At 35.9% G+C, this 230686-nt stretch carries 211 protein-coding genes, 4 tRNA genes and 3 pseudogenes (1 of these 218 cut by a window edge); 127 read left to right on the forward strand and 91 right to left on the reverse strand.

The window, feature by feature from the left end:
- The first annotated feature begins 65 nt into the window (after positions 1–65).
- Positions 66–1349 carry a sensor domain-containing diguanylate cyclase gene (locus IE155_RS00005; protein WP_189376424.1) on the forward strand — a complete coding sequence of 428 codons (1284 nt, stop codon included), beginning with the start codon at positions 66–68 and terminating at the stop codon, positions 1347–1349.
- 110 nt (positions 1350–1459) lie between these two features.
- Here the strand turns inward: IE155_RS00005 and IE155_RS00010 are convergent, their stop codons facing one another.
- From IE155_RS00010 to IE155_RS00025, 4 genes are all read right to left on the reverse strand, one after another.
- Positions 1460–2707: a glutamate-5-semialdehyde dehydrogenase gene (locus tag IE155_RS00010; protein ID WP_189376047.1), complete on the reverse strand. Its 1248-nt coding sequence runs from the start codon at positions 2705–2707 to the stop codon at positions 1460–1462.
- The gene (gene proB / locus IE155_RS00015; protein WP_189376048.1) at positions 2704–3810 is read right to left on the reverse strand and encodes a glutamate 5-kinase; all 1107 of its coding nucleotides are present in this window, start codon (positions 3808–3810) and stop codon (positions 2704–2706) included. The genes IE155_RS00010 and proB overlap by 4 nt, the downstream gene beginning before the upstream one ends.
- 28 nt (positions 3811–3838) lie before the next feature.
- Positions 3839–5335: a sodium/proline symporter PutP gene (gene putP / locus IE155_RS00020; RefSeq protein WP_189376049.1), complete on the reverse strand. Its 1497-nt coding sequence runs from the start codon at positions 5333–5335 to the stop codon at positions 3839–3841.
- A 412-nt stretch (positions 5336–5747) separates the two neighbouring features.
- Positions 5748–7931: an OsmC domain/YcaO domain-containing protein gene (locus IE155_RS00025; protein ID WP_189376050.1), complete on the reverse strand. Its 2184-nt coding sequence runs from the start codon at positions 7929–7931 to the stop codon at positions 5748–5750.
- Between the two features lie 312 nt (positions 7932–8243).
- Between IE155_RS00025 and IE155_RS00030 the strand changes: the two genes are divergently transcribed.
- Positions 8244–9128, forward strand: a complete 885-nt coding sequence (locus IE155_RS00030; RefSeq protein ID WP_189376051.1) for a discoidin domain-containing protein — start codon at positions 8244–8246, stop codon at positions 9126–9128.
- A 140-nt stretch (positions 9129–9268) separates the two neighbouring features.
- Here the strand turns inward: IE155_RS00030 and IE155_RS00035 are convergent, their stop codons facing one another.
- Complete coding sequence (locus tag IE155_RS00035; protein ID WP_189376052.1) at positions 9269–9871, reverse strand: MlaC/ttg2D family ABC transporter substrate-binding protein; 603 nt, start codon at positions 9869–9871, stop codon at positions 9269–9271.
- A gap of 116 nt (positions 9872–9987) precedes the next feature.
- On the reverse strand, positions 9988–10578 hold the full coding sequence (locus tag IE155_RS00040) for a TetR/AcrR family transcriptional regulator (RefSeq protein WP_189376053.1): 591 nt from the start codon (positions 10576–10578) through the stop codon (positions 9988–9990).
- A 489-nt stretch (positions 10579–11067) separates the two neighbouring features.
- Here IE155_RS00040 and IE155_RS00045 point away from each other — a divergent pair, with 489 nt between their 5' ends.
- From IE155_RS00045 to IE155_RS00100, 12 genes are all read left to right on the forward strand, one after another.
- Entirely contained in the window at positions 11068–12318 is a 1251-nt protein-coding gene (locus tag IE155_RS00045; protein WP_189376054.1) for an HlyD family secretion protein, read from the forward strand.
- Complete coding sequence (locus tag IE155_RS00050) at positions 12315–12986, forward strand: ABC transporter ATP-binding protein (RefSeq protein ID WP_189376055.1); 672 nt, start codon at positions 12315–12317, stop codon at positions 12984–12986. The genes IE155_RS00045 and IE155_RS00050 overlap by 4 nt, the downstream gene beginning before the upstream one ends.
- Before the next feature lie 15 nt (positions 12987–13001).
- Positions 13002–15380 carry an ADOP family protein gene (locus IE155_RS00055; protein ID WP_189376056.1) on the forward strand — a complete coding sequence of 793 codons (2379 nt, stop codon included), beginning with the start codon at positions 13002–13004 and terminating at the stop codon, positions 15378–15380.
- 9 nt (positions 15381–15389) lie between these two features.
- Complete coding sequence (locus IE155_RS00060; RefSeq protein ID WP_189376057.1) at positions 15390–15842, forward strand: hypothetical protein; 453 nt, start codon at positions 15390–15392, stop codon at positions 15840–15842.
- Between the two features lie 483 nt (positions 15843–16325).
- The gene (locus IE155_RS00065) at positions 16326–17444 is read left to right on the forward strand and encodes a sensor histidine kinase (protein ID WP_229816905.1); all 1119 of its coding nucleotides are present in this window, start codon (positions 16326–16328) and stop codon (positions 17442–17444) included.
- A gap of 8 nt (positions 17445–17452) precedes the next feature.
- Positions 17453–18280, forward strand: a complete 828-nt coding sequence (locus IE155_RS00070; protein WP_189376058.1) for a LytR/AlgR family response regulator transcription factor — start codon at positions 17453–17455, stop codon at positions 18278–18280.
- Between the two features lie 300 nt (positions 18281–18580).
- Complete coding sequence (locus tag IE155_RS00075; RefSeq protein WP_189376059.1) at positions 18581–21247, forward strand: glycoside hydrolase family 16 protein; 2667 nt, start codon at positions 18581–18583, stop codon at positions 21245–21247.
- A 70-nt stretch (positions 21248–21317) separates the two neighbouring features.
- Complete coding sequence (locus IE155_RS00080) at positions 21318–24278, forward strand: TonB-dependent receptor (protein ID WP_189376060.1); 2961 nt, start codon at positions 21318–21320, stop codon at positions 24276–24278.
- Positions 24279–24390: 112 nt separating this feature from the next.
- Positions 24391–25674 (forward strand): sugar MFS transporter, encoded by a 1284-nt coding sequence (locus IE155_RS00085; RefSeq protein WP_189376426.1) that lies wholly within the window; start codon positions 24391–24393, stop codon positions 25672–25674.
- Between the two features lie 21 nt (positions 25675–25695).
- A complete protein-coding gene (locus IE155_RS00090) occupies positions 25696–28299 on the forward strand; it encodes a glycoside hydrolase family 3 protein (protein ID WP_189376061.1) in 2604 nt (867 codons plus the stop codon).
- A gap of 375 nt (positions 28300–28674) precedes the next feature.
- Complete coding sequence (locus IE155_RS00095) at positions 28675–28848, forward strand: hypothetical protein (RefSeq protein WP_189376062.1); 174 nt, start codon at positions 28675–28677, stop codon at positions 28846–28848.
- A 265-nt stretch (positions 28849–29113) separates the two neighbouring features.
- On the forward strand, positions 29114–29698 hold the full coding sequence (locus IE155_RS00100) for a YdeI/OmpD-associated family protein (protein ID WP_189376063.1): 585 nt from the start codon (positions 29114–29116) through the stop codon (positions 29696–29698).
- Positions 29699–29748: 50 nt separating this feature from the next.
- On the opposite strand, the gene IE155_RS00105 is transcribed toward IE155_RS00100, so the two are convergent.
- Positions 29749–30561, reverse strand: a complete 813-nt coding sequence (locus IE155_RS00105; RefSeq protein ID WP_189376064.1) for a sterol desaturase family protein — start codon at positions 30559–30561, stop codon at positions 29749–29751.
- Positions 30551–30970 (reverse strand): SRPBCC family protein, encoded by a 420-nt coding sequence (locus IE155_RS00110; protein ID WP_189376065.1) that lies wholly within the window; start codon positions 30968–30970, stop codon positions 30551–30553. Before IE155_RS00110 ends, IE155_RS00105 begins: the two co-directional genes overlap by 11 nt.
- A 119-nt stretch (positions 30971–31089) precedes the next feature.
- Here IE155_RS00110 and IE155_RS00115 point away from each other — a divergent pair, with 119 nt between their 5' ends.
- Together IE155_RS00115 and IE155_RS00120 are read left to right on the forward strand one after the other, a co-directional pair.
- Complete coding sequence (locus IE155_RS00115) at positions 31090–32040, forward strand: AraC family transcriptional regulator (RefSeq protein WP_189376066.1); 951 nt, start codon at positions 31090–31092, stop codon at positions 32038–32040.
- A gap of 116 nt (positions 32041–32156) precedes the next feature.
- The gene (locus IE155_RS00120; RefSeq protein WP_189376067.1) at positions 32157–34082 is read left to right on the forward strand and encodes a Calx-beta domain-containing protein; all 1926 of its coding nucleotides are present in this window, start codon (positions 32157–32159) and stop codon (positions 34080–34082) included.
- Between the two features lie 86 nt (positions 34083–34168).
- On the opposite strand, the gene IE155_RS00125 is transcribed toward IE155_RS00120, so the two are convergent.
- Positions 34169–36247: a M13 family metallopeptidase gene (locus tag IE155_RS00125; protein WP_189376068.1), complete on the reverse strand. Its 2079-nt coding sequence runs from the start codon at positions 36245–36247 to the stop codon at positions 34169–34171.
- Positions 36248–36691: 444 nt separating this feature from the next.
- On the opposite strand from IE155_RS00125, the gene IE155_RS00130 reads away from it, so the two are divergent.
- From IE155_RS00130 to lolE, 3 genes are read left to right on the forward strand one after another with little or no spacing between them, the layout of a single operon-like run.
- Positions 36692–37924, forward strand: a complete 1233-nt coding sequence (locus IE155_RS00130) for a lipoprotein-releasing ABC transporter permease subunit (RefSeq protein WP_189376069.1) — start codon at positions 36692–36694, stop codon at positions 37922–37924.
- A gap of 4 nt (positions 37925–37928) precedes the next feature.
- Entirely contained in the window at positions 37929–38621 is a 693-nt protein-coding gene (lolD, locus tag IE155_RS00135; protein ID WP_189376070.1) for a lipoprotein-releasing ABC transporter ATP-binding protein LolD, read from the forward strand.
- 2 nt (positions 38622–38623) lie between these two features.
- Positions 38624–39880 (forward strand): lipoprotein-releasing ABC transporter permease subunit LolE, encoded by a 1257-nt coding sequence (gene lolE, locus IE155_RS00140; protein WP_189376071.1) that lies wholly within the window; start codon positions 38624–38626, stop codon positions 39878–39880.
- 7 nt (positions 39881–39887) lie between these two features.
- Here lolE and IE155_RS00145 read toward each other — a convergent pair whose 3' ends face one another.
- On the reverse strand, positions 39888–40397 hold the full coding sequence (locus IE155_RS00145) for a DUF2062 domain-containing protein (protein WP_189376072.1): 510 nt from the start codon (positions 40395–40397) through the stop codon (positions 39888–39890).
- Between the two features lie 50 nt (positions 40398–40447).
- On the opposite strand from IE155_RS00145, the gene IE155_RS00150 reads away from it, so the two are divergent.
- From IE155_RS00150 to IE155_RS00175, 6 genes are all read left to right on the forward strand, one after another.
- The gene (locus tag IE155_RS00150; RefSeq protein ID WP_189376073.1) at positions 40448–42892 is read left to right on the forward strand and encodes a DNA internalization-related competence protein ComEC/Rec2; all 2445 of its coding nucleotides are present in this window, start codon (positions 40448–40450) and stop codon (positions 42890–42892) included.
- Positions 42893–42981: 89 nt separating this feature from the next.
- Positions 42982–44754, forward strand: coding sequence for a lipid A export permease/ATP-binding protein MsbA (gene msbA / locus IE155_RS00155; protein ID WP_189376074.1), 1773 nt, complete (start codon positions 42982–42984; stop codon positions 44752–44754).
- 35 nt (positions 44755–44789) lie between these two features.
- Positions 44790–45806 carry a tetraacyldisaccharide 4'-kinase gene (gene lpxK, locus IE155_RS00160; RefSeq protein WP_189376075.1) on the forward strand — a complete coding sequence of 339 codons (1017 nt, stop codon included), beginning with the start codon at positions 44790–44792 and terminating at the stop codon, positions 45804–45806.
- Positions 45807–45858: 52 nt separating this feature from the next.
- A complete protein-coding gene (locus IE155_RS00165) occupies positions 45859–46044 on the forward strand; it encodes a Trm112 family protein (protein WP_189376076.1) in 186 nt (61 codons plus the stop codon).
- Between the two features lie 9 nt (positions 46045–46053).
- On the forward strand, positions 46054–46821 hold the full coding sequence (kdsB, locus tag IE155_RS00170; protein WP_189376077.1) for a 3-deoxy-manno-octulosonate cytidylyltransferase: 768 nt from the start codon (positions 46054–46056) through the stop codon (positions 46819–46821).
- 192 nt (positions 46822–47013) lie between these two features.
- Positions 47014–48126, forward strand: coding sequence for a DUF3083 family protein (locus IE155_RS00175; RefSeq protein ID WP_189376078.1), 1113 nt, complete (start codon positions 47014–47016; stop codon positions 48124–48126).
- A gap of 87 nt (positions 48127–48213) precedes the next feature.
- On the opposite strand, the gene IE155_RS00180 is transcribed toward IE155_RS00175, so the two are convergent.
- Positions 48214–48519 carry a DUF6172 family protein gene (locus tag IE155_RS00180; protein ID WP_189376079.1) on the reverse strand — a complete coding sequence of 102 codons (306 nt, stop codon included), beginning with the start codon at positions 48517–48519 and terminating at the stop codon, positions 48214–48216.
- Between the two features lie 279 nt (positions 48520–48798).
- Between IE155_RS00180 and IE155_RS00185 the strand changes: the two genes are divergently transcribed.
- From IE155_RS00185 to IE155_RS00205, 5 genes are all read left to right on the forward strand, one after another.
- Positions 48799–49530, forward strand: coding sequence for an AzlC family ABC transporter permease (locus tag IE155_RS00185; protein ID WP_189376080.1), 732 nt, complete (start codon positions 48799–48801; stop codon positions 49528–49530).
- Positions 49531–49534: 4 nt separating this feature from the next.
- Positions 49535–49846, forward strand: coding sequence for an AzlD domain-containing protein (locus IE155_RS00190; protein WP_189376081.1), 312 nt, complete (start codon positions 49535–49537; stop codon positions 49844–49846).
- Between the two features lie 74 nt (positions 49847–49920).
- Positions 49921–50454 (forward strand): RNA polymerase sigma factor, encoded by a 534-nt coding sequence (locus IE155_RS00195; protein ID WP_189376082.1) that lies wholly within the window; start codon positions 49921–49923, stop codon positions 50452–50454.
- 1 nt (position 50455) lies between these two features.
- The gene (locus tag IE155_RS00200) at positions 50456–50845 is read left to right on the forward strand and encodes a DUF6768 family protein (RefSeq protein ID WP_189376083.1); all 390 of its coding nucleotides are present in this window, start codon (positions 50456–50458) and stop codon (positions 50843–50845) included.
- 107 nt (positions 50846–50952) lie between these two features.
- Positions 50953–52392, forward strand: coding sequence for a zinc-binding metallopeptidase family protein (locus IE155_RS00205; protein WP_189376084.1), 1440 nt, complete (start codon positions 50953–50955; stop codon positions 52390–52392).
- A 72-nt stretch (positions 52393–52464) separates the two neighbouring features.
- On the opposite strand, the gene IE155_RS00210 is transcribed toward IE155_RS00205, so the two are convergent.
- Positions 52465–53586, reverse strand: a complete 1122-nt coding sequence (locus IE155_RS00210; protein ID WP_189376085.1) for a 1-acyl-sn-glycerol-3-phosphate acyltransferase — start codon at positions 53584–53586, stop codon at positions 52465–52467.
- Positions 53587–53913: 327 nt separating this feature from the next.
- Between IE155_RS00210 and hpf the strand changes: the two genes are divergently transcribed.
- Positions 53914–54270 carry a ribosome hibernation-promoting factor, HPF/YfiA family gene (gene hpf, locus IE155_RS00215; protein WP_189376427.1) on the forward strand — a complete coding sequence of 119 codons (357 nt, stop codon included), beginning with the start codon at positions 53914–53916 and terminating at the stop codon, positions 54268–54270.
- 250 nt (positions 54271–54520) lie between these two features.
- Positions 54521–54940: an alternative ribosome rescue aminoacyl-tRNA hydrolase ArfB gene (arfB, locus tag IE155_RS00220; protein WP_189376086.1), complete on the forward strand. Its 420-nt coding sequence runs from the start codon at positions 54521–54523 to the stop codon at positions 54938–54940.
- Between the two features lie 113 nt (positions 54941–55053).
- Here arfB and purL read toward each other — a convergent pair whose 3' ends face one another.
- Positions 55054–58989 carry a phosphoribosylformylglycinamidine synthase gene (purL, locus tag IE155_RS00225; RefSeq protein WP_189376428.1) on the reverse strand — a complete coding sequence of 1312 codons (3936 nt, stop codon included), beginning with the start codon at positions 58987–58989 and terminating at the stop codon, positions 55054–55056.
- Positions 58990–59144: 155 nt separating this feature from the next.
- Between purL and mltF the strand changes: the two genes are divergently transcribed.
- The 3 genes from mltF (at position 59145) to IE155_RS00235 (ending at position 62830) form a co-directional block, all read left to right on the forward strand.
- A complete protein-coding gene (gene mltF / locus IE155_RS00230; protein WP_189376087.1) occupies positions 59145–60605 on the forward strand; it encodes a membrane-bound lytic murein transglycosylase MltF in 1461 nt (486 codons plus the stop codon).
- Between the two features lie 148 nt (positions 60606–60753).
- Complete coding sequence (locus IE155_RS18050) at positions 60754–60888, forward strand: hypothetical protein (protein WP_268245231.1); 135 nt, start codon at positions 60754–60756, stop codon at positions 60886–60888.
- A 139-nt stretch (positions 60889–61027) separates the two neighbouring features.
- Positions 61028–62830: a DUF885 domain-containing protein gene (locus tag IE155_RS00235; RefSeq protein ID WP_189376088.1), complete on the forward strand. Its 1803-nt coding sequence runs from the start codon at positions 61028–61030 to the stop codon at positions 62828–62830.
- A gap of 148 nt (positions 62831–62978) precedes the next feature.
- On the opposite strand, the gene tadA is transcribed toward IE155_RS00235, so the two are convergent.
- From tadA to IE155_RS00270, 7 genes are all read right to left on the reverse strand, one after another.
- A complete protein-coding gene (tadA, locus tag IE155_RS00240) occupies positions 62979–63512 on the reverse strand; it encodes a tRNA adenosine(34) deaminase TadA (RefSeq protein WP_373295345.1) in 534 nt (177 codons plus the stop codon).
- A gap of 1 nt (position 63513) precedes the next feature.
- Entirely contained in the window at positions 63514–64680 is a 1167-nt protein-coding gene (hemW, locus tag IE155_RS00245; protein WP_189376089.1) for a radical SAM family heme chaperone HemW, read from the reverse strand.
- 3 nt (positions 64681–64683) lie between these two features.
- Positions 64684–65286, reverse strand: a complete 603-nt coding sequence (locus tag IE155_RS00250; protein WP_189376090.1) for an XTP/dITP diphosphatase — start codon at positions 65284–65286, stop codon at positions 64684–64686.
- 165 nt (positions 65287–65451) lie between these two features.
- Positions 65452–65892, reverse strand: a complete 441-nt coding sequence (locus IE155_RS00255; protein WP_229816908.1) for a DUF4426 domain-containing protein — start codon at positions 65890–65892, stop codon at positions 65452–65454.
- A gap of 62 nt (positions 65893–65954) precedes the next feature.
- The gene (locus IE155_RS00260) at positions 65955–66503 is read right to left on the reverse strand and encodes a YggT family protein (protein WP_189376091.1); all 549 of its coding nucleotides are present in this window, start codon (positions 66501–66503) and stop codon (positions 65955–65957) included.
- A gap of 51 nt (positions 66504–66554) precedes the next feature.
- Positions 66555–67364 (reverse strand): pyrroline-5-carboxylate reductase, encoded by an 810-nt coding sequence (gene proC / locus IE155_RS00265; protein WP_189376092.1) that lies wholly within the window; start codon positions 67362–67364, stop codon positions 66555–66557.
- A 71-nt stretch (positions 67365–67435) separates the two neighbouring features.
- Complete coding sequence (locus IE155_RS00270) at positions 67436–68107, reverse strand: YggS family pyridoxal phosphate-dependent enzyme (RefSeq protein ID WP_189376093.1); 672 nt, start codon at positions 68105–68107, stop codon at positions 67436–67438.
- A 58-nt stretch (positions 68108–68165) separates the two neighbouring features.
- Here IE155_RS00270 and IE155_RS00275 point away from each other — a divergent pair, with 58 nt between their 5' ends.
- Together IE155_RS00275 and IE155_RS00280 are read left to right on the forward strand one after the other, a co-directional pair.
- Positions 68166–69209, forward strand: a complete 1044-nt coding sequence (locus tag IE155_RS00275) for a type IV pilus twitching motility protein PilT (protein ID WP_189376094.1) — start codon at positions 68166–68168, stop codon at positions 69207–69209.
- A 32-nt stretch (positions 69210–69241) separates the two neighbouring features.
- Positions 69242–70366: a PilT/PilU family type 4a pilus ATPase gene (locus tag IE155_RS00280; protein WP_189376095.1), complete on the forward strand. Its 1125-nt coding sequence runs from the start codon at positions 69242–69244 to the stop codon at positions 70364–70366.
- Between the two features lie 85 nt (positions 70367–70451).
- On the opposite strand, the gene IE155_RS00285 is transcribed toward IE155_RS00280, so the two are convergent.
- The 6 genes from IE155_RS00285 to rsmE all read right to left on the reverse strand — a co-directional run bounded on the left by IE155_RS00285 (position 70452) and on the right by rsmE (position 75975).
- Positions 70452–72134, reverse strand: coding sequence for an RluA family pseudouridine synthase (locus IE155_RS00285; protein WP_189376096.1), 1683 nt, complete (start codon positions 72132–72134; stop codon positions 70452–70454).
- Positions 72135–72139: 5 nt separating this feature from the next.
- Positions 72140–73090, reverse strand: coding sequence for an AEC family transporter (locus IE155_RS00290; protein WP_189376097.1), 951 nt, complete (start codon positions 73088–73090; stop codon positions 72140–72142).
- 103 nt (positions 73091–73193) lie between these two features.
- On the reverse strand, positions 73194–73640 hold the full coding sequence (ruvX, locus tag IE155_RS00295; protein ID WP_189376098.1) for a Holliday junction resolvase RuvX: 447 nt from the start codon (positions 73638–73640) through the stop codon (positions 73194–73196).
- Positions 73640–74194, reverse strand: coding sequence for a YqgE/AlgH family protein (locus IE155_RS00300; protein ID WP_189376099.1), 555 nt, complete (start codon positions 74192–74194; stop codon positions 73640–73642). Before IE155_RS00300 ends, ruvX begins: the two co-directional genes overlap by 1 nt.
- Before the next feature lie 30 nt (positions 74195–74224).
- Entirely contained in the window at positions 74225–75178 is a 954-nt protein-coding gene (gene gshB / locus IE155_RS00305; RefSeq protein WP_189376100.1) for a glutathione synthase, read from the reverse strand.
- Positions 75179–75228: 50 nt separating this feature from the next.
- Positions 75229–75975 (reverse strand): 16S rRNA (uracil(1498)-N(3))-methyltransferase, encoded by a 747-nt coding sequence (gene rsmE / locus IE155_RS00310; protein ID WP_189376101.1) that lies wholly within the window; start codon positions 75973–75975, stop codon positions 75229–75231.
- Positions 75976–76157: 182 nt separating this feature from the next.
- On the opposite strand from rsmE, the gene truA reads away from it, so the two are divergent.
- From truA to purF, 6 genes are all read left to right on the forward strand, one after another.
- Complete coding sequence (gene truA, locus IE155_RS00315; protein ID WP_189376102.1) at positions 76158–76940, forward strand: tRNA pseudouridine(38-40) synthase TruA; 783 nt, start codon at positions 76158–76160, stop codon at positions 76938–76940.
- A gap of 147 nt (positions 76941–77087) precedes the next feature.
- Positions 77088–77945, forward strand: coding sequence for an acetyl-CoA carboxylase, carboxyltransferase subunit beta (gene accD / locus IE155_RS00320; RefSeq protein WP_189376103.1), 858 nt, complete (start codon positions 77088–77090; stop codon positions 77943–77945).
- 25 nt (positions 77946–77970) lie between these two features.
- Complete coding sequence (gene folC / locus IE155_RS00325) at positions 77971–79245, forward strand: bifunctional tetrahydrofolate synthase/dihydrofolate synthase (RefSeq protein WP_189376104.1); 1275 nt, start codon at positions 77971–77973, stop codon at positions 79243–79245.
- An 8-nt stretch (positions 79246–79253) separates the two neighbouring features.
- A complete protein-coding gene (locus IE155_RS00330; protein ID WP_189376105.1) occupies positions 79254–79868 on the forward strand; it encodes an SPOR domain-containing protein in 615 nt (204 codons plus the stop codon).
- Positions 79869–79987: 119 nt separating this feature from the next.
- Positions 79988–80476 carry a CvpA family protein gene (locus IE155_RS00335; RefSeq protein WP_189376106.1) on the forward strand — a complete coding sequence of 163 codons (489 nt, stop codon included), beginning with the start codon at positions 79988–79990 and terminating at the stop codon, positions 80474–80476.
- Between the two features lie 19 nt (positions 80477–80495).
- Entirely contained in the window at positions 80496–82013 is a 1518-nt protein-coding gene (gene purF, locus IE155_RS00340; protein ID WP_189376107.1) for an amidophosphoribosyltransferase, read from the forward strand.
- A 75-nt stretch (positions 82014–82088) separates the two neighbouring features.
- Here purF and IE155_RS00345 read toward each other — a convergent pair whose 3' ends face one another.
- Complete coding sequence (locus IE155_RS00345; RefSeq protein ID WP_189376108.1) at positions 82089–83426, reverse strand: sodium-dependent transporter; 1338 nt, start codon at positions 83424–83426, stop codon at positions 82089–82091.
- Positions 83427–83612: 186 nt separating this feature from the next.
- Here IE155_RS00345 and IE155_RS00350 point away from each other — a divergent pair, with 186 nt between their 5' ends.
- Together IE155_RS00350 and IE155_RS00355 are read left to right on the forward strand one after the other, a co-directional pair.
- Positions 83613–84254: an MBL fold metallo-hydrolase gene (locus IE155_RS00350; protein ID WP_189376431.1), complete on the forward strand. Its 642-nt coding sequence runs from the start codon at positions 83613–83615 to the stop codon at positions 84252–84254.
- Between the two features lie 62 nt (positions 84255–84316).
- Positions 84317–85150: an ion transporter gene (locus IE155_RS00355; protein ID WP_189376109.1), complete on the forward strand. Its 834-nt coding sequence runs from the start codon at positions 84317–84319 to the stop codon at positions 85148–85150.
- A gap of 107 nt (positions 85151–85257) precedes the next feature.
- On the opposite strand, the gene IE155_RS00360 is transcribed toward IE155_RS00355, so the two are convergent.
- From IE155_RS00360 to IE155_RS00375, 4 genes are all read right to left on the reverse strand, one after another.
- On the reverse strand, positions 85258–85464 hold the full coding sequence (locus IE155_RS00360; RefSeq protein ID WP_189376110.1) for a helix-turn-helix transcriptional regulator: 207 nt from the start codon (positions 85462–85464) through the stop codon (positions 85258–85260).
- Position 85465: 1 nt separating this feature from the next.
- Positions 85466–85927: a hypothetical protein gene (locus IE155_RS00365; RefSeq protein WP_189376111.1), complete on the reverse strand. Its 462-nt coding sequence runs from the start codon at positions 85925–85927 to the stop codon at positions 85466–85468.
- Positions 85928–86089: 162 nt separating this feature from the next.
- Positions 86090–86395 carry an Mpo1-like protein gene (locus IE155_RS00370; RefSeq protein WP_189376112.1) on the reverse strand — a complete coding sequence of 102 codons (306 nt, stop codon included), beginning with the start codon at positions 86393–86395 and terminating at the stop codon, positions 86090–86092.
- A 59-nt stretch (positions 86396–86454) separates the two neighbouring features.
- The gene (locus IE155_RS00375; protein ID WP_189376113.1) at positions 86455–87099 is read right to left on the reverse strand and encodes a LysE family translocator; all 645 of its coding nucleotides are present in this window, start codon (positions 87097–87099) and stop codon (positions 86455–86457) included.
- A 215-nt stretch (positions 87100–87314) separates the two neighbouring features.
- On the opposite strand from IE155_RS00375, the gene IE155_RS00380 reads away from it, so the two are divergent.
- The 3 genes from IE155_RS00380 (at position 87315) to IE155_RS00390 (ending at position 90460) form a co-directional block, all read left to right on the forward strand.
- The gene (locus IE155_RS00380) at positions 87315–89162 is read left to right on the forward strand and encodes a YfiR/HmsC family protein (RefSeq protein ID WP_189376114.1); all 1848 of its coding nucleotides are present in this window, start codon (positions 87315–87317) and stop codon (positions 89160–89162) included.
- Between the two features lie 191 nt (positions 89163–89353).
- Complete coding sequence (gene rsuA, locus IE155_RS00385; protein ID WP_189376115.1) at positions 89354–90049, forward strand: 16S rRNA pseudouridine(516) synthase RsuA; 696 nt, start codon at positions 89354–89356, stop codon at positions 90047–90049.
- Between the two features lie 120 nt (positions 90050–90169).
- Positions 90170–90460: a hypothetical protein gene (locus tag IE155_RS00390; RefSeq protein ID WP_189376116.1), complete on the forward strand. Its 291-nt coding sequence runs from the start codon at positions 90170–90172 to the stop codon at positions 90458–90460.
- 33 nt (positions 90461–90493) lie between these two features.
- Here the strand turns inward: IE155_RS00390 and IE155_RS00395 are convergent, their stop codons facing one another.
- The 5 genes from IE155_RS00395 to mfd form a co-directional block, all read right to left on the reverse strand.
- Positions 90494–90838 carry a hypothetical protein gene (locus tag IE155_RS00395; RefSeq protein WP_189376117.1) on the reverse strand — a complete coding sequence of 115 codons (345 nt, stop codon included), beginning with the start codon at positions 90836–90838 and terminating at the stop codon, positions 90494–90496.
- A gap of 275 nt (positions 90839–91113) precedes the next feature.
- Positions 91114–91458, reverse strand: a complete 345-nt coding sequence (locus IE155_RS00400) for a Fis family transcriptional regulator (protein ID WP_189376118.1) — start codon at positions 91456–91458, stop codon at positions 91114–91116.
- A gap of 8 nt (positions 91459–91466) precedes the next feature.
- Positions 91467–91754, reverse strand: a complete 288-nt coding sequence (locus IE155_RS00405; RefSeq protein ID WP_189376119.1) for a DUF1244 domain-containing protein — start codon at positions 91752–91754, stop codon at positions 91467–91469.
- 31 nt (positions 91755–91785) lie between these two features.
- Entirely contained in the window at positions 91786–93324 is a 1539-nt protein-coding gene (locus tag IE155_RS00410; RefSeq protein WP_189376120.1) for a CsiV family protein, read from the reverse strand.
- Positions 93325–93470: 146 nt separating this feature from the next.
- Positions 93471–97037, reverse strand: coding sequence for a transcription-repair coupling factor (mfd, locus tag IE155_RS00415; RefSeq protein ID WP_189376121.1), 3567 nt, complete (start codon positions 97035–97037; stop codon positions 93471–93473).
- Positions 97038–97312: 275 nt separating this feature from the next.
- Between mfd and IE155_RS00420 the strand changes: the two genes are divergently transcribed.
- The 5 genes from IE155_RS00420 (at position 97313) to IE155_RS00440 (ending at position 100455) form a co-directional block, all read left to right on the forward strand.
- Positions 97313–97996, forward strand: coding sequence for a YehS family protein (locus IE155_RS00420; RefSeq protein ID WP_189376122.1), 684 nt, complete (start codon positions 97313–97315; stop codon positions 97994–97996).
- 17 nt (positions 97997–98013) lie between these two features.
- Complete coding sequence (locus tag IE155_RS00425) at positions 98014–98958, forward strand: 2-hydroxyacid dehydrogenase (protein ID WP_229816910.1); 945 nt, start codon at positions 98014–98016, stop codon at positions 98956–98958.
- Between the two features lie 87 nt (positions 98959–99045).
- Positions 99046–99420: a putative zinc-binding protein gene (locus IE155_RS00430; RefSeq protein WP_229816911.1), complete on the forward strand. Its 375-nt coding sequence runs from the start codon at positions 99046–99048 to the stop codon at positions 99418–99420.
- A gap of 131 nt (positions 99421–99551) precedes the next feature.
- A complete protein-coding gene (locus IE155_RS00435; RefSeq protein WP_189376124.1) occupies positions 99552–100154 on the forward strand; it encodes a GNAT family N-acetyltransferase in 603 nt (200 codons plus the stop codon).
- Positions 100155–100167: 13 nt separating this feature from the next.
- Positions 100168–100455: a DUF3465 domain-containing protein gene (locus tag IE155_RS00440; RefSeq protein WP_268245234.1), complete on the forward strand. Its 288-nt coding sequence runs from the start codon at positions 100168–100170 to the stop codon at positions 100453–100455.
- Between the two features lie 35 nt (positions 100456–100490).
- Here the strand turns inward: IE155_RS00440 and fur are convergent, their stop codons facing one another.
- Positions 100491–100934, reverse strand: coding sequence for a ferric iron uptake transcriptional regulator (gene fur, locus IE155_RS00445; protein WP_189376126.1), 444 nt, complete (start codon positions 100932–100934; stop codon positions 100491–100493).
- Between the two features lie 176 nt (positions 100935–101110).
- Here fur and IE155_RS00450 point away from each other — a divergent pair, with 176 nt between their 5' ends.
- The 10 genes from IE155_RS00450 to IE155_RS00495 all read left to right on the forward strand — a co-directional run bounded on the left by IE155_RS00450 (position 101111) and on the right by IE155_RS00495 (position 108444).
- A complete protein-coding gene (locus IE155_RS00450) occupies positions 101111–101548 on the forward strand; it encodes a DUF4442 domain-containing protein (protein WP_229816913.1) in 438 nt (145 codons plus the stop codon).
- Positions 101549–101640: 92 nt separating this feature from the next.
- The gene (locus IE155_RS00455) at positions 101641–102102 is read left to right on the forward strand and encodes a TlpA disulfide reductase family protein (RefSeq protein WP_189376128.1); all 462 of its coding nucleotides are present in this window, start codon (positions 101641–101643) and stop codon (positions 102100–102102) included.
- Between the two features lie 29 nt (positions 102103–102131).
- A complete protein-coding gene (locus IE155_RS00460; RefSeq protein WP_189376129.1) occupies positions 102132–102359 on the forward strand; it encodes a DUF4266 domain-containing protein in 228 nt (75 codons plus the stop codon).
- Positions 102350–103639: a DUF3570 domain-containing protein gene (locus tag IE155_RS00465; RefSeq protein ID WP_189376130.1), complete on the forward strand. Its 1290-nt coding sequence runs from the start codon at positions 102350–102352 to the stop codon at positions 103637–103639. The genes IE155_RS00460 and IE155_RS00465 overlap by 10 nt, the downstream gene beginning before the upstream one ends.
- A 69-nt stretch (positions 103640–103708) precedes the next feature.
- On the forward strand, positions 103709–104539 hold the full coding sequence (locus tag IE155_RS00470; RefSeq protein ID WP_189376433.1) for an FAD:protein FMN transferase: 831 nt from the start codon (positions 103709–103711) through the stop codon (positions 104537–104539).
- Positions 104540–104560: 21 nt separating this feature from the next.
- On the forward strand, positions 104561–105220 hold the full coding sequence (locus IE155_RS00475) for a response regulator (RefSeq protein ID WP_189376131.1): 660 nt from the start codon (positions 104561–104563) through the stop codon (positions 105218–105220).
- A gap of 80 nt (positions 105221–105300) precedes the next feature.
- The gene (locus IE155_RS00480; RefSeq protein WP_189376132.1) at positions 105301–106614 is read left to right on the forward strand and encodes a sensor histidine kinase; all 1314 of its coding nucleotides are present in this window, start codon (positions 105301–105303) and stop codon (positions 106612–106614) included.
- A complete protein-coding gene (locus IE155_RS00485) occupies positions 106604–106969 on the forward strand; it encodes a cupredoxin domain-containing protein (RefSeq protein WP_189376133.1) in 366 nt (121 codons plus the stop codon). The genes IE155_RS00480 and IE155_RS00485 overlap by 11 nt, the downstream gene beginning before the upstream one ends.
- Positions 106959–107744 carry a hypothetical protein gene (locus IE155_RS00490; protein ID WP_189376134.1) on the forward strand — a complete coding sequence of 262 codons (786 nt, stop codon included), beginning with the start codon at positions 106959–106961 and terminating at the stop codon, positions 107742–107744. Before IE155_RS00485 ends, IE155_RS00490 begins: the two co-directional genes overlap by 11 nt.
- 13 nt (positions 107745–107757) lie before the next feature.
- Positions 107758–108444, forward strand: coding sequence for a hypothetical protein (locus tag IE155_RS00495; RefSeq protein ID WP_229816975.1), 687 nt, complete (start codon positions 107758–107760; stop codon positions 108442–108444).
- A 66-nt stretch (positions 108445–108510) separates the two neighbouring features.
- Here IE155_RS00495 and fldA read toward each other — a convergent pair whose 3' ends face one another.
- From fldA to IE155_RS00515, 4 genes are all read right to left on the reverse strand, one after another.
- Positions 108511–109038, reverse strand: a complete 528-nt coding sequence (fldA, locus tag IE155_RS00500) for a flavodoxin FldA (protein ID WP_189376136.1) — start codon at positions 109036–109038, stop codon at positions 108511–108513.
- Positions 109039–109061: 23 nt separating this feature from the next.
- On the reverse strand, positions 109062–109343 hold the full coding sequence (gene ybfE, locus IE155_RS00505) for a LexA regulated protein (RefSeq protein ID WP_189376137.1): 282 nt from the start codon (positions 109341–109343) through the stop codon (positions 109062–109064).
- Between the two features lie 4 nt (positions 109344–109347).
- Positions 109348–109569 carry a DUF2788 domain-containing protein gene (locus tag IE155_RS00510; protein WP_189376138.1) on the reverse strand — a complete coding sequence of 74 codons (222 nt, stop codon included), beginning with the start codon at positions 109567–109569 and terminating at the stop codon, positions 109348–109350.
- A 151-nt stretch (positions 109570–109720) separates the two neighbouring features.
- The gene (locus IE155_RS00515; protein WP_189376139.1) at positions 109721–110494 is read right to left on the reverse strand and encodes an alpha/beta fold hydrolase; all 774 of its coding nucleotides are present in this window, start codon (positions 110492–110494) and stop codon (positions 109721–109723) included.
- A gap of 199 nt (positions 110495–110693) precedes the next feature.
- On the opposite strand from IE155_RS00515, the gene seqA reads away from it, so the two are divergent.
- The 6 genes from seqA (at position 110694) to IE155_RS00545 (ending at position 118178) form a co-directional block, all read left to right on the forward strand.
- Positions 110694–111248, forward strand: coding sequence for a replication initiation negative regulator SeqA (gene seqA / locus IE155_RS00520; RefSeq protein ID WP_189376140.1), 555 nt, complete (start codon positions 110694–110696; stop codon positions 111246–111248).
- Between the two features lie 12 nt (positions 111249–111260).
- Complete coding sequence (gene pgm / locus IE155_RS00525) at positions 111261–112916, forward strand: phosphoglucomutase (alpha-D-glucose-1,6-bisphosphate-dependent) (RefSeq protein WP_189376141.1); 1656 nt, start codon at positions 111261–111263, stop codon at positions 112914–112916.
- A gap of 167 nt (positions 112917–113083) precedes the next feature.
- Positions 113084–114160: a succinylglutamate desuccinylase gene (gene astE, locus IE155_RS00530; protein ID WP_189376142.1), complete on the forward strand. Its 1077-nt coding sequence runs from the start codon at positions 113084–113086 to the stop codon at positions 114158–114160.
- Positions 114161–114437: 277 nt separating this feature from the next.
- Positions 114438–115622, forward strand: a complete 1185-nt coding sequence (locus tag IE155_RS00535; protein ID WP_189376143.1) for a thiamine pyrophosphate-dependent dehydrogenase E1 component subunit alpha — start codon at positions 114438–114440, stop codon at positions 115620–115622.
- Positions 115622–116599, forward strand: a complete 978-nt coding sequence (locus IE155_RS00540; RefSeq protein ID WP_189376144.1) for an alpha-ketoacid dehydrogenase subunit beta — start codon at positions 115622–115624, stop codon at positions 116597–116599. The genes IE155_RS00535 and IE155_RS00540 overlap by 1 nt, the downstream gene beginning before the upstream one ends.
- Positions 116600–116609: 10 nt before the next feature.
- Positions 116610–118178 carry a dihydrolipoyllysine-residue acetyltransferase gene (locus IE155_RS00545; protein ID WP_189376145.1) on the forward strand — a complete coding sequence of 523 codons (1569 nt, stop codon included), beginning with the start codon at positions 116610–116612 and terminating at the stop codon, positions 118176–118178.
- A 390-nt stretch (positions 118179–118568) separates the two neighbouring features.
- Here IE155_RS00545 and IE155_RS00550 read toward each other — a convergent pair.
- A pseudogene (locus IE155_RS00550) lies at positions 118569–119556 on the reverse strand (cytochrome-c peroxidase).
- 186 nt (positions 119557–119742) lie between these two features.
- Between IE155_RS00550 and IE155_RS00555 the strand changes: the two are divergent.
- The 4 genes from IE155_RS00555 to IE155_RS00570 all read left to right on the forward strand — a co-directional run bounded on the left by IE155_RS00555 (position 119743) and on the right by IE155_RS00570 (position 123870).
- The gene (locus tag IE155_RS00555) at positions 119743–121569 is read left to right on the forward strand and encodes a protein kinase domain-containing protein (RefSeq protein WP_189376146.1); all 1827 of its coding nucleotides are present in this window, start codon (positions 119743–119745) and stop codon (positions 121567–121569) included.
- A gap of 48 nt (positions 121570–121617) precedes the next feature.
- The gene (locus IE155_RS00560) at positions 121618–121992 is read left to right on the forward strand and encodes a VOC family protein (protein WP_189376147.1); all 375 of its coding nucleotides are present in this window, start codon (positions 121618–121620) and stop codon (positions 121990–121992) included.
- A gap of 190 nt (positions 121993–122182) precedes the next feature.
- Positions 122183–122947, forward strand: coding sequence for a PEP-CTERM sorting domain-containing protein (locus IE155_RS00565; protein WP_189376434.1), 765 nt, complete (start codon positions 122183–122185; stop codon positions 122945–122947).
- Positions 122948–123087: 140 nt separating this feature from the next.
- Positions 123088–123870, forward strand: a complete 783-nt coding sequence (locus tag IE155_RS00570; RefSeq protein ID WP_189376148.1) for a PhzF family phenazine biosynthesis protein — start codon at positions 123088–123090, stop codon at positions 123868–123870.
- 38 nt (positions 123871–123908) lie between these two features.
- On the opposite strand, the gene IE155_RS00575 is transcribed toward IE155_RS00570, so the two are convergent.
- The 6 genes and pseudogenes from IE155_RS00575 to IE155_RS00600 form a co-directional block, all read right to left on the reverse strand.
- Positions 123909–124961, reverse strand: a complete 1053-nt coding sequence (locus IE155_RS00575) for a patatin-like phospholipase family protein (RefSeq protein ID WP_189376149.1) — start codon at positions 124959–124961, stop codon at positions 123909–123911.
- Positions 124962–124981: 20 nt separating this feature from the next.
- On the reverse strand, positions 124982–126352 hold the full coding sequence (locus IE155_RS00580) for a reverse transcriptase domain-containing protein (protein WP_189376150.1): 1371 nt from the start codon (positions 126350–126352) through the stop codon (positions 124982–124984).
- The gene (locus tag IE155_RS00585) at positions 126349–126894 is read right to left on the reverse strand and encodes an SLATT domain-containing protein (protein ID WP_189376151.1); all 546 of its coding nucleotides are present in this window, start codon (positions 126892–126894) and stop codon (positions 126349–126351) included. The genes IE155_RS00580 and IE155_RS00585 overlap by 4 nt, the downstream gene beginning before the upstream one ends.
- A 235-nt stretch (positions 126895–127129) precedes the next feature.
- Positions 127130–127246: pseudogene (locus tag IE155_RS00590) on the reverse strand (patatin-like phospholipase family protein); the annotation flags it as partial.
- 21 nt (positions 127247–127267) lie between these two features.
- Complete coding sequence (locus IE155_RS00595) at positions 127268–128653, reverse strand: gluzincin family metallopeptidase (protein WP_189376152.1); 1386 nt, start codon at positions 128651–128653, stop codon at positions 127268–127270.
- Positions 128654–128940: 287 nt separating this feature from the next.
- Positions 128941–130287 carry an anti-phage deoxyguanosine triphosphatase gene (locus IE155_RS00600; protein ID WP_189376153.1) on the reverse strand — a complete coding sequence of 449 codons (1347 nt, stop codon included), beginning with the start codon at positions 130285–130287 and terminating at the stop codon, positions 128941–128943.
- Positions 130288–130450: 163 nt separating this feature from the next.
- Here IE155_RS00600 and IE155_RS00605 point away from each other — a divergent pair, with 163 nt between their 5' ends.
- Positions 130451–131194: a substrate-binding periplasmic protein gene (locus IE155_RS00605; protein WP_189376154.1), complete on the forward strand. Its 744-nt coding sequence runs from the start codon at positions 130451–130453 to the stop codon at positions 131192–131194.
- A 14-nt stretch (positions 131195–131208) separates the two neighbouring features.
- Here IE155_RS00605 and cmoB read toward each other — a convergent pair whose 3' ends face one another.
- Together cmoB and cmoA are read right to left on the reverse strand one after the other, a co-directional pair.
- Positions 131209–132174 (reverse strand): tRNA 5-methoxyuridine(34)/uridine 5-oxyacetic acid(34) synthase CmoB, encoded by a 966-nt coding sequence (cmoB, locus tag IE155_RS00610; protein WP_189376155.1) that lies wholly within the window; start codon positions 132172–132174, stop codon positions 131209–131211.
- Positions 132171–132899: a carboxy-S-adenosyl-L-methionine synthase CmoA gene (cmoA, locus tag IE155_RS00615; protein WP_189376156.1), complete on the reverse strand. Its 729-nt coding sequence runs from the start codon at positions 132897–132899 to the stop codon at positions 132171–132173. Before cmoA ends, cmoB begins: the two co-directional genes overlap by 4 nt.
- A gap of 272 nt (positions 132900–133171) precedes the next feature.
- Between cmoA and aspS the strand changes: the two genes are divergently transcribed.
- The 18 genes from aspS (at position 133172) to IE155_RS00705 (ending at position 147954) form a co-directional block, all read left to right on the forward strand.
- Positions 133172–134944: an aspartate--tRNA ligase gene (aspS, locus tag IE155_RS00620; protein ID WP_189376157.1), complete on the forward strand. Its 1773-nt coding sequence runs from the start codon at positions 133172–133174 to the stop codon at positions 134942–134944.
- Positions 134945–135218: 274 nt separating this feature from the next.
- Positions 135219–135746: a crossover junction endodeoxyribonuclease RuvC gene (gene ruvC, locus IE155_RS00625; protein ID WP_189376158.1), complete on the forward strand. Its 528-nt coding sequence runs from the start codon at positions 135219–135221 to the stop codon at positions 135744–135746.
- Positions 135747–135823: 77 nt separating this feature from the next.
- Positions 135824–136441: a Holliday junction branch migration protein RuvA gene (ruvA, locus tag IE155_RS00630; protein WP_189376159.1), complete on the forward strand. Its 618-nt coding sequence runs from the start codon at positions 135824–135826 to the stop codon at positions 136439–136441.
- Positions 136442–136495: 54 nt separating this feature from the next.
- Entirely contained in the window at positions 136496–137506 is a 1011-nt protein-coding gene (ruvB, locus tag IE155_RS00635; RefSeq protein WP_189376160.1) for a Holliday junction branch migration DNA helicase RuvB, read from the forward strand.
- A 461-nt stretch (positions 137507–137967) separates the two neighbouring features.
- Positions 137968–138378, forward strand: coding sequence for a tol-pal system-associated acyl-CoA thioesterase (ybgC, locus tag IE155_RS00640; protein ID WP_189376161.1), 411 nt, complete (start codon positions 137968–137970; stop codon positions 138376–138378).
- Positions 138368–139054, forward strand: a complete 687-nt coding sequence (gene tolQ, locus IE155_RS00645) for a protein TolQ (protein WP_189376162.1) — start codon at positions 138368–138370, stop codon at positions 139052–139054. Before ybgC ends, tolQ begins: the two co-directional genes overlap by 11 nt.
- An 18-nt stretch (positions 139055–139072) precedes the next feature.
- Positions 139073–139498 carry a protein TolR gene (gene tolR, locus IE155_RS00650; RefSeq protein WP_189376163.1) on the forward strand — a complete coding sequence of 142 codons (426 nt, stop codon included), beginning with the start codon at positions 139073–139075 and terminating at the stop codon, positions 139496–139498.
- Positions 139499–140341: a cell envelope integrity protein TolA gene (gene tolA, locus IE155_RS00655; protein ID WP_229816915.1), complete on the forward strand. Its 843-nt coding sequence runs from the start codon at positions 139499–139501 to the stop codon at positions 140339–140341. It abuts the gene before it with no gap.
- 36 nt (positions 140342–140377) lie between these two features.
- Complete coding sequence (gene tolB, locus IE155_RS00660; protein WP_189376165.1) at positions 140378–141724, forward strand: Tol-Pal system beta propeller repeat protein TolB; 1347 nt, start codon at positions 140378–140380, stop codon at positions 141722–141724.
- A 45-nt stretch (positions 141725–141769) separates the two neighbouring features.
- Entirely contained in the window at positions 141770–142312 is a 543-nt protein-coding gene (gene pal / locus IE155_RS00665; RefSeq protein WP_189376166.1) for a peptidoglycan-associated lipoprotein Pal, read from the forward strand.
- 12 nt (positions 142313–142324) lie between these two features.
- Positions 142325–143101, forward strand: coding sequence for a tol-pal system protein YbgF (ybgF, locus tag IE155_RS00670; RefSeq protein ID WP_189376167.1), 777 nt, complete (start codon positions 142325–142327; stop codon positions 143099–143101).
- Positions 143102–143241: 140 nt separating this feature from the next.
- Positions 143242–143317: transfer RNA gene (locus IE155_RS00675), tRNA-Lys, on the forward strand.
- Positions 143318–143427: 110 nt separating this feature from the next.
- Positions 143428–143503 (forward strand) — tRNA-Lys (locus IE155_RS00680).
- A gap of 87 nt (positions 143504–143590) precedes the next feature.
- Positions 143591–143666: transfer RNA gene (locus tag IE155_RS00685), tRNA-Lys, on the forward strand.
- Between the two features lie 158 nt (positions 143667–143824).
- Entirely contained in the window at positions 143825–144865 is a 1041-nt protein-coding gene (nadA, locus tag IE155_RS00690; RefSeq protein ID WP_189376168.1) for a quinolinate synthase NadA, read from the forward strand.
- A gap of 190 nt (positions 144866–145055) precedes the next feature.
- Positions 145056–145143 (forward strand) — tRNA-Ser (locus IE155_RS00695).
- 250 nt (positions 145144–145393) lie between these two features.
- Entirely contained in the window at positions 145394–147151 is a 1758-nt protein-coding gene (locus tag IE155_RS00700) for a lysozyme family protein (RefSeq protein ID WP_189376169.1), read from the forward strand.
- 2 nt (positions 147152–147153) lie between these two features.
- The gene (locus tag IE155_RS00705) at positions 147154–147954 is read left to right on the forward strand and encodes a hypothetical protein (RefSeq protein WP_189376170.1); all 801 of its coding nucleotides are present in this window, start codon (positions 147154–147156) and stop codon (positions 147952–147954) included.
- Positions 147955–147970: 16 nt separating this feature from the next.
- Here the strand turns inward: IE155_RS00705 and IE155_RS00710 are convergent, their stop codons facing one another.
- The 3 genes from IE155_RS00710 to IE155_RS00720 all read right to left on the reverse strand — a co-directional run bounded on the left by IE155_RS00710 (position 147971) and on the right by IE155_RS00720 (position 150873).
- A complete protein-coding gene (locus IE155_RS00710; RefSeq protein WP_189376171.1) occupies positions 147971–148822 on the reverse strand; it encodes an EamA family transporter in 852 nt (283 codons plus the stop codon).
- 126 nt (positions 148823–148948) lie between these two features.
- Positions 148949–150373, reverse strand: a complete 1425-nt coding sequence (locus IE155_RS00715) for an amidohydrolase family protein (RefSeq protein WP_189376172.1) — start codon at positions 150371–150373, stop codon at positions 148949–148951.
- 215 nt (positions 150374–150588) lie between these two features.
- Positions 150589–150873, reverse strand: coding sequence for an encapsulin-associated ferritin-like protein (locus tag IE155_RS00720; RefSeq protein WP_189376173.1), 285 nt, complete (start codon positions 150871–150873; stop codon positions 150589–150591).
- Between the two features lie 364 nt (positions 150874–151237).
- Here IE155_RS00720 and IE155_RS00725 point away from each other — a divergent pair, with 364 nt between their 5' ends.
- The 7 genes from IE155_RS00725 (at position 151238) to IE155_RS00755 (ending at position 158959) form a co-directional block, all read left to right on the forward strand.
- Complete coding sequence (locus tag IE155_RS00725) at positions 151238–152872, forward strand: diacylglycerol kinase family protein (protein WP_189376174.1); 1635 nt, start codon at positions 151238–151240, stop codon at positions 152870–152872.
- Between the two features lie 97 nt (positions 152873–152969).
- Positions 152970–153896, forward strand: a complete 927-nt coding sequence (locus IE155_RS00730; protein WP_189376175.1) for an MlaA family lipoprotein — start codon at positions 152970–152972, stop codon at positions 153894–153896.
- Positions 153897–153898: 2 nt separating this feature from the next.
- On the forward strand, positions 153899–156292 hold the full coding sequence (locus tag IE155_RS00735; RefSeq protein WP_189376176.1) for an efflux RND transporter permease subunit: 2394 nt from the start codon (positions 153899–153901) through the stop codon (positions 156290–156292).
- A gap of 253 nt (positions 156293–156545) precedes the next feature.
- Entirely contained in the window at positions 156546–157097 is a 552-nt protein-coding gene (locus tag IE155_RS00740; protein WP_189376177.1) for a BON domain-containing protein, read from the forward strand.
- Positions 157098–157288: 191 nt separating this feature from the next.
- Positions 157289–157966 (forward strand): 2OG-Fe(II) oxygenase, encoded by a 678-nt coding sequence (locus tag IE155_RS00745; RefSeq protein ID WP_229816917.1) that lies wholly within the window; start codon positions 157289–157291, stop codon positions 157964–157966.
- 5 nt (positions 157967–157971) lie between these two features.
- Positions 157972–158484: a hypothetical protein gene (locus tag IE155_RS00750; RefSeq protein ID WP_229816919.1), complete on the forward strand. Its 513-nt coding sequence runs from the start codon at positions 157972–157974 to the stop codon at positions 158482–158484.
- 103 nt (positions 158485–158587) lie between these two features.
- A complete protein-coding gene (locus IE155_RS00755) occupies positions 158588–158959 on the forward strand; it encodes a hypothetical protein (protein WP_189376178.1) in 372 nt (123 codons plus the stop codon).
- 35 nt (positions 158960–158994) lie between these two features.
- Here the strand turns inward: IE155_RS00755 and rnt are convergent, their stop codons facing one another.
- On the reverse strand, positions 158995–159663 hold the full coding sequence (gene rnt, locus IE155_RS00760; protein ID WP_189376179.1) for a ribonuclease T: 669 nt from the start codon (positions 159661–159663) through the stop codon (positions 158995–158997).
- Between the two features lie 166 nt (positions 159664–159829).
- Here rnt and IE155_RS00765 point away from each other — a divergent pair, with 166 nt between their 5' ends.
- Complete coding sequence (locus IE155_RS00765) at positions 159830–160696, forward strand: flagellar protein MotY (RefSeq protein ID WP_189376180.1); 867 nt, start codon at positions 159830–159832, stop codon at positions 160694–160696.
- 80 nt (positions 160697–160776) lie between these two features.
- On the opposite strand, the gene IE155_RS00770 is transcribed toward IE155_RS00765, so the two are convergent.
- Together IE155_RS00770 and IE155_RS00775 are read right to left on the reverse strand one after the other, a co-directional pair.
- Entirely contained in the window at positions 160777–161349 is a 573-nt protein-coding gene (locus tag IE155_RS00770; protein WP_229816920.1) for a peptidylprolyl isomerase, read from the reverse strand.
- Between the two features lie 121 nt (positions 161350–161470).
- Positions 161471–162055 (reverse strand): TetR/AcrR family transcriptional regulator, encoded by a 585-nt coding sequence (locus IE155_RS00775; RefSeq protein ID WP_189376181.1) that lies wholly within the window; start codon positions 162053–162055, stop codon positions 161471–161473.
- 286 nt (positions 162056–162341) lie between these two features.
- On the opposite strand from IE155_RS00775, the gene IE155_RS00780 reads away from it, so the two are divergent.
- The 4 genes from IE155_RS00780 (at position 162342) to IE155_RS00795 (ending at position 165905) form a co-directional block, all read left to right on the forward strand.
- The gene (locus IE155_RS00780) at positions 162342–162893 is read left to right on the forward strand and encodes a carboxymuconolactone decarboxylase family protein (RefSeq protein ID WP_189376182.1); all 552 of its coding nucleotides are present in this window, start codon (positions 162342–162344) and stop codon (positions 162891–162893) included.
- 86 nt (positions 162894–162979) lie between these two features.
- The gene (locus IE155_RS00785) at positions 162980–163630 is read left to right on the forward strand and encodes a DsbA family oxidoreductase (protein ID WP_189376183.1); all 651 of its coding nucleotides are present in this window, start codon (positions 162980–162982) and stop codon (positions 163628–163630) included.
- 197 nt (positions 163631–163827) lie between these two features.
- On the forward strand, positions 163828–165096 hold the full coding sequence (gene zapE / locus IE155_RS00790) for a cell division protein ZapE (protein WP_189376184.1): 1269 nt from the start codon (positions 163828–163830) through the stop codon (positions 165094–165096).
- A gap of 26 nt (positions 165097–165122) precedes the next feature.
- On the forward strand, positions 165123–165905 hold the full coding sequence (locus IE155_RS00795) for a phytanoyl-CoA dioxygenase family protein (RefSeq protein ID WP_189376185.1): 783 nt from the start codon (positions 165123–165125) through the stop codon (positions 165903–165905).
- Between the two features lie 41 nt (positions 165906–165946).
- Here IE155_RS00795 and IE155_RS00800 read toward each other — a convergent pair whose 3' ends face one another.
- From IE155_RS00800 to IE155_RS00815, 4 genes are all read right to left on the reverse strand, one after another.
- Positions 165947–166828 carry an MYG1 family protein gene (locus tag IE155_RS00800; RefSeq protein WP_189376186.1) on the reverse strand — a complete coding sequence of 294 codons (882 nt, stop codon included), beginning with the start codon at positions 166826–166828 and terminating at the stop codon, positions 165947–165949.
- Between the two features lie 74 nt (positions 166829–166902).
- Positions 166903–167247 carry a GIY-YIG nuclease family protein gene (locus IE155_RS00805; protein ID WP_189376187.1) on the reverse strand — a complete coding sequence of 115 codons (345 nt, stop codon included), beginning with the start codon at positions 167245–167247 and terminating at the stop codon, positions 166903–166905.
- Positions 167248–167499: 252 nt separating this feature from the next.
- Positions 167500–168507 carry a 2-hydroxyacid dehydrogenase gene (locus tag IE155_RS00810; protein ID WP_189376188.1) on the reverse strand — a complete coding sequence of 336 codons (1008 nt, stop codon included), beginning with the start codon at positions 168505–168507 and terminating at the stop codon, positions 167500–167502.
- A 6-nt stretch (positions 168508–168513) separates the two neighbouring features.
- Positions 168514–169395 (reverse strand): LOG family protein, encoded by an 882-nt coding sequence (locus IE155_RS00815; protein WP_189376189.1) that lies wholly within the window; start codon positions 169393–169395, stop codon positions 168514–168516.
- A 221-nt stretch (positions 169396–169616) separates the two neighbouring features.
- Between IE155_RS00815 and IE155_RS00820 the strand changes: the two genes are divergently transcribed.
- Complete coding sequence (locus IE155_RS00820) at positions 169617–169895, forward strand: GNAT family N-acetyltransferase (protein ID WP_189376190.1); 279 nt, start codon at positions 169617–169619, stop codon at positions 169893–169895.
- Positions 169896–169901: 6 nt separating this feature from the next.
- Here the strand turns inward: IE155_RS00820 and IE155_RS00825 are convergent, their stop codons facing one another.
- Complete coding sequence (locus tag IE155_RS00825; RefSeq protein ID WP_189376191.1) at positions 169902–170837, reverse strand: sensor domain-containing diguanylate cyclase; 936 nt, start codon at positions 170835–170837, stop codon at positions 169902–169904.
- Between the two features lie 193 nt (positions 170838–171030).
- On the opposite strand from IE155_RS00825, the gene acuR reads away from it, so the two are divergent.
- Both acuR and acuI read left to right on the forward strand, forming a co-directional pair.
- Positions 171031–171666, forward strand: coding sequence for an acrylate utilization transcriptional regulator AcuR (acuR, locus tag IE155_RS00830; protein WP_189376438.1), 636 nt, complete (start codon positions 171031–171033; stop codon positions 171664–171666).
- Positions 171667–171710: 44 nt separating this feature from the next.
- Complete coding sequence (acuI, locus tag IE155_RS00835; protein ID WP_189376192.1) at positions 171711–172688, forward strand: acrylyl-CoA reductase (NADPH); 978 nt, start codon at positions 171711–171713, stop codon at positions 172686–172688.
- A gap of 41 nt (positions 172689–172729) precedes the next feature.
- Here the strand turns inward: acuI and IE155_RS00840 are convergent, their stop codons facing one another.
- The 8 genes from IE155_RS00840 to IE155_RS00875 form a co-directional block, all read right to left on the reverse strand.
- The gene (locus IE155_RS00840; protein WP_189376193.1) at positions 172730–173197 is read right to left on the reverse strand and encodes a hypothetical protein; all 468 of its coding nucleotides are present in this window, start codon (positions 173195–173197) and stop codon (positions 172730–172732) included.
- Positions 173198–173322: 125 nt separating this feature from the next.
- Complete coding sequence (locus IE155_RS00845) at positions 173323–173637, reverse strand: YtxH domain-containing protein (RefSeq protein WP_189376194.1); 315 nt, start codon at positions 173635–173637, stop codon at positions 173323–173325.
- A 25-nt stretch (positions 173638–173662) separates the two neighbouring features.
- Positions 173663–173839, reverse strand: a complete 177-nt coding sequence (locus tag IE155_RS00850) for a DUF1328 domain-containing protein (RefSeq protein WP_189376195.1) — start codon at positions 173837–173839, stop codon at positions 173663–173665.
- A 191-nt stretch (positions 173840–174030) separates the two neighbouring features.
- Entirely contained in the window at positions 174031–176019 is a 1989-nt protein-coding gene (locus IE155_RS00855) for a response regulator (protein WP_189376196.1), read from the reverse strand.
- Complete coding sequence (locus tag IE155_RS00860) at positions 176019–176477, reverse strand: response regulator (protein ID WP_189376197.1); 459 nt, start codon at positions 176475–176477, stop codon at positions 176019–176021. The genes IE155_RS00855 and IE155_RS00860 overlap by 1 nt, the downstream gene beginning before the upstream one ends.
- Before the next feature lie 13 nt (positions 176478–176490).
- Positions 176491–177984: a sensor histidine kinase gene (locus tag IE155_RS00865; protein WP_189376198.1), complete on the reverse strand. Its 1494-nt coding sequence runs from the start codon at positions 177982–177984 to the stop codon at positions 176491–176493.
- A gap of 24 nt (positions 177985–178008) precedes the next feature.
- Positions 178009–178239, reverse strand: a complete 231-nt coding sequence (locus IE155_RS00870) for a histidine kinase (RefSeq protein WP_189376199.1) — start codon at positions 178237–178239, stop codon at positions 178009–178011.
- Between the two features lie 19 nt (positions 178240–178258).
- Positions 178259–179593 carry a sigma-54-dependent transcriptional regulator gene (locus IE155_RS00875; protein ID WP_189376200.1) on the reverse strand — a complete coding sequence of 445 codons (1335 nt, stop codon included), beginning with the start codon at positions 179591–179593 and terminating at the stop codon, positions 178259–178261.
- Positions 179594–179920: 327 nt separating this feature from the next.
- Here IE155_RS00875 and IE155_RS00880 point away from each other — a divergent pair, with 327 nt between their 5' ends.
- The gene (locus IE155_RS00880) at positions 179921–181486 is read left to right on the forward strand and encodes an esterase-like activity of phytase family protein (RefSeq protein WP_189376201.1); all 1566 of its coding nucleotides are present in this window, start codon (positions 179921–179923) and stop codon (positions 181484–181486) included.
- Positions 181487–181570: 84 nt separating this feature from the next.
- Here IE155_RS00880 and IE155_RS00885 read toward each other — a convergent pair whose 3' ends face one another.
- The 4 genes from IE155_RS00885 to IE155_RS00900 form a co-directional block, all read right to left on the reverse strand.
- Entirely contained in the window at positions 181571–181978 is a 408-nt protein-coding gene (locus tag IE155_RS00885; RefSeq protein ID WP_189376202.1) for a protein tyrosine phosphatase family protein, read from the reverse strand.
- A 14-nt stretch (positions 181979–181992) separates the two neighbouring features.
- On the reverse strand, positions 181993–182766 hold the full coding sequence (locus IE155_RS00890; RefSeq protein WP_189376203.1) for a sulfite exporter TauE/SafE family protein: 774 nt from the start codon (positions 182764–182766) through the stop codon (positions 181993–181995).
- Between the two features lie 6 nt (positions 182767–182772).
- Entirely contained in the window at positions 182773–183642 is an 870-nt protein-coding gene (locus tag IE155_RS00895; protein WP_189376204.1) for an MBL fold metallo-hydrolase, read from the reverse strand.
- Positions 183643–183716: 74 nt separating this feature from the next.
- Positions 183717–184376: a peroxiredoxin gene (locus IE155_RS00900; RefSeq protein ID WP_189376205.1), complete on the reverse strand. Its 660-nt coding sequence runs from the start codon at positions 184374–184376 to the stop codon at positions 183717–183719.
- Positions 184377–184844: 468 nt separating this feature from the next.
- Between IE155_RS00900 and IE155_RS00905 the strand changes: the two genes are divergently transcribed.
- Both IE155_RS00905 and IE155_RS00910 read left to right on the forward strand, forming a co-directional pair.
- On the forward strand, positions 184845–186479 hold the full coding sequence (locus IE155_RS00905) for an ABC-F family ATPase (protein WP_189376206.1): 1635 nt from the start codon (positions 184845–184847) through the stop codon (positions 186477–186479).
- A 61-nt stretch (positions 186480–186540) separates the two neighbouring features.
- Entirely contained in the window at positions 186541–186996 is a 456-nt protein-coding gene (locus IE155_RS00910) for a YehS family protein (RefSeq protein ID WP_189376207.1), read from the forward strand.
- Between the two features lie 84 nt (positions 186997–187080).
- Here IE155_RS00910 and IE155_RS00915 read toward each other — a convergent pair whose 3' ends face one another.
- From IE155_RS00915 to IE155_RS00940, 6 genes are all read right to left on the reverse strand, one after another.
- Positions 187081–187671 carry a peroxiredoxin family protein gene (locus tag IE155_RS00915; protein WP_189376208.1) on the reverse strand — a complete coding sequence of 197 codons (591 nt, stop codon included), beginning with the start codon at positions 187669–187671 and terminating at the stop codon, positions 187081–187083.
- Positions 187672–187765: 94 nt separating this feature from the next.
- The gene (locus IE155_RS00920) at positions 187766–189562 is read right to left on the reverse strand and encodes a DUF885 domain-containing protein (RefSeq protein WP_189376209.1); all 1797 of its coding nucleotides are present in this window, start codon (positions 189560–189562) and stop codon (positions 187766–187768) included.
- 1211 nt (positions 189563–190773) lie between these two features.
- Positions 190774–191217: a hypothetical protein gene (locus tag IE155_RS00925; protein WP_189376210.1), complete on the reverse strand. Its 444-nt coding sequence runs from the start codon at positions 191215–191217 to the stop codon at positions 190774–190776.
- 43 nt (positions 191218–191260) lie between these two features.
- Complete coding sequence (locus tag IE155_RS00930; protein WP_189376211.1) at positions 191261–191746, reverse strand: KTSC domain-containing protein; 486 nt, start codon at positions 191744–191746, stop codon at positions 191261–191263.
- 86 nt (positions 191747–191832) lie between these two features.
- Complete coding sequence (locus tag IE155_RS00935) at positions 191833–192336, reverse strand: hypothetical protein (protein WP_189376212.1); 504 nt, start codon at positions 192334–192336, stop codon at positions 191833–191835.
- A gap of 16 nt (positions 192337–192352) precedes the next feature.
- Positions 192353–193144, reverse strand: coding sequence for a hypothetical protein (locus IE155_RS00940; RefSeq protein WP_189376213.1), 792 nt, complete (start codon positions 193142–193144; stop codon positions 192353–192355).
- 517 nt (positions 193145–193661) lie between these two features.
- Between IE155_RS00940 and rimO the strand changes: the two genes are divergently transcribed.
- Positions 193662–195119 (forward strand): 30S ribosomal protein S12 methylthiotransferase RimO, encoded by a 1458-nt coding sequence (gene rimO / locus IE155_RS00945; RefSeq protein ID WP_189376214.1) that lies wholly within the window; start codon positions 193662–193664, stop codon positions 195117–195119.
- A 132-nt stretch (positions 195120–195251) separates the two neighbouring features.
- On the opposite strand, the gene IE155_RS00950 is transcribed toward rimO, so the two are convergent.
- Positions 195252–196565, reverse strand: coding sequence for a sigma-54 interaction domain-containing protein (locus IE155_RS00950; RefSeq protein WP_189376215.1), 1314 nt, complete (start codon positions 196563–196565; stop codon positions 195252–195254).
- A gap of 422 nt (positions 196566–196987) precedes the next feature.
- On the opposite strand from IE155_RS00950, the pseudogene IE155_RS00955 reads away from it, so the two are divergent.
- The 7 genes and pseudogenes from IE155_RS00955 (at position 196988) to IE155_RS00985 (ending at position 204708) form a co-directional block, all read left to right on the forward strand.
- Positions 196988–197435, forward strand: a pseudogene (locus IE155_RS00955) (GbsR/MarR family transcriptional regulator).
- 85 nt (positions 197436–197520) lie between these two features.
- Positions 197521–199107, forward strand: a complete 1587-nt coding sequence (locus tag IE155_RS00960; RefSeq protein WP_189376216.1) for a cytochrome ubiquinol oxidase subunit I — start codon at positions 197521–197523, stop codon at positions 199105–199107.
- A gap of 10 nt (positions 199108–199117) precedes the next feature.
- Positions 199118–200272 carry a cytochrome d ubiquinol oxidase subunit II gene (gene cydB, locus IE155_RS00965; protein WP_189376217.1) on the forward strand — a complete coding sequence of 385 codons (1155 nt, stop codon included), beginning with the start codon at positions 199118–199120 and terminating at the stop codon, positions 200270–200272.
- Between the two features lie 39 nt (positions 200273–200311).
- A complete protein-coding gene (cydX, locus tag IE155_RS00970; RefSeq protein WP_189376218.1) occupies positions 200312–200437 on the forward strand; it encodes a cytochrome bd-I oxidase subunit CydX in 126 nt (41 codons plus the stop codon).
- A gap of 68 nt (positions 200438–200505) precedes the next feature.
- Positions 200506–202284, forward strand: a complete 1779-nt coding sequence (gene cydD, locus IE155_RS00975; protein WP_189376219.1) for a thiol reductant ABC exporter subunit CydD — start codon at positions 200506–200508, stop codon at positions 202282–202284.
- Positions 202281–204062 carry a thiol reductant ABC exporter subunit CydC gene (cydC, locus tag IE155_RS00980; RefSeq protein WP_229816923.1) on the forward strand — a complete coding sequence of 594 codons (1782 nt, stop codon included), beginning with the start codon at positions 202281–202283 and terminating at the stop codon, positions 204060–204062. The genes cydD and cydC overlap by 4 nt, the downstream gene beginning before the upstream one ends.
- Before the next feature lie 64 nt (positions 204063–204126).
- The gene (locus tag IE155_RS00985) at positions 204127–204708 is read left to right on the forward strand and encodes a Tll0287-like domain-containing protein (RefSeq protein WP_189376220.1); all 582 of its coding nucleotides are present in this window, start codon (positions 204127–204129) and stop codon (positions 204706–204708) included.
- Between the two features lie 90 nt (positions 204709–204798).
- On the opposite strand, the gene IE155_RS00990 is transcribed toward IE155_RS00985, so the two are convergent.
- Together IE155_RS00990 and IE155_RS00995 are read right to left on the reverse strand one after the other, a co-directional pair.
- Positions 204799–205245 (reverse strand): M48 metallopeptidase family protein, encoded by a 447-nt coding sequence (locus IE155_RS00990; protein WP_189376440.1) that lies wholly within the window; start codon positions 205243–205245, stop codon positions 204799–204801.
- 252 nt (positions 205246–205497) lie between these two features.
- Positions 205498–207354, reverse strand: coding sequence for a M2 family metallopeptidase (locus tag IE155_RS00995; protein ID WP_189376221.1), 1857 nt, complete (start codon positions 207352–207354; stop codon positions 205498–205500).
- Positions 207355–207642: 288 nt separating this feature from the next.
- On the opposite strand from IE155_RS00995, the gene psrA reads away from it, so the two are divergent.
- Together psrA and nagZ are read left to right on the forward strand one after the other, a co-directional pair.
- The gene (gene psrA / locus IE155_RS01000; protein WP_189376222.1) at positions 207643–208269 is read left to right on the forward strand and encodes a TetR family transcriptional repressor PsrA; all 627 of its coding nucleotides are present in this window, start codon (positions 207643–207645) and stop codon (positions 208267–208269) included.
- 89 nt (positions 208270–208358) lie between these two features.
- The gene (nagZ, locus tag IE155_RS01005; RefSeq protein WP_229816925.1) at positions 208359–209372 is read left to right on the forward strand and encodes a beta-N-acetylhexosaminidase; all 1014 of its coding nucleotides are present in this window, start codon (positions 208359–208361) and stop codon (positions 209370–209372) included.
- An 11-nt stretch (positions 209373–209383) separates the two neighbouring features.
- Here the strand turns inward: nagZ and IE155_RS01010 are convergent, their stop codons facing one another.
- From IE155_RS01010 to nhaB, 3 genes are all read right to left on the reverse strand, one after another.
- Complete coding sequence (locus IE155_RS01010) at positions 209384–211090, reverse strand: MFS transporter (protein ID WP_189376223.1); 1707 nt, start codon at positions 211088–211090, stop codon at positions 209384–209386.
- 138 nt (positions 211091–211228) lie between these two features.
- Positions 211229–211747, reverse strand: coding sequence for a disulfide bond formation protein DsbB (gene dsbB / locus IE155_RS01015; protein WP_189376224.1), 519 nt, complete (start codon positions 211745–211747; stop codon positions 211229–211231).
- A gap of 116 nt (positions 211748–211863) precedes the next feature.
- A complete protein-coding gene (gene nhaB / locus IE155_RS01020; protein WP_189376225.1) occupies positions 211864–213462 on the reverse strand; it encodes a sodium/proton antiporter NhaB in 1599 nt (532 codons plus the stop codon).
- A 507-nt stretch (positions 213463–213969) separates the two neighbouring features.
- On the opposite strand from nhaB, the gene fadR reads away from it, so the two are divergent.
- Positions 213970–214680 carry a fatty acid metabolism transcriptional regulator FadR gene (gene fadR / locus IE155_RS01025; RefSeq protein WP_189376226.1) on the forward strand — a complete coding sequence of 237 codons (711 nt, stop codon included), beginning with the start codon at positions 213970–213972 and terminating at the stop codon, positions 214678–214680.
- A 311-nt stretch (positions 214681–214991) separates the two neighbouring features.
- Positions 214992–216131 (forward strand): porin, encoded by a 1140-nt coding sequence (locus IE155_RS01030; RefSeq protein WP_189376227.1) that lies wholly within the window; start codon positions 214992–214994, stop codon positions 216129–216131.
- Between the two features lie 109 nt (positions 216132–216240).
- Here IE155_RS01030 and sodB read toward each other — a convergent pair whose 3' ends face one another.
- Positions 216241–216825 (reverse strand): superoxide dismutase [Fe], encoded by a 585-nt coding sequence (gene sodB, locus IE155_RS01035; RefSeq protein WP_189376228.1) that lies wholly within the window; start codon positions 216823–216825, stop codon positions 216241–216243.
- A 292-nt stretch (positions 216826–217117) separates the two neighbouring features.
- Between sodB and IE155_RS01040 the strand changes: the two genes are divergently transcribed.
- The 3 genes from IE155_RS01040 to IE155_RS01050 all read left to right on the forward strand — a co-directional run bounded on the left by IE155_RS01040 (position 217118) and on the right by IE155_RS01050 (position 218511).
- Positions 217118–217456: a Grx4 family monothiol glutaredoxin gene (locus IE155_RS01040; protein ID WP_189376229.1), complete on the forward strand. Its 339-nt coding sequence runs from the start codon at positions 217118–217120 to the stop codon at positions 217454–217456.
- An 85-nt stretch (positions 217457–217541) separates the two neighbouring features.
- On the forward strand, positions 217542–218147 hold the full coding sequence (locus tag IE155_RS01045) for a peroxiredoxin (protein ID WP_189376230.1): 606 nt from the start codon (positions 217542–217544) through the stop codon (positions 218145–218147).
- A 76-nt stretch (positions 218148–218223) separates the two neighbouring features.
- Entirely contained in the window at positions 218224–218511 is a 288-nt protein-coding gene (locus tag IE155_RS01050) for a hypothetical protein (RefSeq protein WP_189376231.1), read from the forward strand.
- Positions 218512–218617: 106 nt separating this feature from the next.
- Here IE155_RS01050 and IE155_RS01055 read toward each other — a convergent pair whose 3' ends face one another.
- The 4 genes from IE155_RS01055 to IE155_RS01070 all read right to left on the reverse strand — a co-directional run bounded on the left by IE155_RS01055 (position 218618) and on the right by IE155_RS01070 (position 225589).
- Positions 218618–220681, reverse strand: a complete 2064-nt coding sequence (locus IE155_RS01055; protein ID WP_189376232.1) for a glycoside hydrolase family 97 protein — start codon at positions 220679–220681, stop codon at positions 218618–218620.
- Positions 220682–220803: 122 nt separating this feature from the next.
- Positions 220804–221691, reverse strand: a complete 888-nt coding sequence (locus tag IE155_RS01060) for a prenyltransferase (RefSeq protein ID WP_189376233.1) — start codon at positions 221689–221691, stop codon at positions 220804–220806.
- Positions 221692–221835: 144 nt separating this feature from the next.
- Positions 221836–224652, reverse strand: coding sequence for a pullulanase-type alpha-1,6-glucosidase (gene pulA, locus IE155_RS01065; RefSeq protein ID WP_229816927.1), 2817 nt, complete (start codon positions 224650–224652; stop codon positions 221836–221838).
- Between the two features lie 151 nt (positions 224653–224803).
- Entirely contained in the window at positions 224804–225589 is a 786-nt protein-coding gene (locus tag IE155_RS01070; RefSeq protein WP_189376234.1) for a transporter substrate-binding domain-containing protein, read from the reverse strand.
- Positions 225590–226038: 449 nt separating this feature from the next.
- Here IE155_RS01070 and IE155_RS01075 point away from each other — a divergent pair, with 449 nt between their 5' ends.
- Positions 226039–226476 (forward strand): MBOAT family O-acyltransferase, encoded by a 438-nt coding sequence (locus IE155_RS01075; protein ID WP_189376235.1) that lies wholly within the window; start codon positions 226039–226041, stop codon positions 226474–226476.
- A 75-nt stretch (positions 226477–226551) separates the two neighbouring features.
- Positions 226552–226716 (forward strand): thioredoxin domain-containing protein, encoded by a 165-nt coding sequence (locus tag IE155_RS01080; protein WP_229816929.1) that lies wholly within the window; start codon positions 226552–226554, stop codon positions 226714–226716.
- Positions 226717–226940: 224 nt separating this feature from the next.
- On the opposite strand, the gene IE155_RS01085 is transcribed toward IE155_RS01080, so the two are convergent.
- Positions 226941–230686, reverse strand: partial view of an alpha-1,6-glucosidase domain-containing protein gene (locus IE155_RS01085; protein ID WP_189376237.1) — the 3' portion only. 502 nt of this gene lie beyond the right edge of the window; the window shows 3746 of its 4248 coding nt (coding positions 503–4248); its start codon lies beyond the right edge, outside the window; its stop codon occupies positions 226941–226943.

Below are 230686 nucleotides of genomic sequence, written 5' to 3' on the forward strand. Positions count from 1 at the left end.
TCTTGTCATTTTGTCACCTAAATTATCTATGAGGCGATCATATCAGCCTCTAATTAAGTGGCCAAATTCGTTATACCACTACAGAAGAACTATTACTTAAAGTAAAAACACTTGAAGAATTATTAAATAGCTTAGGTAGCTATATATTCACTAAAAATGTAGATGGTTGTTATACCTTTGTAAATAATGCGGTCGTTGAAGTATTTGGAGTGCCTACAGAAGACATAATAGGTAAGGATGATAGTCACTTCTTTGATTTGGATATATCTGAGCAGCTAAAGATCAATGACCAAAAAATATTAAACGAAAACACATTAATTTCTTCAGAAGAAGAAAACTTTATTAAATCTACTGGTGAACTAACGACATTCCATACTGTTAAGAAAAGCTTAGTAAGTGATGATGGGAAAATTGTTGGAATGTGCGGTATTTCGACAGATATCACTAAACAAAAGAAATTAGAAAACTTAGTAAAAGAACAAAATAAATTGTTAGATGCAGTCCTTAATAATGTTGATGCATACATTTATATGAAAGATGAACAGCGACATTTTCGCTATGTTAATGATAAAACAGCAAAAATGTTTGGTAAGCCAGTTGAAAAAATTATTGGAAAGCTTGATGCCGACGTTATTGGTCATGAATTAGCAGATCACTTTTGGAAATCAGATAAGCAAGTTTTTGAAACGAATGAAAAACAAGTGTTTGAAGAAATTGCGCATGATGATGACGGGAAAATTCAGCATTATCTTAGTACTAAAATGCCATATCAACTTGATGAAAACTCACAAGTATTAATTGGTTTTTCAACTGATGTAACCGAATTGTATCAGCTTAAAGAGGAATTTAAAAAACAAGCTAATACTGATGCACTAACGGGTTTATATAACCGTAGATACTTTTTTAATCATGCTGAAAAAGAGTTTAGTCGAGCTAAACGTCACGGATTAAACATGGGGGTTATCTCTATTGATATTGATTTCTTCAAAAATATAAACGATAAATATGGCCATCCTGTTGGTGATAAAGTGTTGATTGAAATAAGTAAAAATATCCTTTTAAGTATTCGTCAAGAAGATATTCTTGCTAGGGTTGGTGGTGAGGAGTTTGCCGTTATTCTACCTGAAAGCACTTTGGAAGAAGCCAAAAAAGTCGCGCAGCGAATATCCATTACTGAAAATACATTTTTAATGAATGCACAAAATAAAGAATATGTTGATATAAAGCTTAGTATAGGTTTAGTATCGAAAAGAATAGAAGACGAAAGCTTTGATGAGCTTTTTATACGTGCTGATAATGCTTTATATCAAGCGAAAAAGCAGGGGAGAAATAGGGTGTATATTGCTTGATAACTGCAATTGTCGCCAACAGTTGTCTTATTAATATATTTAAAAAAGGGTAATAACAAATTCATGTTATTACCCTTTTAAATAACTTAAGAAAGATTATTGTTTGCAAATTAGCTTCGCACGTGACCATCGCCTGAAACTAAAAACTTTTCTGTGGTTAATGATTCTAATCCCATAGGTCCATAAGCATGTAATTTAGTGGTCGCAATACCAATTTCAGCGCCTAAACCAAGTTGGCTACCATCTGAAAAACGTGAAGAAGCATTTACCATAACCACAGAAGCATCAACACAGCGCTGGAATAATTGTGCACGTTCAGTGTTTTCAGTACAGATAACTTCGGTATGATTACTACCAAATTGATGAATATGATCAAATGCTTGTTCCATGCTATCCACTACTTTAACAGCAATTTCTAGATCTAAATATTCCTGACCAAACTCGTTATCTGCAAGTAAATGAGCGTCTTCAAAATAAGATAAACTTCTAGAACAGGCATTTATTTTAACGTTGTGTGGAGCAAGAGCTTTAGCAGCTAGAGGTAAAAAGTCGTTAATAACATCTTTGTGTACAACTAATCCCTCTAAAGCATTACATACGCCGGTTCTCTGCGTTTTACCATTGAGTAGTATCTTTATTGCTTTGTCAAAGTCAGCATATTTATCGACATATAAATGGCAAACGCCTTTAAAATGTTGAATTACAGGTATTTTACTATTATCAGTTACAAAGTTTATTAAGCCTTCTCCGCCACGAGGAATAATGACATCAATATATTTTCGTTGCTCCATTAAATCCATTAATAAACTACGATCAGCATTAGGAATTACACTGATAAGTGCTTCTGGTAGGTCATTATCTTTGAGAATCTTTTGTAAAACACTCGCAATTGCTTTACTTGAATAGAGCGCTTCTTTTCCACCTCGTAAAATAATGGCATTACCTGATTTAAAACATAGGGCTCCAGCATCAGCGGTAACATTAGGTCTTGCTTCATAAATCATACATACAACGCCAAGCGGCATACGCATTTTACTAATTTTTAAGCCGTTGGCTTGCTCGCCAATTTCACGTAATTTACCCACAGGATCAGGTAAGCTCGCGATAACTTCTATGCCTTCAGCCATATCATCAATACGATCTTGAGTTAGTAATAAACGGTCAAGCATCGCTGAAGGTAAATTATTTTCTTTGGCTTGCGCCATGTCATTTTTATTAGCCTCGAGAATATTGGCGCTGTTATTTCTTAATGCACTCGCCATTGCTAATAATATTTGATTTTTTCTATCTTCCGTTAAGTTTATCAATGTTCTAGCAGCTTGTGCTGCTTGTTTAGATATTTCCGTAATTAAACTCATGCGTCTCCTAAAACAGCTATATTTTCTTTTGAAATAATTGAATTATTTTGAGGTAAAACTTGTTTGTTACTCCATTTATCATCTTGCTCTTGAGCAATATAATTGAGCAAACAGCTACTAAAATTTGTTTTGGCTTTCGCTATTTTAGTACCATCTTCAGTTGTCACTAATATAGTGTCGCCCACTGAAAACTCACCTTTAACTTCTAATATGTTATCACTGGTTAAGATCTCTTCATCGCCTGTGAATGCATATTCTTCATCATCAATAATCACCTCACCACGTTCTCGAACCGTATGTGTTCTCCAATGCACTGCAGGGCTCATTGGTTCAGGGTTTGATAAGAAGTGAGTGCCGGGGTTATTCCCTGCTAATAATTGGTTGAATGATTCAACTTTAAAACCATTAATAATCAGAGTATCTATACCATGTGCAGTTGACTTTTCTGCGGCTTCAATTTTTGTTTGCATACCACCCGTACCCATTGAGCTTACGGCTCCTCCAGCCATTGCATAAATAGCAGGCGTAATATCAGAGACTTTTTCTAATAATTTAGCGTCAGCATGGCTATGTGGGTTTTTATCAAATAAACCATCAACGTCTGTACACATAATCAACATGTCAGCATCGATAGAGGCGGCAGCCATAGCGGCTAAATTGTCGTTGTCGCCAACTTTTAATTCTTCTGAGGTCACTGTGTCATTTTCATTAATAACAGGCAGCACATCGTGAGCGAGTAACTCTTCGATTGTTTCTTTTATGCTTACATAACGTTCGCGATTACATAAGTCGGCATGGGTTAATAATATTTGTGCTAATGGCATATCAAGCAACTTAGACCATGTTGCCATCATATCGTTTTGGCCAGTTGCTGCCATTGCTTTTTTCATCGCCTTTGAAGGTGATTTTTCACTATTAAACCATTGGCGACCTGCTGCAACAGAACCAGAAGAAACTAATATGACTTGCTGACCTTGTTGGCGACAACGTTGAATAAAGTAGGCAATATTACGCAAATACTTTGTACTACAGCCTTTATTTCCTGGTGCTATTAAGGCGCTACCAATTTTAATAACTATGCGTTTATGTGTCTTTAAATTCATGATTTCTCTTTACTAATTAAGGTTTAGATTAAGATGATCTTTGTATTAATTGATGATTCATTGCTTTAAAAGTATCAGTAATACTTTTCGATGGTGATGTATCCCACAAGCTTACGCCCCAAATAGTAATAGAGCTGATAATAAAGCCGGGTAATATTTCATAAACAACACTACTTAATGTCGAGCCGTCAGCCAGTACAGGTAAATAAATCCACAATAATACAGTCACGGCGCCACTAATAATCCCAGCGATAGCACCTTTGTAGGTGACACGCTCCCATAACAAGCTAAATAAAATTAATGGACCAAATGCGGCACCAAACCCTGCCCAAGCATTACTGACGATATTCAATATACTACTTGATGGATTCATGGCGATCATCGCTGAGATTAATGCAACAACAAACACACATATTCGCCCCACGTTAACTAAACGTTGTTGTGATAATGTCTTTTTACTAAATGTACGGTAAATATCTTCGGTGAGTGAACTTGATGATACGAGTAGCTGCGACGAAATTGTACTCATTACGGCAGCTAAAATTGCAGCAAGTAAAAAGCCACTAATAAGCGGATGGAACAATACATTTGAAAAGAAAATAAATATCGTTTCAGGATCACTTAGCTTCACATTAAACTTATTTACATAAGCGACACCCGTTAAACCCGTTGCAAGCGCGCCAATAATGGTAACAGTCATCCAGCTCATACCTATACGTCTTGCGACCTTAATATTTTTAACTGAATCTATTGCCATAAATCGCACTATGATATGTGGTTGCCCAAAATAACCGAGCCCCCATGCTAAACTAGAGCAGATAGCTAAAATAGTGAGCTCTGCGTAACTTTCACTAATTGAAGGTATTTTTTCCATCGTAAAAGCCAGCATAGATTCTGAACTATCAAAATGATTAAATGCAACGATAGGTACCATGACAAGAGCGATAAACATAATTACGCCTTGGACAAAGTCAGTGAGACTCACCGCGAGAAAACCACCTAATAAGGTATAAGCAACAACCACTAGCATAGTAACCATTACGCCAATTTGGTAATCAACACCAAAGGCTGATTCAAATAATTTACCGCCACCAACTAAACCCGCAGAGGTATAAAGTGTAAAAAATATAATAATGACGACAGCCGACACTAATTTGATTGTGCCATCATTCTTATCAAAACGTTGCGCGAAAAAGTCAGGTAATGTTAAAGCATCATTGGCCACTTCCGTGTATACGCGAAGTCTTGGTGCAACGAGTTTGTAATTAGCCCATGCCCCGAATACTAAGCCAACAGCGACCCATAAAGTATCGAAGCCAGAAATAAACATTGCACCAGGTAATCCCATTAACATCCAACCACTCATGTCTGATGCGCCAGCAGAAAGTGCCGTTACATGAGGACTAACTTTACGACCACCTAGCATGTATCCAGAAAGACTTGATGTTGATTTTTTTGCGGCATAAAGACCTATTCCAAGCATTAGCGCAAAATAAAGCGTTAATGTTAAATATGTATAGTTCATTATTTTCCTGCTTTTTTATTTTGAATAGATTTGACTGTGCTTATTATATAAATTTGTATTGACTTTACATTTGATGCAAACAAACTTTCACCTCTAATAGTTAGACTTCTAATTAATATGATGACAGGTTTAGAGTAAAAGTTCAACAGTTATATAATTAAAGTACTCTATAGCTGTTGATTTTAAAGGGGTTCAATGAAAGTTGTTTTAATTTATTGTATACAATAAATTAGTGTTGTAATGATTGTTTTCATGTTAAAACGATACAATTAATATGATAATGAAGTTTTTTATAGCTGTTTTTGATAATTATAAGTGAGTAAATTTAATCGTTGCTCTCTAAGTATCAGCAACAAAAAAGGCCAATATTTATTGCTAAACATTGGCCTTGGTACGTTATTAATTTAAACAGTTAATTGCTGATTTTATTAGCGCGTGCTTGATGAAGTTTTTTATAACTATCGATCAGTCTTAAATGTTTATCTAGCCCTTCAAGTGCCATATTAGTTTGAGTTAAACCAAAGAATCTAACTTCACCAGTGACTGAGCCAACGACATTTTCCATAGTCTGTTTACCAAACATACGGTTAAAGTTATGTATAAAGTCTTCAATTGCCATATCTTCACTTAAGGTAACTTCAAGTACTGCGTGTATGGCTTGATAAAATAAGCCGCGTTCAACTGTATTATCGTTGTACTGAAGAAATTCGCCGACTAATTCAATTGCATCTTCTAGCGCGCCTAAGGCTAAGCAGATCAGAATTTTTAATTCAAGAATGGTTAATTGACCCCAGACGGTATTTTCATCGAATTCAATACCGATCAGTGTGCGTATATCAATATAGTTATCTAATTGACTGTCTTCTAAACGCTCGAATAAGCCCACTAATTGTTCTTCTGAAAGCGAATGAATATTTAAAATATCTTCGCGGAAATTAAGGGCTTTGTTGGTGTTATCCCAAATCAGATCTTCAACAGGGTACACTTCTGAAAAATCAGGCACTAATATTCGACATGCTATTCCCAGATCTGAAAACTCAGCAATATAAGCTTCTTTACCCAAGTCCTTTAAAATGGCAAATAACTTGTCACATTCTTGTTCATTTGTCCCTGAAAAATCCCATTCACAGAATTCATAATCATGTTTCTCACTAAAGAAGCGCCATGAAATTACACCGGTTGAATCAATAAAATGTTCAACAAAGTTTTCAGGCTCTGCAACGGCCATACTATTAAACGTTGGTTTAGGCACATCGTTTAAGCCTTCAAAGCTTCTACCTTGAAGTAACTCAGTTAAACTGCGCTCAAGTGCTACTTCAAAACTAGGGTGGGCACCAAAAGACGCAAATACACCACCTGTTTTTGGGTTCATTAGGGTCACACACATTACAGGGAATTGCCCGCCTAACGATGCATCTTTAACAACAACAGGAAATCCTTGGTCTTCTAAGCCTTTAATACCAGCTAAAATGTTGGGGTATTGCTCAAGTATGGCTGATGGAACATCAGGTAATACAATTTCTTTTTCAATAATTTGCCTTTTTACAGCGCGCTCAAAAATTTCGGATAAACATTGGACTTTAGCTTCATTGAAATTATTACCGGCGCTCATACCGTTACTTAAAAATAAGTTTTCGATAAGATTAGATGGAAAGTAAACAGTTTTACCATCTGAATGACGAACGTAAGGAATAGAGCAAATACCACGCTCTTTATTTCCTGAATTGGTATCAATTAAATGAGAGCCTTGTAATTCTCCCTCAGGATCATAAATTTCACGACAGTATTCATCTAAAATATCTGCGGGTAGGGCGTCGTCATCTTCTAGTTTGAACCATTTTTCATTGGGATAGTGTACAAAGTCACTATTGGCGATATCTTGCCCTAAAAACTGGTCATTATAAAAAAAGTTACAGTTCAAACGTTCAATAAACTCACCAAGTGCCGAGCATAATGCGCTTTCTTTGGTTGCACCTTTACCATTAGTAAAACACATTGGTGAGGCAGCATCACGAATATGCAAAGACCACACATTAGGCACAATATTACGCCAAGATGAAATCTCAATTTTCATACCTAGATCAGCAAGTAACTGAGTCATGTTGGCAATGGTTTGCTCAAGGGGAAGATCTTTCCCTAAAATATAGGTGCTTTGTGAGTTCTCAGTTGTTGTCATTAACATTGCTTGAGCGTCTTGTTCAAGGCTATCAACTAATTCAACTTTAAACTCGGGGCCTGTTTGTACGACTTTTTTCACCGTACAACGGTCAATCGAACGTCTTATGCCTAAACGATCTTTTTCTGAAATACTTTCAGGCAACTCAACTTGTATTTGAAAAATTTGATTATAACGGTCTTCAGGATCAACAATGTTATTCTGTGATAGTCGAATATTCTCAGTAGGAATATCGCGAGAATTACAGTAAACCTTAACAAAATAAGCGGCGCAAAGTGCTGACGATGCTAAAAAGTAATCGAATGGACCTGGTGCTGAACCATCACCTTTGTAACGAATAGGTTGATCTGCGAGCACCGTAAAATCATCAAACTTAGCTTCAAGTTTGAGATTTTCTAGATAGTTTACTTTGATTTCCATTGCATGGGCCTGAATTGATATATTGTTAATAAGCATATTCTACTATGTTTATATCGAAGTATTTAGTGCTACTCGTCGATATTTTTTAATATTCAAAGAAAAATTCTTTTTCAACTCGATATAACTTCTTTAATACTTAACTAAAAAAACTCTTGTCAAAAAAACAACACCGATTTTTATGTGGAGTTAAAGTTAATTATTTTTATTTATCAAGTGGTTATGTTTTTGTTGGTGTTTTTTTTGTTGAGTTGGTGTTTAGGTATAACTTTTGCACTTCAGTCAATACATTGTACTTCTTCCATGGTAGGATTTATGTTAAAAAAATTATCTAGTATCGCTATATTTATGTCATGTGCTATCTATGCAACAGAGCAATCTGTTGCAGAATACACTGGCAAAGTTTCCAACCTTTATATAGGAAAATCTGAGAGTATTAAGGTAGGAGTTGTTCATGAAGAAGCCAACGAGCTTGAATGTGATTTAAACAATAGCTCAGAGTGGTCGTTATATTTTGAGCAAGGACAGCCATACTCTAAGAATTGGCTTGAAATTCTTAATTTGGTACGCCGTACTCAAGAGACTATTCGAATTGGCTACCTACCTAATAGCAATTCACGATGTTCGATTGAATATTTAGCTTTATTAAAAGGCGACGGTACAGATTCAACTTCAGGCGGGATAGGTGACTACTTAACTCGACATGGTCAATATGGAAATATTGCTTTAATCTATAATAATAATCTTACTGAAAGTAACTATAGTGCTAGTGATCATTCTGGGGGCGATATAGCTGCTGCCGCTTTTGATGGTTATATATGGCAACAACAAATTGATAAAAACCTTGGTTCGTTAATTAATAGAGGAATTTGGGTTGTTGAAAAAGATGCTCAAGATACTGAAAAAGAGTATTGGCTACAAGTCAGATTTGATGATGTTGTAAATGTTACTGGTTTTCGTATCATGGTCAATGAAAAATCAGTGGGATTAGGTCGAAGCCCAAGAAGTATAACAGTATTAACCTCAATAGATGGTGTAGATTTCACCGATAATGGAAGTTATGTTCTTTCCAAAGCGATTGATCAAAGAGCTAACCTTGATTCTATAATTGAGCTGAAATATTTAAGAATTAGAGTTAATTCTAATTATGGTAATTCATACATAGAAATAGATGAATTGGAAGTGTATTCTGATTACTAACTCTAAGCTATTATTAGCGGGCGTATAAGCTACTACCGTTGAAAGGTAAAAAGTTAAAAAAGGTAATATGTATTACCTTTTTAACTTTTATAAGAAGCCTATATTTTACTACAGGCAATAGCGCGAGCATTTTAATAACTTTATTTTGTTACTGAAGAAAGTTCTAACGTTACTTGGTCAATACCGTACTTTGCAATACGGCTATTTAATTCAGCTTGTTTACTTGAAAGTAATGAAATCCCTTCCACTATTAAGTCAAAAGCTTTCCACTCTTGTGCCTTTTGATCATGGCGCATCATAAATACCATGTGAATTTCAGGCTTGTTGGTTTCAATAATAGTTGCGCCAACTGATACAATTTTCTTTGAACCTGTATCTTGTATGGGCTCATAGTTAACTTTCTGGTTTTTATATTGGTTTAGAGCAGTTGCATAAGTTCTTACTAAATAACTACGCATTGAATCAACAAATTTATTACGTTGTTCATCTGAAATTTTTCGTAAGTTAGCCCCTAAAATTTTATAAGCGGCATACCTATAATCAATTACTGGCATTAATTCTTCATCAACAATTTCACGCATTAATTCAGGAAATTTACTTAGCTCATTTTGCTGAGAACTAATCCGAGTAAATAGCTTATCTCCTGTAGTTTCAACAACTTGATATGGTGATACTAGCTCAACTGCATGAGCTAGTGGGAGAAAAACAGTTGAAAAAGCTAGCGCGATAAAGAAGTTTTTCATTTCTAATCCTAAATAAAGCTTACGTGAATATTTTTAATGTGTGTATTCTACATACCGACCAAGCGGTTTGTAAATGATTATTTGTTATTTCATAGATCTATTTTTGACAGGTATGCCTATTGCTTGCGCAAATGGTAGATATATGCACACAGTTCATTAATAACTTGTGAAAATAAGTCTTTGTTTTTAGAGCCTTTACTAAGGTTTGAAGCACCATAAAAGCATGAAATAATAAAATAGGCGACTTGTTGAAAATTAATATCATCACGTAATTGAGATGACACACGAACCAAATTGGTTGCGATTAAGCTATTTAATTGTTGTTGCATATTTAATATACGTAAACGAAAACCTTCATCTATCCCAGACATTTCCTGACAAAGGTTATTTAACGGGCAGCCACATACAATATCTTCACAGCTCAAATTGGTTAGCATTGACTGAAAAAAGTCGACTAAGCTTTCAATAGGATCGTTACCGGATACTGCAGGTTGCCACATCGCAAGAAATTCAGGGGTATAAATCTCTTCAAATACGGCATAACCCAGCTCAAGCTTATTGGTAAAGTGATGATATAAAGCACCTTTAGAAATATCACAACGCTTTAAAATGACAGAAAGGCTAGTGGCCGTAAAGCCGTGCTTGCGTATTTCGTCAGCACTTATTTCTAAAATTTTTTGGCGGGTGTGTTCAGAGACTTTTACCACGGTTACCTCTTCGTTAACTATCTTTCTTACTTAACTATCATACCGACTGGTTTGTTTGTTGCCAAGTTTTAGTTATCAATAAAACGCATTAGTAAATTTCTTATTTGGTTGACACCAACTTGAAGTATTGTGTAATGTAATAATGCATTTACATTGGATTGTATCTTAAATAATAAGGAAAATTATGAAAACATTTCAAAACATTTCAAAACATTTCAAAACATTTCAAAACATTTCAAAAAAATAATACTATGCATTACTTTAGCAACAACGGCTAGCTTGGTTTATGCAAATGAAATATGTAGTACAACCACATCATGTCATGAAGGTAATTGTATTACTGTAGAAGTTTGTGTTCCAGGCCCAACACTTCCAGAGTTACCACCAATTGTAATTGACAAGCCTAAGGGAGGAAATTAACGTTAAGTTATTGCTATATATTACATAACAATATTTAAAGTTAATTAGTTAATAAACAGGAAAATGTAAGTGCAACAATATATACAAGAGAAGACTGAATTTTCATTTCTAGTTAAAGCCTCAATTATTACCGCGTTAAGCTTTATTATTAGCATTTTAGTGTATGTAATTGTTATTAAAAATGATGAGATTCCAACGCAATATAGCCAATTAATGTTGGTTGAATCGCATTATAAACCACTAAAAATTAAAGGGATAGGCGCAATAGTACCTAGTAGTAAAACTATTATACCTGCGCCATCGAAAGGAAATATTGTAAGTTTAACCATCAGACCTGGTCAATTGGTTACTAAAGGGCAAGTATTAACAAAAATCAACAATTATGAGCTAGAGCAGCAACTGCAAGAAAGTAAGTATGCTTTAGTGAATTTACGTTCAGAAGTTGCTCTTAAAAAAAGTGATTTGCAAATTAAACAAAATCAACTAGAAGCTGATTTAAACCAAAGAAAAAACTTTAAAAAGAAGCAAAAGTTAGAATTAGATGCTTACAACAAACTAATTAAAAAAGGCATTGTTTCAAAAATAAAATTTGAACAATCTAAAATGGCATACGAACAAATGACCCTTGACGTTGAATCAAGTGAACGGCAGCTAACATGGTTTAACAAAAACCTCTTGCAACAACAAAATGCCTTAAACACTAAAATTACAGCGGCAATGGAGCAATTGGCATTTATTCAAGAACGCAAGAACAGCTTAACCGTGCGGGCGGATAGTTCAGGTATCATTAAAGAGGTTAATATTCATGTTGGGCAAATGGTTGCTCAAGGTCAAAATTTATTTGAAATAATCGACAACACTAAGTTACAAGCTGAAATTCAAATTCCTCAATACTCATCTGCAAATATCGCGCTTTATCAACAAGCTGAAATACTAACACCTAACGGAAAATTTGAAGCTCAAGTTGAACACATTGATAGTGTTATTCGACAAGGGGCTGTTAGTGTGTATTTGTCCTTTATAAATACGCCACCTAATTGGGTGAGGGTAGACCAGTCAATTGAAGCAATCATACAGACAGAAAAAGTAGACGAACGCTTTTTTATTAGAAAGCCTTTACAGTTTGAACAACATGCTGAATGGGCTTTATATGTTGTAGAGAATGATAGTTCAATTACCAAACTCTCAGTTGGTTATTCAGTGGATGAAGATAATTTGTATATCCAGTCAGATAATTTTAAAGGAAAAAAACTATTGCTGGTCCCCGATAGTTTCTCTATAGGCACACATTATGATAAAGAAGAGCTATCAAATTTATGAACGCTAAATTAATTACAGTAAATAATTTATCTTTTCGTTACCCGAAAGCAGAAAATGATACACTGAAAGGAGTAAGCTTTGAGGTAAATAAAGGCGACTATATTGCTATTGTAGGCACTTCGGGTAGTGGGAAAAGCACCTTGTTGTCAATTTTAGGCTTATTAAATAAACCTACCACAGGCAGTTATCAAATATTAGGGACTAATACAACAAAGCTAACCAATAACTCATTATCGTTATTAAAAAATAATGAAATAGGGTTTATCTTTCAAAATTTTAATTTGTTAAGCCAATTAACTGTTTATGACAATGTTGCGTTGCCTTTAACTTATAACCCATTAATTAAACGTGGCGACTATAAAGAAAAAGTTTATAAAGCATTAGCATATGTCAATATGGAAGATTATGGAAAACGGTTACCTGAGCAACTGTCGGGTGGTCAACAACAACGTATCGCTATTGCGAGGGCGCTAGTAAATGAACCTTCATTAATATTGGCCGACGAACCTACAGGTAATTTAGACTCGAGTAATAGCCAGCAAGTGTTTGAATTACTCGGCCGTTTAAATAATGACGGCAATACTATTTGCTTAATTACCCATGACATGGAATATGCAAAAAAAGCTCAGCAACAATGGATAATGTCTGATGGTCAGCTGGTTACATAAGGTTAAAAATATTCAATGGATATGAAGTTAGTTATTGATTTAAGTGTAAGTTGGTTTAAGCAAACCTGTAAAAGTTACCGTTTTTTATTGATTTTAGTCTTATTAGCATTTCCTATCGCTTTACTGATTCACTTTAAGCTAATTCAGCAAAGTTATTTATCGGCGTCATTTTTAGGGTTGAATAATAAAAGTCCAATAGTAAATGCCATGTTATATGATGAGCATAAAGGGCAAGCTTTAGAAGATTATTTGTCTGACGCTATCGTTGATAAATGGCCAGAGTTAACGGTGAGTTATGAACGCACAATATCGTTAAGTACAGACCTACATGGTGACACAAAAACGCAGAATATTAGCTTCTTTTCGGGAGGTTATAGTTTACTTGGCTTAAAGCCAGCTTTTGGGTCATTTAGTCAACTAGAGTTTCCTGTGGCGGGAGCGGAACTAGTTGCTGCAATATCACACACTTATTTTATTAACAACTTTTCATCTCGTGTTGAAGCACTCAATACAAAAATAATTATTAATGGGCAAGCTGTTACTATTGTTGCGGTGATGCCTAAAGCTTTCTCTTCTTTTAGAAAAAATCGCAGTACTCAACTAGTTATGCCTTATAGCCAGTTAGCGCCTATTTTAAACCAGTCACAGTCATCAATATCGCCAGATACAACTAGTTATTTAATTGGGCCGATAAAAAATATTGAAAGACTAGAAAAGAGCATGACGCAATACCTTAAAGATGAAATTTTAATATTAGATGAAAGCTCTCTGATATTAAATAAAGCCATTGGTGTTAACTCAAATGAATACGTAACCGTAAGTAAACGGGTCTCGTTGCTTAGTCTACTTTTCTCTATTTTGTTGATATTTAGTTTTATTGCGTTTATTGCCTTTATTTCAGGAGAAAATAATAAAAAGCAGCAAGAATTTCTAGTACGTTCTTATTGTGGTGCTAGTAGTAAACAATTGCTGTTGCAGCGTTTGATTGATGTTATCTACACCTTGGTCGCCGTGGTTTTTATTTGCGGTATTATTCTGCCTTTAGTCAAAGATTTTATGATTATTTTGCTGCCGCAAATGCAAGGAGTAAAAGTAAGCTGGCAAAGCGAGTTTGTATTGTCAATTATTTGGTGTTTTTTAGGTGGCTTTTTGTTTTTGACAGCGTTGATCTTTTTTTTGCAAGAGAAGTTTATTAAAACACACGTAGGGCGGGGGGAAAGCGCTAGCTTAAGCGTAAAAATGCAAAGTTATTTTTTGCTTTCATGCTTGTTGTCGTTAACCTTAATCGTGCTTTATGTCGCGGTATTATTAGTTAAAAGTCAAATAGCACTTTATAAAACAGACTTAGGGTTTAGCGCAAATAATCGGTTTGTTGCTAGCTTTGACTTCCCAATAACGTCTTCTAAAAAGTTCATGGCAGACCAATCTGCAAAAATATTGATGAGCGAGTTGAATAATGTGCCTGAATTTTTAAATGTTGCATTAACAACAGCGCCCCCATTGTCTGGGCGAGTAAGTTATGAACAATGGCTTACGCCAACGAATAAAAAGGTGGGTGTAGGGGAAGATAGTAACACTAAAGTTAACATTATTTCCCCTCATTATTTTAAAGCATTAAACATTCCAATTAATCAAGGACAAACGCTTTCTTGGCGTAGCCCTTTTGAGGTAGTTGTTAACCAAAAATTATGGGATAGCTATTTTGCTGGTGAATCACTCGCAGGAGCTAAATTAAATAAAGTTTATTCTCCAGGTAATCAAAAGGTAGCGTCTAAAATTGTAGGGGTTGTTGCAAATGAGCTGACTCAAGGGCCCGATTCACCTGCAGAACCTATTGTTTATCAACCAATAATAGTATTAACAGGTCTTGAAAGCATAATAATTGAAACTTCTTTATCTTTAAAACAAATAACAAGCATTATCACCCAAATAATGTCGTCGATTAATACACAGTTTACCAATATAAAAGTTACTTCATTATCGGCATTAATTGAAAAAGAAAATAAACCTCGGGTAGTTTTAATGACGGTTGCATTACTGAGTGCTGTCATTATTTTGATGTCGTCGATGATCTTTTTTTTAGTGACTATTTCGCAATTGTGTGAAAAAAATGCCAGAGAATATGCCGTTCGCTTTTGTGCTGGAGCAAAAACAACAAGTTTAATAATCAATGAGCTAGTGATATTTGTTTTTATGCTATTGCCTACATTGTTAACTTTTTTAGCAGGCTTTTATTATTTTAGTGATTTATTGAGTGCACATTTAGTTCAAGTTGCTTTATTCGATTATGCGGTAATGATTGTATTATTGATGCTTTTTGTTTCAACTTTGATCACGGTATTTTATTTAAACGTTCATAGAAAAGTACGCCAAGCTTGGCGTTATTTATCTTAAGGAAAATATATGCTGATTAAACGATTAACTTTTTTATTTAGTTTGTGTTGTTTCACAAGTGTTTCCCAGGCTAAAAACATTGATATTACTCATAGAGATATAATTAAAACTCACATTCATAATTCTGCGCCACAACTGTTTTTATATAATAAAGAAGGCCAACTAATTCATTACAGTAGTCGATATTTTCCAGCTATAAAAATAGCATTTAATAATAAAAAACATATCAATGGTTATAGCGATCAAACGGAAGATCTACTTAAATTAATAAACGGTGATGAAAAAGATTTTGACCACTATGATTTTACATTGTTCTTTGTAAATATGGATGAAAATATAGGACCTTGTCCGCCATGTAGAAAACAAGAAAAAATTATTGATAAGTTAAAAAGTAAGTTCAAAAAAGTAAAGATTAATTATCACCGAATTAATATTATTCAGGAAACTTATTATATCGATTAATTTGGGGAAGGAAATATCATGAAAACAAAATATATATTTTACATTGCATTTTTTGGTGAAGCTTTTGTTTGAAATTATTTTACTATACAGAAAACATTACCATTTCGCACAAAGAGGGGGGTTGGTGAGTATAGTGCCTTTAGTATTACGGGTAGGGCAAAAGTGGTTATCTATAAATAAAATGGTGTAATGCATGTAAATCGTTAAGACTATATTTAGTGAAAATATAAAAACCTTGATATGAATTTGTTAAATACAACCTATCCTTTCCAGTTTAATTATTACAGGTTAAATAAAATCTGTTGTCTCAGAATAAGCACGCTTCAACTCAAAATTAATATTTTTAGTTACTGGTGATATACATTTATTTTTAAAGGCCACACGCCCTAAGTCTTAAAACAATTAAAAATTTAATTGCGTTGTTATAAGGTATATATTCAATAAAGGGTTTCTTCTTATCAGTGGAACAGAGCTAATTTTTATATGATGAATTTAATGCAACAGTCACGCACAGAAAGCCCGCTTGAAATTGAGCCACAAGCATTTTCAAAACAAAGCCACCAATTTTGGACTTTACAATTCACTGGTTGGCTTGGTTATGCCATTGTGGTTTTTATTGCGATAATTCGCCCTCAATTTGAAGATCCTAACTTTAATTTCTCAGGCCAAATGCTTAATCTTTTTGCGGAAACGTTTAGTGGCTTTGTATTGTCTTATCTTCAATGGCAGTTAATTCGTAGAATTGTACATCTACCACTCAATAAATTATTGTTTCTAAGTTTCAGTGCCGCCGCTTTATTGGGGGTTGCTTATAATATTATTAAGCTAAGCTTATACAAGATAATTGTTTATCATCAGCAGTGGAATGAAGCATGGAATATGTTGGAGTTTGGTGGTTGGTTACTTTTTTCACTCACCACTATGTTTGCTTGGACTTCAATTTTTTTCATTATGTTGTATAACACTAAGCTGCAAAAAGAACATGAAATGTTATTAAGAGCGCAAACCGCCGCGAAAGATGCACAACTACAAATGCTACGTTATCAATTAAATCCACATTTTATGTTTAACACGATGAATGCTATTTCCACCTTGATTTATAAGCATGAAAACGATCGCGCTAATGAAATGCTTGATAAGTTATGTGAGTTTTTCCGTTATTCGCTTGATCAAAATGCTAAAAGTAAAACTACATTACAAAAAGAAATTGAATTATTAGAACTTTATTTATCTATTGAAAAAGTACGTTTTGGTGAGCGCTTAAATATAAACATGAACATTTGTGAGCGCGCGTTAATGGCACAAGTGCCTAGTATGTTTTTACAACCACTGGTAGAAAATGCGATTAAATTTGCAATAGAACCTAAGAAAACTTCGGGTATTATTACTATTTCAGCACAAATAGAAAACGAGAGATTATTAATTAATGTTCATGATGATGGCTATAAAGTAAAAGCCACGATAAGTGATGGTTTCGGTATTGGAATAAGTAATACCAAAGCACGTTTAAATGCTATGTTTAATGGAGACTACCAGATAGATATTTGTGAAAATGCGGAGCAAGGCACAATAGTCACTATATCAATCCCTTTTGATCGATGAGAACGTAAATGACAAAACCATTAACTGCCATAATTGTAGATGATGAACCTCTTGCACTTGAGGGATTAAAGTTACGACTTGAAAAAATTCCAGAGATAAAGGTAATTGCTGAGGCTAGTGATGGCGACCAAGCGATTCAACTTTGCCATGAATATAGTCCTGATATTTTATTTTTAGATCTACGATTGCCTGGTTTAAATGGAATTGAGGTGGTTCAGTCGCTTCAGGCAGATGTAATGCCAATGATTGTCTTTGTGAGTGCTTATGGTGAATATGCATTAGACGCGTTTGAGCTCAATGCCATTGATTATGTATTAAAACCAGCGAATTTAGGCCGATTACAAAAAACCGTCGAGCGCATAATAGAAAGACGAAATACGCAAAGTATTGATACAGAAAAATTTAAGTTATTAAAAGCGCTGGGGGAAACCTCAGGTATTTCGGTATCGGAATTAGAAAACTGGTTGGAAAGCGATCGGCCATTACCTAAAACGGGTTGCCAAGAACTCGTGATAAAAAATAATGATAATGAAAAAGTATTTTTACCGGTAAAAGATATTCGTTGGATTGATGCGGCGGGTGACTATATGTGTGTGCATACGAATGAAGAAACCCATGTTGTACGTATTACCATGAAAAAGCTAGAAAGCCAGTTAGACGAACAAGTATTTAAACGTATTCATAAATCAACATTGGTCAACATAAACTGCATTAAAAGTATTCGCTCGATGCGCAATAGCGAAAGTATTTTAGATTTGGGTGACAATGTGCAGTTAAAAGTTAGTCGAAATTACAGTTCAGCCATTCAAGCTTTAATCGAATCCAAAAGCATTTAGTTTGTCGGTACACCATTCGTCTGGATATTGTTTCGTGTTATCGCATTAATTCATAAAAAATTAATGATGCCGCAACAATAGCGCAAGACACCGCATTTCAATTGTAACACTTTTTTAATTCACACAATATATTGTTGCACTAAATTCACCAATTTAGTGTGGGGGACAGCTTAAACCGTTTTAAAAAATATAATAAGTAAGCTGTTTTACTATCGAGTCAGTTAAATAATGCAATAGATAAAAAATACAACAGCATTAAATAACGGGCAAAAAGTAAAAATCGGGTATTTGGAAAACATTATGATTAAAGTTGCAAAAAAAATCACACAATTGTGTGTTTTAGTTTCAACTACATCCTTAATTGGGTGTGGTGGAAGTGTTGAAACTAAAACAGACCCAAGTAATTTCGAGCCAGAAAAACCAGTCAGTAATTGGGAAATGGTTTGGTATGACGAATTTGATGCTAGTTCAATAGATAGCCAAAAATGGACGCATGAAGTTAACTGTCAAGGCGGCGGTAATGCCGAAAAGCAATGTTATACAGAAAGTAGCGAAAATTCATTTCTTAGCGACGGAAAACTTATCATTAAAGCTTTACCTGCAGAAGAAGGTGCTGAATTACCTTACACTTCTGCACGTATCGTCAGCCGTCATAAAGGTGACTTTAAGTACGGTCGTTTTGAAATCAGTGCTAAATTACCTAGTGGACAAGGAAGTTGGCCAGCATTTTGGATGATGCCAACAGACAGCATTTATGGTGGCTGGCCTAAGTCAGGTGAAATCGACATTATGGAAGCCGTTAATATTGGTGTTGTTGATGACGAAGGTAATATCGAAAACAATGTCCATGGTACCTTGCATTACGGTAAAGAATGGCCAAACAATGCCCATACAGGAAAAGCTTATAGTTTTCCTGATGGCGTAAACCCTTCTGAAGGTTTTCACACGTATGCCGTTGAATGGCAAGAGGGTGAAATTCGCTGGTATGTAGACGACTACCTTTATGCCACACAACGTAAATCAGTGGTTAGAAAAAATAGTAAAGATCAGGCTGTAGGCTTAGCGCATCGCGGCTGGTTTACCGAAAACTTTGATAACGTTACTGGTGAATTAACGACATACTGGGATAACGCACCGTTTGACCAAGAGTTTTTTATGATATTAAACTTAGCGGTAGGTGGAAACTGGCCTGAAAACGTTAACAATTTAGGCATCGACGCTGAAGCCTTTGCTAATGGTCAAACTTTCGAAATAGATTATGTACGTGTTTATCAATGTAACTTAAATCCAGATACGGGCAAGGGCTGTGAAACTGTTCGTGGTGGTTACGACAGTCTTGATGATGCGCTAGTTGAAGGTGCAGCACCTATCCCATCTCCTCCTTCTACAGGTATTGCGCAAAACTTAACAATTTTCGCGGGTAACTTTAATGCAAACTGGCCTGCATGGGATTGTTGTGGTGGCTCTGTGCCGGCGATTGTTGAAGATGCCGAGCAGGGCGATGTAGTTGAATTTATTGTGGGAGCTGCTCCGACGGTAAATGGCTTTGTTACTCGTGATGAATTTATTGAAGATCCTGATGGCAAAGCAACACCTTTTGATGCTTCACCTATGATCGAAAACGGTACTATTACCTTTGATATGAAAATAGTATCAATGCCTAATGATGCCAGTGCGGCATGGCTTTTTAAAGTAGAAAGTAGTGGCGGTAGTACGGCTGCTGAAGTTTCATTACTTGATAATGTAGAAGGTGTAGTTCCTGTTGCAGGACAATGGCAAACCTATACTTTTTCTTTACAAGCATTAGCTGATGCTGGCTTAGATTTAAGTGCAATCGATGTTGTTATGATCTTCCCTGCATGGGGGGCTGGTGACGGTGCAGTGTACCGTGTGAATAATTTAATGATTGGCGATGATAGTGCAGTTTCACCTAAATTAGTTATTTTTGAAGACGAAGAAAACACGAGCTGGCCTGCATGGGATTGTTGTGGTGGCACTTTCCCAACCACAGAAATTGATGATGAATCACATGGCGCAGTTACCGAATTTATGATTGGCGCAACACCTACCGTAATGGGTTTTACTACAAGGGAAGAATTTATTACTGACCCAGAAGCTAAAACCTCACCATTTGATGCTACAGGCATTTTAGCGAATGGTGTTATTCAATTTGAAATGAAAGTAGTGGCTCTTCCTAATGATGCTTCCGCGCCTTGGATATTTAAAGTTGAGGCTGATAATGCGGCAACAGCAGTTGAACTTGATATTTCAGAAAGTGTAGAAGGACTTGCTCCTACTGAAGGCCAATGGCAAACCTATACCTTTAAACTATCTGATTTAGCGAATGCTGGTCTAGACGCCAGTGCTATTGATGTCTTAATGATTTTCCCAGCATGGGGAGCTGGCGATGGTGCTATTTATCGTATTGATAATGTTAAAATTTATGATCCTTTAGCCGTTGATAGTTTCGCTGGTCATGTACTGTTTGATGATCAACCTAAAGAACAATGGAGCATTTGGGATTGTTGTGGGGGAAGCACTCCAACGATTGAAAATGATGATACCGAGCATGGTTTAACGGCTGAATTTGTTATTGGTAGCACACCAACTGTCATGGGTATTCTTGCTGACGACGATGTTTATTTAGACGCAAGTAACTTACTTTCTGGCGGCATTGTGCAATTTGAAATGAAAGTTGTTACAGCACCCAATGATGCGAGTGCACCTTGGTTATTTAAAATAGAATCAGGTGATGCAACGGGCGCAGTAGAGCTTAACTTAACAGACAGTCAAGAAGGTGTTGCCCCTGTAACCGGTCAATGGCAAACCTATACATATTCATTACAAGCGTTATTTGACGCTGGCTTAGATATTAGTCAAATCGATGTACTCATGTTTTTCCCTGCATGGGGATCGGGTGATGGTGCGGTATACCGCATAGATAACGTAGTTATAAAAACGCCGTAATCACTTGTCATTAACAACAGAGTGGCGTTAAGCGACTCAATCGATACTAATTTTAAGTAAGTAGGTAAACATGAAACATATTAATTTTACTAAAAAACGTTTAACTGTTTATATTTCAGCAATTATTGCCGCTAGTGTAAACAATACAGTAATGGCGGAAGAAACGACTCAAGCTAATAATACCGAAATAGAAATAATAGAAGTCAGTGGTATTCGTGGTGGTTTAATTCGTTCAATGGATTTAAAGAGACATGAGTCGGGTGTAGTTGATGTTATCTCAGCTGAAGATATGGGGAAGTTTCCAGATACTAACCTTGCTGAATCATTGCAACGTATTACCGGGGTATCTGTTAGTCGTTCAAATGGAGAAGGCAGTCAGATAACCGTACGTGGTTTTGGACCAGACTTTAACTTAATCACCTTAAATGGTCGTCAAATGCCAGGTACAGGGAATACGCGATCTTATAGTCTAGAGAATTTATCATCAGACGGTGTGTCTTCATTAGAGGTATATAAAACTGCACGCGCTAAAAATCCAAGTGGTGGTTTAGGGGCTACAGTCAATATAGTCACCTTAAAACCTTGGGATAGCCCAGGTGAGCGCTACTCGCTTTCAGCTAAAGCTATTCACGATTCATCAAACGTTGAAGGTGACGATGTAACGCCTGAATTATCAGCATTGTATTCAAATACATTTAATGATGACACTTTAGGTTTTGCAGTGTCGTTTAACCATCACCGCAGAGACTTTCAAAAACAACAAGCGAGCATTCAAGGCTGGCAAGCAAATGTTGCATTACCCACTAATTTAGACGCTGATAAAGTGGTAGATCCTCGTTTATTAGATGAAGAGGGGGAGCGCATAGGTAATCACTTCTTCCCACGAGATATGAATTACGGTATCGAGAATATTCAACGAGAACGAACTAACGGCCATGTGGTTTTACAATATGCGCCAATCGACGATTTGACCTTTTCGTTAGATTACACAGGTACTCGTGCCATTACCGGAATGAACTCTATTGGGTGGGGAATGTGGAATGACTATGGTGGTAACATTAATGCCTATGAAATTGATGCAAATGGCACCGTAATTTATGCTGATATTAGCGGCAATGACGGTTCTTTCACTGCCTCTAGATCAACCACTGAAGTTGAAGAAAAATCATTAGGTTTTAATATCGAGTGGCAAGCGACAGATACATTATTTTTATCACTCGATTATCATGACTCAAGTAGTGAAACTGATAATGGTATTGATGAAGGCTTAGGCAGTCATGGTTCTTTGGTATTAGGCTCTGATCAACTTGAGACTAAAGTGTATGACTATCGGGAAGGAGATATTCCGCAAGCCGAAATTTTCTGGAAAAACGGTACGAGCGTGTTAGCTCCAGGTGAAATAGATACGCATTTTAGCCAATTTATTCATTCACCAGGGAAATCTGAAATTGAACAACTTCAACTTCACGGTTCTTGGGATAATACCTTTGATATACCATTAGTTGATGTCAAATTTGGAATCGCTCGCACAGAACAAACGATGGGTGGTTCTAATGCATGGAGTGGTTTAATTGGCGGATTTTTATTTAATCCAGCTTGGCCTGAAATGTTACCAGACGGTATGTTTACTTATAATGATACCAGTAATTTTCTTGATGCTTTTGAAAGTGGTGGTAGTAATTTAAACCCTAATTATTACTACACTTTTGATTTTGACGAAGTGGTTGCTCGATCTGAAGCTTTTCTAACGAATGAAGTATTAGGTGGTGATGATTATTTTGCGACAACAGCCTATCATGATATGGGTACTTATTCTGCCGGTTCAGTTACAGAAGAAACCACCAGTATTTACGTACAATCAAGCTGGGAGTTTGAAGTTGCTGATTATCCCGTACAACTCAACTTTGGTGTGCGCTATGAAGAGACTGATGTAACAAGTCAAGTATTACAACCTATTCCAACAAGTGTTTGGTGGAAAGGTGGTAGTGAATGGCATACCCAATATATAGATGGAGAAGATACCTTTTTAACCTTAACAGGTAAGCACGATGTTTTCTTACCTATGCTCGATATCAAAGTCGATATTACTGATGAACTTGTTGGGCGTTTTTCGTGGGGTAAAACTATTGCAAGAGCGCCACTCGGTGCATTAGCAGGTGGCAGAAGTTTATCCGGAAGCCCTAAAATTGGCTCACGAAATGGAAGCGAAGGCAATACCAACTTATTGCCATTTGAGTCAACCAATCTTGATTTAAGCCTTGAATATTATTATGCCGATGGGAGTTATGCGGCTATTGGTTACTTTAAAAAAGATGTTGAAAACTTTATTGGTAATGAAATCGCGTCTTTAGAGATAGATGGTTTTTATGATATTTATCTTGGGCCACGTTGGAAACAAGCAGAAAGTGATTTAATTGCTAATGGCGAGCAAGCCACTAACGATGCAATATTTGCTCAAATGCAAGCCAATGGCGCTACGTTAAATGCGCAAGGTTATATCGAACCTGTATCGGGTGATCCATTAATGACATGGGATATTAGCCGCCCCTTTAACAGCCCAGAAACTAAATCAGTAGATGGTTTTGAACTGGCCTTACAACATTTATTTGGTGAAACAGGTTTTGGTGTAGGTGTAAATGCTACTTTTGTTGACGGTGATGTTGAATTTGACGTGAATAGTTTAAGCCAACAAACACCACTTGCAGGACTAAGTGACTCAGCAAACTTCCAAGCTTTTTATGAAAAAGAAGCGCTGTCAGTAAAAGTCACCTACGCATGGCGAGACGAATACCTTATTGGTGTGGGACAAAATGAAGGTTCTTCAGATAACCCTCCTCAATTTGCTAAAACATTTGGTCAATGGGATATGAGTATTAACTATAACCTAACTGAAAACCTTACGGTGTTCTTTGAAGGTCTCAATCTTAATAACGAGACTGAACAAGGTTACGGTCGTTATGAAGAGCAGTTTTTATTTGCTCGCCAGTACGGTCCACGTTATGCCATAGGTGCAAGATTTAGCTTTAAATAAAAACACGTAAGCGCGGTGTTTACAAGGAATTAAACACTGCGTTTTTGTTTTAAATATTATCTAAATTTCACCCAACAATTTTTTAATTAAAGGATTTTTGATTATGGCTTCAATGTCGATAATTAATGAACCACAACATAATGCGCAATCAACTCAATTAGCAAGTGGTAATAGATTTGCGTTAGTGTCTTTAACGTCGTTATTTTTTATGTGGGGTTTTATCACGTGCCTTAACGATATTTTAATTCCGTATTTAAAAGGCACGTTTGACTTGTCATACACACAAGCCATGCTTATACAGTTTTGCTTTTTTGGCGCATATTTTATTGTGTCGCTACCTGCGGGAGCGTTAGTCGGTAAAATTGGTTATAAAAAAGGTATTGTCGCTGGTCTTACTATTTCAAGTATTGGTTGCTTGCTCTTTTATCCCGCGGCGCAACTGCACATTTATGCGTTGTTTTTGTTTGCTTTATTTGTATTGGCCTCAGGCATTACACTTTTACAAGTGTCGGCTAACCCATACGTAAGTGTATTGGGACCAAGTAAAACGGCCTCTTCACGGTTAACTATGACTCAAGCTTTCAACTCTTTAGGCACAACCGTTGCGCCATTTTTTGGTGCTTGGCTTATCTTTAGTGGAATGGATAGTGGGGTTGAAGGTACGAGTGCACAAGCTGAAGTAATAGGGGCTTCTGCCGTTCAAATGCCTTACTTTTTAATCGCATTTACCTTATTAGTTTTAGCGGTTATTTTTTCTTTTTTGAAATTACCAGACTTAGGAAAAAGTGATGATAGTCAAACTACCCCTAAAAAATCCTGGCAATATCGTCATTTAAAATTAGGTGCAATCGGTATTTTTCTTTATGTCGGTGCTGAGGTTGCTATTGGTAGTTTTTTAATTAATTTTCTTAATGATCCAAACATTGCAGGACTAAGTGAATCAGAAGCCGCTAAGTTTATTGCCTATTATTGGGGCGGGGCTATGGTTGGACGATTTATTGGCGCATTAGTTATGCAAAAAGTATCAGCAGGTAAAGTATTAGGCTTTAATGCCTGTATTGCCATGCTGTTAATTGTTATTGCCGTTATGTTTGATGGGGCATTAGCTATGTGGTCAATACTTGGCGTTGGATTATTTAACTCTATTATGTTTCCTACCATTTTTAGCTTGGCTATTAATAACTTAGGCGATGCAACAAGCCATGGCTCAGGTGTTTTATGCTTAGCGATTGTTGGTGGTGCGATTGTGCCATTAATTCAAGGCGTATTGGCTGACTCAATTGGAGTGCAGCTTTCATTTATTTTACCCATTGTTTGTTATCTCTATATTGGTTATTACGGCTTAAAAGGCTGTAAACCTGTACTTAATTCATCACCTTCACTTAAATCTAACTAATTGTAATAAAGGTAATTAACTGTGAAATGTTCCAAAAAATTCTTTTTTACTGCCAGTGCCTTTGCTATTACGCTTAGTGGCATAAGTGCGTGCAGTAATGATAGTCATATTACTGATAAACATAGTGCAAATTCGGCACAAATACAGTCGTCAAAAGCTAAAAACAACCATGAAATCTGGGGCAAGGTTAATTCAGCTGTTGCTAAAGATCCTGTTATAGAGCAAAAAGTCTCAGACTTATTAGCTACCATGACTTTAGCGCAAAAAGTTGCGCAAATGATCCAGCCTGAAATTCGCGATATTAGTTTCGACGATATGCGTAAATATGGCTTTGGCTCTTACTTAAATGGTGGTGGCGCTTTTCCCAATAATAATAAACATTCAACGCCTCAAGATTGGATCGCGTTAGCCGAGCAAATGTATCAAGCTTCTATTGACGACTCACTCGATGGTTCTTCAATTCCAACCATGTGGGGAACGGATGCTGTACATGGTCATAATAATGTTATTGGTGCAACGTTGTTTCCTCATAACATTGGCTTAGGCGCAGCCAATAACCCTGAATTAATTGAAAAAATTGCTCAAATAACAGCAACAGAAGTTATGGTTACAGGGATTGATTGGGTTTTTGCTCCGACAGTTGCAACGGTAAGAGATGATCGCTGGGGAAGAACCTATGAAGGCTATTCTGAAGATCCAGAAATAGTTAAGTCTTATGCTTCGGCTATTGTGAAAGGTTTACAAGGTCACGCAGATAGTGATTTTTTAGGTGATGATCGCGTGATCAGCACAGTAAAACATTTTCTTGGTGATGGTGGCACCGTTAATGGCGACGACCAAGGTGATAATATTTCAACAGAGCAAGAGTTACATGATATTCATGCTCAAGGTTATTATGGCGGTTTAGGTGCTGGCGCTCAGTCGGTGATGGCGTCTTTTAATAGCTGGCATGGTAAAAAAAGCCATGGTAGTCATTATTTATTAACTGAAGTGTTAAAAAATAAAATGGGTTTTGACGGCTTTGTTGTGGGTGACTGGAATGGTCATGGGCAAATAAAAGGCTGTACCAACAGTGACTGCCCACAAGCGATAAATGCAGGTTTAGATATTTATATGGTGCCTACCGATGCGTGGAAACCTTTAATGGAAAATACCATTGCACAAGTAGAATCTGGCGTTATTCCAATGTCACGCATTGATGATGCCGTTTCTCGTATACTACGTGTTAAATTTAGAGCAGGGTTATTTGATAAACCAAGTCCGGCTAAACGTAAATTATCAGGAAAAACGGAGCTTATTGGTAGCGAATCACATCGTAAAGTAGCTCAACAAGCAGTGCGTGAATCGCTCGTGCTACTTAAAAATAACGACAACTTATTACCGTTATCACCTAAAATGAATATTTTAGTAGCGGGTGATGCGGCTAATAATATAGGTAAACAATCAGGAGGTTGGACAATAACTTGGCAAGGCACCGGTAATAAAAACACTGATTTCCCCGGTGGAAGTTCTATTTATGATGGTCTAAAGCAACAAGTTGAAGGGGCTGGCGGCAAAATCGAGCTAGATGAACAAGGTGATTATACCCATAAACCTGATGTAGCTATTGTTGTTTTTGGTGAAGAGCCCTATGCCGAAGGTCATGGCGATTTAGGAAATTTAGCCTATCAACGTGGTAAAAAAACAGATCTTTCCTTATTAAAACGCTTGAAAGCCCAAGGCATCCCCGTGGTTTCAGTATTTATTAGTGGCCGACCAATGTGGGTAAATGCCGAAATTAATGCTAGTAACGCTTTTGTTGCTGCTTGGTTACCGGGCTCTGAAGGTAAAGCTGTTGCTGATCTACTCTTAACTGATAGTAACAATAATATTCAGCATGACTTTAAAGGGAAGTTGTCTTTCTCTTGGCCTAATTCACCAACCCAAATAGTGAATCGTTTTGATACCAATTACCAGCCACTATTACCTTATGGCTTTGGGCTGAGTTATGCTGATAAGAGTGATAAAAACGTATTGTCTGCTACATTAAACGAAACATTCATTCCCGATAAAAACAGCGTAAAAGCAAATTATATATTTGCTGGCAAAGTGGTTGCCCCATGGCAAATGCTTTTAGTGTCTGAACAAGATCAAGCCGTTATTGATTCTAATAGTAAAACATTATCGGGCATCACTTATCGTACTGTTGATAAAAATGTCCAAGAAGATGCTTTTCGTATAGTGCTTGATGGCAGTGTAAATGCAGGCATACGCTTTATTAATAGCAATGGCTTTAGAGAAGATCTTTCATCTGAGTTAGAAAATAACGCAGCGATGGTTCTTTCAATAAAAAGAGAAAGTGATATTTCAGCCCCTGTATTTATTTCAATGAACTGTGAAACTATTGGGGCTGAGGCAGGTAGTTGTAGCGCTCATTACGATATTGCGCCGCAACTTAAAGCAAGCGAGAAAGGGCAATGGAACACGCTGTCTATTAACTTAAGCTGCTTTGCTAACCAAGGTATTGAGTTTGACAAAATAGCGGTACCGTTCGAACTTCGTTCGTCAGCTGACGTTAGTCTTGCTATTAGCGACTTACATTTCGAACCACAGTTAGCACAGCACGCTGATATTCAATGTCAGTAAAGTGTGAAAATTTTCATATAAAGGTTAGATATTAGCTATTTAATATGAATACTTAAGCAAATCAAATCAAATACAGCCTATAACTGCAACAACATCGCATTTATGGGCTGTATCACTTTATAAACACCTGCTGTGTTGATAAAGGCTAACGCTACTCTAGTTTTTTAACTATTTATGCCAATTTTTCGCTTTCATGCAATGTATTTAAAGCACTAATGTAAATTTACTTTGAAGTTTAATGTATTACGATATAGTGTTTATTGATAAAAAGTTAAAAGAGGGGGTTTATGGCGAGTAATAAACGATAAAACTCCTCTTTTTAAGTTGTTAGGTGTTTAGTCATGGATTTGAGGTCATCATATAAGGATATAAATTATGAATCGTGTCACTAAATGGATTATTTTAGCCATTTTAATTTTAGCTGCTCTTGCTTGTTATTCTTATGGTAATTCGACGGGATTATTTGTTTTTATGATTATGGGTGTCATCTTCGAATTGGCATTTTGGTTTGGTGTTTTTTCAAAAAAAGGCAAGCATTCCAGTTCGTAAAAATATGACTAGCGAAGTATTAATTTTATTTAAGGTTAAGTAACAAGTGACTTCTGCGCTCTAGTTAGGATTGTTTGCTGGTGGGCATGATCGCTCTTGGGGTGAGAATTACAGCATTGTGGCATAATAGAAAAGTGCGTCGAAATCGTGAAATTGCTGGGTAGAATGTAAAGCTTTACACTGTTAGCTTTCATGATGCTTTGCGCAATATTTATTTTTATTTAATACCGTTTAACACAGTGTGTACTCGAGAGATTTTAGTTTTATGACTAACGCTAACCCTATCCCCAGCTCAGCAAACTCTGTGGCATTTTCTACTTCGAAAGATCTCGGTCAATGGCTCAAGAATAATCATGCGAGTGAAAGTGAGTTATGGATCAAGATATACAAAAAAAATACAGATATTCCTAGTGTTACTTGGAATGATGTAGTAGTTGAGGCGTTATGTTGGGGTTGGATAGACGGCATTAAAAAGACAGTAGATGAACACTCTTATTTACAGCGAATTACTCCAAGAAAAGCACGGAGCAATTGGTCGAAAAGAAACACTGAACATGTAGAGCGTTTGATTTTAGAGGGTCGAATGATGGCATCAGGGCTAGAGCATGTACAAGCAGCGAAAGCAGATGGTCGTTGGGATAGTGCTTACGTGGTTAGTGAAATGGAAGTTCCGGAAGATTTTTTAGCCGCTTTGGAATGCAAACCCAAGGTGAAACGCTTTTTCGACTCTTTGACTAAATCGAGCCGCTATAGCATTGCATACGGATTGTTAAGTGCTAAGAAACCTGACACCAGACAACGGCGATTTACAAAATTTATGGATATGCTGGTTCGTGAAGAAAAGCCTTAACCCGCGTAAACACCGAGCTACAATAGAGATCTGGTTAATCTACTATCTAATTACTTTAACCTTGTTGGTTTACCAAACATAAGCTTTATTGCGGCGAGCGCACTGTCTTGCTGTTTAATATTACGAAACAGTATTCGCCAAGGCGTAAATACTACGTCAAAAAAAGACACTTTATATTGATAACCTACCACGCCATAACGTGGTGCTTCACCGTTTGAACAAACAAAGGTGCCAAACAGCTTATCCCAAATAATTAACACGCCCGCATAGTTTTTATCAATATATTGAGGGTTACTTGCATGATGTAAACAATGATGTTGTGGGGTATTAAAAACTTTACCCAGTAATTTAAATTCAGGACCTGTTTCCGTATGAACAAAAAATTGAAAGGCTAAGTTTACTGCCACAATAGTGAGTACTAGTTCAGGTGGATAACCTAAAAGAATCAGGGGTAACCAAAACACCCACATGCCAACAATAGGGTAGAATAGGCTTTGCCTCATGGCGGTTGAAAAATTCATGTTGTTTGAACTGTGATGCACAATATGCGCCACCCATAACCAGTTGCATTGATGACTGGCACGATGAAACCAATAATATAAGAAGTCTTGTAAAATAAAGGCTCCAATGACAGTAAAAATATTGAGCTCAAAAGTAAATAGTGCAAAATTTAAGTGTAGCCATAGAAATAATGGCATCAGTATCAGTATTGCAATAATATCTGATGCTTGATGTGATAATGCTAAGGCAACATTTAGAAAGAACTCTTTAACTGAATAACTTTCTTTTTTCCTGAATAGCTCAAAAACAATAGCGATTAAAAAGAGTGGGCTTAACAATAATAAAATGTATTCAGCATTCATTAATTGCTCTCCGCAGGCGTTTTGCCATTAATGTAAAGTCGTATTTCATCACAAGCTTTAGTAACCATGTAGGTACCCAAGTATTACTTTGACCATATATTCGGTAATGCAAATAATGTTTATCTTTTGTTTTAATGTAGCGAATATCCCCTTGATGATGTTTTACAGGGCCATTGCCTATTATTTGGTAAATGAGTTTGGTTTCTGATAAATGAACAATTTCTTCATTGAACTGATGACCTCGCATATTAATGACACGTTTTGGTCGTTGATCATCTTGTTCATTTTCCTGATTTAATTCGGTAACTTTGTCGGCAAAAATTTTACTTAGGAAAGTGCAGTCAGCTAGGCAATGCAGGTTGAATGGTTTATCTCGGGGGAGATCGATAATCATATTCAATAAAGTCATGCTAATTGTTTCCAATAGGTGTTAAGTCGCTTAATGCAGTAAAAACTAATACTAGCTTAATCGCTTTTAACTCGACATAATTGGCACTATGTGTCATTTATTTGTCTTTAGGCGCCAATATGTCAGATGTTAGTCGTGAATATTGCCAAGTTATTACCGATTATATTTCCGCTGAATGGAAAAACAGCCAAAGAGTGCCTATGAACGTTTATTTAAAAGGCTTAGACGATGGCGCAGCCGCTATGCAAAATAGTTTATGGGGTTTTACGCTTGGCCAAAACATTACCAGCGCAGAATATGGCTTACTGGGTTATTTAGTTGAATCAAGTGGTACTTTGCAATCAGCACTTGAGGCGTTATTGCAATTTGATAAAACGGTTGCTGATATTGGCCAAGTTCAATTTAATATTACTGGTGAAATAGCAACACTGACATGGATGCCTTATTTTAATAATCGCCATGCAGTGCTTAGAAATATGACGGCATGGATTGCAACAGTGCGCCGCTTAACTAATAAACCATTAACGCCGCATTGTATTTATTTTCAAGACAACTTTAACGAGAGTGAATTAAATACCTTAACACACTGGTTTGGGTGTGAAGTTAAGGTATTACAAAACACTAATAGCATTACATTTAATATTGCTTTATTAGCTATGCCTATAGTGACTCGCAACGAATTAGTTAATAGCCATTTATTACTAGCAACTCAAGAAGCTAAGCAGCTTTATACGAATAATCATGGCTGGTTAAGTGAATTACAACCTGTGTTACAAAGTGCAGATTTACATACTTTAACGGTAAGCTCTTTAGCTGAATTACTGTGTATGTCTACCCGTACATTACAAAGACGCTTAACAGAAAAAAGCACCAATTTTAGCCAATTAATTGATGATGAACGCAAACGTCGCTTTCAACAATTTAGCCACAAAATGCGCAAACAAATGTTAAGTGATTTATTAGGTTACAGTGAACAAGCCTCTTTAAATAAAGCGGTTAAACGCTGGTTTAATTTGTCACCAAGTGAGTATGTCAGAAGTGCTAAGTTAAATTTAATTGATGGAAAATAATAACTGATACAGTGAATATTGATATGACTTTATTTTAATAAATTCTCTATCATCAATTTAGTTTTAGTGTATGTTATTATTTTATCTATGTTTAACGGATTAATAATACAGCCCCTATGATTTATGTAACCAATATAACCCATGCGATAACTCGATTATTGGCACTGTTCACCTTAATGTTTTCATTATCTGTGCTGGCGTCAACCACACCTGAGCAGCAAGGAAAATCAATAAAACTGCCTCCGGCAAAAGCCTATTCAGCACTTGATAATCATATTGTAAAAATAGGTGTTTTTTATACCAGTGATTTACTTGATGAATTTACCATTGAAGAAATTAATGCATATGTGATGGAACAGGTTAATGCGGCAAATGTTGTGATGGAAAATAGTGGCTTAGCCATTCGTCGTGAACTGGGTTACTTGGGTGTACATCCTATTGAAAATGATCCAAACCAATTAATTGAAGACTTTATCGCTCGTATACGTGGTAATGAAGGTAGCGAAAATAGGGCGATAGCTGCTCAATATGGACTTGATTATGTGACAGTAGTTCGTCCAATGAATGACAATCGTTTTTGTGGCTGGGCGTATTACGATGATCCTTATGCAATTTTACAAATGGGCGGTCGCTGTACCAGTAATACATTAGCGGCTCATGAATGGGGTCACAATGATGGTGCGGTTCATGATGCCCAAAATACAACATCAACACCTATACGCCCTTATGGTTACGGCTATTTCTGTGGTGGTGAAGGTACCATAATGAGCTCGCCTTCGGGTAATAAATGGAATACTCGACATAATTTTTATTCTTCGCCTGATATTACCGCTGGTGGCGAAGCTTGCGGAGAACAAGACACAGCCAATGTTGTACGAATGTTAAATGAGATCAAAGAAAGCTCCTACCAAATGGGTAATAGAAAAGAAGATCCTGTACAACTCGCTTTTATTCGATTTTCAGCTGAACAAAAAAAAGTAGTGAAAGAGTCAAGTGAATCATTAGCAATTACACTGGAGTTGGTTAACGCTCAAGGCGAGTTAACCACATTAGGACAAAGTGCCACTATTGAACTCTATACTCGTGAGGGGAGTGCATTGGCAAACTCCCTTAATTCAGCTATTGATTATCAAGGATTTGCTCAACATATTGTCTTTAATTCAGGAGAAAATACAAAAACTATTAATTTGGCAATTGAAAGTGATAGCGTTAATGAAACCGATGAAACGCTTTTTCTTGCATTGAGAAATGGTGATGTTGTTAGTGCTTTAACCTCGGAAATTGAAGTGACTATTACTGAAAATACTGTTGTTGATCCAAGTTATATTTCTATTGAACAAACAGAGCGTTTAGTATTACAGGCAGGTCAAAAGGACAGTATTACCTTATCAAGAACAGGGAATGCTGATGTTGAATTTACCGCTTATTTATCCATGTCTAACGATATTGTGACCTTGTCAGCATCAGAGGTAACCTTTGGTATTGGTCAAAATACTTCAACAGTAGAGGTAACTGCTAATCAAGCTATCAAAGGTGAAACAACAACAATTCAATTAATGAATGACGAAAGCCAACTAGGAGATAATGCTAGTATTGAAGTGTATATTTTAGCCGATGAAGTGATTAGTTTTAATGAAAGTGCTGAATTAACTGTTGAAGCAGGCGATACCTTAACATTTACCTTAACACGCACAGGAGAGCTACTGACGGCTATTGATGTTGAGGTAACTTTTAGTGATAGTTGGATGACTATGGCAAATAGTGCGGACACTGTAGTTAAGTTTGCCGCTGAGCAAAGCAGCCAAAATTTTAGTGTAGCTATTAGTGATGACAGTTATAGCAAAACGGGTACAGTGAATTTAAATCTACCGGCGGTTAACCAAGGGAGCATTATTCAACGCACAATTAATGTTTCAGCTAAAGTGGTTACACCAACAGAACCACCGAAAACCACCGAACCCACTTCTTCTGGTGGAGGTAGCATACATGTATTTTTATTATTGGGCTTATCTTTGTTGGTCAACAGAAAGTTAAAAAAATAATTGCTATTCTTAAAGCATAAAAAAGGAGCAAAAGCTCCTTTTTTATTAACTAATTCTATATAAGTCTTTAGATTATATAAATATAATTACCAAATTTTCACACGCTTTTCAGGCGAGATATACATAGCATCGCCTTCTTGTACGTTAAATGCTTTATAGAATTCAGGCATATTAGAAAGTGATCCTAATGCACGGAATTCACCTGGCGAATGAGGGTCCGTAGCTACACGGTTACGCATTGACTTTTCAACAATTTTTGAACGCCAAATTTGTGCATAACCCATAAAGAAACGTTGATCACCTGTTAAGCCATCAATTACCGGTGCTTCTTTACCATTTAACGAGGCTTTATAAGCTTTATAAGCAATAGTAACACCTGATAAGTCACCAATGTTCTCACCTAAGGTAAGCTCACCATTAACGTGCAGATCGTCAAATACTTGGTATTTGCTATATTGGTCGACTAGGATTGCGGTACGTTTACCAAATTCTTCTAAATCAGTTTCAGTCCACCAGTTGCGCATGTTACCTTCTGCGTCATAACGACTACCTTGGTCGTCAAAACCGTGGCCCATCTCATGGCCAATTACTGCACCAATGCCGCCATAGTTTACTGCATCGTCAGCAGCCATATTGAAAAATGGTGGTTGTAATATTGCCGCAGGGAATACAATTTCATTTACTGTTGGGTTGTAATAAGCATTTACCGTTTGTGGTGTCATACCCCATTCCCAATCACGAATTGGTCCACCTAGCTTTTCAACTTCTTTTTGATGAGAAACTTGGCTAGAACGAATACGATTACCTACTAAATCATCAGCTTTTATTTCAAGTGCAGAATAGTCTTCCCATTTGTCTGGGTAACCTATTTTAGGCGTAAATGCGGCTAATTTAACTTGAGCGGCTTTTTTCGTGTCTTCAGACATCCATTCAAGTTCGTTAATTGAAGCACCGTAAGCATCACGTAAGTTTTCAACTAATTCGCTCATGCGAGATTTAGCTTCTGGCTTGAAATGACGTTTTACATATACTTTACCAATTACTTCACCAAGGTTGCCGTTTACAACACTTACGCCACGTTTCCACATTGGACGTTGCTCTTCACGACCACTTAACTGTTTTGAAAAGAAATCAAAATTTTCATTATCAAGTGCCGTTGTTAAAGAGCCTGCAAAAGTACTTAAGGTATGAAAGGTTTCGTATGTTTTCCAATCTTCAAGTGAGGTTTCAGCAAATGTTTCACCAAAACCTTTGATGAAGCTCGGTTGATTGATAATAATATCTTTTTGCTGTGCTACACCTTGAGCTTCTAAAAATGCATTCCAATTAAAAGCACTTGTTAGGGTGTTTAAATCAGCTACATTAAACTTGTTATAACGTTTAGCACTGTCACGAGACTCCACACGAGTCCAGTGAAAACCAGCGAGTTTAGTTTCAATGGCCATGATGGTTTTAGCCGCTTCACTGCCATTTTCTAAACCGGCTAAGTTATACATATTTTCGATATGTTTAAGATAACCTTCACGTAATTTTACAAAACGCTCTGCTTCGTTAAAGTAGTAATCTTTATCGGGTAAGCCTAAACCACTTTGCCAAATATGTGTGGCATAACGTGATGAATCTTTTGCATCAACACTAATATAAAAAGCTAATGGGCTTGAAATACCAGCTGACTGATATTTACCTAAGAAGGTAGCTAGTTCATCTTTGTTTTTAAGCGCTGAAATAGTATCGAGTATGCCTTGAATAGGTTTAATACCTAAAGCATTACGAGTTTCTGTATCCATGTATGAACGGAATAAATCAGCAACCTTTTGCTCATCGCTACCCATTTTTAAGTTTTCTGTTGCCGCTAACTCTTCGATAATGGCTTTTACATTATCGTCAGCCGTATCTCTTAAATCGTAAAAAGAACCAACGGCTGTTTTATCTGAAGGTATGTTAGTGTTTTTTAACCAACCACCATTAATATAACGGTAAAAGTTATCTTGTGGACGAACAGATTCATCCATATTAGCTAAGGTAATACCAGAGGTTAGTGCCACTTTCTCAGTTGCAGGTATTTCTGTTTTAGTTGTTTTAGTTGTTGAGTTTTGCTCTGCGTTATTGCAACCAGCTACTAAAAGTAGGGAAGAACAAACAGCACTTGCGATAATTAACTTCATTAATAGTACTCGTATTTAGTCGATATTGAGGGTTATACCAATCGGATTAATTTATCCTGCGAAGTGCCAATAAAATTAATCCGTTTAGTATTACAATAAAAGTAACCAAAAGTGTTTTAGAACGAAATTTAAAACAAACTTGCATGGCTAAACAGTGATTGTGGAAAACTATAGTAAGGGCTGTATGCAATTATTACTAGCGTACGACACATCTATTTACATATTTTTGTCACTTTTTTGTATGCATTTTTGTACAAATAAACATATTTGTTCTTTCAGTAGCCAAAATATGTATTTGCTCAATAGTTTTGCTGGTTTTGTTCTGTTTTGACATGAATATTTACGTATTAATTCTAAGCGTAATTTTATTTAATTGTGTTATGCTTTTGCCATCTTCTTGTGTGTGTAAAGTATTACACCTTTAACTGGTTAATTTTACGGTCAATGTTTCAGCCTGTTAGTTTCTTTATTGGATTGCGCTATAGTAAAAGCCGAAGTCGAACAGGCTTTGTTTCTTTTATCACTTTTTTCTCTATTGTTGGTATTTTATTGGGCGTTGCTTCTTTGATCACCGTTGTGTCGGTAATGAATGGTTTTGAGGGAGAGTTAAAAAAACGCATATTAGGTTTAGTTCCTCATGTTTTAATCTCTACTAAAGAGCAATCATCATTTGAGCAATGGCAAACGCTTCGACAAGATATTTTAGCCATTAGTCATGTCAATCACGTCACTCCCATCATTGAAAGTGAAGCACTTATTCAGTCAACTAAAACCATTAAAATGGTACAGTTACAAGGGTTAACTCCAACATTAGAACAGCACAATATTGTGACTTCAAGAATGAGTTATGGCGAACTGACAGATCTTGATAAACATAAATATTCTGTGGTGATGGGCGAGTCTTTAGCGCGCGACCTTGGTGTCAATATTGGCGATAATGTGAGGTTGTTGTTACCTAATAAAACCGTTTTTACCCCTATGGGGCGTATGCCTATGCAACGTACCTTTATATTAGTGGGCTTATTTAATGTTGGCTCACAAGTTGATAAAGATATGGTGTATTTAACTAACGAAAGTGCAGCTAAAATGTTGAGACGACAACATGATGATATCAGGCAATTAAGACTGTACTTAGATGATGCCTTTAATGCCGATCAGGTTATAGAAGAACTTAAGCAAGGTTTTCCTGAACTTAATTTCTCATCGTGGAAATCATCACAAGGGAGTTTGTTTGGTGCTGTTCAGATGGAAAAGAACATGATGGGATTAAGTTTGGCTCTTATTATTGCTGTTGCTGCGTTTAATATTGTGTCGGCTTTGGTGATGGTGGTGATTGATAAACGAGGGGAGATTGCCATTTTACAGACCTTTGGTATGACGCGCGCTAACATAGTGAAAATATTTATCAGTCAAGGAATGATTAACGGTTTATGGGGCACATTGCTTGGTGTTGTGGCGGGTGTATTACTCACTATAAACCTCAATAGCTTGATATCAATATTAGGTTTAAATTTACTTGGCGCTGGTTCTGGTGCTCAACAACTCCCTATTGCCTTAAATGGCTTAGATGTATTGGTTATCGCCATTGGCGCTTTATCAATGAGCTTTTTGGCCACACTATACCCTGCATATCACGCCTCTAAAACACAGCCAGCAGAGGTTTTACGAAATGAGTAATAGCATGAATACAAGTCTACAATGTACTGGTTTATCTAAAATTTATCAGCAAGGAACCCTTGAAACTAAAGTGTTAACGGCTTTAGATTTAACCGTTGAAAAAGGGGAGTCATTGGCGATTGTTGGGAGTTCAGGCTGTGGAAAAAGTACCTTTTTGCATTTAGCTGGAGCACTTGATACTCCAACTAGCGGCCAAGTACTGATTAATGACGTTGATATTGCAACATTATCAGAAAGTGAAAAAGCTAAATTACGTAATCAACATATTGGCTTTGTCTATCAGTTTCATCATTTAATGATGGAGTTTACCGCACAAGAAAATGTAGCAATGCCATTGTTAATTCGTGGTGTACCAGTAAAAAAAGCGAAAATATTAGCTGATGCTATGTTAGCAAAAGTTAACTTGGGGCATCGAGGTCATCATTTACCGTCAGAGTTATCAGGCGGAGAGCGACAACGAGTCGCTATTGCTCGCGCTCTTGTGACAGAGCCTTCTTTAGTATTAGCAGATGAGCCTACGGGAAATCTAGATTTTGATACGGCAGAGCAAATCTATCAATTAATCAGAGAGCTCAATCAGCAATTAAAAACAAGCTTTGTTATTGTAACTCATGATTTAACTTTAGCCGCTAAGATGGATCGTCAACTTCGCCTTATTCACGGTAAATTGTCTAGTATAGAGGCAGAAGAAAAATAGTCATGTTTAATTCATTAAGCTTATTTTTAGGTATTCGATATATTAAGAGTCGTCAAAAAAACGGCTTTGCTTCTTTTATCTCTGCGTCTTCAACGATAGGAATTGCCTTAGGCGTTACCGTATTAATTGTTGTTTTATCAGCCATGAATGGTTTTGAACGAGCACTTGCTAAACATTTATTATCTGTTGTGCCACATACTGAGCTCATTGGCGTTAATGAACCTATGAAAAATTGGCAAAAAGAAGCACAGGTTATTGGTCAACATCCTGATGTGCTTGCGATTGCGCCAATTATAAAAATACAGGGGATGATGCAAAAGAAAGATCAACTTAAAGGCGTTGAACTTAGAGGTGTTAATATTGAACTTGAGCAGCAAGTATCAGCAATTAAACAGTACGTTACTGAAGGTAAATGGCAAGATTTATCGAATGAAAATGCCGTAATTATAGGCTCGGGTATCGCTAAAAAACTCAATTTAACCGTTGGCGATCAAGTACAAATATTACTCCCAAATAATAATCCTCAACAAGATTTAGCTCAGCAGTTTGCGTCTCCAATAAAACGTTACTTGAATGTGGTGGCTATATTTAATTTTGGTGGGGTAATTGATCAAAGCCAAAGTTATATATCACTTAAGCTTGCTCAAGACTTAATGAACTACAATGACGGGCAAGTACAAGGCCTTAGATTAACCGTTAATGACGTGTTTAATGCGCCTAGAATTGCTCGACAAGCGGCAGTGAAAACCGATCATTATTTGTATATTTATGATTGGACCCATGTGCATGGTAGTTTGTTTAATGATATTCAATTGGTACGCATGGTGATGTATATCGTATTGGTTTTAGTTATTGCAGTGGCAAGTTTTAATATAGTGTCAACATTGATTATGGTGGTTAATGAGAAAAAAGGCGATATTGCTATATTAAAAACCATGGGCGCAAGTCATTATACGATAATGCTGACATTTGTATTACAAGGCGTAATGAATGGTGTTGTAGGTTGTGTTGTCGGTGGTATGCTCGGTTGTTATTTGGCGTTAAATTTAACAAATATTATTAGTTTTATAGAAACTAGCTTTCAAACAAAGTTTTTATCTTCAGATATATATTTTATTGACTTTTTACCTAGTCACTTAGAAAGCCAAGATGTGATTTCAACCCTTGTTATTGCGCTATTATTAAGCTTAGTCGCTACTATTTATCCTGCGTGGCGCGCCACCAAAATAGAGCCTGCACAAGTATTAGGTCAAATGTAATTCGATGTTAACGGTTTTTTCTTTTTTTCCATTCTTTATTAACTGAGTGTCGCCATAAAAGGTGAATACTAAAGTAGCCAAGAACAGAAAAGAATATGGCTAAAATACCACAGCCGAGGAAAAATGAAGGACCTATGGTAGAAATACTTTCTAAGACCCATTGCCAACTAGCTTCAAAGGCGAAGTTCTGCTCAGGCGCTCCTAAAATCCAAGTCCCTAATAAATAACAAAAATAAAAAATTGCAGGCATTGTCAATGGGTTAGTAATCCAAACTAATGCCACAGACAGAGGCAAGTTAGAATGTACTATAATAGCTACACCTGCGGCTAAAACCATTTGAAACGGCACAGGGATGAATGCGAAAAATAAACCAACAGCAAATGCTTTAGCAACTGAACGACGATTTAAATGCCATAAATTGCCGTTATGAAGTAAGTCACCAAAAATCCGTAAGTGCTTATTTGACTTGATTTTTTGTGGCTCTGGCATGAAGCGTTTTATGGTTTTTTTGGGCATGTTTTCACTAAAAGTTATTAAGTTTTATTCATTTACGGTAAGCAATCACTATGGACTGGTGGCTAGTTACATTTTTTATCGGCGCTATATTCTCACTTTTCCTGCCTGTAGTGCCAGCGTTTTTTTATGTATTTTTGTTTCTGTTGTGTTTTCTGCTTGCTTATTTCAACAAACCTACTCGTCATTATTCGGCTGTTTTTTTAGGTTGTGCTTGGATGCTATTTTCAGCAAGTCAATATCAAACAATTTGGCAAGTTAATAATATCAATGAAACATTAATAGCTAATCGGGTTCATACAATTACAGGAAACGTGAATTCAATGCCTAGTTGCATAGAAAACTACTGCCGATTTAATTTTATTGCTCAGCAACTCAATAATACCATATTAAATGAACCAGTTGTTATTAAGCTTAATTGGAATAGCCCTAAAACAACGCTAAAGCAGGGGCAGCAATGGCAATTATTTGTAAAATTAAAACCCGCACATGGTTTAGCAAACCCAGGAGGCTTTAGTTATCAAACATGGTTACGTAGACAAAATGTTCATGCAACGGGCTACGTGCGCGAAAAGCAGGAGAATCAATTACTAAATAAAGCGATCAGTCATAGGCAGAAGCAATTTTCTAGTTTCAATCAAGCATTACCTTCACACGATTTAACGCCTATTATTCAAGCGTTAACATTTGGTGAGCGAAGTGGTTTAGATAAAAGGCACTGGAAGGTATTACAGAACACACAAATTCAGCATTTAATCGCAATTTCCGGTTTACATATAGGGATTGTCGGAGGTGTTAGTTACTTAGTCTTTTTAATCATTATTCGCTTGCTACCATTAAATAAAATATTAATAACTCACTCATATATTATCTCAAAAAAATCACAAGCTAAATCAAATGCTTTGAAAAATAAAAGCTTAGTAAATACTTGTTTAAATAATAATATTCGTATATTTGCTTTATTATTTAGCGCTATATGTGCAGGGTATTATGCCTATTTAGCTGGTTTTTCAGTACCTACTTTACGTGCGTTAGTGATGATTTATTGGTTTCTAATCTTTCGTTTATTAGCGATAAAAGTTGCTATTCATACATGGTTTGCTTTGTCAGTATTTTGTATTGTTTTGCTTATGCCAATGAGTGTAATTTCTATAAGTTTCTGGCTTTCTATTTATGCGGTATTGTGTATTTTTATTATCATTTGGCTGTGGGGGAAATATTTTACCCAATATCAATTAGCAGATGTCTCGTTTTGGCATAAATTTATCATTAAAGCTAAGCAACTTTTGTTATTGCAAAGTCTTTTAACATTATTAATGTTACCACTTGCCACTTTGTTTTCAGGGCAAGTGTCAATAGTCGCTATTTTAGCCAATATTATTGCAGTTCCATTAGTAAGCTTAGTTGTTTTGCCTTTAATTATTTGTGCTTTATTAGTTAGTCAGTTTTCTGCCCAACTAACGAGTTTCATTATTGATATTGTATTAATGCTCTTGTCTTGGCTTTGGCAGTATCTCACTTTTTTATCAGAATTGCCTTGGGCTGTATCGAACCTAACTCAATTACAGTGGGGGCTTTTGTCTATTGCGATTCTACTGATTCTGCTTGCAATTTTTGTTACACCTAATATTAGAAAGTGGCTATTGTTTCCTCTAGTTTTAGTAATAGCGAATATAAAAGCTTATTCAGTTTTTTCAACGAATAGTTGGCAAGTCAAAGTAATGGATGTTGGGCAGGGCTTAGCAGTAATTGTTGAAAAAAATAATCGCGTGTTGCTTTATGATACAGGAGCTAAATACCCCAGTGGTTTTTCAATGGCTGAATCAGTGCTGTTACCTTATTTTCAGCAACAAGGGATTGAACAGCTAGATTGGCTAATAATTAGCCATGATGATAATGATCATGCCGGAGGCTTTAATTTGTTAAATAATAGTCTCTTGATTGAAAACTTAATGGTTAACGATTTAAATATTAATGCTAATTATCGATGTTTAGCTGGCGCTAAATACAATTGGCAAGGGTTAACAATTGAGGTGTTATCGCCAAATGAAATGAAAGGAGATAAAAACGATGACTCGTGTGTAGTGCGTATTTCTGATCAACAGCATAGTGTTTTACTGCCAGGGGATATAAGCCAAAAAATAGAAAGGCGCATAGTTAAGCAATTTAGTACTCATGATAAAGTTAACACTACAAATGAAAGCCAAAAACACCAACAATTAGCATCTACTATCATAATTGCTCCGCATCATGGTTCTAAAACATCTTCTAGTCGACCTTTTTTACAAGCTGTCTCTCCACAATATGCTGTTTTTAGTGCTGGGTTTTTAAATCATTGGTATATGCCCGCCAAAACAGTAGTTGAGCGCTATCATAAGCTAAATATTTCAACCTTTAATACGGCAGAAAGTGGTACTGTTACCTTTAAAATTTCAAATAAAGGAATTGAGGTATCTCAGTATCGATTAGATGAATGGCCTTTTTGGTTTGCAAATTAGCACTTAATCACTTGGTTAGCATGCTAATTAAGGCTAAAATAATGAAATATTAAACTAATTACTGATTTACGGGCTTATTGAGAGACTTAATGTCAGCTATCCCTGAACTAAAAAAACAAGCAGATCACCAAGCGCTGCAAATATCCACTTGGCAAAATTTTAAGCGTTTAATGCGCTATGCAAAAGCATACAAAATGGGGTTTGTTGTTTCCATTATCGGTATGTTGGCGTATGCGGGTGTCGATTTACTGTTTCTTTCGAAATTACAACCACTCATTGATGATGGTTTAACTGGTACAGATCCTAATTTTATGAAATGGGCGCCTGCATTTGTGATTGCTTGTTTCTTTTTTCGAGGGTTAAGTCATTTTATTGCCAATTTTTGTCTGGCTTGGGTAGGTAACCATGTCGTTGCTGATCTACGCCAGCATATTTTTGAGCATATTATGATGATGCCAGTAAGTTTTCATGATAAAGAATCAACAGGCTCTCTTATTTCTAAATTAACCTATGATACCGAACAAGTGTTGAACGCAACCAGCAAAGCCTTGCTTACGTTAGTTCAACAAGGTGTTTTTGTCTTGGGCTTAATTGTAATGATGTTTTATTTCAGTTGGCAATTGTCTGCCATATTTTTACTCATCGTTCCTGTTATTGCTTTTGTTATTACTCAAGTATCTCGTCGTTTTCGTAAGGTTAGTAAGGATATTCAAGGGGCAATGGGAGAGGTAACTACTGCCGCAGAGCAAACTTTTAATGGTCATAAAGTGGTATTAACGTTTGATGGTCAACAACGTGAATTTGAACGATTTAACGTGATAAATAAAAATAATCGTCAGCAACGTATGAAAATGGTTATTGCGAGATCTGCGAGTGTTCCTATTATTCAAATTATCGCATCTTTCGCTCTTGCGTTTATTCTCTATATTGTGACTACGCCTGAAATGTCTGACATTAAGCCTGGGGCTTTTATAGCGGTAGTAACGTATATGACAATGTTGATGAATCCGTTGAAACAATTAACCAATGTAAACAGTGAATTTCAAAAGGGCATGGCGGCTTGTTCTAGTATTTTTGCTGTGTTGGATCAAGATTTAGAAAACGATACAGGCACTTTATCATTAGACAGAGCTAAAGGGGAATTAGCTTTTGAAAATGTTAATTTTTCTTATCAAGGTGACGATAGCTTATCACTTAAACAATTAAGTTTTAATGCCAAAGCTGGAGATACCGTAGCGCTTGTTGGGCGCTCAGGTAGTGGTAAAAGTACGGCGAGTGCTTTATTACTAAGATTTTATGAAGCTACAGCGGGTAGGGTATTAATTGATGGTGAAAACATCCTTGATTATAAATTAAAAGATTTACGCAAACAGTTTGCTTATGTATCTCAACAAGTCGTGTTGTTTAATGACTCTTTGGCAAATAATATCGCTTATGGTAAGCCTGATGCAACGCGAGATGAAATTATTGATGCGGCTACCAAAGCCCATGTAATGGAATTTGCTAACAATCTTAGTGATGGTTTAGATACGAATATTGGTGACAATGGTGCGTTATTGTCGGGTGGGCAACGTCAACGTATTGCTATTGCAAGGGCATTATTGTGTGATGCGCCTTTTTTAATTCTTGATGAAGCCACGAGTGCTTTAGATACAGAGTCTGAACGCCATATTCAAGATGCTTTACGCCTTTTACAACAAAACCGAACCAGTATTGTGATTGCTCATCGTCTTTCAACTATTGAGAGTGCTGATAACATTATTGTTATGGAGCAAGGTGAAATTGTTGAACAAGGTGATCACCAAACATTACTTAATAAAGATGGCGCTTATGCACAATTACATCGTTTTCAATTTGGATAAAGTTGTGGCTTTACTTATAAAGTTAAAGGCAAGCTATGCGATTAATTGAAAAAGTTTGGTTTTATCAACACCCAGCTAAGTGGCTATTGGTGCCATTATTATTTCCTTTGTCGCTCGTTTTTTATTTATTAACAAGTTTAAGACTGTTTTTATATAAGAGTGGTATTAAGCGTTCAATTAAACCGATTTTACCTGTGGTAGTTGTGGGAAATATTGGTATTGGAGGTAATGGAAAAACTCCCGTCGTTATTTTTTTGATTGAGCAATGTCAGCGAATGGGAATAAATGTTGGTGTTATTAGCCGTGGCTATGGTGGTAAAGCTCAGCACTACCCCTATTTACTTGATGAGACCTCAACGGCAATAGAAGCAGGAGATGAACCCTATCTTATCTACCAGCGTTGTAATGTACCTGTTGTTGTTGGCGCTGATCGTATTAAAAGTGCAGCGTTACTTGCTGAGCATGGTTGTCAGTTAATTATTTCTGACGATGGCTTGCAACACTATCGTTTACAACGAAGTTTAGAAATTATAGTAATCGATGGTAAAAGGCTTTTTGGTAATGGACTTCTATTACCCGCAGGCCCTTTACGCGAATGTACTTCGCGATTAACAACTACGCCACATTTAATTGTTAATGGTCAGTTATCATTAATTGATAAAGTTAATTTTCCCTATGTTTCTATGGAACTTACTGCAAGTAAGGTTATTAACCTTAAGTCGGGAGAGGTTATATCCATTGACGCTTTTTGTGCACAGTATGATAAAGTAAATGCTATTGCTGGCATTGGAGATCCTCAACGTTTTTTTAATACATTAACTCAACTTGGATTAAGCATTGAAAGTTGTGAAGGTTTTGTTGATCATCAAACGTATAGCCAATCAAGTTTTGACAGATTTAACGAGAATATTCCATTATTAATGACAGAAAAAGATGCGGTTAAATGTTATACGTTTTCTCAAGCGCATTGGTGGTATTTACCGGTAGATGCCAGTTTTAATGATGAAATAAATAGTTTAATTAATGATATTAAAAACTTAGTAAATACTTAATTAAGTGTTTATGAGTATTTTATAAAATATAAGTAGAGATAAGAGAACACTAATGGCCTTCGATATTAAATTATTAGAAATTTTAGCGTGCCCAGTTTGTAAAGGAAAACTAGATTATAACAAAGAGCGAAAAGAGCTTATTTGTAATTTTGATCGTTTAGTTTATAACATTGTTGACGATATACCTGTGCTTTTAGAAAGTGAAGCACATCGCTTAACTGATACCGAAAACACATAGAGTAATATTATGTCTTTTGTTGTAATTATTCCTGCTCGGTATGAGTCGTCTCGATTACCGGGAAAAGTGCTTGCTGATATTGCTGGCAAACCAATGATCCAATGGGTTGTTGAAAAGGCAAAAAGTAGCGGGGCAAGTAAAGTTATTGTCGCAACAGATAATGATAAAGTAGCATTGGCTGTTGAAGGATTTGGGGGAGAAGTTTGTCGAACGCGAGCAGATCACCAGTCGGGTACTGAACGTTTAGCTGAAGTTGTAGAACTATATCAATTTCCAGCTGATCAAGTGATTGTTAATGTACAAGGAGACGAGCCTTTTATTCCACCTGAAAATATTAGTCAGGTAGCCCATAATTTATCAAATCAATCAAAGGCTAGAATGTCTACACTATCAATGACTATTGATGATGTAGAAGAAGCGATCAACCCTAATGCAGTTAAAGTGTTATGTGATAAAGACGGCTATGCATTATATTTTAGCCGCGCAACTATTCCATATGATCGAAATCGCTTTTTAAACAAGGACAGCATCACAGAAATAGGTAGTTTCTATCAACGTCATATTGGTATTTATGCTTATCGTGCAGGATTTATAACAGACTATGTCACTTGGCCAGCGAGTCAACTAGAGCAAATTGAATCTTTAGAGCAATTAAGGGTGCTATGGCAAGGTGAAAAAATTCATGTGGCAGTTGCACAAACGCGATTACCGGTTGAAGGCGTAGATACACCAGAGGACCTTGAAAAGGCCAGAAAGTTTGCTCAGAGCTTTAACTAAAGTGATTCTTTTTTCATAATAGTTTTAGGAAAATGTATTACTAGAGTTGATAAACCAACATTGAATTTAGTATATACCTTTTCCTAACTAACATATTCTTTTTTATTTTCATTATATTGATTTGTATCACATTTTATTCATATATGCTTAGGTATAATAACAAGCAATTATAATCATAGATGGATATATATTATGCCTATTTCACGTGCTCGTAGCACCCAACATAAAGTCTTCATACCTAAATCAGCGCGTAGCAATCAGTATATTATGGTTAAACTTCCGCTAACGGACGCATTTGTTGCTAAACATGCGAAACTTATTAATAAAGACAGTGAACAACCATACAAGGCGCTTTATCAAAACCTTGAAGAAAGCTTTTTTGAAATAAACAATAAGCATGATATTGAAAGTGGGCAATTTATTGCTAGCGATAAATTTGTACGTGTACGTTATAGCCCTGAAAGACTGACGGTAGAAACTACACAACAAATATTGTTTTTGTATAATCCGCGTAATCATTATAGTCAAAACAGTTATATAACGGGTGAAAAGCAAGTAGAAAAAATCACTTTGTTATATCTAGCTAATGGTGATGATGTTCGCGTGGACTCAGCTAAGTTTCATCAAAGAGTCTCTAATGCATTAAAAGAGTTTATGGAAAAAATTGGCGCTCAAGAGAATACGGTGCGTTTTTGTGATCACCAGCATTTAACGTACGACTTGTTTGCTAAAGATAAAGGTGTTACAGGCACTACTGCTCATAAATTTAGAACGATTAAAAACCGCTATGCGGTAGACGAAGTCACCATGCCTGAAAAAAGAGATGTGTTAACTTACGTTGTTGCTGATATTCCTGTAAATCGTCGTATTAAAAATTTAGTTGATTTTGATAAATCAACTAATGAACCTTATCAAGCGCTTTATAATGAAGTTAATCTTGCTGTGTCTGCGGCGGCAAAGCAGTTTGGGTTAACTGATGGTGCAGTTATCGCCAATGATAAATTTCCTATTGTTCGTTCAAGAGATAAGTTAAGAATTAAAGCTGATGGAGAAATTTTAAAGTTAGGTTTTAATCCTTTTGAACCTTGTAACACAATTTCGTTTATTAGTGATGGTAATGACTTGGTTGATTCAATACAAATAGTCTTTGTTGCCACAAAAGATGATAAAACAAGTTATGGTTATGGTAAGTTTTTGAACCATGTTGAACTGGCGTTACGTTCAGTGGCAAGTAAACTTAATTATATCAATGAACGCGAAGAATTAGTCGTTCGTGTACACCAACATATTGGTTATGATTTATAATTTATATTAGATTTTGAATGAAAAGAAAGGGAAGTTAACAGCGGTTAACTTCCCTTTTTTATAATATGTTGTCGATGGTCTATAACTTTAGTCTTGATCAGCTTGATCAAGTGAAGACATACGGTGGCCTGGTTTTGCTATAATCTCAAGATAAAACGATTCAAGTTCAAGCTTGTCGGCTTCATCAATACATTTATTAATGGCAGATAAGTGTATTTCTTTCGCATCGTCTTTTGTTTTTCCGTATTGGCAATCGAAGTCTAAATAATCAGCGCCTTCAGGTAATGTTTTATTACGCTCACGTTTAATATATTTTTTGACTTCATGTTTAATCGCATCAACCAAGCGTGGGCGTTTAATTTTTTCGTGAACGAGTGAAAACGTTTTTTTCATAACAATCCTAATGACCAAGTAATGTCGAGATAAATACGGGTGATGAACCCAAGTGAGCCTATTATAACTGATAAATACAATGAAGAGATTAAATAGTTAAATAAAAACATATTTATAAGCATTCCACATAAAGATGCAGGATTCAACTGGAATTATAAACGAATTTAGTCACGGATTTATTGCTCAAGATCCAATCTAAGTTTTCAGCGAACAGTATCAATTTAACCTATTTATCGGTTACAGTTTAGTGCTTAAAAGTAACCTCAATAAAAGCGATTAATGAAAATACACTCTTCTCTTGTTATAAAATTATTTAAAAAAGGCTTCTGGGATATGTTACCGCTAAATTTGGCGGTTATTCCTTGGGGGATATTATGTGGTTCCCTTGCTATTCAACGTGACTTTACTGTACTTGAAGCGCTACTCATGCCTTTAATCGTATTTGCCGGTTCTGCACAATTGGTTGCTACTGAGCTTATCGCTAACAATGCACCATTGGCCACCATTTTATTTACCACCTTTATTATTAGTTCTCGTCACTTTCTGTATGGCTTAGCATTTCGCGATAAAATATCAAAATTACCAACTAAATGGCGGCTTAGCTTAGGTTTTTTGTTAACGGATGAACTCTTTGCTCTCTCGGGTGATAACAAAGCGTTTAAAGGGGTTTATCGACTTTTTTATGCATTAGCCGCAGGCGGTAGTTTTTATTTATGTTGGTTACTGTGGAATATTATTGGTATTTTTGCGGGTGCATACTTACCTGACTTAACGACATTAGGTTTAGATTTTGCTATTGCCGTTACCTTTATTGCTTTAGTTATTCCAAGTGTGACTAATTTTCCTATGCTTATTACTGTGCTTGTTGCGGGAATTTCTGCTGTTGTGTTTAAGTTATGGCAATGGCAATTAGATTTGGTTGCCGCATCATTGCTGGGAATGTATGCAGGTTATATTAGCTATAATATTCAGGCTAAATTTTCTTTAGCACAAACGGCTAAGGAGAAGTAATAACATGACATTACTCACTATTTTCTTACTGGCACTCATTACTTTTACCACGCGCTATTTGTTTTTACATCCTAAAATTCCTGTGAGACTAGGCCCTAAAATGATCCGCTTTTTAAGCTTTAGTGCACCAGCGGTACTAACGGCTATTTGGGTGCCTATTATTTTTGTACAACAAGGACAATTCATTCAATCTTGGACAAATCCATATTTAGTTGCTGCAACTGTTGGCGTAATTACAGCGGCTAAAAGTAAAAGTGTCTATCTGACGTTGTTTATCAGTATGGCTGTTTTTATTGTCATGCGTGTTGGCTTATAAAAAGAGATGAACCTTTCTAGTCTTTAATTCGTCTATGGGGTACAAGTCGTTATAAAGGGCGAAAAAATTCTAATATGGAACAAGCAAAAGTAGAATTACTGGTGATTGAAATGCAGCAAGGCAGTGAACCTGCATTTAAAGAAGTATTCGATTACTTTCAACCAATGCTTTTGCGCTTTGCCTACAAAACTTGTCGAAATGAGCAAATGGCGAAAGATGCTGTGCAAAATAGCTGGTTAAAAATAGTAACATCTATTAAGAAGTTAGAAGATCCAAGAAGGTTCAAAAGTTGGATTTACCAAATGGTTCGCTGGCAAAGCTTAGATTTAATCAAAAAGGCAAATAATGAAAAGATTGATTTTACAGATATGGAAGTTAATGAAGGGGAGCTAAATTCAAATAAAGTAGATGAAAAAGAAAATTCATTATTAGCCATTATAGATCTATTACCTGATATAGACCGTCAAGCTATTTACCTTTTTTATTTGGAACAAATGCCAATTAAAGATATTGCCATTATTTTATCTATACCAATTGGCACAGTTAAATCTCGACTTAATCGAGCACGAAATACACTGAAAGTTAAACTGCAATCGTTAGGAGAGTAATATGAATTTAGATGAAAGAATTAAACAAGAATTGAGTGATGAAGCCGAGCATTTGGACCAGTTACTAACCCAAGACCAAGGTATATTTTCGATGCTTGCTAATGCTTATAAAGGGTCATTAGGGCGATGGTTAGTTATTGTCACTGTTGCAGCGTTACTTGTTTCTGGATTGATGTTGTATTCTGGGTATCAGTTCTTTTTTATTGAAGGAGATAGTGCTTTTAAACTTCAATGGGGATTAACCTTACTATTAGCGACTATGGTGCAAATAGCGTTAAAAATGTGGTCTTTTATGGAAATGAATCGCCAGTCTAGCTTACGGGAAATTAAACGTTTAGAACTTATGGTAGAAACGCTTATTAATAAAATAAGTAATGAAAAAACGGGTTAAAATTCTACTTTGTCGACGTTTGTTTACTTCTTATCGATAAATACTTGTCATAGAGGTTTATTCGCTTTTATTATAAAGGGGAATTTATCTAAGGAATTAAAGTAATAATGAATTTTAAATCAGCCTTAACTGCCGTTGCAATAGTGAGTGCATTAGCACTTTCAAACCAAACTTTGGCAGCAGATGAAAAAAATAACGATGAGAAAAAAGAGCAAGCCTCAAGTTGGTTAAACCTATCTCAAGGTGAATTAAAAGCGGTAGAAGCTTATGCAACAAACTATAAAGAGTTTATCTATAATGCACCTACAGAGTTAACGTTTGTTAAAGAAGCGATTAAACGCGCTGAAGCGAATGGTTTTAAACGTTTAACTGAAAAAAGTAATTTAAAGCCAGGTGCTCGATTTTATGATGTAAACCGTGATCGTGCTATTTCATTAATTGTTATTGGTAAAAAGGGCTTACAGCAAGGTACTCGTATTGTTGGTTCACATATTGACTCTCCGCGCTTAGAATTAAAAGGCCGTCCACTTTATGAAAAGCAAAAATTTGCATTATTTCAAACCTATGTTCATGGCGGAATTAAAAGCTATCAGTGGGTTAATATTCCATTAGCGTTAGTGGGGCGTGTTGATAAAAAAGATGGAACGGTTGTTGAAATATCTATGGGGTTTGATGAAAAAGATCCTATTTTAATGGTGCCAGATCTTGCTCCACATGTTGATCACCCTAACCGCAATCGAACAAGTCGCGATGTTATACAAAAAGAAGAGCTTGATGTCATTATTGCGTCTAAGCCTGACTTTGAAAAATCAATTAAACAGGTAGTAGAAGATTACTTAACAGCTAATTACAACATTAGCGTAGAAGATTTTGTTTCAGCTGAATTAGCCTTAGTGCCAGCGATGAAACCAAGAGATGTTGGCTTTGATCGTAGCATGATCGCTGCCTATGGCCATGATGATAAAGCTGCATCTATTGCCTCTGTTGCTGCAATTATGGAACAAAAATTACCAGAGTATACCTCTATCGCTTTTCTTGTTGATAATGAAGAAGTGGGGAATATTAATAATACAGGCGCAAAGTCTAGTTACTTAGTCGATCTATTAAGTGGCATGCTTTATAACCAGCAAGGCAAAGACTATAACGAGTATAATCTGAGAAAGTTATTAAGAAATACTAAAGTGGTTTCTACTGATGTTAACCCAGGTGTTCACCCAACTTGGTCAGGTGTTTGGGAATTAGGTAATGCGCCACGTTTAGGAAATGGTATCAATATCAAACTTTACGGTGGTGGGTTTAATGCCAATTCTGAGTACACCGCATGGACACGTAATTACTTGGACGAGAATAACATTAAGTGGCAAACTTCTACATACAAAGGAAAGGCTTCTGGCGGTACTATCGGAAGTTCATTATCGGACGATAATATGGAAGTTATTGATTTTGGTGTACCGATTTTATCTATACATTCGCCGTATGCTGTTGGCTCTAAGGTTGATTTATACTCACTTTACAAAGCAATGTCGGCATTCTTTGCGCAGAAGTAGACAGTTAAGTTAGTAAAGGGATCGTTTGATCCCTTTTTGTCTTTAATATCTATAACTTAAACGTAATTACTACTAAACGTGATCTATATCATTGGCTGTTAATGATTTTTTTGCAAAAACCGGGTTTGCATACATCGTTAATAGCCAGCGTTTTTGAACTTCGCTTAAATCTTTAACACGTTCGAGTAATTGTGGAATAAGCTCATTTTCAGGAATTTCGTTATGGAGTACTTGATAGGCTGATTGGTTGCTTTCGTAGAGTTTATAATTATTGATTATTTGCCTGTCAATTTCTGCGGCTATAGCTTTACTATCAGTAAAGTCACCAATAATTGGATCACCAAAGGCGATATGTATGCGACCTTTTTGACCCACAATACCTTGGGTAATACTTTTTAAATCTTCATCGGCAGTCTTTTTATAATCACCATTAGTTTCTTTTTGAGCTAATTCAATGGCTTTATCATGATCGCAAGGATCGAACTCATAAGAAATTGATACAGGAACTATATTTAATTCGGCTAAATAATCACTAATAGGCATTGCTTTATCTTTATTTAACAACAACATTGAGATAAGGGCGGCGTTAGTTTTATCCATTCCATCTTTAGCACGACCTTCACGCTGAGCTATCCAAATGTTTTGCTGATTATCAGTTAGGCTATGATGGATATAAGCAGATAATGTTTTTGACGCAGTTAACATCTCTCGTTTTGTTTTTTCGCTGCGTTTTACAATAAAGCTTTTATTAATCCGCATTAAATCAGCAACCCACGTTTTATGTAATAAATTATCACCAACGGCGGCTTCTACAGTTTTTGCATTACATTTAAATAAGGCCCAATTAATCAAAGCGACATCTAAAACAATATCTCTATGATTGCTTATAAAAAGTATTGGCTTATTAAAATCTAAGTTATCAACACCATCATACGAGAAACCTTTGGTAGAATTCTCGACAAGCTTATGTAGATATTTGGCTACGTGGAGTTGAATATCATCGATAGTACGCCAATTTTTTATTTTCTTCTTCAAAGACCATTGTACTATTTTACGCGTTAAAGAAGGAAAGCGCTTAGTTAATTTAGGTACTAAAAATGTGGCTATCGCGTTAATGAGTTCAGGTTCATTGGCAAGCTTTTTCAATACATCTACAACCTCATTATCACGATAAGGTCGAATATCTTCAAACATTTAACTATCTCTAATCTTCATTAATAGGTGATCTATAATAGACAGCATTGTAACTGATATTAATGTGAAATATAGATAAAAGGATGAAATAATCTTAACGTTAGTTATAAAATTTTTACGACTGTTTTAGTTATTTATAATTTTCTAAAGTAAATTATTACTGATGATTTTTATATTTATTGTTTAGCACAAAAATTTTTGAATATTAATTCGTTGTAATAATAGGGGCTTGTAATATTTATTTAATTATTTCACTTTTTTTACTTGCGTTTTTTGGGTTTAACCCCAAGTCTTATAGTGAGTAACAAATATAAAAAGGAAAACCAAATGAAGATAAATATTTCTGGTCACCACGTCGAAGTTACTAAATCTGTTAGAGAACATATTGAGGAAAAGTTCTCAAAAATAGCATCACATTTCCCGACACTTATCTCGATAGATGTCATTCTTTCCAAAGTACACGGTAAGCACCATGTAGAGCTTACCACCAATTATGAGGGGGTACGAATTGCGACAGAGTGCACAGATGCAGTAATGTATCCAGCCATTGCCAGTGCGATTAAAAAATTAGATTCAGCCCTTAAGCATAGAAAAGGTCAACTGAAAGCAAATTTACATGCTAAGCCTACTTGTACCAGTGATGAAATTGCACATGAAAAAGTACAATCGCTTGATTTAGCTTAGTTACTATTCATTTATTCAGAGGACGGGGAGCTTAGCTTCCCGTTTTTGATCTTATTATTTAATTCGTAGATTGCCTTTGCCTTCAAGGATGGCAGTTGTAGGTCAATTCAGGGGTACTTATCTTACAAGCCAACAAACGCATCACCATTTTTCCTTATAAATACACGGCCTATAATTGAATGTGTTATGACTTAAATCGAAAGCTAGATAATGATATAGTGTATTTTTATTTAAGAGGCACTTTTAACACGTGATTGCAATTTCAAATACTGTACAACTTGCCGATAACGAAGTTGAATTAGTGGCTATTCGTGCACAAGGTGCTGGTGGTCAGAATGTAAATAAAGTTTCTTCTGCGATACATTTGCGTTTTGATATTCAAGCTTCTTCATTACCTGAGTTTTATAAAGAAAACTTGCTCGCATTAAAAGATAAACGTATTACAAAAGACGGAGTGATAGTGATTAAGGCGCAACAACATCGCACTCAAGAACTTAATCGAGAAGATGCAATAGAACGCCTCGTTGAGTTAATTAAAAGTGTTGCTGTTGTGCAAAAAATTAGACGAGAAACTAAACCCACACGTTCCTCTAAATTAAAGCGTTTAGAAAGTAAGACCCAGCGTAGCCAAGTTAAACAACGTAGAGCAAAAGTGACAGGAATAGAATAGTGATATCTACAAAGTAGGGTTGTAGATACAACGCTATGACAAGATCAAAAAAGCCGAATATGACATTCGGCTTTTTACGTATCTAGACAGGTAAGTTTGAACTTATCTGCGGCTTATCCCACAAACTTACGTGCATTTCTAAACATTCGTACCCAAGGTGAATCTTCTTGCCATTCATCGGGGTGCCATGAATTTGAAACTGTTCTGAACACACGCTCTGGATGTGGCATCATTATCGTTACACGACCGTCAGTTGTGGTTAATGCGGTAATTCCATCTGGTGAGCCGTTAGGGTTTGCCGGATAAGTTTCAGTTACTTTTCCGTAGTTATCAACAAATCGCATTGACACTGTACTAGAGTTATTCGCTGCACTAATTGCTTCATCAGAAGAAAATTCCGCGTGGCCTTCGCCATGAGAAACCGCTATTGGCATGCGTGAACCTTCCATGCCTTTAAAGAAGATTGACGGACTTTCTTGAATTTCTACTAATGAAAAACGCGCCTCAAAACGTTCCGACTTATTTTGAACAAAGTGTGGCCAAGTCTCTGTACCTGGAATAATTTCTTTTAAATTAGATAGCATTTGACAGCCGTTACACACACCTAAACTAAAAGTATCTTCGCGGTGGAAAAAGGTTTTAAACATTTCGCGTGCTTTAGAGTTAAATAGAATTGATTTTGCCCAACCTTCACCAGCGCCTAATACATCACCATAAGAGAAACCGCCACAAGCAACTAAGCCATTGAAATCAGCTAAATCTACTCGACCGGATAGAATATCTGACATGTGTACATCAATTGCGATAAAGCCAGCACGATCAAATGATGCTGCCATTTCAACATGCGAGTTAACCCCCTGTTCACGTAAAATAGCCACTTTAGGGTTGGTAATATTAGGTGCGTCTTTAGCAATTAAATCAGCGACAATATCTTCATTAATATCAAAGGTTAGATTAACGTTTAAGCCGGGATCTTCAGTATCGTATTTAACATCGTATTCTTGTTGAGCACACGCAGGATTATCACGTAACGATTGCATTTTTAACGTAGTTTCAGCCCAAACTGTGCGGTAATAAGTACGAGAGTTTTCTAAGACAACTTCTTCATTGCGAGTAAATGTGATCATGTCAGTATTGTTTAAACTACCAATATCAGTACACAATTCAAGTATGCCATGTTGCGAAAAGACTGCGTGAACAGCCTCTACATCACTTTCACGAATTTGAATAACAGCACCTAATTCTTCATGGAATAATATTTCTAAATTAGTCCCATTGAATGCTGATAAATCAATATCAACGCCCGTGTGTCCAGCAAAGGCCATTTCTGCAACTGTAGTAAATAAACCGCCGTCAGATCTGTCATGATAAGCTAATAGTTTTTCATCACGTACTAAGGCTTGTATCGCGTTAAAGAAGCCTTTTAAGTGCTCTGCGTTATCAACATCGGGAGTTTCTTTACCAAGTTGCTTATAAACTTGTGCTAAACATGAACCACCTAAGCGATTTTTACCATTGGATAAATCAATGGCTACTATACGGCTATCACCTTTATCGGTTCTTAATTGAGGAGTTACTGTTTTACGAATATCTTCAACACGGCCAAAAGCGGTGATCAACAATGAAAGTGGTGATGTTACAGATTTTTCTTGTGCTGTGCCGTTATTATTCTCAGTCCATGTGGTTTTCATCGACATAGAATCTTTACCAACAGGAACGGTTAACCCTAATGCAGGGCAAAGCTCTTCACCTACTGCTTTTACCGCTTCGTATAAACCGGCATCTTCACCAGGGTGACCTGCTGGTGACATCCAGTTAGCTGAAAGCTTAATACGATTTAAATCGCCAATATCAGTACCGGCAATATTAGTGAGAGACTCAGCAATCGCTAAACGTGCTGATGCGCCATAGTTAAGTAAGGCTACCGGCGTACGTTCACCAATTGACATGGCTTCACCGTGATATGAATCAAGTGCCGCTGCTGTTACACCACAATCAGCAACGGGGACTTGCCAAGGACCTACCATTTGATCTCTAGCTACCATACCCGTAACTGAGCGATCGCCAATAGTAATTAAGAACGTTTTTTCCGCAATAGTAGGTAAACGTAACAGTCTATCTGCCGCTTCACTCACACTTACAGTACTAAGTTCTAGGGTTTTCCCCGTTTCTTTAGATGATTGAACATCTTTAATAATTTTAGGTGTTTTACCTAATAATACGTCAAGGGGTAAATCAATAGGGGTGTTTTTTTCTGGATCATCAGCAAAGTGTGAATCTGTAACGGTTAAATGTTCTTCTTCGGTAGCTTTACCAACAACGGCAAAAGGAGCACGTTCACGGGCACAAATTGCTTCAAAAATAGGAAGTTGTTCATCAGAAACCGCTAACACATAGCGTTCTTGAGATTCGTTACACCAAATTTCGTGTGGTGCCATGCTGCGTTCGTCGTTTGGTACATTACGTAATTCAAATTTACCGCCACGACCGCCGTCTGAAACAAGTTCAGGAAATGCGTTTGATAAACCACCGGCGCCCACATCATGAATAAATAGAATTGGGTTTTCATCACCTAGCTGCCAACAACGGTCAATTACTTCTTGGCAACGGCGTTCCATTTCTGGATTTTCACGTTGTACCGAGGCAAAGTCTAAGTTTTCTGCTGATTGGCCTGACGCCATACTAGAAGCTGCACCGCCACCTAAACCAATATTCATTGCTGGGCCACCTAAGGCAATTAAGTTAGCGCCAACACAAATTTCGCCTTTTTGAACATGCTCATCTCGAATATTACCTAAACCACCGGCAAGCATAATAGGTTTATGATAACCACGCACTTCTTCGCCGTTAAATGAGTTTACTTTTTCTTCGTATGTGCGGAAGTAGCCTAAAATTGCAGGGCGACCAAATTCATTGTTAAATGCTGCGCCCCCTAATGGACCTTCAAGCATAATATCTAATGCGGTAACAATACGTTCAGGTTTACCGAAGTCAGTTTCCCATGGTTGTTCAAAGCCGGGAATACGTAAGTTTGATACTGAAAAGCCTACTAAACCTGCTTTAGGTTTTGAACCTACACCGGTTGCACCTTCATCACGAATTTCACCACCAGAACCTGTTGCTGCACCAGGGTAAGGTGAAATAGCAGTAGGGTGGTTATGGGTTTCAACTTTCATCAATATTTGAATATCTTCATGATGATAACCATATTCGTTGGTTTGTGGGTCAGGGAAGAAACGACCTCCTTCAGAGCCAACCATTACTGCTGCATTATCTTTATAAGCACTTAATACATAATCAGAATTAATTTCATGAGTATTACGGATCATTTTAAATAATGATTTTGGCTGTTTTACTCCATCAATAGTCCAGTCAGCGTTAAAGATTTTATGGCGACAATGCTCTGAGTTTGCTTGAGCAAACATATACAGTTCAATATCATGAGGATTACGGCCAAGCTTGATAAAGTTTTCAGCTAAATAAGTAATTTCATCGTCAGCTAATGCTAAACCTAAATCAATGTTGGCTTTTTCTAATGCTTCACGACCACCACCAATAACGTCTACCGAGGTAAATTCGCCAGGCTCTGCGGTCGAAAATAGTGCTTGGGCATCGTTAAATTCAGCAAATACTGACTCCATCATGCGGTCAGAAATTAAATTGTTTAATTGTTTTTCTTGCTCTGAAGTTAACGTGTCGTTTGATACATAGTAAGCAATACCACGCTCTAAACGAATAACTTTATTTAATCCACAGTTATGGGCAATATCAGTAGACTTTGAAGACCATGGTGAAATTGTACCAGGGCGTGGTGTTACCAGTAATAAGGAGCCTGTTGGTTCGTGTTCTTCAATAGTAGGGCCATAGGTTAAAAGTTTTGCTAATACATTTGATTCATCAGCATCTAGTTCTGCTGATAAATGTGCAAAGTGGGTAAACTCCGCATAAATGTCATTAACGGGCAGGCCCGCTTCAGCACACTGAGAAAGTAGCTTTTTTATTCTAAAATCTGATAGTGCCGGAGCGCCACGAAGGGTTTGGATCAACATCGCCATTAGTCTACTCACTGGTAAAAATAATTAGGGGGAAAAATCGCGCGTATTATAGAGGAATTAACCTGTTTTGATAAGGAAAAGTTTGCAGGATTGAAACTATAATAAAAAAGTCCTTTATCAATAAATAAAATAACGACACAATATGAACCATGAACCAATATAAATTTAACGTTTTTAAAAACGGCTATTTTTCCACGCTGCTGTGCATTGTACTCATTGCATTGCTGCAAGGGTGTAAAAGTGAACCCGAACATGCCAGTTTATCGCGTATTATTGAGCGAGGTTATATTACGGTTGGCACTTCGTTTGGTTCTACAAGTTATTATATTGGTGCTGAAGGCCCCACCGGTTTTGAATATGAATTAGCGCAAAAATATGCAGAATATTTAGGTGTTGATCTTAAAGTAGTACCTAGCTATAACCTAGATGAGCTTTTCTCTAAGCTTGATTCTGGCGAGGTTGATATACTTGCCGCAGGCCTTACGGTAACCCCTAACCGAGTAGCGCATTATAACTTTTCCCCAAGTTATAACCGTATTAGCCAAAAACTCGTTTTCAAGCAAGGTAAAGACCGACCACGAAATCTAGATCAGCTTAACGGTAAATTGTTAGTGACGGCCAATTCTAGTCATGTTGAAAACTTAGAAAATCTTAAAATAGATAACCCCTTACTCACTTGGGAAGAAACTGTTGAGCTAGACATAGAAGAGTTATTACTTAAAGTTTTAGATGAATCAATAGATTACACAATTATAGATAGTCATACTTTGGCAGTGAGTCGGCGTTATTACCCTGAAATAAGTATTGGCTTTACCGTTCAGTCAGAACAGCCATTGGCATGGGCAATAAGCCGAAAAGGTGACGATAGTATTTTTGCTAGTACTATAGAGTTTTTTGGCCAAGTCCATCATGATGGTACCTTACTTGCCCTTGATGATAAATACTATGGCCACGTAGAACAGTTTAATTATGTTGATACCCGACTATTCATTCAGGCGGTAGAGCAAAAATTACCAAAGTATCGTCATCTGTTTGAAAAATATGGACAAGAAATAGATTGGCGTTTATTAGCTGCTATTAGTTATCAGGAATCTCATTGGGAACCTCATGCGCGTTCATATACGGGCGTACGAGGTATGATGATGTTGACCTTGCCTACAGCCAAGCAAATGGGTATTAAGAGTCGTCTTGATGCTGAACAAAGTGTACGTGGTGGGGCAAAGTATTTTAAGCGCATGTTTGATCGTATGCCGGCTCGTGTACCTCACCCTGATCGGCTTTGGTTCGCTTTAGCCTCATACAATGTTGGCTTAGGACATTTAAACGATGCACGTGCTATCACTAAAAAACAAGGTGGTGACCCTGATCGTTGGGTGGAAGTAAAAGCACGATTGCCATTATTAAAGCAAAAGAAATACTATAAGCATACACGCTATGGCTATGCGCGGGGGGATGAACCCGTTAATTATGTTGAAAATATTAGACGTTACTACGATACATTAACGTGGATGGATGATAAACAACGGCAAGAAAATGAGCTAAAAAATAAGCTATTAACACCTGAAGAACAAATTGTTACAACTGAAGTAGCGGAAACAACAGGAGGTTGAGCTGTTTCGCTGGACAAAGCCTTGAAATTGTCATAAAACGGTCATAGTTATAGTGAATACTATAAACAATTAATCAATTAGTGATCTGCATATGCAGATTATAGTGAAGACAAGGTGATTAATTACATTAACTTTACAGGAGATAACTATGTTAAATAGATCGAGAAGACTTTCTCAAGCAATACAACGTAAACGTGTACAAAACAGGCTAAAACAAAAATTAAGTTGCCGCCGACATTCTCAGTTTATACAAGAAACCCATAGCCAATTAGCTCAATCATAATTGGCTTTTTCTTTTCTATCCCCTTACTTTATTACTAACATTCAACTTATAATCCAGCCCCTTTATCGTTCAATGCTATTTATCTGATGTTAATTAGGCTATGTTGCTAATAACAATATTACAATAAATAGGTTTTTATATGAGTCGTTTATTTACTCAGCTTTTGGTGGTAACGACCACTATTATCTCGTTAACTGCTTGTCAAACCACACCACAAAAAATAAGTGCTGACCAAGCCTTTGATAGCACAGTAGAGCAATTATTAAATCAACGTGCCGGTAAAGGTGCCTATAAAGTTGTCTCAGCAGATAATAAAAAGCGTTATTGGCCTGATTTATCACCACAATATTTACAAACTCAGTTTGCACAGCGCCAAGCATTAGCGACTCAATTTGAACAAATAGATCAAACGGCATTATCAGCTGAGAATAAAATTAACTACGCTATTATTAAAGCGCAGCTTGATAACCGAATTGCCAATTATCAGTTTAAATCACATTACCTACCACTTAATTCAGAGTCAGGGTTTCATTCTAATGTTAATTTTATGATTGACAGTACTGAGTTTTCAACGGAACAAGATATTGAAAATTATGTGAATAAAATGGCGGCTTTGCCTGAATATTTTGAGCAAAATATTTATTGGATGCGCCAAGGCTTAGCGTCAGGGATTACTCAGCCGCAAGCGGTATTAATTGGATATGAACAGTCAATTAGTGCCTTTATTCCTAAAAATATAGAGCAATCAGTATTTTTTAAACCCTTTGCATCAGTCTCTAACTTACTTGATCAAGCTCTCGTAAAAGCACAGCGCGATAAGCTTAGTTCTTTGTTATCAACACAAATTATTCCAGCGTATGAAAATTATTATCAATTTTTTACGCAAGAGTACTTTCCTAACGCTCGAAAAAATATTGCGCTATCGTCCACACCTGATGGTCGCGCTTTTTATGAAAACAGAGTCAAGCACTTTACGACCACCGCGATGAGCGCAGAAGAGGTTCATCAATTAGGCTTACGTGAAGTTGCACGAATTCGCGCTGAAATGGATGAAGTTATTCTGAAAACAGGCTTTGAAGGTAGTTTTGCTGAATTCACTCACTTTTTACGTACCGACCCACAATTTTATGCAAAAACACCACTCGAATTAATTAAAGAAGCATCGTATATTGCAAAACAAATTGATGCCAAGCTGCCTTCGTTATTTAAACATTTACCGCGAACGCCATACGGAGTATCACCAGTACCAGAGGCTATTGCGCCAAAATATACCACAGGACGTTATAGTAGACCGGCAACGGATCGTCATGCGGGTTCGTACTGGGTAAATACCTACGCATTAGATAAACGTCCGCTTTATGCTTTACCTGCGTTAACACTGCACGAAGGAGTGCCAGGTCATCATTTACAAATATCACTTAATAGTGAATTAGACAATCTCCCTTCGTATCGTCAACGTGCTTATATTTCAGCTTTTGGTGAAGGTTGGGGGTTATACTCAGAATGGTTGGGTATAGAAGTTGGTATTTATACCGATCACTATGCTGATTTTGGTCGACTCAGTTATGAAATGTGGCGTGCTGCGCGTTTAGTTGTTGACACGGGTATGCACATGAAAGGCTGGTCAAGAGCGCAAGCAATGGACTTTATGAAAGATAACACGGCGTTATCACTGCATAATATAAAAACTGAAATTGACCGTTATATTTCATGGCCGGGACAAGCCTTGTCGTACAAAATAGGTGAAATAACCATTAGAAAATTACGCCAACAAGCAGAAACTGAATTAGCGCGTGATTTTGATGTACGTGAATTTCATTATCATGTGTTGAAAAATGGCTCTGTACCATTAAGTGTATTAGAACAACAAATTGAAGATTACATTCAACAAGTGAAATTAACTAGTTTAGTAAAAGCGTCGTTAAAAAAAGCAAAAGTATAAAAAAGGCTGTTGTTTAAATTGCCAAATTTTATAAGCGTGTGTCCTAGTCAATCTATTGAAAATCAATTTTAATATCTAAATTAAACTACATTCATGGTGTATTCTATCATCATGAATGTAGTGTTTATTCAAATTATTCTCTTTATTTCTAAGTATTTGACTTTCTATTTTTCATCGCTTTTTTCTCAGCCCTACGGCGTTGAAAAAATGTGGATAACTGCTCACTGCATTGCTCAGCTAATACTCCTGAAACCACTTCAATTTGGTGATTTAATTTCTCATGATGGGTTAAACAAAACACACTGCCAGCACTACCCGTTTTAAGATCGGCAGCTCCAAACACTAAACGTTTAATACGGCTATGCACTAATAAACCTGCGCACATAGGGCAAGGCTCTAAAGTAACGTATAAAGTGCAATCGATCATGCGATAATTATTAAGTACGTTACCTGCTTGGCGAATCGCTAACATTTCAGCATGGGCAGAAGGATCATTAAGCATAATAGACTGATTATAGCCTTCACCAATTATCTCATTATTCGCCACGACAACAGCGCCTACCGGTATTTCATTATGTTGCTGGGCAATATCAGCTAATGCTAATGCACGCTGCATATAGGTAATATCAAGTCGTTGTTGTATATCGTTTTCAATCATGGCTTTTGGGGGCTTGTTAGGCATATTAAATAGTTAAAAACATTTCAAGTAAGTCATTAAGGTAACGATGACCTAATTCTGTTACCTGCCAATTTGAGTCAGTATGGATCATTAAGCCTTTTGTTTCTGCAAGGGTTAAAATGGGTAATATTATTGAAGCAGAAAGGCCTGTTGTTTGCTCAAAGTGTTCAAGGGTAAAGGCTTGTTTTAAGCGCAGAAAATTCATCATAAATTCAAATGGTAGTTCATCTGTTGTTACTGTGACTAATTTATCTAATGCTTGTCGATTAACATCTAAATAGCCTTTAGGATGTTTTACTTTTACTGTTCTATGTATTTGGTTGCTCACTGTGTCGGTAACTTTACCGTGAGCGCCACAACCGATGCCTAGGTAATCCCCAAACTGCCAATAATTTAAATTGTGTTGGCATTGTTTACCTGTCTTACTATAAGCCGATATTTCATATTGATGATAACCTGCTTGGGTAAGTAGTGCTAAGCCTTGTTCTTGAATGTCCCAAAGGGTATCGTCTTGCGGTAGCTTAGGTGGCTTTGAATAAAAGGCTGTATTAGGTTCGATAGTGAGTTGATACCATGAAATATGATCAGGGTTTAATGATATCGCAATGCGTAAATCGTCTAAGGCATTTTCTAATGACTGATTCGGTAAACCATGCATTAAGTCTAAATTAAAACTTTTTATCCCCGCTTCTTTAGCTAATTTTGCGGCGACTTTTGCTTGTTTGCTATCGTGAATACGTCCTAGCTTTATGAGTTTATCGGAGGCAAAGCTTTGTACACCAATGGAAAGGCGAGTAACACCGGCTTGGGCAAAACCTTTGAACTTGTCTGCTTCTACTGTACCCGGATTGGCTTCTAAAGTTATTTCAATGTCACTGTTATGTTCAAAACGCGATAGAACTTGCTCAAGTATTGAACCAATACCTTGGGCAGAAAATAAACTGGGGGTGCCACCGCCAATAAAAATACTATGAAGAGGGCGGTTTGTTAATGAAAAATGTTTAATATCATCATCTAAATCTTTAATAAGCTCTTCAATATACGCTTGTTCTGGTATTTCTTTTTGGCCTTTACCTTTGCCAAATTCATGTGAATTAAAGTCGCAATACGGACATTTTTGTACGCACCAAGGAATATGAATGTAAAGCGAAAGGGGAGGGGCAGTCAGCATCGGTTATTTTACTTTTTTTAAGTGTTGAACTAATTGTTTTAAGGCTTGGGCACGATGACTCAATTGATTCTTTAACTCTCGTGGTAATTGTGCTGAGGTCATTTGTTGTGCTTTAAGCCAAAATAAAGGATCGTAGCCGAAGCCTTGCTCACCTTTAGCCTCGGTTAAAATACTGCCTTCCCAAACACCGTGACAAACAACAGGCGTAGGGTCTAAATGATGTTGCATAAACACTAAAACACAGTGAAAACGTGCGCTACGATTTTCAATATTCTGCATTGCTTTTAATAGCTTGGCATTATTAAGCGCATCGTTTGCATGTTCACCCGCATAGCGAGCCGAGTAAATACCAGGTGCACCGTTTAGTGCATCAACTTCTAAGCCTGAGTCATCTGCAATTGCAGGCAACCCTGTTATTTCTGAGGCATGTCTGGCTTTAATAATGGCATTTTCAATAAATGTTGTACCTGTTTCATCAGCATCTGAAACGTTAAACTCGCTTTGTGGTTTAATGTTAATGCCATATTGCGAAAGTAAGTTATCTAGCTCTTTTACTTTACCAGGATTACCTGTTGCCAGTACGATTGTCGAATTGAATGTTGACATAAATTACCTTGCCCTAAACGGTGTTGTTTTCAGCGCGCATCATATCTTATTCACTATAAAAGTGACAATAAATGTGGGGTACTGAAATAGCTAAAGCGGATAAAAAAACGCAAAGCGTGTACTTTGCGTTTTAATAGAGAAAATGTCTTGGTGATTATGTATTAGTTAATCCACATAAAATTTTTGAGAAAATTTAAGTGTTTGGGTTTCTTTACCATCAGTAATTGATAAGTCAAAAATGATGGTTTCATCATTTCTGTAGTTAACTTGGCCAAGATAATAAATAGCGTCACCTTCTTTTACTTCGGTAAATTCAAGATCTTTCTTTTGACCCGTTAAATTTTTAGCCGTACCAGTAATACTGACAGTTTTTGCTGGATTGCCCTCAACGGTATTATCCATTACAGAAATATTTACTAATCCGTTAAAACGGCTACGCTCAATATTATAGGCCGTGGCAATTTCAGGGGTTAAAAACGTTGCTGAAATTGCTATGTAATGAACATTCATGTTACCAAGTTTTTGCATGTTATCGGCAATGCTATGAAATGATAACGCAAGTGTAAGTAATAAAAATGTAATGACTTTACTCATCAAACTATTCATTGTTGCTCCTTTGTTGTGTTGTAAATAACAGGCTTAGTATTCAAAGTTAAGCTTGTTGTTCTTTACAGCATTGCCCAATAAGGTATCCATCCTGACAGTAAAATATTAATGACATTTAATAATAAAAAAGCAATTAATACGGATAAATCTAAACCACCTAAACTGGGGACTATTCGGCGAATAGGATTTAAAAAAGGCTCCGTTAGTTGATGTAATATAGCTTGAGTAGGGTTATAACCTTGTACTACCCAGCTCATTACTGCCATCGCTAACATGAGAATAAATAATAAAAAACCGACTTGTTTAATTGAAAAAAGCAGACCAAAGTACATTGCCGCAAGCGGGTCAAATGGGCCACCATTAAGCATAGGTATAATAATAAATTTAGCGCTGGAAACGATAAGTATTAAAAGAATACTCGCGATATCTAAACCCGCAAAGCCAGGGATTATTCGGCGTAATGGTATAACCATTGGATTGGTGACTTTCACAATAAATTGGCTAAGGGGATTATAAAAATCCGCTTTTACCATTTGTAGCCATACGCGGAAAATGAGTACTAAAACTAAAGCATCTAAGACAAACTTAAGCAAATAATTAATTGCTTCCATTAAAAAACTCCAAAATTATTGTTTGTTCATGTTTTTAATTAATATAAATGGCTACTCTTTTGCCATTTCTTGAGCGCGTTTAACTGCGCTATCCATTGCATCTGTTACTAACTGTTCTAAACCACCTTCAATTAATGTGGTTAAAGCCGCTTGTGTCGTACCACCTTTAGAGGTGACATTTTGACGTAATTGACTAATGGGCATATCGTTATTAATGACCATTTGCGCTGCGCCAAGGGCTGTTTGCTGCACTAAAGCACGGCTTTCTTGTTCTGTAAAACCATATTCTATCGCTTTGTTCTGCATGGCTTCCATAAATAAGAAGAAATATGCAGGGGCTGATCCCGAAACCGCTGTTATATGATCAATACCTGCTTCACTGTTAAGCCATTTTATAATACCAACAGATTCCATTAATTCGCTTGTTTGTTGCTTTTGCTCATCATTAACTTCATCAGATGCAAATAAACCACTAACCCCAAAGCCTAATTGAGATGGTGTGTTAGGCATTACACGTATGACGGGTTGTTTACTATTTAATGCTTGTTGGATCTGTTCAATAGTACAACCTGCGGCCACCGATACAAAGCATTTGTTGGCAATAGAAGTGTTACTTGAAATGTCAGCGCATACTTGAGCAATTAAATAAGGCTTTACACCTAATATGATGTAATCTGCAAAGTCGACGGCTTCAATATTAGAATGAGTATTCAACACTGAGCATTGTTGGCTTAATGCTTCACGTTTTGGTGCCGAAGGGTTTGCAACGATAATGTTTTTGGGTGAAAACCCTTTATTTACTAACCCTGAAATGATGGCACCATTCATATTTCCTGCACCAATAAATGCTAGCTTTGTCATATATCTCCTTAAGTTAAATAGTTAATTATTATCACTATTAAAAAATCAATGTAATTTTATCATAAGCGCAATTACCTTTCACCAAAAATGGCTGTGCCAATACGTACCATAGTTGTTCCAGATGCTATTGCTTCATTCATATCGTTCGACATTCCCATCGAGAGAGTATCAACGGTTTTATAGCGCTGTTTTAAGTCATCAAATAAGCGTTTCATTTGCTGAAAGCTGTGTGTCGTATTATTTTTTTCAGGTATGGCCATTAAGCCTCGTAAGGTCAAGTTAGGAGATAAATGTACTTGCTCTGCAAGGGGAGCTAACTCATTAATGGCAACCCCTGATTTTGAACTTTCTTGGCTAATATTCACTTGTAAACAAATGTTTAGCGGGGTATGGTTGCAAGACCTTTGTTCATTTAAACGAGTGATAACTTTGGCTCTATCAACACTTTGCACCCAATCAAAATGTTCAGCAATAAGCTTAGTTTTATTAGACTGAATGGGACCAATATAATGCCAAACTATATGTTGCAAATGTGTCAATTGACTAATTTTATCAACGGCTTCTTGAATATAGTTTTCACCAAAACAGCGTTGGCCTGTTTGGTAAGCCTGTTCAATCATTTCAATAGGTTTTGTTTTACTGACGGCAAGCAATGTAATTTGCTCTGGCGATCTGTTGGCTTGTTGACAAGCATTTTCTATTTGCAGATTTATTGCTGCAATATTATCTTTAATACACATCATAAAATAAGTATAGCCTTTCAGCGTTTCGCTGGAAATCTGTTAAATCAAAGAGGTTTTTATGGATATTACCGAATTACTCGCGTTTAGCGTAGAAAATAATGCATCTGATTTACATCTTTCTACAGGCATTCCACCATCGATTCGTGTTGATGGTGATGTAAGAAAATTAAATATTCCTGCTTTTGACGCGAAAGACGTTAATGGCCTTGTTTACGATATAATGAACGATAGACAGCGCAGAGAGTATGAAGAAAACCTTGAAGTCGATTTCTCGTTTGAAGTGCCAAATTTAGCACGTTTCAGGGTTAATGCTTTTAATCAGAATCGGGGGCCATCAGCCGTATTTCGTACCATTCCCAGTAAAGTATTATCACTTGAAGACTTAGGCTGCCCTGAAATATTTAGAGATATATCAGACACGCCAAGAGGCTTGGTATTAGTGACGGGGCCAACGGGTTCGGGTAAATCTACCACTTTAGCGGCTATGGTTGATTATATTAATAAAAATAAATATCACCATATTCTGACTATTGAAGATCCTATTGAATTTGTACACGAAAATAAATCTTGTTTGATTAACCAACGTGAAGTTCACCGAGATACATTAAGTTTTAATAATGCATTACGTTCAGCACTACGTGAAGATCCTGATGTGATTTTAGTGGGTGAGATGCGTGATTTAGAAACCATTCGTTTAGCAATGACAGCCGCAGAAACGGGGCATTTAGTGTTTGGTACCTTGCATACCACGTCAGCCCCTAAAACTATTGACCGTATTATTGATGTATTCCCAGCGGAAGAAAAATCAATGGTTCGCTCTATGTTGTCAGAGTCGTTACGTGCTGTTATTTCACAAACACTAGTGAAAAAAGTGGGCGGTGGTCGAGTGGCTGCACATGAAATAATGATTGGTGTGCCTGCTATTCGTAACTTGATTCGAGAAGATAAAATTGCCCAAATGTATTCTGCTATTCAAACGGGTATGTCTAATGGGATGCAAACCATGGATCAGTGTTTACAAAACCTAATAAACCGAGGGTTAATTTCACGTCAAGATGCGATGGAAAAAGCGGCGGATAAAAATCAATTTAAAAGCTACTAATTTGTTTGATTAGTTAATGTAAAGAGCACAAAATGAGATTTCATAATTTACTTGTAAAAATGGTGCAAGAAGACGCATCAGATATGTTTGTTACGGCTAAATTGCCCGTAAGTGCGAAGATCAATGGTGAATTACAACCTATTGATTCAGAAGTATTATCAGCAGATGAAGCTTTGAACTTAGTGCACGATGCTATGAACGAAAAGCAAAAGAAACAATTCAATGAAGAAAAAGAATGTAACTTTGCTATTTCAATTGATGGTATTGGTCGATTTCGTGTATCAGCTTTTTGGCAAAGGGATATGGCGGGCATGGTTATTCGTCGTATTGTGACTGAAATTCCAAGTGCAGATGAACTAGGATTACCCTCAGTACTAAAAGATGTGGTGATGTCTAAACGTGGCTTAGTGTTGTTTGTTGGTGGTACTGGCACAGGTAAATCAACTTCAATGGCGGCATTAATAGGCTATCGAAATAAAAATTCTCGCGGTCATATTCTAACGATAGAAGATCCGGTTGAATTTGTTCATGAACATGGTAAATCTATGATCACCCAGCGTGAAGTGGGCTTAGATACAGAGTCGTTTGACGCCGCATTAAAAAGTTCATTACGCCAAGCGCCAGATGTAATTTTAATTGGTGAGATCCGTTCGCAAGAGATCATGGAACACGCATTAAGTTTTGCGGAAACAGGTCATTTATGTATTGCCACTTTACATGCTAATAATGCCAACCAAGCCATTGATAGGATCATGCATTTAGTTCCTGCAGAACAACATGGTAAGTTATTATTTGATCTTGCCTTAAATTTACGGGGGATTATTGCCCAACAACTTATTCCAACTCGAGATGGTAATGGGCGAGTTGCAGCAATAGAAATTTTATTAAATTCGCCTTATGTATCTGAACTTATTAAAAAAGGTGATGTAGGTAGTATTAAAGAAGTGATGGAGAAGTCGAATGAGCAAGGTATGCAAACATTCGACCAGGCATTGTTTAATTTGTATCAGCGTGGCTTAATTAATTATGCTGATGCCTTACATCATGCTGATTCACCTAATGATTTACGCTTAATGATTAAATTACGTAGTAACGATCAAGGCGGTTCGGGGTCATTGTCTGGTGTTACTTTAGATGGTTTAGAGCCTAAAGATTAACTTTATTGTTTAAGATTTAAGTAATTGATTCATATTCAAAGCTAGCAATTATGCTAGCTTTTTTATTTGTATTTAGTGCTAAAAATTAAAAGTCAGCATCACATTGAAAATGCATCTTGGCTCTAGTGATAGGATGATTAAATTCAAGTGACTCGGCATGTAAATGTAAGCGTTTAGCTTTTTTTCCATAAAGATCATCACCAACAATGGGGGAATTTAAACCGTTAATGTGCGCGCAATGCACGCGTAATTGGTGGGTTCTTCCGGTTTTAGGTGATAAATACAAGCGACTGTGTTGTGCAGTTTTTGATATTAATTGCCATGTGGTTTCCGCACTTTTTCCATGTTCATAGCAAACAAGTTGTCTTGGTCGATCGTGAAGATCACCTCTAAGCGGTAAAGTAATTATTCCCGAAGTTTTTGACAACTCCCCAGCAATAACCGCCATGTAACGTTTTTTAATTTCTCGGTTAATAAACTGTTTTTGTAAGCTTTTATGAGCTCTTGAGTGCAATGCTAGCACCATTAAACCTGAGGTTGACATATCAAGTCGGTGAACAATTATTCCTCCGCTTGCATGGGGGAATAGCTGTTGAATTCGGGTGAGTACCGAATCGTTAATATTTTTACCTGGCACTGAAAGTAACTCCGCAGGTTTATTCACTACTACTATATCATTATCTTGGTAGATAATTGTTAAATGCTTTTCTTGTGCTGGGTTTTCAAACATAGGATTGTTATCGACTAACATCCCTTCTAACATGTGGGTTAAAATAGGCTGACATTTACCGTTACAAGCTGGGTAATAATTACCATGTTGTCTTATTTCAGATTTTGGAGACGCCCCCCACCAAAACTCAGCCAGGGCTATTGGGGTGAAATTATTAGCAAAGGCATATTGTAATAGTTTAGGGGCGGCACATTCACCCGTGCCTGCAGGTGGTGGGTGCGGTGAGTTTTTAAACAACTCGTTAATGTCTTTTTTATCACCTTTAATATTAAGAAACTGATATTGCTCAAATATTTTTTTCTGTAATGCATTTGAACGTGTTCTACGTAACGCTTTTAGCGTGTCTAATCTATTGTTATAAGTGAAAAGTTTCTGCTCTAATTTGGATATTTCATTTTGCCATGTTGCTTTTAACATTTTTAAGCTATTTTTATTGGCAATACTCTTGGCATTAAGGCTTTCATCTAATTGGATGTATCCATCGGCAGTCATTGAGGCTTTTGCTAGCACTCTTTGGGCTTTACGCTCTTTGCGTTCAGCGGTATGTTTTTGTTGTAATTGGCTTATTTCAAACGAGGATGTGGCAATATTATCTGACAGTTGTTGCTTTATAGCATTGAATTTAGGGCTTTCGGTTAGCGTATTAATTTCATCGTTAATATCGTTGATGGCTTGTTGTTCGGTTAAAAAGAAATTGTCTTTAACTAACATATCAAAAACAGGTGGAACAAAGCCTTTATGTAAGTTTTTATTGGCCAATTTTCCAGAAAATGCGGCTAAGTAGCCAATATCACCAACATTATTTTTAACAACTAATACCCCGAACATTTTACCGCTCGCATTATCTTCATTACCTAATAGACCAAAGTTATGCTGCCATTGGTTTTGCTCACTTAAATGCTGTTGTAGCTCTTTTGCTGCTATTTCGCATAGCGCATGAGGTTGGTAATAAAAAGGAAACGTAAAGCGCTTTGGTAGTTCAATATCAGTGATAGGCTGTTTAAAACGGGTAAAACAGTTGAGTAGCTTTTCTGTCATGTGATTTACATCTTATCCATTGATAAAAACCATAGCCAACATGGTATTGTAATTAAGCAACCAAGTGTTGAAGCAACAATAGTGCCCGCAACAGTTTCACGTTGTATGTTTTGACTTTTTGCAATCAAATAGGCATTAACTCCTGTTGGACACGAGCTAATGATAACTAATGTACAAATCACTTCGAAAGGTAACTGTAGTAAATATTTACTGGTGATATAAACCAGTGTTGGCAATAAAATCAACTTGATTATCGAGGCTGCAATAATAAAGTATTTTTGCTGGCGAATACGGTAGAAGGTTAAAGAACAACCCAGTAAAAATAAAGCTAAAGCTATAGCCGGACTACCAAGTAAAATTAGCGCATTATTAAGTATTGTGGGTAAGTTAATAGGTAAAAGGTTAACGATTAACCCTAAGGTGATACTGGCGACTAAGGGATTAAACACTGTTTGCTGCGCTAATTTAGACCAAAGTGTGTTGGTTGAAGCATTTTGTGAATTGTTGTTAATGCCTAGCACACCGGTAATGGTAAACAATAACGCACTATGAAAGGTAATGATTAAAAACACTAAGCTAATGGCTTTATCACCAAAAGCGGCTAGTAATACCGGGATACCGACAATAACAGTATTTGAATAACTTGCGCCTAAAGCGAATACTCCAGAAGGTGCTGAATGTCTTTTATGAATACCATGAAAACAATAATTAATGGTAAAAGCGATAGTATAAGTGAGTAGTAAAGGACCATAAAATGCTAAGAAGTAATTTATATTTACATTGCCAGCAAGTTGGGCGGTAGACATTTTTTGAAATAAAAAAATGGGAATTAACAGTTTAAAGGTTAATTTACTGATTGCATCAATGTCTTGTTTACTAAGCCATGCTAATTTGGCGCAACTATAACCTAAAGCACAAATTAGGGCTAAGGGGAAAATTATTTCAATAACATTCATGGAAGACTTTTAAAAACAGGGCAGAGTTGCTTATTATATACGAATTAAACGGTCTTTAGTAAGTAGGCGCAGTTTGTAGAATGAATAAACCTTAGGTGAGTTACTACGCATTATATTGCGCTTCAAAATAACTTTCGATGATCAGTGCGGCAGATAATGCATCAATATTATCCTTTTGTAGGTTTTTAAAACCGCCATGCTCAAATAAGCGTTCTTTAGCGTCGGCTGTGGTCAAACGTTCATCCTGAAAAATTACTTGTTTGGAAAATTGATTAGATAAGCGATTACCAAACTTTTTCGCATCTAATGTCAGCTGTTGTTCGCTACCATCCATATTTAAAGGTAAGCCAACCACAAATAAGTCGGGTAACCATTCGTTAACATATTTTGCAATATCCGGCCATTGTGGGATACCATCTTTCGCTTTAACCGCACCAAGTGGTCTTGCACTACCTGTGAGTTCTTGCCCAAGCGCAAGGCCAATATATTTTTTACCAAAATCAAAACCAATAATGGTGCGTTTGCCCTTGCTATTATTGCTAGTGGTCATTACGCATGACCAACGTCAGACGATAAATGGGCAACATCAATGCCTAATTTTTCTGCAGCTTTTTGCCAGCGCTTTTCTATTGGCGTTTTAAATAAAATTTCACTATCAGCAGGCGTTGTTAACCAAGAGTTTTCTTGAATTTCTTGCTCGAGCTGTCCTGGTCCCCACCCCGCATAACCGAGTGTCACTAAATAGTCTGGCGGAGAAAGTTCAGTACCTAGTGCCATTAAAATATCTTTTGACGTAGTGATCATTATTTCGTCGCTTAATGCTAATGAACTTCTCCAGCTATTTTGTGGACTATGTAATACAAAACCTCTATCGGGAGATACAGGTCCACCCGACAATACCATTTGTTCGAGTGATGGTAGGCTTTTCTTATTGGCGTCTAGCTGAGACAAAAGTTCATTTAAAGTAACATTAACAGGTAAATTAATAATTAATCCCATGGCACCTTCTTCGTTATGTTCACAAATATAAGTGACCGTTCTATTAAAGAATGAATCCCCTAGACTTGGCATAGCAATAAGTAAATGATTTTCTAAACTGTCCACTTTTCTACCTTGTAATAGCTATTAATGTTGTTATTTCTTGGCCAAATGTTCTTCAATGGCGTCCATCAGTTTTCCACTGATATTAATTGGATATGCTGCTTCTATTTCTCTGATACATGTAGGGCTAGTAACATTAATTTCGGTAACTTTATCACCAATAACATCTAATCCTACAAAGTATAGCCCACGCTTTTTAAGTTCAGGGGCAATAGTTTCAGCAATGTATTTATCTGTAGCTGAAAGTGGCCTTGCTTCACCTCTGCCACCTGCGGCTAAGTTACCACGTGTTTCGCCTTTAGCCGGTATCCTTGCCAGGCAATAAGGCATAGGTTCGCCATTAACAATTAAAATGCGCTTATCGCCATTGCTAATATCAGGGATAAACTCTTGTACCATAGCGTATTGGTTACCATGCGCCGTTAATGTTTCTAAAATAACCCCCACATTTGGATCATTTTCTTTTAAGCGAAATATTGACGAGCCGCCCATACCGTCTAATGGTTTTATAATAACGTCTTTATTATCTTGATGAAATTGACGAATACGCTCATTACTTCTTGTCACTAATGTTTTCGGTGTTAAGTCAGCAAACCAGGCAGTAAATAGCTTTTCGTTACAATCACGTAAGCTTTGCGGTTTATTAACAATTAATGTTCCTGCTAATTCAGCACGTTCTAGCATATAAGTGGCGTAAATATACTCAGTATCAAAAGGAGGATCTTTACGCATTAATACAGCATCAAGTGACTCTAATGCGATATCTTCAACCGCTTCTAGGTCATACCAATGTTCAGGGTCGTCATAAACCTTTACTTGTTGGACACTTGCACGGCATTGCCCTTGAGTTAGATAGAGATCTTTCATTTCAATGTAAAAAAGTTGATAACCACGTTTTTGGGCTTCAAACATCATCGCCATAGACGAGTCTTTACGCACGTTAACTTGTGAAATGGGGTCCATTACTATGCCAAGTTTAATTGTCATTTTTAATTCCTATTCTTATTGCTAATATCATCGCTAATTTACTACCAAGGCTACTTTATATCGCCATAACGGCATTGTAGTGCGGTGATTGCGGTTAATGCGGCTGTTTCTGTTCGTAGTACTCTTGGACCTAATAATACCGCTTGAAATTTATGTTGCTCTGCGGCGTTAATTTCTTCATCGGTTAAGCCGCCTTCAGGACCAACTAATAGTCTAACTCTATCATTGATATCAGGTATCGACATAATAGAATGCTGGGCTTTTGGATGTAAATTTAACTTTAATGCTGATGTTTTTTGAGCGAGCCACGCGCTTAACACTTCTGGTTGTTTAACCATTGGTACTGAGCAGCGGCCACTTTGTTCACAGGCGCTAATAACTATTTTTTGCCATTGCTCTTGTTTCTTATTTAAGCGTTCGCCACTAAGTTTAACACCACAACGTTCAGTAAATAACGGGGTAATTGTGTTTACTCCAAGTTCTACTGATTTTTGTAAAGTAAAGTCCATGCGATCACCACGAGATATACCTTGTCCTAAATGAATATTAAGAGGAGATTCATTATTTTTTTCTGTAAAAGAAATGATCTTAGCTTGGGCATTTTTCTTACTTACATTGGTTAGTTCAGCGCTAAATTCACCCCATTTTCCATTAAATAGCGCACTATTAAACAAAATGATTTTATCACCATTATTTAAGCGTAACACACGAATAATATGACCAAAGGCATCTGCATCTAATTCAATAGTTGCGCCAAGTGTGAGTGGGTGATTTTGATAAACTCTAGGATTTCTCATTTAAGATACAGAATTTAGATTGTTAACTTACTATGGAAGATAAGGTCCACCTAGTGAAATTTCAATGTTTATCTAGTGTATAAGTATAATTATTTTATCGGATTAGTATTCGCAAACAAGCGATAAATAAGGGATAATGCGCGCGTTTAAGCTTTAGTTAATTGTTAGGTTGGGGAAAGTAAATGCGGTATGCGCTAGGCATTGAATATGATGGTAGTAAATACTATGGTTGGCAGCGTCAAAAAAGTGTAATTAGTGTTCAGCAAACATTAGAGAAAGCATTATCTAAAATTGCAGATGAACCTATTGAGGTCATTTGTGCTGGCAGGACTGATACTGGTGTAAATGCAACTAATCAAGTCATTCACTTTGATACGACTAAAATTAGGAAGGATGTCGCTTGGACGTTAGGCGTTAATACTAACTTACCTAAAGATATTGCGGTGACTTGGGTAAAAGAAGTAAGTGACGAATTTCATGCTCGTTTTAGCGCTACTGCCCGTTGCTATCGTTATATTATCTATAATAATCAACAACGCTCAGCCATTTTAAGTCATGGTTTAAGTTTTTGTCATTATCCACTCGATGAAATCTTAATGAACGAAGCTGCACAGTTTCTTGTGGGTAAACATGATTTTACTTCATTTAGAACGGTACATTGTCAATCTCATTCCCCGATCAGAACACTTTATCATTGCAATGTGACTCGTAAAGGCGATTATCTTATTTTAGATGTTAAAGGCAATGCGTTTTTACATCATATGGTACGTAATATTGCCGGTAGCCTAATGAAAGTAGGGCAAGGGTTGAAACCAATAGAATGGATAGAAGAAGTATTGTTGGCAAAAAATAGATGCCTCGCTGGAATGACGGCAGCATCAGCAGGCTTATACTTTGTTGGTGTTGATTACCCAGAAGAATTTAATTTACCTAAACGTAAATTAGGTCCATTATTTTTGGAATAACTAGAATTTTAAACAAAACAGACCAGTTTTTTATGTTCAAAATACCGTATTTTGTGGTCTAATTAGTGGTTATTCTTGATATTAGTAATAATTTGATGATAGTTTCTTGCTGTTATCAGGTTTTTCTCGCGCAATAGGCAATTTATTATGAGCTGGATAGAAAAGATTCTCCCAAAAGCAAAAACGACTGAACGCAGCAATATTCCCGAAGGTGTATGGAGTAAATGTACCGCGTGTAATGCAGTATTATATAAAGCTGAATTAGATCGACAAATGTCTGTTTGTCCTAAGTGTGACCACCATATGCGTATTACAGCACGTAAACGTGTTGAAGGTTTTCTTGATCAGGGTGAACGAATTGAATTAGGGGCTGAATATGAGCCACAAGATATATTAAAGTTTAAAGATTCAAAACGTTATAAAGATCGCCTTTCATCAGCTCAAAAAAGTACCGGTGAAAAAGATGCCCTTGTTGTTATGAAAGGTGAGCTTTTAGGTATGCCTGTCGTGGTTGCTGCATTTGAATTTTCATTTTTAGGTGGCTCAATGGCTTCAGTTGTTGGTGCTCGGTTTGTTAAAGGTGTTGAATACTGTTTAGAGCATAAAGTACCGTTTGTATGTTTTTCAGCAAGTGGCGGTGCGCGTATGCAAGAAGCATTATTTTCATTAATGCAAATGGCTAAAACGAGTGCGGCATTAGCTAAAATGAGTGAACAAGGCCTACCTTATATATCAGTACTAACCGATCCTACCATGGGGGGTGTTTCTGCTAGTTTAGCTATGCTAGGTGATGTAAATGTGGCAGAACCTAAAGCCTTAATTGGTTTTGCAGGTCCTCGTGTTATTGAACAAACGGTGCGAGAAAAGTTACCAGAAGGCTTTCAACGTAGTGAGTTTCTTTTAGAAAAAGGCGCTATAGATATGATTGTTGATCGTCGAGAAATGCGTGATACATTAGGGCGTTTATTAGCTAAGTTTACTGGCCAGCCAAGTTTAACTAATTAGTATTGAATGTAGATATACACTATTTATGATAGAAAATTTTTTAAGCCACTCAAGCGAGCATTCTCTCGATGAGTGGCTTTCTTATTTAGAGTCACTACATAGTAGTGAAATCGATCTAGGGTTAACTCGTGTAGGCGAAGTTGCTGAGCGTTTATCGATTGATTTTTCTTTTGCTAAAGTGATCACTGTTGCCGGAACAAATGGAAAAGGCACCACTTGTGCGTTTATCGAACAAGTATTGCTGAGCAAAGGTAAGAGCGTTGCAGTGTATTCATCACCCCATATAGAGCATTTTAATGAAAGGCTCCGTATTAACCAAGATGATGTTGCCGATCAGCCTATAATTGATGCTTTTAAACAAATAGAACAAGCGCGCGCAGAAATTAGTCTCACCTATTATGAATACACTACCTTAGCGGCATTTCTTATCTTGATGAGCGAACGTCCTGAGTTTATTGTGCTAGAAGTTGGCTTAGGCGGTAGGCTTGATGCTACTAATATTATCAATGCTGATATTGCGGTGGTCACAACAGTTGATTTAGATCATCAAGCATTTTTAGGTAATGACAGAGAAACCATTGGTAGAGAAAAAGCCGGTATTTTACGTACAAAGCAACATGCGATATTAGGAGAGGTATTTCCCCCTGAGAGTGTGTTGAAATATGCAAACGATATAAATGCTAATGTATGGCAACGAGAGAAAAGTTTTTGTGTTAGCTTTAGCGATGATAAAACATGGTTCTGGCAAAGTTCAAGCCATAACTTTAACAACTTACCTTTACCGTATATTCCACTTGATAATGTTGCTACAGCTATAATGGTAATCACTTTATTAGTGCCTGAAATTACTGAAATGGATTTAATAAAGGCGATTAATAAAACTCGAGTTGCAGGGCGTACAGAGCATTTTAAAGCAAGCTGCGATGTGGTGCTTGATGTTGGTCATAATCCTTTAGCCGCACGTTATTTAAGTCAGTATGTGAAACAATATGTACAAAATAAACCCGAGGCAAAAGTATATGCAGTAGCTGCTATGCTTGCTGATAAAGATATTAAAAGTACATTAATTGAATTACACAAAGATATTGATGCTTGGTATGTAGCAAGTCTTACTGTATCACGTGGTGCTAGAGCACAAGTATTGGCTGAATATTTAAGTGTAGCTGAAGGTTCCGTGAATTGTTTTGACAAAGTAGAGGATGCCTATAAAATGGCTCTATCTAAAGCGCAGTCAACTGATTTAATCTTAGTATTCGGTTCGTTTTATACCGTTGCAAGTATTAGAAAATTGTTAGTTTAGGAGTTACCTTGTCTACACCATTTCAAAATCGACTTGTGGGAACCGTTATTGTAGCGGCGATCGCAATTATCTTTTTACCTGACATCTTAGATGGTGAGAAAAAAACTTATCAAGAGGAATTTGATCAAATTCCTTCCGTACCTAGCATAGATTTTAAACCAACTAATAAACAACTTGATGAACAAAAATTTGAGCAATTAGTGCAAGACGAAATCTCTGATGAAACAGCATTAGATGATGAGCCAGCCTCAGGTAATGATGATACATTAGATACTCGCGATGATAGTCAAGTAGTCAAAGTATCCTCGTTACCTGATAAAGAAACTATCATTGGAAATCCTCCTGCTAAGTTACCAGAGAAATCTGTGTTAAAAGAAGCTTGGGTGATTCAGCTAGGTAGTTTTCGTCATAAAAAAAATGTAGATGAATTACTTAAAAAACTTAAAGACAATGGCTATACCGCATTTAGTAAGCCAATTAAAACGCGAACAGGTAATTTAACTAAAGTCTTTATCGGCCCTGAACTCATTCGATCAAGCTTAGAGAAAAAAATCCCAGAATTGAAAAAGTTAACGACTGTTGAAGGTAAAATAGCGCGCTTTAAGCCAACGAATACGAATTAAAGTTAAAAAGTCTATTAATGTACGCGATTCGTTACTTGATATGAATCACAAAAAAATTGGCTAAATAGAGTCCTATTCTGTTAGAATGCGCGCCTCTAATCAATGAGAACACTCGACTTATGATTTGGATAGACTATGCCATAGTGGCAGTCATTGTTATTTCAACACTTATCAGTTTAGTGAGGGGCTTTGTTAAAGAAGCTGTATCACTTGTTATATGGATCAGTGCCTTTTTTGTAGCAAGTTCATTTTATGCTGACTTAGCGTTGCACTTAACCAATATTACCGATCAATTACTTCGTAATGCCGCCTCTGTTGCTATCTTATTTATCACAACACTCATTCTAGGCGCGTTAATTAATTATATTATTGGACAGCTAGTTGAAAAAACCGGTTTATCAGGAACAGATCGTGTACTAGGTATTGTTTTTGGTGCCTTGCGAGGCGTTTTAATTACCAGCGCAATACTCTTCTTTTTAGATGCTTTTACACCAGCGGCACAAAGTGCATGGTGGAAAAGTTCTCAATTGATCCCAGAATTTACATTAATTATTGAATGGTTTTTTGAATACCTCAAACAATCATCAAGTTTCTTAAATAAAGCTTAGTTCGGCGGAGAATAACTTTATGTGTGGTATAGTTGGCATTGTTGGTAAAACACCAGTAGGTCAGGCAATTTATGACGGTTTAACTGTTTTACAGCATCGTGGACAAGATGCGGCAGGTATTGTCACTATGAACGATAATACTTTTAGATTGCGTAAAGCTAATGGCTTAGTAAAAGATGTGTTTCATACGCGTCATATGCTACGTTTACAAGGCAATATTGGTATTGGTCACATTCGATATCCAACAGCGGGTACTTCAAGTTCATCAGAAGCGCAACCGTTTTATGCAAACTCACCATTTGGAATTTCATTGGCGCATAATGGTAACTTAACCAATGCAGATGAATTAAAAGAATGGTTGTATAATGAAGCTCGTCGCCATGTTAATACGACATCAGATTCTGAATTATTACTTAATATTTTAGGTCACGAGTTGCAACAAGCAGGGAATATTAGCTTAACACCTGATGATATTTTCACCGCGATTGCTAATGTACACAAGCGTGTGCGTGGTGCTTATGCAACTACCGCATTAATTATTGGGCATGGGCTTATTGCATTTCGCGACCCACATGGAATTCGCCCATTAGTGTTTGGTAAACGTGAAACTGATCGTGGTACTGAATACATGGTTGCTTCTGAATCAGTTGCATTAGATGCTAATGACTTTACTTTTGTACGTGATGTGGCGCCAGGTGAAGCTATATTCTTTACCGAAGATGGACAAATTCATAGTAAACAGTGTGCCGAAAATCCTCAGTATAATCCTTGTATCTTTGAGTATGTTTATTTTGCTCGCCCTGATTCTACGATTGATAAGATTTCTGTTTATGGCTCACGTGTTGAAATGGGTCGAAAGTTAGGTAAAAAAATTGCGAAAGAATGGGCTGATGTTGATATCGATGTCGTTATCCCAATTCCTGAAACTTCTTGTGATAGTGCCTTAGAGATTGCTCAAACATTAAACTTACCGTATCGACAAGGGTTTGTTAAAAATCGCTATATCGGTCGTACGTTTATCATGCCGGGTCAAGAACAACGTAAGAAGTCAGTACGTAAAAAGCTTAACGCTATTGGTGCTGAATTTGCCGGTAAAAATGTATTATTAGTCGATGACTCAATCGTTCGAGGTACTACGTCAGAGCAAATTATTGACATGGCGAGAAACGCCGGAGCTAAAAAAGTATATTTTGCTTCAGCAGCACCAGAAATTCGTTTCCCAAATGTTTATGGTATTGATATGCCAAGTGCCAATGAATTAATTGCTCATGGTCGTGAAGTTGATGATATTTGCCAACTTATTGGTGCAGATAAGTTGATTTTTCAATCAATTGAAGATCTAAAAGCTGCAGTATCGGTAACTAATCCAAGCATTAAAGGCTTTGAAACCTCTGTTTTTAATGGACAATATATAACTAACGATATTGACCAAGGGTATTTAGAAAGACTCGATGCAATGCGTAATAATGAAACTAAAGAAACGTCAGATAAGAATGCAGATTCAATTATTGATATGCATAACGAAGGCGCAGAATAAAGCTTAATTCAACAAAAAAGGCATAGTAATTACTATGCCTTTTTTGTTTATATAAAAAACCTGTGGCGTTGTTAACTAATTTAAAATGGCCACATTAACAAATACAACACTGAGTAAAATAGGGCAAACAAAACGGATATAATTGCCCCAAATCGCTAACCATTGACGACCTACTTGCAACGATTTGTCACGTAATTTATTACCTCTATTCCACATCCATCCAACAACAATAAAATAGAATAAACAGCTCAGTGGTTGCAATATTGTGGTTAACGCTTGGATCACTATACCAAATAGTTGATCGAAAAATGCAATAAGCAACATACTTGCACAAAAGACAATTGCGGAAACTAACCATGTAGCTTTAGGGCGAGCAAAGCCTTTATCTTCCATTAAGTAAGCAACAGGGACTTCTGTTGATGAAATTGTTGACGTTAAAGCGGCAATAGAGAGTAAAGAGAAAAAAGCGCATGAAACAAATAAGCCAATATTTCCCATTGAGTTAAATAGCTCAGGTAGAATATTAAAAATAAGCTGCCCTTCACCAATCAGTTTATCCCCTTGAAATACATCTTGCCCTGCTGTTTGTGCGACAAAAAGGGCTGGGATTATCAATAAACCTGCTAGGAAAGCAATACAAGTATCAAGTGCGGTAATCGATAATACTAATTTGCCAATATCTTTGCCCTTTTGCATGTAAGAGCCATAAACCATCATGCCACCTACACCAATAGATAATGAGAAAAATGCTTGCCCCATTGCAGAAATAATCAATTTTGGATCTGTTACTTGGCTAAAGTCCGGCACTAGGTAAACTTCAAGACCTTTTTCTGCGCCGGGTTGATTTAAGATATAAATAATCAATCCGATTAACATGATCAGTAGTAAAGGCATAAGTCGGGCAGACCACTTTTCGATACCTGCATTTACGCCTTGATGAATAATGCCTGCGCCAAGTAAAATAAATATAGGTGTGAAAAGTAAATTTCTTTGTGTACTTGACGTGGACAACCAAGTTGCTATGTCGTTTGCATTAAGTAAAGAGGCTAAAGCAGCAAGTGCGTGTGCTAACATCCAGCCCGCCACTATGGTGTAGAAGCTCAGCATCATTATTGCGCCACATAAGCCGATTAACCCAGCTTTGCGCCCTAAATTTTCTGAGATATCTTTACAGGCGTCGCCTAGTGCAGAAACGGGGTTTTTTTGTGCTTGATTACCAATATAAACTTCAGCGTATAAAGCCGGTAGTGCCAAAAGCAAAGTGACAATTAAATAAACAAATAGAAAGGCACCACCACCGTTATTTGCAGCCTGTGTGGGGAATCCCCATATATTACCTAAACCAATAGCTGAACCAGCGGCCGCTAGTACAAAGCCAATGCGGGAATGAAAAGAATCTCTAACTATAGACATATATTGAATTAATTATTTTTTATTTGAGCAGAGCTTACCGAGTTCAATGGCGTTAGGGAAGTATAACTAGCTAAATAATTTGCTGTTTTAAATAAAATATTCTTACTTGAACTTTAAAACACTACCCCAACATGAATAACATACGTTAAAATGTGCTCTGATATATTTTTAAAAAGGCTTGTTATGTTGCAATACCAAATTATTCCTGTCACCCCATTTCAACAAAATTGTACATTGTTTTGGTGTGACGAAACTAAACAGGCCGCGGTGGTTGATCCTGGCGGAAATCCTGAATTAATTATCAATGCCATTGAGCAAAAAGGCCTCACCTTAACAAAAGTATTATTAACTCATGCTCATATTGATCATGCAGGGGCTACAAAAGCAATATCAAGCCATTATGGGGTGTCAATTGAAGGGCCACATAAAGAAGATCAGTTTTGGATTGATTTAATACCTGAGCAAAAAGCACGTTTTGGGTTTGAAGACGCTGAGCACTTTGTAACAGATCGCTGGTTAAACCAAGGCGATAACGTCACTTTTGGTAATATTACGCTTGAAGTGTATTTTTGTCCTGGGCATACCCCTGGACATGTAGTATTTTTTCATCGTGAGTCAAAATTAGCACAAGTGGGTGATGTACTTTTTAAAGGTTCAATTGGGCGTACTGATTTTCCTCGTGGTGATTACAATACTTTGATTAATTCGATTAAAAACAATTTATTTTTACTAGGTGATGATGTGCGCTTTATCCCTGGTCATGGACCTATGAGTACATTTGGTGAAGAAAAACGTTCAAACCCTTTCGTTGGTGTAAATGCAAGATAACTTATGAAAAATATCTTTGTTATATCAATATATTGCTGTTAGTGAAATGGAATAATTAATACATGCCCTCTGTTATTTTAACAATACAAAATCGGTTAAAACGCATTGATGCGAGTCCTGTATTTCAATGGTCAATTATTGTGGTTATTTTGTTATCAGCCTTATTAATAGGCGCTAAAACCCATAATTTGCCAGATAATGCAATGCAGCTGTTAACAGTGCTTGATGTAATAATAACGATATTCTTTTTGTTTGAAATCGTGATTCGTTTTTTAGCTTTTAAAGATAAAAAATCTTTCTTTAAAAATGGCTGGAATATCTTCGATACGATTATTGTGATTGGTAGTTTAATTCCTGAAGGAGGATCTGGCGTTTTACTTGCACGTTTATTACGTGTTTTTAGAGTACTACGTTTAGTCTCTATGGTGCCAGAGCTTAGGCTACTGATAAACGCATTATTAAAAGCTATCCCTCGTATGGGGTACATCGCATTATTAATGTTTGTTATTTTCTACATTTATGCTGCAATTGGTAGCCTTGTGTTCCATGACATAAACGAAGTGCTCTGGGGCGATGTTTCTATCGCTATGTTGACTTTATTTCGTGTCGCGACGTTTGAAGATTGGACAGATGTTATGTATGAAACAATGACCGTGTTTCCGATGAGTTGGATCTTCTATTTAACCTTTATTTTTCTAACGGCATTTATCTTTTTAAATATGATGGTTGGTACCATTTTAGAAGTGATGAGTAAAGAGCATGAATTACATCGTGCAGAGCAGCATGGTGAATCGGGTGAGGGTGGAGAACCCGCAAGCCGTGCTCAAATTGAAAAGCTAGAGCAAGAGCTGGCAGAGATTAAACAATTACTCAAACAACAGAAGCCTCATTTGTGATTGTTAAACTACAACGTTTAGCTTGATACTGACATAGCACACTAAATTCTGTATTCGTATCAAGCTAATTTTGATAGAGTTAATCTCTTTTGATTAAAACATATAGCTCATTGGTAGATAAACACATCGGCTATTGTTACTTTAAACACATCGGCAATTTTAAAAGCTACTTCTAAAGAGGGAGAGTATTTATCTTTCTCGATTGCGACAATTGTTTGCCTTGATACACCAACCAAATCAGCCAAGTCTTTTTGTGTCATCTCATTATAGTTAAAACGCAGTTTTCGAATGTTATTGGTTATTTTTTTAGTCACACTAATAACCTCTACGGTAGTAATACAGCTTGGTTACTTCGTGTATTATACTTGATATTAGTAGTCCTAACATTAATACATTAGCCATGTTATAAGCTGTAGATACATTTGGTATGATCAAGAATGAAATTTCACCATTCGTAATAAAATGCTGCACTAAAAACAATTGGCTAAAAGTAAAAAACACAAAAACATATAAAGTCCAACCACTATTTCTTGTTGCTGTTAGCTCAAAAATATTGTCTCTTTCATCAGTACCTTTTTCCGCCTCTTTAGCGTTTAAAATCGCCAAAATGACATGAACTATTATACTTGCTGCGATAATCCAAATAAAGCTTATAGAAAGAAGCCTTAATATACTAATATCGGTAATATTTACCGTTATTAATTCTCCAACATAATTTACTAATACAATAAGGGTTATTAGTAGCGTGCCCCATGATGCCTTTTCTTGATATCCCATTTTATATTCCTTGTGAATAATATATTTTACTTTAAGTCAAGTATTTTTGACATAGGTAAATATTAATCGTTGTGTATTATTGAGTCAAATATATTTTACATAGTGTAAAATATATTTGATTTTCAATGTATGTTAAAATTTATTGAGTGAAGGTTTTAGGCATTAAAAACGGATTTTTCCTATTAGTATATCTTTAAACATAACCCAATCTCCTATTAAACTATAAATAGGGTATTGAAATGTTGCAGGCTTGTTCTTTTCAAAGAAAAAGTGTCCTAACCAAGCGAACCCATACCCTACAATAGGTAATAACCATAAATGACTTAATTTCATTGTAAAAAGGCTATGAAACAATAGATATAAGACTAACAAACTACCGATAAAATGCAGTCTACGACAAGCTTTATTCTGATGCTGGCTTAAATAGAAAGGGTAAAAGTCATTAAAGTTTTGATATTTTTTATCCATGTAATTTGCTCTTCTTATTGGGCTAGTGATGAATGACTAATTAAGGATTGGTTGCACACTTAGTTTATCTTCGTGGTAATCACTTTGATTCCCATAATAATCATGGCACTGCCAAGAATTCGATCTAACCAATGACCTAATTTTTGAAATGCATAATTAACGCGCGGTCGTGAGAATAATAAAGTTACACAAGAAAACCATAATAATTGAATCATCATCATCCATAGTCCATAAATACAAATGTGCATGATAGGCATATCAGGAGATAAAACTATGGTAAATAATGCGACAAAATAAATAGGTGCTTTTGGGTTTAAAGCATTACATAAAAAACCTAAACCAATGATTTGTATAGTTGATTTTTGATGAGCTGTAACAGTGTTATTGTCATTGGTTAAAGTTTTGATACTTAAAGTTGCTTTAGCTTTAATTCCTTTTATTCCTAGATAAAGCAAATAACAACCCCCTAATGATTTTATTAACCATAATGCCGTTTCAGAACTTGCTATAACAGCGGCTAACCCTAATGCAGAATAAATGATATGAATTGATAAGCCTAATGCTATCCCAATGCTACATAATAAGCCGGCTTTTTTGCCTTGTGTTAATGTCTGTTGCGTTACTAATACAAAGTCAGGTCCAGGAGAAGCAGCTGCCAATAAATGAATGCTGGTGATAAGTAATAAGCCCTCAAATAGGTTCATAAAATGCTCATTAAAAGTAATTTATTACGTTAGCCTATCACTGCAACAAATATTGTCAATTTACTATTAGATAAGTATTTTTAGATGCGAGAAGGCATTTCTACAGGAGAAATACTGCTTATATTCTCTCATTCTAAGCCATTAAAAACACTATTGATCTTAGATAAATTAAACGTAGAATGTAAATATATTATTAATTTTTTGTAAGGCATGTCATGGAAGCAACGTTTTCACAATTAAGATCAAAACTTCTGTTAATACTGATGAGTATTGGTCTTTTTATTGGTGGCCAAGCATGGGCACAAACCTCAACACTTGAATATGAAAAAGCTCGACTAGTTAGCAAATTTGCTAAATTTGTTACTTGGCCTGATGATGCTATTAAGTCTGAGTTTATTATTGGGATATATGAAAATACGGAAAAATATGAATACTTTAATGAGTTTTTTAAAAATAAAGGCGTAAAGGGCAAAGATATTACCGTGCGCTTAATTACATCTTTCCAAGAAATTAAAGACGTAAATATTTTATATATCACATCAAGTAGGCGAAATCTGCTAAAGCTATCGGAGCGAAGTATCAGAGGTTCTAATGCACTTATTATCACTGAAAACAGCTTTGAACTTGATAAAACAATGATTGATATTACCTATGATAAAGATCAATCAGCGCTAACCTTTAGTGTTAATGATGTAAATTTGCTTTCAGAAAAACTAGAGCTTCCTGAACTATCACTTTTTTTAGATACCAATAATAACGAAGAAATTTTATCTGACAGCCCTTCATATATACTTCAAAAACAAAAAGAAGAGCATTTATTAGTTGTAGAAGATTTATTAAAACTACAAAAACAATTTGCTCAACAAAAAACAACATTGAATACACTGACTAAAAAATTACAAGTAAGTGAAGAAAGCTCGAAAAAATATAACTTAGCGCTTCAAGAAGCTTCTAATAAGTTAATGACTCTCCAAGAAGAAAGCAAAATTAAAAGCGAAGATCTTGATGCAAAAAATGCTGAGTTAAAAACCTTAGCAGCACAAATTAATACGTTAAAAACACAGTTAGAAAACAATGAAAACGTGAGTCAAAATGTTGATGTAAATGAGCCGAGTAGCAGCGCAGAAGATGAACAATCTTTAACTGATTTAACAGCTAAACTTGCAGAACAGAAAGAAGTTAATGATAAAAATATTTTAGTATTGGCTAATGTTAAGCAAAAATTGGCAAGTGTTAATAAAGAAAATAAATTACTAACGAGTTTTCAGTTATTATTTTATGTTTTTGTAGTTATAACATTAATAGCCTTGATTATTGCATTTTTAATGTGGAGAAAAGCTAAATACTCTTCCCCTACATCTTTACCACTTGACGGTAATGAGAGTAATAAGTTGTTACCGGTAAGAGAAGAACAATTAATTAAGTCTGAGAATGTTGCGGCATTGGGTTATGTGGCAACTGACGTAACCTATGCTGTTGGTTTATCTTTAGTGGACTTAAACGATGAGTTTGTGACGAATGGGGATAAAGATAATGTCGCTAAACTAAAACCTATTGTGACATTATTAGAAAACTTTAACCTTATCGCTGCGGATCAAGATGATACTGATATACAACATTTTGATCTAGTTTCTTATATGCAAAAAATGATGATGCTTTATGAATTTGAGTTTAGTCAAAGTGACATTGATTATCGCTACTTAGGTGAAAAATCATTAATGATCAATTCAGTACCCAGCTATATTGCTTTAGTTTTATTAAACTTAATTAATAATTCTTTAAAGCATGGTTTTGATAATAAGGGTAATGGTTCAATATTATTAAAGGCTGAAAAAGGGGCTAAAAATGGTATTACTATAACCTATGCTGATGATGGTAAAGGCATGAGTCAATCTACTTTAGCGCAAGTGTTTACTCCATTTTTTACCACTCGTAGTGATCGAGGTTATGTAGGTGTAGGGATGAGTACGACTTATGACATTATTAAGAATAAGCTCAGCGGTGACATTAAAATAGAAAGTAAGGAAGGCAAGGGCACTACAGTTATTATTAATCTTACTTAAAGGTTTAAGCTAAAATTAATAGGGTAATTATTACATTGTATTACCCTATTTTTTTGTCGTACTAAACGAAATACCTATTTGGTTTTCACTTCACACCCTGATTAAATTTTGATTCACGCGTGTAAAATAAACATATTCATTGATAGCTGATATAATCGATACCATCCATAAAGTGAGTAGTTAGCATAACCATGCGCTTAGATAAATTTATTTGTAAAAGTACTGAATTAACCCGAACTGAAGCAAAAAAAATGCTTAAAGCTGGCACCGTCAAGGTTAATGGTGAAATAGTTAAAAATGCGGCACAACAAGTACACGAGAACAATGAAGTAACAATAGAAGGGCAACGTTTAACAGCACGTTCATCGCGTTATATTATGCTACATAAGCCTTTAGACACCATATGCTCTAATGTGGACGAGCTTTATCCCTCTGTACTTAATTTTATTGATGTTGACAAAGCATTCGATCTACATATTGCGGGGCGTTTAGATGCAGATACTACTGGGTTAGTATTAATCACTGATGACGGGCGTTGGTCGCATAATATTATTTCCCCTAAAAAACAATGTGAAAAAGTTTACCGTGTTTGGTTAAGAGATGATTTAAAACCTGATACCGCATCACAGTTTACTGATGGCGTGCAATTGCAAGGTGAAAAAAACTTAACATTACCAGCCAAACTTGAACAAATAGCTTCAAGAGAGGTTTTACTTACGATAACAGAAGGTAAGTACCATCAGGTAAAACGAATGTTTGCGGCTGTAGGCAATAAAGTTGTAGGACTTCATCGTGAGCAAATAGGAAATGTTAAGCTCGATAAAGAGATTTTATTAGGACAATGGCGTTATTTAACCGATGATGAAGTCAGTTGTTTTCTTAGTTAGAACGTCGACTCGTTTGTTGTAGACCATTAACAACTATTTTGCAAAAAAGTTAAAGAATTTCTTTTTATTGACGATAACTTAATCAAGTTTAATTAACATGTGAGTAAAAAGGATACTACGATGGATGTTTTCGCTGAATTATTGCCGTCAGCGCATTTAGTTAAATCAGAAAATACAGCAAAAGATCGTAAGCAGAAACCTAAACATTTTCGAAAAATTGAAAACCTATACCGAGATGATGCTGAACCTAAGCAAGAAAAAGTAGGTGTTACCAGTACTACTTGGGATGAAAAGGATCGCCGCTCAGGTGAAGATCGTCGTTTACAGAAAAAAAACCGTGGACGTTTCCTCGACTCTCGTGAATCTAAAGATCGTCGCCAACAATCTAAAGGTATTTTTGTTAAAATATAACTTTAGCTATCATGACTTAAATGTTATTCATTATCACGTATTCTGACTCTTACCAATAGAAATGTAAGCGCTTATAAAAAATAAAATAAAGATCACTAAAATACCGATAAGACTTTGGTCATACCTTAGAATATCTAAATAAAATAGACTATTTTCAATCATTGCTATTACTATTCCTAGAATAAGTAATGAGTATTTATGCATGAAACCATCTGCTTTTAATAATTTAGCGAGAAAATAGCCAGACACGGGTATAAAAGCCCAAATGAAAAATACGGCAATTGAAAAAATAACGGCTGAAGTTGCCATATTAGAATGAGCCAACTTATTGATTAACGGGTAAGTTTGAACCAAGAGATACCCAAGATATAGCCACACGTTATTTTCCTTCCTATCAATACAAGTCATCTTAAAATTACGGAAAATTATATCAATGAAAACAATCATCGATATGATGCTAATCAATAAAAATAGTACTAGTGTATATTTATGTTTATATCGTGATGTTGAATGATTTTAACGACTATTGCTCATGAATAGATAAGTTGAATTATTTAGTAATGTATTGATAACACTATTGATGCGTAAATTAATTGACATTGAATATGAGAGTGAATCTAGCAAATGATTAAAAAGTCAGCGCAAAAATACTTTCAGTGCTGCTCTAAGCGCTTAGCCCAGTTTCCTTCATGATCTTTTAAGCAATTGTCTTCGCAGTCATAGGAAATATGAGCGGTTATTTTTTTAAACTTAACCCCCATAGTATTAAGTTTTGCTTGGATTAATGGGGGTAACATCTTGTCTTTTATTTTTTTGTAATGCTTAAGATTTTCTTCGCTGTCAAACACGCAAATAATATGTAGACTTTCTGGAAAATTTGAGTAATTCACTCTATGGGTTAACCATTGAAAGCCTTCAATGCTTTCACGCGCTGAATCACACACTTCAGTGAGTATGACTCGCAGGTTATTATCAATTTTCTTGTCAGTTTTGCGCATTTAGGTATTTATTTGCTGTTTAGCTGATTAAATTTAGCAAGCTGCTCTTCTGTTGCAGGAAGTTGATGCTTTTCTTTCCATTCATTGTAAGGCATACCATAAACTTGTTCTCGAGCTTGATCTATGTCGACGGTAACACCAAGCTTTTCTGCTTCTGCAACTGTCCATTTTGAAAAACAATTACGACAAAAGCCCGCTAAGTTCATTAGCTCAATATTTTGTACGTCTTTTCTGCTATCTAAGTGTCTTAATAAGCGACGAAAAACCGCCGCTTGAATTTCAATTTCTTTTTCCATTATTTTCTCTTTTATTAGCTTTAAACTTTGTTTATTGAATGCCTTCAATCTCACTTTCGATTGGCGGTTCAGGGCGTGTATGTCGACGAATTTGTACAATCATACCTAAATATGGGTGATCAAAATAGTGAGTTTCGGTACTGATCACTTGGCGGTGTTGTTTAAATGATATGGTTTGAAGTGCTAGTTCGGCATCAGGTATTAGTTTAATTGTTTCTTGTTCAGCTAAGGTTAAATTCAGCATATTAAAATCAGCAATGATATTAAGACGGTTATTATTATTAATATATATTTGCATAAAACCTTGTACATACCAGGGCTGTAAAGGCTCTGTTGGTGGCGATAACATTAAGTTATTGTTTGCTACTCCTTCCATATTAATCGAGGTTGGAGCTTGTTCAATCTCATCAATTAAGTGTGTTGTATCGTTGGTGATTAATGAAAGCTGTTCAATAATATTCTTTAATTTTTGTTCTTTATTTTTAACAAGTTGCTCTTGCTCTGTTAATACCATTTCAGTGCTGTCGTTATTTGATAGTATCGTATTGAACGATTGCTCTTGAGCTATAACTTGACTTTGCTGTTGCTGATATAATTTAAGTTGTTCAATATAGTTCTGTTGCAAATTATCGCCAGCAAATAACTTAATTGGAATAGCATTACGTCTGCTATGTACCGGTTGTCGCCAAGCAAGGTGTAAAATAGGTCTAAAATCTCTACTACGTTTAAGTTGTGTAACAATATTATTCAGTGCTAAAGAGTCATTATTAAGTAAGTAAGGCTTTGGATTAAAAAGATCTTCGATTGCACTGATTTTACTAGGCACTTCTTTGACAGCAAAACCTAAATAGCTATAGATGTTGTTATCAGGTGATAATTTATCGAATTCCGCTTTAGTGATTTGACAGAGTAAATTCTCATCATTAGGGGCTAGCAAAGTCTGTGAATAGGTTAATTGTATGGGCGAAAAAAACTGCTCAGCTTCATTAACCCATGCTATTTGCTCTGGCGTTATTGTTTGTGATAATTCGCTATCAAGAGTGGGAGAAGTATCATTCACTAATGATATTTGTGTTAGCTGCTCTTCATCTACTTTTTCTTTCTCGGTAGTTACTCGATCAAAAAAGTCATCATTTTGATAACTTGAGTCGTGTGTTATTGTATCAGTGTTGTTTGGAGTCGAGTCGCTTTCAGGTAATGCCTGTGTAGTCGTTATTGCTTGGTTAGTTTCTTCTTCAATGACGGCTAATGGTTTTAGTGTGACGATTGAAGGTTCTTGCACTTTTTCGTGATAGGTAAACAGTTGATTTTTACTATTACAAAAAGGCAACTGTTGTTTTAAAGCGTGAATATCAGGGTTTAAATAAGGGGTTAATAAATCAAGTGGATTATTAAATGAAGGCAATTTTACATTATCAGCAAAAATTTCATTCAATTTAGCTTTATCTCCAAGTTGGCTTATTAAAATGACTTCAATATCAAACCAACGGCCACGGTCTGGGCTTGCCGCTAACACAGCACTAGAAACAAGTAAGCTTGATAATAAGGTAACCGCTTGTTTAGTTTTCATTTAATTCCCAAATAAAGTATACCAAGTAAAGATAATTCTTATGAAGTATAACGCTTATTATTTAATTTATGTGCTTTAAAAAGCAATCCTATTGTAACAAAGATAATTTTCAGAATAACGTGCTATTTTTATTATTTAGTACTGTTTTAGTTTAACTTTTTTGATAAATCATTCAGGATCGATGTCATTAGCATCAGTCTAGATTTAGCATCTTCACTTTTAAGTACAAACTTTAATTTATTCGCGCCTTCCATTTTAAATACCTTAGGCTGTTGCTGAATTAAAGTAATAATAAACATAGGATCTACTTTAGTATTGTCACTAAATTCAATAGATCCCCCTTGGGGCCCCGCATCAATGCGGTCAATTCCAATGGCTTGTGCTTTGAGCCTTAGTTTTGCTATCTGAATGATATTTTTTGCAGGCTGTGGTAATAAACCAAAACGATCAATAAGTTCAATTTGGACATCGTCTAGTTGATTTTTATTAACACAACTAGCAATTTGTTTGTACATACTTAAACGTAAACTTACATCAAAGATATAGTCTTCAGGTAATAGTGCAGGTATGCGTAAGTCTATTTCCGTTTGTTTTGCTAATACTTGATCAAGGGAAGGCTGCTTACCTTCTTTTAACGAATTAACCGCATGATCTAACATTTCCATGTACAAGCTAAAGCCTATTTGACTCATGGAGCCACTTTGCTCTTCACCAAGTAACTCTCCTGCACCACGAATCTCTAGATCGTGAGTGGCTAAAGTAAAACCAGCACCTAAATCCTCAAGAGAAGCGATAGCATCAAGACGTTTTTTTGCATCTTTAGTGATAAGCTTTACGTTTGGAGTTAATAGATAGGCATAAGCTTGATGGTGTGAACGGCCAACACGTCCTCTTAACTGGTGAAGTTGTGCTAAGCCTAATCGATCCGCTCTATCCATTATAATAGTGTTCGCGCTAGGTACATCGATACCTGTTTCAATGATCGTTGTACAAACAAGGACATTAAAACGCTGATGATAAAAATCGCTCATTATTCGTTCTAATTCGCGCTCGCGCATTTGTCCGTGTGCGGTGATAACATTCGCCTCGGGTAATAGTGCTTTGATTTCTTCAGCGGTTCGTTCGATGGTATCAACATTATTATGTAAGAAATATACCTGCCCCCCCCGAAGTATCTCACGTAAAATTGATTCTCTAATTAGTGCATCATCACGTTGTCGTACAAAGGTTTTTACCGCTAAACGTTTTTGAGGTGGAGTGGCAATAATAGATAAGTCACGCATGCCACCCATCGCCATATTTAATGTACGTGGAATGGGGGTTGCTGTTAACGTTAAAATATCTACATTACTACGAAGTTGTTTAATTTTTTCTTTTTGTTTTACACCGAATCTGTGCTCTTCATCTACAATTAGTAAACCTAAATCTTTATATTTGATACTATTTTGCAAAAGTTTATGAGTACCAATTAAAATATCAATGTGCCCTGATTCTACTTTGTCGATAACGGCATTTTGTTCTTTAGTTGTTTTAAATCGAGATAGTACTTCAATGGAAACTGGCCAGTTGGCAAAACGATCTCTAAAGTTTTCATAATGCTGTTGAGCAAGCAGAGTTGTGGGCACTAATATGGCAACTTGCTTTCCATCGTTAACAGCAACAAATGCTGCACGCATCGCCACTTCTGTTTTACCAAAGCCTACATCTCCACAAACAAGTCTGTCCATGGTTTTTGGAGAGAGCATATCGCTGATAACGGCGTTAATGGCTTGCTGTTGATCATGAGTTTCATCGAAACCAAAACTATCAGAAAAAGCGAGATAGTCTTCTTTGTTACGTTTAAAACTATAGCCTTTATTACTTGCTCTTTTCGCATAAATATCAAGTAATTCAGCTGCAACGTCTTTGACTTTTTCTGCCGCTTTTCGTTTCGCTTTACTCCATGAATCATTTCCTAGTTTATGTAGGGGAGCATGTTCAGCATCAGTCCCTGAATATCGACTAATGAGGTGTAAAGAAGCGACAGGTACGTATAATTTAGCGTCGTTAGCATAACTTAACGTGAGAAATTCAGTAGTGATGCCGCCCGTTTCTAGTGTTTGAAGCCCTAGATAGCGACCAATACCGTGATCAATATGCACCACAGGTTGCCCGATTGACAATTCCGCTAAATTTTTAAATAACGCATCGGCTTGAATATCTTGTTGTTTATTGCGCCTTCTAGTTTGTCGAACCCTATCACCTAACAGCTCTGTTTCGGTGATCAGCGCAATGGCATTTTTTACTGACTCTCCTTTATCTTGAAAAACGAAACCGGCACTAAGACTGTTAACCGTAATACCAATTTTTTCATCAGCATTAATAAAGTCTTCTATCGTTTTAAATTGTACAGGAGTTATATCAATTCGCTGTAATAATTCTAAAACACTCTCTCTTCTTCCTTGGCTTTCTGCCACAAATAAAATTTTACTTGGCGTCGCTTTATCAGACAAATAAAGTTTAATTAAATCAAAAGGGTGTTTTAGTTGATGATCAATAGTTAAATCTGGTAATGGTTTAACGTTATATTCAATAACACCACGTTGTGAAATAACTAAATTTTCGCTGTTAATCTCTACATTTTGATTGATTGTATCATCGGGAGAAATTGTTGAACTTGTATTGATTGCAGACTTTATGGTGATCCTATCAAAAGGCTTTAACGCACTGTATAACTCTTCACTAGTTAAGAACAATGCGCTAGGAGCTAATAAAGGACGAGTTTTATCGTATCGGCGGTCTTCATAACGATAATTTATATCTAACCAATAATGCTCAAGGGCTTTGTCGATATTTCCAGAGACGATCACAAGTGTATTATCTGATAAATAATCGCAAAGGGTATTAGTGCTCTCAAAAAAGAGTGGTAAATAATACTCTATACCAGCGGGTAAAATGCCATTACTTACTTGATGATAAATAGACTCTTTATCAATAATACTTGGAAATTTCTCTCGGTATTGCTGACGAAACATGTTTATGCCATCAGTATCGGTAGGAAACTCGTGAGCTGGCAATAGATCTATTTTGTCAACTTTATCACTTGAGCGTTGGTTTTCAGGATCAAATAAACGTATTTCTTCAATTTCATCATCGAAAAAATCTAACCTATACGGAGTAGTGCTCCCCATAGGGTAAATATCTAATATGGCGCCACGTGCAGAAAATTCACCGTGCTCCATTACTTGGTCTACACAGCGATAACCACTGGCTTCTAGATTTTGTCTTAGTTGATGTAAATCTTTTTTATCGCCTTTATTAATTAATAAACTATTACTTTCAAGATAGGCTTTAGGAGCTAGTCTCTGAGATAACGTTGTCACAGGTACGATAATAATGCCACTGGTCATTCTCGACATCTGGTATAAAGTGGCTAGACGTTGTGAAATAATATCTTGATGAGGTGAAAAAGAGTCATAGGGTAAAGTTTCCCAATCAGGAAATAAGCAAATTTCTAATTTATGACTATTTAAACTGAGTAATTCATGCTCTAGCTTTATTGCATTAGGCGTGTCGTGAACCACTATTAACAGAGGTTGTTTTGACTGAACCGCAGCTTGATACATAGCAATCGTGGCACTGCTACCTGTTAGATTACTCCAAATTTTTTTATCTGCATTTTTGCCACGACGACTGGTAATTACTGGAGAAAATAATAGGTGTTGTTTACTCATTGATTATTGACTATTTTATTTAATTAATAGAGGGAACTAACTCAAAACGTTAGCGAGTTTAAGAAGACTATCTTATCACGACTTTCGCTACTTTTTGATGTAAAAATTAACTTATATGACGACTTATCTATAAACACTGTGAAAATGTAAGTTAAAGTCTTTAGAACAGAGTATAATGCGATTATTCCTCAGGTTATCAATGATAATTTGGGTTAAGTAAGTATTTTATATGTAATTCACTTTTATATTGTGAGTTTAAGCCTTTGGAGAACTAGGTGACTAATAACGACGTGTTGCGACGTATCCGCTATGCTTTTGATTTAAGAGATACTAAGTTAGTAAAGATTTTTGCCAATGCTGGATTAATGGTAGATCTTGAACAAGTAAAACGTTGGTTAAAAAAAGACGACGATGAACAAATGCTTGAGTTAGCAGATGTTGAATTAGCGAGTTTCCTTAATGGCTTTATTATTGAAAAAAGAGGTCCTAGATCGGATGGCAAAAAAGTAGAGGCGGAAACGACTTTAACCAAGAATCTTATTTTAATGAAACTTAAAATTGCTTTGTCACTTCAAACTGATGACATAGTGGGAATGTTAGCTAAAACCGGCTTTAGCATTGGGCAGTCTGAATTGACCGCATTTTTTAGAAAACCAGATCATAAAAACTATCGTCATTGTAAAGCGCAATTTTTACGTAATTTTATTCAAGCGATTCAAGAACAATATCGACCTTCTACTACACAAACTCGTAAAGTAAATAATAAGGTAGACACGTTTAATAAACCAAATGCAACTAAAAGTAATCAAGAGTCAACGGTTAAAAGTTATGCTAAGCCTCGTAGTAAAAAAACAGGGGCTAAAACACTTTATGTTAACCCAAATGCGAGTAAGCCTGAAACCAAATTGAGAGTTCGTAAGGTATTAAAGTTAAAACCAGAAGATATTTATAAGCAGTAATAGTTAAGTTTATCGATATGACAGCCGTGATCCCATTGATTAGTCAATTACCTGAATCAGAGAAAGAACAGTGGCTAATACACTTAAATAGAAAACTTGATCCTCATAAAGTTGTTTTATCTGATGACATGAGTCATCAAGAAAAACTAGGTGTAAAAGTAGCTATTGTGGCAAATCCAGAACCAATGAAAGTGCTCGAGTTTCCAAGTCTTGTTTGGGTGCAAAGTTTATGGGCTGGTGTAGACCGCTTACTTCATGAAATCCCATTACCAACATGTAAAGTGGCTCGCTTAGAAGATCCTTATTTGGCTGATACAATGGCAGAGGCAGTTCTCACTTGGACCCTCTACTTACACCGAGATATTCCTCAATATGCTGCTCAACAAAAGCGTAACGAATGGCTTCAGCATAAAGTTTTACCTGCTTCAACGCGTAACATAAGTATATTAGGGCTAGGAAATTTAGGGCAGGTTAGTGCAGAACGTTTAAAAACTAATGGTTTTAATGTTTCTGGGTGGAGCCTAAGCCCTAAAGTGTTGCCAGGTATTACCTGTTACCATGGAGAAGCTGCTTTAACTGAGATGTTAGCAAAAACTCATATTTTAGTTATTCTATTACCATTAACGGGCAAAACGGACAAATTAGTTGATCAGGATTTATTATCAAAGTTGCCGAAAGGTGCACAAATAATTAATTTTGCTCGCGGCAAAATTATTGATATAAATGCGTTAGTTTCTGCTTTAGATAATAACCACTTAAAGCATGCTGTGTTAGATGTATTCGAGCAAGAACCTTTACCCATAAAAGATAGCTTATGGTGTCATGAAAAGATAACTATTTTGCCCCACATTTCCGCCCCAACCAATTTAATATCAGCTAGCGAAATAGTAAAGAATAATATTTTTAACTACTTACATGATGGTATTTTACCTAGGGTAGTGGATATAAATCGAGCATATTGAGAAAGCTTGATGTAAATCAAAATGTAAAAAATTAACCCTGTTAGTATTATGGATATTCAAGTATATAATGCTGATAAGGAATTAATTTTGAATACTAAACCTATTGTCTATGCCTGTACTGGCTGTTCAAATGTAGCTCGTATTGCCCATGATATAGCATTAACCCTTGATTCTGATGGGCTAGCTGAAATGTCTTGTGTTTCAGGTGTTGTTGGTAATGTCGCACCGATAAAGGCGATTGCCAAATCAGGTCGTAAAATAATTGCTATCGATGGTTGCTCATTATCTTGTACTAAAGCAGGCTTAAATACGTGTGATATAAAACCTGATTTTTATTTTACTATTACTGATTTAGGCATTGATAAAAGAGATAAATGGCAAGACTCGCTAACGGATAATAGTTTAGCTATTAACAGCATTTATAAAGCTTTAGATAAAGAGGGGATTAACTTTGTCAGATGACTATGGTGATAAGGTATTTTACCTTTTTATTATGGACATTAACGCAGGTGCCCGTCTAAGAGCCTAGACTTGGTCCTATTTGAACATTATTATTTAATAACAATTAGTGCCTAATCAAACGCTTAATAATAATGGATAATCTAGATAAATTTCAAAACATCATCGTTGGAAAAGTTATTAAACTGATCCCATTGTCACTGTTACATAAAAGCGAACTTGTTGCTGCTTCATCTGACGGTAATCTCTCAGAACTTTGGTTTACCAATGTACCGAATGAGAAAACAATTGATCAATATATTGATGTTGCCTTGTCAGGAAAATCAAAAGGAATAGCATTGCCTTTTGTTGTACAGGATATTGCATCAGGGAAAATTGTAGGCTCAACGCGATTATGCAATATTGATATCGACAACCGCAGAGCTGAAATTGGTTACACTTGGTATGCTAAAAGCTATCAGCGTTCAGGTGTGAATACAGATTGTAAACTATTAATGCTAAGTTTAGCATTTGAACAGTTAAATGCCATCGCTGTTGAGTTTAGAACTCACTATCACAATCATGTATCGAGAACCGCAATTGCTCGTTTAGGTGCAAAGCAAGACGGCATTTTACGCAATCATCGCATACATCCTGATGGAGAACTTAGAGATACAGTTGTTTTTTCTATTATTGAAAGTGAATGGCCTTTGGTAAAAAAATCTTTATTATTTAAACAATCACAATATTTAAACTAACCATTGTTCAATTATTAATATGAAAGCTTTTGGTATCGTTAATAAAATTTTTCCTGATGATAACAAGGGGAGTAGGCACCAAAAATTTACGGTTATGTTAAAAAATAAACAGACAGTTTTAATTGTACATAATATTGATATTGGCAAAAAGATCCCTGATTTACATATTGGAGATAAAATTGAATTTAATGGTGAGTATCAATGGAACAGTGCGGGAGGAATGGTACACTGGACCCATCACGATCCTCATGGTCGCCATAAAGATGGTTGGATCCGACATAAAGGGCAGCTATATCAGTAAGATAAAGCCTCATAAAGAGGCATTATTAGAATAAATTAAAGGTGTTTGTCTCGATAAGCATCACAAGCAACTTTATCTTCACATTCACCATATAAATATAGGCTGTGATTAGTTAATTTGATTTTGTGGTGTTTAGCAATATCTTCTTGTCGCTGTTCGATAACATCGTCTTCAAATTCGACTACTTTACCGCATTTTAAGCAAACTAAATGATCATGATGTTTATTTTGAGTGAGTTCAAATACAGATTTTCCGCCTTCAAAGTGATGTCTTGATACTATACCCGCATCATCAAATTGGTTTAAAACACGGTATACTGTTGCTAAACCAATCTCTTCATTTTGATCAAGTAATATCTTATAGACATCTTCAGCACTGATATGTTGATTTTCAGGTTCCTGTAATATCGCTAAAATTTTAATTCTAGGCAATGTTATTTTTAATCCTGCCCTTTTTAGCTCTTCATTTTGGCCTGCCATATAAATTGCTTCTCGAAGTTATTATAAAACGAAAATTATAGGTTGTTAGCGTCAGGGTTTAAAGGGTTAATTTACTTTAATTATCTAATAAGGTGTTTTTCTTTGAAAACTCAGGTGGTACGATGAGATGATTTTAATTAATTTGTTGTATAAAGATGTTTAAAAAAGCTTGGGTAATGAAGTTGTTGCTTAATATCTGGCCACCTTTTTTGTTTTGTGGCATCCGTATTGTGTATTTATCAGCTGATTTTCGTGAAGCGAAAGTCGAGTTAAGAATGCGTCCTTGGAATAAAAATGCTTTTGGGGCTCATTTTGGGGGGTCACTTTATGCTATGACAGACCCTTTTTATGTATTGATGCTAATGCCGCAATTGGGTGATCAATATTATGTATGGGATAAGAGTGCTGATATTGATTATATAAAGCCTGGTAAGGGAGTTGTTTATGCTGAATTTCATATAAACGAAGCGATGGTTGACGATATTATTAACAATACCGCTAGTGGTGAAAAGTATTTACCTGAATACTCTGTCGTAGTCAAAGATAAACAGGGTGATGTAGTGGCGCAATTAAATAGAACACTTTATGTACGTAAAAAAAAGCGTCATCGTTAACCCCTGTAATACCAATTCTAACTTAAGGTTATTTTAAGGTTACCTGATTACTATTATATTATTCAATGTAAGTAATCAGGTGTACTGTTTAAATGCAGCCAACTCAATTAAAGATTTTTCTTGTTATATTCTTTTTGATTATCAGCCAATTAACTCATGCAGAACCTATTGCTGAGTTTGAAAGTAAACTATCTAGATATCAAGGAGATATTGTCTATATTGACTTTTGGGCTTCTTGGTGTGGCCCGTGTATTAAATCCTTTCCTTGGATGAACGAGATGCAATCTCGGTACGAACATAAAGGGTTGAAAATCATTAGTATTAACCTTGATAGTGATTTCTCATTAGCTCGTAAATTCTTATCAAGTAATCCAGCAACCTTTGATGTTATTTATGACCCTGAAGGTGTGCTTGCGAAAAAATATCATTTAAAAGGGATGCCTAGTAGTTTTATTCTTGATCGGAAAAGCAATGTCATTAGTGCTCATGTCGGTTTTACTGAGCAAAAGAGTGAACAGTATCACAAAGAAATTATCGCTTTATTGACAAAATAATAATTTATATCGTTATTGAAGGTATCTACATGAAAATAATCTCAAATCAAAAAGTATGGTTACTTATAGGAGTTCTATCTTTATCTGCTTGTAGTTCTTTAGGGGTTGAACCTTGGGAGCGGGATAAACTGGCTAAAAAAGAAATGCTACCCAATTCAGCACCAATTGATGCTGCACTTGATGATCATATTTATTTTAGCAAAGAAGCGTCAAGTGGTGGTCGAAGCTTTGGTGGTGGAGGTTGTGGATGCAATTAACAGATAAGAAAAATGTGAAGGCGTTACTATTAACGGCGACGACAACGTTACTTGGTACTGCAAGTGTACAAGCAGCTGAAACGAAAGCTGATGAATGGCAGTTTGACACAGCGCTAATGTATTACGGTGAAACCGATCGTGTTACTGCTGTTGAAGCGATTATTGCTGGTAGTAAGCAGTTTGGTAATGATGAAATATTATCTTTAAAGCTAACAGTTGATACATTAACGGGAGCTTCTGCTAATGGGGCTGTTGCACAAAATACCCCGCAAACTTTTACTCGTCCATCTGGTAAGGGGCAGTATCAAATAAAGGCTGGAGAAACGCCGTTAGATGATACATTTAAAGATACTCGCTTGCAGTTAACAGGACAGTGGACTCAACCTTTAACTGAGCGTGATATTTGGAGCATTGGCGGCAATTTATCAAAAGAATATGATTATTTTTCTGCGGCAATCAACAGTAATATAGCGAGAGACTTCAATAAAAAGAATACCACGGTATCTGCGGGGGTTTCCTTTGCGTTTGACCAAATAGATCCAGAAGGTGGAATTCCTAATGCGTTTCATACAATGCTAATTGGTGATGTAGACTCTTCAAACTTTGCATCAGATTTCGATGCTACACGAAAAGAAAGTGGTGATGATAAGACAACTGTTGACTTACTTTTAGGCTTAACTCAAGTGATTAATCGCAATATGTTAGTGCAATTAAATTATAGTTATTCTGCTAGTAGTGGTTATATGACCGATCCATTTAAAGTATTGAGTGTGGTTGATCAACAAGGTATTAGCCAAACTTACTTATATGAAAATCGCCCTGACTCACGAAAGAAACACGCATTTTTTGGCCAAGTGAAATATCATTTTGATACCACGATTTTAGATACATCTTATCGATATATGATGGATGATTGGGAGATCGACTCACATACTGTAGACACTAAATATATTATCCCGTTGGCTAATGGTCATACGATAGAGCCACATTTTAGGTTTTATACCCAAACGGCGGCAGAATTTTATAAACCATTTTTATTAGAGGGCCAAGTAATACCTCAATTTGCCAGCGCGGATTACCGTATTGGTGAAATGGATGCTATGACTATTGGTATGAAATATGGCATACCTTTAAGTGATGGTGAGCATTTATCTTTTAGGATCGCATATTATCAACAATCACCAAAGAGTGATGGAACACAAGCTGTAGGACAGTTGAATGATTTAGAGCTTTATTCAAAAGTAGACGCTATTATGGCTCAAATAAGTTATTCATTTTAACGGTTGATTGTGAAGCGAAATATAGAATGCCACTCCCGATGGGGTGGCTATACTTTTTTATTTAATTGTATGGCTAGTCCGTGTGAGGTGCTGATTGATTGTAACGATAAGCTTTTAGCAAATAATATAGCATCAGCAATAGCTAAAGAAGCTTGGCGAATAGAAGATAAATATTCACGATACAATATTCAAAGTGTTTGTGGGCAACTTAATGAAAAAGCAGGGCAGTCGTGCGCTATAGATAATGAAACCTTCTTACTTTTGCAATTTGCTGATCAATGTTTTCAGATTAGTAACGGTTTATTTGACATAACCTCAGGTATTTTAAGAAAAATATGGCATTTTGATTGTTCAGATAATATACCTACTCAAAAGGAAGTCAGTCACTTACTTCCTTTTATTGGATGGTCGAAAACATCTTTGACGGACGCTACGTTTACCATGTTGCCAAATATGGAAATTGATTTAGGGGGAATAGGTAAAGAGTATGCTGTTGATAAGGCTATATTAATTGCGAAAAAAATGTCTACTTATCCAACTTTAATTAACTTTGGTGGTGACATTGCTGTAACAGGGCCTAGAAATGAAAATCAAGCTTGGCTTATTGGCGTTGAGCATCCTTCTCTTAAAGAAAAAAATAATGTAATGGTAAAGATAAAAACAGGCGCTATAGCAACAAGTGGCGATGCAAACCGCTATTTATTAAAAAATGGCAAACGCTACGGTCATGTACTAAATGTTAAAACAGGTTGGTCAGTTGAAGAACCGCCCAATGCCATTACTGTTGCTGCTCCGCAATGTATTCAAGCAGGGTTTTTAGCCACACTTGCTTTATTACATGGAAAAGATGCGGAGTTATTTTTATCTGATCAAGACATTAAGTATTGGGCAATTCGTTAATTGGTTTAGCATGGTAACTTTATGAGAATACTACTAGTAGAAGATGACAGACCATTAGCTGAAGGTTTACAACAATCATTACGCCGTGAAGGGTATTCAGTTGACTGGGTGAATAATGGCAAACAAGCTATTGATGGTATCGCAGGGGGGGATTGTGAATTAGTGATACTCGATTTAGGGCTGCCTGATGTTGATGGTATTACGGTGCTTAAAGAAATTAAAAATTCAAACAAAGCCTTACCGGTATTAATTTTAACAGCAAGAGATGGTATTGAAAGTAAAGTAACAGGTCTCGATTTAGGTGCCGATGACTATATCGCTAAACCATTTGACATGGATGAACTACATGCTCGATTACGTGTGATAGAGCGACGCATAGGTACCAGTTCAAGTGCTCTAGTTTGTATAAATAATGTTGCATTAGATACCGCGGCACACTCTATTACTGTTGATAATCACCCAATTAATTTATCTCGGCGTGAGTACATGATAATAAAATCCTTAATGGAAAATGCAGGCCGCATACAATCTAAAAGTCAGTTAGAGACGCGTCTTTATGAGTGGGGCGATGAAGTTGCAAGTAATACTATTGAAGTGCATATTTCAAATATTCGTAAAAAATTGCCTAAAGAATTTATTAATACTGTTCGTGGCGTTGGCTACATAATTCATCGTCAATAATGTAATTGTATTTAATTTACATGTATCGCATGATGAATAACCGAGTAACTTATGGTGAAAGAATGATGGTTATTAAATAAATGAGCATACAGCGTCATTTGATCATACTGATCATTTCAATAATTACGTTATCATCTTTTTTTGCTGCATTGCATGGGTATCGAGCGAGTATGGAACAGCTTGATAATTTATTTGATCAAGAGCTTATATCCATTGCCAATGTTTTGGTGAATGCAAAGCCTAATGCAAATACGACGAACCAAGAGCGATCATTATTCTATCAAGTAATTGAAAATAAAACGGTAATTAGTCGTAGTGCTATTGCACCAAATGAGGTATTTACCAGTACGAATAGTGACTTTTTTCATTTTACTTATAATGCCCAGCGTTGGCGTAGTTATAGCCTAAAAGTTGATGATTTACTCATCATTGTAGCAAGGCCAATTGCGCAACGAATTCAATCAGCTGAAATTGTTTTATATAAAGCAATATTTCCTATTGTGATCACGATCCCATTTATTGCACTTATTATTTTCTATGTAATACGTAAAAGCTTAAAACCTTTAAGAAACTTATCTAATAATTTACAAGCAAAAGAAATAAATGAGCTATCTCCTGTGAATGTAGATCATAATGTTAAAGAATTAAAGCCGATAGAATTAACGTTAAATCGATTATTTAAGCGATTAAATTCTGCATTTGAGCGTGAACAACAGTTGGCTACAAATGCAGCTCATGAGTTAAGGACTCCGATAAGTGTTTTAAACATTACGACACATAATTTAATAGAAGCTTATGCTGAAAATGGTATCACTTATGAGAATTTGAAAGAATTAAAAAACAACGTAGAACGCATGACTCAGGTGACCGAGCAAATTATAGCGTTATATCGTTTTTCTCCAGAGTATTTTAACGAAAAATTAATACCAATAAATGTAGAGCATTTATTACAACAAGTTATTGCTAATAATTATAGGGATATTACGAAAGCTACACAAAATATATCATTAGAAAGCATACCTTTAATGGTGTTAGGTGATGAATTTTCATTAGTAACATTGTTCGAGAACTTACTTAAAAATTCGATTAAATATGCTGGAGCAAAATCTGAAATTTTAATAAGTACTGTATTAAAACATAACCTAGTAATCATAACGTTGGAAGATTCTGGTGCCGGTTTAACCAAAGAACAGCGTAAAATGATGTTTGATCGTTTTTATAGAGCGAATGAAGATACAACACGAGTGAAAGGTAGTGGTTTAGGTTTATCTATTGCTAAACATATTGTTGAATTACATAACGGTACTATTACTGGCGAGCGTTCAAGCTTAGGCGGGTTAAACGTTATCGTAACACTTCCTCATTATTTTAAAGGGGATAGTCATGTGGAGTAATTTGCTAAATAAAATTTTAACTCAGTTGTTACTCGTTAGTTTCTTAATTTTAAGTACAGAAATTGAAGCTGCAGATAATACTTATTATTTAGTTATAGAAAATCATGTGTTTAAACCTTCAGTCATTGAAATACCACCCAATAAGAAAGTGAAGCTTGTAATTCATAATAAAGATAAATTACCTGAAGAGTTCGATAGCTTCGATCTTAATCGTGAAAAAGTGATTTTTGCAGGAAAAAAAAGCACAATTTATATTGGACCGTTACCCGCTGGTGAATACTACTTTATTGGTGAGTATCATCCTGTATCTGCACAAGGGAAAGTGTTGATAAAGGAGTTAAAAAATGCTGATTAATACCGTTGTTTTGTTATTAAGAGATTTGCTGCCTGTATTTGTCTTACTCACTTTTTTACGTGCCTTTATAGTACCTGATGCTTTCTCTTATAAAAATATTAGAAACGTTGCAATTACCAGCTTTTTATTTGTTCTACTGATCATTCAAATTGTTGAACCTATTAGTGAATGGTTTGAAGGTGCAGGACTTGAGCTTATGCAAGTGAGCTTAATTATAATGAGTTTTATGCTTTTTTTGTTAATAACATTGCTCCGTATTCATCGACAAAATACTAACATATGCATTCGTTTAGCGAATATCGGCTTAGAAGTATTTATTGTGGTTAAAACCAGTAATTTTTTTATCTTTTTACACGTATATCTTCAAGATAAATCACAGGTATTCAATGTATTTATCGGTGTAATGCTAGGCATAGGTATTTGTATGAGCTTTAGTGCTATTTTTTATTATTTGTTAAAAGAATGGCAAGAGACCTCATTGAAAACTTTACTGTATATCCCTTGGTTTTTATTTCTATCAGGCATGATCAGTCAAGTCTTAGCATTATTAGCGCAGGTTGATATATTTTCTTTATCAGCGCCGTTATGGAGTAGTGAGCATTTGATAGAAAATAGCTCTGAATATGGACAACTACTTTCAGCTTTAATAGGTTATCAGTCAGCACCAGCAAGAGAGTTTTTAATTCTATATAGCATTGTATTTTTAGGATTAGTGTTATTAACAGCTATCACTCATTTTTTCGTCAAAAACCGTCAAGGACTTCCTCATGAGTAAATTAATCCCCCTTATGTTAATCATGCTCTTAATCTGTAGCTATAGCACGGCCACCTATGGTGATGGTTTAGTGGTTGATAAAGTTTATCACCCATATGTACTGGCTAATGAACAAGAAGTGGAATGGCGATTTATGTCAAGTCAAACAGATACATATAATCGTTTAGGACAACGTTTAGGCTACGGTCGTTCACTCAGTGATACCTTTGCAATAGATGTTTATTTAATTGGCCATCGAGATGATAACTTAGATTTTGGCTTATCTGCTTATGAGATTGAAGGTCGTTGGATGCTAACTGAACAGGGCCAATATTGGGCCGATTGGGGGATGTTATTTGAGGTAGAAAAAAAATATAGAACTAACGATTGGGAAGTCACTACAGGATTCATTGCCGAGAAAGAGTTTGGTAAATCAAGCTTAACTGTAAACTTCTTTATTGTACAAGAGTGGGGCGATAATATTCCAACAGAAATGGAAACTGAGTTTAGATTGAAATATCGTTATCGGTTTATGCCAGAAGTGCAACCTGCTTTTGAGGTTTACTCTGGAGAAGACTTTTTTGGCCTAGGCCCCGCATTTATGGGAATACATCGCTTTGAAGGCCAAAAACAATTGAAGTGGGAATTAGGTTTTATCTCTGAGGTTTCTCATTCAGGTAAAGATCACACTTTACGTTTCGCACTTGAATATGAATTTTAAATGAGCAGAAAATAATAAACCCACCAATAAGGTGGGTTTATTATTAATTTGTACGATAAAGGCTGATTAATCAGCTAATTCAGCTAAACACATTTCTTCGTAAACTTGTTTAACCCATTTATCAACGCGCTCTTCGGTTAATTCTGGCTGACGGTCTTCATCTATACATAAGCCAATAAAGGTATTTTCATCAATTAGGCCTTTAGATGCTTCAAATTCATAGCCTTCAGTTGGCCAGTTACCCACTAAAATAGCACCTTTAGATTCAACTATATCGCGTAATGGAGCCATAGCATCACAAAAATATTCTGCATAATCTTCTTGGTCACCTAAGCCAAATATAGCCACTAATTTATCGGTAAAATCAATTTCTTCTAATTCAGGAAGAAAGTCATCCCAGTCACATTGATTTTCACCGTAGTACCATGTTGGAATACCTAAGATAATGAGATCAAATTCAGCGATCTCTTCTTTAGTGCTTTTAGCAATATCTTTTACATCAACTAGTTTTTTACCCAACTTCTTTTGGATCATTTTACTAACTGCTTCAGTATTACCCGTATCACTACCGAAAAATAAACCTACAATTGCCATTGAATTACCTTTTATATCTAAATTTAATCTTGTTGCTTTGCTAGTGCTTCGACTATCAATGCTTCAATTAGCTCACTTCGGTTTACACCTTTATTATTAGCTAATTGCTCTAACTGTTCGATTACGCTTTGATGAATTTTAAACTCAACACGTTTTAAGCCATTGCTTTTGTCACGCTTAACTTGGTTGCGTTTATTGATTTTTATCTGCACGCTCCGAGAATAAGGGTTGGTTTTCGGACGGCCAGGACGTTTGTCGTCACTGAATAAATCAATAGTGGTGATATCTGCGTCTTGCTTTGCCATTTTATTAACCTACGCCTTGGCTTTCCCAAATAAATTGGATAACACCTTTAGCGATAAAACCAGCACAGCCAAGAAAAAGCACTAAATATACAACTAAGCGGCCTTTTTTAGGCACATTATTTTTTGTCATGACATCATGTATTGATAAGCCAATGAAAATAAAGATAAAAGCAAAAAATAAATCGAGCCCAATGGCTTCAATCGTAACAAAATATTCTGCAAGCATAACTCACCCTATAAAATTCACGCGCACTATAGCATAAGCGTGACTTTAAGCACATATCTTTTCTAATAATAAGGTTGCATATGCAACATAAATGCGAGGGAGATGTGATTTTATTGATAGATATCAAATTTTATAATCATTTATTTATATTTTATTGGGTATTTTTAGCAAGAAAATCGAGCACAATTTTATTGAAAATTGTAGTTTTCTCAGCATGTAACCAATGGCCTGCACCTTGAATTATCTTAGCTGAACTCGTTGGAAATAATTTTATAATAGTTTGTCTGTGTTCAGGTAAAATATAATTGGAATCACCGCCCTTTATAAATAGGGTAGGGCCTGAAAATTGTGCTTCTCCTTGATAACCCATCATGATTTGTGGGTAGCAATTGTTAATATAGTCGAGATTACATTTAAAGTGCCAATTATTACCGTCCGATATTAAATTTCTTAATAAAAATTGCCTAACGCCTATTTCTTTCACATAAGGCGAGAGCTGATTATCAGCGTCTTTACGTGATGAAATACTGGGTAAGTCTATTGCTTTTAGGCCTTCCAAAATTTTTTGATGATGTGCAGGGTATTGTACAGGTGATATATCGGCAATAATTAATTGTGAAACTCTTTCTGGAAACTCTAAAGCAACTTGCATGGCAATTTTTCCGCCCATTGAGTGGCCCAGTAGTATACATTTATTAATATTGAGATGGTTAAGCAACGCGATTATATCTTGTGCTAATTCAGCGTAATCCATAGTGTTTTTTTGAAATGAATTACCATGATTTCGAACATCCACACTGGTCACACAATAATTATCTTTCAGGCCTTTGGTAACCATGTTTAAGTTTTCTAAACTGCCTAAAAGCCCATGAATTAATATGATGTTCTCACCTGAGCCTTGTTGGTTGTAATTTAAAATTGTCATAATAGTTCACTGAAAATAACGATAAGTTATTGTCCTTGTTTTTGTTTTATGATGCAAAATGAAAATACAGATCTATTGTTTTTTTAGTTGAATATAGGTGAAATCTAGTGATTGATGCGAATCAAGGCTAGAGACTTGCTCTTAAGGTAAGTATAATTATCTCAGATTAACCGAATATTTTTAATTATTTAGGCTTTTAATGAAAAACATTGAAGTAGATGAAGAGTTGTACCAATACATAGTAACAAATACGCAAGAAATTGGTGAAAGTGCCTCCTCAATTTTAAGAAGATTACTTAAACTTAATGATAATAATATCGATAAAGTGACATTAAACGAGCAACTTGCAGAAAAAGACATAGTCAATAATGTTCAAGTGAATCAGCAATCTGAATCAACACAAGCCACTGTATCAATTAATTCACTATTCGATGTTATCAATAAAGAAGAATTAGCCATGCAACGTGGTGCTGTTGGCCGTTTTTTAATTATTTTAGCAGCATTACATCGTGTTCACCAAAGCCAGTTTAGTAAAGTATGTGAGATCAGAGGACGAGATCGTTTATATTTTGCGACAAGTGAAACTGAACTTGAGCAAAGTGGCAGTAGCACTAAGCCTAGACAAATACCCGATAGTAACTTTTGGGTTATTACTAATTCTAACACCACACGTAAAAAAATGATGTTAACAGAAGTAGCCAAAGAAATGGGCTATACAGGCAAAGATATTGAAGCAATAAGAGATTTATTATAAAAAGGATAAACCATGTCAGTGCACCCTTATGCAGGAAAACCCGTACGACCAGAAGATAGAGTTAACTTAGGACGTTTAGTGAGTGACTACTTTCTAAAAACACCTAACGTCAATATTAATGAGCAAAAGGTGACTTTTGGCACTTCAGGTCACCGTGGCAATGCTAATTTAAATAGCTTTAATCAGCAACACATCGCTGCTATTTGCCAGGCGGTTGCAGAATATCGCACAGCACAAGGTTATAAAGGTCCTCTTTATTTAGGTAAAGATACCCATGCGTTATCTGAACCTGCATTTGCAACAGCACTTTCGGTGCTTATTGGAAATAATGTTCCTGTTGTTATTCAATCTGATCAAGGCTATACCCCAACACCTGTTATTTCACGATTGATCATTGTTCATAATAAATCACAGGGCAAAAATAAAAATCAAGCAGATGGTTTAATAATTACCCCTTCTCATAATCCACCAACTGATGGCGGAATAAAGTATAACCCGCCTCATGGTGGGCCTGCTGAAGGGGAGGTTACCAAGCTTATTGAACAACGTGCTAATGACATTATTGCTGGCAATATGGTTGAGTTACAATCAGTGGAGTTTGATGATGCCTTAACGTCAACGTTATTATCCAAAGAAGATTTTATAGAGTTTTATACTGAACAACTTGAGCAAGTAATTGATTTAAAATCTATTAGCCAAAAATACATTCGAATTGGTGTTGACCCTTTAGGCGGTTCCGGCATTGATTACTGGCCTGAAATTGCCAAGCGCTACAATTTAAATTTAACCATCGTAAATCCGGTAGTTGATAGTAGTTTTGCCTTTATGCCGCTGGATAAAGACGGCAAAATCCGTATGGATTGTTCATCTCCTTACGCAATGGCGGGCTTAATTGCTATGAAAGATGATTTTGACGTTGCTGTAGGCAATGATCCTGATTTTGACCGTCATGGTATTGTTACTAAATCGGGCGGGTTAATGAATCCTAATCATTTTCTAGCGGTTGCTATTCATTATTTAATGACACATCGGGATTGGGCAACTACTTGTAAAATAGGCAAAACTTTAGTTTCAAGTAGCTTAATTGATCGTGTAGCTAAATTAATTAACCGACCGCTATCTGAAGTTCCTGTAGGCTTTAAATGGTTTGTTGATGGTTTGCATACAGGTGAATATGCTTTTGGTGGCGAAGAAAGCGCAGGTGCTTCATTTTTAGCAAAAGATGGTAGCTGTTGGACTACAGATAAAGACGGTTTTATCATGGCATTATTGGCCGCTGAAATTTTAGCGGTTACAGGAAAAGATCCCTATCAATATTATTTAGCGCTAGTTGGACAATTAGGTAAAGCCTGTTATGGGCGTGTAGAAGCAGTTGCATCGTTTGAACAAAAGCAAATTTTAACGTCTTTATCGCCAGATATGGTAACGTCTGATACGTTAGCGGGCGAGAAAATCAATCAAGTCTTATCTCATGCACCAGGTAATGGTGCCGCTATTGGTGGATTAAAAATTGTCACAGATAACGGCTGGTTTGCTGCTCGTCCATCAGGCACAGAAGATATTTATAAAATTTACGCAGAAAGCTTTATCGATGAAGCGCATTTACAGCAAATTATTACCGATGCACAAATGCTAGTGAATACGGTTTTTAAAAACGCAGGCTTGTAATCGCTAATGTTGTAGGTTGGGTGAACCCATCAGAATATGTTAAAATATTTTGTCGGTATAAACACCGACCTACAATATTTATTTCCCCCGAAAGAGTAATTTTATCCCCTAAAAGGCCTTAAATTTAATACAATATAACTATCATCAATGATTATCATGAAAGTTATATGGAATTATTACCTGAGCAATTACAAAAAGAATTAATCCTTAATGGCGACTTTTTAGCGCTAACTCGTCAATTTCCTGAAAAATTTGGTACCAGTTTTAGTTTTCAAATTACTAATAACCAACAAAAAATTAATGTTAAAGTCCTAGAAACTGGTTTGATTTGCTTTGAGCCTGTAGAACAAATTACATGCCGAGACATTGTGCTTTCTAGTGGTGTTCACGGCAATGAAACTGCACCCATTGAAATTTGTGCCGACTTAATAAAACAACTTCTTTTAGGAAAACTGTACTTAGCTGAGCGTGTATTATTTATTTTTGGTAACCCTGTGTCGATGAATATTGCTAAACGTTTTGTTGAAGAAAATATGAATCGATTATTTTCTGGAGGTCACTCCCAAGATCAAGGGCAAGGTGCAGGTTTAATCAATAAAGAACGTATCAGAGCTAAACTGTTAGAAGATACAGTGCGTAGTTTTTATCTTGAGGGAAGTAAATTAAGTACTGCTAGAACACGCTGCCATTATGACTTACACACCGCTATACGTGGCTCTAAGAATGACAAGTTCGCAGTGTATCCATTTCGCCATGGTAAGCCTTGGAAAAAAGAACAACTATCTTTCATGCAGGCTTGCGGTGTAGATACCATTTTACTCTCTCATTCGCCTACTACAACATTTAGCTATTTTTCTTCGAATGAATTCGATGCCGATGCTTTCACCGTTGAACTGGGTAAAGTCATGCCGTTTGGTGAAAATGATATGACTAAATTTACTCAAGTTAAAGCTACATTAACAGCATTGATATCGGGTGAACACTTGCAGTTAAAACCTTTTGATGAAGCTGATTTCCATATTTATGAAATTCATCAAATTATTAATAGAACGCAGGAAAATTTTCAATTGAATTTTGCTGATGATGTTGAGAACTTTACTGATTTTCCTAAGGGAAGTGTTATAGCTATGGACGGTGAAAAGGAAGTAATTACTCAAGTTGAAGGTGAAGCGATAATTTTCCCCAATGCTAATGTAGCTATAGGACAAAGAGCATTACTTACCGTTATCCCCGCTAAAATTTAATCAACTTAATATCTGCCTTCTTCATCTGTAAACTTTTATGCTCATTATCATAAAAGTTTACATCAACTGTGCTTGGAGAAAACTTGTTTTTCAGTTTACGTAAAGGTAAAGTGCTGGCATTCAAATTATTCAACATCATATAAGAAACCACTTTAATCATTACCTTAGTATTTTAGTTAAATGCGATAGTTTATATATAGCTCATTTAAGCAACTATACTGAAAGTGTATTAAAAACAGTTTCACCTTGCATGCAAGGATTACAACAAGAGAAGGCTATGAACACTGAAATTTATAAAGAAAGTCAGGTGGTGCATACCCCAACTTTCATTGATGGTCATTCAGTAGAAATCCCCATCCTCAAAATATTAAAAGAAGACGGTACCGTATATTCGGGTGCTGAATTACCGGAAATTGATCAAGTAAAAGCAACGAAAGTTTATAAAGCATTAGCATTTCATCGTGTGCTTGATGAACGTATGGTTGCTGCTCAGCGTCAAGGTCGTGTAAGTTTTTACATGGCGGCTCTTGGTGAAGAAGCGGCAAGTGTTGGTGGTGCAGCAGGCCTTGAAGATCAAGATATGATCATGGCGCAATATCGTGAGCAGGGGGCTTTAATTTATCGTGGCTTTTCTCTTGAAAACTTAATGAATCAAATGTTTTCAAATGAAAAGGACTTAGGTAAAGGACGTCAAATGCCAATTCACTATGGATCAAGTGAATTAAATTACATGACAATATCATCACCATTAGGTACACAAATACCACAAGCAGCAGGATATGCTTATGGGCAAAAGTTACAAGGTAAAGATGCCGTAACTATTTGTTATTTTGGTGAGGGAGCAGCGTCTGAAGGTGATTTTCACGCGGGCTTAAATATGGCGGCTGTTCATCGCGCACCTGTTATCTTTTTCTGTCGAAATAATGGTTATGCTATTTCAACGCCTTCTGATGAACAATATGTGGGTAATGGTATTGCCTCACGTGGCGTTGGTTATGGTATTAAAACAATACGTATAGACGGTAATGATATTTTAGCTGTACTTAAAGCCACGCAAACTGCGCGTAGCTATGCACTTGCCGAACAAAAACCTGTCATTATTGAAGCTATGTCTTATCGCTTAGGTGCCCATTCTACCTCTGATGATCCATCTGGTTATCGGACAAAAGAAGAAGAAGAAAAATGGCATATGCATGATCCTATTCTTCGAATGAAAAACTGGATGTTGGCACAAAAGTGGTGGGATGAAACGCAAGAAACTGAACTATATGAGAAATTGCGAGAGCAAGTGCTTGCTGCGGTTAAAGTAGCAGAAAAAATTGACAAGCCACCTGTAGAAGATTTGGTTACTGATGTTTACGACCAAGTGCCAGCGCATTTGCAAAAACAATTAGATGAATTAAAAGTACATATTAAAAAATACCCTGAAGCATACCCTTTTACAGCAGGGAGAATTAAATAATGGCACAAATGAATTTATTACAAGCAATAAATAATGCACTCGATATTGTAATGGCTGAAAATGATAGTGCATTATGCTTTGGTGAAGATGTTGGACATTTTGGTGGTGTATTTCGTGCAACTAGTGGTTTACAAGAGAAGTATGGTAAAGCACGCTGTTTTAATACTCCATTAGTTGAGCAAGGGATTATTGGTTTTGCTAACGGTTTAGCTGCCCAAGGATCTACTCCTATTGCAGAAATACAGTTTGCCGATTATATATTTCCAGCATTTGACCAAATAGTGAATGAATCTGCTAAATTTAGATATCGTAGCGGTAATGAATTTAATGTGGGTAAATTAACTATTCGTACCCCTTACGGTGGTGGAATTGCTGGCGGTTTATATCATAGCCAATCACCAGAAGCTTACTTTGCGCATACCCCAGGCTTAAAAATAGTGGTTCCACGTAATCCTTACCAAGCAAAAGGTTTATTATTAGCATCGATTCGTGACGATAATCCAGTAGTGTTTTTTGAACCTAAGCGTTTGTATAGAGCATCGGTAGGTGAAGTGCCAGTAGAAGATTATCAATTACCTTTAGGTAAAGCCGATATTATGCAAACAGGCACTGATATCACTTTACTTGCTTGGGGCGCTCAACTTGAAATCGTTGAAAAAGCAGCAGATAAAGCATCTGCAGATGGTATTTCATGTGAAATTATTGATTTACGTACTATTTTACCTTGGGATGTAGACACGGTTGCCAATTCAGTACGTAAAACAGGACGTTTATTAGTGAGTCAAGAAGCGCCATTAACCGCTGGTTTCGCCAGTGAAATAGCCGCTACTATTCAACAGGAATGTTTTTTACATTTAGAGTCGCCAATAGAACGCGTATGTGGTTTTGATACCCCATACCCACTTTCGTTAGAAAAAGAATATGTGGCTGATCATTTAAAAATATATGAAGCGATAAAACGCAGTATAAATTACTAGGAATTTAAACATGAGCATTGATTTTATATTACCAGATATTGGTGAAGGTATCGTTGAATGTGAACTGGTTGAATGGCTGGTTAATGAAGGTGATATTATTGCTGAAGATCAACCGGTGGCTGATGTAATGACTGATAAAGCATTAGTACAAATTCCTGCAATGCATTCAGGAGTGGTTGATAAACTTTATTATGCTAAAGGTGATATTGCTAAAGTACATCAACCTTTATTTGCTATGACACCTGCAGATAGTTCATCTAATAATGCTAACGTAGAAGTTGCTAAAGAAGTATCTAAAAACGTTAATGGAAATACTAGTTCTGAAACTATTATTGAAGATTTTATTTTGCCTGATATCGGTGAAGGTATTGTTGAATGTGAAGTCGTTGAATGGTTAGTCGCAGAAGGTGACATTATTGAAGAAGACCAACCTGTTGCTGATGTAATGACTGATAAGGCATTAGTACAAATTCCAGCGATGTATTCAGGCAAAGTGGTTAAGTTACATTATGCCAAAGGTGAAATAGCAAAGGTGCATGCACCTTTGTTTGCACTTGAACGTGTCGGTGTTTCAGGTAGTGGCGTTCAAGATAAAAAAGCGGTAAGTGAAACACAGAACCATTCAGCTTCTACTCAATCTATAGCCAAAGCACCTGTATGTTCACAAGGCTCTGTAAATAAAGCCGTTAATCCCCAAACTAACGCTAAAGCCCTTGCTAGTCCCGCAGTAAGACGAGTTGCACGTGAAATGAATGTGAATATTCATCAAGTACCGGGTAGTGGCAAGAAAGGTCGCGTATACAAAGATGATGTAGTGGCATTCTCCAATGGTAATACTCAAGTGTCTGTTGAAACTAATAAAACGGCAATTGGTGGCAAACGAATTGAAGCTATTCGCGGCGTTAAAGCAGCTATGGCAAAAGCCATGGTTAATTCAGTATCAACTATTCCTCACTTTACTTATTGTGAAGAAATAGACATGACTAAATTAATTAAATTGCGTCTTGAGCTTAAAGAAATTTATGCTAAACAAGATATTAAATTAACCATGATGCCATTCTTCATGAAAGCTATGTCATTAGCGTTAAAAGAGTTCCCGATTGTTAATTCACAAGTCAATGACGATTGTACTGAATTGACTTATTTTGATGATCATAATATTGGCATGGCAGTAGATTCAAAAGTAGGTTTATTGGTGCCTAACATCAAACAGGTACAAATAAAATCAATTTTAGATTTAGCGAAAGATATTACGCAATTAACCAATGATGCACGATCTGGTCGTGTAGCAAGCGCTGATTTAAAAGGTGGCACTATTTCAATATCGAATATTGGCGCAATTGGCGGCACGGTTGCAACACCGATTATCAACAAACCAGAAGCGGCTATTGTGGCATTGGGTAAATTGCAAACCCTACCGCGCTTTAACGATAAAGGAGAGGTAGAAGCTCGTTCTATCATGCAAGTGAGTTGGTCTGGTGATCATAGAATTATTGATGGCGGCACAATTGCTCGCTTTAGTAACTTATGGAAATCGTTCTTAGAAGAGCCGACTAATATGCTTGTACATATGTCATAATTATCAGTTTATATTTTAATCGTGATTTAAGACCTGCTACGGCAGGTTTTTTATGTTCAACTTATTGCACATTTTATATCTGGAAATAAAAAATGCCTTAGTAAAATTACTAAGGCAAAAATCCAGGTTCAGGATAATGTAGGAGGGAGATCCTAATGTCATCTAGAGATCACTCATTTGCACTAAGTGCTAATTAAGTAAGGCTATGGTAATCCTACTTTATTACAGTAATATGACGCAAAATTAGATATTTAATAAATGCTAAAATATTTAATCTGATTAGCAAAATAGCATAGAATAGCTTGGAAGAGAGCAAGTGGGTTTACCCTCATACCCAATAAAAATTTATAGCATTAAGTTTTATTGGGTACTTGGTTAATTAACTGATATTTAATGCATAATTGGTTTTGGTGTTTTATCCGTTGAAGGAGGCAATTGAGGTAAAAGTACCTTTGGATGTTCACCGGTCAATGAGACTAAAAATGCTGTAATTTTATTTGCTTCATCATCTGTGAGCGTTTGTCCTGTTTGAAGATCCGCCATAATCTTTACAGCTTCTTTAAGACTCCATACTGCACCATCATGAAAATAAGGGTATGTAAGTGATATATTCCGCAATGTAGGTACTTTAAAGACGAATTTATCGCTATCTTTTCCTGTTATTGCTGAACGACCTACGTCAGAATTCTTAGTGTAGTAAGGTTTTATTAACCCCATTTTTTGATAGGTACTACCACCAACTAAAGCGCCACTATGACAAGCTATACAACCTTTTTCCTTGAAAAGTGCATAGCCTTCCTTTTCAGTTTTGTTTATAGCTTCATCATCACCTTTTAGCCATAAATCAAAAGGTGAGTTAGGTGTACGTAATGTTTTTTCAAATTCAGCAATTGCCATTGCAACTTTATCAATAGTGATACTGCTATCATTAAAAACTTTTTTAAATTCTTCCTGGTATTGTGGAATACTGTTAAGTGTTTCTACTGCTAATGTGTGTAAAAGCCATTTCTTTAGGGTTATCTATAGGGCCAGAGGCTTGTGCTTTTAAGTCATGAGCACGGCCGTTCCAAAACTGAGCAATGTTTAGTTCGGCATTAAGCACTGTAGGAGAGTTGATTGGACCTATTGTCCATTCGTGCCCAATAGAGCTAGGTAAGTTATCTACACCGCCTTTTGCTAAGTTGTGGCAAGAATTACAAGAAATAATATTAGATCTAGATAAACGGGGTTCAAACCAAAGCTTTTTACCTAACTCAACCATACTTAAATTTAAGTTTGTTGCGGGTTCTATTACCTTTATGGGTTCATTGGTTAAACGATTCGCGTAACTATTAGTAACTAACAATAGTGATAAAATAAGGGCAAAATGGTATTTCATATTAAATTCCTATATTTAAAAAATAGAGTCACAATTCAACATCTTTCTATAACTATATGTTTACAATTAATAAGGGTAAACGCATTCTCTAATATAAAAAACGAAAAAATCAGGATTAAATTAAGCACTTTATTTCTAACGTATTTAAAGTAATATAATTTACTTAAACTAATACTTGGTAATTTTGTGAATCAAAAAATACTCAAACACTTTTATATTGCCGATGAGCAATCGATTTATCTTTTAAGTCATAAGGATGCCACAAAATTAAAAAAATGGGTTGATCTGTGTCAACAACAGTTGTCTTTATTGGGATATAAAAATATAGAGATGGTAGGCAAAGGTGCTTATGGTTTTGTATTTTCCGGTGATGATGAACAAAATAATGCTTATGTATTTAAATTTTCTAGAATTAACTTACCACCTCATGTACAAGACCGTTTAGCTGAAGAAGCGGAAATTCAGGCAGAGCTCAACCATTCTCGTATTCCTAAAGTATATGAGTATTATAAAATTAAGCGCCAAAATATTTTACATATGCAGCGAGCTCCAGGTATTGATTTAGAGAAACTTTCCCGCCTTAAAGGACCTTTAGCACCAGAATTGGTAATGAATATAACTATTCAAATAGCTGAAATTTTACGATATTTACGTGATCCAAAAAATCATAGTAAAGGTAAACCTTATGTGCATGGTGATATAAAACCGTCAAACTTAGTTTATGACGAGCAACAACAAAAAGTATACTTGGTTGATTGGGGATCTGCGGTAGTCGCTCAATTAGACATACACGGACAAACAACAGCTAATAATATTATGGATTTAATGAGTAGTGATCTTCAAAATACCAACGCACGACTGGGTGATGTTTACTTTATTGGCCCAGAACAAATTGATGGTCAAATGTCATCACCTCGCTTTGATGAACAAGGACTAGCAGCAACGATATATGCGTTAGCATCAGGCCAATCATGTCGGTATGGATCAAAGGTGATCACCCCATTATCTTTAGGGTTACCTAAAGTGTTGGCTCAAATTCTTCATGGCATGCTAAGTGATGATAAAAAAACACGGGATAAAGCCGGAGATTATCTTTTTAAAAACTTGTCATTACTTAAACAAACTGTATTAGCTGTTAATCCGACAGCTCCAACAATTAAAGCATTAGTACCCATATGGGTAAAAGCCACATTGGGAGAAATTGATACGGTTGTTTATGGTTCTAGAAAGTCATTCTTACGTGAACTTGATGGCAGTGATGAATTAAGTGAAATTGATGATGTTCAACTTGAAAAATATTATAAAAATTACTTGATGGGAATGGGGGATACTGAAAAAGCCTTTATCGCTGCAGTAAGTCGACTTGGGCAGTTTCCTGTAGTCGGTGGTTTAGCTATTCGTTGGGAAAAAAACGGTGTTTATATCGACTCAAATTTAACCTTATTTGATAATAATCTTAAAGTTTCATTTCAAAGTGCGGTGAATAATATGGTTAATTTAGCGCAAGGAATATTTCGAGTAGGGGTGTTTAAAAGTTGTTTGTTTAATGCCCGTAATACTTTACATATTGAGCGTGATAAAGAAGAAGATCCTTTTATTGCTTCGCCGGAGCACAAATTTAATTTTGATATTAGTGATGTTGCTGAAGTTGATGATATTACTCGGCTACATTCGTATTTTGAAGATGGTAAAGATCCCGATGAATATCTATATTTACCAGATGAAATTATGGCTGAATTAGCTAAGCTTAATCAAATTCATCATACAGGGTGTATTATTTTTGAAGTATTACCCACTCATCTTAAAATTCACAGTTATTTAATGCTATTAAATCATGATAAAGAAGCCGAATTTAGTGAGTGTTTGGCAGCAATTCTCAAGTTGTTACCCACAATAGAAGGCGTTGGTATTTCAGGCTTTATGAAGTTACCTTATAAAGATACCCGTTTTTTTGAACATATTAACCAATTACCTGAACGTTATTATCCTAAGAACCCTAAATTAAAAACTTAACGTTAAAAAATTAAGCGTTATCAAAATAAAATTACAAAGGACAATCATATGACATCTTCAATAGGCGATATGGCATGGATAGATTTATCCGTTAAAAATGCCACAGAAGTTAAAGACTTTTATCAACAAGTGATTGGCTGGAAAAGTGAGCCAATATCAATGGGTGAATATGACGACTTTGCCATGTCTTCTCCAGAAAGTGGTGATACCATTTCGGGTATTTGTCATGCACAAGGCGTAAATAATGACTTACCACCGGCATGGTTACCTTATTTTCTTGTTGAAAGTATCGATAAATCTGTAGCGCAAGTTCTAGCCAATGGCGGCGAATTACTCACTAAGATTAAAACAATGGGTGATGATCGTTATGCAGTGATAAAAGATCCTGCGGGTGCCGCTTGTGCCATTTATCAAAAAGCCTAGTCGCTATACTCTTAAAAACGTAACTCCCGTTTATACTGTCGTATTCTTTTACACTATAAACTTTTATTAAAAACGAAATAAATTCAAGTGTTTGAAAATAAACGAATTGTTGTGTTTTGGCTTGTTTTTTGCTTTTCGAGAGTTAAATGTATTCTCGATAAATGATTTCATCGAAGTTAAGGGTTTAAAAATGAATTACAAATTACCAAAATTAGCTATAGGCTTACTTTTTTCTGTTCAATGTTTAACTAATGTAGCAAACGCGGGCCTTATTGATCTTAACACTTGGTCACAAAAAGGAGCATCGAACAATGGCAACTGGGTGGTTGCAGCTGACGGCACTTCTGTTTTACAAACAACTAATGGCAACCCTACTTTTTTTGTAAGTGATGAATCATTTATAAATAATGAATTTACAGGTACATTTGGTGTAGAAACAGCAAGTGATGATGATTATATTGGCTTTGTTTTTGGCTTTAATGGTCTAGATGATTTTTATCTTTTTGACTGGAAGCAGACTAATCAAAACTTGGGTTCTTTCTCAGGATTTGAAGGTTTTACGTTATCTAAAATATCTGCTGGCGCAGATGTTTCTAGTTTAAACCCATTGTGGGGGCATAGTGGCACGGGTATAGACGTTTTAGATACTAAATATGATACCAATCTTGGTTGGGAAGATAATGTCGAATATGAATTCACTTTAGGGTATACCAATAGCTCGATTAATATTTCTATTAATGGTGGTAATTTTAACAATGAAAATATCTTCAATATCACTGGGTTATCAAACTCTGCTGGTAGCTTTGGTTTTTATAATGCGTCTCAGCAAAGTGTTCGATATACAGGGTTTGAAGAAGATGTTTTACCTGATCCTCAAAGTGTTCCAGAACCATCAACACTTGCTATTTTAGCATTAGGAATGTTAGGTTTATCATTACGTAGAGCTAAAAAATAACTCAAAAAATTTAGCAAGCTTTTATTAAAAACACCAATGTAATATTGGTGTTTTTTTGTTTTTTTGATGAAGTAATTGTTAAATTGGCAGGTATTTATTATGTATAATGTGATAAATGCTTTCGACAATCCTTTATTAATATGAAATTATCGATTTATCAAGTTGATGCTTTTGCAAAGGCTGTTTTTCAAGGTAATCCAGCAGCCGTTATTCCATTAAAACAATGGCTTGCGGATGATGTGTTACAACAAATAGCACAAGAAAATAACTTATCAGAAACGGCTTTTTTTATTCAGTATGATCAAAGTGTGGAATTACGATGGTTTACCCCAGCTGAAGAAGTTGATTTATGTGGCCATGCGACGTTAGCAACGGCACATGTATTGTTTGAGCATTTAGCTTTTCCTCATCAAAAAATTAGCTTTATAACTAAAAGTGGCGAATTAATTGTTGAAAAGTCAGAGTCTGGATTATCCATGAACTTTCCAGCAACCATGCCTCAAATATGCAAGCCTCCACAAGCTTTAGTTGATGGTTTAAACGGAACAAAAACGTTTAAAGAATTAGCTGATTTTGACTATTTTATTGTATTAGATTCAGAGCAAGCGATTAAAGATTTACAGCCAAATTTTACCTCATGGAATAAGCTCGATCGTCGTGGCGTTATTGTCACAGCTAAAGGTGAAAATACCGATTTTGTCTCGCGTTGCTTTTATCCAATACTAAATGTCGAAGAAGACCCTGTAACAGGCTCGGCGCATTGCTTGCTAGCGCCTTATTGGGCTAAAGAGTTGCAAAAAACAACGTTAATAGGTAAACAATTATCAACGCGAAGTGGTGAAGTGCATTGTCAACTGTTAGGCAATAGAGTTGTACTGACAGGACAATGTGTTGATTATTTAAAAGGGGAAATTACACTTTAAGGTTGCAGAATATCTGAAAGAGATCCTTTTAACCCTAATTAAAAAGCTTTCATTTTTCTAGCTAATAGTTCTGGACTGTGAATGAGCTGATCGAATTCATCAGCTAGTTGCTCTGTTGCCAATAGAACTTCACGCCAATAGTTAATGCGTGTTGTCGCGTCCATTTGGGTGAAGTCTTTTCTATCGGGAATTTTTTGATAGGGTAGTTGGTTAATAAATTTGTCAGATGGAACTATCATTACCGTATTTTCATAGTTAGCTTTGTTAACTTCTCTTGACGAATTTTTATCAAACCAACCAGCCTTTGGTTTGGCATTAAAGTGTGGATATAAAATTAGTCCGTTATTGGGGGTAAGGTTAACATCAAAATGATAATCAATAATTCCGCCATCACGATACATGCCTTTATTACAGCCCTTAATATCTTTTATACCTTCCATTACTAGCGGAATGGAGCCAGACGCTAATAAGGCATCTGCTAAGTTCTCTTGGTTTAATGGTTGATATACATTATTAAAATTATATTGATCATCAATACTTAATTGGCTCGTTGGGTGGTGGAAAATAACCCGTTGATATTGATGACGTAATAAACCTCGATTAACTTTATTTAATAGCATGCTTGTAAGCAACCCTACAAGCTGAAGTGGTTTTGTTTCATAACTTGTTAGCCCATGGCAACGCGCCACAATGAAATGTGCTTTAAAAAGAGGGTTGTTAATAATCTGACTAATACCATCCTTACCATATACCGCACTGAGTAATTCTCGCGCTTTAGTGGTTATCTCTTTGGCATTAGCATTTTTTGAATAAACCGTTTCACTGTAATATGTAGCAAGTCGAGTTATCGCTGCTACAGGATCTTGTTGGCTAAGCGCAGCAAAGCGAAATGCACCTGCAGAGGAACCCACTAAATTTAGATCTGTTGTGCGATCTTTAAAAAATTCACCAAATAAATATTTATCTAAACCAAATAGTGTAAACCACTTAGGCCCACCACTAGCGCCTAACATGGAAGTGAATAGTTCTTGCTTAAAACCTTGTTCTTGGATGGTTTTTAAGGCATTGGAGCCTGCGTATATTTCTAGCATAATTATTTTTCTTTAGGGTTTTAAGACAAATTCTGGATATCTTCTTCTAACTCCTCGATTACTTTGCGTATTCGATAATTAAACAGCCTTTCAACCTCAGAGTCTTTTTTCCCGTCAAGCTTACCAGTACCAAGATAAATTTCTAAAACCTTTCGTTTCTGGTTTGTATCAAAAGAATCAAAATTAATAATATATTTATGTGATTCTTTATCGGACTTCTTAGATTCGTGAAAAGATTTTATTAATGTTTTAGGCTTAACCTTTCCCTCTAGTTTGAACCTCTTAACCATATTTTTTATCGATGAATCAATTTTAAATAATATTTGTTTATCGTCAATTTGTGAAAAATAGAATATCCAACCACGTTTTTTGTTCTCATAGATACAGCCAGTTATTTTAAGGTTTAGTCTCCACCTTAAAATCTCTAACGCTCTTTCTCTATTAGTGTCAGTCTTAGCTGAATTGTATTTATATTTGAAATTAGTAAATATATTAGCAATTGAAGCCTCAAACCTTTGTCTATTAGAAGTTCTTAATGACGCCGCTCTATTTTTAAAGTAGTACCCTAGATAATCAAATGGTTCTGTTAATACACCAGTATATGATTTAGAGTTTTCCTCATCGAGAGGATGGATGTTCAAAGATAGAGCTTCAATGTCTTCGACTAATTCTTTTGAAATATCATCAGTATCATCATCAGAGCAAAAAATTAAAATGTCATCCACGTAGCGAGTATAAAATATGTTTGTTCGATTAGAGTACTTCTGATCTATTGCAGATAAATATATTTCACCAAGAACATTAGAATTTGCAAGCCCTTGCGGTATACCAACCAAGTTGACTTTACGTTCACCGTTAACAGCTTTTGATACGGTTGAATTTCTAATCGACTTTAAAATTAGTTGGATGATTTCAGGTTTTCTAATTCTTTTTCTTAAGGTTTTTTCTAATGCAGAGTGATCAATACTAGGATAAAAATTTGTGATATCTAGTTTTATAAATGTATCAAATTCAGGCTTTATAATATTCGATTTTATATACTCTATTTTTACCTGCGGGATATTAACTTCTAGTTCCTCAGAAAAAACGTGAAATAACAAGTCACAAACTCCCCTTAATGTAACCCTATCTCTATATGTAGGTATCGATATTGCTCTTGGAAGACTATTTGCACCCTTAGATATTAGTTTTTGCTTATAGGGCGTAAAAGCATAACTGCCATTGTTGACCTTTCTATTTATTATTAAGAGTTCATTATCTATATTGTTCTCGAAAGTTGTTCTAGTTGTTTTATCAAGACCAACAGCTAAGCTATTTTGAACATTGTTTTCATAAGTTTTTTTAAGTGATGAAACTTTGAAAAGTTTATTAAATTTAAGGTATGCGCTCATTTGTTAAATATCAGTAAAGCAAATGGGGCTGTGTAGATAGAAATTATGAGTAACTTTCTTATAAAAGTATAAAAAATCACCTCGATAAAATCAGGAATAGTTGGTTTTCTAGAAGATAGAGATTTATAGTTTGTCACCCTAAAAAATTTATCGTCAATTGTTTTATGATTTTCAGAGTCCGATAACAGCTTTATATATTCACTATTAATTTGTGATTCATCAGCATTAGGTAGTTCAGATTTTTCATACAATTCGTGCAAGCTCAGGTAATTTTTCTTTAATTTTTCAGCTCGCCCTTTGAAATCGATATTTGATATAAAAAGTGATAAAACTAATATGCAAACAGAGATGATTGTTAATGTGATATCAGAATTTTTTCCAACGGGATTTGATTCTTTCAACATATAAATTGAAAGTGCAACATTAACTAATGAATATAGGATAAGTGTGAACTGTGCGTGTTGATTGTTCATTAGCAATCTTTCAGAAGCCTGAATTCTAGCCTTTCGAGTGAACCATATTTTATCTGATAATTTTGACATATTTAATCCATTAAAAAAGGAGGAGGTAAGTAATTAGATACTTTAACACCCAGTAAATGGGTCTACGTTTTCACGCAAATATAAACTTTCACTTATATTATTTATTAGATTCACCCTCAAAGAGGATCCACAATGACCTCCTCCAATTACTTATATTATCTTAATGATTTTAAAGAAGATAGGGAGAATTTTACAATTCAAAAAATTCTTTTAAACAATGTCGGTGTTTAGCTTACAAAGGAAACCACTTCGGGCCACCACTAGCGCCTAACATTGAGGTGAATAGTTCTTGTTTAAAACCTTGTTCTTTAATTGTTTTTAAAGCGTTTTCACCGGCATATATATCAAGCATGGTTTAAGTGTTGCTCCTTGTTTATTTAAGTAGGATTTTAGCTTGATTTATTGCGTCTTTATTTGCAAAATAATTTTCAACTAAGAAGGCTAATTTTGCATCATTGTTCAACACTTCAGTTAATGTTTTTATCATAAATTTATAATCGGTGAATTCTGTTTCAACAGTAAGCATTTTATTGATCCATAACCACATATTTTCCTCACCTATTTCCTTTTCAATGGCTAACCAAACAATAGGAGCATAAGTGTATACATAACGATTTCTGTTCCCGTAATCAGATTTATTTTTAATATCTTTAATTGCGACAAAGTTTTTGTCTTCTAAATTACTTAGTTTTTTATTTATGGTTTCTAAGTAAACTTTTTCATTAATTAATTTTTTTGTTAACTTTAAAGAAAGGTATTCTGCAAATGATTCTGAAAACATATCACCAAGTTCAGAGTTAAAGTCTCTATAAGTACCAAAATAGTAATGTGCTAATTCATGAGCAATAAAAGGTTTAAACCAGCTTGATTCACTTTCATCAAATAAATTACTTAAGCCACCTTCATCATGGTTTATTGTAACAATTGCAGGATATGAAACAAACAGCCAAGAGTTTTTCTTAGATATAGGTGTTGTATGAATATACACAACACTTTCACCGTAAGGTAAGGATAGTTTTTCCTGATAATATTGCTCATATGAGGAGGTTATCTTCCCTAACTCCGACATTTGATTTGCCGACAAACCAGAGTTCAAATAGTAGCTTCCGTTTTGTTGACCAATATTATAGTCACCTGCAAATAAAATAAGGGAAACAGGGTTATCTCTTTTAAATATTCCGTGAGAGGCTGAAATGGGTTTACTACCATTAACATAAATTGATTTACAATCTAGGCAAGTAACTTCAATGTTATATGTGACTTCGTCATAGCGCTTATCTAGCTCAATATCATATAAAATTGGATACCAAGCCGTTTGGAAGCCATCAGTACGAATTGTTTTTCCGTTAAAAGCAATATTACCTTTCCAGTCACCACTTTCGCTTGCTTTGTTCATATTATTAATTACAGGAAATTTTCCAGTGTATTTAAACTGCATAGTTGAAGGTAGAAATTTACCTTTTACTGTATTATCAGGAAGGTAATAGCCAAAACTTTCATATGAATAATTGGTGTTGTAAGTTTTATCAAAGGGATAGTTGGCAGTGTCTTTCTGATTTCTAAAGTATTGGATATTAAAACCAGAGTTAAGAAATATAAGATAATTTTTTAGTTTTGGAATATTGTCGAGCTGAAAGTTAGCATCAATAGTTCCGTTTATAACTGAAATATCAATTGTACCTGTAAGCTTTATTGGCAGTTCAACAGAAAATGTTGGTACTGAAAAGAGTAAAGAGAGGATAACTAGTATTTTATTCATGAAATTTCCTTATTACATGATGGTTTATTTTTATCAGGATTATACGATGGTAAATACATTTGTCTATTTAATTGTTTTTATTACGTTTAGCTTGAAGTTAGTCGTATATTTCAATGTCGTTGTTTAGCTTTACAAAGCAAACTATTTAGGGCCCCACTAGCACTTAACATTGAGGTGAATAGAGTTTATTTAAAGTCTCCGGTTAATAGGTTCAGGTGTTTTCCTTGCATATATATCGAGCATAAATTTTCAAAAATCTCTATTGTTTATTCGCTATAGTTTAATGACTATAAATGTAAATCGTGATGGCTACGTGAATTACTTGGCACAAATAAGCTTTGGTAAAGGTTCGTTGCAAAGTCGTCAGTCATACCCGAAACATAATCAGCAATGACGCGGTAGCTATTTAAATTATTTTCTACGGCATAGGTATATCGTTGCTGGGCATTTTTGGGTAATAAACGCAAAGGATCTGAAGCAAGGGCTTCAAATAATTCCATGACTATTTGTTGACCACGATATTCATGATGTTGAATTTCAGTACGTTTTATCACAAAGTCATAAACAAAATCTTTAAATATTTGTAGTGCCTGTTGGGCAGTTTTAGGGTGTTTAGCATTGTAGCGTAATAGCGGTTCTTCAAATTGAATAGGAGAGTTTTCATTTAAATCAACTAATGTAATGGCTGTTATTAAATAATTAACTAAACCGCCAATAGCTTCTTTTTGTTGGTAGGTTTTGTGACTAAATAATTGCTCGGTTAATGGCTTACTTAATTGTTGTAGCCAGCTATCGTCTATTTTTTGAAGTTTGTTAATGACTTGTTGTTCAAAATCTTCACGCCTAACAACACCAGTAACAATAGCATCTTCTAAATCATGAATGCCATAAGCTATATCATCAGCTAATTCCATTATTGAGCAATCAAGGGATTTGTAAATAGTTTTGCTATGGGCATTTTGTCTGACATTAATTTGTTGAAACAAGCTTTTATCACTATGGCTTAAAGGAGATAAAATCCAATTTAATGTATCAATATCGTCTTGGTAAACACCTTTAGGAGGGTGCCAATCACTTGCTTTTAACTGCCTGAATGTTGCTGGAATTGTTGGTGCTTGCTCTGATGTTAATTGCTCAAGAGTTTGTGGGTACTTGATTAACCCTAATAAGGTCCTTCGAGCTAAATTCATCCCGTTATTTTCACTAAAAGGTTCCAAGTTAGAAACTATGCGCAAGGTTTGTCCGTTGCCTTCAAAACCGCCATGATCTCGCATCATAAAGTGTAACGCGACTTCGCCGCCATGGCCGAAGGGAGGGTGACCAATATCATGGGCTAAACATAATGATTCTATTAAGCTATCTTCATTAGGAAATAATATTTTGCTTAGTTCAGGATGTTTCATACGCAATTGCGCACTAATACCTGAACCGATTTGTGAGGCCTCTAAGGAATGTGTTAATCGTGTACGATAAAAGTCACTTTGCCCGCTTCCCATAACTTGAGTTTTCGATTGTAATCGTCTAAATGCTGCTGAATGAAGTATACGAGCACGGTCTCGTTGAAAAGGGCTACGATGATCATTTTTACGTTGTGCGACGTGTGTTAATTGACGTTCAAACCAAATATCTGACATAAATTCCCTAAAGTGTTAAACATTGCTTAGCACAAGCGTTAATAACTGCTAAAATGGTAAATATATAGTAGCGGTTTTGTTAACAATACTAAGAAAATAGATCTTAACCATACCGAATTTTTTTTTTATTATCTAGCGCTAGCATGCGTAGAGGCTTTAAAGTTTGCAAGTAATTTGTAAGAGTGTAATTGTTGCGTTTTCATTGTTAAGTATTTCTATTTTCGCGAGTGAAACCTCTCCATTAATTAACAAGACAATTGTTACCGGCTTAAATAAACCCCCTTATGTGATTGAAGAGGGGAGTAAAGGTATTCAATTAGATTTAATTAGAACAGCATTTAAAAGCTCAGGTTTTTCCATTTCTTTTCTTCATATCCCTTTCGGACGTGGGGTTACTGGCTTTCAGCAGTTCAATGCTGATGGCATACTTACCTTGCCAGAAGATGCTGATTTTGCAGATCTTTATGTTAGCCAACCTTATATTTATTATCAAAATATTGCGGTGAGTCTGTTAGAAAATGATTTTTCTATCGATAATATTAGCGATTTAGCGGGAAAAAGCATTATTGCTTTTCAAAATGCAAGAAAGTATTTAGGTGATGAATATAACGAAGCAGCAACAAGCTTTATGAACTATCGTGAAGTGCCAGAGCAAGATAAACAAATAGAATCATTATTTTTACATCGCTCGGATGTTATTGTTTTAGATATCAATATATTTAAGGCGTATCTTAAGTCTCACGCTAATAGTGATTTAACTAAACCATTTAAGGTTCACTATATCTTCAGTGAAAGACCTTACTCCGCTGGGTTTAGAGGCAAAGAAATGCGAGATATATTCGATGAAAATATCAAAAAAATGAGAGAAAACGGTACGTATCAGTTAATTTTAGATAAGTACCTTTAGTTGTCTGTTTACTTTTAGATATTCGCAATGAAAATAGCGCGTTTAGGGGCTGGATAGCCCTCTATAGTTTTTGTATTGTCATTAGGGTCAAGAAAGTCTTGCAAAGACTCAGTATCAATCCATTGTGTTTTACGTTGTTCGTCAAGGGCCGTAATATCGGTGTTAACAACTCGAATATTTTTAAAACCTACGCGTTCAAGCCAGGCACACATAGCATCACAACTGGGTAAAAACCATACGTTGCGCATTTTAGCGTAACGTTCACCTGGCACAAGTACGGTATTAATATCTCCATCAACGATTAATGTTTCTAATACTAATTCGCCGCCTTTTGCCAGTTGCGCTTTAAGTTGATAGAGAAAATCGATTGGTGAACGGCGGTGGTATAGCACTCCCATGGCAAATACCGTATCAAAGGCTTTTAACTCAGGTAAGTCTTCTACTCCTAAAGGGAGTAAATTTACGCAATCGTCATTAATAAAGTGTTGAATTGCATTAAATTGCATAAGAAACAGCTGTGTTGGATCTATGCCAACTACAAATTTAGCTTGTTCACCGCGCATACGCCATAAGTGATAACCGCTACCACAGCCTATATCTAATACGTATCTGTCTTGTAGAGGACTAATATGATTTTTTAAACGATCCCACTTAAAGTCTGAGCGCCATTCTGTATCTATGTGTAAACCATGAATGTGATATGGACCTTTTCGCCAAGGTTTGAATTTTTTTAGCAAGTTTTCAATACGCTTAAATTCACCGTCGTTAATATCGTCTCGCTCTCCGGCTTTAACTTGGCTGCTTAAATCAATAGTGCTTACTGTTGTTTTAGGAAGTGCTTCCAAAGTTTTTTGCCACTGTGCAAACTCACCATGTAAGTTCTCTTTTTGCCATAAGGTGAGTTGTGCTGGTAAGGTGTTTAACCAATGAGAAAGTCGACTTTGTGCAATTTTTTGATAAAAGCGGTTGTAAGAGATCATTTAATTGCCACCAATGAGAAAAAGTTAAAGCACTGAAACCAAGGTGCAATATGGTTAAAACCTGCAGTAGATAGGCGATCGATATGTATGTCTAAACTATCGGGTTTCATCACATTTTCAAGTGCCGTGCGTTTTTGTGCTATTTCTAAGTCACTATAGCCATTCGCACGTTTAAAATCGTGGTGTAAATCAATGAGAAGTTGATCGCAAACTTGATCAGGATGGGTTATTTTTTCTGACAATAATAATAAGCCGCCGGGTTGTAATCCTTGAGCTATTTTATTAATTAATTGGGCGCGTAACTCAGGCTCAATAAACTGCATGGTAAAGTTAATCACCACCATCGAAGCATTGGTTATTTCGACATCTAAAATATTGGCTTCAATTATTTCAACAGGCGTTTTGCCTTTAAAGGCATTGACGTGAATTTTACAACGTTCAACCATTGCAGGGGAGTTATCAATCCCAATAATTTTACAATTATCAGCTAATATTGCCTTACGCATTGCAGAAGTCGCCGCACCCAATGAACAACCTAAATCATAAACTGAAGAATTATCAGTAACATAGCGTTGACTAAGACGGCCAATAGTATCAATTATTGTGTTGTATCCTGGCACTGATCGAGAAATCATATCAGGAAATACTTCAACAACTTGTCGGTCAAAAGTAAAATCTTTAAGTTGGTCGTGTTTTTTAGAAAATATTAAATCAGTGTCTGGCATGAATACAGTAATACATCGCTAGCGTAAATTGGCGCTATTTTAACTGAAATAATCACAGGATTAAATGTTCCTGTATTTTTATGTGACCAATGATGAACCTTAGAGATAAATTTCATCATTAAGTGGCTACAAATCTTACAGTACGGTAATTACTTAGGTGACAATCTTAGTGTTTACTATATAATGTGCAGCATTTTTTATGTTAATAGAAATAACGGTAAATAGGTCGTTAGTTTCGAACGCTAGTAGTTTATCAGGCAGGGCAAAATAGTATGCGTACGGTTTATTGTGGTGAGGTCAACGAATCTCATGTAGGTCAAGAAATTACATTATGTGGCTGGGTTAATCGCCGCCGCGACTTAGGTGCCGTGATCTTTTTAGATTTACGTGACCGTGAAGGTATAGTTCAAGTAGTTTATGACCCTGATTTACCTGACGTTATCGCTAAAGCTAATACTTTGCGTAATGAATTTTGTGTGCAGGTTAAAGGTAAAGTTAGAGCGCGTCCAGAAGGGCAAATTAATAAAGACATGAAAACTGGTGCTATTGAAGTACTTGGCTTAGACCTTGTTATTTTAAATAAATCAGCGCCTTTACCACTTGATAGTAATCAAACCAATTCTGAAGAACAACGTTTAAAGTATCGCTATTTAGATTTACGTCGTCCAGAAATGACCGAACGTTTACGTTTTCGTGCAAAAGTAACGTCAGCTGTGCGCGAATCCTTAGAGTCTCAAGGTTTTTTGGATATAGAAACCCCTATTTTAACGGCAGCTACGCCAGAAGGTGCGCGTGATTATTTAGTGCCAAGTAGAACACATAAAGGTAGTTTCTTTGCTTTACCGCAATCACCTCAGTTATTTAAACAATTACTGATGATGTCAGGTATGGAACGCTACTATCAAATTGTAAAATGTTTTCGTGACGAAGATTTACGTGCTGATCGCCAACCTGAATTTACACAAATTGATATTGAAACCTCTTTCATGTCATCTGATCAAGTGATGCAAGTGACTGAAAAAATGATCCGTGAACTTTTCTTAAAACTATTAAATGTAGATTTAGGCGAATTTCCGCGTATGCCATATAGTGAAGCTATGACACGTTTTGGTTCAGACAAACCTGACTTACGTAACCCATTAGAAATTACTGATGTGGCTGATATTTTAAAAGACGTTGAATTTAAAGTATTCTCTGGTCCAGCTAACGACCCTAAAGGGCGTGTTTCTGTTATTTGTGTACCTGATGGCGCGACGAAGTTTTCACGTAAAAACATTGACGATTTAACAAAGTTTGTGGGTATTTACGGTGCTAAAGGCATGCCATGGTTAAAAGTAAATGATCGAGATGCGGGCCTTGATGGCTTGCAATCACCTATTTTAAAGTTTTTAACTGAAGAGTCTGTGAATACTTTACTAGATCGCGTTAACGCAAAAACCGGTGATATTATTTTCTTTGGCTCAGATACGTACAACGTAGTAACTGAGTCATTAGGTGCCTTACGTCTTAAATTAGGTGAAGATTTAGATCTTCTTCAAGGCGAATGGAAACCGTTATGGGTGGTTGATTTTCCAATGTTTGAAGAAGTTGATGGCCAAATGCATGCAATTCATCATCCGTTTACAGCACCAACAAATTTAACGGCACAAGAGCTTGAAGCAAACCCTGTTGGAGCATTATCTGATGCTTATGACATGGTGTTAAACGGCTGTGAATTAGGCGGTGGTTCTGTGCGTATTCATAATCAAGACATGCAAGCAGCGGTATTTAGAATTTTGGGTATTAGTGATGAAGAAGCCCAAGAAAAGTTTGGCTTCTTACTTGAAGCATTACAATATGGTGCGCCACCTCATGCTGGTTTAGCCTTTGGTTTAGACCGTTTAGTCATGCTAATGACCGGAGCAACATCTATTCGTGATGTTATGGCTTTCCCGAAAACAACCACTGCAGCCTGTCCTTTAACTAATGCGCCAGGAAAGGCTAACCCAGTGCAATTAACCGAGCTAGGTATACAAACAATCGCTAAAGAGATAAAAGCAGATTAACTAACTTTAGCTAAAATCTAAATGAATATAATGCAGTTAAAGTGTATGCTTTAACTGCTTTTTTATATACAGGATGTATGGTATGTCACGGTTGCATGGATGCAAAAGAGTGACGATATCAGGATGTATGGTATGTCACGGTTGCATGGATGCAAAGGAGTGACGATATGATATCAGGATGTATGGTATGTCACGGTTGCATGGATGCAAAAGAGTGACGATATCAGGATGTATGGATGAACACTCGATTTTTATATAAAAGTTAAGGATCAGTTTGAGTATTATTTTAGGCATAGATCCCGGCTCACGCTTAACCGGTTACGGGGTAATAGAGCAACAAGGACGCAAATTTACATATCTTGGTAGTGGTTGTATCAAAGCGATAGCCTCGGGAGATGACTTAGCTGGACGCCTGCAAACTATTTTTGCTGGTGTCTCAGAAATTATTCTGCAATTTAATCCTGATATGTTTGCAATAGAGCAAGTTTTTATGGGAGTAAATCCTGGCGGCGCTTTAAAGCTAGGACAAGCACGAGGGGCAGCAATTGTCGCTGCAACGAGTAATGGACTAACTATCGCTGAGTATTCAGCACGACAAATTAAACAATCAGTTGTTGGTACAGGTGGCGCAGATAAAGCACAAGTACAGCATATGGTTAAAACCATTCTAAAATTACCCGTTTCACCTCAAGCTGATGCCGCAGATGCGCTGGCGGTCGCGCTTTGTCATGGTCATAGTTATGATTCATTGCTGAAAATGTCTGGGCAAGTGAAAAAAACGGTACGAGGGCGGTTAAGATAATAGAGAATAAAATCTACTTTACTGTATATTTATCTAGTGCTATCTTAAGCCCAATATTTAGTGAAGAGTAAATTGTTTTGATTGGTCGTTTACGCGGATTGTTGATAGAAAAAATAGCCCCAGAAATATTAATTGAATGCAATGGCATAGGTTACGAAGTTACTATGCCAATGACTAGTATTTATGCATTACCCGAGCTTAATCAAGAAGCGGTTATTTATACGCACTTTGTTGTTAGAGAAGATGCTCAATTACTGTATGGCTTTGCTAATAAAACTGAACGTAAACTGTTTCGCTTATTGATTAAAGTCAACGGCGTAGGTCCTAAACTCGCATTAGCTATTTTATCTGGAATGTCAGCAGAGCAATTTGTTAGTTGTGTTATACATGACGATTTAACCACAATCGTTAAAATTCCAGGCGTAGGTAAAAAAACAGCTGAACGACTGTTGATTGAAATGCGAGATAGAATTAAAGATTGGCACACTGATGAAAGCAGCGCTACATTTACTCTTAATTCATCTGCGGCCAACTCGCAACCTATAGTGATGAATAACGTTAAAGGAGATGCTATTAACGCTTTAATTTCTTTAGGCTACAATCAATCACAAGCTGATAAAGCGATTAAAGCAATCTTCCAAGCGGGTATGACAAGTGAAGACCTGATCCGTGATGCTCTTAAATCAATGCTTTAATGTAAGGCATTAATTTACTTAGTTTAAAAATTTTAATAAGGTTTAGTCGTAATTATGATAGAAGCTGATCGTTTGATCCAACCAGTAGCAACCATTGAAGATGAGAGTGTTGATCGTGCTATTCGTCCTAAAATGTTAGCTGACTACACTGGGCAAGATCATGTGAAGTCGCAAATGGAAATATTCATTCAGGCGGCGAAACTACGAAACGAACCTTTAGATCACCTATTAGTTTTTGGCCCTCCGGGGCTAGGTAAAACTACATTAGCGAACATTGTAGCCAATGAAATGGGCGTTAATATTCGAACCACATCAGGCCCCGTATTAGAAAAAGCTGGCGACTTAGCCGCATTATTAACGAACTTAGAAGAAAATGATGTGCTTTTTATTGATGAAATACATCGACTAAGTCCTGTCGTTGAGGAAATACTTTATCCTGCTATGGAAGACTACCAACTGGATTTAATGATTGGCGAAGGGCCTGCAGCGCGATCTATTAAACTAGATTTACCACCTTTCACACTCATTGGCGCGACAACACGCGCGGGTGCGTTAACTTCACCGCTTCGTGATCGTTTTGGTATAGTGCAACGTTTAGAATTTTATAACAGTAAAGATCTCACCGATATTGTTAATCGCTCAGCACATTTTTTGAATTTAACTATTGATAATGAAGGAGCATTCGAAATAGCTAAACGCTCAAGAGGAACCCCCAGAATAGCTAATCGTTTATTAAGACGAGTAAGAGATTTTGCCGATGTAAAAACAGCAGGTGTTGTTAACCAAAATACTGCAGCTGATGCTTTAGGTATGCTTGAGGTTGATAAAGAAGGGTTCGATATTATGGATCGTAAATTATTATCGGCAATTATCGAAAAATTTATGGGGGGACCTGTTGGTTTAGATAATGTTGCAGCGGCCATTGGCGAGGAAAGAGAAACTATTGAAGATGTGCTTGAACCTTTCTTAATTCAACAAGGTTTTTTACAACGCACCCCAAGGGGACGTATTGTGACAGATAAAGCCTACCTACATTTTGGAATTGATAACCCAATCAACGAGTAGAGTTATTTGCTACTTTCTAGTATAACTTTTGACGTTATTGTAACAAAATTCAGACAAAAAAAAGCCCGCAGTATGACTGCGGGCCAACTTAGTAATAAGTTGATAGAAGGAATATAATTTCCAGAAAACATGTCAGAGAGAATAAAAAAATTTACTCAAACTATTCTGGCTAATAAAGTAACTGTTGGGGAGTAGTTAGTTTATTGCGCTAGCTCAGAAAGTATGAGTATTCTACTTAGAGTATTTACTTTAGACAATTGAAATAAATTATGTGTTTCGCATTAGAAAAACTAATGTTGTTTGGGTTTTGTTGTCTGATGTTTTTTCATTTTTTACGTATTAATTTTATTTGTTTGTATTTTCTTACAATCTTAAGAGATTAACACTTGTTAGACCGTCATCAATTCTATTACTATTACCTAGTTCTTTAATAATATATTTACTAATCTATTTTGATGCCAATGTTAGAATACACTGATACCCACCAACTGCGAGTCTATTACGAAGATACAGATGCTGGTGGTATTGTTTATTATGCAAACTATCTTAAGTTTTTCGAGCGAGCTCGCACTGAATACCTTAGGAAGTGTGGGATAAATCAATCAGAATTTTTAGAACAAAATATAGGTTTTGTGGTCAGAAAAATTGAAATGGACAATTTAGCTTCTGCAAAACTGGATGATTTACTTATTGTTACTTCAAAAATCTGCCAATTAAAAGGCGCAAGTTTGGTTTTTGAGCAACAGATCTCCACTGAATCGCAAGGCTTATTATGCACCGCTAAGGTTCGTATAGCTTGTGTTAACTTAGCTTTAGCTAAACCCTGTGCCATACCTGAAATAATATTAGGAGCGTTAAAACGTGTCAGCTGAAATTTCATTCTTTGATTTATTTTTACAAGCAAGTTTATTAGTTAAATTAGTAATGCTTACACTCTTGGGTTTTTCTATAGCGAGTTGGGCGGTTATCATTCAACGTCGTAAAGTTATCACTCAAGCGATTAATCAATTAAAAACCTTTGAAGATAAGTTCTGGAGTGGAGCTGACTTAAGTAAGCTTTATAGCGAAATTAGTGCGCGTTCACATATTTATGGCATTGAGAGTTTATTTGTATCAGGCTTCAAAGAGTTTGCACGCATCAGAAAAAGTAATATTAGTTCACCGCAGGCAGTAATGGATGGCACCCATCGTGCGATGCGCGTTGCTTTGTCAAGAGAAGTTGATGAATTAGAAACACATTTACCTTTAATGGCAACTGTGGGCTCAATTAGTCCTTATATTGGTTTATTTGGTACTGTTTGGGGGATCATGAACTCTTTTATTGCATTAGGGGCTGTTGAACAAGCAACTTTAGCTATGGTAGCACCTGGTATTGCTGAAGCCTTAATTGCTACAGCTATGGGACTATTTGCTGCAATTCCAGCGGTAATCGCATTTAACCGTTTTAGTCATCGCGTTGAAAAACTTGAGAATAGCTATGGTAACTTTATGGAAGAGTTTTCAAGTATTTTACAAAGACAAACGGCTGGCGAACAACAAAACAAATAACGATAAACAAGGGCTTTTATGTACACTCGAGTTAGACGAAAAAAAGTGGCTGAAATAAATGTTGTACCTTATATCGATGTTATGTTGGTACTTTTAATTATTTTTATGGTAACTGCACCATTGATCACTCAAGGGGTTAAAGTTGAATTACCTAAAGCAGATGCTGAGCCTTTAAGTAAAGACAGCAAACCACCATTAGTTGCATCTGTTAATGCCAAAGGGGAATATTTTCTTGCCGTTGGAGCAAGTAAAAATGAACCAATGTCAGCAGATGAAGTAGCGGCAGTGGTAAAAGCACACTTAGCTAAAGCCCCTGATACACCGGTTGTTGTTAATGGCGATGGTGCCGTATCGTACGATGCAGTTATTCAATTAATGGTGGTATTACAAAGGCAAGCGGGCGTGCCTTCTGTGGGTTTAATGACAGATTCTCCGGAGAAATAATTGTTTAAGTTTAAAAAAATGTCACCGCTATCATTAAGTATTACATTACATATTGTTGTGTTATTAGTTTTACTTATTGGTGACTTTTCTTCTCCGACTCCCAAAGCAACACCCATGGTTGTACCTATGCAACCCATTACAGCTGTGGCGGTTGAAAAGAAAGTTATAGACAATCAAATTAATAAAATTAAGCAAGCTGAAGCGGCAGAAAAAAAACGCCAGCGTGATAAAATAGAAGCCGCAAGAAAAGCCAAAGAAAAAAAGATACGTGATGAAAAAGCGCGTAAAAAGAAAATAGCTGATGAAAAAGCTAAAGCGGTTGCTGCAGAAAAAGCACGTAAGAAAAAAATTGCAGATAAAAAAGCTGCAGATGAAAAAGCCGCGGCAGCAAAGGCAAAAAAATTAAAAGAAGAAAAGCGCAAAGCTGAAGAGGCTAAAAAGAAAGAAATTGCGCGCAAGAAAAAATTACAAGAAGCTAAAGAAAAAGCCGCTCAAGAGCGGTTACTTGAACAACAGTTAGCTGAAGAGATGGAAAGTAGAAATCAAGCGCGTCGCCAACAAGTCTTAACTGAAATTGGGCGTTACACTGCATTGATAAGTCAAACAATTCAGCGTAACTTAATCACAGATAAAGCGACAATGGCAGGGCGATCTTGTAAGTTAACGATTAGTTTAGCTCCTTCGGGTTTTGTAACTAATGTTGTGGTTGGTCAGGGCAATAGAGTAGTATGTGACGCAGCTAAAGCAGCTGTGTATAAAGCAGGTACTTTACCTGTATCAAAAAATCCTGAAGTATTTAATGAAATGCGTACTATTAGCTTAACGGTAGTACCTGAGTTTTAACATTTAAGTGTTTAAAAAGAGAAGATTATATTTCGTATGATTAAAGTTAGAATTTTTGTAGCAATCCTTTTAAGTTTCATCGCCACACATGCTATGGCAACGTTAGAAATTGTGATCACAGAGGGGATTGATAGCGCCAGACCTATTGCCATTGTCCCATTTGAATGGACAGGTCCAGGCTCTATGCCTGAATCTCTTTCTAAAACGATTAGTGATGATTTACTTCGAAGTGGAAAATTTAATCCTATTAACCCGATACGCTTTCCTCAAACACCAAGCCATGATAGCCAAGTCGATTATGCCGCGTGGGCGTCCACAGGTGTAGAAGCTATATTAATTGGTAAAGTTAAAGAAGTATCAATAGGCCGTTATCAAGTATCGTATCAATTAATTGATGTAATTCGTGGTCAAATTACCGGTGGTCAAACACAAATGTTAAGTAGCGGTAAGTTAGTGAATACATCTGATCATATTTATCATGAAAGCAGTGTACAAATTAGTACAACGCAATTTCGTCGTTATGCTCATCAAATAAGTGATGTTGTTTATGAAAAGTTAACAGGTACACGTGGTGCTTTCTTAACAAAAATTGCTTACATAATAGTAAGAGATTCAGGCAACTATCCATATCAACTTGTTATTGCTGATTATGATGGTTATAACGAACATGTTTTATTAAGTTCTAAAGAACCATTAATGTCACCGAATTGGCACCCTAATGGCGACAAATTAGCTTATGTAACTTTTGAGAATCAGCAAGCCCAGATATATATTATTGATATATATACTGGAAAGCGTACGATGGTCAGTTCATTTAATGGGATAAATAGTGCACCCAAATGGTCGCCAGATGGCAAAAAATTAGCTATGGTATTGTCTAAGGATGGTAATTCCGAATTATATGTGATGGATGTTGCTACCAAAAAGTTACGTAGAATTACGCGAAATCGTGCTATAGATACGGAGCCAAGTTGGTCACCTGATGGTAAATCATTGATATTTACTTCAGAACGGGGTGGAAAAGCACAGCTATATCGCGTAAATTTAATTGATGGTAAAAAAAGACGCCTTACTTTTGACGGAGAAATGAACTTGGGTGGGTCATTAACACCTGATGGGCGTGAACTTGTGATGGTAAATCGTACAAGAGGGAAGTATCATCTAGCAAAGCTTGAGTTAGATTCAGGAGTATTTCAAGTATTAACGAATACACACTTAGATGAATCACCAAGTATAGCGCCTAATGGCGGTATGATAATTTATAGTACTTTGCATAATAAACGCCAAGTACTGAGTTTAGTTTCGGTCGATGGTCGATTTAAAGCTCGTTTACCTGCACTTAATGGGCAAGTAAAAGGGCCTGCGTGGTCACCATTTTTATAATAATATTAAGATTTAAAAATTGTAGAAACAATAAGGAAAAACACAATGCGCTTGAATAAAACAATGAAAGCTCTTGCTATTGCGCTACCAATGATGACATTAGCAGCCTGTAGTTCAAATTCAGATACTGATGAACAAAGTCAGATCGATACTAATGCACAAACTCAATCAAGTATGAGTGAGCAAGATAATGTGCAAGTTGCTGCTGCACAACGTGCTGCAGAAATTGAAGAGCAAAAGCGTCAAGAACTTGAGAGATTGCGCTCTGAGCATATCGTTTATTTTGGTTTTGATAAATCAAGTGTTAGCGGTGAGTACTCAGCAGTTTTAGATGCTCATGCCAAATTCCTTAATGAAAACACTAATGTTTCTGTATTAGTTGAAGGTCATGCCGATGAGCGTGGTACACCTGACTATAACATTGCTTTAGGTGAGCGTAGAGCTAAATCGGTAGTGACTTACTTAGAAAATATGGGCGTTTCATCATCACAAATTAGCATTGTGAGCTACGGTGAAGAGAAGCCTATGGTTAAAGATCGTAGCGAAAGTGCTTTCGCTAAAAACCGTCGTGCAGTTTTAGTATATTAATTAGGGCGTTAAATGAAACTCTCTAAAGTTTTATTAGGCGTATTTTCTGTTGCTATTGCCTTAGGGGCAATAGCGGCTGAACCCGCTCCAGTTATTGATATAAGTAATAGCAAACTATCCAATTCATATTCTACCTCAGAACGACTAACTGAATTAGAACGTAAACTTGACGCCCGTAATCGAGCGCAAGTTAACGTACAACGTCAATTAGACGAGTTACAAAATGAAGTAAATGAATTGCGTGGTATTACTGAATTACACACACATCAATTATCGCAAATATTAGAAAGGCAGAGAGAACTCTATCAAGAGCTTGATCGCCGTGTTAGTCAGGCATTAAAGCCCGCTAATAACGTTTCTTCTAATCTAACTATTGCCACTAACACTGAAAGTGTGAATTACAGTAATAATCTAACAGAAAATGATGCTTATGATCATGCCGTTAATCTGGTGTTAAAAGATAAAGACTATGATCAAGCCATACCGGAATTTAAAGCATTTAATCAACGTTTTCCTAATTCAACTTACGCACCTAATGCTCATTATTGGCTTGGACAACTTTTATTTAATAAAGGTGAGTTATCTCAAGCAAAAATAGAGTTTGAAGTTGTCGTAAACCAGTTTAGTCAATCAGCTAAACGCAGTGATGCACTGCTGAAATTAGGAATGGTTGAAGAAAAGCAAAATAATGCTGCTAAAGCTGCACAACTGTATCGTCAATTGTTGAATGAGTATCCAGACTCAAGTGCTGCAAAACTTGCTCAACCTCGATTAGCTGCAATTAAGTAGTTTATAACTTACCCTATGTGCTGTCTTTTTGTGCAAACACACGTGATTTATTAAAAAAAATTTAATTTGTTGTTGCACTGAGAAAATATATAAGTATTATATGCGGCGCGTTGACCGAGACGGACAACGCGCATAAATATCGGTCGTTAGCTCAGTTGGTAGAGCAGTTGGCTTTTAACCAATTTGTCGAAGGTTCAAATCCTTCACGACCGACCACTTTNCCAATTTGTCGAAGGTTCAAATCCTTCACGACCGACCACTTTCTTTTCATTTATGTTGTTTAGGAAGTGTGAAGAAACTTATTCTTATTTATTGATAAATTTAATCGGTCGTTAGCTCAGTTGGTAGAGCAGTTGGCTTTTAACCAATTTGTCGAAGGTTCAAATCCTTCACGACCGACCACTTATCTTTCCCTGTCTGGGATGGAAAATGGAATAAATGACTAATCACTAGACATTTAAACGGTTAAATTTATTATTCAATCATTATCGGTCGTTAGCTCAGTTGGTAGAGCAGTTGGCTTTTAACCAATTTGTCGAAGGTTCAAATCCTTCACGACCGACCACCTTTATTTCCACTTCTTTTTAACTCGAAAGCGTAATTAGAGATTATTTCATATTATTTTCATCTAACTTTCAAAAACAGATAATATCCTATATACACATTAGGGCAACTTTCGCGTATAATTTAACTCTTTTGAAAACCAAGTCATTAGAGTTGTAAATGTCTCAAACCAATTTAGCTGTTGAATTCGATTTCAAATTTCCTGCCAAACCAGCACCATTATCTGCGCATGAAAAACAAGCATACAAAGATCGTATTAAACAATTATTAATTGAAAAAGATGCTGTATTAGTTGCTCACTATTATACTGATCCTGAAATTCAAGCATTAGCAGAAGAAACAGGAGGTTGTGTCGCTGATTCACTCGAAATGGCGCGTTTTGGTAACCAGCACCCAGCAAAAATGCTTGTCGTAGCCGGTGTGCGTTTCATGGGAGAAACAGCAAAAGTATTAACGCCTGAAAAAACGGTCATCATGCCAACTCTTGAAGCAACATGTTCTTTAGATTTAGGTTGTCCAATTAAAGAGTTTAATGAGTTTTGTGATCAGCACCCTGATCGAACAGTCGTAGTTTATGCTAATACATCAACAGCTGTTAAGGCTAGAGCTGATTGGATAGTAACTTCATCTTGCGCGCTTGAAATAGTTGATTATTTAGATTCACAAGGTGAGAAAATATTATGGGGACCTGATAAACATTTAGGTAACTATATTAAAAAGCAAACTGATGCTGATATGATCATGTGGCAGGGCGCTTGTATCGTACATGACGAGTTTAAAACTAAAGCATTGACCGATATGAAAGCGTTACACCCAGATGCTGCAATACTGGTTCATCCAGAGTCACCAATTGATGTCATTAACTTAGCCGACTCAGTTGGGTCTACAAGTCAATTAATCAAAGCTGTTCAGCAATTACCAAATAAAAAATTTATTGTTGCAACCGATAGAGGTATTTTCTACAAAATGCAACAGCTGTGTCCTGATAAAGAGTTTTTTGAAGCGCCAACCGCTGGAGAAGGGGCTACTTGTAAAAGCTGTGCTCATTGTCCTTGGATGGCAATGAACGGCTTAAAAGAAATTGAAGACGCCTTATTAGATACAACAGGCAAAGAGGTATTTGTTGATATGTCATTACGTGAAGGCGCACTTAGATCAACTAATAGAATGTTAGACTTTTCTGCTGGTATTAAAAAGTAACTTATTTATTAAAAATTGAATAAAAATCAAGCAATCAAATTATAACGCTATAGTTTAAGTTGCTTAATTTAATTAACTTCCCTAACATAGCGCAGCTTTTCAGATAATGGCAGACAAATAGGGATATTTGGCTTGGGTGCCGATCATCATGGATGTGTTAAAACCCAACAATAAGTAGTTTAATTTCAATGGTGACGTGTCCGAGTGGCTGAAGGAGCACGCCTGGAAAGTGTGTAAAGGGCAACCTTTCGAGAGTTCGAATCTCTCCGTCACCGCCATTTTCTCTTTTAAGTAATAAATACTCCCTAGAAGTGATATTTTTTCATTTTATCTTTTTTAACTGATTTAAATCTGCCATATTGTTTGATTTACCCTTTACTTTTCTGGTTAGTTACCGGTTAACCAAAAGCAAGAAAATTAATTATTCTGCAATTTAGACCATCGTTAAGGAATATTATATTCTTGTATTCTTTACATTTTTGAATAATGCCGTTATTTTGGTGTTATCTTTCACTTGGATTTGTTGACATGAATAGATTATTAATTCTCCTTTTAGGTTTTTTAGTGCAGTTCGAGGTGCAGGCCTTGTCAAATGACACTGAAGACTTTTACTTATGTGCTGCAAAAACAACTGAAAACACGTCTTGGAATTTTGGTACAGCACCTTCCTATTGTGATATTAGTCCTTTTGGGGATCCTAAGTTTGTTGATGACTACCTTAGCCAAATAATCTTTGCAAGTGAACAAAGCGTTAATACAGAAAGAGTTCGTTATATGAACGAGCTAAATGCTGTTATTAAAGTTGCTGCAAAATATTATTTATCGGTACGTAAACCTGATGCTTCAAGTGAAGAAATAGCCGCTTGGGTATACGCGATAAAAGTGGTAGCTAATCAAGAAACGTTTTGGAGCCATTACTTTCGTTCAGTAGTCGATAATAAGACCAAAATGATGCGAGGGGATAGTGGTCATGGTCATGGTATGATGCAAATTGATGATCGTTGGCATTTTACTCAAATTAATGAGGGCAAAGGCTGGCAAATCTTTGAAAATATGATCTATGCCATGGAAATTTTCTATGCTGAATGGCAAAACGCCGCAAACGCTTCGTGTGTTTCTTCAACAAGCAATTGGGTAGAAAGAACGCGATCTGCATATTCTGCTTATAATGGTGGGCCTAGCAAAATTTGTCGTTGGTCTGCTAACCCCGCATGGCAAGATGATGGTTTTTTGGATAAATTCAATGCTGCCGCTTGGCAATCTTATATAACTGACGAAACCTTAACCACAAGTATTGACGTTGAGTGTTTGATGGAAGGTGTTGAGTTTTGTTTACCTAATTATCAAGCACCAGAACAATCCCAAGATACTGATGAGCAAATGTGGTGGTACAACTTTTTAACCTTAACAACGGGTGAAACCTGTGTGTTAGCACAAGGTGAGTATCATTGTTTGTCACAAGAGCAAGATGCCGTATGTTTAAGCGCTATGTTTAATCGTATAACAGTAGCTGCTGCTGTAGAACTATCAGAGCAACAAACGCAACGTTATAGTAAAAAGATATATGATCGTCACCATTGTCTGGCTCAATTACAACATAGCTTTACTGTTGGCGATATTATTATCACTAATAAAGATATTAATATTCGTCAAACTCCCGCAGGTAGCGATACGAATGTTAATAGTATAGTAGGTGAGGCATACCAAGTGTTAGATGTTGTGGTGTCTTTATCGCCTGTACAAGAAAGATATTACAAAATCAAAAGTAACACGACTGTTGGATATGTTTTTGCTGGCGATTACGATACTTGGCAGGATTGGGCGTATCAAGGAGATGTAAATAACTTAGATGAAAACAACAAAGTTATCGCGATGGTAGGGGATACAGTGTATGTAACATACGATAATGGTTTATCATTGCTTTCATCGAGTCAAGACAACGCTGATACGCTTGCAACAATTGCTAAAGGTAGCGCATTAAAAGTTGATGAAGTTAGTGTTCAAGGGGCAAGTAATGATGTTTACTATCATGTAACTTATCAAGGTCAATCGGGAGTCATTTACGTAGGGCAACTGCTTTCAGAGTCTAACGAATTAGATAATGTATCGTTCAGCGAACCTAACGATATCGACACCGAGCAACCGAACATACCTGATGATAATAATTCACCTTTAAAAAGTGGCGGCAGTTGGCATTGGTTTTCATTGATGCTGTTGGCAACGGCTCTTAGTTGGAAATGGTACTTAAAGGTCGTAAATATAGGAAGAAATAAAGGTGGTAAATAAACATGCTTAAAAAAGTAATCTTAGGCGTTACGGTGCTCTTTTTTATAGTTGCCTTTTATTATTTGAGTGCTGATATTAAGGGAGATTCAGCAGAATTAACTGTGCAGAAAAGTTTACCTAATAGTGATCAAGCTAGTGCGAGTGTTAATGCAGCAAGACAAACGACTGAAACAAAAAAAGAAACTCAAACACCACCATCAACTAAAACATCGCTTAGTTCGTCATTTTTGCATCAACGACAGCAATTATTAGCTCAACTGGATGAAATTGAAGATTGCGAAAATAATGGCTTATGCCCCTTTAATGAACAAGATCCTAAACAATCACTGTTTCAGCAGGAAACAATGTTAGTTAATGCCTTAAAAAACCTGCAAAAGATGCATCAAAAAGAAGAACAATATGATGAAACCTTAGCCGAAGTGACTGGAAAATATTTGAGTAGTCCTTTAGGGCGGGTGCAGTATCAAGCCATTAACATGATGGCACAGCAACCAAACAATCAAAATAATGCAAATATTTTGCTTTCTGCGTTAAGTGATAGTTACGACAGTAAAGTAATGGCAAGCGCTATGGAAGTATTAGCAGAATATCCAGAGCAACAGCAGCACTATGAAAATATGCTGATACAAACCTTAACTACGGGAAGTTTTTATGTTTCTCGCACAGTTGCTAAAGAAGTGCGACATATTTTAACAACAGACAACATTGCGAAATTTGAAGATTTAGCTCAAGCGTTGCCTGCAAATACCGCAAAAGCCAAAATATTAAAAGCGTCGATTGCTGATTTTAAAGCGAGTCAGTAGCCTAGGCGAAAAGTTGCTATTGTTTTCGATTGAAATACTGATTTAACCATAACGCCAGTAAAATAATTGCTCCCCCAATACTGAGAGTTAATAGGTTGGCGTCTCGATTCCAAATAACGATGTTAACGACAATGCCGGCAGGGATCAGTAAGTTATTCATTACGGCAAGCGCGCCAATATTAACCAGTGTTGCGCCTTTATTCCAAGCAAAAAAGCCAAGGCCAGAAGCCACTACGCCAAGGTAAATTAGTATACCCCATTGTGTTGTCGTAGTAGGCAGCTTATCAGAATTTCCAAATAAGGCGTAACAGGCGCTAGCCACAATGAGTGCGCCAATAAAAAACCAAGCAAATATAGTTTGTTGAGGAATAGCCGCATTGTTACTCATTAAACGTTTATATGTGACTTGCCCTGTGGCAAAACAAAGATTTGCGGCTTGCACTAGTAATAACCCTATAATGAAATTTTCGTCGATGCCTTGATAACGAATAGCGACAGCGCCCATAATGGCAATTAATGCGACGATAAAAAACTGGCGATTAAAATGTCGCGCAATAACATCGTTTAATAATGTGATATAAAGCGGTGTCATTACGGTAAATAACAGGACTTCAGGCACACTTAAATATAAAAAAGAATGATAGTAAAAGCTGTACATCGCCCCCAATTGTATTGCCCCTATTACCATTAGTTTACTGATCAATGTTAGCTTAATGCCTTTGAGCTTTATAAAGGGTAAGAAAACTAGCGTAGCAAGGGCTATACGAATTAGTACGCTAAACCATGCGTCTACCTGACCGGCTAAATACACGCCAATTAAACTAAATGAAAATGCCCAAAGTATGGTGATGGAAAATAGATAAGCCATTATTAATTTTACCTGAAAAAAAGGCGATTCTAACCTATTGGTTTATAAAATAATAATTAAGATAACTGTAAATTAATTACGCCCGCAGGGGAATCTCCCCCAGCGGGTGTCAACGTTGCATACTGGTTATTGACCAGCCACATATTTTTTCGCATTTGCTTTTAATTGGTTCAGGGCATCTTGGTCATAATAACGATTATGAGCAATAACACCGGCAAGCTTTTGCGTGTTACGAATATCTGTTAATGGGTTAGCAGTTAAAAAGATTATATCTGCTGTTTTACCCTGAGTAAGTGCTCCAAATTGTTGGCTTTTTCCCAGAAAGTTAGGACCTGCAAGGGTTGCTGATTGAAGGGTTTGTAAGGGTGTTAACCCGTAATCATTATAAATAGCAAGTTCTTGATGGAGTGATAAACCAGGATAAATATAGGAATTTAAAAAGCCGGCATCAGTCCCCGCAATAATAGGCACACCTGCCTGTTGCGCTAATACGAGTAAGTCAGCTGTTTTAACAAAACGCGCTTTACGTTGCGTTATTTGCTCAGCGGTGTCTTTATTGGCTCTGTCTACTCGCCATTGATAAGTGGCTTTAAGGCCTTTGCCAATATAATTTAAAAAGTCGTCATTTTGATGGTTATCTTCATCAATATAAGCAGTAATTTGGCTACCGATTAATGTTGGTACAACTGCGGTGTTATTGTTGGCGAGAACAGTATATTTAGTAAGTGCTGTTGCTTTATCAATATTGGCGGTAATTATTGGTAAAGCGCTTCGATAACTAAGCTCACCTGACGCCACTTTACGTGATATGTCAGGCTCGTTAATTGCGGCGGCTTTTAATAAGTATGTCATATGCTCTATAGCATCTAGACCGGCATTGGAAACATCGGTTACTGATAGTGAAAAAGGGATATGTCCTGATATTTGGTAACCACGTTTTTTTACTTCTTTGACGGCTTTTAAATAAAGCTCAGGTGTTAATGCGCTATCGGTAATTTTTATAAAATCGACTTTCATCTCGTCTAGGCTATCAATTGCAGCATTCATTTCTGTGACTGTTTCAACTTCTAGATCACCCGGCCAAATAGAGTCTTTGCCTTCAAGCTTCGGGCCTGATGTGTATATGGTTGGCCCAATTAATTGGTTGTTATTTACTTGTTCGCGCCAGCTTAATACTGATGGGCTTAAATCAGCAGCAGCATCTCGAACAGTGGTAATTCCATAAGCAAGGTATAAGGGTAATAGCTGTTTATTTTCTTCAATTAACTCCTCACCACCGCCAAAATGGACATGCATATCCCATAAGCCTGGCATCAAATATTGTGCTTGAGCGTCAATATAATTAGTCGCAGTATAATGATTGTTTAATGGCTGACTGCTGCGTTCAATAATGATCCCATCACGAATAGCTAATGACTGATTCTTATTGAGTTCACCGGTGTTAACATCAATAATCGTTGCATTACTGATCACTATATCAGCTTGTTTGCTTGGTTGGGTGCCACACGCAGAAAGTAATAAGCACGTTGAAAATAAAAGTATAAATTTCATATTATTATCCTGAATTTTTTTTCAGAATAGCATAAAGGTAAAGAGTAAACAGATGCTTTGAGTTAGAAAGTAAGAAAGATAAGATAATTGAGAGATAACAGCCCTAGGTGTTTTGTAGAAAAGAGATTACCTTCTAACGCTGTTGTTAGAAGGTAATTAATAATAAGTAAAAAATTAAGTTAAGCTAATAAAATAGTTAGCATAAAATAAAAAGTTTAATGGCCTATTTTACCTTCAGTAAATAAGTAATCTTTAAGCTCTTTATCCATTACTTTATCTCTACGCCTGATCCATTCTAGCACCATCGCGGCATGTTCTTTTTCTTCATCACGATTGTGGATTAATATTTTTTTCAATTCTTCATCTTTACATGTATCAACACGTTGGTTATACCAGTCAACTGCTTCAAGCTCTTCCATAAGCGACACAATTGCTTTGTGCATATCTTTTGTTTCATCAGATAGTTCTTCGTAGGGTTCATGATAGCCTTCGTTAGCCATTATTTTCTCCTGTTGTTTTATTTTAGGGTTTTATCAACCTGCTAGAAATACTATAACGCTGTTTTTAGCAATTTGCAGATAACGTTGCACAACACGCGTCATATTTATTTGATGACAATAGTAAAGCTAAATACATGCCGATAATTATATCTCTCTAACTTTATGATAAATAAATGTTTTATTTTCTTTGTGACTACATGTGATGGTTTTAATATGAATGATTAACAATTAATTATGTAATATTTACATAGTTTTCTTCAATATGACCGAAGTTAAAATAAAATATAATTAATTATCAATAATTTAACTTGTCGGTTCGCTTTTTGCACTTGTACAACTATTCAATTAATAACAAGAGATATCGATGTTTATTTATCTGTATTACACGGGCTTAGCTGTATTATCTTTTTGTATATCTGCCTTAAGTGTGGGCAGCATTTCTTTTTTATTTGCATGGATAGGTTTAGCGTTAGCTATTGTTTCTAGTGCATACGTTTTTAAAAAGCCCTCTGTATTTAGAAAAACGCAGTATGGCACCATACCGTTTATTATGAGTATTTTGCTCTTACCATTTATTATAGGTGTTCACCTTTATAATATTATTGCCTCTTGGTTTGATAAAACGGATAGAATTCATCATATTAAATATGGTGTACATGTAGGAAGTCGCCTAAATTCTAGTAGTTTATTAACGCTAGAAGATTTAAATATTAAAGCCATTGTGGATATGACTGCAGAATTTAATGCACTTAATTGGAGTGCATCAGCGATGGAGTTTGAATATTTAAATATACCCGTACTTGATCATCAAAGCCCTAAAATAGAAGAACTTCGACAAGCAATTACTTGGATTGAAAATCAGGTAGAACAGGGGCACCCGATAGTCGTTCACTGTGCGCTTGGACGAGGTCGTTCTGTTTTTGTCGTTGCCGCTTACATGTTAGCTAAACAACCAAACCTTTCTGTTAGAGAAGTATTGGAAAATATTTCTAAAATTCGCCATTTTGCTAGTTTAAATCCTTCGCAATTAAAAACGTTGGTCAAATATCATAATAATAATGAGATACAGTTTTACAAAACTGCTTGTTTAATTGCTAATCCGGTTTCTGGTGGTGGTAAATGGTTAGAGTCACAAGCGCAAATTATTAATCAGTTATCTCCACATTTTAAATTATCAATTAAAGAAACTACCAAAGAAAAATCTGCTACAGAATATGCTAAGCAGGCGCAGAAAGATAATGTTGAAATTATTATTGCCGCAGGTGGTGATGGCACATTAAGGGAAGTGGCTCAACAATTAGTAAATACAACAATTAAGTTTGGCATTATACCTCTAGGAACAGCTAATGCGCTTGCGCATCACTTATATGGTAACGTTTCAAAAGTCGATCCTATTGGTACTGCGGTGTCACATATAATGACTCAACGTTGTGAAAAAATAGATACTGCTGTTTGTAATAACAAGACAGTCTTGTTACTGGCTGGTATCGGTTTAGAGCATGAGATGATACACAATGCGGATCGTGATAATAAAAATAATTCAGGTCAATTTGCTTACTTAGAAGGTTTTTTTCGAGGATTTGCACAAGGTAAAGCATACACACTCACCGTCCAATTTGATGAACAAAAAGAACAGTCGTTAACTTGTACTAGTTTTGTTGCAGCTAATGCAGCCCCATTTACCAGTTTACTTGCACAAGGTAATGGCTCACCGAATGTTAAAGATGGTCTTTTAGATGTCACTTGGATTAAACCCTCAGACGGCGCTACTAGCAAGTTGATTGATTTTGCAGAGCTAGTTGCAGCAAGCTTTAACTTTCGTAATGGAAATACACCGTCAAATGATAATAGTAATATTCAAACAGAACTTGCTACAAAAGTGACCGTAAAAAGTGAGCAATTAATACAATATGTTATTGATGGCGAAGTTTTTGAAGATGATATGGTGATAATAGAGTCTAATCCTCAATCGCTTAATATATTTATGGCTAACGAATAGGTGACTTTGTGACCCCGTGTTCAAGTTGGTTTTTGTCTATGCTGATTAGCGACTCGTAGTTTGAATAATTAAACATAAACGTTTCAGGGAATTAATCATGATAAATATAAAGAATTGCGTAAGTGTTAATTTGCAAGAGCATGGCTATATAGGTATACGACACTTTGTACTGTTAGTGTTTTTATTGATACTAGGTGCAGGGTGTTCAACTACAAACGGTAAATTATCTGAAAAATCAATTAATGGTGAGCAACCAATTAAAGGTCCTTATGAAATAGCGGCAGAGAGAAATTCGCCTACTGTTGTTAGTTATGCAGCACCAGAAGATTCACTACGTTTTATTAATGAACCTATTTTTAAATTTAATGATACTGTTTATCGTTATGTACTTAGTCCATTAGCCAGTGGTTATGAAAAGGTTGTTCCAAAGCCCGTTGATAATAGCATTCGTAACTTTTTTTATAATTTACGAGAGCCGCTTTATGCAGTGAATCATTTATTACAGGGAGAGCTTGCTAAGTCAGGGAAAAGCCTCGCTCGTGTATTAGTCAACTCTACCATAGGTTTATTAGGTTTGTTTGATCCAGCGAGCAGTATGATGGAAATTGACCGCGATAAAACTACTTTCTCAGATACATTAGCGGCTTATGGCGTCGGTCATGGGGTGTATATTGTTTTACCTTTTCTTGGTCCATCAGACCTTAGAGATACTGCTTCTTTGTCTTTTAATTACTTTGCCCATCCACTTAATTTTATCAATGACGATAAAGCCGCTCAGCAACTTTTATTTGTTGATGGTGTTCAAGCACAAATACCTATCTTAGCTAAGTACCCTAAGGTATTAAGCGATATTGATAACCCGTATGAATTTACGCGTAATTTATATATGCAAAATATTGAGCGAGACGGCCAAGAACGTCGAAATGAGGTATTTAAAACAGAAAAGCAAAAACAATTAACCAATAACTCCGCTAGTGACCCCTCTAGCAACCCTTCTCATAAAATACGTTCGACAGTAGAGTAATTATGTTGAAAAAAAATACGATTACTTGGGCTTACGCGATATGTTTTATATTTGTTTTATTAACCGTCATATTCGCATGGCAGGCTAAAAACTTTGAAATAGATGCCTCGGCAGATACCTTGTTGGTGGATAATAATAAACACTATATTTTAACTCAACTAGCTGATCAGCGTTATGGCTCTGAAGAATTTATACTCATAGCGTTTAAACCCAATAATAATGCTTTATTTGCAACTGATAATCTTAATACGCTATCTAATATTGGTAAGGAAATTGAAACAATTTCGCGTGTAAAACAAGTAAAAAGCATAGCTAATATGCCTATTTTTTCAGCGGCTGACAGTGTATCTGCAGATATTCAAAACTTTACATGGGAGAAGCAAAAGTTCGATGAAGCGACACTCTCATTAAGTTTAAAAATGCATCCGTTGTATGAAGGCTTACTTGTTAATAAAGCGCAAACTGCTTTGTCGTTGCAGGTGGTGTTTAAAACTGATCCTAATTTAGAAAAAATTAATTACGATATTATTGATATAAAACGTCACTTATTAACGCGTGAGTTAACAGATGATGAGCTTGATTTACTCGAGCAATTAAAACAACAGCAACAAAGTTTTAATAAGCAATTAGAGCAAACTCGTCTTGATGAAATTGAAAAAATTCGTGCTGCTTTAGTGCCATATAAAGCAAAAGGAGAATTTTATTTAGGGGGGAATAATTTATTATCTTATGAACTTATCCAAATTATTCAAAGTGATTTAGTGCTCTTTGGTTCTTTGATTTTTTTAGTTGTTATTTTACTGCTTTGGTTTTTGTTCAGACAAATAAGCTGGGTAATTCTACCCATTATTTGTTGCGCGACGAGTGTTGTAATTACCATAGGATTACTGGCTGCACTTAACTTTAAAGTGACTGTAATTTCAGCCAATGTCTTTGCATTACAAATTATTTTGTCTTTGGCTATGATTATTCACCTTATTGTTCATTATCAAGAACTGGTAGCGAAACATAGTGATTGGCCACATAAAAAATTAATATTACATACGATAAAGCAAAAAATAAAACCCTGTTTTTATGCGGGACTAACAACGACTATTGGTTTTGGTTCACTTATCTTTAGTGGCGTTCAACCGGTTATCAGCTTTGGTTGGATGATGGTAGTTGCTATGGTAGTAAGTTTCATTGTTAGTTTGAGCTTTTTTCCCGCATTACTTTTTGCGCTTTTTAAAAAGCAGGCCTTTGTTAAAAATCATAAATTACTCGAAAGCAGTATGAGTACAATGGCTGACTTTATTAAAGCCCAACCTAAAAAAGTACTTGTTATTTCAGTTTTAGTAACGGCTATTGGCGCCTTTGGTTGTTTAAAGTTAACGGCTGAAAATAGCTTTTTGAATTATTTCAGCGAAGAAACGGACGTAAGACAAGAGCTAACTTTTATTGATCAAGAATTTGGCGGGTCAACGTCATTCGATGTGTTACTTAATATTCCAGAAGAGCAAATAAGCGCTAATTTAGTGATTTCTGCTAGCGCTGTACAAACGGTTACTGCTATTCAAAATATGTTAGCGCAGCAGCAGGCTATCGGTGTTATTACTTCAATTGCCGATTTTACTCGAATTGCACAAGTGGTTAATGGTAAACCACTTACTGAATATGAGCTTACAGCACTTTATAAAAGTTTAGATACTGACTTGCAGCAAGAGCTATTTGGCGCTTACTTTTCAGAAAAAGACAATCAAGTACGTATATCCATGCGTGTACAAGATAGTACTCAAGATTTAAACCGCGCTGACTTATTGCAGAACATTCATACGGAATTATCTGCATTAGGGCTTAAAGAAAAAGACTATACGCTTACGGGATTGTTTATTCTTTATCAAGATGTTTTATCACGGTTAGTCGATTCGCAAGTGCTTACCATACTGATTGTTTATGGCGCGATGGCAATAACACTAATGATTATATTCTCATCGTTAAAAGTAGCCTGTATAGCGTTAATCCCCAACTTGATCACAACTTTAGTTATCATGGGCATATTAGGCTTATTTTCTATTCCATTAGATTTAATGACTATCACGATTGCCGCCGTCGCTATGGGGATCTCAATGGACGATACTATTCATTATATTCATCGATATTTAGAAGAAAGGAAGCTTGATAAAACAGGTGACAAAGAATGGGTTAAACGGACTAACTTATCGGTTGGATATGCGTTGATTTATACCACTTCAGTTATTGTTATTGGTTTTGGCACATTAGTGTTTTCTAACTTTGTACCGAGTATGTTGTTTGGTCTTCTAACAAGTGTCGCTATGATAGTAGCGTTGGTGACTGACATCACTACGTTACCTGTATTACTGAGAAAGTATATAACCAAAGATGATGTTAAGTCATAGTGTTAATTCATAATCTTGAACTTTGGCGATTGTAAATTTTTTCGATATACCTATTAAGAATTCATACGCTCATTTATTAATGAGTTTTCTTATGTTTAATACCATGTATTTTTTACACTTTATGCTTGTAAAAAAAACAAAACAGTTATTGTTAAGTCTAGTTTAATTTAAGTAATGTTATTGTTTATCAATTACTTATGCTTTGGTATGGATATCGCATTACTTAGTATGATTCATTCAAAAGGAGAAGATTATGAAATATTCAATGGGTTCAATCATTATTGCTACAATAATTACTGTAGGTTCAACAACGGCCTATGCTGAAAACACTTGGAAAGATAAATCTAAAGATGCCTGGATTGATGGTAAAGCTGAAAGTACTTTATTACTCAATGGCAATTTAAACTCTTTTGATATTAATACCGATGTATCTAAAGGTGTTGTGACACTTACCGGTAAAGTAGATAGTAAGGTTGATAAAGCGCTAGCCGAAGAGTTAATTGAAAGCTTAGACGGCGTCGAGTCTGTTGATAACAAATTAACAGTATTGAAAGAAACTTCGTCAGACGATGATACCATGATGACGGCGTTAATGGACTCTAAGGTTGAGACTGTTGTTAAAACTAAACTACTTGTTGAGTCCGAAGTAAATGGTACTGATATCGAAGTAGAAGTTACTGAAGGTACCGTTGTGTTATCAGGGAAAGTTGATTCTGACAGTGAAAGACAATTAGCTGTAACTATTGCTAAAAATACAGATGACGTTAAAAAAGTCGTTAATAAATTAACTATTATCAATAGTTAAAATCGAAATTGACAACATTCAATAGTTTTTAATGATGCCAAAAGCCAGTAGCTTACCGCTATTGGCTTTTTTATATTGATTGCCATATTAAAGATAGCGCTAAAATTCAGACATAGTGTTAATATACTACATCTTTAATTTTATATTATTAGCAATGCAATGTTAGCTTTGTCTTTAAAGGCAGTATTCAATTGACCCTACCTCAAAATATAAACTCTAGTGATGACACTTTACTTTTCGACTCTATTTCAAATGATATTGTGGAGAAAGGTTACAGTATTCGTCCGTATGCTTTACCTGAAAAATTAGCGGGTTTATTACTCCAACAAATTAACGAATTATCAGATGAAAAGTTTAAACGGGCAGGTGTTGGTCGGGCAAATGATCATATCATTAATGATTTTATTCGTATGGATGAAATATGTTGGATCACTGGAAATAGTGAGGCCGGTAGTGAATGGATAAAATGGGCAGAATCACTGCAGAAACATCTTAATAGACATTTGTTTCTTGGTTTATTTTCTTTTGAAAGTCACTATGCACATTACGCTAAAGGTGACTTTTATAAAACCCACAAAGATGCTTTTAAAGGAGAGGGTAACCGCGTGTTGTCGCTTGTTGTCTATCTTAACCAAAATTGGTCGCCCGATGATGGGGGAGAACTTGTTATTTATGATAAACAATCAACAAGCTCTTCTGTTATCGACAATAGCAAAGTTACAGTTACGCCAAGCTTTGGGACTATCGTAACCTTTTTAAGCGAAGATTTCCCGCATGAAGTATTACCAGCAAAGCGTGATAGATATTCTATTGCAGGCTGGTTCCGTTTGAATAATAGTATTGCCAATAATATCGATCCACCCAGTTAAACGAATTGATAGCTATAAGAATTTTACCAAATAAGGAGTTATCGCTGACTAAATTAATTAAAGAATTACATACACTTAAAGAGTTAGATGATATTAATCAACAACTTGTGCCTTTGAAGGAAATAGCCGACAGAGAACTTGCTTCAATTTATGGCTTAACAGGGAAAGTGTATACACCTCATGTAGATCGTTATATGCAAATCTGTATAGAAAAAGCTGAGATTTTAACTTGTTTAAAAAAACAAAAAATAATACCTGTGTCAGAGGTTGAGATCATAAGTGAAAAATTAAACTTTCTATATAAAAGCACAAAAAATCGCGAAGTTATTGAATATAATGGAAATCAATACGAACGAAGATTTTCGCCTCTTAAATTGAGTAAATCGGGTAAGAATGTACAGAAGTGGGCTAAATTTTGGTTGTTACAGCTACCTAATGGTAAGAGTGATCCTGATTGGGAAAGCCAAGTTCGTGAAATTTGGCCAAGTTTCTTTTTAATTAGAACAATAGAGTTATAACTTAAGGATTTATTAATTGTCATTTTATTGAAAATGGCAATATGTGAATTTTCTTATACACTTTGATTATGGAATTGAGAATAATCAAATAAAGGGATGTTTGATGAAATTAAGTAAACCTGTGTATGAAAAATTACCGTATATATATTTTCTTATAAGCGCTTTATTGTTAATGAGTGGTGATAATATTGCGCTAATGCTTTCTGCCATATTATTTTATGGAGCCGGTTGCATAACACTCGTTAAACGCTCACATCATCGTCGATTAGATAAACCTCGTAATATAAAAGAATATGTATTGCCCGATGTCGTATATGAATATTTACCTTATTTATTTGGTGCTTTGGCTATTTTAAGCTTTTTACATTCTGCAAACCCATATATTCAACTTTGTTCTTTTAGTATTGGTTTATTAGCACTTAGAATTATTTTATTTAGACATATTAATAGATGTAAAGCGAAAGGACTTTTTTAGCTTTTAACTAACTATGAAAGCCCTTTATTTATATATTAATCAATAGGTTTAGCATCTTCGGCTATTGGCCAGCCACCGAGTTGTTGCCATTTATTGGCGATATAACAAAAAAGTTCAGCTGTTTTTTCTGTATCATATAATGCGCTGTGAGCTTCTCGATTATCAAAAGGAATATTGGCTGCCATACAAGCTTTTGCTAACACTGTTTGTCCTAAAGCAAGGCCTGATAATGTTGTAGTATCAAAGCTAACAAACGGGTGAAAAGGAGAGCGTTTAAGTGCACAACGTTCGTTAGCTGCGTTAACAAAGCTCAGATCAAAAGAGGCATTATGAGCAACCATAATAGCTCTTTGACAGCCAGCAGTTTTCATTTTTTTACGAATTAATTTGTAAATAGCACTAAGCGCTACTTTCTCATCTACCGCACCGCGTAAAGGGTTTGTAGGATCTATACCGGTAAATTCTAAGGCGGCTTTTTCTAAGTTTGCCCCCTCAAAAGGTTCAATATTAAAGTGAATGGTTTCGTCTAAAGAAAATAAACCGGTTTCACTATCAAAAGCTAAGGTAGTTGCCGCTATTTCAAGTAAGGCGTCAGTTTGAGCATTAAAACCCGCTGTTTCAACATCAATAACAACAGGAAAGTAGCCTCTAAAGCGCTCAGAAAATAATTGGTTATTATTAGAATTTGCAGATATTTCGGTCATACTATAAAAAACACTATTTAAGAAAATAATTTAAATTAATGTTATTATCGCAGAAAGTGGCAGCGAAAACTCAATTGTTCTTGAAAAAGATAAATTAATTTTTAGCTAAAGAAATTCTAAATTTAGTCGATACCAATAATGTTGCTAATAAACTAGAAATATCGTTATGTATAAAATTTTATCAATACTTACATTGTCGCTTATTGCTACAACTGCCAATGCCAGCATTAGGCAGTATCAAGCTGATCTAGACAATTCTAAATGGCAATTGACTAACAACTCACGTTTAGAGTGTACTTTGGCTCATCAAATACCTAATTATGGTTTAGCTAAGTTTTATAGTCGTGCTGACCGCAATATTAATATGGAATTTGAATTAGATATGCTGCGCTTGCCAGATAATTACTCGTTAGCAGAAGTACGATCTGTTGCACCAAAGTGGAAGCCTGGACAAGGGGGTTACACTATTGCCAATATGAAATTACATAAACAGTTTTCACCTGATCTGCCTAAAAAAGTTGCTTGGACTATGTTAAACGAACTTGAACAAGGTATGAGTCCAACGTTTTATTATAATGACTGGTATAGTGATAATGATAAAATATCGGTTGGTTTATCAAGTGCTAGCTTTAAAAAAGCCTATCAAAATTTTGTTGGTTGTGTTGGTAACTTATTAAATTATAATTTTGATGACATTGCTTATACCGTACTTAATTATCAATTCAATAGCGATGAACTAACTAAGGCTTCACGCAAAAGAATTGCTATGATCACTGAATATTTAAGTTTAGATTCAGAGCTTGAACTTGTTCTTGTTGATGCGTTTACAGATAGTTATGGTGGTCGCAGTCTTAACCAAACAATTTCAGAAAAAAGAGCTGAAAAAATTAAAGAATATTTTATCGCCAGTGGCATAGACCCTGAACGTATTGCAGCTAAAGGCTATGGTGAAAAACGCCATATCGCTTCGAATAATACCGTATTAGGTCGCGCTAAAAACAGACGTGTGGTTGTTCGGATGGAGCAGCCTTAAATTAAATAATACAAAGCTGTGAATAAATAATGCTCGCGCAGGCTACATTGTATAAATGTAGCCTTTTTTTGACGTATAAATTAGTTTTCTTTCTCTTCATCTAAAACAAGCACTCTGATAATAGTGATCATTTTTTTGGGAACTGTTGGATAACCTAAATTTTCACTATAACCTACTTCAACTTTAGACATAGCTTCAACAATATCGTAGCCCTCTATGACTTCTCCAAACACCGCGTATCCCCAAGAATTACCTGGATCTAAATTAGTATTGTCATTTAAATTTATGAAAAACTGATTGGTTGCTGAGTGTGCATCGTTAAGCTGTTTCGCCATGGCAATTGTGCCGATACTATTTTTTAATCCATTACCCGATTCATTAAAAATAGGCTCGTTAGGTATAACCTCACTATAATTAGTATTAAACCCGCCTGCTTGAATAAGATAATCTTCTTCAATACGATGAATTAAGGTTTGATCATATTTACCTTGTGCAACATACCCTAAAAAGTTATCTACTGTAATTTTTGCTTTAACGCGATTGAGTTCAATAATGATTGAGCCCATTGTAGTTTCAACCCTTACTTTCGGGTAAAGGTTATTTGGTTGAATATATTGGCCTTGAGTACTCGCTGCAAGAGTTTGAAACGACACTAATATACTTATAATAAATAATGAAATTCGGCGCACTTTTTTTCCTCTTTAAAGACTACAAACGTTATAAGGTATTTATTTTCCCTTGTAAAACACAGTTCATATATTACTTTTTTAGTTGTTAGAATGGATAGTGAGTAAATATATCGTCAATCATTGTTTCAAGTTTGCTTTTATCATTGGTGATTTTAGCAAAAGTACGTAATCCAGTAATTTGAACTTGAATATAATTAGCGAGATCTTCAGCACTTTTATCTTGGCTTATTTGCCCTAAGTTTTGAGCTTCTTGGATTAATTTAACAAATTCACTGGCAATTTCATTTAAATGTGATTTGGTAATGTCGATAAGTTCTTGGTGTTCAGGTGTTAATTCGCTGATTGTTTTTGCCAACATACACATGCCATTGGGCGCGTTTTCTCGGGTGTCTAATACAAGTGCTTTTATAAAGGTGCTGAGTGCTTCAATAGGGCTATTATACATTTGCTTACACTGATTAATTTGGTTCTTAGCCATATCTGTGTAATTTTTAAGAGCTTCTTTAAATAACCCTTCTTTACTGCCAAAAGCGGCGTAAATGCTACCTGGCCGCATATCTACTTCTTCTTGTAAATTGCGCATTGAAGTAGCGTGAAAGCCTTTATGCCAATAAAGGTTAGTGGCTAAATTTATCACCGCTTGTCGGTCAAATTTTGCTTGTTTTGCCATAATTAATGTTCTAAAAACAACTTGAACTGTCGTTCAATTGTAGTTTTTTATAATAATGAGGTAAAGCAAAACCTACTTATTCTTAACTTTGCTAATTCAAAATTAACTTAGCGATAAAGCAAAAAATCAAATGTAAATAATAATATTTGAGCAATCGTTCAAAAGTAAATTGAACGATCGTTCATATTGCTTTATAGTGTCATTAATAAGTAAAAAATAACTACTTTTTTGTTATTACTAGTCACAATTAACCATGGTAAGTAAGTAGCCATTGATGGAGAATAAAATGAGTCAATTTAAATTTCATACAATAGAAACAGCGCCTGAGGGTAGTAAAGAGATATTAAAAGGTGCTGAAAAACAAATAGGAGTTATTCCAGGTTTATATGCGGTAATGGCTGAGTCCCCTCAAATTTTACAAGCCTATACTCATTTACACCAAATGTTTACTGCAACCTCTTTTAATGCTGAAGAATTAACTGTGGTTTGGCAAACAATTAATGTAGAGCATGAATGTCATTATTGTGTGCCGGCACATACAGGAATTGCACATTCAATGAAGGTTGATCCAACACTTACAGAAGCACTGCGAAGCCAAAGCGCTATGCCGACAGCTAAATTACAAGCTTTACATGATTTTACATTAGCGATGGTGCGTGAAAGAGGAAATGTCTCACAAGATCAAATGCAAGCTTTTTTTGATGCGGGTTATAGCCAACAACAAGTCTTAGAAATTATTTTAGGTCTATCACAAAAGGTGATTAGCAATTATGTCAATCATGTAGCTGACACACCTGTAGATTCAATATTTGAAGCATTTTCTTGGACTAAAAAATAGCACATTATAAAGGCTCCTTATATGATGAAGGAGCCTAGATAAAGCTGTTTTGTCTGTCGTTATAAGTCAATCTAAAAGAGTTAATTATGAGTGAGAAAATTAAACTAGATATTATTTCTGATGTGGTATGTCCATGGTGCATTATTGGTTATAAACATTTAGAAGCGGCCATTGAAGAATTAAATTTGCAGGATAAGGTTGAGATTGAGTGGCAACCATTCGAGCTTAACCCTGATATGTCATGTGAAGGTGAAGAGCTTCGTGAGCACGTTGCTAGAAAATATGGTTCTTCAACAGAGGACAGTGTTCGAGCAAGGGCTAATCTTACTCAGTTAGGTGCTGATTATGGTTTTAAGTTTGATTACTTCGATGGTATGAAAATTGTGAATACGCTGGATGCTCATATACTGCTTGATTACGCACACCAAGTAGACAAACAGACTGAGTTAAAAATGCGTCTGTTTTCAGCTTTTTTTACTGAACGTAAAGATATTTCAAAACGAGAAGTATTGATAGAAGAAGCCAAGGCAGTCGGTATATCGCCTGAACAATCACAAGCTGCATTAAATGATGTACAGTTAAAAGCGCGAGTTAAGTCTCTTGAATCTCAGTGGCAACAAATGGGGGTATCAAGTGTTCCAACGGTTGTTTTTAATCGCACTAGTGCTTTAACGGGGGCTCAACCACAAGAAACATTTACTCAAGTTTTACGCGAACTCATGCAAGCTAAAAGTTAATAATAAGTAGACAAGCCTAAATTATAACTCGAGCCTTTGCTAATGTAATGATTGTTAATGTAACGTTTCGATTTTTATTAAGGTAACTTCGACTTATAATTGACAAGGTCAACGATGTAAAATGAAATGACTAATGCAATTAATAGGGTAAAATAGTGTGTTGTTAATTACTGTTAAAAGCAAATCACAAAATAACTATGACTACTCAATTGTTGCAAAGTCCCTCATTATTATGTTACTCACCGTTATCACAATATCAGAGCCTAGTTAATTCGAATAAAATAAGCTTTGATCCCTCTCAGCAACAAGCGATTGAATTGTTACAGCAGTTGTATTTAAGTTTGCGAACAGTAAACCCGAAAAAATATAATGAAAATTTGAATACCGGTATTAAAGGTGTGTACTTATGGGGAAAGGTAGGGCGTGGTAAATCCTTCTTGATGGATTTATTGGTCAATGCTTTATTAAATACATCTGACAATACATCACCTCATCACTTACCTCTAGCATTATGTAAGCGGCTACATTTTCATCATTTTATGCAAGATATTCATTATCAGTTAAAAGAATTGTCGGGGAAAGCAGAGCCTTTAAGGCTTATTGCGAAAGAATTTAGCAAGCATTACAAGGTATTATGTTTTGATGAGTTCTTTGTATCCGATATTGGTGATGCCATGTTGTTAGGTAATTTGCTTCAATACTTATTTGAACTAAATATTGTGGTTGTTAGTACGAGTAACTGCGCACCTAATGAACTTTATCGAAATGGTTTGCAGCGTGAACGTTTTTTACCTGCAATTGCAGCAATTGAGCAATATATGCATGTTCTTCATTTATCGGGTGAACATGACCATAGGCAGCGCACATTAACTTATGTACAAAATTATTATGAATTATCCAATTCAAGGGCAAAGCAAATTGAACTGCATCAATACTTATTAAATCAATATCGTTTAAAGTCGTCTGAAAAACACATTAAGTTATTAGGTAGAGAAATTGACATAGTTGCTCAAAATTTTGAAAAGGAGAATCACGCTATTTGCTTTGAATTCTCTGCTTTGTGTGAAGGCCCTCGTAGCCATTTTGATTATGTAGAACTGGCCAAGCAATTTAGCACTATTTTATTATTTAATGTGCCTCCTATGAGTGGACAAGCTTATGAAAGAATCAAAGCGAGGGGAACGGAAGATAATGGGTCTAATATCAATGTATCGTCGGGGATAACTGGCGAACGAGAAGTGGTATTAGCTCCCATGGATGATGCCGTTAGGCGATTTATAGCATTAGTTGATGAATGTTACGATAGGAATATTAATTTGGTGATAACGGCGTATGTTCCTCTGCATGAACTCTATAAGAGCGGTTCGTTAATGTTTGAATTTGAGAGAACTAAAAGTCGATTAACTGAAATGGCTTCACAAGAATATCTAGATAGAATATCAGCTACGAGTCTTAACCAATGTTAAATAATAGAATAAGGTCATAAAAATTAATGTTAAGAAACTCAGGTCAATTAAAAAATGAATACGATGATCAAGGTTACTTTGTTATTCGTAATTATTTTTCTGAAGATGAAATAGCAGCTTTGCGTAGAGTTATTTTAACGTTTCATGAGTTATGGAAAGAAGATAATCTCCAATTTTATCAAGAAGAGGCTTTTAACTCGTCATTAATTACGGGAAGCCAATATTTATCATGTGCAGACCGGATTAAACTTTTTAATTTTATTAGTTCAACAAAGATAATGTACCTTGTGAATTCGCTGATTCCTATTAATCCAGCTTTTATGAATACGCAGTTGTTTTTTAATCCAGTGAGAATTGAACAAAAAGATTTTTGGCATAGAGACTGTCAATATGACCATGATTTAGCAGGACAAAAAATTGCGATAACACATACCCAAGTTGTTCACCTTCGCGTGCCTTTATTTGATGAGTTGGGTATGGAGCTTGTGCCTGAAACACATAGACGATGGGACAATGAAGAAGAGTTTAATGTACGACAAGAAGAAAAGGGCAGAGTTAGTAGTGATGATCTTTCTACAGGCAAAAAAATTCCGTTGTCTGCAGGCGATATATTAGTATTTTCAGCTGATATGATTCACAGAGGTCTTTATGGGCTAGATAGGTTGGCGTTAGATATTTTAGTGTTTGATCCATCAGGTGATTTTGCTGATTACATTGATGATGATTGTTTACCAGACTCTTCAATGTTGAGTAAAATTACTAACCCAACATTGTTTGTTAATAGCATTAATTTAAAGGTAAAAAGCTAAGCTACGTTTACCTTAAAGCTACAGCTAAACAGTAATAAATGTTAATCAGTTTGTAGTGCTATTTTTGCCATTTTCATGATGCTTTCAAATGATTGTGCGCCTGCCATAAAAAGCCCGTTATGGCAGAACATGGCATCGCTAATACCGGTTACATCTTGAAGGGCTTTATCTGACAGGCCAGCCCATGTATGAGGTAATGACTTTTTATCATCAAATGAACCGGGTTCTATAGGTACCGCTTGAATTCGCCATTGGCCTGATTGAGAGGGGTAAATTATAAATAGAGCTTGTTCAGAAAATTCATGAACGGTGGTTTTCCATGGCGTATATTTATCTAAAACAATGATCCGAGGATCTTTAGCATTCTTAATAGCGTCAATGACTATCGATTTGGCATTAATGCCACCTTCGGCTCTTGCAATAAAGCGTTTTAATATACGCCCTGCAAAATTAACGGCTTCATTAAAACATGTGTCGTAATCAGTGTCTTCTTCCCATGTTGGGTTAAACATTGAAATTGTTTGGCTAAGGCTAATGCCTTGGTATATACCTTCTACATGCCCGCAATCTATCGCGTCAATACATGATACTAAGTCTGTATCAACAGCATGGGCAACTTCTTCGTTACCATTGCAAATTGCTATTCCATATTTCTGCCAAATTAAGCCAAAAGAAGAGTAAGGGATACCATTGTCACGTTTACCAGCTCCACCTCGTTGATGATGGTCAAAACGCCCTTTGTCAGGTGTGTATTCACCGCCGACATCAATTACTATATCTGCAGTATTGATAATTGCAGTGTCACGAGTACGTATCAGTTTAAAACTAGGAAAAATGTGCTGCAGTGCCGCTATACTGAAAACATCGTCAGCATGGAAATTACCATTATGAGTTACGATCGTTACATTTTTTGATTGAGTCATTTATTTAATAATCTTTATTTTTGTTAATTTAATTGAAAGGTGTGGGATACAAGTAAAAGTTAAAATGTTAGGCATTACTTACTAGTGGAAACTAGAGGTATTTTCATTACTTCTCTTTTAAGTATAGTTTTTGCAGCCTCTGGAGATATTTCATAAAACTCGTTAACGTGATTCTTTGAGTTAAAGTGCTTGCGTATTTCTTTTTTTACCATACATGGATTATCGCAAGGTAATGAAAAATAAATACTGTATTCACCAGGAGTTTGAGCTGAAAGTTCCTTAGCATAGTCTTCAGTATTTTTGGTGGTGCAACCAATTCTGATCACATTGGAGAAAATAGAATGGGTCATTATATAAACATTACCAAAAGAAACGTTATCTGTGGGTATGCTTTGCTGTGTTTCTTCTAGGGTGTTCATACTAATAAGTTGGCTCTTTGTGTAAATGAAGCATGAAAATAGCTATATTATTGAATCTAAAGCACTAGTTTATTGAATATAGTTAATTACTCTGACAGTTATTATATACATTTTTTCGTTATTTACTAAATAATGAATCATGATATGACGTATATTAAATTCATAGTAGCGCGTTTAAAATATTAGCGTAAAGAGTAATTAAAGCCCCAAAATTAGTTTCATCAGTTTAAGGGGGTAAATACAGCTTAACTTTTAAATAACAAGATTAGCATTTTCAGGCATACCTGAAAAATAGCTGTGTATATTATTAATCGTTGTTTCAGCAATTTTCGTTAATGCTTCTTTAGTAAAAAAAGCCTGATGACCCGTTATAATAACGTTAGGAAATGTTTGTAATCTGGCAAATACATCATCTTCAATAAAGGTATCGGATAAGTTTTCAAAGAAAATTTCACTTTCTTCTTCGTAAACATCAATACCTAAATATCCAACTTTTCTTAACTTAAGTGCTTTAATTATTGCTGATGTGTCTACAAGAGCGCCTCGACTAGTGTTAATCAGCATTACATTAGGCTTCATGTAACTGATGGTTTCACAATTGATAAGATGATGTGTTGCTGTTGTTAACGGACAGTGTAAAGAAATAATATCTGATTCTTTTAGCAATGTATTGAAACCCACTTGGGTAAAACTATTGTCATTATGATTACTTTCAAGATTGGGATCATATACCAACACATTACAACCAAACCCGTTCATTATTTTTATAAATGCTTGCCCAATTTTACCCGCACCAATAACCCCCACATTTTTTCCGTGTAGATCAAATCCTAAAAGTCCGTCGAGGGAGTAATCATTTTCACGGACTCTATTATGAGCCCTATGTATATTTCGGTTTAAATCTAATACCAAAGCACATGCATGCTCTGCCACTGCGTAGGGTGAATATTCAGGTACTCTGCATATAGGCATATTAAGCTTTTTTGCTGCCTGTAAATCCACATTATTAAAGCCTGCGCAACGCAATGCTACCAGCTTTATACCTTGCTCTTTTAATTGTTGTAATACTTTTGCATTGATATTGTCGTTTACAAAGCAGCATACCACTTCAAACCCTTGAGCCATATAAGCGGTATCTTCATTTAAATGAGGTGATAGATATGAAATTTCTACACTTTCTAATGGCGCGGACTGATGCTGGCCATTTAGATTGAAAAATTTTTCATCGTAAGCCTTGCTACTGTACATACATATTTTCATGTAATGCTATTCCTTGTTATGCCATTGTAATGCTAAATAATTGTATGCATCTTCAGCATTGTCAACGATATGGAAAAGATTAATATCCGTTTCAGCGATAGCTCCTTGTTCAACTAGAAATTCAAAATCAATTAATCTTTTCCAGTATTTTTCTCCGACTAAAACAATAGGTAATGGTTTAATTTTTTTAGTTTGTATAAGAGTTAGCGTTTCAAATAATTCATCAAGAGTACCAAAGCCCCCTGGAAATGCGACTAAGCCCATAGCTCGCTTGATGAAGTGCATTTTACGAATAGCAAAGTATTCAAACTGAAAGCATAGTTCAGGCGTAATATAAGGATTTGGTTGTTGCTCAAAAGGTAAAACAATGTTTAAACCAATGCTTTTTCCCCCTACATCTTCAGCTCCCCGGTTAGATGCTTCCATAACCCCAGGCCCACCACCAGTGACAACAACAAATCTTTTACCTTTATTAAGTAATGATAATTCTGTGATTTTTCTTGCAAGTATACGTGCCTGCTCGTAGTAATAACTATTTGCTAAAGCAATTTCAGCGGCTTTTTTATTTTTTTGTTTTGTTGGACAATCCTTATCATTTGCTAACAGCTGACATGCGATTGCTAAAGATGCTTTTGCTTTTTCTTCTTCAACAAAGCGCGCGCCACCAAAAATAACAACTGTAGATTCGATATCATGTTCTTGTTGGATTAAATCTGCTTTTAGCCATTCTAGTTCTAGGCGAACTCCTCTTAAATCATCACGAGCGAGGAAGTCATCATCGGTGTAAGCTAAGCGATAAGATTCATTTTCCAGCCTTTTTTTTATTTTGCTATCTAAGTGATCTTTAGGGTTAGAAATAACATCTGGGTTGATTTCTTGTTTATCCATACAAAGACTTTATCCTTTATTTATTAATTAGGGCTTATCAATGTTAGAAGAATACCTAATAGTTTATTTTATTCAATTAACATAATAAGTGTTAAATGAGAAATCACTACTACATTATTAAAACTAATTTGTATAAATAAGTTATTCAGCGTTATGCTGCTATCATGTAAAAATAAAGTTATAATTTGATATGTTAATAAAAACCTACCAAAGGAGTCTAGATGAGTTATACATTGATACATAACAAGCAAGAGAGTAAATATGAATATCATATCAATGGGTATGTTGCTTACATTACTTATGATGATCAAGACGGTAAAATGCACTTAACTCATACTATTGTACCTGATGAACTTTCGGGTAAAGGTCTTGCTAGAACCTTATTAGAAGATGTACTTGCACAAATTAAAAAAGATAATAAAAAAGCGGTTGCGCAGTGTTCTTACATTGTTAATTATTTAGAAAAGCATCCAGAAGTAAATGAGCTTTTTGTTAAGTAAAATTTATTATGCAGGGTAATTGTTATTAAAGCCACATAACACTTGGTTTCTTCCCTTCGATTTTACTTGATTTAAGCTACGATCGGCTATTTTCATCATTTCTTCGAAAGATGCAATTTTATCGTTTATTTCGAGCATGCCGATTGATGTTGTTATTTTTAGGAGCTCGTTTTCAAATGGAAGTTTTAGTGACTCTATCGCGACTCTAATCCGCTCAGCAATTATATAACCTGATTGAGCATCTGTTGAAGGCAACAAAATAGCAAACTCTTCACCGCCAATACGGGCAAATATATCGTAATTTCGTAATAATTGATTGATAGTGTTTGTTACTGCTTTTAAAACACAGTCACCAGCACTATGCCCATAGGTATCATTAATTAATTTAAATTTATCGAGATCTAAAATTAACACGGTTAATTCCAGGTTATCTCTTTTACTTCGGCTAAACTCAGCTTGAGCCATTTGATAAAAATAGCGACGATTGCGGATACCGGTTAAATAATCTGTTGTTGCAAGATTCTCTAACTCTTGTGACATTAATGTGAGTTTTTTTTCATTTTCTTTTTTATCTGTGATATCCGTAAGATACATGTATAAAAAATTTTTTTGGACTATTTGCTCTGTAACAATAAAGTATTGACCATCGATAGTATCTGTTTCAAATGTTCTGTAATTATGCTGTCTGCGTTTTTTTAATGCGCTATCTATCCAGGTTTCAAAATGCTCTGCTTCAATATTAATGCCTTTCTTCGTCTTAAAACAGATGTGGCACAATTGCGTAAATGTTTTATTAATAGCTTCTTTTACCGGTATACCAAAAAGCGTGGATAAAGCCTCATTGCCAAATATAAGCCGATCATCAGGGTCAAAAATACCTACGCCATCTCTTGTTAACGAAAGCGACTCTATTAATATTTTTTCAATGTTGTACTTTTTCAAAATACTTTATTAGTGCCAGTTAGTTATTTTTGTGTGAAGATCAGATTAAATGATTAAGTCTGTTATTAATGATAGCTAAAATCACCAAGGAATCCATTAACTTTTAATCAGTCTATATTGTTATTTAACATTGAATTTTATTCAGATAAAAAGAAGTTTGCAATTAATTAGACGATCGGTCTATAATTAAATGATGACATTATCAACAAATAAACCACGCCGTGGTAGACCACCAAAAATAGCACGTGAAAACAGTGACACAAAAGCGATATTAATTCGTAGTGGCTTAGAGCATTTAACTGAAAATGGCTTTGCATCGTCTGGTATTGATCAAATATTAAAAAAGGTTGGGGTGCCCAAAGGCTCGTTTTATCATTATTTTTCAAGTAAAGAAGCGTTTGGGAAAACTGTTATCGAGCATTATGCACATTACTTTGAAAAAAAGTTAGACAAGAGTTTACTTGATGATAATCATTTGCCACTTCAGCGCATTATTAACTTTGTTGATGATGCAAAAGCAGGAATAATTCGCCATCATTTTAAAAGAGGTTGTTTAGTTGGCAACTTAGGGCAGGAAGTTGATTTGTTGCCCGAAAGTTTTAGGCAACAGCTTATTGATATTTTTTATAGTTGGCAGCAGCGAATGACTAACTGCCTTGAACTGGCAAAAGAGCAAGGCCAGATAGCAAAGACGAGTAATTGTAATCTTTTAGCCGAATTGTTTTGGATAGGCTGGGAAGGTGCAGTAAGTAGAGCTAAATTAGTGGGTTCTGTTGAGCCGTTAGATAACTTCGTTAATTATTTTATTGATAATTTAACTCGAGTGTAAATTTTTTTAATTATTTATAGACGATCAGTCTAAAAGGGTGGTGTATGTTTAAAGGTGTATTAATTCAAAAAGATGATCAGGGCTATCGAGCTGAAGTTCAGCAGATAAATGACAATATACTTCCCGAAGGTGATGTTACCGTAAAGGTTTCCCATAGCACCTTAAATTATAAAGATGCACTTGCTATCACCGGTAAAGCACCTGTTGTACGTAGCTTTCCAATGGTGCCGGGCATTGATCTTGTTGGTACTGTTATTGAAAGTGATTCAGACAAATTTAAGGCAGGTGATACCGTATTGTTAAATGGATTTGGCGTAGGTGAAACTCATTGTGGTGGGTTAGCAGAAAAAGCGCGATTAAAAAGCGAGTGGTTAATTCCATTACCAAGTGCATTTTCACCAAGTCAAGCCATGGCAATTGGAACTGCAGGTTATACCGCAATGCTTTGTGTTATTGCGCTTGAGAAAAATGGCTTAACACCAGATAAAGGTGAAATCTTAGTCACTGGTGCTAATGGTGGTGTTGGTAGTTTTGCTATTGCGATACTTACTAAACTTGGATACAAAGTTGTTGCGTCCACAGGAAGAGTTGAACAGGGTGAATATTTAACGAAATTAGGTGCAACAGAGGTTATAGATCGTTCATTATTATCTGAACCTGGTCGACCATTAGCAAAAGAGCGTTGGGCTGGTGCCATTGATTCTGCTGGCAGTCATACGTTAGCTAACGTTTGCGCTAGCATAAAATACGGTGGCGTTGTTGCTGCTTGTGGGTTAGCACAAGGTATGGACTTTCCAGCTTCGGTTGCCCCATTCATTTTACGAGGCATTACATTAGCAGGTATAGACAGTGTAATGCGCCCTATTGAAGATCGAATTGAAGCTTGGCAACGTTTGGCAGCGATTTTGCCAACAGAGATTATAAGTGATATAGCAGCTGATATTAGTCTGGATGAAGTGATTGAGGTGAGTAATGATTTAATTGCTGGCAAGGTGAGAGGGCGTGTTGTAGTAAATCTTTAAGATTAACTATAGAAAGCGGCTTTAATGAGCCGCGTTATTTTTTATTCCGTGATTTGGATTGGGTTATTTTTTGTAAGGTGTAAAAATACAGCTAACGAAAATAATAAAAATGCAGTACTTGAGATTATGGCAACGGGATAATATAGATTCCCCGCTAAATCGAGCTGACTATATTTTATTACCATTATCAAACCTTCGATAGAGAGGGCAATACATACTGTGCCAATGAAGCGAGGGATCGTTCTTCGCAAGTTCGCGATCACATCTTCCGTTTCTATTCTATTTGAATATTCTTGGTTAATCACCAGCGCCAACTCAAAAACGGCAAGGGCTATGATCCCTGTATTAATACTACTGATGAATATTTGCATAATATCAGTACCATTGATTATACCGATAATTATCGTGTGACATAATGAGAAGATTATTGCCGCCGCTAAACCAAAGAAGATAAAAGTGAATACCTTTGCAAATGCAGTTTTGACAAGTTTAGTTGAGTCTATTGGCATAGTTTACGTCCTAAACGAATAGGTGATGAAAAATAGAATGGTTAAAATGAGTACCGAGTGACTAAATATTTAGGCACTCGGTGTTATAGTCGTCACTATTACATATAAAACATGGGGGACAGCAATTAACAGTCTGTATCTTCTGTATCTAGTTTTTCTTTGGTTTTTTCACAAGCATCTTCAATAGCATTACCTGTATCTGTTGCTAATTCTTTAATTTTATCTTTAGCTTTGCTAGCGGCATCTTTTACTTTATCACTTGCCTCATCAGCAAAATCTGTAGTTTTATCACCAGCATCTTTAGCGGCTTCTTTAGTTTCTGTAATTATTTGGTCAATTTTTTCACCAGTTTCTTCGCCTTGATCGTCACTACATGCACCTAAACTAAGTAAAGCTGTTAGGGTTAAAGCGGTTAATGATATATTTTTATTAATTTTCATAATATTTTCCTTAAAATTTTAATAATTAAGCTCTAGGAGCTTTTCCTCGTAATGCGTTAGCTATCAATGAGATAACAAGTAAAACGACAAATATAAAAAAGATAATTTTTGCAATGCCGGCTGCTGCTCCAGCTATGCCACTAAAACCAAATATGGCTGCAATAATTGCGATAACTAAAAAAGTGAATGCCCAACTTAACATCATACTCTCCTTTACTTTATTGTTTGACATACTTTAACAATGCGATAGTTGTGCCATAGTGCATCTTTTTGATTTATTTATGTTTTATTTAAATTGGTAGGAGCGTTATTATTGTGAATGGGTAAATTTTACAAGGTAGATTTGTATTACTTGCATAGTGTGTATGTTTGCACACATAGTAATGGTATTGATTAGGAAAAGAGTTGCTCTAACATGGCTAAGTTAACGGGTTTTAGTAGCGAATTTTGTGCACCACAATTGTGTAATTCCTGCTGAGATATATCATTACCACTAACAATCGTAATGTTAGCTTCAGGAGCTTGTTCTTTTAGCGCTAAGCTAAGTACTAATCCATTACCGTCAGGTAGATTCATATCAACTAATATGTGCTGCCATTGAGGATAAGTATTTAATAGTTTTATAGCTTGCTTAGCATTGTGGGCAATTTCTACCTTTTTACCTAGTCTGCGTAGTAATAGTGCGGTAATTTCGGCAGCATCTACATCATCTTCAATAAGTAGTACGCGTTCTGAGATAGTAGAATCCTTGTTAGTTAGTTGACTAGCTGTAGTAGCTTCTTCTTTATATTGCATTATGCCATTATTTAATTGTTGTTTTATTTTTTGATGTAATTCGTATTTATCAATAGGCTTAGCAACAACGTTATTAAATCCTAATTCATGTAGTTCTTGTTGCACGCCTTTCATTGTTGCTGCAGTAATTGCAAATACAGGTGTTGCAATATCCATTTCTCTTAACTGTAGTATGGCTCTTTTTCCATCCAATACCGGCATATGAATATCCATTAAGACTAAATCATAGAGAGTATTGGTCTTATTGGCGTAAACTATTTTATCAATTGCTTGTTGACCGTTGTGGGCATAACTTACATCAAGTCCAAAAGAACGGCAGACATAACCAAGTAATCGCCTGATATCGTCAATGTCGTCAACAATAAGTACCTTACCTGACAATTTACTTAATGAATTAGTTGTTGATTTATATTCGCTACGCTTAAAAGCTAAGCTTTTACGCTTTACATCAGCTATCTGACCAGGATCGATACCTACAATAAATTTACTGCCATTTGCTACACTAGATTTAACTGAAATACTGCCATTCATTTGTTTTAATAGTTCGCTACAAATTGACAAGCCAAGGCCTGCACCTTCTTCATTGCGGGAAACAATATCTTGCACTTGTTCGAATGGTTTAAAAATGGTGACAAGTAAACTTTCTGGAATACCTACACCGGTATCAGCTATTGAAAAAAACAATTTTGTATTATCTGATGATTCATCTAACCAAACATCAATATCAACAGAACCTTCGTTTGTAAACTTTATCGCATTATGAATAATATTAATTAGAATTTGTCTCAACCTAAGAGAATCAGCGGTGATTGTTATTGGTAAAGGCGATTTAGCTGTTAAGGTTAAGTTAATGCCTTTGTCTTGTGCGGTCATGAGCATAAGCGTGTAGACATCGGCAATAAAACTTTCTAATGGCAATGGCGTATAGTTTAGCTCGAACTTTCCTGCGGCAATTTTAGAAAGATCGAGCACGTTATTGAGTAATCCCAATAAATGCTTGCCATTGTCTAATATTGTGCTTAATTCTGGCTGGATCGCATTATTGTTTTTGTCACTAAGTAATAACTCGGTATAACCAAGAATGGAGGTAAGAGGGGTGCGTAATTCATGACTTAAATGCGCTAAAAATTTATCTTTAGATCGACTCTTTGTTTCAGCTTTGATGCGCTCAAGACGTTCATTTTCAATGTCTTTTCTTGCTAATGCATAGCGAATTGCTCGGTTAAATCTTGCACTACTTAGTTCAGACTTTACAAGATAGTCAACGGCTCCAGCGTCAAGCGCACTGTTGTCTAATTCAGTATCTATTTGGCCAGTTAACATAATGATGGGTACTGTACAGCCATCATCGCTTGCTTGTTTTAAAACTGTTAATCCGTTTATTGCACCTAATTGATAATCAAGCAAACAGATGTCGTGACGGTTTTGTTTAAGTAATTCTAATGCCTGAATCGAGTTGTCAACCCAGTCAATGTTAAAATGATAGTTTGGCATTTGTTGCAAAGAATCACAGGTGAGGATGTAATCATCTTCATCATCTTCAACAAGTAAAATGCGTTTATTTAACTTAGATATAGATTGAGTCATTATTGATTATTATGCTGCGTTGGAAGCTCTACAAATTCTACCCAATATTTACCTAATGTTTTCATTAAATCGACCAAGCCCTCAAAGTTCACTGGTTTGGTAATATAAGAGGCTGCGCCAAGCTCATAACCTTTTACCATGTCTTCTTCTTGCTTTGAGGTGGTTAATATTACTACAGGAATGCCTTTTAGTAGAGGATCCGCTTTTATTTCTTTTAACGCTTCTCGTCCATCTTTACGAGGCATATTTAGGTCAAGCAAAATAAGGCCAGGTCTAGGTGCCTTTGTTTTATCTTGAAACTTTCCTTGATGGGTTAAATATTCAAGTAGCTCTACACCATCTTCGACAAAATGTAATTCGTTGATCACTCTACTTTCAATGAGAGCATCGCGAGTCAGTAAACGATCGTCTTCATCGTCATCCGCCATTAAAATTACGATGGGTGTGCTCGATTTCATTTAGAAAATTCCTTTATTGAGTTATTGGGGTATCCGTTACAGGTGCAATATAATTGTGCGGAATACTGATAGTAAAAGTAGTGCCTTGGTTTACTTTGCTTTTTGCTGAAATCGTACCGCCATGGCGTTCTACTATTCGTCGACATACCGCTAAGCCAATGCCTGTACCTTTATAGGTTGCTCTAGCATGCAGGCGTTGAAACGGTACAAATATTTTATCTTCAAACGCTTGTTCAAAGCCTATACCATTATCGCTAATTACAATAGTGTGCCATAAGGTTTCTGTTCTTAAAATAGGATCAAAAACTGACTCATTATGATGACTTATGGTTATTTTAGGTGAAATATCATTTTGTCTGAATTTTATCGCATTACTGAGCAAATTGAGTAGAACTTGCGTGAGCTGTGTCACATCACCATTAATTTCAGGTAAGTTATCGTAAGTTATTACGGCGTTACTTTCTTCTATGGCGACTTCTAAATCATCAACGACATCATCAATTATCTTATTTAGTGATACGCTAACAAACTTATTTCCTCGCGTATTAATTCTTGAGTACTCTAATAAATCGTTAATTAAATTAGACATACGCTCAGCTGCGTTACGCATGCGCTCAATAAAGTCGAGCCCACGTTCATCGATTACGTCACTGTAACTTGTTGCTAATCTGTCGCCAAAAGCTCTTATTTTCCGAAGCGGTTCTTGTAAGTCGTGAGAAGCTACAAAAGCAAAATCTTCTAATTCTCTATTACTTCTTGCTAATTCTTCGGAGTAAATGGTTAATTCTTTGGTGCGTAAATTAACTTTTTCTGCTAATTCTTCATTTTTTGTTTCGAGGGATTGACGGTAAAATAATTCAGTTCTGCTATTTATATGAACTAATACGCCTATACCAACGAGTAATAGAAAACTCGTAATAGCAGAGATGCTAAACGTAAATTTAGCTTCTTTTTCAATGGCTTCTAATTTTTTATATAAATTATTACGGTACAGCACTTCACTTGTTTTAATTTCATTAAAAAGCTGAACTAAGTTTTTGTACAAGGTTCTCCCACGACCGTTCATAACCATAGTCAATGCACGTTTTTCTTTATCGTCTAGTGCAAGATCAACGGTATCGCTGAGCTCTATCATCTTCATTTCAACAAGGTTTGAAAGTTCTGCTATTTTTTCTTCTTGGCTTTCAATATCTGAATTTAATGTATTTACTAATTTGATTTGCTTAATTACTTGTCCAATAGCATCTTGATATGGCTGTAAATAATCTTCGTTTTTAGTTAGTAGATAACCACGTTGCCCTGTTTCTGCTGATATCACTAAGTTATGAAGTTTATCTAAACTTAAAATGATTTCGCCTGTATTAGTGATACCTTTTTGGGTTATGGAAAGATCATCTATGGTTTTTAACGCTAAAATAATGTTTATTACAATAACACCCACCACAATAGAGAAAATTAATCCCCAAGATATCTTTTTATTCTCTAACAGTTTTTCTATATAGCTCATACTCACAAGGTACCTGTATTTAACTTAGCTTTTAGATGTTTTAGAAAGTTGTTCAAGGGTTTGGCTACATTCTTGGCACGAAGTAATAATTTTATTAGCGGCATCCACTGCTTTATCTATTGGCATACCACTTTCTAGCACGAGCTTTATCATTTCTGCTTGCATTGATATTCTATTTAATGGGCCTCTAGCATCATGAATAAGCTGATTTAAATTGGACTCATTTGCTTCATTATCATTATGTTGACTACTCATGTGTGTCTCCAATCATTGTTTATTCTTCAAAATCTCCGTAGGCATGTAAACGGTTATAAAGGGTTTTTATGCTGATCCCTAACATTTTTGCCGCATGTGATTTATTTCCGTCAACATCTTCAAGGGTAACTTTAATTAACTCTCTTTCTACATCTTCAATGGTACGACCCGCACTTAAGCTGTGTTGTTTTTCTGAGATAGAAGAAAAGGGGGAACGGAAGTCTTTTGGCAATTCCAAAGTAGTGCCCTCAGGATCTGCCATAATAAAAGCGCGATGAATAGCATGACGCATTTCTCTGATATTTCCAGGCCAGTCATAATCGGTTAAACGCTGTATTTGTTCGGCGCTCCATTGATAATGTCGATGGTATTCTTCATTTAACTCGTTAAGAAATGCTGCTGCAAGCAAAGGAATGTCATCTTTGCGTTTTCGTAATGGCGGAATATTAATAGGAAAAACGGCTAAGCGAAAATAGATGTCTTCTCTTAAAACTTTGCTTTGTGCAATTTCTTCAATTGAGCGGTTACTTGCTGAGATAACGCGACAATTAACTTCAATCTCTTTTGTTCCACCTAAGGGGGTTACACGATTAGTTTCTAACACTCGAAGTAGATTAGGCTGCATATCAATCGGCATTTCAGTTATTTCATCTAGAAATAATGTGCCATTACCTGCGCGTAAAAAGACACCATCTTTTTTACTAATAGCGCCGGTAAATGCGCCTTTTTCATGCCCAAATAACTCACTGGCAATTAAATCTTTCGCTAATGCGCCACAGTTGGTGGCGACTAATGGCGTTTTTGTATTGCTTGCTGCATGAATAGCTTGTGCCACTAATTCTTTACCCACACCACTTTCACCTAATAGCATTACATTAGCTTTAGTTAACGCGATACGAGAAATCATCTTATACATTTCCTGCATCGCTTCAGATTCCCCAATAAGACAACCAAAATGCTTGTTGGATAAATTACTGTTTGATTTTTTAGGTTGGCTTGGTGTTGACTCTCTTGATAAGGCTTTTTCTAAATCTTCACGTTGCAAAGGTTTAGCAATATAGTTAACTTTTGGGCCACATAATCCCGCTAATAAGCCTTTAACTAATGGGTGCCCAGTAATTAGCGTAATATAAGGATCGTGTTGAGACTTTTTAAGATAGTCTATTAAATGTAAGCCACTTCCGTCAGGTAGCATAAAGTCTAAAAAGATATGATCAAAGGTATTATTTTCTAGCCATTCGTAAGCTTCTTTCAAGGAATTTGCTGTACAAATATCATGACCTAAAAATTCAATGATATGACAGGCGACCTCAGTAAACTCTACATCATCATCCACTAATAATATTTTTAACACTTTGCTCCCCCGAGCGGTTTCATTAAGCATAAAGTAACATATTGTCGAGGTTGAGTCTTTAATCTTGTTTTCAAAGGTTTTATTTAAAGTTCAGCTGTTTATATTATTTTTTTCTTTTCAACAATCTGCTTTTAAATCTGCACTTATCTAGTTCAATATTTTATTGTCCTGTTGCAATGCTATTAAATTAATGAACATATTTAACTGTTACTAGCAAAGTTGGCTGTAGCGAAACTGTAATTTTAATTGAGTTATTTTGTCATATTTCCTGCTTAGAGTTTAGTTACTACGTCTAAAACATAGCTTATATAATAAAAAAGGAAATATATGAAACACACAACATTAACTTTGGCACTTATCACCACCTTAATTTTAACTGCATGCGCTGATGATGGTGAACAAGGGGAAACAGGTACACCAGGAGATGCTGGTTTAAATAGTTTACTCGATCATGAAGTATTAATGTTAGGAAATGAAGACTGTTTTTTTGGTGGTTTAAAAGTTACTTCAGGTCTAGACACTAATGGTGACAATGTATTAGCTGATTCTGAAGTCAGTAACACTACGACTCAATGTAATGCAAATTCTATAGGTAGTTCAGGTTCATCACTCCCTTATACTGTAATGCGCTCTGATATTGATAATGGCGCAATACCAGGTACTTTTATGGAAATTAGAAATGGGGGCTTTGGATCAGATATGGTTGCGCACCCGACTAATTCAACCCAATTTTATGCTTTAACTGATCGTGGTCCTAATGCTGTCTTTACTGGTGAACAAGGTACAGGAAAGAAATTTCCAACACCAGATTATACACCTAGAATAGGTTTATTTGAGCTACAAGACAACGGTGATGTGAAAAAGATAAAAGAAATTTTATTAAAGCGTCCAAATGGCACCATGATTACTGGCCTACCAAATACGTCAGCTCTGGGGGGAACAGGTGAAACGCCATATGATGCAAATGGGGATGTAATCCTTGAAAATATGAGTTTACCGTTTGATGAAGCAACTAATCCCATTAAATTAGATGATTACGGATTAGATGGAGAAGGTTTAGTTGCGTTATCAGATGGAACGTTTTGGATAAGTGATGAGTATGGCCCCCATATTGTCCATTTTAATGCCGAAGGTGTTGAGATTGGTCGTATTAATGCTTTTAGTTCAGATAACCGAAATGTTTTTACCTTACCGGCTGAATTTGCAAATCGTCGTGCTAATAGAGGCATGGAAGGATTAGCGGTAACACCTGATGAAAAAACATTAGTGGGTATCATGCAATCAACTATGTACAACCCGAGCAGTGCAGTTAAAGTCAACGATATTGTTCGATTAGTGACAATTAGCTTAATCGATGGCAGTGTAAGCCAATATCTTTACAAGCAAGAAAAAACACAAAATTCACAATCAGGTATAGTTGCATTAAGTGATACTGAATTTGTTGTTATTGAACGAGATGGTAGCTTTTACAACCAAGACAATTCAGCCATGAAGCACTTATATAAAATTGATATCAGTAATGCGACAGACATTGAGACGATTTCAGCTTCCGATAATATAACGCAAGATGAAACTCTTGGTTTATTAATTGATGGTAAAACGCTCGAAGAAGTAACCATATCAGCTGATGGATGGGATGTGTTAGCCAATGCAGGGATTGAAATCATTACTAAATCATTACTTGTAGATTTAGTTGCAGAAACGGGTTATCCACATGACAAACTAGAAGGTATCTGGTTAATTAACGACAGCACCATTGGTGTAATAAATGACGATGATTTTGCAACTTGGGTGACTGGAGGTGTGCTTGAGCAGAAGTACCTTGATGCAGGACAAACCGTTATAGATGCTAATCGTTTATATATTATTGAAAATGTAAATATAGTTGATTAAAGCGTAATTAACGTTGTTGCGATATATATCGCAACAACGTTGTCATTAAAAAATGCACTCTGCTAATCAGGGAAGTGTTAACAACTAATATGTATTTATTGTTGACGAGACATCAAACCCAATATTCTTCGCTTTATCAATAACATACTCCTTACCAAGAGTGTTCATTTTGCTTAATGCCCAAAGATTGACCGCTCTGTTTCCCGAACGACAAAAAATTAATATTGGCTTTTTCATTGTATCTAATAATTGTTCAAATTCATGAATATTCGTTTGAGAATATATCCCTGGCGCTATTGGTAAATATGCGTATTCAATACCACTTGCTTGAAACTCATATGAAATCTCATTTGACAGGGGTTGATTGACTTCCTCATTATCCGGTCTATTATTCATAACCGAGCGAATACCGAGTTTTTTTATTGTGTTAATATCACCAAGTGAAATCTGATCTGCGATATATATCTGTGTATTAAGTTGTTTTACTTTCATAACTACCTCTGATGTTAAAACAAACCACGACTCGAATTTATTAAGATAAAAATAGCCATCAAAAATAAAAGTAGTGCGAACGTTTTTTTGAGTTTCTCTTGAGATATGTTCGAGGATATTTTGTGACCAAATAGGCTACTAATAGCGCCGATAAAGGCAAATATAGCGATGACTTGCCAGTCGAAATTTATATTATTTACACTTGCCAATGAATAATAGTTAATAAAGCCACTAGTTGACTGTAACGTGATAATGGATAAACTTGTTGCAACCGCGTTTAGCATGTTCATTCGTGTAAAAAAAAGTAATGCAGGAACAATTAAAAAGCCGCCACCGACACCAACGAGCCCAGTGATACTTCCTACAACAACACCGATAATCACTAATTTAAGCGCGGAATGAGACTCCAACTTTTCATGAGCAATATCAGCTTTAGGTTTAAGCATAGAAGCTGCGGACAGTAACATGATCACCGCGAAAAGCGTTAGTTGTTCAGGCCCTGTTAAATATACTGAAAGGCCTGCTGATATATAACTTGCCAGCATGCTTGGTATACCAAACTGAAGTACTACAGGCCATTGGATCATTTTTTGTTGTTGATATTTCAACATACCAGAAAAACTAATTAATCCGACTATAGCAAGTGAACTTGCTATTGCTGTTTTTTCATCTTGCCCAACAATATAGGTTAATGCTGGCGTTGTTAAAATGGCGCCACCAGAACCCAACAGCCCTAAACTTAGGCCAATAAAAATGGCTGCAATGATGATAAAAAATAGTTCTAACATATCACTCTACTTAAAAGCATTAATAGGTAAAATTAAATAGGGTGAGTCGTTATTTGTATTTTGTGGGAAGTGACCTGCGCTAATATTAACTTGAACAGAAGGTAAAATTAGTTTTGGTACGGACAAGCCCTTATCTCTTTTATTGCGAAAACTGACATAGTCTTCAAGAGAAATACCCGTATTAATATGAATGTTATGCGCTTTTTGCTCAGCTATAGTACTTTCCCACGCATATTTATCACGACTTTGTGATTTATAGTCATGGCCCATAAACACATGAGTGGTATCGGGTAACGCAAACAATTTTTGTATAGAATGATAGAGTGTTGCAGCATCCCCGCCTGGGAAGTCACATCGTGCGGTACCATAGTCAGGCATGAATAAGGTATCACCTACAAATACATTATCATCTACATGATAACTTAAGCATGCGGGTGTATGACCAGGAGTATGAATTACGTCAATGGTAAAACGCCCTAAGTTAAAGGTATCGCCATCATCTAATAGCAGATCAAATTGTCGACCGTCAGTGTTAAAGTCTGAATTTAAGCCATAAATAGGTTTAAATATTTTTTGGACATCAACGATATGTTTACCAATTGCAATTTTTCCACCTAATTTTGATTGTAGGTAAGGGGCCGCAGTTAAATGGTCAGCATGAGCATGAGTTTCTAAAACCCAGATATTGGTCCATTTTTTTTGGTTTATATAGTGAATGATCTCATCAGCCAATTCTGTTGATGTACTTCCTGAGACCATGTCGAAGCCTAAAACAGAATCAATAATTGCGCATTCTTTTGCGTCCGTATCTGCAATAACATAAGTTGCTGTATTTGTTATCTCATCAAAAAAACATTTTATTGCTAACTTTTTCATTTATTACTCCTTAGTGCGTTTCAAACGGTTAAATAAGCGCCTTAATCATAATTAAAGCGCTATTTACAATGGGCCTATAAGGACTTTTTACTAAAGTACCAGTCAGTATATTCGTAGCCTTCTTGTGCACGCTGGTTAGCTTCTTCAACGGTTTTTGGTGGTGGAACAATCACTTTATCTCCAGCTTTCCAGCCTTCTGGTGTTGCTATACCATTTTGGTCTGATGTTTGTAGAGCAGACAATAATCTTAGGAACTCTGGAATCGAGCGACCATTAGACATTGGGTAATATACCATTGCTCTTAAAACGCCATCAGGGTCTATTAAAAAAGTAGAGCGAACGGCTGAGGTATCACTTGCACCAGGCTGTATCATGCCGTAGTCATTAGCTACTTTCATTGACAAGTCATCGATAATAGGGAACTGAATATCAACACCAAAGTTATCTTTGATATTTTTTACCCAAGCGATGTGTGAAAAAATTGAATCAATAGATAAACCTAATAGGTCACAGTTTAAAGCTTGAAACTCTTCGTAAAGATTTGAAAATGCCATAAATTCAGTGCTACACACTGGAGTAAAATCAGCTGGGTGTGAAAATAATATTAACCAACGTCCTTTATAATCACTTAGTGATTTCATGCCGTGTGTCGTATTAGCTGTAAAGTCTGGAGCAGCTTCGTTTAATCTAGGAAAAGGCGTGTTATTGGTTGATTCGATTGTGTCATTATTCATGATTTTTCTCTCTATTTAGTTGTAAATAAGTGTTTGTTTAAAATTTGATTAACATGTAGCTCATAAGCTTAATCTTTTTATTAACACTGTCTAATTTAGCTTTCACTTTATTAGCTTTTTCTAATATAGTGAGTATACGCTTTGATAATTAAATATCAAATTAAATAAAATCGAAGATAGCAATCTAAAAAACTGATTGATGACTCACGATTGAATATTATGGTGTGGTCACTTTACTGGTTGCATGTTACCGAGGTAATAAAATTAAAGAGGTTAGGCATTGAGGCTTACTTTGGTGAAAAAAACATCAAAAAAGCGATATTAAATAGGGTAGTGCGATTAAATGCTGTATACTGCGCGACCTTATTATTTTGAGTCTTTTTGTTGTCGACTGTAGATCTTGCAGTAATTTAACAACTGCCATTCAAAAACTATTAGCATTTACGAGCAACACCAAGGAATACCTTTTTGATCACTACATCTAACATTACAATGCAATTTGGCGCTGAGCCTTTATTTGAAAACATTTCTGCAAAATTTGGCAACGGCAACCGTTATGGTTTGATCGGGGCCAATGGCTGCGGGAAATCTACTTTCATGAAAATCCTAAGTGGCGAATTAGCTCCTAGCTCAGGGAATGTGTCGATAACTACTGGTAATAAAGTAGGTGTGTTGAGCCAAGATCAATTCGCGTTCGAACAACATAGCGTTATAGATACAGTGATCATGGGGGATGTTGCTTTATGGAAAGTGAAGCAGGAACGCGATGCTATATATGCACAAGCAGAAATGAGTGAAGAAGATGGAATGCGCGTGGGCGATCTTGAAAGTCAATTTGCTGAAATGGATGGCTATAGTGCAGAAAGCCGCGCAGGTGAAATATTACTAGAGGCGGGTATTGAAGAGTCATTTCATTATGGCTTAATGCAACAAGTTGCCCCAGGCTGGAAATTAAGGGTACTACTTGCGCAAGCACTATTTGCCAACCCTGATATATTATTACTCGATGAGCCTACTAACAACCTAGATATCCATACAATTAGCTGGTTAGAAGGGGAATTAAATAAACGTAAATGCACTATGATTATAATTTCTCATGATAGACATTTCTTAAATTCAGTTTGTACACACATGGCGGATATAGATTACGGTGAATTACGTATTTACCCAGGTAACTATGAATACTTTTTGGCGCAATCGAGCTTGCTACGTGAACAGTTATTATCAGGGAATGAGAAAAAAGCGGCAGAAATTGAAGAGTTGCAAGACTTTGTTAATCGTTTTGGGGCAAATGCGTCTAAAGCTAAACAGGCAAGCTCTCGCGCTAAAAAAATGGAAAAAATTAAACTTGATGATGTAAAAGCGTCAAGCAGAATGACACCTAAACTTGCCTTTGCTTCTGGCAAAAAAATGCACCGTCAAGCATTAGAGCTAGAGAAACTTAGTCATGGTTTTGATGGAGAAATTTTGTTTGAGAACGGAGATTTACTTCTAGAAGCTGGCGCTAAACTAGCCATTATTGGTGAAAATGGCGTAGGTAAAACTACACTGTTACGCTGTTTAACAGGTGAACTAGAACAATTGTCAGGTGTTGTAAAATGGTCTGAAAATGCATCAATTGGTTATTGTCCTCAAGACAGCGGACACTTTTTTGATAATGAATTAACGCTAATGGACTGGATGTCGCAATGGCGTAGGCCTTGTCATAATGACTTAACGGTACGAGGAATGTTAGGGCGCTTATTGTTTACTGAAGACGATGCCAATAAAAAAGCGCGTAATTGTTCAGGTGGGGAAAAAAACCGTTTGTTATTTGGTATGTTGATGATGCAAGACATTAATGTATTGATTATGGATGAACCGACTAACCACATGGATATAGAAGCCATAGATGCACTTAATAACGCACTAAAAGCATTTGAAGGTACATTAATTTTTGTCAGCCATGACCGCGAATTTGTATCAAGTTTGGCAACCCGAATTATTGATATTAAAGAAAATAGCTTAGTTGATTTTCAAGGTTCACTGGATGAATATTTAGCTAATGAAGCTATTAGAAAAGCAATGCCGCAGAAGAAAAGCAACCAGAAACAAGTCGCTTAGTTTTTTATGAAATTGTTGAGTTATAAAATACTTAGCAATTACTCATTGATAAGGTTTACCTATGATAAATAATGATATTCTTCGTCGTATTAGCACTATATTTGGTTTTTCTAATGAGCAACTCATCGATATTTTTTCATTTAATGAATGTGAGATCAGTAAAGAAAAATTAGTCTGTTTTTTCAAAGAAAAAGATGATGATACCTATATAGAAGTATCTGATGTTGAACTTGCTAGTTTTTTAAATGGTTTAATTGTTGAGAAAAGAGGCGCTAGTGATGGACCTAAACGCATTGCCGAGCAAGCGCTAAGCAATAATGCTATTTTCAATAAACTTAAAATTGCGTTAGCACTTAAAGCAGAAGACGTTATTGCTGTACTTGAGTTAGCCGGTTTAAGCTTAACTAAATATGAATTAAGTTCCTTATTTAGAAATGTTAATCATACGCGTTATCGCGAATGTAGCGATGAGGTTTTATCGACATTTTTGAAAGGTTTGAAGATAAAGTTTCAATAAAAATACCGATAAAAAGAAAATGAGCAGTTAATAAAGAGTGTTTGTTATTAATTACCCATTGACATGTTTCTAGTGTATTTAGCATTACATTTTCGTAGTTAAATATGAGTAAAGCTCAGTAAATTTAACGCGCTTTTTATAGCCATGAAAAAAGTATTTATGAGTAATTTTACCTGCTTTGTCAATGACAACTACACCAGGATAGGGAATACCATAATTACGATCGCCTATTTTATATTCATCATTTAAAATATCATAGCTAAGCATTGTTTTTGCCTGTTGATCTGATAGTAATGGGTAACTGATCTTTTGCTCTTGAGTAAATGAAGTTAACACTTCACTGTTATCATATGAAATTCCAGCTAAGCCATAGCCTAAGTCTTTAAATTTTTGCGCTTCGTTATTAAGCTCTATCAAATGCTTTTTACAAAATGGACACCAATCCGCGGAGCGAAAGAAGAGAATGATCAGGCCTTTTTCTGCACTTAATGATTCAATTGTTTCGACATTTCCTTGATTGTTCTTGACCGTAATAGCAGGCGCCATCTCGCCAGCATTAGGGCCAATGGCTAGAGATTGTTGCTCAGCGGCTACGATGTTGATATTTAATACACTGGCAAGCAGTAGCCCAGTAAAGGTTAATGACTTTATTGTGTTTTTATAAACGTTATTCATGTTACTTATTCTCTTGATTAAGTTTGTTGCTGAATTATCTTATTTTGGTATTAAAGTTATAGACCTGACAAGCCTAAATTTACTTACAGTAATTTTATTTATTAGCTTCGATATATCGATCTATTTCAGCTTCAACCATTGTCAGTGGTAATGCGCCGTTACCTAATAAAGCATCATGAAAATCAGGAAGACTAAATTTTGTGCCTAGTGCTTTTTCCGCTTTGTTTCGGTACTTCCAAATCGCAATTTCACCTAACTTGTATGAGAGTGCTTGTCCTGGCCATGAAATATAGCGATCAACTTCAGCTCTCACATTTGCTTCAGATAAAGAGGTGTTATTAGCTAAGAAGTCGATACCTTGCTGCCTGCTCCAACCCTGAGAATGTATGCCGGTATCAATAACTAATCGACACGCTCGCCACATTTCATAACTTAAACGGCCAAAATGATCATACGGCGTATCGTAAACACCCATTTCAATACCTAATTTTTCAGAGTATAAGCCCCAACCTTCGCCATAAGCACTAAAATAAAGGCCTAAACGGAATTTAGGTACATTTTGTAGCTCTCTGGAAATAGCCGACTGATGATGATGCCCTGGTACCGCTTCGTGTAATGTAAGCGCGGTAAGTTCATATAAAGGGCGTTGATCTAATTGATAAGTATTTAACCAATATGCACCACCGCGAGTACCACCAACCACTGCGCCATTATAAGAAGCTGTTGTGTAATTAGGGGCAATTTCTTTAGGTACAGGTACAACGCCGTAAGGCATACGAGGGAGTTTTCCAAAAAATTCCGGCATTACATAATCAATACGTTTAGCAACATAAGCAGCTTCTTTTAGTAAACCTTTCGCAGATTTGGCATAGAATTGCGGGTCAGTACGCAGGAATTGTGTAAACTCTTCAAAAGATCCTTCAAATTTCAGCTCTTTTATAATTTTATCCATTTCCTCGCGAATACGCTTTACTTCGTTAAGCCCTATTTGATGAATTTCTTGTGCGGTTATGTCTGATAATGTTGTATAGGTTTTTATTTGATGAGCATAATAGGCTTTACCATTATTCATTTGCTCTGCGCCAAGTGCCTCTGATGCTGCATTTAGGTAATCACCACCAAAAAAATCAGCAAAGGTTTGAAATGCGGGTATAGCCGATTGTGCTATTGCTGCTTTAGCGCTTGCTCTAAGTTGTGCCTTACTTTCTGCTGAAAGTGACTTATTCATTTTTAAAAACGGCTTATACAAACTACTTTGTGTTGGATCTTGATATATTTGCGCCTTAACCGTAGGAAGAATGCCTTCAATCACTATTTTAGGCAGGGTAAACTGGGTTTCAATACCCGTACGCATATTTTCAATGTTTTCGTTAAAGTACCTTGGTATTTCATTTAAACGGGCAATATAGTCTTGATAGTCTTTAGCACTGTTCATGACTAATCCGTTACCCATATTAAGTACGGACAGAAAAAAACTACTAAAAGTATTAAGTGGTATACGTGACAAATTTAATTGATAACGGCTGATTGAACCTTCAATCACCCATTTTAGTAATTGGTGGTTAATTCGATTGTCGTCGGTTAGGTGTTCAAGATTAATTTTCTCTAAGCGACTTAAAAATTCTTTTTCCGCTTCTAAACGTTTGTCATTATCTTTTTTTGATACACGTTTAAGTAAATGATTATAGTCGTTCACACCTGAACGGGTTGCTGATAAAGGATTTTCTTTTAAATTATAGTCCCAGCGTTCGTTAATTATTGTAGTGAGAGTTTTATTTGCATCTATCGATACTTGCTCATTTGCGATTGAGTAACTACTAAAAAAAGACAGCCAAATAAAAGCGAACCATCCTAGCAATTTGTGATTTGTAGTTAAGTTATTATTTTTCATTATTTTCCCAAAATTTGCTTGTATAAATATTTAAAAATAAGCCTTGATGTAGCCTAGATTACCAGTGTTATTTAAAAGTAGTCAAAAGAATAAGGATGGATATATATTTATTTGAGTTATATGACGGGCTTATGGTTTTTGTTAAGAGAGAGATTTAGGTTGTTAAAAATCTATATAGGAAAATGACAATTTACCTGAAAAATAGTGAAACCTTAAAATAACTTGATTTAATGCCACATACAATGACTTAAAATAAGTATAGTTAGCCTGGGTAAAGAGAAAATAAAAATAGCATTGAATTTTTAAACCACAGGAATAATTCTTAATAAGCTTAGGTGATTAAGATATGATTGATGTTAATTACGATTCGATTTTCATGGACGATATTGTTGTATGATTCTAAAAGATAAAACTCTTCAAAATACTGTTTATCCAACAGCGAAAGCAGGACAAAAACAAGAGCAAGATGTAGCTTTCTATAAAAAATATTGATTTCACCTCTAGTCATTATAAAGATGTTAAGCCAGTAGGGTACAACTCGCGTTAAAAGCTATTTAATTAAGTTTGTATGTTAAGAATTCTGAATGTTATTTAACCTCTTAATCATAATGACTACCAATTCACGGCATTTATAAGCTTGAAATCGCCCATTAAAACACAAAAGACAAGCTAAACATTCTCCTGTATAATTCCGCGCACTAAACAACTGCCTTAGTCAACACACCAAGTAAGCAATAAAGACAGTTAAAACCACTTTTTATAACGCTTTAACCGATTGGTTTAAAGCCTGTTAAAGCAACAGAGCAATATATGACCGTAGAACAATTCGACCCAAGCACAAGTAACTCAAATAAAAACTAAACAACTACGTTAGATATACCATCTAAAATGGTTGAAGAGCAAAGTAAGCATAATACACAATCAAATCGCGCTGCGAAGATAGGCTTCGTTAGTCTCGGTTGCCCTAAATTTTAAGGTAAATCCAAACTATAGCTCTTACTTTAATATGGTTCATCGTCATCACATGCGTTTCCAAACTATATAATCCCTTAAATGGCTCCGTTTTTTATAAATTTATTTATTAATATTACAAACAAGTTATATTGTTAATCTCTGTATTATTATTGATTGTCGAAAAAAGTGTTTTGAGGCTTCTGAAAAAGTTTATACGTGTTCTAATGCAAGCGTAAACTATCTAATGCAAGCGTAAACTATCTAATGCAATCTAGTGTATCTAATGGAATTTTTCGCAAGCCTATAGTTGACTCAAGTAGAAACTTGCCTTCGTAGGTTGTAATGACGAAATACAAATTATCCTTTAGGCCTACTTGTGCTTTTAACCAGCTACTTTTATTAAGAGCAATGTAACCTATAAAGTTTATTGGGGTATTTGTTAGAATAGGATTGCTCCACTCATCTGGAACCCCTTGTAATATATAACCATCTAAGCTGTACTTTGCCAGTTTGTTTTTTTCTGACTTTGACACCTGTTCACCGATTAAAAAGTAATATGCCTTAGTACTATGTTTTTTATTTTTGGGGATATTAAGTAGTTCACCTGCATTAAAACTTACAGGAGTAAAGCAATTTTCATAAATTGTTAATTCTGATGAACTACTTGAACAAGCAGAGCAAACCAAAGCGAAAAATAACATTATAAGGTGTTTAATTAAACCCCTTACAAGCACGCAGAATATTTTACTCAATTTGACTTGTTGTATAGTTATTTCTGATATTTGAATTGAAGTAACCGCCTTGAGAGCTAGCATTTATAAAACCTGTAAATATGCTTGGAGTAATACCTGAGTAACGATAAATACTACCGTCTAGAAATTCAATATCTAATAAGGAATTTATACTAGAATAACCAAAAGCTGATAAAGCTGAAGAGCTTGCTGGGCATTGTTCGATCATTGGATATGGTGTCAGGTTATAAGCAACCTTTTTCATCTGGTTAGATATTTCAAGTGCTTGTTCTTGTGGAATTAAATATGAATCTTCTAGAGAATGACCTGTTTCGTCGATTGGGTTTTCTGGTCCGTTAAAGTTTGATGGGGCTGCACCGAATAGTTCTCGAACTAGCTGCATTATCACGTCATGCTCATTTGTAACGTGACCGATTAAATCTGGATATAAGGTAGATAGCGTACCACCTGGAATGTCTACTGGCGTGGCAATTTGCATAGTGCATAGTGCCTAACATTAGGTAGTCACTTAACGCATAGCCGTTTGGAAAGTTGTAACTAGAATATAAATCGTTGAGAATGGCATTACAGTAAATTTCCTTGAGAATGTGAGATTAACACGACTCTACTACATGAATCTAAGATATTTTCCAGCTTGGCTATTGCTAGTTGACTATCCTCTTCACTGATAGTTGATTGGTATTCGATGCTTATATCTTGAAGAAACTCTGCAATAGCCTCTTTAGCTCTTTCTGAATTTAAACTTTCGTTATTGAGAAACTTAATTATTTCATCATCAGCATCATCATCTTCCCATTTTTGTCTGACCACCTCAAAAATTTGTGATAATTTATTTTCGTCCTTATTATGCTGCCCTTGTATATTTGGATTGAATCCCTCACTTTCTAAATACGCAACTAAGAAGTTTTTCAACGCATTTTTATTCGATGTATAATCGCTATAATCAGTAAACATTCCGTTGATGTAAAATGATTCAATGTTGTCAACATTTGCTCCACACTCTGCCAATGCATTTGAAGTAGCTAAAATGGTAAGTAATGCTAAAGTAATTTTTTTAATTTCGTTCATTATTCTATCCTTAGAATTAAAGTGATGCGCAAGGTTGCTCCAAAGAGCTTTCTAGCTTTTCTTCATCAACCAAACTAGCTAATTTGTTTTGCACGGAAAAATTTGTTTGAATCCTGTCTATCGTGTTGAAGTAATCGCTTTTTTTCCATGCTATTGCTGATGAACTATATTTGTTGATTTGTCGTTTGCATAACTCTGCGAGAGTTAGGGCTAATAGTGTATTTGTTGCCTCTTCTTGAGTTGCTGAATTAATAACACCTTTCATAGAAAGGACTGTTTGATAGCTTTTACCAGCCTTTAGTGCTAATTCCTTTATGTCCCTTGATTTATCGCTCATAACTATTTTTATTTCATAGTCATCTCTTATGCCATTTTCGTTTTGGTCTACTCCTTCAATAGTATTGTGATCAGGATGTTCAGGATCAAAACTAGGTAAGTCAAAGCCCATAGCAGGGTGAGAAAATTCCACCCATTTATTATTAACGTATGATGAGTTTATCGCTATTGACCAGAGTGATTTAGCAAAATATGTTTTTTCGTTATAGCTTACAGATTGACCTAATAGGTATACTTTTTTTGACTTCCATTCTCTAATGTCATTAAGCTTTACCTTTGCCCAAGTTATACTTTCTTCTTTAGGTTGTTTGCCAATGACTTTGTGTCTCGCTACCCATAAGTTGTTTGAATACTTAACATAACTCCCCCGAGCGTACTTCTTATTATTATCATATGACTCGAAGCTATTGAAATCATTTGCTATTGTAAGACAAGGCAATAATATAACTAGCAGAAATAGTATCTTTTTCATTGTAAGTTCCTTTTACTTTTTAATTTATTTCAAACGCCAAAATATGTGGTTGAATTTAACCTTTATCTATGGCGCCTAAAGGTCTAATAGATTGTGCATCCTAGAATTAGAGGAAGGATCAATAAGGTTTACTTGGGATGAGCGTGATTTAGGCATAATTGACTCCATTCAAAATAATATACTTAAGCTTAGTTCATCTTGCTTTAGAATCGAGTATTCGACTTTTAGCAATGTTGAGGTATTAAAGTAGGGGTCTTATTTGATTTTTTAATCACAAGAAATAGCCTTTTGATTAATCCTTTATTTTTCTATGATCGTAATACAATAAAAAATTATTAGAGTATTTCCCTTACTGAATTAAATAAAACATTCCTGTATAATTACGCCCAATCCATTAAAGCCTAAGTAAAGACCCTGAAAAAAGGCTGTTAAACCACCATTTATGACGTTGCTATGGCTTATTAAACGATAAGTTAATGCATCGACAAACGCTATACAGTTCAAGTTGAGAGAGCACATGACCGTAGAACAATTCGACCCAAACGTAGCCAAGAAAAGCAGCAACTCAAACGAAAGCCAAACCACCACGTTAGATATTCCATCTAAAATGATTGAAGAGCAACATAACGAAGTTGTTAAAGCCAATAGCGATACAAATCGCGCTGCAAAGGTAGGCTTCGTTAGTCTCGGTTGCCCAAAAAACTTAGTAGACTCAGAACGCATTCTTACCCAATTACGCACTGAAGGTTATGATGTGGTTAATTCTTACGATAACGCTGAGTTGGTTATTGTTAATACGTGCGGCTTTATTGATTCAGCCGTTCAAGAGTCGCTCGATACTATTGGTGAAGCGTTATCGGCTAATGGTAAAGTGTTGGTTACGGGGTGTTTAGGAGTTAAAAAGGATGAAATTGTAGAGCTTCATCCGAATGTGCTGGGGGTTACTGGTCCTCATGCTTACGAAGAAGTATTAAACCAAGTTCATCAGCATGTTGCTAAACCTGTGCATAATCCTTTTGTTGATTTAGTGCCACCTCAAGGGGTGAAGTTAACGCCTAAGCATTACGCTTATTTAAAAATATCTGAAGGCTGTAATCATCGTTGTACCTTCTGCATTATTCCGTCAATGCGTGGTGATTTAGACTCTCGTCCTGTTGGTGACGTATTAGGAGAAGCTAAACGTTTAGTTGATTCTGGCGTCAAAGAGTTATTGGTTATTTCCCAAGATACTTCAGCTTACGGGGTTGATGTAAAGCATAAAACTGATTTTTGGGACGGTATGCCAGTTAAAACACATATGCAGCAGTTATGTGAAGAATTAGCGAAGCAGGGCGTTTGGATACGATTGCATTATGTTTATCCTTACCCACACGTAGATAAAATTATTCCGTTAATGGCAGAAGGTAAAATACTACCGTACTTAGATATTCCTTTCCAACATGCTAACAAGCGTATTCTTAAACTAATGAAACGCCCAGGAAGTTCTGACCGAGTATTAGAACGTATTGCTAAATGGCGTGAAATTTGTCCTGAACTTGTTATTCGCTCTACTTTCATTGTGGGCTTCCCAGGTGAAACAGAAGAAGAATTTGAAGAGTTATTAGACTTTTTAGAAGAAGCACAATTAGATCGCGTTGGCTGTTTTAAATACTCACCTGTTGAGGGTGCAACAGCTAATGATTTACCCGATCATATATCAGAAGAAGTCATGGAAGAGCGTTTACAACGTTTTATGGAAGTTCAAGCCAGAATAAGTAGCGAAAAATTACAAGCACGTATCGGTCAAGAGTATTTAATTACTGTTGATGAAGTTAACGAGCTTGGCATAGTAGGACGTTCGTATATGGACGCGCCAGAAGTTGATGGCAAAGTGTATTTGTCTGACGACTATGATGCAGAGCCTGGTGATCAATTTTGGGTACAAATTATTCATGCTGATGAACATGATGTTTGGGGCGTAAGGGTAGAAGATTAAAACGGTTCGTTAGTTAGCTCAGGCTTTAGTGCGTGTGATTTTATGAAAAATCCAACTATATCAATTTAGTTATATAGTTGGAGCATAATAAATTTTATTTATAAGGTTTAATTTGTGTGACTACAATAATATTTAGCTATCGTGTTCAGGTAAAATATAATTACTCATAGTTAAGTCATGCTTTTTCAATTTTCGATAAAATGTTCTCACGCTAACGTTTAGATGTTCAGCTATCACTTTGGGATTATTACCAAATTGATTAAGTAGCTCAATTAAATATTTTTTTTCGTTAGCATCAAGGTTAATTGAATGATTACTGGTATTATTTTTCATCGAGATGCTTTTCGGTAAGTGTTCTATATCTATTAATTCATCATCGGTTAATAATGCACTGCGTTGTACTATATTTTTTAGTTCTCGAACATTACCGGGGAAAGGGTAGGTTGAGAGTAGCGTTAATGCTTCATGAGTAAACTTCTTCGATGAGAATTCGCTTTTTAGTAAGAGATGCTCGGCTAAAATTGAAATATCAGACTGTCTTTCTCTTAGTGTAGGTAAACTAATTGGGAATGCCGCTATTCGGTAGTATAAATCTTCTCTAAAAGTGCCTATTTTAACCATTTCTTCAAGGTTTTTATGACTTGCACAAATCAGTCTAAAGTTAGCTTTTTGGGTTTCAACACTACCCACTCGTCGGTATTGCCCCGTTTCAATTAATCGTAATAGTTTTACTTGTAAATTGAGAGGAACATCGCCAATTTCATCTAAAAAGAGTGTGCCGCCATTAGCCATACACACTAAGCCTTTTTTATTCGTAGTTGCGCCGGTAAAGGCACCTTTTTCGTGGCCAAATAATTCAGATTCGAATAAAGACTCGTTGAGCCCAGTACATTCGACTTCTATAAATTGTTTTTTAGCGCGCTGACTTGCCTGATGTATTGATAAGGCAACAAGTTCTTTTCCTGTTCCTGTTTCACCTTGTAATAATATATTGATGTCACTCTTTGCACTGCGAGTGATCATACTAACCAATTCTTGAAAGGCTTTACTTTTACCGATTAATTTTCTATCGCTACTGATACTACTTGCAAAATCTACTTTTTCTAATATTTCTAAAAAGCCGATAGTGATCCCATTGTTGTCCTTTACAGGCTTCATGAGAATATTACAGTAAATATCACCAGAATTACCTTTATGAATGTGTAAAGCTGAAGCATTTTTATTTGATTTTTTACAGGCTGAAAGTGGGCAAGATTCCCCGTGTTGATCACAAGGTTGGCTAGTGTTGTGTGAGATCTCATAGCATTTACTTTTACCTAAAACCACCTGAGTTTCATAGGTATCACGGTACGACTGATTAACTGCTTCAATTGAATAATCGTTGGTTATAAAGATTGCGGGTTTCTCAACAGACTCTATTATCCCTTGAATTGTTTGATGAACCATTTCAGCCACTCCGGTTACTAAAAATGACAATTATGACATTAATGACACTATTAAATGTCATTTTTGACGTAGATTGAAGCTGTTTTTTTAATTATTTCGTTATAAATTAAAATTTAATTTATTTTTCAATTGGTTATGTTTTTTTAGGTTTTGGCTTCTTATTTGCAATGTTGTCAATTGTAGTAAAGGTAAAGTTAAGAAAGAAGTTGAGCTATTTGAATATTCTTCTTTATTGATTATATTTTTTACTTTTAAACACGGTCTTTCAATATGATCTGGATCAAATGTTCATAATGTTTTAAACTTTCAGGAAATACTGAAAGTTTGTTTGGGTTTTATGCAAATTTAAAAAAAATCAGTCATTCGTATATCATTTTGGTGAAATGGGCAGTAAGTAGAGCTTTAATCGTACTGTTGGTCAAATGTATGCGTTATTGGTTATTTCAGATAAACCAATAACGGCTAATGAATTGGCAAGTACACTTAATATTTCGCGGGGCAATGTCAGTATGGGGATTAAGGCGCTTCAATCAAGGAAATTAGTTCAAGTGACTGGCGATAAAAAAGAATACTATAAAGCTATTGGTAGTGTAATTGATATGGCCAATATTGTATTTGAAGAACGACGAAAACGTGAAGTAGACCCTACATTAACTCTGTTGAGAAATCTACTATTGGATACGCATGAAACAGACAGTGAAAAATATGCACAACAACGTATGCAAGTATACACGACTTATTAGAAATGCTAACAAAATGGGCATCTAACTACAAAAATTAACACTAGAACAACTAAATACTTTAATGAAATTAGGTACAGGTGTGACAAAAATATTGTCAGCTAAACAAGCACTTTTTCCTAAAAAATAAACAGAATAACCAAAGCGAAGTAACAATCGCTTATCTATTAAAAATATTTATTTACTACGCAGTTATCGCGCAATAGAGAGTCAATATGATCAATGAAACTTTAGTAGAATTATCGCGGTGGCAGTTTGCTATTACAGCATTATTCCACTTCTTATTTGTCCCGTTAACCCTTGGATTAACTTGGATTTTATTCATAATGGAATCTGTTTATGTGATGACGGGGCGAGAGATTTATCGTGACATGACCAAATTCTGGGGCAAACTATTTGGTATTAATTTTGCCATAGGGGTTGCTACAGGTTTAACAATGGAGTTTGAGTTTGGGACTAATTGGTCGTATTACTCTCATTATGTAGGCGATGTTTTTGGCGCTCCATTAGCTATTGAAGGTTTAATGGCTTTTTTCTTAGAGTCGACTTTTGTGGGTATGTTTTTCTTAGGTTGGGAACGCCTAGGCAAAAGACAGCATTTAATGGCTACTTTCCTTATGGCGTTAGGTACTAACTTATCGGCTATGTGGATACTTATCGCTAATGGTTGGATGCAAAATCCAATTGGTAGCGAATTTAATTACATGACGATGCGTATGGAGCTTGTTAGCTTTAGTGAAATTATTTTTAACCCAGTTGCTCAGGTTAAGTTTATTCATACAGTAGCCGCTGGCTATGTTGCTGGCGCTATGTTTGTTTTAAGTATTAGTAGTTATTACTTACTTAAAGGTAGAGATATTGCGTTTGCTAAGCGTTCGTTTTCGGTAGCTGCAGGGTTTGGTGTTGCTGCTATTTTTTCTGTTATTTTGCTGGGAGATGAATCAGGTTATGAAGCTGGCGAGGTACAAAAAGTAAAACTTGCTGCTATCGAAGCTGAATATCATACCGAACCAGCACCCGCTGCATTCACCCTAGTTGGCTTACCCGATGATGAAGCAATGGAAACCCATTACGCGGTAAAAATTCCTTATGCCTTGGGGATTATTGCGACTCGATCTTTAGATGAAGAAGTGCTTGGCTTACGTGATTTACAAAAAGCACATGAACCTAGAATTCGTAATGGCATGATCGCATACGAATACTTAACCAAATTAAGAGCCGGTGAAGAAACCCCTGAAAACATTGCTAAGTTTAATGAAACTAAACAAGACTTAGGATATGGGTTATTACTTAAACGCTATACTGACAATGTAGTAGATGCTACAGAAGAACAAATACAAAAGGCGGTGAAAGATTCTACTCCTGCCGTCGCTCCGCTTTTTTGGGCATTTAGAATTATGGTTGCCTCGGGGTTTATTATGTTGATTCTATTTTGTTTAGCTTTTTATTTTAATGCTCGTCGACAAATAGAAGAAAAGCGTTGGTTGTTAAAAGGATTACTTTTAGCTTTACCTTTACCTTGGGTTGCTATTGAAACGGGCTGGTTTGTTGCAGAATTTGGTCGTCAACCTTGGGCAATCAGTGAGGTATTACCCACATTTTTATCAACCTCGAACCTAGCCGTTAGTGACCTTGTATTCTCACTTATCGCCTTTATCGTTGTTTATACCATCTTATTTATTATCGAAATGTATTTAATGGTTAAGTTTGCACGTCTAGGGCCAAGCTCTTTACATACAGGACGTTATCATTTTGAAAAAGCACCAGAGCTAGCCGCTGGTCTTCGTAGCCAGAATTCTTAAGGGGAACGACATGTTTGATTATGAAACATTAAAACTTATATGGTGGGGGCTTATTGGCTTTCTTTTTATCGGTTTTGCGATTACTGATGGCATGGATATGGGGGTTGGTGGTTTATTACCTTTTGTTGCTAAAAAAGATGCTGAAAGTCGTGTGGTAATTAATACCGTTGGTGCACATTGGGACGGTAACCAAGTATGGTTAATTACCGCTGGAGCCTCATTGTTTGCTGCATGGCCTTTAGTTTATGCAACGGCATTTAGTGGCTTTTATTTTGCGATGATGCTAACGCTTTTTAGTTTGTTTTTACGTCCATTAGCTTTTGATTATCGTAGCAAAATTGAATCGGTTCAATGGCGAAGTAATTGGGATAAAGCCTTATTTGTTGGTTCCATGGTACCACCGTTAGTGTTTGGTGTTGCCTTTGGTAATTTATTACAAGGTGTGCCATTTGGTTTTGATGAATTAATGAGAGTGACTTATACCGGCTCATTCTTTGGACTGTTTACCCCGTTTACTTTACTAACTGGTGTAGTTTGTGTGGCCATGGTGTTAATGCATGGTTCAACTTGGTTAGTGATGAGAACTGATGAGGATATTGCTCAACGTTCAGTCAATATTGGGCGCATTGTTGCTATTGTGTTAGCCATTACTTTTGCACTTGCGGGAGTTTTGGTTTGGCAAAGCATTGATGGTTATGTGGTCACGAGTGCAGTAGATACTATGGGACAGTCTCAACCAACATCTAAGGAAGTTATTATTGTGGCAGGGGCTTGGCTTCATAACTTTGAACGTTATCCTTTATTATGGTTAATTCCTGTGAGTGGCGTGATTTTACCTTTGTTAGTTGCTCTTTTATTAAATAATAAAAGCAACAGTGTTGTGCCCAAAGTGTTTGCCTTTATTGCAAGTTCAATAACAATTGCATGTGTTATTTTAACGGCAGGCATTGCTATGTTTCCTTTTGTTATGCCTTCAAGTAGTCAACCTAATCATAGTTTATTGATGTGGGATACTGTTTCTAGTGAAGGTACTTTAAGTTTGATGCTTGCTGTGGTGGTGTTTTTTGTGCCTATTATTTTGGCTTATACCTTATGGTGTTACAAAAAAATGTGGCGTACTGTGACATTAGATGAAATAGAGCAAAATAATCACTCGGCATATTAAAAAAGCAAACACAAAGTTAATAAATTTAGAGGATATTTTATGTGGTATTTTAGTTGGATTTTAGGTGTATTGCTGGCGGTTTCTTTAGGAATTATAAATGTCATGTGGTACGAAATGGAGCAACATAAAGATAATGTTGCTGATGATCAAATCCCTGAAGATTAACAGTAAACTTGAGGTGTTAACACTTAAGAGAAAAACATGTTTCAAACAATGTTGGGCTATAGATTAATATGAAAAAAAGTACTAAACAGGCTCAAAAGCATGTTAATAAATGGCTAAAGTCTCAGAAAAAACACGCTCACGGAAAGTTAAGTCGTGCCATTGCGTTAGGATCATTAAATGGGCTTTTAATGATCCTACAAACAGCCGTATTAGCTTATTTAATTAATCTGGTGATTTTTTCGGACGCACCCAAACATTTTCAAATAAGTGACATGGGCAATTTCATTACTGAAAATGCTTTTTTAACTGACTTTAGTGTCTTAGTGTTAGCGTTAATTTTTATTATTTTATGTCGTACTGGTTTAGGCTATTTCAGTGAAATTTATAGCCGTCGAGCAGCAATGGATATAAAAGCAAATATGCGTTCACGCATACTTTATCGGGTCTTTCAACAAGGACCTTCTTTCACACAAAATAAAGGCAGCGCTAAGTTAGCGCATTTATTACATCAAGGTATCGACTCTTTAGAAGATTACTTTGCCGGCTATCTACCCGTTATTGCGTATTGTGCTGTAATTCCTTTGGCAATACTTGTTGCAGTATTTCCTATAGATTGGCAATCAGGACTTATCCTATTATTTACAGCACCAATGGTGCCTTTTTTTATGATCCTTATCGGCCATAAAGCTGAAGCGCTTAATCAAAAACATTGGGCGAAACTACAGCGTATGAGTAGTCACTTTCTTGATATCATTCAAGGGTTAACTCAGCTCAAAATATTTAATGCGTCTAAAAGAGAAATAGCGGCAGTTAAAAAGATTAGTGATGACTATGGTGATGAAACGATGGGGATCTTAAAAATTGCCTTTCTGTCGTCGTTCGTTTTAGAGTTTTTAGCGTCAATATCTATTGCTTTAGTTGCTGTTGTTCTTGGTTTTCGTTTGTACTATGCCGATGTAGACTATGTGTTTGCTTTGTGGGTGCTTTTATTAGCCCCCGAGTTTTATTTACCTTTTAGGCAACTTGGTACACAACATCATGCAAAAATGGCAGGTGTTACCGCCGCAGAGGACCTTGTTGATATACTAAATAAACCATATCCCAATAATAAGCAAAAAACAGTATTTAACGCGCCTTTTCAAATAGCATTTGAGCAAGTTGATTTTGCTTATTCACAACGAAGTAAAACACTTAGTGGTATTAATATTGAGTTTTCAAACCAAGGTTTATACGCCATTGTGGGGGAAAGCGGTGCTGGTAAGTCAACCTTAGCTGATCTTATTTTAGGTTTTATTACTCCTTCATCTGGGCAGATAAGAATTAATAATTCGCCTTTAACTGCTACTAATAGAGATGCTTGGCTAACGCAATGTGGATGGATATCACAGCAAGCACAAGTATTTCATGGTTCATTAGCTTTCAATGTGGCAATGTCTGATGATTATCAAGAGCAACGGGTAATAGATGCCCTTGAAAAATCAGGGTTAACACATTTTGTACAAGGGCTTGAACACGGTATAAATAATCTTATTGGCGAAGCGGGTGCAGGCCTTTCAGGTGGACAAGCACAACGGTTGGCTTTAGCCAGAGTGTTTTATCATCAACCTAAAGTGTTAGTACTTGATGAACCAACAAGTTTTCTCGACCAAGAAACTGAAAAAATTATTACCTCGTCAATTAATGCTTATGCTGAGCATAATATTGTGATTGTTATTGCTCACCGCCTACATACGGTGATTGATGCTAAAAAGATTTTTGTGATTGAACAAGGAAAAATTATAGAGTCTGGTACGCACCAAGCGTTGTTAAAGCATAAGGGATACTACGCCCAGCAGGTGAACTTATGAACCAAGCACTAAGCAAGTTCATTAATAAGCATAATCACATGAAAACGTTCATGCGCTTACTCAAGGTATTAAAGCCCCAATTGCCATTAATGTTACTGGGTGCGTTATTATCGGTGATTACTATCTTAGCAAACATTAGCTTATTGGCCGTTTCAGGTTGGTTTATCACGTTAATGGCTATTGCAGGTTTAACGGGAGCAAGCGTTAATTATTTTACGCCCGCTGCGATCATTCGATTTTTAGCTATTGTGCGCACAGCAGGTCGTTATGCCGAGCGTATGTTAACTCACCGCGCTACATTTAACGCATTGGCGAGTTTACGGCATTACTTTTATCAACAACTTGAACCGTTATTGCCATATTATCAAATGGATTTACGATCTGGCGATTTATTAGCGAGATTACAGCAAGATATTGAAAATTTAGATAATTTTTATATACGTGTACTATTACCTATCATCGTTACTTTATTATCTGTACCTATTGTTTGTTTCGTTTTAGCACAATTTTCACTAACCATTGCATGGTTGTTGTTAGTAGGATTATTAATCGTCGCGCTTATTTTTCCTGTTATAAGTTACTTTTTGTCGCTTCAGTTAGCACTGAACAAGTCACGGTTAGAAAGCCAGTTAACAGAAGCGTTAATTAATGGCATTAGTGCCATTAAAACCTTGTTAGTTTATCAAGTAGGGGCTCGTTATCAGCGTTCTATTGCAGGTATTACCAAAGAATATTATGCAATACGTTATCGTTTAGTACGAATTAATGCAGGTTTAAGCGCATTAACTTTTATGTTAATTCATTTATCCGCATTGCTATGTTTACTGATTTTATTACCTTCGTTATCCGCTGGTGAGATTGATAGTAAATCTTTAGTCGCTGTTGTTTTACTTGCATTAGTTAGCTTTGAAACCGTGATGAATATGCCTTTAGCGCTGCAATTATTACCGCAAACGTTAGCTAGTGCTTCAAGGCTTTTTGCTATTATTGATAAGCAGAAACCTACGATTAATGGCGATCTTCCTGTCAAGCAAGGTGATGTTTGTTTTAATGACTTAACCTTTTACTACCCCGAACAAAAAGCACCTAGCTTAGTTGATGTTACGCTATCGATAAAAGCAGGTGAAAAAGTGGCTATTATTGGTGCAAGTGGTGCGGGTAAATCTACCTTGGTTAATTTACTCATGGGGTTTTGGCCAACGGGTGATGTGGCACAACAAGGCAAAGGGAATATTTCTATTGCTGATACAGAACTTAGTTTAATTGAACAGAGTTCATTACGTGAAAAAATTGCTTTAATGAGTCAACAAGGTCATGTGTTTGATGCCACCATTGAAGATAATTTACGTTTAGCTAAAAACGATGTCTCCTTGGAAGAAATGCAAAAAGTTTGTCAATTGGTTAATTTAATGGATTTTATTGAGGAACTACCTCAGGGATTTAACACATGGTTAGGCTCTACAGGCTTTGGTTTATCTGGCGGACAAATACAACGTTTACAGATAGCGCAACTACTTCTGCGCTCGGCTAATGTGCTAATTCTAGACGAACCAACAAAAGGCTTAGATCGTATTAATGAACAAGCCATTATGGAGAATATCCTTACGCATGTTAACCATCATAAACAGAGCTTGCTTGTGATCACACATAAACCATTAATGTTAGAGAAAATGGATAAAATTATTGTGATGGAGCAGGGAAAAATTATTGCACAAGGTAGTCATATTGAGCTTGCAACTAACAATATATATTATCAAAAATTACTCAATTATTTTTAAAACGTTTGAGCAGAGCGCGACAGTTTGGTAATGGGTAAGAAGAACTTAAGCAATGGAGAAAATTATGAAATTGACCAGAAAAAAAACATTTTTAAGCAGTGTTTTAGTGTTGATGCCTTTATCTGTATTTGCGAATAATGCTATCCCTACACAAGAGATTCAAGAAGCTCGATCTGTAGTAAAAGCGTTTGGCGGTGATTTGAAATCAGTATTAACATCAGCGATGAAAACTCAAGGCCCGATAAAAGCGTTAGAGGTATGTAATCTTGATGCTGGCCCAATAGCTAAACAGCATTCTGCGCTTTCTGATTGGAATATAGGCAGAACGTCGATAAAGAATCGTAACGCAAAAAATGCTCCTGATCAGTGGGAGTCATCAGTACTATTAGCTTTTGAAAAACGTAAACTTGCGGGTGAGGCGTTAGACACTATGGAATATTCTGAAACAATTCAAAACGGTGATGAAACTGTTTATCGTTATATGAAAGCCATACCTACCGCTGGCCCTTGCCTCGTTTGTCATGGTGAAAATATTGATGAAAATGTTGCTAATAAAATAAAATCACTGTATCCAGACGATAAAGCAACAGGATTTACTTTCGGTGATATTCGAGGTGCTTTTACCTTGGAGAAGAGAAGTCGTTAACTTTAACTACCTATAGCGTTTTTTTATGAGAACGTTTGTATTAATTGAATATAAAGCTAAGAATGATGCTTTATAATAGCTATTATATTTCTAATGATAGATACGACCAATACATTCTAATTGCGTGAGATATATTCTTAAATCTAATTCAATTTGATGGTAGTCGGGCATCATATGACAACAAAGTTGATAGAATGCTTTGTTGTGCTCTTTCTCTTTCAAATGCGCTAACTCGTGAACGACGATCATTTCTAAAAATTCTTCAGGAGCCGATTTGAAAACGGTGGCAATGCGAATTTCATTTTTACTTTTTAGCTTATTGCCTTGCACTCTTGAAACAAAAGTATGTAAACCTAGCGCGTTATTAATGACGTGTATTTTATCGTCAAATTGTATTTTACTCAGTGGAGAAGATTTCTTTAAGTATTGGTTTTTTATTGCCATTACAAAACTTCTCAGGGCCTTATCATTAACAATAGTGTGGGCTTGAGGATATTTAGATAATAAATACTTACTTAAGGTTTGTTTTTCAAGCATCAACTTAACTTGATTTTGTATTTCAATAGAATAAGACGATATGTATTTTAGCTGTGTCAATGGTGGTTTTTCTTGATTATGTTTATTGCAATATTATATGAATAAATGTCATAAATTGCATCGTAAACGGGTTTTTAAAAAGTGCTTAATAAAAAAGACCGCTGGTAGTATTAAAAGCGGTCTTTTGTCTCTGCTCCAACTGATGACGTTACAGTTTGGACATTAGCTATTTAATTACTCCTTTTAGATTAATTAAAAACCGCACTGTTTGCCTTGATTCTTCTCTTTTAACCAAGCATGTAATGGCGCAAAGTAATCTAAAATAGCGGTAGCGTCCATTTGCTCACTACCGGTTAATACCTTATACGCTTCTTGCCATGGTTGGCTGGCACCCATTTCTAGTACAGTATTTAGCGCGTTTCCGGCTTCTTTACTGTTATAAATAGAACATCTATGAATTGGATCGGTATTGCCTGATATTTCACATAATGCTTTATGAAATTCAAATTGCTGTATATGGGCTAAGAAATAACGGCTGTACGGAACACCACCTGGAACGTGATACTTTGCACCAGGATCAAATGCATCTGCTGAACGTTCAATAGGAGCAGTAACTCCTTGATATTTCTCACGTAATTCCCACCATGCGGTATTGTAGTTTTCAGGTGTTATCTCACCTGAGTATACTTTCCAACGCCATTGATCAACGAGTAAACCAAAAGGTATAAAAGCAACTTTATCTAAAGCCATTTTTAACAGTAAGCCAATATCTTTTGATTCATCAGGAATACTGTCAATTAAGCCTATTTCTTTAAGGTACTTTGGTGTTACTGATAACGCGATAGTGTCACCAATAGCTTCATGAAAGCCGTCATTTGCACTTCCTTGATAAAATACTGGTTGGTTTTGGTAAGCGCGCTGATAAAAATTATGTCCAAGTTCATGATGGATAACGTTAAAGTCTTCACCTGTCTTTTGAATACACATTTTTATGCGAATATCATCTTTTGAATCTAAATCCCATGCTGATGCATGACATACTACATCTCGGTCTTTAGGCTTAGTAAATAATGAACGTGTCCAGAATGTTTCAGGTAATGCTTCAAACCCTAAGGAGGTAAAGAATTTTTCAGCGCCTTTTACCATTTTTATTTCGTCGTAGCCATGTTTAGCTAATTGTTTGGTCACATCATAACCAGGATCTGCATCTTCTGGCGCAACTAAATCGTAAATATTCCCCCATGATTGCGCCCACATGTTACCTAATAAATGTGCAGGAATTGGTTTGTCTTGTGGTACTTTATCTTCACCATATTCTTCACCCAACTCAGAGCGAACATAGCAATGTAAATCTTCATATAGTGGTTTAACTTGTCCCCATAAACGATCTAACTCTTGGGCAAACTCGCTTGAAGACATATCATAATTTGAACGCCACATTACGCCTAAATCTTCGTAACCTAAACCTTTAGCACCTTCATTGGCTAATTCTGATTGACGAACAAAAGCCGATTTCATCGCCGGACTTACGGTACGCCACCCTTCCCAAAGTTCAAGAAGTTCATCGTAATTGCGTGACGTAGCTAATGTTGCGGTCATATCACCTAAACTTAGTTTTTCGCCGGCTTTGTTAGTATAAGTGCCTTTACCATACATACTATTTAATTCAGAGCCTATTCTTGCTAGTTCAGCAGACTTTTCGGGATCTTGAGGGGCAGGCATAACCAGGCTTTGTTTAAGAATATTTAACTTTCTGCGTTGATCATCTGTTACTTTTACATCGTCATATTTTGCTGCTTCCATAGCAAACCTGACACCGGATTCGGTTGATTTTTGGCTGGCGAGTGCGGCTAATATATCTGTATCGTCAGTAATAAAGTTGGCGTTGATCCAAGCGGCTCTTGCTCCTTCTAAATTTAATGCAATTATTTCTTTTTCAACGGCCGTTAAGAACTTTTCAGCATCTTGAGAGGTTAATTCTTTAGCTACTATAGATGATGAATTAGCTTGCTCAGTTTCAGCTGATACTGTTTTATTATTATCGTTACAAGCACTTAATGCTGCCACTAGACATAAGGCTATACTTGAGTGTTTAAATGTTTTTATCATGAGTTGTAATAATCCTGTTAATTTGCAATGAATAGTATAAGCAAATGAGTAACAGTGGCAAGGGGCTGTTTGAATTAAAGGATACAAACAAAAGCTCTTTAACTGTGGAACGGACGAAGTGATAGTTTACATGTTAATTGCAGCCCGCTTTATTAAAAGATAATGAATCAAAACAAAGATTGTAAAGTGTATGTAAACCTTATTATACAAAAGGTTATTGCATGTTTTAAAACGCTTGTTTAAACTGACTGTGAAAATATAGTTAATTAAGATAATTTGGCGTAGTAAATGAGCACAAAAAATAAAATACTCGATGCAGCAGAAAGTTTGTTTGCTGATAAGGGCTTTAACGGTACATCGTTACGTGAGATCACGAGCTTGGCAGAAGTCAATTTAGCCGCGGTGAATTATCACTTTGGTTCTAAAAAAGAACTGATTAAGTCGGTAATGTCTCGCTATATGGACGAGTTAGCACCCAATTTAGTCGCAGCATTAGAGGATATTTGTGATCATCCTGAACAACCTACCTTAATTGAAGTATTTTCAGCGTTTATAGAACCTTTATTATCACTCAATGTGTTTCGCCAAAATGGTACCAGTAACTTCTTGCAGTTATTGGGGAGAGGTTATACTGATAGTCAGGGATTTTTACGTTGGTTTTTTACCACACAATACCCCGGTGTGATCAGTAATTTTGTTTTAGCGGTTCAAAAATCTTACCCAGAACTAACACCGGAAGAAATTTTTTGGCGATTACATTTTACTATGGGAACAGTAGTTTTTGCCATGTCATCAAGCGATGCGTTAATGGATATTGCTAAAAATGATTTTGATAAAAACTTGGATATAGCTGATGTAATTCAAAAAGTCATCCCGTATGTTGCAGCCGGTGTTGCAGCGCCTATTAACAAATAAAAAATAACTCATTTTCTGATCATATAAGCACTTTGATTTATATAATTAATTCGTTAAAGTAACGACAATTTTAGCGATAAAGAGTTGTTATGGGACCATTAATGCTTGACGTAGCGGGTACGTCGTTAACTTCAGAAGATAAAGAACTGCTTGAGCACCCCCTTGTTGGCGGTTTGATCCTTTTTACTCGAAATTATGAATCACCTGAACAACTTTCTGAATTAACATGCTCTATTCGAGATGCGGCAAGGAGTGAAATTTTAATTGCTGTGGATCATGAAGGCGGACGAGTACAACGCTTTCGTGAGTATTTTAGTAAAATCCCTGCGATGGGAGCTATTTATACACTTGCTGAAAATAATATCGAACAAGCAAAAGCTATCGCTAAGCGATGTGGCTCATTAATGGCAATTGAAGTGCAAGCTGTAGGCATCGATATCAGTTTTGCTCCTATCTTAGATATTAATGGGATCAGTGATGTTATCGGTGATCGTAGTTTTCATAATAACGTTAATTATATTGCGCCATTAGCTGAAGCTTTTATAAGTGGAATGCAAGCGGTAGGAATGAAAGCAACAGGAAAACATTTTCCAGGCCACGGTAGTGTACAAGCAGACTCACATGTTGATATGGCCATTGATAATCGTTTATACACTGACATACAAGCACTAGATTTAATTCCTTTTAAAACATTAATTGCTGAGAATAAATTAGCGGCAATGATGCCCGCACATGTAATTTTCCCAGATGTTGATGATAAATCGGTAGGCTTTTCACGTATTTGGTTGCAAGACATTTTACGAAAGCAACTTGGTTTCGAAGGAGTGATATTCAGTGATGACTTATCAATGCAAGGAGCCTCTTCCATTGGGGGATATGTCGAAAGATGCGAAGCGGCACAAAGTGCTGGTTGCGATATGCTTTTAGTGTGCAATACACGTGATGCAGTTATTGAGGTGTTAGATAATGCTAATTTAACCATTGACTTAACTAGTGCACAGCGAATAAAGCAAATGCTCAAAACAACTGATATGAATTGGCGATCTATGAAGACTAATGCATTGTGGTTGCAACTTAATAGCGATATTCAACAGTTGTTTTAGCTTAAAGTCGATTACACATCAATTTTAGTTGGTTGCCATTGAGGCAACCAACGCTTATGAAAAACAATCAATAATATCGCTGTAATTAAACCAATACTCGCATATAAACCCCATAAACCTAATGGACTATTTAACTCTTGGGTAAAATAAGGGTAACTCCAGCCAGAAAGTACTCCAGCAAATAAAAAGCCTAATGCCATTGATACAAAATAATACCCCATGTACATCGCACTGTTTTCTTTAGGGGCTATTGCGGCAACATATTCTTGGCTTTTTGGTGAAGCAATCATTTCTCCAAATGAAAACATAATAATTGATGTAGTGATAATTGCGCCGCTAAAAAGTAAGCCATGGGCTAAGCCTGTTAATACAAAGGAAGCTGCGATAACGATAGTGCCAAAGACAATAACAGGTAACGCATTATAGCGATTAAAAAACTTACTGATAAATAATTGGCATAAAATAATGCAACCAAAATCAAGATTGACAATATATTCAGGGTTTACTTGACGATAATTTTGCGCCCATTGCTTCGCTAATTCTACCGCGCTTAACTCTTGTGATTGTAGAGACTGTAAACCATTAACAATAACTTCTTTAGGGATCATGACCTTATAATTAACTAGTTCAAAATATAATGCATTGAGGGTTTTAACATCATTTAAATTAAGCAGTGATTGTTGCTCAATAAAGATGGTGAGTTGCTCAATGTTTACCCCTGCTAAAAATGTTAAAGCTGAAGGCATTAACCAACTGATCAATTGTACTAAATCTTGGGTGTTAACATAATCTCTAATAAACAGTGGGGTAGTAATAAATAGTTGCAAATACATAGTCCAAAAACCTGTTAAAATTAACAGATAGATGATAAATGATTTATTGCCTATCTTAAGTTTTTGCAAATACCATTGTGGATAAGTCGTTGCAATTAAGCGATCCCAACAATAGTTGATTGTTAACCAAACAATAGTAATGTATGTAAAAGTCAACCAAGTTATAGTGCCTTTCGCTGCAATCATGAGTAAGATAATTAACGGTACAATTAATAGGGCTAATCTACCATTACCTAACACTTGTTGGGCTTCATTTAAGACTTGTTTTAAAGACTTATTGTCGTTATTAACTTTAGGTTCTTTATAAAAGAAAATGGCAGGAACAAAGTTAATTGCGATCCAAAGTGATGACATAATAAACACCATATCCCAGCCAATAACACGTACATAACCGGCAATTAATGGCCCTAAAAAACCACCGATATTTACCATAGTGTAAAAAATGCCAAAGCCAAGACCTCTATTTGAACTATCGGTTACTCGGCTTATAGTGCCAACAACTATTGGTTTAAAACAAGCTGCGCCTATGGCAACCGCAAAGAAAACACTACAAAAAGCCCAGAAACTAGTGACTTGTCCTAACAAGTAGTAGGCTGGGGTCATAATTATAAAAGAGATAATAAACATCTTTTTATAACCGTATCTGTCAGCGATAGCGCCAGTGATCACCGGAAATAAATATAGAAAAAAAGGCACCATCCCTTGTAAGAAACCACGTTCTTGATCTGAAAACCCTAAACCCCCCTGTGAGGTTGGGCTTGTCATATAAAGTGAGGAGAGGGTAAAAAAGCCATACCAAGCTAAGCGCTCGAATATCTCCATAGTATTGGCGACATAAAAGGTAGAGTTAAATGGTGTACTTTTCTTTTGTTGTATTGAAGACATTTTATATTATTATTTTTTGATATATTGTATACAACTTATATTGTTGTAAAAAAATAAGCAAATATTTATCGACAATATTTGCTTATTAAATTTACGGGTAATATAAAACTTAATATATAAGCTTTTTATGGGTTTTATTTATAACGATCTTTTATGGTAAAGACTCGCAACAACTATCGCGGCTAAAGTTGCGGTATATATGCTGTAATTAATTATCATCCACTGGGGCATTGTATATCCTACGAACTGCCAATGAATATCGCCACAATCACCAGTTGCTGCAAATAATGCAGGGATCCATTCATGTAATGGAGCCCAAGAAGGGAAGTTAGGTACGAACTCGCAACTAAATAAAAATGACATTGTAGAAGATTGTGCTTCAACATGCTCAAGAGCAATTAATAAGCCCCAAATTGCGCCTGTTCCCCATAAACCAAAAGCGACAAGCCTAGCGATAAGATATTTAGCGCCAATACTTCCAATAACGCCAGCAAAAAATATTGCCCAAATAGCGACTCGCTGATATATGCACATTATACATGGGGCTAAATCTAATACGTATTGAAAAAATAATGCTGCAAACTCTAGCCCTAAAGCACTTATTGCTAATAATTGCCATGCACCGGTTCGGGTTGTTAAATTACTTAAAAATTTCACTCAAAAATCCTATATTACTTTTATTATAGATATTGCTGACTTACCTGTAATTTATCAATAACTAGAAAATTAATATATAAAAAAAGCGCTGATAGGCGCTTTCTTTGTAACAATTTTTAATGACTAGCCTGTAATATCGAAGTTTTGCTTACTTGTTTTACTTCGTGGTGTTCAAGTAGTTGAGAGCCATAATAGCCTTGTGTTGTGTTTTCTAAAAAACCTGAAGAGATCGCCATTGCACCAACAAGGCTTAAAATAATAGTATAAGGCAATGCCATTATCACCATACGGCTATACGAAAGGCGTATTAACGGCGCTAAAGCTGATGTTAGTAAGAATAAAAATGCAGCTTGTCCATTTGGTGTAGCTACACTGGGTAGGTTAGTACCTGTATTAATTGAAACAACTAGTAAGTCGAATTGATCTCTGGTGATTGTGCCTGCCATTAAAGCTTTTTGAACTTCAGTTATATATACAGTTCCCACAAACACGTTATCACTAACCATTGAAAGCATGCCATTAGCGATATAAAACATTACGAGCTGCATATTTCCTTCAAAGTTTAGCACCCAAGTAATTACAGGTGTAAAGAGTTGCTGATCTACAATTACTGCAACAACAGAAAAAAATACGGCGAGTAAGGCTGTAAAGGGTAGAGCATCCTCAAAAGCGTGACCAATTTGATGTTCTTCTGTAATACCCGTAAAAACAGTCGCTAGTATAATAACGGATAAACCAATTAACCCCACGGGAGCTAAATGCAAAGCCAGTCCGACAATTAGCCAAATAGCTATTATGCCTTGCATTACTAACTTTATGTTATCTGATGTGTTTCTTTTTTTACTTTCTTCTATATCAAAGTCTTTTAATACATTGTAAACATTTTCAGGTAGAGAAAAACCGTAGCCAAACCATTTTATTTTCTCAAGAAATACGCAAGTCAATATACCTGAAATAAATACAGGAACAGTGACGGGAGACATTCTAATTGCAAACTCGATAAAGTCCCAACCAGCTTGTTGTCCAATAATTAAGTTTTGTGGTTCACCAACGATGGTACACACTCCACCTAAAGCAGTACCTACACCGGCATGCATTAATAAGTTTCTTAAATACCCTCGAAAGTTTTGTAAGTCGTTCCGTGAATATTCAGCAACATCCTTATCAGAAGTATGATCATGTACTTGTTGTGGCTCTTGATTAGACGCGACTTTGTGATATACAGAATAAAAACCAATTGCAACACTGATGATCACGGCAATTACGGTTAATGCATCTAAAAAAGCAGAAAGAAAAGCACCTGAAAAGCAAAATAAAACAGAAACCGTCGTTTTAGAGCGTACCTTCGTTACTATTTTTGTGAATAAAAATAACAACAAGTTTTTCATAAAAAATATGCCAGCAACCATGAATATGAGTAATAAAATGACCTCAAAGTTGAGGATCATTTCATGCATCACTTGGTTTGGAGATGTCATGCCAATAGCGATGGCTTCAATTGCTAAAAGTCCACCAGGTTGTAGTGGATAACACTTTAAGGCCATGGCTAACGTGAAAATAAACTCTATGACTAAAGCCCAACCTGCAATGTAAGGATCGACAAGAAAAAAGAGCATGGGGTTCAGTATTAGAAATGTTAAAATTGAGAGTTTGTACCACTCTGGAGAATTACCGAGAAAATTCTTAAAAAAAGCACTTAAAAATGATTGTTGCATAGTTGGCTTTCATTCCTTTAGCACTAATATCATGAAAAGTGATGATATTAGTTAGATGTTTTTAGCTAAATTAACGCTTTAATTTAGGTCTTTTAAAATAAGTTAATCGACTCAAATTTTTATAGGCTAATCTTAAGGTTTAATAACGCGGCGTATGGTATTTTTAATTGGAGAATACAACTATGATCTGTATCAAACTTTGGAATAAATAGCTTATTTTCTTTTTAGTGTTGAAACGTGCATCAATTTAGCAAATGATCATACATGCATCACATGAGATTCATACTCAAGACATAATGTGAGATTTTTTCATATATATTTGAATGTTTATTCAGTTAAAAGAGCATTATTGTTTCTTTAAGTAGGTCAAAAATCTCATGTTGCGCAGTAAAATCACTTTCGTTGTGTATGACTACAAATTTAATCAATGCTAATTTTCTTGTACCTCAGCTCTCTTCTGGTACAATCAGTAGAATTTTATAAAAACTCAAAGGTCGCTAGAACCATATGGTTATAAAAGCACATAGTCCAGCTGGATTTGCTGAGCAATATATCGTTGAATCAATCTGGAATGGCGGTTTTCCACCAGGATCTATTTTACCGGCTGAAAGAGAGTTGTCCGAATTAATAGGTGTTACTAGAACAACATTACGTGAGGTTCTTCAACGTTTAGCGAGAGACGGTTGGCTTACTATTAAGCATGGTAAACCGACTAAAGTTAACAATTTTTGGGAAACATCGAGCTTAAATATTCTTGAAACATTAGCTCAGCTAGACCAAGAAGGTATTCCAGATCTAGTCGATAACCTTATGTCAGCTAGAACCAATATAAGTGCCATTTACGTGCGTGGTGCGATTAAAAATAATCCTGAAAAAACTATCGAATTACTCCAGCAATATAATGAAATTGAAGATACTGGCGAAGCATTCGCACAATTTGATTATCAATTAAATAAAGAGTTAGTTGTTGCATCAGGCAATTCAATCTATTTATTAATATTAAATGGCTTTAGAGGATTATATTCTCGAATTGGTAGTTTATACTTTTCTCACCCAATGGGTAGAGAATTATCACGTCATTACTATGATAAACTCATAGCGCTTGCTCAAGAAGGTAAGTTTGATGAGTCTGTCTATGCTGTACGTAAATATGGTATTGAGTCAGGTAAACTTTGGGCTGAGTTAAAAGATGATGTACTTAAAGAGTTAGTAGAATAATAGCGATAGTTTCACTTAATTCTCAACATCTCTTCAATAAAGCAAATATAACTTATCTAAGGCTAAGGTGTATTCGCTTTTTTTTTAATTTTAAATCATCATCACTTATATTTTGGCATGTTTCCTAAAAATATTTGATTTTATTGTGCATTTCCTTGATGGATGCTATTTATGTTCTACACTTTGAATTAGTAGATATTTGATTATTCAATTTAAATAACAGTTACATAAGTTTAATCGTTTATATTGAAGTAAACATATAGGAAGTTTTTAAAGATATGATACTAGTAAACTCTCTTGGGAAAAAATTTATGAAAAAACCAATTAATGTATTAATGTTAAGTGCCCTTATAGCAACATCACCAGCTTCAGCTGATATTGCATTTAACGGATTTGCAAGCATAGTTGCAGGTGCAACCACCTCAAGTGACGAACAATTATGGGGTTTTGGAGATTCTGATTATTTTAAACCAGGCTCTTTATTTGGCCTACAAGTATCAAGCGATTTAAGCGAAGGGTTGTCGGTAACCGCTCAAATTATTGGCCGTGGTGCAGACGATTGGGATCCTAAGTTTGAATGGGCTTATCTAGGATATCGTGTTAACGATAGCTTGAAAGTGTTAGTAGGTCGTCAACGCGCTCCATTATATATGTATTCGGATTTTCTTGATGTTTCATACGCATACCCTTGGATTACTCCTCCGCGAGGCGTTTATGATCTTCCATTAGATTCTATTGACGGGGTTAGTGCTGTTTATGATTTTGAACTTGGAGAGTTTAGTTCTACGTTACATGTAGTTTATGGTGCTAATACGGATGAAATTAATGCTTTTGGTGAAACAATAAAACCTGACTTTGACGATATTTTTGGTGCAGCTTTTACGGCAAATAAAGATTGGTTAACACTGCGAGCGGCTTATTTTACGGCTGAAAGTACGCTGCCTCTTGCTGCAACCCAACCATTGGTTCAGGGATGGCAAATGACGCCTTTTGCTGAAGTGGCTAACAGTATTACGCTTACTAAAAAAGACACAAGTTTTGCAGAACTGGGATTCCAACTTGATTTTGATAGTTTCTTCATTGTTGGTGAATATACCGAGTTACAAATTAAAGATAGTTTTTATCCGAAAGAAAAATCTTCTTATATTATGGCGGGCTATCGATTTAGCGATAAAGTCGCTCACATTACCTTTGGACAAGATGAAAGTTCAGTTAATCGAATTACTGGTACTGTGCCTTACGGTTTAGATCCAACGCTAGATTACTTAAAAGCTCAAACCGATGGCTTAGCAGACTCACAAGCCAATGACACTAACTATGTTACTATTGGGCTTCGTTGGGATTTCCATGATTCTGCAGCATTAAAATTCGAATATAGCGATTATCAAGATGATTTAGATTCAAACGCTGATGCTGGTTTATTTAAAGTGGGCCTTGTCACCGTATTTTAATGCAGCAATTTGGTTAACTTGTCCAAATTATTTAACAAGTTGATATATAAAAAGGGAGAGTAGATATCTACTCTCCCTTTTTTAATGCACTATTTTAGATATTTGCGAATTAGCCTGCAAAGTTTGCACTAGCAAATTCCCAGTTAGCTAAAGCCCAAAATGCTTCCATGTAGCTAGGGCGTAAGTTACGGTAATCAATGTAGTAAGCATGTTCCCACAAATCAACAGTGATCACAGGCGTAACACCATCGTCAGTTAGTGGCGTTGCTGCATTTGAAGTATTTACAATAGCTAAGCTACCATCCGCATTTTTTACTAACCATGTCCAGCTAGAGCCAAAGTTGTTAATAGCACTGTCAGTGAATTTTGCTTTAAATTCAGCAAAAGAACCAAAGCTTGCATTAATTGCATCAGCTAAAGCGCCTGTTGGTTCACCACCGCCATTAGGGCTTAAGCTGTTCCAGTAAAACGTGTGGTTCCATATTTGAGCAGCATTGTTGAAAACACCACCTGAAGATGTTTTAACGATATCTTCTAATGACTTACCAGCAAATTCAGTGCCTTCAATTAAACCATTAAGTTTAACAACGTAAGTGTTATGGTGCTTACCGTAATGGTATTCTAGGGTTTCAGCTGAAATGTGTGGCGCTAATGCGTCTTGTGCGTAAGGTAAAGCTGGTAATTCAATAGCCATTATATTCTCCAGAAATTGATTAGATATAAATTAGATGTAAATAGTTTTGCCCAAAACAAACTACTACTTTGTTTTTACTTAAAACCGAGTAAAATACTCGGGTATTATAAATCTTCGCATAGTTTACCCAAATATATAGGTATTACTAGTGTATTTATCAAGGTTAAAAAGGATTAACTTAGAATTTTTTTTGATTATTAGTCACTATTGCATTGAATAATGGAGGAGTAGGACCCATCATCTAATGCAATGTTGATTAAATCCAAAATAGTTGAAATATAGGGGCTAAAGAATGGAACAAGATACGATCGAACGTATTAAAGAACAGATTGCTCAAAACAGTATTTTATTATACATGAAAGGCTCACCCAAGCTGCCTAGTTGTGGTTTTTCTTCTCAAGCGTCTCAAGCATTAATGTCTTGCGGTGAAAAATTTGCTTTTGTTGATATATTACAAAACCCTGATATTCGTGCAGAATTACCTAAATATGCCGAATGGCCTACTTTTCCTCAACTTTGGGTTGAAGGTGAATTAGTTGGCGGTTGCGATATTATTATGGAAATGTATCAAAAGGGTGAATTACAAGAATTAATTAAAGAAGCAGCATCTAAAGCCGCTTCTGAAGAATAATTTTAAGCTTTCTTGAAATTTATTAGGTCGTCTCTATATTAAAGAGATGTTATTCGGTTACACAGTTAAATTATTGGAGAATAAAATGAGTGTATTAGTTGGTCGTCAAGCACCAGATTTTACTGCAGCAGCAGTATTAGCTAGCGGTGAAATTGTAGATAGTTTTACGTTATCAGAAGCAATTAAAGGTAAAAAAGCGGTAGTCTTTTTCTACCCATTAGATTTTACTTTTGTTTGTCCATCAGAGTTATTAGCTTTTGATCACCGTATTGAAGAATTCAAAAACCGTGGTGTAGAAGTTATCGGTGTATCAATTGATTCACAGTTTTCTCACAACGCATGGCGAAATACACCAGTAAACGAAGGTGGTATTGGCCCAGTACAATACACATTAGTTGCTGACGTTAAGCATGAAATTTGTCAAGCATACGATGTTGAGCATCCAGATGCTGGCGTTGCTTTCCGTGGTTCATTTTTAATTGATGAAGAAGGTAACGTACGTCACCAAGTAGTTAATGATTTACCATTAGGTCGTAACGTTGATGAAATGTTACGTATGGTTGATGCATTACAATTTCATCAAGAACATGGCGAAGTTTGTCCTGCAGGTTGGAACAAAGGTGACAAAGGCATGACTGCTTCACCAGAAGGTGTTGCTTCTTACCTTACAGACAATGCTGATCAATTATAAGTTAAATTGATTTGACGTAGAAATAAAAGCCGCATTAGCGGCTTTTTTTATATTAACTAACAAAGGTTTAAGTTCTGTGGATGAGCAATCAGATAAAATTAAGCGTAGTTCATATTTAATTAAAGCGTTTATGGTGCTTGTTATTGTGATGCAAGTTATCCAGTTTTATCAAACTGATATTTTAGATTTTGGAGCACTTGCTGGCGCTATCGGTGTATTGGCTTTGTTACGAGGGATATTGTTATCTCCTCAATTACTTGCTAAACCATTGAAGTATTGGTTTGCAAGTAACCTTAAATTTGAAAAGGCTAGTTATTCATATTTTATATTGGCATTTATCTTAATTGTAATCAGCTTTTTCTAACAATCATTTTAATTGTTAACTCCTATACTTATTGGGTTAAGATGCTAAAGAGTCATAAACAGCTATGCTTATGACTTTTTGTCTATTTAGCTTAAATAACTTTTATTTAATTTAGTGCTTTAAAGCGAATAGCAACACCGCCACTTGTAGCCAACTTTATGCTGAGTTTATCATTGGTTGTGACCCTTTTATTTTCTATGATCATCTCGTAAGGATTATTAATCCATTCAGCTTTATCACCATCACGATAAATTTGAGCTTGGTAATTAGTGTGAGGATCTAAAAAATCAAGACTAAACGTTAATTCACGTGCATTCTCATCGGTTAATGCACCTAAAAACCAGTCTTTACCATCACGCTCTTGTCTAGCAAAAGCGACATAATCGCCTATTTCTCCGGCAATAGCTTTAGATTGTTGCCAGTCGGTGGGTACATCTTTAATAAATTGAAAAGCGGGTAAGTTTGCTTGATAATTTTTTGGTAAATCAGCTGCCATTTGAATAGGGCTATATAGCACAACATATAATGCTAATTGTTTAGCAAGTGTGGTTTGAGGACGATTGGTTTTAGCACCTAAGCCATTAAACCCTAAATCAAATATACCTGGCGTAAAGTCCATTGGTCCAGATAACATACGTGTATACGGTAATATGGTAGTATGCTCTGGTGGATTAGGTGGCGTTCCCCAAGCATTAAATTCTTGACCTCTAGCACCTTCGCGTGAGATCCAGTTAGGGTAAGTTCGTCTTAATCCTGTGTCTTTAATAGGCTCATGCGTGTTTATACTAATTTTACGTTTAGCAGCTTCTGTTACACTTAATAAATATTGACCAACCATATATTGGCTATCGTGCCATTCTTTACGAATTATGCCATTTTCATCAATGCGTTTAATATCGCCACCATCGGCAACATAACCTGTTTTAACTTGGTGAACGCCATGTTTTTCATATAAGTCGTAGGCATCTTCCATTTGATTTTGATAGTTAGTAACATTACCAGAGGTTTCATGATGTCCGATTAAACGTACCCCTTTTTTTAAACCATATTGACTGATGGCGGCAATATTAAAATCATCATAAGGTTGGGTAAAATTAAAGACATCACCATTATGAAACCAGTCACCATCCCAACCAATATTCCACCCTTCAACTAATACGCCTGAAAAACCATGTTCAGCGGCAAAGTCCATATAGCGCTTGGTTTCACTTGTTGTTGCACCATGAGTTGGCCCACTTCCCCAAGTATTTGCTTTTATGTGCATTCCCCACCAAATACCTACGTACTTTCCGGGTTCTACCCATGAAACATCGCCGAGTTTATTCGGGTCATTTAAATTTAAAATCAAATCAGAATTAAGCAACCCAACGGCATCGTGACTAATTTGAATGGTGCGCCATGGGCTTTTAAAATTAGTGTGGGTTTTAACTAAAATGCCATCAGACCATGGTGTTAAATCTGCTTTTAATTTACCGGGACGTTGCTGATTAATGGTCATTGCGGCATAGTCAACTAGCGCCGCTTCATGAATAGATACATGAGTATCATTATCTAATTTAAAAGTAAAAGGCGTATGTGCGCGGTCTATAGATTCAATATCTGATGTATTATAGATATATTCATAACGATTCCAGCCCCTAGCTGGTATCCACCAAGCGGTCGCTTTATTTGGTTTTTCAATAGTAAACTCGGTGAACTCGTCAATAATTTCAACTTTGTTTAAACCTTTTTGCTTGGCAACTTCGTACCTAAAGCCAACGCCATCATCAAATGCTCTAAAACGTACTGTAAAGTTATTAGCGTTTTCTCTTGTATGTTTAAAGTTAACTAGTAATTCATTATGATGATCTGTAACAATTTTACGCTCACCCCAAGGTTGTTCCCATTGGCTATTCGTTGTATTTTTTTCAATGGTACTAATTTTAAAACCATCGCCAAAACCTGGTGCATTTTTAAAAGCCATACCTAATTTAGAAGACGCTATAACGGTTTTATTTTTAAAGTTAATGGCATAGTTAGGTGAGCCTTCATCTGAAATGGTGACGGTGATTTTGCCATTAGGCGAGCTGAGCTTTACTGATTCAGCGTTAGCTGTCGTACTTATATTTATAATGAGTAGTGTGCAAAATAATAATTGGTGAAAAACACCTTGCTTAAAAGAAGTCTTCATGTTCAATTCGCTTTTATAATGATTGATGATTAAGCATAAAGCACTTGCAGTAAAAGGGGAGTAGATTGCATACGTATTCAGAGTAAGCAGATAAACTTTTTACGATAGAGCAGCTAATACGATCACATTAACGTTAAAGAAATAATAATAGGGGTTACATTAGCCGCTATTACATTCATCACCATATATTTGGGTTTTGTGCCTATACGTTCTCGGTGAGCTATTAAGCCTTTAAAAGCGAACAAGGTTAATGATGCGGGAATTAACGCGGTTAAAAATAGCATCGGGAGCTGGTAAACAAGGTATAAACTAATAATAGTGAGTAAGGTAAGTATTGAGGTGAATAAATAGATAATGTTAGCAAGGTTAACGCCATACTTTATTACAATGTGGTTTCGTCCGGCGGCTTTATCTGCGTCAATATCAGGGTATTGATTCATTAATAATAAATTGTTAATTAATAAAAAAGGGATCAGACTTAAGTGCCAAACTAAAATACTTAAAGTGCCAGTGATCACATAATAACTGCCAAGTACAATAAGTACGCCAAAGCCTAAACCAGGGGAAATTAAGCAAATAGAAGGCAGTTTGTTTAACCATTTAGTGTACAGGCTAATAACGGCTAACCCAATAACACCAATAATCACTATTTTATTGCCAATAACGTAACTAAAATAGCACCCAATGATAAACATAATAACGGCGCTGACAATTGATATGTGTAGCACAGTACTGGCTAATTCCGGTGATTTACCAAGCAAACCACTGCCACCATTAAAAGGCGTTTTTGAAGTGTTTAGATCTAAACCACTTTGATGATCTTGATATTCATTTAAGGTATTCACTGAAACAGCGGCCAATAACGCCCCTATAATTGCCAGTATAAAATGAAAACTATTAAATGGTGCTTCTTGATAACTGGCAATGCTGGCACTAAAACCTACACAAATAGGTGCAAGTAATAAAAAAGGCGGGCGTACTGAAGGTAAAGCGGCTAAAAACGTTTTCATTAAATGTATATAAAGACTGTAGTTTCTACTTTTATAACGTTAATTATTATGCTTTACAAGCAGTTAAGCAGTAATTTATGTATAAATTACTGCTGTTAAACTAAATGTTATATTTAAGCCTAAACTAGGGCTTGGTATTTATTTCTAATGTTTGCGTGGTTTAATAAATACACTTGTGGAGAGTGCTGGAACGGTAAAAGCATTTAAATTAATTTGGCTTTCTTTAACCATTTTGTCATTTCCATTAGCTAAAACAGGATGAAGTATAAAACCTTGGGTATTGTTAAATGCCATGGATTTTGGTTCACGTGAACTGTTAAATAACACAAGGATTTGGCTATTATTGTTATCAATAACCTCTGCTTTATTTTCGTCATCAATTAACATCGCAATTAAACCCACCTGTTGATTTTTACCCGTGTTAAGAAACTTAATCCGATCTATAATCGCCTCAGCGCTGGTAAGCCTAAATAATGGTGAACTCATACGTATTTTTATTAATGACAAAAATGCCTGTTTGCTAAATGTAATATCGTTTGCAGATACTTTGTCTCTACCTTGATTCTTTTCCAATATACGTTTAATTAACTGCCAGTTTTCTTGATCTTTTTCAGCGGGTGGTAAACCCACATTGTAGTTGTTAGTTTGCCCAGAAAAATCGACTTTATTGAACCAATTACCATAGTCATAACTATCACGTAAGAATGATTTTGACCGTAATAATTCCGAACCCATGTGGAGAAAAGGGATACCTTGGGCGAAAATAGGGTAAGAGAGACTGAGTAGTTGAAACCTCACTCTATCATGGGTAGACATATCAAAGGGTAAACGATATTGATTATTATCCCATAGGGTTTGATTATCGTGTTTAGATACATAATTAATTGTATCAGCAGGATCGAATGCATAGCCAGCAGGTTGATCTCCATACGGGATATCTTTACCAGTAACTTGTAGCCCCTCAGCACTTTCTAATGGAAAGTTAGCTAAATTACCCGCAAGGCCAATACGAAGTTGATCTGCTAATAAAGTGTAGGTATTAAGCGCTTTACCACTATTAACTAATTCATTGTTAAATGTCGCTAAACCGTTGCCTATGCCTTGGCTTTTTCGAATGCCGTTGCCGCTAGCCGTAAATGCACCACCACGAACAGCATCACGTAATCGATCGGTAAAAGTGCCTATTTCAGTGCCACTCAACGCTAACTGACTCGCTTGTTCAAATTGTGAATTATTAGCTACTTCACCAAAGTTCCAGCCTTCACCATAAAAGTAGGTGTCGCTATCAACAGCTTGTACAGTTGTTCTTGCTTTTAACATTGCGGTTTTAGGCTGATGTGCCATTAGGTCAAAACGGAAGCCGTCAATTTTATAATCGCGCGCCCATACCACTAACGAGTCTATCATTAATTTTTCCATCATAGCGTGTTCAGTAGCGGTGTTATCACAACAGGTAGATTGTTCTATTTGTCCGGTAATAGGGTGTAAACGTTGATAATAATTAGGCACAATTTTATCAAGTACAGCTGTTTTTTCTAAGCCGGCTTGATGGGTATGGTTGTATACAACGTCCATAATGACTCTAAAGCCAAGCTCATGAATACTTTGTACCATTTGGCGAAACTCAACAATACGAGTAACGCCTTCAGGGTTTTGGGCGTAACTGCCTTCAGGTACAGTATAATGGAAAGGGTCGTAGCCCCAGTTGTAGTTATCCACTGTTCTTAGTTCTTCTACTAAAGCTTGTGCATCACCGCTGTTAGCATCAAAGCTTGTTAATAGTTGTGCTAAGGTTTTGTTTTCATCAAGCTTGTTTTGGCAAATGCTAGTTGTTGGTTTTATTTGGCAAATGTCTTTCACAGTATTACTTAACTTTACGGTATTTGTTTCAAGTTCATTAACGGTGCCAATATCAAAGGCAGGTAGTAAATGAATATTGTTTATTCCCGCTTTATTAAGAGTTTTTAGGTGATTAATACCGTCGCTATTTTTTTCACTAAAAGCAGCATACTTACCACGGATGTTGTTAGACGATAACTTATTATCATGTGCGCTAAAGTCATTAATGTGTGTTTCATAAAAAATATTATCTTCGGGGTTTTTAACCGTTGGAATTAGGTGATTTTTCCAGCCCTTGGGTTGGGTATTGCTGGCGTTTAAATTAACCACCTGAGAATATTCGCTATTGCTTGATAAACTTAATGAATAAGGGTCTGTGGTGATTATACTTTCAACTTTGCCACTAGCTGGATGAAAAGTTGTTACTTTATACTGATAGTAGCTGCCTGATGTTATGTCAGGTGATGAAGCCTGCCAGATGCCAGTGTTACTATCTTCATTCATTAATAAGTAACTAGGTGAAAGTGGTTGCTTGTTGTCGTTAAAGAGTAATACTTCAACGGAACGTGCTGTTGGCGCCCAAAGCTTAAATGTTACATTTTTGTGGTTAATTGTGGCACCTAATTGTGATTCTTCGTTGGCATCATTATCTTTGGTTGTATAAAGTTCATCGAGTAATCGGGCTATTTGTACGCCAGTAATAAAAGGTACGTTAGCGTGAAACCCACTCACCGTTAATTCACTTTTTAACCATTGTTTGGCGTCACTCTCTTTAATGTTAATCTGGTAGGCGACAAATGCTTTTAAATGCGGTGGTTTAGCTATTTGGCTTTGTTTACTTAGTTTCGTTAATTCCACCATTCGACGCTGATCATTAAACTGGCTTGTTAATGTAACTGAATTAGCTGAATAATGAGGAGCAAGTAATAAGGTATTTATTGAAATCCAGTGTGCTGAATAGCCATTTATCTCTTTTATTACATCGTAGTTTTGTTGTACTAGCGTGCTTTCTTTAGTATCAGCTAACGATTGCGTTAAACTTTGCGCTAATGTTTGTTTGGGGCAAGAAAACATTACTAGCGATAATGATAGTGCGCTATATGTAAGCAAATGGCGGAGCATAGAAAACCTTATAAAATCTTGTTTTTATAAGCACTATCTTCTAGTAGAACCTTGCTAAAGTGAAGTGTATTTGACGTTACTACATACGTATTCAGCTTAATTTAAATTAAAACTGATTTTTGAGTTATTATTGAAACGTTCCTAAAGCGTTTTATTCATCGATTAAACTGACCATTTTTTCTCTCCAGGTATTTCTAATCTTTGAAAAAACACCATGATCTTCCAATTCTTTCATTTTGTCTTTTAAATCAGCTATTACTTTTACATTCGTGTTTAAACTACATGCAAAATAAAAATCAAGCGTCAATTCTTTAAATTGAAATACATTTTTATATTTTATGGTTTCATTAGAGTCATTAACTCTATTATTTAGTAAATCATCATTAAGCACGACTAAATCAATATTACGATCAGAGGAATCTAGAAACTTTAATAATGCGCTATAATTATTGATGATATAAATATTTTCATTTTCTTTAAAACCTTTGGATAATAAAAAGTGGTGGGATACATCATCACGCATTACGGCAATGTGATATTTTTTAGCATCTTCTATTGTAGTAATATCAATTTCAGCTTCTTTAAGGGAATAAAGGGAGACTGAACTTGAAACGATATGACCGATCCAATTAAATAAGGGTTCACGTTTAGGAATTCTAGCAAGAGAATAAACACAGGTGTTTTTTTCTTGCTGTGCACGATTATAGCTTAGAGCCCAAGGGTATGAGGTAATTTTATATGCATACGAAGTGTCATTTAAAGTAGCCTCAATTATTTCAGTTGATAATCCAGTAATCGAATTACCATTAACGATTTGATATGGGGCTAAATGTTCGGTCACTATGTTGAGTTCTGTTGCTAGAACTCGGCCACCCATAAATAAAATGAGTCCAAAAGATAGTATTGTAAGAATGTTTATTTGTTGATATTTAATCATTCAGTTGTCTTTTTCATCAAGTTAGTTGTAGCTTAGTTAAAAAGTAGTGAGCTATTTTTTATTTTTACTTTCATGTATAGGTATACTTGTACAGATAGACAAATTTACAACGTCCTTGAATCTCGATCATTTTACACTAAAATTTAATTAAAAGCTTTCTGTTGATTTACTTTATCCTTTTAGTTTTATTGTTTAATGTAAAATTGTAACTACAACTAGTGGCTTACAGTATTATATGCTCAAACCATTATATTAAAATATTTGCTAAGGTTGGTGCTGTTTAACGTTAATTAAACGCTAGTTGCCAAGGGGAAATGTGGTTAAATTATTGCTTCTTACTTTATTATAAGGGACAGGGTGTGAGACATCTACACATAGGTTTTGAACGTTTTCATCTTAACTGTCATTTGTTTATGCCCTGGTTAGGGCATTAGTCATACAGGAACAAAATGTATAGAACTATTACTCTCTCAGAGTATGTTAAAAGACGTAATGGCGTCGCATTGGGCGCATCTGGCTCAATGACTAATATGCTCAAGCGTTCGTTAGGTGCAAGTTCGTTCTATTTATTTTGGCAATATTGGAACCCAATATGGGGTTACTATCTTTCTCGTAATATAATGAAGCCCTTGAGCGGTTTACTTCCTAAAGGGTTAGCAATTATTTTAACTTTCGCTGTGAGTGGAGCATTACACGATGCGGCGATAACCCTGGTAAAATGGGAGTTTACGTTCTATTTTACACCATGGTTTATTTTAATGAGTTTTATGGTTATAGCGACAAAGAAATTTGGTATTTCATATCGTGAGCATCATTGGCTTGTAAGAGCATTAATAAACATATCAATCATAGCCGTATGTTTAGTGTTAACTGAGCGGTATGTCTGATAAGACGATAAAGTAGGACAAAAATACATTGCTTTTGTTCGTGTTAACAAATTATAACTATTGCAAAAGGAAAATATGATGGAATTTATGGGAATTTTAGGATTTATATTCGGTTTGTCTGGTTTGTCTTATGCTATAACGGCTAAAAATGAAATTGCAAAATTAAAGCAAGAGCTTGAAGACTTTAAAATGTCTTTAGAAGGCCCTACTGAAGCTAGTGAAAATAAATCTTCTGAGTGATTTAGCACTAAAAACACTATGGGGTAAGTGTCGTTATTACAAGTTGTTAAAGGCAGACAACTAAAAGCTAGTTTATAGCTAATGTTGTTTTGTCGCTATTGTAACCCGCTGCTTTATTACTTTTTAGTAGAGTTAACGTTATTGTTTGTTAGACGAAAAAAGCTTTTGGTGAATAACCAAAAGCTTTTAACGTTCATTTTCAAGTGTTCAGGCTCAGCGTTATTTTATGGCTGACATTGTTGAATGATTAAACTACCCACATTAAAACCTTTGCTAGGATTAGCGCTGTTTAACGTTAATTTAATGCTATAACTGCCAGCGGTGAGATTGGTTAAGTTATTACTTTCACCCGCATCGTTATAAGCGACAGGATATGAAACCCCAATATTTAAGTTTTGATCATTTATGTCGTTGCTGTTAGCTGCTTGTGCCCATAATTGTGTAGTCCAACTGCCATCATCGGAGGCGAGTTTAAATTGAAGCTCACCACTAAAGTCAGCAACGGCTTGATAAATGTTGTTGCCTTTGTAGTGCAGACGGTAAGCTTCTTCAGCGTTCCAACCAGAATGACTACCACGCACATAAAGCTCACCACCACCATTAATATTAAAAGGAATATTATCAGTTGAGTCAGGCAATGCTGTGCAATCAACGGTAGGCATTTTATTTTGAATGGCTAACGAGGGTACTGAACTATTGGCATCTAAGGTAAAAGTGTAACTGCCTGAAGCGGTTACTGCTAATTCAAATTCATCGTTATTGTTACTTACTGACACTGATCCGCTGGTGATAGTTACATCGCTATAAGCTAAATTAACGCTGGTATTATCTTGTGAAGCTATAATAAAAGACTGCGTACCAGCTATTAATGTAGTGGTTAAGCTATAAATACCGTTACCGTCATACGTAAATTTATCGGCGGCTGTATAACCATTATTACCATAATCATTAAATGAAGCTGAGATATAAAGGTCAGTGTTACCATAAGGTGCGGTATCTGGTGCATTTAAGGTAACATCAGCAGGTAAGCCATAATCTTGAGCACCTGTTTGCACTTTAACAAATACTGCAGTTGTCAGTGCTGGTACAGTAAAGGTGCCATTGTTGGTATTTTCAGTAAAACTGGCTGTAGTTACTACGGTATCGTCTGAGTTTTGTTGAATTGAATGCAGTGTAAAGCCGCTAGCGCTAGCGATACTCGGCGACTGGGTTTGCGTAGTGCCATTAATCACTACAACAATAGCGTCATTATTTTCATCAATATCGGATAAAGCTGGACCGCTATCATTTACGCCATCATCAAGACTCATTACGATTAAGCCTTTTGTTTGGCCAATGCCGGTATTATGAAAACCAACACGATCAATAACATCTTGTGCGCTGGTTAAACGAAACAGTGGGCTAGCGCTGCGAATAGCAATAAAGTCATTAAATACACTTGAAGCTAATTCAATATCAGTAGAGGTTACTGTGGTTGAGTTAAGCGCGATAATATCAGCAATGGTTGTCCATTTATCTTGGTTATCTTCAGCTAAAGGTAAGCCAATATTCCAGTTATTAGTAGTTTTGGTAAAATCAACAAAGTTGAACCAGTCACCGCTATCATAACTATTGCGATCCATTGATTTTGAACGAATTAAATCACCACCTAATTGAAAAAATGGAATACCTTGGCTTAATAAGGGGAGTGTTGCGGCGATATTATGCGCTCTTACTCTTTGCTCAAGAGTCATCTCATCAGCAAAACCATACTGTAATTGATCCCATAAGGTTTGATTATCATGCTTAGACACATAGTTGATAATATCGGCAGGGTCTTTAGCATAAGCAGACTGTGAAAAGTTACTGCCTGATTTCACCGTACCGTTTTTATCTTGTAGTTGGTAATTAGCCAATGTACCCGCAAGGCCGATTCTGATAGTGTCTTGATCGCTTAATGATCCGTTACTATCAAACAATGTCGCACTACGAATAGTATCGCGAGGGCGATCATTAAACGTACCAACTTCTGTGCCTGCCATATTATTCTGTTGTGCTTGTTGGTAACCTCTGTCTTGTCGAGTCCAACCTTCGCCATAAAAATAATTATCACTGTCAATGGCTAATACAGCTTCTCGCGCTGCAATAATTGAGTCAACTGAGTTATTCGCCATAATATCGAATCTAAAGGCATCAATTTTGTATTCTGTTGCCCATAGTACGAGTGAATCTACCATTAACTTCTGCATCATTGCATGCTCTGGTGCAGTGTCTTGACAGCAAGTTTCGGCTTCAACATTACCGGTAATTAAATTACGACGATGGTAATAACCTGGCACTACTTTATCTAATACCGAGTTGTCCCATAAACCAGAAGAGCTAGTGTGGTTATAAACCACGTCTAGGGCGACACGCAGCCCTAATTGATGCAGTGCCTGGTTCATTTCGCGCATTTCTAGAATACGCGCACTGCCGTCAGGGTTTGTAGAATAACTGCCATCTGGCACATTAAAGTGTTTTGGATCGTAGCCCCAGTTAAAACTGTCTAAGCTTCTTAGTTCTTGCGCTAATGCTTGTGCGTTTGAGGTGCTAGGGTCATAACTTTGGTAAACCGATAAAATAGTTGCACCGCCGTTTTCAACAGCACAAATTGAAGTATTTGGTGCTATATCACACAACTCATCAACGGTATTATTTAAGTTAATACGGGTAGCTTCATCTTCGTTTATACTGGCAATATCATTAGCGGGTAGCATTTGAAAATGAGTTAAGCCTGATTCAGCAAGCTTTGATAAATGTTGTACTGGCAGAGCATTAGTTTCGGTAAAGGCAAGATATTTGCCACGATGAGCTGCACTGGTACTTTGGTCGCGAATGCTAAAGTCGCGAATATGACCTTCGTAAATAATCGCATCTTCTTTATTGGTTATAGTTGGGATGCTATGAGTGTCCCAATCTACAGGCTTTAAGTCATCGTCTTGTAAATTGACAAATTGTGAATATTCGCCATTAGTGGAAAGTGATACCGAATACGGATCGGTCACTTCAAGTGTTTCAAATTTTTGGTTTTGTGAATGATAAACCGTTAAAGCAAAACGATAGAATAAACGATCATTGCTTTCTGTAATGGCTGTTCTCCAAATACCTGTTTGAGCATCAAAAGTTAGCGCTTGAGTTGATAATAAATTTTTATCTGCATCATATATTTTTAAGGCAACATTGTTAGCCGTAGGAGCCCATAAGGCACTATTAATGTTACCGCCAGAATAACTTAGCCCAAGTGTTGCTTCATCGGCATCATTACTGGTTTTAGTATAAAGCTGATCTAATACTTGTGGCGTTTGTACGTAAGTGGCTGCAAGAACTTTATCATTGTCGTTATAAGCAATCGCTAGAAGTTTACCTTTGAGCATAGTTTTTACTTTAGCAATATCAACTGAATTGACAGAAAAGGCTTCAAGTGATTGATAGCGAGGAATCGCTAACACTGTGGCAGGATGCTCTGAGCTATTATTTGCCGTAAACTCAATATAGTTATTGCCTGCAATACCGGTTTCACCATCATAGTGCATATCATCAGTGTCAGATGAATACACTCTAACTTTGTTAACGTTATTGCTGTTAGCGGTGTTTGTATTCCATAGCAGATCAGTAGGTGAAACCCAATGGGCTGCGATATTTTCGATTAACACGCCAGAAGGGTATAATGTTGCTTCTGCATATAAGTCGCTGATACCACTTAATGTCCAAATCATTCGCTCACCGGTTAAGTCAGCTTTGTGGTCAAGGCCGCCAATGTCTTTTTCATCACCTTTGTGAACGATAAAGTTTGCACAGGTTGCATTGTTGTCTTTTAATTCAATTAGCCAATATGCGCCGTAATTTGGGTCGATACCTGATTGTGCCTGACCTGTTGCCCAGTCAGTTCCGCCATCGGCGCTAAACTGATTATAGGCATCACATTCTGCATTATTCCATAAATGTAAAATCC

Source organism: Thalassotalea profundi (assembly GCF_014653195.1).
In the GTDB taxonomy this organism is placed as follows: Bacteria; Pseudomonadota; Gammaproteobacteria; order Enterobacterales; family Alteromonadaceae; genus Thalassotalea_B; species Thalassotalea_B profundi.

Bases quoted from the DNA above. Each gene is read 5' to 3' on its own strand.
- IE155_RS00010 (WP_189376047.1), bottom strand. From the start codon at position 2,707: ATGAGTTTAATTACGGAAATATCTAAACAAGCAGCACAAGCTGCTAGA.
- proB (WP_189376048.1), bottom strand. From the start codon at position 3,810: ATGAATTTAAAGACACATAAACGCATAGTTATTAAAATTGGTAGCGCC.
- putP (WP_189376049.1), bottom strand. From the start codon at position 5,335: ATGAACTATACATATTTAACATTAACGCTTTATTTTGCGCTAATGCTT.
- IE155_RS00025 (WP_189376050.1), bottom strand. From the start codon at position 7,931: ATGGAAATCAAAGTAAACTATCTAGAAAATCTCAAACTTGAAGCTAAG.
- IE155_RS00030 (WP_189376051.1), top strand. From the start codon at position 8,244: ATGTTAAAAAAATTATCTAGTATCGCTATATTTATGTCATGTGCTATC.
- IE155_RS00035 (WP_189376052.1), bottom strand. From the start codon at position 9,871: ATGAAAAACTTCTTTATCGCGCTAGCTTTTTCAACTGTTTTTCTCCCA.
- IE155_RS00050 (WP_189376055.1), top strand. From the start codon at position 12,315: ATGAACGCTAAATTAATTACAGTAAATAATTTATCTTTTCGTTACCCG.
- IE155_RS00055 (WP_189376056.1), top strand. From the start codon at position 13,002: ATGGATATGAAGTTAGTTATTGATTTAAGTGTAAGTTGGTTTAAGCAA.
- IE155_RS00060 (WP_189376057.1), top strand. From the start codon at position 15,390: ATGCTGATTAAACGATTAACTTTTTTATTTAGTTTGTGTTGTTTCACA.
- IE155_RS00065 (WP_229816905.1), top strand. From the start codon at position 16,326: ATGATGAATTTAATGCAACAGTCACGCACAGAAAGCCCGCTTGAAATT.
- IE155_RS00070 (WP_189376058.1), top strand. From the start codon at position 17,453: ATGACAAAACCATTAACTGCCATAATTGTAGATGATGAACCTCTTGCA.
- IE155_RS00075 (WP_189376059.1), top strand. From the start codon at position 18,581: ATGATTAAAGTTGCAAAAAAAATCACACAATTGTGTGTTTTAGTTTCA.
- IE155_RS00080 (WP_189376060.1), top strand. From the start codon at position 21,318: ATGAAACATATTAATTTTACTAAAAAACGTTTAACTGTTTATATTTCA.
- IE155_RS00085 (WP_189376426.1), top strand. From the start codon at position 24,391: ATGTCGATAATTAATGAACCACAACATAATGCGCAATCAACTCAATTA.
- IE155_RS00095 (WP_189376062.1), top strand. From the start codon at position 28,675: ATGAATCGTGTCACTAAATGGATTATTTTAGCCATTTTAATTTTAGCT.
- IE155_RS00100 (WP_189376063.1), top strand. From the start codon at position 29,114: ATGACTAACGCTAACCCTATCCCCAGCTCAGCAAACTCTGTGGCATTT.
- IE155_RS00105 (WP_189376064.1), bottom strand. From the start codon at position 30,561: ATGAATGCTGAATACATTTTATTATTGTTAAGCCCACTCTTTTTAATC.
- IE155_RS00110 (WP_189376065.1), bottom strand. From the start codon at position 30,970: ATGACTTTATTGAATATGATTATCGATCTCCCCCGAGATAAACCATTC.
- IE155_RS00115 (WP_189376066.1), top strand. From the start codon at position 31,090: ATGTCAGATGTTAGTCGTGAATATTGCCAAGTTATTACCGATTATATT.
- IE155_RS00120 (WP_189376067.1), top strand. From the start codon at position 32,157: ATGATTTATGTAACCAATATAACCCATGCGATAACTCGATTATTGGCA.
- IE155_RS00125 (WP_189376068.1), bottom strand. From the start codon at position 36,247: ATGAAGTTAATTATCGCAAGTGCTGTTTGTTCTTCCCTACTTTTAGTA.
- IE155_RS00130 (WP_189376069.1), top strand. From the start codon at position 36,692: ATGTTTCAGCCTGTTAGTTTCTTTATTGGATTGCGCTATAGTAAAAGC.
- lolD (WP_189376070.1), top strand. From the start codon at position 37,929: ATGAATACAAGTCTACAATGTACTGGTTTATCTAAAATTTATCAGCAA.
- lolE (WP_189376071.1), top strand. From the start codon at position 38,624: ATGTTTAATTCATTAAGCTTATTTTTAGGTATTCGATATATTAAGAGT.
- IE155_RS00145 (WP_189376072.1), bottom strand. From the start codon at position 40,397: ATGCCCAAAAAAACCATAAAACGCTTCATGCCAGAGCCACAAAAAATC.
- IE155_RS00150 (WP_189376073.1), top strand. From the start codon at position 40,448: ATGGACTGGTGGCTAGTTACATTTTTTATCGGCGCTATATTCTCACTT.
- msbA (WP_189376074.1), top strand. From the start codon at position 42,982: ATGTCAGCTATCCCTGAACTAAAAAAACAAGCAGATCACCAAGCGCTG.
- lpxK (WP_189376075.1), top strand. From the start codon at position 44,790: ATGCGATTAATTGAAAAAGTTTGGTTTTATCAACACCCAGCTAAGTGG.
- IE155_RS00165 (WP_189376076.1), top strand. From the start codon at position 45,859: ATGGCCTTCGATATTAAATTATTAGAAATTTTAGCGTGCCCAGTTTGT.
- kdsB (WP_189376077.1), top strand. From the start codon at position 46,054: ATGTCTTTTGTTGTAATTATTCCTGCTCGGTATGAGTCGTCTCGATTA.
- IE155_RS00175 (WP_189376078.1), top strand. From the start codon at position 47,014: ATGCCTATTTCACGTGCTCGTAGCACCCAACATAAAGTCTTCATACCT.
- IE155_RS00180 (WP_189376079.1), bottom strand. From the start codon at position 48,519: ATGAAAAAAACGTTTTCACTCGTTCACGAAAAAATTAAACGCCCACGC.
- IE155_RS00185 (WP_189376080.1), top strand. From the start codon at position 48,799: ATGAAAATACACTCTTCTCTTGTTATAAAATTATTTAAAAAAGGCTTC.
- IE155_RS00190 (WP_189376081.1), top strand. From the start codon at position 49,535: ATGACATTACTCACTATTTTCTTACTGGCACTCATTACTTTTACCACG.
- IE155_RS00195 (WP_189376082.1), top strand. From the start codon at position 49,921: ATGGAACAAGCAAAAGTAGAATTACTGGTGATTGAAATGCAGCAAGGC.
- IE155_RS00200 (WP_189376083.1), top strand. From the start codon at position 50,456: ATGAATTTAGATGAAAGAATTAAACAAGAATTGAGTGATGAAGCCGAG.
- IE155_RS00205 (WP_189376084.1), top strand. From the start codon at position 50,953: ATGAATTTTAAATCAGCCTTAACTGCCGTTGCAATAGTGAGTGCATTA.
- IE155_RS00210 (WP_189376085.1), bottom strand. From the start codon at position 53,586: ATGTTTGAAGATATTCGACCTTATCGTGATAATGAGGTTGTAGATGTA.
- hpf (WP_189376427.1), top strand. From the start codon at position 53,914: ATGAAGATAAATATTTCTGGTCACCACGTCGAAGTTACTAAATCTGTT.
- purL (WP_189376428.1), bottom strand. From the start codon at position 58,989: ATGTTGATCCAAACCCTTCGTGGCGCTCCGGCACTATCAGATTTTAGA.
- mltF (WP_189376087.1), top strand. From the start codon at position 59,145: ATGAACCAATATAAATTTAACGTTTTTAAAAACGGCTATTTTTCCACG.
- IE155_RS18050 (WP_268245231.1), top strand. From the start codon at position 60,754: ATGTTAAATAGATCGAGAAGACTTTCTCAAGCAATACAACGTAAACGT.
- IE155_RS00235 (WP_189376088.1), top strand. From the start codon at position 61,028: ATGAGTCGTTTATTTACTCAGCTTTTGGTGGTAACGACCACTATTATC.
- tadA (WP_373295345.1), bottom strand. From the start codon at position 63,512: ATGCCTAACAAGCCCCCAAAAGCCATGATTGAAAACGATATACAACAA.
- hemW (WP_189376089.1), bottom strand. From the start codon at position 64,680: ATGCTGACTGCCCCTCCCCTTTCGCTTTACATTCATATTCCTTGGTGC.
- IE155_RS00250 (WP_189376090.1), bottom strand. From the start codon at position 65,286: ATGTCAACATTCAATTCGACAATCGTACTGGCAACAGGTAATCCTGGT.
- IE155_RS00255 (WP_229816908.1), bottom strand. From the start codon at position 65,892: ATGAATAGTTTGATGAGTAAAGTCATTACATTTTTATTACTTACACTT.
- IE155_RS00260 (WP_189376091.1), bottom strand. From the start codon at position 66,503: ATGGAAGCAATTAATTATTTGCTTAAGTTTGTCTTAGATGCTTTAGTT.
- proC (WP_189376092.1), bottom strand. From the start codon at position 67,364: ATGACAAAGCTAGCATTTATTGGTGCAGGAAATATGAATGGTGCCATC.
- IE155_RS00270 (WP_189376093.1), bottom strand. From the start codon at position 68,107: ATGATGTGTATTAAAGATAATATTGCAGCAATAAATCTGCAAATAGAA.
- IE155_RS00275 (WP_189376094.1), top strand. From the start codon at position 68,166: ATGGATATTACCGAATTACTCGCGTTTAGCGTAGAAAATAATGCATCT.
- IE155_RS00280 (WP_189376095.1), top strand. From the start codon at position 69,242: ATGAGATTTCATAATTTACTTGTAAAAATGGTGCAAGAAGACGCATCA.
- IE155_RS00285 (WP_189376096.1), bottom strand. From the start codon at position 72,134: ATGACAGAAAAGCTACTCAACTGTTTTACCCGTTTTAAACAGCCTATC.
- IE155_RS00290 (WP_189376097.1), bottom strand. From the start codon at position 73,090: ATGAATGTTATTGAAATAATTTTCCCCTTAGCCCTAATTTGTGCTTTA.
- ruvX (WP_189376098.1), bottom strand. From the start codon at position 73,640: ATGACCACTAGCAATAATAGCAAGGGCAAACGCACCATTATTGGTTTT.
- gshB (WP_189376100.1), bottom strand. From the start codon at position 75,178: ATGACAATTAAACTTGGCATAGTAATGGACCCCATTTCACAAGTTAAC.
- rsmE (WP_189376101.1), bottom strand. From the start codon at position 75,975: ATGAGAAATCCTAGAGTTTATCAAAATCACCCACTCACACTTGGCGCA.
- truA (WP_189376102.1), top strand. From the start codon at position 76,158: ATGCGGTATGCGCTAGGCATTGAATATGATGGTAGTAAATACTATGGT.
- accD (WP_189376103.1), top strand. From the start codon at position 77,088: ATGAGCTGGATAGAAAAGATTCTCCCAAAAGCAAAAACGACTGAACGC.
- folC (WP_189376104.1), top strand. From the start codon at position 77,971: ATGATAGAAAATTTTTTAAGCCACTCAAGCGAGCATTCTCTCGATGAG.
- IE155_RS00335 (WP_189376106.1), top strand. From the start codon at position 79,988: ATGATTTGGATAGACTATGCCATAGTGGCAGTCATTGTTATTTCAACA.
- purF (WP_189376107.1), top strand. From the start codon at position 80,496: ATGTGTGGTATAGTTGGCATTGTTGGTAAAACACCAGTAGGTCAGGCA.
- IE155_RS00345 (WP_189376108.1), bottom strand. From the start codon at position 83,426: ATGTCTATAGTTAGAGATTCTTTTCATTCCCGCATTGGCTTTGTACTA.
- IE155_RS00355 (WP_189376109.1), top strand. From the start codon at position 84,317: ATGCCCTCTGTTATTTTAACAATACAAAATCGGTTAAAACGCATTGAT.
- IE155_RS00365 (WP_189376111.1), bottom strand. From the start codon at position 85,927: ATGGGATATCAAGAAAAGGCATCATGGGGCACGCTACTAATAACCCTT.
- IE155_RS00370 (WP_189376112.1), bottom strand. From the start codon at position 86,395: ATGGATAAAAAATATCAAAACTTTAATGACTTTTACCCTTTCTATTTA.
- IE155_RS00375 (WP_189376113.1), bottom strand. From the start codon at position 87,099: ATGAACCTATTTGAGGGCTTATTACTTATCACCAGCATTCATTTATTG.
- IE155_RS00380 (WP_189376114.1), top strand. From the start codon at position 87,315: ATGGAAGCAACGTTTTCACAATTAAGATCAAAACTTCTGTTAATACTG.
- rsuA (WP_189376115.1), top strand. From the start codon at position 89,354: ATGCGCTTAGATAAATTTATTTGTAAAAGTACTGAATTAACCCGAACT.
- IE155_RS00390 (WP_189376116.1), top strand. From the start codon at position 90,170: ATGGATGTTTTCGCTGAATTATTGCCGTCAGCGCATTTAGTTAAATCA.
- IE155_RS00400 (WP_189376118.1), bottom strand. From the start codon at position 91,458: ATGCGCAAAACTGACAAGAAAATTGATAATAACCTGCGAGTCATACTC.
- IE155_RS00405 (WP_189376119.1), bottom strand. From the start codon at position 91,754: ATGGAAAAAGAAATTGAAATTCAAGCGGCGGTTTTTCGTCGCTTATTA.
- IE155_RS00410 (WP_189376120.1), bottom strand. From the start codon at position 93,324: ATGAAAACTAAACAAGCGGTTACCTTATTATCAAGCTTACTTGTTTCT.
- mfd (WP_189376121.1), bottom strand. From the start codon at position 97,037: ATGAGTAAACAACACCTATTATTTTCTCCAGTAATTACCAGTCGTCGT.
- IE155_RS00425 (WP_229816910.1), top strand. From the start codon at position 98,014: ATGACAGCCGTGATCCCATTGATTAGTCAATTACCTGAATCAGAGAAA.
- IE155_RS00435 (WP_189376124.1), top strand. From the start codon at position 99,552: ATGGATAATCTAGATAAATTTCAAAACATCATCGTTGGAAAAGTTATT.
- fur (WP_189376126.1), bottom strand. From the start codon at position 100,934: ATGGCAGGCCAAAATGAAGAGCTAAAAAGGGCAGGATTAAAAATAACA.
- IE155_RS00450 (WP_229816913.1), top strand. From the start codon at position 101,111: ATGAAGTTGTTGCTTAATATCTGGCCACCTTTTTTGTTTTGTGGCATC.
- IE155_RS00455 (WP_189376128.1), top strand. From the start codon at position 101,641: ATGCAGCCAACTCAATTAAAGATTTTTCTTGTTATATTCTTTTTGATT.
- IE155_RS00460 (WP_189376129.1), top strand. From the start codon at position 102,132: ATGAAAATAATCTCAAATCAAAAAGTATGGTTACTTATAGGAGTTCTA.
- IE155_RS00465 (WP_189376130.1), top strand. From the start codon at position 102,350: ATGCAATTAACAGATAAGAAAAATGTGAAGGCGTTACTATTAACGGCG.
- IE155_RS00470 (WP_189376433.1), top strand. From the start codon at position 103,709: ATGGCTAGTCCGTGTGAGGTGCTGATTGATTGTAACGATAAGCTTTTA.
- IE155_RS00475 (WP_189376131.1), top strand. From the start codon at position 104,561: ATGAGAATACTACTAGTAGAAGATGACAGACCATTAGCTGAAGGTTTA.
- IE155_RS00480 (WP_189376132.1), top strand. From the start codon at position 105,301: ATGAGCATACAGCGTCATTTGATCATACTGATCATTTCAATAATTACG.
- IE155_RS00485 (WP_189376133.1), top strand. From the start codon at position 106,604: ATGTGGAGTAATTTGCTAAATAAAATTTTAACTCAGTTGTTACTCGTT.
- IE155_RS00490 (WP_189376134.1), top strand. From the start codon at position 106,959: ATGCTGATTAATACCGTTGTTTTGTTATTAAGAGATTTGCTGCCTGTA.
- IE155_RS00495 (WP_229816975.1), top strand. From the start codon at position 107,758: ATGTTAATCATGCTCTTAATCTGTAGCTATAGCACGGCCACCTATGGT.
- fldA (WP_189376136.1), bottom strand. From the start codon at position 109,038: ATGGCAATTGTAGGTTTATTTTTCGGTAGTGATACGGGTAATACTGAA.
- ybfE (WP_189376137.1), bottom strand. From the start codon at position 109,343: ATGGCAAAGCAAGACGCAGATATCACCACTATTGATTTATTCAGTGAC.
- IE155_RS00510 (WP_189376138.1), bottom strand. From the start codon at position 109,569: ATGCTTGCAGAATATTTTGTTACGATTGAAGCCATTGGGCTCGATTTA.
- IE155_RS00515 (WP_189376139.1), bottom strand. From the start codon at position 110,494: ATGACAATTTTAAATTACAACCAACAAGGCTCAGGTGAGAACATCATA.
- seqA (WP_189376140.1), top strand. From the start codon at position 110,694: ATGAAAAACATTGAAGTAGATGAAGAGTTGTACCAATACATAGTAACA.
- pgm (WP_189376141.1), top strand. From the start codon at position 111,261: ATGTCAGTGCACCCTTATGCAGGAAAACCCGTACGACCAGAAGATAGA.
- astE (WP_189376142.1), top strand. From the start codon at position 113,084: ATGGAATTATTACCTGAGCAATTACAAAAAGAATTAATCCTTAATGGC.
- IE155_RS00535 (WP_189376143.1), top strand. From the start codon at position 114,438: ATGAACACTGAAATTTATAAAGAAAGTCAGGTGGTGCATACCCCAACT.
- IE155_RS00540 (WP_189376144.1), top strand. From the start codon at position 115,622: ATGGCACAAATGAATTTATTACAAGCAATAAATAATGCACTCGATATT.
- IE155_RS00545 (WP_189376145.1), top strand. From the start codon at position 116,610: ATGAGCATTGATTTTATATTACCAGATATTGGTGAAGGTATCGTTGAA.
- IE155_RS00560 (WP_189376147.1), top strand. From the start codon at position 121,618: ATGACATCTTCAATAGGCGATATGGCATGGATAGATTTATCCGTTAAA.
- IE155_RS00565 (WP_189376434.1), top strand. From the start codon at position 122,183: ATGAATTACAAATTACCAAAATTAGCTATAGGCTTACTTTTTTCTGTT.
- IE155_RS00570 (WP_189376148.1), top strand. From the start codon at position 123,088: ATGAAATTATCGATTTATCAAGTTGATGCTTTTGCAAAGGCTGTTTTT.
- IE155_RS00575 (WP_189376149.1), bottom strand. From the start codon at position 124,961: ATGCTAGAAATATACGCAGGCTCCAATGCCTTAAAAACCATCCAAGAA.
- IE155_RS00580 (WP_189376150.1), bottom strand. From the start codon at position 126,352: ATGAGCGCATACCTTAAATTTAATAAACTTTTCAAAGTTTCATCACTT.
- IE155_RS00585 (WP_189376151.1), bottom strand. From the start codon at position 126,894: ATGTCAAAATTATCAGATAAAATATGGTTCACTCGAAAGGCTAGAATT.
- IE155_RS00595 (WP_189376152.1), bottom strand. From the start codon at position 128,653: ATGAATAAAATACTAGTTATCCTCTCTTTACTCTTTTCAGTACCAACA.
- IE155_RS00600 (WP_189376153.1), bottom strand. From the start codon at position 130,287: ATGTCAGATATTTGGTTTGAACGTCAATTAACACACGTCGCACAACGT.
- cmoB (WP_189376155.1), bottom strand. From the start codon at position 132,174: ATGATCTCTTACAACCGCTTTTATCAAAAAATTGCACAAAGTCGACTT.
- cmoA (WP_189376156.1), bottom strand. From the start codon at position 132,899: ATGCCAGACACTGATTTAATATTTTCTAAAAAACACGACCAACTTAAA.
- aspS (WP_189376157.1), top strand. From the start codon at position 133,172: ATGCGTACGGTTTATTGTGGTGAGGTCAACGAATCTCATGTAGGTCAA.
- ruvB (WP_189376160.1), top strand. From the start codon at position 136,496: ATGATAGAAGCTGATCGTTTGATCCAACCAGTAGCAACCATTGAAGAT.
- ybgC (WP_189376161.1), top strand. From the start codon at position 137,968: ATGTTAGAATACACTGATACCCACCAACTGCGAGTCTATTACGAAGAT.
- tolR (WP_189376163.1), top strand. From the start codon at position 139,073: ATGTACACTCGAGTTAGACGAAAAAAAGTGGCTGAAATAAATGTTGTA.
- tolB (WP_189376165.1), top strand. From the start codon at position 140,378: ATGATTAAAGTTAGAATTTTTGTAGCAATCCTTTTAAGTTTCATCGCC.
- pal (WP_189376166.1), top strand. From the start codon at position 141,770: ATGCGCTTGAATAAAACAATGAAAGCTCTTGCTATTGCGCTACCAATG.
- ybgF (WP_189376167.1), top strand. From the start codon at position 142,325: ATGAAACTCTCTAAAGTTTTATTAGGCGTATTTTCTGTTGCTATTGCC.
- nadA (WP_189376168.1), top strand. From the start codon at position 143,825: ATGTCTCAAACCAATTTAGCTGTTGAATTCGATTTCAAATTTCCTGCC.
- IE155_RS00700 (WP_189376169.1), top strand. From the start codon at position 145,394: ATGAATAGATTATTAATTCTCCTTTTAGGTTTTTTAGTGCAGTTCGAG.
- IE155_RS00705 (WP_189376170.1), top strand. From the start codon at position 147,154: ATGCTTAAAAAAGTAATCTTAGGCGTTACGGTGCTCTTTTTTATAGTT.
- IE155_RS00710 (WP_189376171.1), bottom strand. From the start codon at position 148,822: ATGGCTTATCTATTTTCCATCACCATACTTTGGGCATTTTCATTTAGT.
- IE155_RS00715 (WP_189376172.1), bottom strand. From the start codon at position 150,373: ATGAAATTTATACTTTTATTTTCAACGTGCTTATTACTTTCTGCGTGT.
- IE155_RS00720 (WP_189376173.1), bottom strand. From the start codon at position 150,873: ATGGCTAACGAAGGCTATCATGAACCCTACGAAGAACTATCTGATGAA.
- IE155_RS00725 (WP_189376174.1), top strand. From the start codon at position 151,238: ATGTTTATTTATCTGTATTACACGGGCTTAGCTGTATTATCTTTTTGT.
- IE155_RS00730 (WP_189376175.1), top strand. From the start codon at position 152,970: ATGATAAATATAAAGAATTGCGTAAGTGTTAATTTGCAAGAGCATGGC.
- IE155_RS00735 (WP_189376176.1), top strand. From the start codon at position 153,899: ATGTTGAAAAAAAATACGATTACTTGGGCTTACGCGATATGTTTTATA.
- IE155_RS00740 (WP_189376177.1), top strand. From the start codon at position 156,546: ATGAAATATTCAATGGGTTCAATCATTATTGCTACAATAATTACTGTA.
- IE155_RS00755 (WP_189376178.1), top strand. From the start codon at position 158,588: ATGAAATTAAGTAAACCTGTGTATGAAAAATTACCGTATATATATTTT.
- rnt (WP_189376179.1), bottom strand. From the start codon at position 159,663: ATGACCGAAATATCTGCAAATTCTAATAATAACCAATTATTTTCTGAG.
- IE155_RS00765 (WP_189376180.1), top strand. From the start codon at position 159,830: ATGTATAAAATTTTATCAATACTTACATTGTCGCTTATTGCTACAACT.
- IE155_RS00775 (WP_189376181.1), bottom strand. From the start codon at position 162,055: ATGGCAAAACAAGCAAAATTTGACCGACAAGCGGTGATAAATTTAGCC.
- IE155_RS00780 (WP_189376182.1), top strand. From the start codon at position 162,342: ATGAGTCAATTTAAATTTCATACAATAGAAACAGCGCCTGAGGGTAGT.
- IE155_RS00785 (WP_189376183.1), top strand. From the start codon at position 162,980: ATGAGTGAGAAAATTAAACTAGATATTATTTCTGATGTGGTATGTCCA.
- zapE (WP_189376184.1), top strand. From the start codon at position 163,828: ATGACTACTCAATTGTTGCAAAGTCCCTCATTATTATGTTACTCACCG.
- IE155_RS00795 (WP_189376185.1), top strand. From the start codon at position 165,123: ATGTTAAGAAACTCAGGTCAATTAAAAAATGAATACGATGATCAAGGT.
- IE155_RS00800 (WP_189376186.1), bottom strand. From the start codon at position 166,828: ATGACTCAATCAAAAAATGTAACGATCGTAACTCATAATGGTAATTTC.
- IE155_RS00805 (WP_189376187.1), bottom strand. From the start codon at position 167,247: ATGAACACCCTAGAAGAAACACAGCAAAGCATACCCACAGATAACGTT.
- IE155_RS00810 (WP_189376188.1), bottom strand. From the start codon at position 168,507: ATGAAAATATGTATGTACAGTAGCAAGGCTTACGATGAAAAATTTTTC.
- IE155_RS00815 (WP_189376189.1), bottom strand. From the start codon at position 169,395: ATGGATAAACAAGAAATCAACCCAGATGTTATTTCTAACCCTAAAGAT.
- IE155_RS00820 (WP_189376190.1), top strand. From the start codon at position 169,617: ATGAGTTATACATTGATACATAACAAGCAAGAGAGTAAATATGAATAT.
- acuR (WP_189376438.1), top strand. From the start codon at position 171,031: ATGACATTATCAACAAATAAACCACGCCGTGGTAGACCACCAAAAATA.
- acuI (WP_189376192.1), top strand. From the start codon at position 171,711: ATGTTTAAAGGTGTATTAATTCAAAAAGATGATCAGGGCTATCGAGCT.
- IE155_RS00840 (WP_189376193.1), bottom strand. From the start codon at position 173,197: ATGCCAATAGACTCAACTAAACTTGTCAAAACTGCATTTGCAAAGGTA.
- IE155_RS00845 (WP_189376194.1), bottom strand. From the start codon at position 173,637: ATGAAAATTAATAAAAATATATCATTAACCGCTTTAACCCTAACAGCT.
- IE155_RS00850 (WP_189376195.1), bottom strand. From the start codon at position 173,839: ATGTTAAGTTGGGCATTCACTTTTTTAGTTATCGCAATTATTGCAGCC.
- IE155_RS00855 (WP_189376196.1), bottom strand. From the start codon at position 176,019: ATGACTCAATCTATATCTAAGTTAAATAAACGCATTTTACTTGTTGAA.
- IE155_RS00860 (WP_189376197.1), bottom strand. From the start codon at position 176,477: ATGAAATCGAGCACACCCATCGTAATTTTAATGGCGGATGACGATGAA.
- IE155_RS00865 (WP_189376198.1), bottom strand. From the start codon at position 177,984: ATGAGCTATATAGAAAAACTGTTAGAGAATAAAAAGATATCTTGGGGA.
- IE155_RS00870 (WP_189376199.1), bottom strand. From the start codon at position 178,239: ATGAGTAGTCAACATAATGATAATGAAGCAAATGAGTCCAATTTAAAT.
- IE155_RS00880 (WP_189376201.1), top strand. From the start codon at position 179,921: ATGAAACACACAACATTAACTTTGGCACTTATCACCACCTTAATTTTA.
- IE155_RS00885 (WP_189376202.1), bottom strand. From the start codon at position 181,978: ATGAAAGTAAAACAACTTAATACACAGATATATATCGCAGATCAGATT.
- IE155_RS00890 (WP_189376203.1), bottom strand. From the start codon at position 182,766: ATGTTAGAACTATTTTTTATCATCATTGCAGCCATTTTTATTGGCCTA.
- IE155_RS00895 (WP_189376204.1), bottom strand. From the start codon at position 183,642: ATGAAAAAGTTAGCAATAAAATGTTTTTTTGATGAGATAACAAATACA.
- IE155_RS00900 (WP_189376205.1), bottom strand. From the start codon at position 184,376: ATGAATAATGACACAATCGAATCAACCAATAACACGCCTTTTCCTAGA.
- IE155_RS00910 (WP_189376207.1), top strand. From the start codon at position 186,541: ATGATAAATAATGATATTCTTCGTCGTATTAGCACTATATTTGGTTTT.
- IE155_RS00915 (WP_189376208.1), bottom strand. From the start codon at position 187,671: ATGAATAACGTTTATAAAAACACAATAAAGTCATTAACCTTTACTGGG.
- IE155_RS00920 (WP_189376209.1), bottom strand. From the start codon at position 189,562: ATGAAAAATAATAACTTAACTACAAATCACAAATTGCTAGGATGGTTC.
- IE155_RS00925 (WP_189376210.1), bottom strand. From the start codon at position 191,217: ATGTTATTTTTCGCTTTGGTTTGCTCTGCTTGTTCAAGTAGTTCATCA.
- IE155_RS00930 (WP_189376211.1), bottom strand. From the start codon at position 191,746: ATGCAAATTGCCACGCCAGTAGACATTCCAGGTGGTACGCTATCTACC.
- IE155_RS00935 (WP_189376212.1), bottom strand. From the start codon at position 192,336: ATGAACGAAATTAAAAAAATTACTTTAGCATTACTTACCATTTTAGCT.
- IE155_RS00940 (WP_189376213.1), bottom strand. From the start codon at position 193,144: ATGAAAAAGATACTATTTCTGCTAGTTATATTATTGCCTTGTCTTACA.
- rimO (WP_189376214.1), top strand. From the start codon at position 193,662: ATGACCGTAGAACAATTCGACCCAAACGTAGCCAAGAAAAGCAGCAAC.
- IE155_RS00950 (WP_189376215.1), bottom strand. From the start codon at position 196,565: ATGGTTCATCAAACAATTCAAGGGATAATAGAGTCTGTTGAGAAACCC.
- IE155_RS00960 (WP_189376216.1), top strand. From the start codon at position 197,521: ATGATCAATGAAACTTTAGTAGAATTATCGCGGTGGCAGTTTGCTATT.
- cydB (WP_189376217.1), top strand. From the start codon at position 199,118: ATGTTTGATTATGAAACATTAAAACTTATATGGTGGGGGCTTATTGGC.
- cydX (WP_189376218.1), top strand. From the start codon at position 200,312: ATGTGGTATTTTAGTTGGATTTTAGGTGTATTGCTGGCGGTTTCTTTA.
- cydD (WP_189376219.1), top strand. From the start codon at position 200,506: ATGAAAAAAAGTACTAAACAGGCTCAAAAGCATGTTAATAAATGGCTA.
- cydC (WP_229816923.1), top strand. From the start codon at position 202,281: ATGAACCAAGCACTAAGCAAGTTCATTAATAAGCATAATCACATGAAA.
- IE155_RS00985 (WP_189376220.1), top strand. From the start codon at position 204,127: ATGAAATTGACCAGAAAAAAAACATTTTTAAGCAGTGTTTTAGTGTTG.
- IE155_RS00990 (WP_189376440.1), bottom strand. From the start codon at position 205,245: ATGCTTGAAAAACAAACCTTAAGTAAGTATTTATTATCTAAATATCCT.
- IE155_RS00995 (WP_189376221.1), bottom strand. From the start codon at position 207,354: ATGATAAAAACATTTAAACACTCAAGTATAGCCTTATGTCTAGTGGCA.
- psrA (WP_189376222.1), top strand. From the start codon at position 207,643: ATGAGCACAAAAAATAAAATACTCGATGCAGCAGAAAGTTTGTTTGCT.
- nagZ (WP_229816925.1), top strand. From the start codon at position 208,359: ATGGGACCATTAATGCTTGACGTAGCGGGTACGTCGTTAACTTCAGAA.
- IE155_RS01010 (WP_189376223.1), bottom strand. From the start codon at position 211,090: ATGTCTTCAATACAACAAAAGAAAAGTACACCATTTAACTCTACCTTT.
- nhaB (WP_189376225.1), bottom strand. From the start codon at position 213,462: ATGCAACAATCATTTTTAAGTGCTTTTTTTAAGAATTTTCTCGGTAAT.
- fadR (WP_189376226.1), top strand. From the start codon at position 213,970: ATGGTTATAAAAGCACATAGTCCAGCTGGATTTGCTGAGCAATATATC.
- IE155_RS01030 (WP_189376227.1), top strand. From the start codon at position 214,992: ATGAAAAAACCAATTAATGTATTAATGTTAAGTGCCCTTATAGCAACA.
- sodB (WP_189376228.1), bottom strand. From the start codon at position 216,825: ATGGCTATTGAATTACCAGCTTTACCTTACGCACAAGACGCATTAGCG.
- IE155_RS01040 (WP_189376229.1), top strand. From the start codon at position 217,118: ATGGAACAAGATACGATCGAACGTATTAAAGAACAGATTGCTCAAAAC.
- IE155_RS01045 (WP_189376230.1), top strand. From the start codon at position 217,542: ATGAGTGTATTAGTTGGTCGTCAAGCACCAGATTTTACTGCAGCAGCA.
- IE155_RS01055 (WP_189376232.1), bottom strand. From the start codon at position 220,681: ATGAAGACTTCTTTTAAGCAAGGTGTTTTTCACCAATTATTATTTTGC.
- IE155_RS01060 (WP_189376233.1), bottom strand. From the start codon at position 221,691: ATGAAAACGTTTTTAGCCGCTTTACCTTCAGTACGCCCGCCTTTTTTA.
- pulA (WP_229816927.1), bottom strand. From the start codon at position 224,652: ATGCTCCGCCATTTGCTTACATATAGCGCACTATCATTATCGCTAGTA.
- IE155_RS01070 (WP_189376234.1), bottom strand. From the start codon at position 225,589: ATGATTAAATATCAACAAATAAACATTCTTACAATACTATCTTTTGGA.
- IE155_RS01075 (WP_189376235.1), top strand. From the start codon at position 226,039: ATGTATAGAACTATTACTCTCTCAGAGTATGTTAAAAGACGTAATGGC.
- IE155_RS01080 (WP_229816929.1), top strand. From the start codon at position 226,552: ATGATGGAATTTATGGGAATTTTAGGATTTATATTCGGTTTGTCTGGT.